Here is a 223,662-nt window from a genome sequence, read left to right on the forward strand (position 1 = left end):
TGGTCGCGCCAACGTCGAGGGTCTCCAGGTACCGGTCGAGCAGCTGGTCCAGCGTCGCGCTCGTGCGGGGGCTGCGCTGCTCGTCGACGGCGTTGAGGAGCCGGGTGCGCGCGGCCTAGGCACGGGCCTCCTGGCGCGGGCTGGGCTCGATCACCCCGACGAGGGTGTTCCGCTTCCCCGATACCGGCTCCTGCCCGCCGTAGACGCGGACGCGCAGCGGGCCGCTCGGCAGCCTGTCGATCGTCCCGCGCTGCCTCCGGCGACCGGCCCTCGCCCATGTCATCGACCGAGGACACGAGCCCTTCGTGTCACGAAACGTGTCACGAAGACCGAGCGGTGATCTTGATTGCAGTAAACCTGCTGGTCAGATGCGTGGGCGCGGCAGGGTTCGAACCTGCGACCGCTCGGGTGTAAACCGAGTGCTCTCCCGCTGAGCTACGCGCCCGGGACGGACATCTTCACACGGCCGACAGCGCCCGCCGCCACCCGTCCTGGTCCCGCGGCTCCCCCGGCCGGTTCACCTCGGTGAACGAGACGGTGCCGTCCGGTCTGACCAGGAACGTCCCCCGCAACGCCATCCCCTTCGCGGTGTCGAACACCCCGTAGGAGGACGCGACGGCCCCGTGCGGCCAGAAGTCCGACAGCAGCGGGAACCCGAATCCCGCGGACGTGGCCCAGGCCGCCAGCGAGAACGTCGGGTCGCAGGAGATCGCCAGCACCTGGACCGAGGAGTTCTGGAAGTCCCCGAGCGTCGACTGCACGGCCTCGAGCTCCCCGCCACAGATCCCGGAGAACGCGAACGGGTAGAAGACGAGCAGGGCCGAGCGCCCCGACCCGAGCACCGACGCCAGCGAGACCGGCTGCCGGTTCTGGTCGGGGAGCTCGAAGTCCGGGGCGACCGCGCCCTCGACGACTGGGCTCAGCGCTTGCCCTTCCCCTGCTTCGGCGGCACGAGCTTCGACCCCACCCAGTCGTCCCCGAGCGTCGCGTTGGACGTCTGCGACAGCCCGGCGGTCGGAGCCGCCTCGGCGATCTCGGAGGGCTGGATGTGGCCGTCACGGCCGGTCTTGGGTGTCAGGACCCACACGAATCCCTCGTCCGAGAGGGGTGTTCGGGCGTCGACCAGGGTGTCGATCAGGTCGCCGTCCCCGTCGCGGAACCACAGGAGCACGACGTCGATGACCTCCTGGGCGTCCTCGTCGAGGAGCTCCTCACCGGTCGTGTCCTCGACGGCCTCTCTGACCTGGTCGTCGATGTCGGTGTCGTACCCGAGTTCCTGGACGATCATGCCCGGCTCGATGCCGAGCTTTGCCGCGATGTCGGACGCACCGGCATCTGCCGCGGTCACCACTCGTTCCCCTTTCACGCTGCTCACGCAGTCCATCGTCTTCGGTTCCGCGTGCGGGCGCCACCCTTCGCGCGAAATCGGATGGGGCATCCGATCACGGGGGCCCGACCCGATGCAACCGGCCCGGGGTTCGCGTCCCGGTGACGCGCAGGTCACCCCGCCCTCCGTTCAGTTACGTACGAGTAGTACCTATCCTCGCGGCAAGAGCCCGACTTCGTGAACGACGAGTTTCGGGACCGCGCCGGAACAGGCACGATGGACCGAGCCACGGCCACGACTGCCGAGTCCGGCCGGCGACGTCGCCCCACATGCCGGCGGCGGGTACGACAGGGCCGGGCGATCCCGGCCACCGACGGAATCAGGCAGGGAGAACCCTTGACCGCGCAGAGCAGCAGGGCCGGCAACACCGACAACGGGGAGCCGCGCCGCGTCAACGTCATCCGGGACGGGTTGGCAGCCCACCTCCCGGACATCGACCCGGAGGAGACGGCCGAGTGGCTGGAGTCCTTCGACGCGGTCCTCGACAACGCCGGCCGCCAGCGCGCCCGCTACCTCATGCTGACGATGCTGCAGCGCGCCCGCGAGAAGCACGTGGGCGTCCCGTCGCTGACCGCGACGGACTACGTCAACACCATCCCGACCGACCGTGAGCCGTGGTTCCCCGGCGACGAGGACGTCGAGCGCACCTACCGGCGCTGGGCGCGCTGGAACGCTGCGATGACCGTGCACCGCGCGCAGCGGCCGGGCATCGGCGTCGGTGGGCACATCTCGTCCTACGCCTCGTCGGCGACCCTGTACGAGGTCGGCTTCAACCACTTCTTCCGCGGCAAGGAGCACCCGGGCGGCGGCGACCAGATCTACATCCAGGGGCACGCCTCCCCCGGCATCTACGCCCGCGCCTTCCTCGAGGGGCGCCTGTCCGAGGACCGCCTCGACGGCTTCCGCCAGGAGCTCAGCCACGCCGGCCCGGGCGGCGGCCTGCCGTCGTACCCGCACCCGCGCCTGATGCCGGACTTCTGGGAGTTCCCGACGGTCTCGATGGGCATCGGCCCGATGAACGCGATCATGCAGGCGCGGTTCAACCGCTACCTGAGCGGCCGCGGCATCAAGGACACCTCGCAGCAGCAGGTGTGGGCCTTCCTCGGCGACGGCGAGATGGACGAGCCCGAGTCGCGCGGTCTGATCCACGTCGCGGCCAACGAGGGTCTGGACAACCTGAACTTCGTCGTCAACTGCAACCTGCAGCGCCTCGACGGCCCGGTCCGGGGCAACGGCAAGATCATCCAGGAGCTGGAGGCGTTCTTCCGGGGCGCCGGCTGGAACGTCATCAAGGTCATCTGGGGCCGCGAGTGGGACGCCCTGCTGCACGGCGACCGCGACGGCGCCCTGATCAACCTGATGAACACCACGCCGGACGGCGACTTCCAGACCTACAAGGCCAACGACGGGGCCTACGTCCGCGACCACTTCTTCGGCCGCGACCCGCGCACCAAGTCCCTCGTCGAGCCGATGAGCGACGCCGAGATCTGGAAGCTCAAGCGCGGCGGCCACGACTACCGCAAGGTGCACGCGGCCTACGCCGCGGCGACCGCGCACCACGGCCAGCCGACCGTCATCCTGGCCAAGACCATCAAGGGCTACGGCCTGGGCACGCACTTCGCGGGCCGCAACGCCACCCACCAGATGAAGAAGCTCACGCTCGACGACCTCAAGCAGTTCCGCGACGAGCAGCGCATCCCGATCTCGGACTCCCAGCTCGAGGCCGACCCGTACCTGCCGCCGTACTACCACCCGGGCGAGAAGGACGAGGCGATCCAGTACCTGCGGGAGCGCCGTCGCCAGCTGGGCGGGCCGCTGCCGTCGCGCCGGACCGCCAGCAAGCCGCTGGTGCTCCCTGGCGACAAGGTCTACGACTTCGTCAAGAAGGGGTCCGGCAAGCAGGAGGTCGCCACGACGATGGCGTTCGTCCGGCTGCTGCGCGAGCTCATCAAGGACAAGGAGATCGGCGCGCGCTTCGTGCCGATCATCCCGGACGAGGCCCGTACCTTCGGTATGGACTCGATGTTCCCGAGCCAGAAGATCTACAACCCGAACGGCCAGAACTACACCTCGGTCGACGCCGACCTGATGCTCGCCTACAAGGAGTCCGAGCAGGGCCAGATCCTGCACGAGGGCATCAACGAGGCCGGGTCGGTCGGGTCGTTCACCGCGGCGGGCACGTCCTACGCCACGCACGACGAGCCGATGATCCCGGTCTACGTCTTCTACTCGATGTTCGGGTTCCAGCGGACCGGCGACTCGATCTGGGCCGCCTCGGACCAGATGGCCCGCGGCTTCCTCGTCGGCGCCACGGCCGGTCGCACCACGCTGACCGGTGAGGGCCTGCAGCACAACGACGGCCACTCGCTGCTGCTCGCGGCGACCAACCCGGCCGTCGTCGCCTACGACCCGGCGTTCTCCTTCGAGGTCGCGCACATCGTCCAGGACGGGCTGCGCCGGATGGTCGGCGAGAAGCCCGAGAACGTCATCTACTACCTGACGGTCTACAACGAGCCCTACCGCCAGCCGGCCGAGCCGGAGAACGTGGACCGCGAGGGCATCCTGCGCGGCATGTACCGCTTCGCCCCGGCTCCCGAGGGCACCGGCCCGGTGGTGCGGCTGCTCGCCTCCGGCGTCTCGCTGCCGTGGGCGCTGACCGCACAGAAGATGCTCTCCGACGAGTGGGACGTCCGTGCCGAGGTCTGGTCGGTGACGTCGTGGGGCGAGCTGCGCCGCGACGGCGTGGACGCCGAGCACGCCAACCTGCTCAAGCCCGGCGACGAGCCGGTCGTGCCCTACGTGACCCAGAAGCTGGCCGAGGGCGACAACGGCGAGGCCCCGGTCGTGGCGGTCTCGGACTGGATGCGCGCGGTCCCCGACCAGATCCGCCAGTGGTCCCCGGCGCCGTTCCTGTCGCTGGGCACCGACGGGTTCGGGCTGTCCGACACCCGTCCGGCCGTGCGCCGGCACTTCGCGGTCGACGCCGAGTCCATCGTCGTCGGCGCGCTGTCGCTGCTGGCGAAGCAGGGCCTGGTGAAGACCGAGACCGCTGCCGAGGCCGCGGCCGGCTACAAGATCGACGACCCGCAGGCCGCCGGCCCGCAGATCGGCGACGGCGGGGCCGCCTGACCCCACCCGGCCCGCGACGGCCCGCCTCCCCCACCGGAGGCGGGCCGTCGTCCGTTTTCGCCCCTCCCAGGGCGGCGCAGATCACGATAGGCTCCGCGCGACGGCGGTGGCGGTGATCACTCGTCCTCGCGACTCGCCGTCCTGACCAGGGCGTCGACCGTGTGCGCCGCTGGCCCGCGGTCCGGGGCGGAGTGTTCCGGGCCGATGATCTCCAGGGAGCGGTAATGGCAGAAGGCACCGTCAAGTGGTTCAACAGCGAGAAGGGCTACGGCTTCCTCGCCCCCGACGGTGGTGGTGCGGACGTGTTCGTGCACTACTCGGCAATCCAGACGAACGGCTACAAGAGCCTCGACGAGGGCCAGCGCGTCTCGTTCGACATCGAGCAGGGGCAGAAGGGGCCGCAGGCCAGCGCGGTCACGCCGCTCTGAGCCGCCCGGTCACCCGCCCGGCGCGGTGACCGCAGCAGGCCGCACCGGCCGAGGCCCGCGCCCCGGCCGCGTTCCGCGGTGCCCGGGTGTCACCACCCCAGCGCCGCGTGCATCTCCCACACCAGGAGCTCGGCCCCGGCCGGCCCGGCGGTGACCCGCCGGCCGCCGTCGTCGACGACCCTGGCCGCGTCGCCCGTGGCGAGCGCGTCTCCGGGCACATCCTCCAGCGTCGCGTCCCCGCGTGCCATGAACGCGTGCACGAACGGGGCGGTCGGCAGCACCGTGGCCGATCCCGGCGCGAGCCGTGCCACCGACAGCGCCGCCGCGCGCTGACGCAGCGGCAGCAGGGTCGCGTCGCGGTGCCGTTCCAGCCCCGAGGCCAGGACGACCGTGTCGCCGTGCGCCCACTCGTCCGCCTCCCGCACGAGGTGGCGCGGGTCGCCGCCGGGCTCCTCGGGCACCACCCACATCTGCACGAACCGCACGCCCCCGTCCGGCGTCGCGTGCTCGGAGTGGCGCACACCCGACCCGGCACCCAGGTACTGCACCCCGCCGGGCCCGACCCGTGCGGTCCGTCCGGTGGCGCTGTCGCGGTGCTCCAGCTCGCCGTCGAGGACCCAGGTGAGGATCTCGGTGTCGCGGTGCGGGTGCTCGTCGTAGCCGCGCCCCGGGACGAGCCGGTCCTCGTTGTGCAGCAGGAGCAGCCCGAAGTGGGTGTTGGCCGGGTCGTAGTGCGCGCCGGCGGAGAAGCTGTGCCACGAGTCGAGCCAGCCGGTCCGCGTGCGCGCCCGCGAATCCGCGCGCCGGAGCGTGACGTGTCCTGTGGGTGCGTCCATCGTCGTGTCATGCTGCCCGACGTGCACCGCCACCCGGTCGCGGACGCGACGTTGCGCCGCCTCGAGCTCGCCTCCTCCAGGCTGGCCGCGGCCTGTCTGGCGGAGATGGAGCGGCGCTGCTCGTGGTTCGCCGGGCTGCCCGCCGACCAGCGCGCCGGCGTGGCCCTGGTGACCCAGACCGGCGTCGCGAACTTCGTGTCCTGGCTGCGCGAGCCGGACCGCACCACCCCGCTGACCGCCGAGGCGTTCCGGATCGCGCCGCGCGACCTGGCCCGGCGGATCAGCCTGCGCCAGACCGTCGAGCTCGTGCGCATCGCCGCGGACGTGTTCGAGGAGCACCTGCCCCCGCTCGCCGACGACGCCGAGCGCCACGAGCTGACCGAGGCCGTGCTGCGCTTCGGCCGGGAGATCGCCTTCGCCGCCGCCACCGTGTACGCCGGCGCCGCGGAGTCCCGCGGCGCCTGGGACGCCCGGCTGGAGGCACTCGTCGTCGACGCCGTGCTGCGCGGCGACACCGACGGCGCGCTCGTCTCCCGGGCCGCCGCGCTCGGCTGGGACCCGGCCGCCCCCGTGCACTGCCTGGTCGGCTCCGCACCCGGGTCCGGCCCGGAGTCCCCGCAGCTGATCGTGGAGCTGCGCCGGGTCGCCGCGCGGCTCGGTCACGACGTGCTCGTCGGCGTCCAGGGACGCCGGCTGGTGGTCCTGCTGCACCTGACCGGGCGGCCCGCGCGCCGGGTCGCCGACCGGCTCGCCGAGACCACCTCTGCGCGCCGGGCACCGGCCGGACGCGGACCGGCACCGGGGACGAGCGCGGTCACCGCGCGGGTGCTCGCCGAGGTCGCCGGGCACTTCGGGCCCGGACCGGTCGTCTCCGGCCCGCCCAGCACCGACCTGGCCACCGCGGGCGGCGCCGTCGCCGAGGCGCTGGCCGGACTGGCCGCGGCCCCGGGGCACCCCGACGCGCCCCGCCCGGTCGACGCCGCCGACCTCCTGCCGGAGCGGGCCCTGCACGGCGATCCGGCGGCGCGGCGCCGGCTCGCCGAGGACGTCCTGGCCCCGCTGTACGACACCGGCGGCGAGCTGCTGCGCACCCTGGCCGCCTACCTGGAGGGCGGGGCGAACCTGGAGGGCTGCGCCCGCGCGCTGTACGTGCACCCCAACACGGTGCGCTACCGGCTGCGGCGCATCGGCGAGCTCGTCGGACGCTCCCCCACCGACCCGCGGGAGGCGTTCGTGCTGCGTGCCGCGCTCGTCGCGGACCGCACCGCCCGCGCGTCCGACGGGCCGGCCGTCGCCGCGCACACTCCGCTGACTCCCCTGGACCCGACCGGGGAGCATGATCCCGACGTCGACGGCGTCCGTGTCCCGGCGGGCGGGGCGTTGTCGTGAACCCTACAAACACCGGCCCCTACGGATCGGTAACGAGGCCCCGGTCACACCTGCGTGTCGTAGGTTTCCTACAACTTCGGTGGTCCGACTTCGTCGTAACCGGTATCCCGGCCCCGACCCCGAGAGGTGTGTGATGTCCTCGTGATCGCCCTGCTCGCACCCGGCCAGGGGGCCCAGACCCCCGGCATGCTCGCTCCGTGGCTGGAGGACCCGGCCTCGGCGGAGGCCGTCGCCGGCTGGTCCGACGCCGTGGGGCTGGACCTGACGCGCCTCGGCACCACCGCCGACGCGGAGGAGATCACCGACACCGCGGTCACCCAGCCGTTGATCGTCACGCTGGGTCTGCTGGCCGCGCGCCGCCTGCGCGAGCGGGTCGAGCTGCCGTCCGGGACCCTCGTCGCCGGGCACTCGATCGGCGAGATCACCGCCTGCGCGATCGCCGGTGTGCTGACCGAGGACGCCGCCGTCGCCCTCGCCGGGGTCCGCGGCCGCGAGATGGCCGCCGCCTGCGCCGTCGCGCCGACCTCGATGGCCGCCGTGCTCGGCGGCGAGGAGGAGATCGTGCTGGCCCGCCTCGCCGAGCTGGGTCTCGACCCGGCCAACCGCAACGGGGCGGGCCAGATCGTCGCCGCCGGGACGAAGGAGGCGATCACCGAGCTCGTCGCGTCGCCGCCGGAGAAGGCACGGGTGAAGGCGCTCCCGGTCGCCGGGGCGTTCCACACCGCGCACATGGAGCCCGCGCGCGCCGCGCTGGAGAGCCACGCGTCGTCGGTGCCGGTGTCGGATCCGACGCTCACCCTGCTCTCCAACGCCGACGGCGGGACCGTCGACACCGGCGCCGAGGCGCTGCGCCGGCTCGTCGCACAGGTCACCCGGCCGGTGCGCTGGGACGCCTGCATGCAGACCCTCGCCGACCACGGGACCGGTGCGACCCTCGAGCTGCCCCCGGGCGCGACGCTGACCGGGCTCGTCAAGCGCGCGGTCAAGGGGACCCCGACGCTGGCCCTCAAGACCCCCGAGCAGCTCGACGCCGCCGTCGACCTGATCGCCGAGCACGGGAAGTGAGCCGCATGCGACTGGCCGACACCGTCGCCGGAGCCCGCATCCTGGGCGTCGGCAGCTTCCAGCCGGAGCACGTCGTCACCAACGCCGACCTGGCGAAGCGGGTGGAGACCGACGACGCGTGGATCCGCAGCCGCGTCGGCATCGCCGAGCGGCGCATCGCCGACGCCGAGACCCTACTGCCGGACATGGCGGTCGAGGCAGGAACGGCGGCGCTGAAGGACGCGGGGTTCGACCCGGCCGGGCTCGACGCCGTCGTCGTCGCGACCTGCACCATGCCGAACCCGATCCCGAACGCCGCGGCGCAGGTCGCCACCGGGGTCGGCGCGAACGGCGTCGCCGCGTTCGACCTCAACGCCGCGTGCGCGGGCTTCAGCTACGGCGTCGGTGTCGCCTCGGACATGATCCGCGCCGGCTCCGCCCGGCACGTGCTGGTCATCGGCGCGGAGAAGCTGTCGGACTGGGTCGACTGGGACGACCGGTCGACCTGCATCATCTTCGCCGACGGCGCGGGCGCCGCCCTGTTGGGCCCGGCGGAGAGCCCCGACGAGGTGGGTGTCGGTCCGGTCGTCTGGGGCAGCGCGGGTGACATCGCCTCCACGATCCGGATCCTCGGCGAGAGCACGAACAAGCTGCACCAGGAGGGCCAGGCGGTCTTCCGCTGGGCGACGACGGCGATCGCGCCGGTCGCGCTGGGCGCGATCGAGCGCGCCGGGCTCACCCCCGCCGACATCGACGTGCTGATCCCGCACCAGGCGAACCTCCGCATCGTCGAGGCCGTCGCCAAGAAGCTGCGCCAGAAGGGCGCCCGGGAGGACATGGTCGTCGCCGACGACATCGTGCACTCCGGCAACACCTCGTCCGCGTCCATCCCGATGGCGCTGGACCACATGCGCACGGCCGGCCGGGTACGGTCCGGCGACGTGCTGCTCCTCGTAGGCTTCGGCGCAGGACTGTCCTACGCCGGACAGGTCGTCGTCTGCCCCTGACCGGGCACCCCGACCTGGCACCCGCACCCAACCATCGCGCAAGGAGAACCATCGTGGCTGACAACGCCGAGATCCTCACCGGGCTGGCCGAGATCGTCGAGGAGGTCGCCGGCATCGACACCGCCGAGGTGACCCCCGAGAAGTCCTTCGTGGACGACCTGGACATCGACTCGCTGTCGATGGTGGAGATCGCCGTGCAGGCCGAGGACAAGTTCGGCGCCAAGATCCCGGACGACCAGCTCGCCGAGCTGAAGACCGTCGGCGACGCCGTCGACTTCATCGCCAAGCACCAGTGATCGGTACCGGCGTGCAGCTGTCCGCCGGGGAGAAGGAGACGTCATGACCGACGGAGTGGTCGTCACCGGTTTCGGGGCCACCACCCCGCTCGGCGGGGACGCCGCCTCCACCTGGGAGGCGCTGCTCGCCGGGAAGTCCGGGGTCGGGGCCACCCGGGCCGACTGGGTCGAGCGGTTCGACCTCCCGGTGTCCATCTCGGCCCAGCTCGCCGTGGAGCCCACCGAGATCCTGCCCCGTGTGCAGGCCCGCCGGATGGACCGGTGCGAGCAGGTCGCGGTGGTCGCGGCCAAGGAGGCCTGGGCGCACGCCGGACTCGGCCCGGTCCCCGGCGAGGACGGGGCCGCGGTCGAGGCCGAGCGGCTCGCCGTCGTCATCGGCGCGGGCATCGGCGGCGCACCGACGCTGCTCGCGCAGGACGACCTGCTCGAGGAGCACGGGCTGCGCAAGGTCTCGCCGCTGACCGTGCCGATGCTCATGCCCAACGGGCCGGCCGCGCTCGTGAGCCTGGAGTACAAGGCCAAGGGCGGGGTGCACTCCCCCGCCTCGGCGTGCGCCACCGGCGCCGAGGCCCTGGCCTGGGCCTACAAGCTGCTGCGCGACGGGGAGGTCGACGTCGTCCTCGCGGGCGGCGCCGAGTCCTGCATCGTCCCGATCACCGTGGCCGGGTTCGTGCAGTCACGGACCCTGTCCACCCGCAACGACGACCCGGAGGGCGCCTCCCGGCCGTTCGACACCGGGCGGGACGGCTTCGTCCTCGGTGAGGGCTCGGGCGTGCTCGTGCTCGAACGCGAGGAGTTCGCGAAGGCCCGCGGTGCCACCGTGCACGGCCGCCTCGCCGGTGTCGGCATGACGTCCGACGCCTACCACATCACCGGGCCCGACCCCGAGGGCGAGGGCCAGATCCGGGCGATGCAGAAGGCGGTGGCCGGGGCCGGTCTGACCGCCTCGGACATCGTCCACGTCAACTGCCACGCCACCTCCACGGTGGTCGGCGACGTGGGCGAGGCGACGGCCGTGCGGCGGGCGTTCGGCGACCACCCGGTGCTGACCGCGCCGAAGTCGGCGCTCGGGCACCTCGTGGGCGGGGCCGGGGCCGTCGAGGGGATCATCGCGCTGCTCAGCGTGCGCGACGACATCATCCCCGCGACGCTCAACCTCACCGACAAGGACCCGAAGGTCGAGCTGGACGTCGTCGCCGGCGAGCCGCGGAAGATGACCGTGGACGCCGCGGTCAACAACTCGTTCGGCTTCGGCGGGCACAACGCCTCGCTGGTGTTCACCAAGGCCTGACGCCTGGCGTGCGGGTCCCCGGCCGGGGACCCGCACGGCCCTCTCAGCAGGGGGCGCGCAGGATCCCGTCGGGGTCGCCGACGTCCATCCGCGGCGGCGAGCCCGCCATCGGGAACGCGACCTGCCAGCAGATCCGGCCGACGTGCAGGCCGGGCGGTCCGTCGTTCGGGTCCTGGACGCTGATGAAGCGGACCAGGGCGAGCACACCGCCGCCGCTCGTGGAGTCGATCCGGTCGATGCGGATGGTGCCGTCGACGGTGGACCCGATCCCCTCCAGCCACGCCTCGCGGGGCTGCCGGTCGGCGGTATCGGGGTTCACCACGCGGGTCCAGGTCGCGTGGTCGCGGCCGTTGACCGCGTTGAAGTAGAGCTGCACCTGCTGCATCACCAGCTGGGCGGCCGGGTGCTCGGCGGCGCCCGCGCTGATGGTCACCTCGCTGCTGCCCGCGCCGTCGTCGGGCACCGTCTGCGGCGCGGACGCGGGGGCGACGCCGGAGCGGGTCGTCCCGGACACCGTCCACGCGACACCGCCGACGGCCACCAGTGCCACCAGCAGGACGCCGACCGTGATCGCGGCCCGGCCGTTCACTCCTCGCCCCCCATGGGACGACAGTCTGCCCGGCCCGGGCCGGCTCAGCCGACCCGGTGGGTCAGCAGCGTCACCGCCGCGCCGTCACCGGCGAAGCGGAAGGACTCCAGCTCGTCGTCCCAGGCGGTGCCCAGCAGCTGGTCCAGACGCCGGGACAGCCCGGCGCCGCTGTGCTCGGCCATGACCGTGCGCAGCTGGTCCTCGGGCAGCACGACGTCGCCGTTGGCGCTGGTGCGACCGTGCCACATGCCGAGGCCGGGGACGTGCATGAACCGCTCCCCGTCCACGCCGGGGCTCGGCTCCTCGGTCACCTCGAACCGCAGCATCGACCAGGCCCTCAGCGCCCCCGCGAGCGCCCCGCCGCTACCGGCGGGACCGCTCCAGGTGCACTCGGCCCGCATCTGACCGGACGCCACCGGCTGCGCGGACCACTCGAGGGAGACCCGCGTTCCGAGAACGCCCGAGAGCGCCCACTCGACGTGCGGACAGACCGCAGTCGGCGACGAGTGGACGAACACCACTCCGCGTGTGCTCACTGCCAACCTCCGCTGTCGTCGACGAGGATCGTCTTCCCCTACGTCCTCGGCGCAGCGCGGTCGGTGCTGGGACCCGCGGTACAGATGTGCTGGGTGTGGGTGTGGTGACCTCCGTGGCGTGAGTGGACTCCGGTGACCTCACTCTGCCCGATTCCGCTCCGGGGAGCCACCCCGACACGACTACCGGGTGAACGGTGCGCGGCGTGTCGCGGCCCGGCGCGCGGGTCAGGCCGTGTAGGTGGCGACGGCGACCCCGGTGGCGGCGTCGGGAACCTCGGTCCGGCGCAGCTCACCGAGGTCGGCGAGCACGTCGAGGTGCGCCCCGGTCTCCAGGACCGCGAGGGTCCGGTTGAACAGGTCCATGTCCTCCAGCCGGCGTTCCCGCCGGGTCCAGCGCAGGACCCGGGCGACCGCGTCGGCGGTCGGATGGCCCGCGGCGACGGCGTCGCGGCACTGGGCGAGCCGGACCTCGTGGTGGGCCAGCAGCTCGTCGACGCGAGCGTGCGCGCCGCCACCGACCGGGCCGTGCGCGGGCAGCAGGGTCGCGTCCGGCCGGGACCGGACCAGGCGCAGCGAGTCGAGGAACTGCCCGAGCGGGCTCGCCACCGGCGACGGCTGCAGGCCGATCGACGGGGTGATCCGGGGCAGCACGTGGTCCCCGGCGAACAGCAGCTCGTGGGCCTCGTCGGCGAACACGAGGTGCCCACGGGTGTGCCCCGGGGTCTCCACCGCGGTCAGGGTGCGCGTGCCGGCCGGGTCGGCGACGGCGATGGCGGCGCGGTCGGCGACCCACTCGTCGGGGGCCTCCCACTCCTCGGGGAGCGGACGCGGCCACGGCCCGGCCCGGCCGAGCTCGTCGACGATGCCGGCGGCACCGGCACGCAGCAGCCGGGACCGGTCGGGTTCGCCCGGCGGCCGGGCCGGGTCGGTGATGACCTCCAGGTTCGGGCGCTCCCCCGCCCCGAGCAGCACCCGGGTGCCGTACTCGCGGCGCAGCACCGAGGCCAGCGTGTAGTGGTCGCGGTGAGCGTGGGTGACCAGGAAGCGGCGGACGTCGCCGAAACCGGAGCCCAGCGCCGCCAGCGCCTTGCCCAGCAGGTCGCGGGCCTCGTCGATCGCCCAGCCGGAGTCGATCAGGGTCCAGCCGGTGTCGTCGGCGAGTGCGTAGACGTTCACCGCCCGCAGCCCGTCCTGCGGCAGCGGCAGCGGGATCCGGTACACCCCGGGGGCGCTGCGGAACACGCCCGGCGCGGTCCAGTCGCCGTCCGGGTCGTCATCGGTCACGGTGGAAGCGGCGGTCACCGCCCGACGATAGATGACCGGATCCGGGGGCGCCGCACCCTCCTGCGGGGCACATCATCACCCCACGTGTCGGGCCGGGCACCGACAGTCGACATTTTCCGGACAGTCCACCCGAGGGTGGTACACGATCGCACCGGGAGGGTGGCCCGATCCGCGCTACCGTCCCTGCGTTCGGTGATCAGAGGGTCGGCCTGGGGGCGGGTCGGCGAAGGAGGGACGCAGCATGGCGGCAGGGATCCCGGAGCAACGGTCCGGGCAGGACGCGCCGTTCCTCACCGTGGCAGAGGTGGCGGACCGGATGCGGGTCTCCCGGATGACGGTGTACCGGCTGGTGCACTCCGGGGAGCTCCCCGCGGTGCGGTTCGGGCGCTCGTTCCGAGTGCCACCGGAGTCGGTGGAGGCGCTGATCGAGTCGGCGCGCTACACCGGCGGTTGAGACTAGGGAGCCGGAATGCTGCCGGTCGACGCCGCGAGCGCACGGAGGGTCGCGGACACCTACGACACCCCCGAGGCCCGGACCGAACGGGAACGGACCCTGGAGCTGCTGGGCCCGCGGGCCGGCGAGCAGATCCTGGTCGTCGGGACCGGACCGGGACAACTGCTCGACGACGTCGCCAGGGCCGTCGGTCCGGGTGCCACGGGGGTCGACCCGGACCCGGTGATGGTGACGCTGGCGCGACGCCGGTGCGGCACCCGTGCCGTCGTCACCCAGCGCGCGCTGGCCGGTCCGGGCTCGCTGCCCGGCGGTCCGTACGACGCCGTGGCCTGCCTGCAGGTCCTGGAGTTCGTCGACGACCTGCCGGCCACCGTCACCGAGCTGTACCGGGTCCTGCGCCCGGGTGGGCGGCTGCTCGTGCTGGACACGGACTGGACCTCGCTGCACTGGCCCGGGCCGGGGCAGGACCGGCACCGCCGCATCCGCGACGCGTGGTGCAGCACGGTGCCGCGGTCGCGGCTGCCCTACGAGCTGGGCCCGCTGCTGCAGCGCGCCGGGTTCGACGGGGAGTGGACACGACGGATGCCGATGCGCGGGCCGGCCTCCACCGGCTACGGCGCCGCGCTGCGGGAGATGGTCGCCGAGGCCGCGCCGGGCCGGTGCGGCCTCACCCGGGCCGAGGTCGACGCGTGGGCGTCGGGCGTCGCGTCCTGCGGCGACGAGCCGTTCTCGGTGGACCGCTGGTTCCTGGGCGCCGTCCGGCCCTGAACCGCGTGCGGACGGGGCGTGGCGCGCGGCGCTCCGGTCGGGCAGCATCTCGGGCCGTGGGCTCCCCGTCGTCGCAGACACCGATCACCGCGCGGGTGAGGATCGGGCAGCAGCCCGACTTCGTCCGGCTGTTCCAGACGCTCCCCCGGGCCGGGGAGTGGGTCAACTTCGCCCCACCCGGCCGGCGGCGCGACGACTACGAGGTCGACTGGGTGCTGCACTGGGCGATCGACCCCGACGACAGCGACAGCCCGGACGTCACCGTCGAGATCCAGCTCGTCGACCCGGAGTAGGCCGCTACCGGAAGCCGTGGCTGCGGACCGCGGCCACGTCGCCGTCGCGCAGGGCGTCGAGCACCGCGCGTTCGTGCGGGACCGTGTCGGCGGGCAGGTCGGCGAGCGCGAACCAGTCCAGGCCCGCGGTCTTCCCGTCCTCGGCGCGGCGTGGCTCGCCGGTCCAGCGACGGCAGGTGAAGAAGAAGTCGACGCGTTCGTCGACCGGGTCCCCGGTGCGCCCGGTGCGGTGCACCGCCGTGAGCGGGACCAGGTCGGCGGGGTCGACGGTGACGCCGAGCTCCTCCCGGGCCTCGCGCACCGCGGCGGCGGCCGCGTCCTCGCCGGCCTCGACGTGCCCGGCCGCGGCGGCGGCCCAGTGGCCGTCCATGAACCCGGTGCCGGCACGCATCTGGAGCAGCACCTCGGTGCGCTCACCGGTGCCGCGCAACAGCAGGACGTAGGACGCCGGGACGACCCGGTAGCGCTCGCTCACGCCGCCGACCCTAGGTGCCGTGGCGCCGTTCGCCGACGGCAACACCGGGGTAACGCGGCGGTCCTACCGTCGGTCCGATGGCGGCCCCCACCTCGCGCCCGGCACCGGTCGGCGACCGGCTCGGCGTCGTGCCGCCGCGGGACTCGGAGCTGCGGTTCCGCACCGTGCACGGCTACCGGCGGGCGTTCCGGGTGGCCGGGTCCGGGCCGGCGGTGGTGCTCGTGCACGGCATCGGGGACAGCTCGGCGACGTGGGAGGCGGTGTTCCCCGCGCTGGCCCGGCGGCACCTGGTGATCGCCCCTGACCTGCTGGGGCACGGGCACTCGGACAAGCCGCGCGCGGACTACTCGGTCGCCGCCTACGCCAACGGCGTGCGGGACCTCCTCGGCGTCCTCGGTGTCCCGCGCGCGACGCTGGTGGGGCACTCGCTGGGCGGTGGCGTCGCCATGCAGTTCGCCTACCAGTACCCCGACCGGACCGAGCGCCTGGTGCTGGTCGGCACCGGCGGGGCGGGCCCGGACGTGACGCCGCTGCTGCGCGCGGTCAGCCTGCCCGGTGCGCAGGCGGTGCTGGCGGCCTCGCAGCTGCCGCCGTTGCGGTGGCAGATCGGGTGGGCCCTCGACGCGCTGCGGCTGGTCGGCGCCGACCTCGGCCGTGACGCCGCCGACCTGCTCCGGCTGGTCGACGCGCTGCCCGACGCGACGTCGCGGGCGGCGTTCATCCGGACGCTGCGGGCCGTCGTCGACTGGCGCGGGCAGGTCGTGACCATGCTGGACCGCTGCTACCTGACCCGCGGGATGCCGACGATGCTGGTGTGGGGCGCCCGGGACGCGGTGGTGCCGCTTGCGCACGCCCACACCGCGCACGCGGCGATGCCGGGCAGCCGGCTGGAGGTGTTCGACGACGCCGGGCACTTCCCGCACCACAGCGACCCGGCCCGGTTCGTGGGGGTGCTGGAGGAGTTCCTCGACTCCACCGACCCGGCACGGTGGAGCCCCGAGCAGTGGCGTCAGCTGCTGCGCTGCCCTCCCCCGCCCGCCGGTGCCGGGGCGCGGCCGGGTCCGGTGTCGGCGACCTGACCCGGGCCGGCGTCAGAGGACGACGCCGAGCCAGCTGCCGGCGCACCCGTGGCAGGCGCCGTGCACCGTCGCGGCCCGGTGCACCGGGCGCAGGCAGATCACGCAGTGGGTGAGCCGGCGCCGGGCCCGGCGCAGCAGCCCGTCACGCACCTGGCGGATGGCGAGCCCGGGGTCGCCGTCCGGGTCGTCGCAGCCGGGCAGGACCGGCACCTCGACGGCGTCGGCCGGGTCGAGCACCGGGAGGTGGCCGTCCCAGCGGGGCTCCGGTCGGGCGAGCAGCACCGGCCCCGACGGGTCGAACCCGAGCATCAGCTGCGGCGGCTCCCCCGCGACGAACCAGGCCACCGGGTCCGGCTCCGCGCCGGGTGGGAGGAGCCCCGCCGAACGCAGGTCCGCATCGGTCCAGCCGCCGCGTCGCAGGTCGGCCGGGGTGAGCCCGAAGTGCCGCAGCCCGTCGGTCGGCAGGTCGAGCTCACGCAGCTCCGCCGGGGACGGGACGCCCACGTAGACGGTGCCGCGCTCCCCCGGCGGCTCGGCGACGGGCGCGGTGTCGTGGCCGTCCGCGACGCGCCACGGGGCGGCGACGAGCACGGCGAGCACCCGCGGGTCGACGCGCAGGCGCCCGGCCACCTCCGCGGTGCGGTCCTCGGTCACCCGGTCTCCGATCCCTGCACCGACGATCCCTGCACCGACGATCCTGCACCGCCACGCGCGCCGGGGCGGCCCCGATGTCGGAGCCGCCCCGGTGTGGTGCGGTGTCGCTCAGCTGCAGCCGCTGGTGGAGCCGCAGCCCTCGCAGAGGTAGCAGGACCCGGCGGGGCGCATCTTCGTCCCGCAGGTCATGCACAGCGGGGCGTCGGCGGCCTTGCCCAGCCGCAGTTCGAGCAGCTCGGTGGAGCTGCCGACCTCGACCGGTGCGGGCTCGGCACCGGCCTCCTTGCGCTCCTCGATCGTCGGCACCGAGGAACGGAACTCCTCGATGTCGAGCTTCTCGCCGGTGCCGTAGTCGTTCTCGACCTGGGCGGACCGCTCGTCGGAGGAGAAGATGCCCAGCTGGGCGCGCTTCTCGTACGGCAGGTGGTCCAGCGCCAGGCGGCGGAACAGGTAGTCCAGCACCGAGGTCGCGATCCGCACGTCCGGGTCGTCGGTCATCCCGGCCGGCTCGAAGCGCAGGTTGGAGAACTTCGAGACGTAGAACTCCAGCGGGATGCCGTACTGCAGGCCCACCGAGATCGACATCGAGAAGGCGTCCATCACACCGGCCAGGGTCGAGCCCTGCTTGCCGAGCTTGACGAAGATCTCGCCGAGGCCGTCGTCGGGGTAGCTGCCGGCGGTGAGGTAGCCCTCGGCGCCGCCGACGGTGAACGACACGGTCTCGCTGGGCCGCTTCTTCGGCAGCCGCTTGCGGACCGGCCGCTGCTCGACGACCGTGACCTTCTCGGCCTCCGCGGTGTCACCGCCGGCCTTCTTGTCGCCGCCCTTGCCCGCGGACAGCGGCTGGCCGACCTTGCAGTTGTCGCGGTAGATCGCCAGGGCCTTGAGACCGAGGCGCCACCCCTCGAGGTAGATCCGCTCGACGTCCTCGACGGTCGCCCGCTCGGGCATGTTGACCGTCTTGGAGATGGCGCCGGACAGGAACGGCTGCGCGGCGGCCATCATGCGGACGTGGCCCATCGGGGCGATCGTCCGGTCGCCCATGGCGCAGTCGAACACCTCGTAGTGCTCGGGCTTCATGCCCGGGGCGTCGACGACGTGGCCGTGCTCGGCGACGTACTCGACGATCGCCTCGGCCTGCTCGGCCTGGTAGCCGAGGTTGTCCAGGGCCCGGCGCACCGACTGGTTGACGATCTGCATGGAGCCGCCGCCGACCAGCTTCTTGAACTTGACCAGCGCCAGGTCCGGCTCGATGCCGGTCGTGTCGCAGTCCATCATCAGGCCGATCGTGCCGGTCGGGGCCAGCACCGACGCCTGCGCGTTGCGCCAGCCGTTGACCTCACCGATGTCCTGGCACTGCTTCCAGACCTGGGTGGCGAGCTTCTGCACCGGGGTGCTGGAGGCGAAGGTGCGGATGCGGTCGTTCTCCGCGGCGTGCTTGCGGATGACCCGCTGGTGGGCCTCGGCGTTGCGGGCGTAGCCCTCGTACGGACCGACGACACCGGCGAGCTCGGCGGAGCGCTTGTACGCGGCACCGGTCATCAGCGAGGTGATGGACCCGGCGAGCGCGCGGCCGCCCTCGGAGTCGTACGCGTGGCCGGTCGCCATGAGCAGCGCGCCGAGGTTGGCGTAGCCGATGCCCAGCTGGCGGAACTTCCGGGTGGTGTCGGCGATCGGCTCGGTCGGGAAGTCCGCGAAGCAGATCGAGATGTCCATCGCGGTGATGATCAGCTCGACGGCCTTGGCGAAGGTCTCGGCGTCGAACCGGTCGTCGGAGTCGAGGAACTTCAGCAGGTTCAGCGACGCGAGGTTGCAGCTGGAGTTGTCCAGGTGCATGTACTCCGAGCACGGGTTCGACGCGCTGATGCGGCCGGACTCCGGGGTGGTGTGCCAGTCGTTGATCGTGCCGTCGTACTGGATGCCCGGGTCGGCGCAGTTCCAGGCCGCCTCGGCGATGCCGCGGAAGAGCTTGCGGGCGTCGACGCGCTCGATGACCTCACCGGTCATCCGGGCACGCAGACCGAAGTCGGTGCCCTCCTCGACCGCGCGCATGAACTCGTCGGTGACGCGGACGGAGTTGTTGGCGTTCTGGTACTGCACCGAGGTGATGTCGGAGCCGCCCAGGTCCATGTCGAAGCCGGCGTCGCGCAGGACGCGGACCTTGGCCTCCTCCTTGGCCTTGGTCTCGACGAACTCCTCGATGTCGGGGTGGTCGACGTCGAGGACGACCATCTTCGCCGCGCGCCGCGTGGCGCCGCCGGACTTGATGGTGCCCGCGGAGGCGTCGGCACCGCGCATGAACGAGACCGGGCCCGAGGCGGTGCCGCCCGAGGACAGCAGCTCCTTCGACGAGCGGATGCGCGAGAGGTTCAGGCCGGCACCGGAGCCGCCCTTGAAGATCAGGCCCTCCTCGCGGTACCAGTTCAGGATCGACTCCATGGTGTCGTCGACCGAGAGGATGAAGCAGGCGCTGACCTGCTGCGGGCTGGCGGTGCCGACGTTGAACCACACCGGCGAGTTGAAGCTGAACACCTGGTGGATCAGCATCCAGGTCAGCTCGTGGTCGAAGATCTCGGCGTCGCCCTCGGTGGCGAAGTAGCCGTGCTCGAGACCGGCCCGCTTGTAGGTGCCGACGACCCGCTCGACGAGCTGCTTCAGGCTCGACTCACGGGTGTCCGAGCCCACCGCGCCGCGGAAGTACTTGCTGGTGACGATGTTGGTGGCGTTGACCGACCAGCTGCGCGGGAACTCGACGCCGCGCTGCTCGAAGTTGACCGTGCCGTCGCGCCAGTTGGTCATGACGACGTCGCGGCGCTCCCACTCCACCTCCTCGTAGGGGTGGACCCCTTCGGTGGTGAAGACACGCTGGACGGTCAGGCCGGGCGCGCGCTTGGCGCCGGTCTTCCCGCGGCTGCGCGCCGGCTTGGTAGCCGCGCTCTCACCGGTGTCTGTCGTCGGGCCCCCGACGGTCTCGGTCATGCATGCCTCCGCACTTGTCACCGTGTACCACCCGCGCGCTGGGGTGCGCGGACGGTCTTCCCCTCCGGTACGACCTGCGACGACGGCCGGTACCGGTCGCCCCCTCGCGGGGTGCGCGCCGGACCCGTGCCGCCGAGCGGCTCACCCGTCCCGGTTGTGGCCGGCCTCGTCGTCGGCTGCTTCCCCGGCAGCCGCCGAACGCAGGTCGGCGATCTCCTTCTCGAAGTCCTCGATGGAGGAGAAGGAGCGATAGACGCTCGCAAATCTCAGGTACGCGACCTCGTCGAGCTCACGCAGCGGCCCGAGGATCGCCAGTCCGACCTCGTGGCTGGGAAGCTCCGCCGCCCCGCGTGCCCGCACGGTCTCCTCGACCCGGTGGGCGAGCTGCTGCAGGTCGTCCTCGTCGACCGGCCGGCCCTGGCACGCCCGCCGAACCCCGCTGACGACCTTCTGTCGACTGAAGGGCTCGGTCACCCCGCTGCGCTTGACGACGGCGAGCACGGCCTCCTCGACCGTGGTGAACCGGCGTCCGCACGAGGTGCAGGACCGGCGCCGACGGGTGCAGGTCCCGTCGTCGGCGGTCCGTGAGTCGATCACGCGGGAATCCGGGTGCCGGCAGAACGGGCAGCGCATGGACGCTCACACCCTCTCCCGTAACGTTCCGGAAACTCTCCGCAGCAATCCATCCCCCCAACCAGTGGCGGAACAACGTCAATGTAACCCCTACATCTAGGGGTCCGCCATCCCGGGGCCCACGCCGCGCCGAGCTTCGCCCGATCGGGATCCGAGCGTTGCACACCACGTTCCGCGACCGGCTCGTCGCCGACGATCATGGAGGGGGACATCGGCGCTGGTGGCGCCGAGGAACGTCACGCGCGGCGCCGTCCGTCGCGCCGCGGGGACCGCGACCGGCGGCCACCCGATGCGGGGACACGCCCTGCCGACGCGCCCGGCGGCTCACCGCCGACGATCCGGCGACATCCCGGCGACCGCCGCCCGACATCCGCGTGCCGGCCCGGCGCATGCCGTCACCCGATGCGACGCCGACACGGCGCCGGATCGCTCCACACCGTCACCGCACCGCCACCGCCGTGACCACGGTCGCCGCGCCGGCACCGCACCACGGCACGCCCGACCGGCTCCGCCCCGGGAGCCCGACACGTCGGCACCGCACCACTGCATGACCCGGGCCGGACACGCCGGCACCACTCCGGGCCACCGGCCCAGCCCACGAGACCGCACCGCGGCCCCGACACTCCTCAGCGCACGGCACCGACCGACGGCACGGCGGCCGCGGGGGCGTTCCAGCCCGCCGCCGCGTCGCCCAGCAGCCCGAGCGCCACCACCGCGGTCGTGGCGCACAGCAGCACCGCGACCCCGGTCAGGAACCGCTCCAGGCGCCCGCGGACCCGGCTGCGGGCCGGGCGGGGGCGGGCCGGGACCAGGCAACGCCGGTCCAGCGGACGGACCGTGCGCGGCGCCGGCACGGCCACCGACCGCGGACCGGACGGCGCCGCGACCCGGGCGGGCCGCACCAGGGTCGCCGTGGAGCCCGGCGCCGAGGTGGTGCAGCGGGGCGTCCGGACCGCGACGTTCGGACCACCGGTGACGCCACGCGGGACCGCCGGACCGACCGGTGCCGCGGTCCGGGCCGCACGCCCGTGAGCCGTCGGACCGTGAGCCGTCGGACCAGGCGCCGTCGGACCGGACGTCGGAACACCGGGCGCCGAGACACCAGGCACCGGGACACCAGGCACCGGGACACCAGGTACCGGGACACCAGGCACCGGGACACCAGGCACCGAGACACCGGCTGCCGAGACACCGGACGCCGTGGCGCGCCGGGAACGGGCGGCGGGGTGCCGCGCGACCGACTCGGTCAGTGCGCGCTCCCGTGCACCGTGGGCGGCCCACCGGTGCGCGGCGCGCGCGACGGCCGACGAGCCGGCACCGGCCGGACCGGCCACACCCTCCGCCGCCCGCACCCGCTCCCGGGCGGCGCGCCGGGCGCGCGAGGTGGGGGTGCCGGGCGCGGGGGCACCGGTCAGGCAGCCGACCGCGCCGTGGTCGCGGATCCGCTCGTCGAGCTCTCGCATGGTTCCTCCTGCCGTCGGACCGCCCGTCCCCCGGGCGGTCTCGTCTCCCCCGCTCCCGACCGGCCCTTCCCCGAGCCCGGTCGAACGGGCGTACGAGCGGTGTAGCACCCGACACCGACAACAACCGCGTCTCCGCAGGTCACCGCACGTGCCGGAGACGCTCTCAGCGTGGCGCGCCGACCGCGGGCGGCACGGCCGGGCCGTGGGCGGCGACGTCGGCGACCACCCCGAGCGCGACGACCGCGGCCGCCGAGGCCAGCAGGACACCCACCGCCGCCACCACGCGGCGCACGGGACCCGGCGTCGGTACGGGCCGCACCGCGCCGGCCGCGGTGCCGACCGGAGCCCGTCCGATGACCGTCATACCCCCGATGACCGCTGCGTCCACGATCGCCACCCCCACTGCCGTTCCCGCTGCCGGTCGCCCCGCGCGGCCGGACGGCGACGCGGACGGCATCCGATCGAACCAGACCGATCGAACTGGTGTTCGATCGAACGCCTGTGCGATGTTCTACCACCACGGCCCGACGGAATCCACGACACGCCCCGGGCGACTTCGAACGCATGTTTGGCGAACGGGCCCGCGACGGCTAGGGTCGTCGCCGTAAGTACCCCGAGGAGGCGAATGCGATGGCAGCGGACGACACCGGACACGGTGGTCCCGGCGTGACCGGCACCGCCGCGGACCGGGGATCCGCGACGGTCCGGGAGTTCCCCGACCCCGCGACCGACACCCGCGGCCTGACCCCGCGGCAGAAGAAGGTCCTGGCCGTCATCCGGGACTGGGTGGACCGGTACGGCTACCCGCCCAGCGTCCGCGAGATCGGTGACGCGGTGGGCCTCACGTCCACCTCGTCGGTGCACCACCAGCTCCGGACCCTGGAGCGCAAGGGCTTCCTCCGGCGCGACCCGAACCGCACCCGCGCGGTCGACGTCCGCAGCCCGGAGCAGATCGCCGGCACCGACGGGTCGGACTCCGACGCCGACACCGCCGAGCTGCGTTCCGCGCGGCCGGCGCCGGCGTTCGTGCCGCTCATCGGCGACATCGCCGCCGGTGGCCCGATCCTGGCCGAGCAGGCCGTGCAGGACGTGTTCCCGCTGCCGCGCGAGATCGTCGGCGAGGGCACGCTGTTCCTGCTCAACGTCAAGGGTGACTCGATGGTCGACGCCGCGATCACCGACGGCGACTGGGTCGTCGTGCGTCAGCAGCCGGTGGCCGAGCAGGGCGAGATCGTGGCCGCGATGATCGACGGCGAGGCGACGGTGAAGACGTTCCGCCGCAAGGACGGGCACATCTGGCTGATGCCGGCGAACGACGCCTACGACCCGATCCCGGGTGACGACGCGTCGATCCTCGGCCGCGTCGTGGCGGTCCTGCGCCGCCTCTGACCTCCTCGGCGGCGCCCGGTTCCCGCGGTCAGCGGGACCGGCGGCGCCGTCCGTGCAGGGACATCGCGACGGCACCGGTCACCAGCAGCACCGCGAGCACCGCCGCCCCGCCCGCGGCGGGCAGCCACGACGGGTACGTGCGGTACTCCGGCACCTCGGCGGGCTGGGCCACGACCGGTGCCCGTGGGCCGGTCGCCGCGGGCACCGCGCCCGGGACGACGGTGATCGCCGCCGCGGTCGGGCCCCGGGCCTCGCTGCCGGAGTGCAATGCACCCCGGCCGTCCGGGGCGATCGCCTCGCCCTGGGCCTCGTCCGGCAACGGCACCGGCAGTGGTGCCCCGCCCAGCGCCGCGACCAGCACGTCGGCCGTCGCCGGTCCGCCGACGGGCAGCGGGAACACCCAGGCGTCGGTGTAGGTCCGCAGCACGGCGGCGCGTCCGCCGTCGGCCCCGGTCGGTGAGACCCCGCCGCCGGTGATCGTGCGGGATCCGGCAGCCCCGAGCGGCCCGCCACCGGTGCCCGACCAGGGCAGCACGACCTGTGCCACCCGACGCAGCGGGACCGGGCCCCCGCCCTCGCGCAGCGGTGCGTCGGGTCGGTACACCCCGGCGGCCCCGGTGGTCTTGTCCACCAGCAGGGGCACGCCGTCGTCGCCGACCAGCAGCGCCTCGACGTCGCGCGGACCGTCCGGATAGTCCAGGTCGTACACGCGTGGCGGCCCGGCCGGGGGCAGCACGACGAGCCGGACCGAGCCACGCTGTGCCCCGTTGTCACCGGTGTCGGCGAGCCAGAGATCCCCGCCCGGCCCGAGCCCGAGGTCCTCGACGTCGGTGACCGGGACGTCGGCCTGCCGGGTTCCGGTGACTGCGCAGCCGGACGGGTCCAGGGTGAACGTCCGCGCGGTCCCCCCGCCGTCGACGATCGCGTGGTACCGCTGCGGGGCTCCGCCGGGCGGGCCCTGCGCGACCAGCCCGGACAGCTCCGCCAGCCGCGGATCGTCGACGGTGCAGACCGGGTGCGCCCCGGGCGGCGGCGCGGCCGCACCCGTGAGCGCACCGGCCAGGCAGAGGACAGTGGTCAGGCAGACGACAATGGTCAGGCGGCGGGCCACGACCCCCGGACGCGGCCGCCCACCCGGCCGCCCATTCAGTGGCCCGCTGCCGTCGCCGGCAGGTCGGCGCCGGTCCCGATCGGGACGGCAGAGCCCGCCACCGCGAACGGCAGCACCGCGGTGCCCAGCTCCGGCTTCACCCGCGCCCGGATCCGGGTGCCGTCGGCGGTGTGGGACTCGGCGAGGATCTCGCCGTCGTCGTGCAGCCGCGCGACCAGCGCACCCTCGGTGTAGGGCAGCAGGAGGTCGACCTCGTAGTCCGGGCGCGGCAGGCGCTCGGCGATGTGCTCGCGGAGCCGGTCGATCCCGGTGCCGCTGTGTGCCGAGACGAACACGGCGTCCGGCTGGGCGTGCCGCAGCCGGGCCAGCGCGAGGTCACCGGCCGCGTCGATCTTGTTGATCACGAGCAGCTCGGGGGGCATCGTGTCGCCCGCGGCCTCCCCCACCTCGACGAGCACCTGACGGACCGCGGCGATCTGGTCGTCGGGCAGCGGGTCGGACCCGTCGACGACGTGCACCAGCAGGTCGGCCCGGGCGGCCTCCTCCAGCGTGGAGCGGAACGCCTCGACGAGCTGGTGCGGCAGGTGCCGCACGAACCCGACGGTGTCGGTGAGGGTGTAGTCGTGCCCGTCGGGCGTCTGTGCCTTGCGGGTGGTCGGGTCCAGCGTCGCGAACAACGCGTCCTGCACCAGAACCCCGGCGTCGGTGAGCTGGTTGAGCAGGCTCGACTTGCCCGCGTTGGTGTAGCCGACGATCGCGACCGAGGGGATCTCGTTGCGGCGACGGCTGCCGCGCTGGGTCTCGCGGACCTGGCGCATCGCACCGATCTCGCGGCGCAGCTTCGACATCCGCGCGCGGATGCGGCGCCGATCCAGCTCGATCTTCGTCTCACCGGGGCCACGGCCACCGATACCGACGCCGCCCGCGGCCCGGCCACCGACCTGCCGGGACAGCGCCTCACCCCAGCCGCGCAGCCGCGGCAGCAGGTAGGACAGCTGCGCGAGCTCGACCTGGGCCTTGCCGTCCCGGGAGCGGGCGTGCTGGGCGAAGATGTCGAGGATCAGCGCGGTCCGGTCGATGACCTTGACCTTGAGCCGCTCCTCCAGCTGACGGAGCTGGCCGGGTGACAGCTCGCCGTCGCAGATCACGGTGTCGGCGCCGGTGGCGCGGACGACCCCGAGCAGCTCCTCGACCTTGCCGGAGCCGATGAACGTGGCCGGGTCCGGGCTGGAGCGGCGCTGCACGAGGCCGTCCATCACCTCGGAACCGGCGGTCTCGGCGAGGCGGGCCAGCTCGGTCATCGAGTTGTCGGCCTGCTCGGCCGTGCCCTCGGTCCAGACACCGACGAGCACGACCCGCTCCAGCTGGAGCTTGCGGTACTCGACCTCGGTGATGTCGGTGAGCTCGGTGGACAGCCCGTGGATCCGGCGCAGCGACGTGCGCTCCTCCAGGTCGAGCTCGCCACCCGTCGGAACCGGGTTCGACGTGGAAGGGGTCACGGAGGGGTGCGTGTGGGCATCAGTCATCTCGCCCCCATCCTCCCACGTCGCGGGACTCGTGTCCGCCCCGATTCGCGGGCCTCAGGCGGGAGCGTCCCACCACGCACGGTCCAGCTCGCCGGAGGCGAGCAGCACCGCGGGGCCGTGCAGCGTCGTGGGCCCGGTCCGCTCGTCGGTGCCGGCCTCCACCGTCACCCGCAGCAACCCGCCCGGAACGGTGACCTGCACGTCCCCGGCGGTGTGCCCGGCGTGCCGCAGCGCGGCCACGGCGGCCGCGACGGTCCCGGTGCCGCAGGAGCGGGTCTCCCCCACACCGCGTTCGTGCACCCGCATCCGGATGCGGCCGCCGTCGGCGGGGCCGTCCAGCGGGGTCAGGAACTCGACGTTCACCCCGTTCGGGAACAGCGCCGGGTCGTAGGAGGGCGCGCGGGTCAGGTCGAGGGTGTCCGGGTCGGCCGCGGTGACGCAGGCCAGGTGCGGGTTCCCGACGTCGAGGGCGATGCCGTCGAAGCGCGCGTCGCCGCTGGTGGCGACCGACGCCGGGCCGACGCCGACCGTCCCGAGCCCGACCGAGACCCCGTCCGGCCCGACGGCGGTGTCGAGCACCCCGTTGCGGGTGCCGACCGGGCCACCCGTGGCCCAGCCGCGCTCGTGCAGGTAGCGGGCGAACACACGCAGGCCGTTGCCGCACATCTCGGCGAGCGAGCCGTCGGCGTTGCGGTAGTCCATGAACCACTCGACGCCGTCGACGGGCTCCCCGACGCCGGGCTCACCGGCGAGCTTCGCCCAGCGCACGACCCGCAGCACCCCGTCCGCGCCGAGGCCGCGGCGGCGGTCGCACACCGCGGAGACCCGGGCCGGGGTGAGGTCGAGCGCGGCGTCCGGGTCGGGCAGCACCACGAAGTCGTTCTGCGTGCCGTGCCCCTTGCTGAACGCGATGCCGCCGGTCATGCCACCAGCCTACGAGCGAGCACCGCACGCGCCGAGGCCACCAGGTCCGGGTCGGCGCCGTCGAGCCAGTGGATGCGCCGGTCCCGGCGGAACCAGGAGCGCTGGCGGCGCACGAACCGCCGGGTCGCGCGGACCGTCTCCTCCCGGACGACGGCGAGGTCGGGGTGGTCGGGGTCGCGGTCGAGGGCCTCGATCACCTGCCGGTAGCCCAGCGCGCGGGACGCGGTGCGGCCGTGGGCGAGCCCGCGCGGGAGCAGCGCGCGGGTCTCGTCGACCAGGCCGTCGTCGAGCATCCGGTCCACCCGCAGCGCGACCCGCTCGTCGAGCTCGGCGACGTCGCGGTCCACGCCGAGCAGCACGGCGTCGTAGCGGGGGACGCCGGCACCGGGCAGGGTCGCGCGGAACGGCCTGCCGGTCAGTGCGATCACCTCCAGCGCGCGGACGATCCGCCGGCCGTTCGAGGGCAGCACCTGCTCGGCGGCGACCGGGTCGGCCGCGGCGAGGCGGGCGTGCAGCGCGCCGGACCCGTCACGTTCCAGCTCGGCCTCCAGCTCGGCGCGCAGCTCCGGGTCGGTGCCGGGGAACTCCAGCTCGTCGAGCACGGCCTGCACGTAGAGCCCCGAGCCGCCGACCAGCACCGGGGTGCGCCCGGCGGCGCGCAGCTCCTCGATGACCGCGCGGGCCGCCCGCTGGTAGGCCGCGACCGAGGCGGTCTCGGTGACGTCGAGGACGTCGAGCTGGTGGTGGACGACGCCGCGCCGCTCGTGCGGGGCGAGCTTCGCGGTGCCGATGTCCAGACCGCGGTAGAGCTGCATGGCGTCGGCGTTGACGACGTCGCCGTCCAGCGCCAGTGCCAGCTCCAGGCCCAGGTCCGACTTCCCGGTCGCGGTCGGCCCGACGACGGCGACCAGCGGCGGTGCGGCCGGTGCCGGCGCGGCCGGCGGTGGTGCAGCCGGTGGTGGCGCGCTCACGCCGGTTCCCACAGCGCCACGTGGTAGGCGACGCCGTAGGGCATCGAGGTGTGCCGGTGCGCCGCCGTCCAGGAGCGCCCGCGCGCGGCACCGGCCAGCACCTGCCACGGCGCGCGGCCCGAGGCCCAGAGCGCGGCGGCGCCGTCCGGGTCGAGCCGGGCGAGCGGCTCGGGATCACCGGCGTCGAACGCGGCGGCGACGACGGCGTCGAACGCTTCGGCCCGGCCGTCGAACCCGCCGGGGGCCTTCGCGGTGTGCTTGGCCGCGCCGTCACCGACGACGAGCAGCCCCACCCCCTCGCCGGCCAGCTCGGCGCCCAGCGCCAGGCAGTCCGCGACCGGGGTGTCCGGTGCGACGAGCTCGCCGCGCGCCGAGCCGACCCCGGCCGGGGCCGCCCAGGCCGCGACCAGCAGCGGCAGCGGCAGCTCGGCGCCCTCGTCCGGACCGGCCGGGCCGGGCAGCGCGACGGGGACGTCGCGGCCGTAGCCGGCGAAGGTGCCGCGGGTGCCCGGGTCCACGGTGCGCCGCCCGCCGGGGTCGGCGCCGACGACGACCCAGCGCTGGGCCGCCGCGGCGAGACCCGTCACCGCGGCGACGACGGCCTCGCGCAGCCCCTCGGTCTCGACCGCCGCGTCGCCGCTCAGGGCGGGGACGAGGAGCGGGGGCTGGGGCAGGACGGCGATCGCGGCGGGCACGGGCTCCGAGGGTAATCAGCGCCCGCGGCCACGACTCCCGTACCCGGCCGGAGGGCACGCGGTTCCCCCGAGGGCGGTGGACCTGCTTGAATCGCCGTTCCGGCCTCCGCACCGCGCGAGGATCCGGTGCGCGCACGGCCCCGGACGGACGTCCGCACGGGGCGCCCGCCCCGCGGCGGGCCGAACGAGGAGGACCTACCGGTGTCCGAGACCCACGCGACCGACGCTGCAGGACAGGGTGCCGAGCCCACCCGGCCCACCCCGCCGAAGCCGGGGCCGCCCCGGCCCGGACCGCCGCCCGCCGCCCGACCCGTGCCCACCCCGGCCGCGGTCGCACCACCCGCACCGCCCGCCGCCCTGCCGTCCCCGGTGCCCTCCGCGGCAGACGACCCGGGCCGCTGGGGCCGCGCCGACGACGACGGCACCATCACCCTGGTCACCGCCGACGGCGAGCGGGTCGTCGGCTCCTACCAGGCCGGGCCGCCCGCCGAGGGCCTGGAGCACTACGCGAAGCGGTTCGACGCGCTGGTCACCGAGACCGAGGTGCTCGCCGCGCGGATCGCCGGCGGCGGGGATGCGAAGGCGTCACTGACCGCGCTGACCGCGCTGCGCGACGGCCTCGACTCCGCGCACGTGGTCGGGGACGTGCCCGCCCTGCGCACGCGGCTCGACGAGCTGGTCGGCCTCGCCGAGCAGGGCGTCAGCGCGGCGAAGGAGGAGCGCGAGCGCGCCCGGCACGACGCCGTCGCCCGCAAGGAGGCGCTCGCCGTCGAGGCCGAGAAGATGGCCGTGGACTCCACCCAGTGGAAGCAGGCCGGGGACCGGTACAAGGCGATCCTCGACGAGTGGCGCACCATCCGCGGCGTCGACAAGAAGACCGACGAGCAGCTGTGGAAGCGCTTCTCGAAGGCCCGCGAGGCGTTCAACCGGCGGCGCGGCTCCCACTTCGCCGACCTCGACCGCCAGCGGGTCACCGCGAAGGCCCGCAAGGAGGAGCTCGTCGCGCAGGCCGAGGCCCTCGCCGACTCCGACGAGTGGAACGCGACCGCGGCCGCCTACCGCGACCTGATGACCGAGTGGAAGGCGGCGGGCCGCGCCCACCGCGAGGCCGACGACGCACTGTGGGCCCGCTTCCGCGGCGCGCAGGACCGCTTCTTCGCCCGCCGCGGCGAGCACTTCTCCGCCCGCGACACCGAGTTCGCCGAGAACGCCGAGGCGAAGCGGGCGCTGCTCGCCGAGGCCGAGACGATCGACCTGTCCGACCCGGACGGCGCACGGGCCCGGCTGCGCGAGATCCAGGAGCGCTGGGAGGCCATCGGCAAGGTCCCGCGCGAGGAGATCCGCACCTTGGAGGGACGGCTGCGCGGGATCGAGGACAAGGTCGCCGCCGCCGCGGACGCGCAGTGGCGCCGCACCGACCCCGAGACCCAGGCACGCGTCGAGCAGTTCCGGGCGCGGGTCGAGCAGTTCGAGGCGCAGGCGGAGAAGGCCGGGGCGGCCGGTGACCGCAGGCGCGCCGAGCAGGCCCGCGCGCAGGCGGCACAGTGGCGGGAGTGGCTCACCGCCGCCGAGCAGGCGGTCGACGAGCGGTAGGGGGTCAGTCGCGCTGCAGCGCGGCGCCCGCCCACACGAAGGTCAGCAGCACCACGGCGACCACGCCGAGGACCATCCCGAACCCGGGCCCGGCCTCGGCGCCGGTCTGCTGCGACCAGATCGCCCACAGCCCGTTCACCGAGGAGATCCCGCAGCCGAAGGCCGCGAACCACGCGAGTGCCCACAGCCGGGTCAGCAGCGCCGCGGCCGACACCACGACGGCGAACCCGGTCATCGTGAACGAGAACAGCGTCGGGAGCGGCCCGGAGGTGCCCGAGGACAGCACCTGCCAGCCCGGGGTGCCCGCCACCCACGGCAGCAGCAGCGCGGCGACCGCGGCGACGATCGCCACCGCGATCAGCATGGCGCGCGAGCCGGGGTCGATCCGGCGGGCGACGCCGCGCCCGGCCCGGTCGATCTCGGCGCGGGTCTGCGGGGACACGTCGCTCATCGGGGACCTCCGGTGGTGGCGGGGACGCCGCAGGACGGCGCGGCGGGAGCCGGCTCGGACGCCGGAGCGCCGAACGCCGGCAGCCCCAGCGTGGTGGGTGCCCCGGACGGGCGCTCGCCGGCCTCGGCGGCGTCGCCGGCGCGGGTGCGGCGGTGGGTGAGCACGCCGCCGTCGGCGACGAGGTGGTGCGGGGCGCCCCGGTCGATCCGGACGGTGACGACGTCCCCGGGCCGGATGCCGGTCGCGGTACCGGGGGCGAAGTGCACCAGCCGCCCGTCCCGGGCACGACCGGTGAGGCGGGCGGTCGCCGCGTCCTTGCGGCCCTCGCCGGTGGACACCAGCAGCTCCACCACCGTGCCCTCCTGCGTGCGGTTCTCCTCCCAGGAGATCCGCTCCTGCAGCGCGACGAGGCGCTCGTAGCGCTCCTGCACGACGGCCTTGGGCAGCTGGTCGGGCAGGTCCGCGGCCGGGGTGCCGGGCCGCTTCGAGTACTGGAAGGTGAACGCCGCGGCGAACCGGGCCCGCTCGACGACGTCGAGGGTGTCGGCGAAGTCCTGCTCGGTCTCGCCCGGGAACCCGACGATGATGTCGGTGGTGATCGCCGCGTGCGGGATCGACTCCCGCACCTCGGCCAGGATCGAGAGGAACCGCTCCGAGCGGTAGCTGCGACGCATCCGGCGCAGGACGTCGTCGGAGCCGGACTGCAGGGGCATGTGCAGCTGCGGGCAGACGTTCGGGGTCTGCGCCATCGCGGCGATGACGTCGGAGGTGAAGTCGCGCGGGTGCGGGCTGGTGAACCGCACCCGCTCCAGCCCCTCGACCTCGCCGCAGGCCCGCAGGAGCTTCGAGAACGCCTGCCTGTCACCCATGTCCGAGCCGTAGGCGTTCACGTTCTGCCCGAGCAGGGTCACCTCCAGCACGCCGTCGGCGGCGAGGGTCTGCACCTCGGCGAGCACGTCGCCGGGGCGGCGGTCGCGCTCCTTGCCGCGCAGCGACGGCACGATGCAGAACGTGCAGGTGTTGTTGCAGCCCACCGAGATCGACACCCAGCCGGCGTAGGCGGAGTCGCGGCGCGCGGGCAGCGTCGAGGGGAACACCTCGAGCGCCTCGGCGATCTCGACCTGGGCCTCGTCGTTGTGCCGGGCGCGCTCCAGCAGGGTCGGCAGTGCGTGCACGTTGTGCGTGCCGAACACGACGTCGACCCACGGCGCCCGCCGGGTGATCGTGTCGCGATCCTTCTGGGCCAGGCAACCGCCGACGGCGATCTGCATGTCCGGGTTGGCGACCTTGCGCGGGCGCAGGTGCCCGAGGTTGCCGTAGAGCTTGTTGTCCGCGTTCTCCCGCACCGCGCAGGTGTTGAACACGACGACGTCGGCGGTGTCGGGGTCCTCGGCCCGGGCGTACCCGGCGTCCTCCAGCAGACCTGCCATCCGCTCCGAGTCGTGCACGTTCATCTGGCACCCGTAGGTGCGCACGGTGTAGCTGCGGCTCACACACCCGAGGGTAGGCGCCCCGGCGAACGGCGCCGGGACGGGGCCGTCGGGGATGATGGCCCGATGCACCGGTCCGGTCCCCCGCTGACGCGGCGCGCCCTGCTGGGTGCGGGCGTCGTACTGGGTGCGGGGGCGGTGCTCCCGGGCTGCACCGGACCGCGGCCCGCCGAGCCGCTGGTGATCGCGGGCGGGGTGCAGCCGGGGGTGTACATCAACCTCGCGCGCACGCTGTCCGAGATCTGGCACGAACGCCTCGGGCTCCCCGCCGCCCCCCGGGTGCTGGAGACCGCGGGCAGCGCACAGAACATGGAGCTGCTGACCGACGGGCGGGCGGCGGTCGCGATCAGCCAGGTCGACGTGGCCGCCGACGTCGCCGCGCGCGTCACCGGCCCGACCGAGCCCCGCGCACTGGCCCGGCTCTACGACGACGTCACCCACCTCGTCGTGCGTGCCGACTCCGGCCTGCGCAGCATCGCCGACCTGCGCGGACGACGGGTGTCGATCGGCCCGGGCGGCAGCGGCTACCAGCCGATCGCGATCCGGCTGCTCGACGTCGCCGGGATCGGTGTCGCGGGCCTGGGCACCCGCGCGGAGCTGGGGCTGCCGGACGCGGCGACGGCGCTGGTCGAGGGCCGTCTCGACGCGTTCTTCTGGTCCGGCGGGGTGCCCACCGACGGCGTGCGGGAGCTGGCCGCCCGGGTCCCGATCCGGCTGCTGGAGCTCGGCGGGGTGCTCGACCGGATGCGCGAGCGGTACCCCGTCTACTCCGTGGCGACGGTCCCGGCGAACACCTACGGGCTGCCCGGCCCGGTGTCGTGCCTGTCGGTGCGCAACGCGCTGCTGGTCACCGAGGGGATGGACGCCGACCTGGCCCGCGCGCTGATCCGGGCGGCCTTCGACGAGCAGCCCCGGCTGACGCAGGCCAGCCCGGCCGCGGTGACCGTCGACTCGCGCTCGGCCATCGGCACCCAGCCGATCCCGCTGCACGAGGGCGCCGTCGAGTTCTACCGGGCCACCAAGGGCTACTGACCTCGCTGACCTCGCTGACCCCGCGCGGACAGGTCGAGCACCGTCTTCCCCGTCGCGTGCCCGTCCTCCACCCGCGCCAGGGCCTGTGCCGCCCGGTCGAAGGGGTACACCGCCGTGACGTGCGGGTCGAGGACGCCCTGCACCATCAGCGCCGCGACCCGCTCCAGGGTCCGGCGGTCGGTGTGGCGCTCCACGACGACGCCGCCGACCTCACCGACCGTGGGGTCCCCGACCGAGACCACGGCCCGTGGCGTGGCGGCGAGCGGTGCGACGGCACGCAGCGACGCGCCGCCCACGAGGTCCACGACGCCGTCGAAGCCGCCGGGGGCGAACGCGCGCAGCCGGTCGATCGCACCGGGCGCGCGGTGGTCCACGAACACCGCCCCGGTCCCGGTGACGACGTCGCGCTTGGTCACGCCCGCGGTACCGATCACCTCGAGCCCACCGGCGCGGGCCAGCTGGGCGACGGCCAGCCCCACGCCCCCGCCGATCCCGTTGACCAGCAACCGGCCACCGCGCGGCAGTGCCAGCTGGTCGACGACGTCGAGCGCGGTGGTCCCGGCGACCGGCACGGTGGCCGCCCACTCGTCGGACAGCGCGTCCGGCGTTCGGGCCGTGGCCGAGCCGAGCAGCAACGTGTCGGTGGCGTAGGTCCCGGCGCCGGTGAGGGCGAACCCGAACGCCCTGTCCCCGACCGCGAGGCCCGTCACGGCGGTCCCGACCGCCGTGACCACCCCCGCGGCCTCCATCCCGAGGACCTGGGGGAACGGGAGGTGCCCGTTGATCATCGGCACCCCGCCGGCGCGCAGGACGTGGTCGAGGGGGTTGACCCCGGCGACGGCGACGGCGAGCGCGACCTCGTGCGCACCCGGCACCGGGGCGGGGCGGTCGAGGAACTCCTGGACGTCGGGGCCGCCGAAGGCGCGGTATCCGTATGCGTTGACCACGCCGGCACGCTATGACCTGCCACCGGTGTCAGGTTCCAGTGATCGTGTCCCAGGTCACCGGTCGGCGGACCCGGCCGGGCGCGCGGCGGCGAGGGCGGCCCGGTGCTCGCTGTTCCCGGCCATGAGGCGTTCCAGGGCGTCGACGGCGGTCCCGAGGGTCCCCATCGCCTCGCGCAGCCGGTCCCGCTCACGGGCCATCGTCGCGAAGGCGTCCTCGGCGGTCCGCAGGCTCGGGGTGTCCACGCACGGCAGCAGCCGGGCGATCGTGCGGCTCGACAGGCCGGCGTCGAACAGCGTCCGCAGCAGGGCGACGCGCTCGACCTCCGGTGTCCCGTACTCCCGCTGGCCGCCGCTGCCGCGGGTCGGGGCGAGGAGACCCTGCTGCTCGTAGTAGCGCAGCATGCGTGCGCTCACGCCGGTGCGTTCCGCGAGCTCGCCGATCCGCATTCCTCACACGTCCTCTCCGGGGGCCGGGGGTCGGTCACGCACCGCGGAGGGCGCGGGCCGCAGCCACAGTGTGACCCGGAGCCCGCCGCCGGGTGCGTCGCTCAGCTGCAGGCTCCCGCCGGCCGCGGCCGCGGTCCGCACCGCGATGGCCAGGCCGAGCCCGCTGCCCTCGACGTTGGCCTGCCCGGGTGCCCGCCAGAACCGGTCGGTGGCGCGCGCCCGGTCCTCGCGCGCGAGGCCGGGGCCGCCGTCGACGACGCTGACCCCGATCCGGTCGGCGGTGCGCAGCGTCGCGACCCGCACCCGTCGCCCGGGCGGTGTGTACTTGAGCGCGTTGTCCAGCAGCGCGTCGAGCACCGACTCCAGCGCGGGCTCGCCGATCAGGGCGTGCAGGCCGCGTGGGCCGCTGCGGCGCAGCTCGATCCCGGAGTGCTCGGCGAGCGGCCGCCAGTTGTCCACCCGTTCGGCGACGACGACGTCGAGGTCGGTGTCCTCGGCGACGCCCGGGTCCTCCACCGCGCGCTCGGCGCGGGCCAGCGCGAGCAGTCCGTCGAGCACCCGGGACAGTCGCTCGGCCTCCTCCATCGCCGCGAGGTGGTCGTCGGCGGCGGCCGGGTCGACGTGCCCGTCGAGGTTGGACAGCCGCAGCCGCAGCGCGGTGAGCGGGTTGCGCAGCTGGTGGGAGGCGTCGGCGACGAACGCGCGCTGGGCGCCGAGCGCCTCGCGCACCGTCTCGGTCATCCGGTCGAACGACTCGGCCAGCGAGCGCAGCTCCGGCGGGCCGCTGCGCCGCGACGGCGGACCGGGCGGCCCCCCGGCGAGGACGGCCGTCCCGACCCGGTCCATCGCCTCGTCGAGCCGGCGGACCGGGCGCAGCACCCAGGCGGTCAGCGGCAGCGCGACCAGGATCCCGGCGAGCAGCGCGAACACCGCGGCCCCGGCGATCAGCGACCAGGTGCGCACCGCCTCGGCCCGCAGGGCGTCGGTCGGGGACACCGTCACCACCGCGCCGACGACCTCGCCGTCGACGAGTACCGGCTCGGCCAGCACCAGCGGCCGGTCGTCCCACGGCATGAGCAGCGGGTAGGTCGAGGAGCGGCGCCCGGCGAGCGCGACCTCGGTCCGGTCGACGGCGTAGTCGCCCAGCTCGGGCAGCCGGTCGGCCGGGCGGGAGGCGGTCACCGTGCGCCCCGTCCGGTCGAGGACGAGCACCGCGACGCCGTAGACGTCGTCGTAGCGGGTGATCTCGTCGGTGAACGTGGCGAGCGCGGAGCTGCCCGCGGGGGTCTCGATGAGCGGGCGCTGGGCGGTGGAGGCGAAGGAGATGGTGTCGGTGAGGCGGTCGGTGAAGACCTCCTCCTGGGCCCGCTGGGCGGCGGTCCAGGCCAGCGGGACGCCCAGCCCGGCGGCGAGCAGCCCGACGAGCACGAGCACGACCAGCAGCAGCCGGCTGCGCACGTCGCCGTTCCCCTCTCAGTCCTCGGTGGCGGCGAAGCGGTACCCGACGCCGCGGACGGTCCGCACCAGCTCGGGGCGGCCGAGCTTGGTCCGCAGGGTCGCCACGTGCACGTCGAGGGTCCGGTTCGCGCCCGCCCAGCCGCGCCCCCACACCTCGGCGACGATCTGGGCGCGGGTGCAGACGGCGCCGTCGGCGCGGGCGAGCAGGGACAGCACCTGGAACTCCTTGCGGGTGAGCACCACCTGCTCCCCGGCGACGGTGACCTCGTACCGCTCGGGGTCGACGCGGACGTCGCCGACGGTCACCGGGGCCGACCCGGCCGGGACGACGGTGCCGTCGTCGCCGATCTTGCGGCGGCGCTGCACCGCGTGCACCCGGGCCACGAGCTCCCCGATGTCGTAGGGCTTGACCAGGTAGTCGTCGGCGCCGGTGTGCAGCCCGGCGATGCGGTCGGTGACCTCGCCGCGAGCGGTCACCATCAGCACCGGGACCTCGGAGACGGCGCGGATCGCCCGGCAGACGTCGAGCCCGTCGGCGTCGGGCAGCCCCAGGTCGAGCAGCACGACGTCGACGCCGTCGAGGTGGTCCACGGCGCCGCGGCCGTGGTCCAGGCGGGTCGTGGTCATCCCGTGCCGGTGCAGTGCCGGGCGCAGCGCGGCGGCGACCCGGTCGTCGTCCTCGATCAGCAGGATGTGCACCGGTGGCCGCCCTTTCCGTTACGTGGCCGAGACCTTAAAGGTTCCTCAAGGTGGTGGACTCGCATGTCCGTTCCGTCCAGGCTCTCGCCATGTCCGGAGGCAGCATGACCAGCCCGCCCGCGTCCAGCACACCCATGGTGCGGATGGCCGGGGTGCAGAAGCACTTCGGCGACCTCCACGTGCTGCGCGACATCGATCTGGACGTCGCCCGTGGGGAGGTCGTCGTCGTCCTCGGCCCCTCCGGTTCCGGCAAGTCCACACTCTGCCGCACGATCAACCGGCTCGAGCCGATCGACACCGGCACGATCGAGATCGACGGCACCGCGCTGGCGGCGGAGGGCAAGGCGCTGGCCGCCCTGCGCGCCGACGTCGGCATGGTCTTCCAGTCGTTCAACCTGTTCGCGCACAAGACGATCCTGGAGAACGTCACCCTCGCACCGCTGAAGGTGCGCGGGGTGTCCAAGGCCGAGGCCGAGAAGACTGGTCTGGCGCTGCTGGAGCGTGTCGGCATCGCCAACCAGCGCGACAAGTACCCGGCGCAGCTGTCCGGCGGCCAGCAGCAGCGCGCGGCGATCGCCCGCGCGCTGGCCATGAAGCCGAAGGTGATGCTCTTCGACGAGCCGACCTCGGCGCTCGACCCGGAGATGGTCAACGAGGTGCTCGACACCATGACCTCGCTGGCCAAGGAGGGCATGACGATGGTCGTCGTGACCCACGAGATGGGCTTCGCCCGCCGGGCCGCGCACCGCGTCGTGTTCATGAGCGACGGCGAGATCGTCGAGGACGCGACCCCGGACGAGTTCTTCACCGCCCCGCGCAGCGACCGTGCCAAGGACTTCCTCGGCAAGATCCTCTCGCACTGAGGACGCCTTCCACCACCACCCCCCGACGAGCGGAGCGAACCGTGAAGAGAACCCGCATCCTGGTGGCGGCCGCCCTGGCCGCCACCCTCGCCCTGGCCGGCTGCGGCCGCGAGGGCACACCCGGCGCCGAGAGCTCGGGCTACCAGCCGACCGTCGCGCAGAACGTGACCGTCGAGGGCTCCCCCACGTTCGACGCCATGAAGCAGCGCGGCCGCGTCGTGATCGGTGTCAAGGACGACCAGCCGAACCTGGGCTTCCGCGACGCCACCACCAACGAGTTCTCCGGGTTCGACATCGACATCGCCCGGATGGTCGCGGGCGGTCTCGGCTTCTCCCCCGAGCAGATCGAGTACAAGGTCATCCCGTCGGCGGCCCGCGAGGACAACATCGAGCGCGGCGACGTCGACTACTACGTCGGCACCTACACGATCAACGACAAGCGCAAGCAGCGCGTCGGGTTCGCCGGGCCGTACTACGTCGCGGGCCAGAGCCTGCTCGTGCGTGCCGACGACAACACGATCACCGGCCCGCAGACGCTGCAGGGCAAGCGGGTCTGCTCGGTCACCGGCTCCACCCCGATCCAGCGGGTGAAGGACCAGAAGCTCACCGACCAGGTCGTGGAGTTCCAGACCTACACCCAGTGCGTCGACCAGCTGATCAACAACCAGGTCGACGCCGTCACCACCGACGACGCGATCCTGCTCGGCTACGCCGCGCAGAACCCGGAGCAGCTGAAGGTCGTCGGGGAGAAGTTCTCCTCCGAGCCCTACGGCATCGGCGTCCCGAAGGCCGACACCGCGCTCCGCAACAAGATCAACGACCTGCTGCAGGCCGCGATCGACGACGGCACCTGGAAGACCATCTACGACGGCACCCTGGGCAAGTCCGGTACCCAGGCCCAGCCGCCGGCCATCGAGCGCTACTGATCCCGACCGCGGCCCGGTGGGGCGGTGACCTCGTCACCACTCCGCCGGGCCGCGTCGGGTCCAGACACGTCGGGACCAGAGAAAGGAGAGCCGCCCGGTGGATGTCCTGCTGGACAACCTCGACCTCTACGTCGGCGGGTTCGCCGGCACGATCGGCCTCTTCGTCGTCGCCGCGATCGGATCGCTGCTGCTGGGCACGCTGATCGCGGGCATGCGGGTCAGCCCCGTCCCCGCGCTGCGTGCCTTCGGCACCGGCTACGTGCAGATCCTGCGGAACACCCCGCTGACGCTGGTGCTGTTCTTCTTCGCGTTCGCCTACCCACGGCTCGAGCTCGTCCAGCTCAGCTTCTTCGCGCTCGCGAGCGTCGGCCTGAGCCTCTACACCGCCGCGTTCGTGTGCGAGGTCGTGCGGTCGGGCATCAACACGGTCCCGGTCGGGCAGGCGGAGGCGTCGCGGGCGCTGGGCTTCACCTTCACCCAGACCCTCGGCCAGGTGGTGCTCCCGCAGGCGGTGCGCGCCACCGTCCCGCCGATGACGAACATCCAGATCGCGCTGCTGAAGAACACCACGATCGCGTCCGGCTTCTCGGTGTTCCAGGCCGGCGGCATCTACCAGAACCTCTCCGAGCGCGGCTACAACGTGCTCGTCGGGCTGCTGTGGGTGGCGCTGATCTTCGTGATCCTGGTGGCCCCGCTGACCTGGGTCCAGCGCCGCCTCGACGCCCGCTGGGGGGTGGCCCGATGAGCTCGGTCCTCTACGACATCCCGGGCCCCGCGGCCCGCGCCCGCAACCGCACGATCGGCGTCGTCGGGGTCGCGGTGATCCTGGCGGCCCTCGGGTTCGTCCTCTACCGCTTCTGGGCCACCGGCCAGTTCAGCGGCCGGATGTGGGACTGGATCACCTACGAGGCGATCCAGGTCCGCATCCTCGACGGGCTGTGGAACACCGTCCGTGCCTTCCTCGTCGCGGCGGTCCTGTCGCTGGTGTTCGGGGCGGTGTTCGCCGCCGGACGGCTGTCGGACCACGCCTGGGTCCGGGTCCCGTGCACGGTGGTCGTGGAGTTCTTCCGCGCCGTCCCGCTGCTGGTCCTGATCTTCATCATGTACTACGGGATGTCGCAGGGCGCGGGCATCGAGATCTCCGCGTTCTGGGCCGTCGTGCTCGGCCTGATGCTCTACAACGGCTCGGTGCTCGCCGAGGTGTTCCGCGCCGGGATCAACGCGGTCCCGCGCGGACAGAGCGAGGCCGCCTACGCCCTGGGGCTGCGCAAGACCCAGGTGATGTCCTCGGTGCTGCTCCCGCAGGCGGTCCGGTCGATGCTGCCGACGATCCTGTCGCAGCTGGTGGTGGTCCTCAAGGACACCGCGCTCGGCTTCCTGATCCTCTACGAGGAGCTGCTGCTCGTGGCCCGCCAGCTCGGCAGCCAGGTGCAGCTCGGATCGCCGATCCTGCAGGTCGCGCTGGTCGTCGCGGTCCTCTACATCGGGCTGTGCCTGATCCTGACCGGCCTGTCGCGGCTGGTGGAGAAGCGGCTGTCGCAGGGGCCGCGCAAGGCCACCCCGCAGGCCGCTCCGACGCCGGCACCCGCCGGCGGCGCCCCGGTCTGAGCCCCGGTGCCCGGGCCCGGGAGGACACCTCGTCCTCCCGGGCCCGTCGCCGTCTACAGGTGCCGCAGGAACGCGTCCGGGTCGGCGAGGAAGCTGCGGGTCAGGGCGACCGGGAGCGCCTCGTCGTAGCCGACGCGGCGGACCGCGCCGTCGTCGTCGAGCTGCAGGATCGTCGCGCCGGGCAGCGCGAGCAGGACCGGCGAGTGGGTGGCGACCACGAACTGGCTGCCCCGCGCGGTCAGGTCCACCATCCGGGCCAGCACCGCCAGGGCCCCGGTGACCGACAGCGCGGCCTCCGGCTCGTCGAGCAGGTAGAGCCCGCGCGGGGTGAACCGGTGGGTCATCAGCGCGACGAACGACTCCCCGTGGCTGCGCTCGTGCGGCGTGCCGCCGAACGCCTGGGCCAACGGCGGCCCGCCGCCCTCCCGGTCGAGGCGCTCCACCTCCGTCGCCACGTTGTAGTACGACTCGGCGCGCAGGAAGAAGCTGCTCCGTTCCCGGCCGGGCCGGCGCGCCAGCCGCAGGTGCGACCCCAGGTCGGACTCGCTCGCCCGCGTCGCGAACCGGAACGACCGCGAGCCGCCCTCGGCGTTCAGCCCCAGCGCGACCGCCAGCGCCTCGACGAACGTGGACTTGCCGGAACCGTTCTCCCCCACCAGGAACGTGACACCCGGGTAGAGGGCGAGCCCGCCGTGCGCCCGCAGCCACCGCACGACCCCCAGGTCGAACGGGTAGCCGTCGGTGGGCGCGTCCGGGTCCAGGGTGACGCGGGCGACGAAGTGCCCGGGACTCACAGGTTCTCGACGGGGACCGGCTCGATGCCCTCCTCCGGCGGCAGCGCGAACCCGAACACCCGGGAGTAGAACGCCAGCTCGGCGTCGAGCGCCCGGCGGATGTTCGCGGCCTGCCGGAAGCCGTGCTGCTCACCGGCGAACAACAGATAGGCGACCGGCACCCCACGCTCGCGCAGCGCGTCGACGATCATCTCCGACTGGTTCGGCGGGACGATCGCGTCCTCGTCGCCCTGCAGCACGATCAGCGGGGTCGAGAACCGCTCGACGTGGGTGAGCGGGGACCGCTCGATGTAGACCGCCTCCGCGTCGGGCCACGGCCCGACCAGCCCGTCGAGGTAGCGGGACTCGAACTTGTGGGTGTCCCGGGCGAGCGCGGCCAGGTCGGCGACGCCGAAGTGGTCGGCCCCCGCCGAGAACGGGGTGTCGTCCCGGGCGAGCGCGGCCAGGGTGGTGAACCCGCCCGCCGAGCCGCCCCGGATCGCCATCCGGGCCGGGTCGACGCGTCCGGCGTCGGCCAGCGTGCGGGCCGCGGCCAGGCAGTCGGCGACGTCGACGATCCCCCACGCCCCCTTCAGCTGCTCGCGGTAGGCGCGCCCGTAGCCGGTGGAGCCGCCGTAGTCGACGTCGACGACCCCGAACCCACGGCTGGTCCAGTACTGCACGGCGACCGAGAGGACCGGCGTCGCCGAGCCGGTCGGGCCGCCGTGGATGACCACCAGCAACGGCGGCAGCTCGCCCTCGGGGGCCTCGTGGGCCCCCAGCGGCGGGTAGAACAGCGCGTAGCCGGTGCGCGGGCCGCCCGCGGCGTCGGTGGACAGGAACGTGATCGGCTCGGGCACCGACACCGTCTCCGGGTGCAGGCCGAGGTCGCGCGGGGCGCGCAGGGTCTGCACCCCGGCCGCGCCGGGCTCCCCGGCTCCCTCCGGGGCGGGCACCACGCGGTGCACGCCCGGCTCGGCGGTGGGCGACCCGGCGACGCAGACGACGGCGTAGGGCCCGTCGGCGCGCACCGAGCCGATCGCGGTGAACGGGGTGTCGAGCTCGATGATCCGGCCGTCGACCTCCCGCACGACCAGGGCGTCGAAGCCTCGCGAGGAGCGGGCGAACACGACGCGTCCGTCCTCCAGGACGGCGTAGCGCGACCCGCCCAGCGCCCAGCCGGGCACACCGATCTCGGCGTCGATGCGCACGAGCGCCTCGATGTCCTGGCCGGGCGGCCACCGGTAGAGGTTCCACCAGCCGGTGCGATCGCTGAGGAAGGTCAGCGACCCGTCGGGCTGCCACTGCGGCTCGGTGACCGACTCCCCCGGCCCACCCGCGACGACGGTGTCCACCCCGGACGCCAGGTCGCGCACGGTGAGCTCGACGTCGTCCCACGGCATCGACGGGTGGTTCCAGGACAGCCAGGCCAGGGTGCCGCCGTCCGGCGAGATCCGCGGTGCTGCGACGAAGTCCGGGCCGCTGACCAGCACCTCCGGCTCCGACGGGACGCGGGCGTCGAGCCGCACGATCTCGTTGACGACCTCGGCCGCCGGGGTGTGCTCGGCGTGGTGGTGCTCGCGGACCGCGACCATCCAGGTGCCGTCGGGGGCGACGTCGCCGTCGGCGTAGCGGTCACCGCGGGGCACCGCGGGCTCCGGGGTGAGCGCGACCGGCTCGCCGCCGCGGTCGAGCCGGTACAGGCGCTGGTCGGCCCACTCGACGTAGAAGACGGTGCCGGGGCTGCCGGGGTGCAGCCACCACGCGCCGCCGCCGTACTCGTGGACGGCCGAGCGCGCGTTCGCCCCGGCCGGCAGCAGGTCGGTGCGGGTGCCGTCGTCGGTGCGGCGCACCAGCTGGGTCCGCCCGCCCTCGGTGGCGCGGCCCTCGGCCCACACCACCCCGGTGTCCTCGGTGCCGGGCGCACCGTCGGGGCGGACCTCCCCGAGCCGCACCGCGGCCGTCACCACCACTTCGGACGTGACCGGTGTCGGCCACGACCCGTACCCGGAGATCGTCACGGCGACCACGCTAGTCATCACCGTGCCGCCGTGCCCGTAGGTTGTCGCCGTGCCGACACTGCGTGCGCTGGAATGCCTGGTGGCCGTGTTCGACCACGGGTCGGTGACCGGGGCGGCAGCGGCCCTGCACCTGTCCCAGCCCGCCCTGTCCCACCAGCTCGCCCAGCTCGAACGCGAGGTCGGGACCCCGCTGCTGGAGCGGCTGCCGCGCGGGGTGCGCCCGACCGTCGCGGGGCGGGCGGTGCACGCCGACGCGGTCGCCGCGCTGGAGGCCGCGGGTCGGGTGCTGACCACCGGGCGCACGGTCGCGGCCGGCGGCGCCGGGGTGCTGCGGGTGGCGTGCGCGGAGACGATGACCGCGGGTCTGCTCGCCCCGGTGCTGCGGGCCGCCGCCGGTGCCACCGCCCGGACCCGGGTGGAGCTCACCGAGCTGACCAGCGCCGACGAGATCGCCGCCCGGGTGGCGGACGGCGCGGCCGACGTGGGGGTGTGCCCGCCGCCCGGCCGTGACGGCGCCGACGCCGAGGTGCTCGGCCGCGAGCCGCTCGTCGCGGTGCTCCCCCGCCGCCATCCGCTCGCCGGGGCGCCGGGGCCGGTCCCGGTCGTCGCGCTCGGCGAGGGCCCGGTGGTGCACTACGACCCCGCCAACGGCCTGGCCGGCTGGCTCGACACCCTCGCCGCCACGCACGGCGTCCGCCTCGACGCGGTGACCCGCACCCGGAGCGCGACGACCGCGGCCCGGCTCGCCGACGCCGGGCTGGGCGTCGCGGTGGTGCCGGTGACGGCACTGCCCGCGGGTGCCCCGGGTGTGGTGCGGGCGCTGGCCCCGGCGCAGGACCGGGAGGTCGTCGCGCTGACCCGGCCGGGCCGGGACCCGGTGGTGGCGGCGTTCGTCGCCGCACTGCGACGGCGCGGGGTGCCCGTGCCCGCCGCCGTCGCCGCGCAGCTCGCCCCCTGAGCGGCGCCGGTCAGGCCAGCCGGCCACCGCCGTCGACGTGCAGGGTCGTGCCGGTCACGAAGGGGTTGGTGAGCAGCGACCGGGCCGCGGCGGACAGCTGGGCCGGGGTGCCGGTGCGCCGCGCCGGGTTGGCCGCGGCCGTGGCGGCGAGGAAGGCGTCCTTGCCGTCGCCGAGCCGGTCCCACTGGCCGGAGTCGACGATGCCGGGCGAGAGCGCGTTGACCCGGACCGGGGCGAGCTCGACGGCGAGCGCCTCGGCGAGGAACGCGACGGCGCCGTTGGTCGTCGCCATCACCGAACGGCCGGGCGCCGGGCGCCAGGCCGCGACGCCGGAGAACAGCAGGAACGACCCGCGCACGAGTGGGGCGAGGTGCTTGGCGAGCAGCAGCGGGCCGACGACCTTCGCGTCGAACGCGGTGTGGACGGCGTCGCGGTCCAGCTCGCCGACCGGCCCGTTGGCGGGCGCGGCGGCGAGCGACACGACGTGGTCCAGCGGCCCCGAGGTCGCCGCAAAGGCGGCGATGCTCGCCTCGTCGGTCAGGTCGATCCGGGCGGTGGCGGCGCCCACCGCGTCCGCGACCGGGGCGAGCCGCTGCGGGTCGCGCCCGGCGAGGGTGACCGTCGCCCCCTCGGCGACGGCGTCGGCGGCGAGCGCGCGGGCGATGCCCGAGCCGCCGCCGACGATCAGCAGGTCCTGTCCGGCCAGTGTGGTGATGTCCATGTCCGGTACAGCGTCGCCGGACCGACGCGCAGTCCCGTCGCGCGATCGATGCTTCCGAGCTCTGCCATAGACGCCGTCTATGCCTCGGCGCGGCGCAGGACCGCCCTGGCCCGGGCGAGCACCGGCGCGTCGACCATCTCCCCGCCGAACCGGAACACCCCGGGGTGGCGCTGCGCCTCGGCGAGCAGGGCGCGGGCGTGCTCGGCCTCGGCGTCGGTGGGCCGGAACCCGCGGCGCACGACCTCGACCTGCGACGGGTGGATGCAGGCCTTCGCCGCGAACCCCGCGGCCACCGCGTCGAGGGTGTCGGCGAGCAGGGTGTCGGTGTCCGCGATGTCGGTCAGCACGGTGTCGACCGGGTCGAGGCCCGCGGCACGCGCGGCGTAGAGGATCCGGGTGCGGGCCTCGGTCAGCGCCGGGCCGTAGCCGCCGCCGGACGCGCGCCCGGTGCGGCCGCCCAGGTCGGCGAGCAGGTCCTCGCTGCCCCACATCAGGCCCGCGCAGTTCGTCGCCCGCGCGATCGACGGCGCCTCCAGCACCCCGTGCGCGGTCTCGCACAGCGCGATCACCGGGTGCGGAGCCAGTGCCTCCACCGCGGCCGCGCTCGTCGCCATCGGCAGCATCAGCGTGAGGTCCGGGTGGGCGGCCAGCGCAGCGACGTCGCCGTCGTGGGCGGGGGTGCCGGGCGCGTTGACCCGGACGACCACCCGGGTGTGGTCCAGCCCCGCCAGGGCGTCGACGACGGCGGCACGGGCGCCGTCCTTGTCGTCCGGGCCGACCGCGTCCTCCAGGTCGAGGACGACGGCGTCGGCCGCGGCGAGTGCCCTGGCGAACCGGTCGGGCCGGTTCCCGGGGCAGAACAGCAGGCCGGGGCCGTGGTCGAGCGGGCGGGCGACGGTGTCCACGAGCGGGACCTCCTCGTTCCGGGGACGGACCACGATCATCGACCTGCCGTCGCCGCCGCGCGCAGCAGGCGCACCGCGGCCGGCAGCGCCCCGGGTCGCAGGACCGGAGCCAGGCCGACCACCCCGCTCATCCCGGTCCACCAGCGGACCTGCCCGTCGGTGCGGAGCACGCCGACCGCCGGCGTCCGGCACCCGGCGACGGCGGCCGGGAGGTTCGGGTAGATCTCGGCCAGCCGCGGCTCGCGGCAGGAGCGCGCCCGGACCCGGACCCGCACGCAGCCCGGCAGCTCCTGTGCGATCCGCGAGCACGGCGCACAGGCCGCGTCGTGCACCACCACGAGCTCCCGGATCCGTGTGCGCGCCACCGCGTCATCATCGCCTGCCACCGGCCCCCGCCCTCGGGGGCCGTCCTCGGGGGCCGTCCTCGGGGGCCGTCCTCAGCGGCCGAGCAGCGCCGCGGCCAGCTCCCCGGGGTGCGACAGCATCGGGTGGTGCCCGCCCGACACCATCTCGGGCACGACGCCGCGCAGCCGGCGGGCGAGCATCGTCCGGACGAACGCGGCCGGGAACAGCTTGTCCTCGCGGCACAGCAGGTACCGGGTCGGCACCTCCGGCCAGGACTCCCGCGGCCACGGCTGGTTCCACGGCGTCGCGGACTGGTCGCGCTCGTGGCGCAGCGCCTCGTTCGCGACCGCCTCGTCGACGTCGTGGTAGAAGAGCCCGACGACGTCGTCGGGGTCGCGCCCGTCGCGCGCGGCCTGCTCGGCGAGCGCCGCACCGGAGCCGGTCGCGGCGCCCCACTGCGCCGCGGACTCGCCCGGCTGCGGCACCATCGCCGTCACCAGGACGAGCTCGCGCACCGCGATCCGGTCGCACACCAGCGGCGCGCTGAACCCGCCGAAGGAGTGCGCGACGACCACCAGGTCCTCGGCACCCTCGACCGCGGCCACCACGGCGTCGGCGTAGTCCTCCAGTCCGGCGGCGTCGTCGTCGCAGGGCAGCTCGACCGGCACGGCGCGGTGGCCGCGCCGGGTCAGCTCCCGTACCAGCGGGCCCCAGTACCAGGTGTCGGTCCCCGCCCCGGGGACCAGCGCAAAGGTCGTCATACCGGTGTGGACCGTCCGCGCGCGGCGTTCTCATCGCCTACCGTCGACGGCGGAACCGAGGAGGCCCGATGACCGATCCGACCCGCCTGCCCGCCGTCCCCGACCCGGAGCCTGCCGACCCCGCCGTGCCCGACCCGGTCGAGCCGGTCACCGACTACACCGACGACGGCGTCCCCACGTTCTCCTACGTGCGCGATCGCATCGAGGGACGCGCCGCGACCGCGGCGGCCGCCGAGGACCTCGCAGGCGGCGACGTGCGCGCCGCGGAGGCCCAGGACGCGTTCGCCGAACGCGAGCGCAGGGCGGCCGAGCGGCTCGCCGAGATCCGCCGGTCGATGGAGGGCTGAGCGGCCCGTCGCACCTCCGGCGCGGTCCCCGCACCCCGTGCGGCGGGTGCGACGGCCGTCGCCGGGGTGCGGGGACACGTTCAGCTCCCGGTGCGACGGAAGATCTTGTCCCCCAGCCACACCAGCGGGTCGTACTTGCGGTCCACCGCGCGCTCCTTGAGCGGGATGAGCGCGTTGTCGGTGATCTTGATGTGCTCAGGGCACACCTCGGTGCAGCACTTGGTGATGTTGCAGAACCCCAGTCCGTGCTCCTCCTGGGCCTCGACGGCGCGGTTGCCGTGCGCGTCGAGCGGGTGCATGTCCAGCTCGGCCATCCGCATCAGGTAGCGCGGCCCGGCGAACGCCTCCTTGTTCTCCTCGTGGTCGCGGACCACGTGGCAGGTGTTCTGGCACAGGTAGCACTCGATGCACTTGCGGAACTCCTGGCTCCGCTCGACGTCGACCTGCGCCATCCGGTACTCGCCCGGCGCGACGCCCTCGGGCGGGGTGAAGCTGGGGATCTCACGGGCCTTGGTGTAGTTGAACGACACGTCGGTCACGAGGTCGCGGATCACCGGGAAGCTGCGCAGCGGCGTGACGGTGACGACCTCGCTGTCGTCGACGGTGTTCATCCGGGTCATGCACATCAGCCGCGGCCGACCGTTGATCTCCGCGGAGCACGAGCCGCACTTGCCCGCCTTGCAGTTCCAGCGCACGGCCAGGTCGCCGGCCTCGGTGGCCTGCAGCCGGTGGATGACGTCGAGGACGACCTCGCCCTCGTTCACCTCCACCGGGTAGTCGACCAGCTCGCCCTTGGTGTCGTCGCCGCGCCAGACGCGGAAGTGGTGGAGATGGCTGCTCATCGCGGTCCCTCCGCATCGGCCCGGTGACCGCCCAGCTCGTCACCGGTGTAGTACTTCTTCAGCTCGTCCATCTCGAACAGGTCGAACAGGTCGGGCCGCATCGGGAGCTGCTCCTGACGGGTCAGCTCGATGCCGTCCTCTCCGACGGCGCGGCAGACCAGCAGCACATGGCGCCAGTCGGAGTCCATGACCGGGAAGTCGTCGCGGGTGTGCCCACCCCGCGACTCCTGGCGCTCCAGGGCCGCCTTCCCGGTGCACAGCGCGACGAGCAACATGTTGCGCAGGTCCAGGGCCAGGTGCCAGCCCGGGTTGAAGCGGCGGTGCCCCTCCACCGAGACGGTGCGGGTGCGGGTCGCGATGTCCTCGAGCTTCTTGAGCGCGAGCTCCATCTCCTCGCCCTTGCGGATGATCCCGACGAGCTCGTGCATCGTCTTCTGCAGCTCCTGCTGGACGACGAACGGGTTCTCCCCACCGGCGGTCGCACCGGAGAACGGCAGCATCGCCCGCTCCAGCGCCGCGGTGACGTCGGCCTCGGCGACGGCCGGCCGTCCCCGGTCCGCGTGCTGCGCGGCGTGCAGCCCGGCGCGACGGCCGAACACCAGAAGGTCCGACAGCGAGTTGCCGCCGAGCCGGTTGGAGCCGTGCATGCCGCCCGCGACCTCACCGGCCGCGAACAGGCCGGGCACCCTCGACATCGCGGTGTCCGGCTCGACCTCGACCCCGCCCATCACGTAATGGCAGGTCGGGCCGACCTCCATCGGCTCCTTCGTGATGTCGACGTCGGCCAGCTCCTTGAACTGGTGGTGCATCGACGGCAGCCGCTTGAGGATCTCCTCGGGCTTGAGCCGGGTGGACACATCGAGGAACACCCCGCCGTGCTCGGTGCCCCGGCCCGCCTTGACCTCGGAGTTGATGGCCCGGGCGACCTCGTCGCGGGGCAGCAGCTCGGGCGGGCGCCGGTTGTTGTCCGGATCGGTGTACCAGCGGTCGCCCTCCTCCTCGGTGGTGGCGTACTGCTCCTTGAACACGTCCGGCACGTAGTCGAACATGAACCGCGTGCCGTCGGTGTTGCGCAGCACGCCGCCGTCGCCGCGGACGGACTCGGTGACCAGCAGGCCCCGCACCGACGGCGGCCACACCATGCCGGTCGGGTGGAACTGCAGGAACTCCATGTTGATCAGCGTCGCGCCGGCGCGCAGGGCCAGCGCGTGGCCGTCGCCGGTGTACTCCCAGGAGTTCGACGTGACCGAGTAGCTCTTCCCGACGCCGCCGGTGGCGAGCACGATCGCCGGGGCGTCGAAGCGCACGAACCGACCGTCGCCGCGGAAGTAGCCGAAGCAGCCCGAGATCGCGCCGTCGGTGGTGAACAGCTCGGTGATCGTGCACTCGTGGAAGACCCGGATCCGGGACTCCGCGTCGCCGGTCTCGGCGAGGTCCTCCTGCTGCAGCGAGACGACCTTCTGCTGCAGGGTGCGGATCAGCTCCAGGCCGGTCCGGTCGCCGACGTGCGCCAGCCGCGGGTAGGTGTGCCCGCCGAAGTTGCGCTGGCTGATCTTCCCGTCCTTCGTGCGGTCGAACAGCGCGCCGTAGGTCTCCAGCTCCCAGACCCGGTCCGGGGCCTCCTTGGCGTGCAGCTCGGCCATCCGCCAGTTGTTGAGGAACTTCCCGCCGCGCATGGTGTCGCGGTAGTGGACCTTCCAGTTGTCGTTCGGGTTGGCGTTGCCCATCGACGCCGCGCAGCCGCCCTCGGCCATCACGGTGTGTGCCTTGCCGAACAGCGACTTGGAGATGATCGCCGTCCGCTTGCCCTGCAGCCGCGCCTCGATCGCCGCCCGCAGGCCGGCACCGCCGGCCCCGATGACGACGACGTCGTAGTCGTGCCGCTCGATCTGCTCGTCCATCTCGGTGCTCACCCCACGATCCGCAGGTCGCTGATCCAGCCGGCGGAGACGGCCATGACGTAGAAGTCGGTGACGGCGAGGCTCACCAGCGTCGCCCAGGCGAACTGGTTGTGCCGGGTGTTCAGCTTCGAGACCTGGGTCCAGAGCTTGTAGCGGACCGGGTGCTTGGAGAAGTGGTTGAGCCGCCCGCCGACGGCGCTGCGGCACGAGTGGCACGACAGCGTGTAGCCGAACAGCAGCACCACGTTCACGACCAGGATGATGTTGCCCAGCCCCAGGCCGAACCCGCCGCCGGGCTTGGCGAAGGCCAGCACCGCGTCGTAGGTGTTGATCAGCGTGATGATCCCGGCGATGTAGAAGAAGTAGCGGTGCGCGTTCTGCAGGATCAGCGGGAAGCGCGTCTCACCGGTGTAGCGCCGGTGCGGCTCGGCGACCGCGCAGGCCGGCGGGGAGAGCCAGAACGCCCGGTAGTAGGCCTTGCGGTAGTAGTAGCAGGTCAGCCGGAACAGCAGCAGGAACGGCAGGGAGACCGCCGCGTAGGGCAGCCACCAGACGTCGGGCAGGAAGCGGCCGAAGTGCGCTGCCTCCTCGAAGCAGCCGGTCGAGACGCACGGCGAGTAGAACGGCGTCAGATAGCCGTACTCGGGGACGAAGTAGTGGTCCTGCATGAACGCCCGCACCGTCGCGTACGCGACCCAGGCGACGAACGCCACGAAGGTGGCCAGCGGGGGAAGCCACCATCGGTCCGTGCGCAGCGTGCGCGCGGCGATGGTGGCCCGGCCGGTGGACGCGTCAGTGGTGGATGACACGTACGGGAGCTCCTGTCGTCTCGACGACGCCGAAGAGACCTGACACGACGTCGTGTCCTCGTGAACACCCGCCGCACGCACGGTGCGGTGGTCGCCAGAGAGTACGACGCAGATCACATGTGATCTACGTCGGGATGGCGATTGGCCGTTCCATCGAGACGTGGGTCACACGTCGCACGACGCACGACGGCCCGGGCACCCCTCGGAAGGAGTGGCCCGGGCCGTCGCGACGGTGCGTCCTACTTCTTGCGGCCGCCCACCGTGGCCGCGAGGTAGTCGCGGTTCAGCTGGGAGATCACGTCGAGCGGGATCTCCTTCGGGCAGGCGGTGGCGCAGGCGCCGGTGTTGGTGCAGCCACCGAACCCGGCGGCCTCGTGCTCCTCCACCATGCTGACGACGCGCTCGTAGCGCTCCGGCTGACCCTGCGGCAGCTCACCCAGGTGGGTCAGCTTCGCGCCCAGGAACAGCGACGCGGACCCGTTCGGGCAGGCCGCGACGCAGGCACCGCAGCCGATGCAGTTCGCCGCGGCGAACGAGCGGTCCGCGGCGGACTTCGGCACGGCGTTGGAGTTGGCCTCCGGCGCCGACCCGGTGTTCACCGAGACGTAGCCGCCGGCCTGGATCATCTTGTCGAACGCGGCGCGGTCGACGACGAGGTCCTTGATGACCGGGAACGAGCCCGAGCGGAACGGCTCGATGACGATCGTGTCGCCGTCGGAGTAGTGCCGCATGTGCAGCTGACAGGTGGTGGTCGCCCGCTGCGGGCCGTGCGGACGGCCGTCGATGACCATGCTGCACGAGCCGCAGATGCCCTCGCGACAGTCGTGGTCGAACGCGACCGACTCGTCGCCGGACAGGATCAGCTTCTCGTTGAGCACGTCGAGCATCTCGAGGAACGACATGTCCTCGTCGGCGTCGACGGTGTAGGTGACCAGGCGCCCCTTGTCGACCGCGTCGCGCTGGCGCCAGACCTTCAGGTTGAGCTTCATGTCCGTCGGTCCTCCTACTTGTAGCTGCGCTGGGTCGGGTGCACGTACTCGAACGTGAGCTCCTCCTTGTGCAGGACCGGAGCCTGCCCGCGTCCGGTGTACTCCCAGGCCGAGGTGAAGGAGAAGTTCTCGTCGTCGCGCTGCGCCTCGCCGTCCTCGGTCTGGCTCTCCGCGCGGAAGTGACCGCCGCACGACTCGCGACGCACGAGCGCGTCGAGACACATGAGCTCACCGAGCTCGAGGAAGTCGGCCACCCGGCCGGCCTTCTCCAGGCTCTGGTTCAGCTCCGCGCCGGTACCCGGCACCTTGACGTTGCTCCAGAACTCGCGACGGAGCTCGGGGATGCGGTCCAGCGCCTTGCGCAGACCGTCCTCGGTGCGCTCCATGCCGCAGTAGTCCCACATGATCTGGCCCAGCTCGCGGTGGAACGAGTCCACCGTGCGGGTGCCGTTGATCGACAGGAACTGGTCGATCCGGTCGGTGACCGACTGCACGGCCTCGACGACCTCGGGCGCGTCGTCGGAGACGGCGTCGAGCTCGTTCTTGGCCAGGTAGTCGCCGATCGTGACCGGGAGGACGAAGTAGCCGTCGGCCAGACCCTGCATCAGCGCGGACGCACCGAGGCGGTTCGCGCCGTGGTCGGAGAAGTTCGCCTCGCCGGCCACGTAGAGGCCCGGGATGGTCGACTGCAGGTCGTAGTCGACCCAGAGGCCACCCATCGTGTAGTGCACGGCGGGGAAGATCCGCATCGGGACCTCGTAGGGGTTCTCCCCCGTGATCCGCTCGTACATCTCGAACAGGTTGCCGTACTTGTTCTCGACGGCCTTGCGGCCCAGCCGCTGGATCGCGTCGTCGAAGTCCAGGTAGACACCCAGACCCGACGGACCGACACCGCGCTTCTCGTCGCAGACCTCCTTGGCGGCCCGGGACGCGATGTCACGGGGCACCAGGTTGCCGAACGCCGGGTACTTGCGCTCGAGGAAGTAGTCACGCTCCTCGTGCGGGATCTCGTTCGGCCCGCGGTCGTCGCCGAGCCTCTTCGGGACCCAGACGCGGCCGTCGTTGCGCAGCGACTCCGACATCAGGGTCAGCTTCGACTGGTGGTCGCCGGAGACCGGGATGCAGGTCGGGTGGATCTGGGTGAAGCAGGGGTTCGCGAACAACGCGCCCTTGCGGTGCGCCCGCCACGAGGCCGTGACGTTGCAGCCCTTGGCGTTGGTCGACAGGTAGAAGACGTTGCCGTAGCCGCCGGAGGCGAGCACGACCGCGTCGGCGGTGTGCACCTCGATCTCGCCGGAGACCATGTCGCGCGCGACGATGCCGCGGGCGCGTCCCTCGACGACGATCAGCTCCAGCATCTCGTGCCGGGCGTACATCTCGACGGTGCCGGCCTTCACCTGGCGCTCCAGCGCCTGGTAGGCGCCGATGAGCAGCTGCTGGCCGGTCTGACCGCGGGCGTAGAAGGTGCGGGAGACCTGCACGCCGCCGAACGAGCGGTTGTCGAGCAGACCGGCGTAGTCGCGGGCGAACGGGACACCCTGCGCGACGCACTGGTCGATGATCTGCCGCGAGATCTCGGCGAGCCGGTGGACGTTGGACTCCCGCGCGCGGAAGTCGCCGCCCTTCACGGTGTCGTAGAACAGCCGGTAGACGCTGTCGCCGTCGTTGCGGTAGTTCTTCGCCGCGTTGATGCCACCCTGCGCGGCGATCGAGTGCGCACGCCGCGGGCTGTCCTGGTAGCAGAACGTCTTGACGTGGTAGCCGGCCTCGCCGAGCGTCGCGCTCGCGGAGCCGCCGGCCAGGCCGGAGCCCACGACGATGATCTTCTTCGAGCGCTTGTTCGCCGGGTTGACCAGCTTGACGCCGAATCGGCGGCGCTCCCAGCGGGTCTCGATGGCACCCGAGGGGACCGCCTTGTCGACGACCGGCTCACCGGTCGTGTAGTCGGCGTAGGAGATGTGGTGGGACGAGGCGTCAGTCATGGGTCAGACCACTCCGAACGTGACGGCGAGGGGCACCGAGATGAAGCCGAGGGTCAGCACGGCGGCGAAGACCGTCGACACCACCTTGATGGTGCGCTCACGCCTGTTCGACGACCACCCGAGCGTCTGGATGCCCGAGAAGATGCCGTGCTGGACGTGGAAGCCCAGCGCGACGACGGCGAGGACGTAGAACAGGGTGACGTACCAGCGGGCGGGGGTGAAGTCGGCCGCGAGGTTGTCCGCCACCGCGAGGTGCACGCCGTTCGGGTTCAGCGTGCCCGCGGTGAGGTCGAGCAGGTGGTAGACGACGAACAGCACGATGATCACGCCGCCCCAGCGCATGGTGCGGGCCGCGTAGCTGCCCTTGACCTGGTAGGAGCCACCCGCGTACTTGATCGGGCGGGCCTTGCGCGCGCGCAGGGCGAGCACCGTCGCCGACCAGATGTGGGCGACCACCGCGACGACGAGCACCACACGGACGATCCAGAGCATGCCCGAGTAGGGCAGCGCCGGCTCCAGGATGGTGCGCAGCCAGGCCGCGTAGTGATCGATCGCCTCGGGACCGAAGAAGATCTTCAGGTTCCCGATCATGTGCAACGTGACGTAGCCGAGCAGCACGACGCCGCTCACCGCCATCACGAACTTCAGCAGCGCACTGGGCGTGCGCGGACGCCGGGGCGCGGCGGGCTTGGCTCCGCCGCCGGCCCGGGACTTCTCGGACATCGTGACCACGTCGTCCAGTGGACATACCAACGGGTAAGGCAGTCCAATGCATGAAACGGTCTCCGGTCATAGCCGTAGGCTATGCATGTGACACTTCAGCAGCTCATGTACTTCGTCGCCGTGGCAAACGTGCGCAGCTTCACTCGGGCGGCCGACCAGGTCGGGGTCGCCCAGCCGACCCTGAGCCGCGCGCTGCGGGCGCTGGAGGACGAGCTGGGCTCCCCGCTGATCAACCGCGGGTCGGTCGTCACGCTGACCCCGGCCGGTGAGGCGGTGCTGCCACTGGCACGGAGGATGCTCGCCGACTCCGACATGGTCCGCACGACGGTGGCCGAGATGGTCGGCCTGCGCAGCGGCCGGGTCCGGGTCGGCGCGACGCCGTCGCTGTGCATCGGCGTGCTGTCCGACGTGCTGCGGGTCTTCCACGCCCGGCACCCCGAGATCGCCGTCGAGCTGGCCGAGGACGGCTCGCAGCCGTTGGAGGCGGCACTGGTCCAGGGCGCGCTGGACGTCGCCCTGGTCATCGTGCCCCCCGACGGGGTGGACCCGACGCTGCACACCGCTCCCCTGCTCCGCGAACGGCTCTCGGTCGCCTCCCCACGGGCACGCAGGCCGCTGACCCCGCGCGGGTCGATGACCGTCTCCGAGCTCGCCCGCCACGACCTGGTGATGGTGCGCCAGGGCTACGACCTGCGGGAGGTGACCCTGCGGGCCTACGCGGTCGCCGGGGTCACGCCGCGGATCGCGGTCGAGGGCGGCCAGATGGACGCCGTGCTGCGCATGGTCGAGGCCGGCACCGGGGTGGCGGTGGTGCCGGACCTGACGTTCATCGGGCGGCCGCGGCTGCGGCGCACGGTGCTCAACCCGGCCATCCACCGCACGGTGGCGCTGGCGCGCCGCGCCGACATCGCCCCCACACCGGCCGTCATCGCCTTCGCGGACACGCTGCTGGAGCACATGTCCGACACCTCGGCGTCGCTGCGGGAGGGCACGACCGACGTCCAGGTGCTGCACCGGCACCGGACCGGCCGGGAGCTGCTCGGCTGAGGACCGGGGTCAGTCGGGAACCGGGAACAGCGGGGCGCGGCCGTCGGGGGTCTCCGGCGGCGGGTGCGGGTCGAGCACCCGCAGGTGCTCGCAGGTGCCGGTGACCTGCAGGACCCGGCGGACCTGGCGGGCCGCGCCGCAGTACAGCTCCAGGACCACCCCGGCCGCGACGGCGGCGTGCCGGCAGTCGAGCAGCACCGAGATCCCGGCCGAGGCGAACACGCCCACCCCGGACAGGTCCAGCACGATCCGTGGGGCCGCGGCGAGCCAGTCGCCCACCTGCTCGGCCAGGAACGGCGCGGTCGCGAGGTCGACGTCGCCGACGGCGTGCAGCACCACCGGACCCGACGGGTGCGGCACCGCCTCCAGGGTCAGACCACCGCCCTCCGCGGTCGCGGCGGACAGGCCGGGCACTCCCCCCGGGCCCTCCGTCGGATCGGTCATCACCGGCCGCCTCCCGCGGGGCGCCGCGCCACCGCCGCAGTCAGGGTGCCAGTGCGGTGCCGGTACCGCACGCCGATCGCCCGGTGACGGCCCCGCCCGGCGTCGACGCGCGGGAGGGCGCCGGTCTTCCTAGGCTCGGCGGGTGGCCCATCACGATCTCGCAGTCGTCGGCACCGGATCCGGGAACACGATCGTCGACGACCGGTTCGACGGTCTCGACGTCGCCCACGTCGAGGCGACCCGGTTCGGCGGGACCTGCCTCAACGTGGGCTGCATCCCGACCAAGATGCTCGCCCACACCGCCGAGGTCGCCGAGACGGTCCGCGCGGCGTCGACCTACGGGGTGGACGCCCGGATCGACCGGATCCGCTGGAGCGACATCCGGGACCGGGTGTTCTCCCGACTCGACCCGATCGGCGACGAGGGCCGCGACCACCGCCGCGACCACGGCACCGTCTACGACGGCACGGCCCGCTTCACCGGGCCACGCGCGATGGCGGTGGACCTGGCCGACGGCGGCACCGCGGAGTTCACCGCGGACCGGATCGTGCTCGCCGTCGGCGGGCGACCGGTGGTCCCGCCGCCGGTCGCCGACTCGGGCGTCCCGTTCGACACCTCCGACACGATCATGCGGATCGACGAGCTGCCCGGGCACCTGGCGATCATCGGCGGTGGCTACATCGCAGCGGAGTTCGCGCACGTGTTCGGCGGGCTCGGCTGCGAGGTCACGCTCGTCGAGAGCGCCGACACCCTGCTCGGCGGGATGGACGAGACCGTCGTGGCGCGGTTCACCGACGCCGCCCGCGAGCGCTTCACCGTCCACACCGGACGGACGGTGGAGAGGGTCACCGGCGGTGCGGGCGACGTACGGCTGCATCTCGACGACGGCACCGAGGTGCGGGCCGACCGGCTGCTCGTCGCGGCCGGGCGCCGCCCGAACTCCGACCGGCTCGACCTGGACCGGGCCGGGATCGACACCGACGACGCCGGCCGCGTCGTCGTCGACGCCCACGGCCGCACCACCGCCGACGGGGTGTGGGCGCTGGGCGACATCTCGTCCCCGCACCCGCTCAAGCACGTCGCGAACCACGAGGCCGAGGTCGTCGGGCACAACCTCGCCCACCCCGACGACCTGCGCGAGGTCGACCACGGGTTCGTCCCGGCCGCGGTGTTCACCACCCCGCAGATCGGCACCGTCGGCCGCACCGAGCAGCAGTGCCGCGAGGAGGGCCTGGAGTTCCGCGTCGGGTTCCACGAGTACGCCGATGTCGCCTTCGGCTGGGCGATGGAGGAGCAGCGCGGGTTCTGCAAGGTCCTCGTCGCCCCGGACGGCACGCTGCTCGGGGCGCACCTGCTCGGCCCGCAGGCGTCGACGCTGGTCCAGCAGCTGGTGCAGGCGATGGCGCTGGGCGTGACCGCGCAGCGCCTCGCCGACGTGCAGTACTGGATCCACCCCGCGCTGAGCGAGGTGCTGGAGAACGCGCTGCGCGACGCCGCCGACCCGGACTAGGCGCGCCGCTCGGTCAGCTCGGTGGCCACCGCCAGGCCGATCACCACGGCGAGCACGACCAGCCCGATCGCGATCGCGGGCAGGGCGTGTCCGGCGACCAGCGCGACCACCGCAGCCACCACCAGGATCGCGGCGGCCACGTAGCGCGACCGCCCGACCGTCCCGGTGCGGCCCTGCAGGTAGAGCTTGTTGCCCGCGAGGTAGAGCAGCGGACCGCCGACCGAGGTCAGCACCAGCGCCGGGGTGTTCTCCGGGTGCGTGAGGTGCAGGTCGATCGCCACCGCGAACAGCACCGCCCCGGCCACCATCAGGCCGTGCGCGTAGGCGAACGCGGCCCGCGCCGCACGGGTCGACCCGTCGCCGGAGCTCGCCCGGGTGCCGTGCCCGGCGAGCGCGAAGTAGGACCACCACAGCGCGACCAGACCGGCGAAGCCGAGCAGGGTGATCACCACTGCGTAGGGGGTCACGTCCTCCATCTCCGACAGCGTGAAACCCATGATCAGGATCGACTCGCCGAGCGCGATGATGAACACCAGCCGGTTGCGCTCGGCGAGGTGCTCCACGTCGGTCGGCCACTCGTCCATCGGGGTGCGCCCGAGCCCCGGCACCCGGAACTCGAACCGCGGCCCGGCCATGTCGACGGCGACGGCCAGCACCCAGACGACCAGCCGCGCCACCGGCGGTAGGAACGCGCCGACGACGACGAGCACGGACGCGGCCGTGCTCCACACCAGAAGGTTGCGGTAGTTGCGGGCCATGACGTGCCCGCGCATGGTCACGACGAGGAACAGCGGGCGCCCGATCTGGGCGGCGGCGAAGCACAGTGCGAACAGCAGCCCGGACTCGCCGAACGCGCCCGGCAGGGCCAGCGCCATCCCCAGCGCCGCCAGCATCAGCCCGGCGTTGAGCATCCGGACCGACGGGCGTCCCGGGTCCAGGTAGTTCATCGCCCAGGCCGAGTAGTTCCACAGCCACCAGACCGCGGCGAACAGCACCGCCGTCTCCAGCGCCCCGATCGGGGTCAGGTGGTAGAGCAGGGTGTGCGAGACCTGGACGATCGCGAACACGTAGACGAGGTCGAAGAACAGCTCGATCGGAGCGACCTCGGAGTCACCCTCCCGTCGCAGCACCCGCGGCCGAATGTCCGGTGTGGTCATCGGTGGGCTCCTTTCCCGTGTCGGCGCTGCCGAAGGGTAGTGCGGCGCGCAACGATGGGCGGTGTGAACCTCGGTCTGCGCGAGATGCGCCCCCGCGATCCGGACGAGCCCCACCGGGTGGCCAGCCCGCTGGAGCTGTTCTTCGACCTGGTGTTCGTGGTGGCGGTGTCGCTGTCGTCGGCGGCGTTGCACCACGAGGAGTCCGGCGGGCACGTCGGCGCCGGGGTCGGGTCCTACCTGATGGTGTTCTTCGGCATCTGGTGGGCCTGGATGAACTTCACCTGGTTCGCCTCGGCCTTCGACGTCGACGACTGGCTCTACCGCGCCACCACCCTGGTCCAGATGGCGGGCGCGCTGGTCATGGCCGCGGGGACGCCCTCGGCGATGGCCGGTGAGGGCTACGGCGTGCTCGTCGCCGGGTACGTGGTGATGCGGCTGGCGATGGTCACGCAGTGGCTGCGGGCGGCGCGGTCGCACCCCGCGCTGCGGACCACCGCGCTCCGCTACGCGGGCGGCATCGCCGTCGTCCAGCTGCTGTGGATCGCCTGGGTGCTCGTCGCCCCGCACCCGGTGTGGTTCGTCGTGCTGGCACTGGCCGAGCTGGCGGTCCCGGTGGTCGCCGAGCGTGCGCGGTCGACGCCGTGGCACCCGCACCACATCGCCGAGCGCTACAGCCTGTTCACCCTGATCCTGCTGGGTGAGTCGATCCTGGCGTCGACGACGGCCGTGGTCGACGCGCTGTCCTCCGCCGAGCACCTCGGCCCGCTGCTGGTGCTCTCGGCGTGCGGGCTCGTGCTGGCAGCGGGCATGTGGTGGGTCTACTTCGCCCACAGCCAGCACGAGCACCTGCGGGCCATGCCGCGGGCGCTGGTGCACGGCTACGGCCACTACCTCGTCTTCGCCGCGGCCGGCGCCTTCTCGGCGGGCATCGAGGTGGCCGTCGACGTCGACACCACCGGGACCGGGCTGTCCGCCGCCGCGGCCGGGGCGACGCTGACCGTGCCGGTCGCGCTGTTCGTCCTCGGGGTGTGGGCGCTGGCGCTGCGCCCCGTGCTCGCCGCCGGCCGCAGCGCCGCCGTCGTCCTGCTGGCGGTGCTGCTGGGGCTGTCGGCGTTCGCGCCGTTCACCCCGGTCGTGGCCGCGGTGGTGATGGTGGCGGTGGTCGTGACCGTCGAGACGGCCCCCGCCCGGAACACCGTCGCCGCATGACGGGTTCGGAGACGTCAGGGGCCGGCACCTGCGGGAGCCGGTGAACCTGCGCCGCGTGGTGCGGCGCCGCGCGTCCTGAGAGGCTGAGTACATGTCCGGCGACACCGACCACGACACCGACCACGACACCGTGGTCACCCACGACACGGGCCACCACCGCTACGAGATCCTGATCGACGGCACCGTGGTCGGCAGGGCCGAGTACGTCGACGACCACGGGCAGCGGATCTTCCACCACACCGAGGTCGATCCGGAGCTGTCCGGGCGCGGGCTCGCGAGCACCCTGGTCCGGTTCGCGCTGGACGACACCCGCACCGCCGGGAAGCGGATCGTGCCGGTCTGCCCGTACGTGCGGCGCTGGGTGTCGACCCATCAGGGCTATGCCGACATCATCGACCCGGTGACGCCCGACGCCGTCGCCGCCGTCCGGAGGAGCGCGCGGTGAGCAACGTCGAGACCGCGCCGGAAGAGGTCGTCTGCGGGGGCGACGCCGCCGACGGGGAGCTGGTGACCCCGCGCGACGTGCCGCTGGGCGGGCCGCGCGCGATGACGGTGCGCCGCACGCTGCCGCGGCGCACCCGGTCGCTGATCGGGGCCTGGTGCTTCCTGGACCACTACGGCCCGGACCGGGTCGCCGACACCGGTGGGATGGCCGTGCCGGGGCATCCGCACACCGGGCTCGCGACGGTGTCGTGGCTGTTCACCGGCCGGGTCGAACACCGCGACACCACCGGCGCGCACGCGATCGTGCGCCCGGGTGAGCTGAACCTGATGACCGCGGGATCCGGCATCGCGCACTCGGAGTTCTCCACCCCCGACACCGAGGTGCTGCACGGGGTGCAGCTGTGGCTGGCGCTGCCCGCCGCCCACCGGGAGACCACTCCCCGCTTCGAGCACTACGCACCGCCCCGGGTGCAGGCCGGGGACGCCGCGCTGCGGGTGTTCCTCGGATCGCTGGCCGGGTCGTCGTCGCCGGTACCGACGTTCACCCCGCTGCTCGGCGCCGAGGTGGTGCTGCCCGCCGGCGCGTCGGTGACGCTGGACGTCGACGCCGGGTTCGAGCACGGTGTGCTGGTCGACACCGGCTCGGCGCAGGTGAGCGGCACCGCGACCGCGGCCGCCGAGCTCGTGTACCTCCCGCCGGGCCGGACGACCCTGGACCTGCACGCCGGCGACGACGGCGCCCGCCTGGTGCTGCTCGGCGGGGAGCCGCTGGGCGAGCAGATCGTGATGTGGTGGAACTTCGTCGGCTCCACCCACGACGAGGTCGTGGCCTTCCGGGAGCAGTGGCAGGACGAGCGTGCCGCCGGGGGGCGGGACGGTGGCCGCTTCGGGATGTTCCCGGACGCGTGGGAGTCGACGTTGCCGGCGCCGGAGCTGCCGAACGCGCGGTTGACTCCTCGCGGGTAGGCGGGGCATGACTCTGCTGCCCTGTCCTCGCAGGTCAGAGATTCGCGATTGCGAACGAAAACTAGCGACCGAACACGTGTTCGACTATCGTCGACAGTGTGACCGCGACCCAAGAGCCACCCGACCATGCCACCGGCGTGGGCCCGGGTGGGTCCCCGACCGGTGACCTCGATCTGTTCCGATTTCTCCTCGACCACGCCCACACCGCCGACACCTCTGCGCTGACAGAGACGGACCTGATCGACCAGATCCAGCAGATCGAGTCGCTCCAGGCCTCCCTCGCCGCACTGCAGGCGAGTCGGATCCGGGCGTTCGCCCGGGCCCACGTCGAGAACCACCTCACCGACGACCGGACCGACGGGACCGACCGCGCCCGGACCGACCCCGAGCGGCTCCACCGCAGTGTCGTCGCCCAGATCCAGCTCGCCTGCCGGATCTCCACCACCGAAGCCCGCACCCGCCTCGCCAACGCCCGCGACCTGCACACCGGACTCGACCACATCCGCGGCCTGCACACCGCCGGACAGCTCAGCGCCGCGAAGGTCACCGCGATCGCCGTCGAATGCCGCGACCTCGACCCACACCGGCGCAGGCAGGTCGACACCCGCCTCGCCGCACACGACCTCACCCGCTACGGCATCGGGCGCCTGCGCGCCATGACCCGCCGCCTGGTCGCCGAGATCGCCCCCGAACGCTTCCGGGCCCGCGTCCACACCGCCGCGGCCGAACGTCGGGTCACCCTGCGACCGGCACCGGACGCGATGAGCTACCTCACCGCCTACCTCACCGCCGCACAGGGCGCGGCCTACCTCGCCGCACTCCAGAAAGCCTTCATCCAGGTCCAGGTCGACCCGGCACCGTTGACCCGCAGCCGCGGGCAGATCATGGCCGACACCCTGGTCGAACGCCTCACCGGACAGACCACCGCAACCGCGGTCAACCTCGAAGTCCAGGTCACCGTCCCCGTCCAGGCCCTGCTCGACCCCACCTCCCCACTCCCCGCGGAGATCCCCGGCCTCGGCCCCATCCCGGTCGAGCTGCTCGCCACCAGCGAAGGCACCGCATCACTACGCCGCCTGCTCACCGACCAAGGTCTGGTCATCGGCGGCGACTCACGCCAACGCACCTTCACCGGACTCCTCTCCACCCTCGTGAAAGCCCGAGCCGGGAACCGGTGCACCGAGCCCTACTGCGACGCCCCCGCCCGCCACATCGACCACATCCACCGCGCCACCGACGGCGGACACACCGAACTCGACAACGGACGCGGACTGTGCGAGTTCCACAACCACATCCGCGAACAACCCGGATGGCACGTCACCCGAACACCCGACGGAGCCGTCGTCACGACCACACCCACCGGGCACACCTATCGCGGACCGGACTGACCGGATGATGCGTCTCCATCCGGCGGGCACGAGGGCCCGGCGGTGAACGACGGCGCCGCGCCCGGCTCAGCCCAGGTCGGCGCGTACCACCGGCACGACCCGGCGCAGCTGCTCGAGCAGCAGGTCGGCGGCCCGGCCGTCGTGGGCGACGACGAGGTCGACCCGGCTGATCTCGGCTGACATGTCGACCTGCAGCGAGCGGACCTTCCAGCGGCGCGACCGCAGCATGGTGAGGACCTTGTAGAGGCCGTCATCGGCATCGGTCAAGAGCAGCGAGACGACGTGGCCGTGCTCGGCGGGATCGGTCCCGGTGCGGGCGCGCTCGGCGGTGGGGGCGTTCATCGGATCTCCGGTGTTCGAGGGCGAACGTCAGGATCCGGCCAGGTCCGGCGGGCACCACGTGCCACGCGCCGGCTCCCTGGGTTCAGCCGGCGCGCCGGGTAATGATCCGACCGCGCACGGGTCGAGGGTAACAGCCGTCACCACCCCCGGGCGGAGCCGTGGTGACCGCGACGCGGATGCTGGCGCCGTGCGGTACGTGGCGATCGGGGACAGCTTCACCGAGGGCGTGGGCGACGAGGACGCGGCAGGTGTCCCCCGCGGCTGGGCCGACCGGGTCGCCGCCGGGCTGGCCGGTGCCTCCGGTGAGCCGGTGCACTACGCGAACCTGGCCGTACGAGGCCGGCTGCTGGCCGACGTCGTCGGGCCGCAGCTCGATGCCGCACTGGCGCTGGACCCCGCACCGACCCTGATCACCCTCAACGGCGGGGGGAACGACATGCTCCGCCCCCGCACCGACGTCGCGGGGCTCGCCGCGCTCACCACCCGCGCCGTCGACCGCTGCGCGGCGGCCGGGGTCCGGCTGGTGCTGCTCAGCGGTGCCGACCCGTCGGACCGGCTTCCACTGGGACGGGTCGTCCACCGCCGCGGCGCGGAGCTGTCGGCGGCGGTGCGCACGCTCGCCGCCACACGCGGACTCACCTTCGTCGACGTGTTCGGCGACGCCGAGATCCGCCGGCCCGGCTACTGGTCGGACGACCGCCTGCACCTGGGCACGCCCGGGCATCTGCGCGCCGCGGGAATCGTGCTGGAGGCGCTCGGTGTGCGTGGGGCGACGCCCGCGACGACCGTCGCCGCGGACCCGCCGACCGGACCGGCCGCAGCGCTCGCCTACTACCGCACCCACGTCCTGCCCTGGGTCGGACGACGTCTGCGGGGCCGGTCGTCCGGGGACGGCCGTCCGGCGAAGGCTCCGTCCTGGACGGTCGTCCCGGCGCGCTGAGCTGCGCCGATCCGTGACTGCGCAATCACGGAAGCCGCTGAAAGTGATCACCCCGATGGATCACCGTCCGCCATACCGTTGCGACTGGCAACGATTTCGGCGGAAGGAGAAGACCATGACGGGGATCAGCAGGCGACGGGCCCTGGGCGCGGGTGTCGCAGGGGTGGCGGGGATGGCGGGACTGGCCGCCACGGGCGGGACCGCCGGGGCGGGTGCTCCGACGCCGCCGCGGACCGGGCAGCCCGGCCACCTGTTCCACCTCGCGGCGACCGAGCCCAACAACTTCGACGGCGGATGGCTGCGCGGGGCGAACGAGCAGAACTTCCCGGTGCTCGCCGGCCAGCAGGGGTCGGTGTACCTGGCCCACCTCGACCCCGGCGGGATCCGCGAACCGCACTGGCACCCGACCGCGTGGGAGCTGAACTACATCGTCTCCGGCACCGCGAAGTGGACCATCCTCGGCACCCACCCCGACGGCGAGTACCACAACGACGTCTTCACCGCGGAGCGCGGTGACCTCGTGTTCGCGCCGACGGGCCTGTTCCACTACTTCGAGAACGCGTCGACGACCGAGCCGCTCGACGTGCTCATCGTGTTCAACACCTCGACCGCCGAGCCGGACGACGACATCGGCATCGTCGGCAGCCTCAACGCGATCCCCCGGGACGTGCTGGCCGCGTCGTTCGGGGTGCCCGAGTCGGCGTTCGCGCAGGTGCCCCAGCGGATCGAGCCGGTGGTGATCACCCGCCGCCGCTGAGCACCGGGCGCGCTCAACCGGGCGCGCTCAGAGGTCGGCGAGCGCGGACAGCGGCGACTCGACGGCGTCGGCGACGAAGCGGAGGAATCCGCCCGCGGTGCCGCCGTCGCAGACCCGGTGGTCGAACACCAGCGACAGCTGGGTGATCGACCGCGGGACGACCGCGCCGTCGACGACCCACGGCCGCGGCAGCACCCGTCCGACGCCCAGCATCGCGACCTCGGGATGGTTGATGATCGCGGCGCTGCCGTCGACGCCGAGCACCCCGTAGTTGTTCAGGGTGAACGACCCTCGGGTCAGCTCGGCGGCGGTGACCGAGCCGTCCCGGGCCGCCGCGGTGAGGCGGCGGATCTCGGTGTCGAGGCCGCGCATCCCGAGACGGTGGGCGTCGGCCACCGAGGGGACGACCAGGCCGCGGTCGGTCTGCGCGGCGATGCCGAGGTGCACCCCGTCGAGGTGCACGATCTGCGCGGACCCGGTGTCGACGCGGGCGTTGAGCTCGGGGAACCGGGCCAGACCGGCGACGACGAACCGCGCCAGGATCGCGAGCAGCCCGACCGGACGGCCGTCGGCGCCGGTGAGCTGCTGGCGCAGGGCGAGCAGGTCGGTGGCGTCGACGTCGACCCAGGTCGTGGCCTCGGGGATCTCGGCGCGGCTGCGGGTCAGGGTCTCGGCGACGGCGCGGAGCGGCACGACCTCGCGGACCGCGAGCCCGGTGCGGGGGTCGCGGTCCGGCGCGGCCGGGGTCGGACCGGTCGCGGTCGGTCCGGTCGCGGTCGCGGTCGGTCCGGTCGCGGTCGGTCCGGTCGCGGTCGGTCCGGTCGCGGTCGGTCGGTCCGGTCGCGGCCGTCGCCATCGCGGCCGTGCCGGTCGCGGCCGTCGCGGTCGGGACGGTGGCTCGTTCCGCAGCGGCGGGCGGCGGGGCGGCGGCGGTCGGTGCGGCAGCACGGGCCGCGGCGACGGCCACGTCGTGGCGCAGCACCATCCCGCCGGGTCCGGTCCCCTCGACCGTCGCGAGGTCGATGCCGTGGTCACGGGCCAGCCGCCGCACCACCGGCGACTGCACCGGCCGACGCTCGCCCGGTGCGCCGTCGGCGGCCGACGTCGCCACCGGGACCGCGGATGTCGCTGCCGGGACCGCGGACGGGCGAGCCGACGCGGGGGCGTCCGCGGGTACGGCGGCCGTGGGTGCGGCGGCCGCGGGAGTGGCGGCCGCGGGAGTGGCGGCCGCGGGAGTGGCGGCCGCGGGAGTGGCGGCCGCGGGAGTGGCGGCCGCGGGAGTGGCGGCCGCGGGAGTGGCGGCCGCGGAGGCGCGCTTCACCGCCCGGCGACGCCGGCGGGCCCCCTCGTGCCCGCCGGTCGTCCCGTAGCCGATCAGGACGTTGCCCGACCCGGCGTCCCCGGCGGCCCCGGCGGCCTCAGTGGCGTCCCCGACCGACACCAGCGGCTCCCCGACCCGCAGCGTCTCGCCCTCCGCGCCGTGCCGGGACAGCACCGTGCCCGCGTACGGCGAGGGCACCTCGACCACGGCCTTCGCCGTCTCCACCTCGGCGACGGGCTGGTCCACGCCGACGGTGTCCCCGTCGGCCACGAGCCAGCGGACCAGCTCGGCCTCGGTCAGCCCCTCCCCCAGGTCGGGCAGGGTGAACACCTGCGCGCTCACGCCGCGTCCTCCCAGCCGAGCGAGTCGACCGCGTCGAGCACCCGGTCCACCCCGGGCAGGTGGTGCTGCTCCAGCTTCGGCGGCGGGTAGGGCACGTCGAACCCGGTCACCCGGCGCACCGGCGCCTCGAGGTGGTGGAAGCAGCGCTCCGAGACCCGGGCGGCGATCTCCGAGGCGACCGAGGCGAACCCCGGTGCCTCCGCGACGACGACCGCCCGCCCGGTCCGGCGCACCTGCGCGCAGACGGTCTCGTCGTCGAACGGGACGATCGACCGCAGGTCGACCACGCCCAGGTCACGGCCCTCCAGAGCGGCCTCCTCGGCGGCGGCGAGCGCGACCGGGACCGTCGGCCCGTAGGCGATGAGCGTCGCGTCGGCCCCGGGGCGGCGGACGACGGCACGTCCGATCGGTGGCACCGGCACCGCCGTGTCGACCTCCTCGGAGGTGAAGTAGTGCTTCTTCGGCTCCAGGAAGATCACCGGGTCCGGGTACTCGATCGCCGCGCGGAGCAGGCCGTGGGCGTCGGCGTTCGTGGCCGGGGCGAGCACGGTCAGCCCTGCGGTGTGGGCGTAGTACGCCTCGGAGGAGTCGCAGTGGTGCTCGACGCCGCCGATCCCGCCGGCGTAGGGCACCCGGATGACCATCGGCAGCCGCATCCGGCCCGAGGTGCGGTTGCCGAACTTCGCGACGTGGCTGACGATCTGCTCGAACGCCGGGTAGGCGAACGCGTCGAACTGCATCTCGACGACGGGCCGCAGCCCGTTCATCGCCATCCCCACCGCCGTGCCGACGATGCCGGACTCGGCGAGCGGGGTGTCGAAGCAGCGGTGCTCGCCGAACTCGGCGGTGAGCCCGTCGGTGACCCGGAAGACCCCGCCGAGCGGGCCGACGTCCTCCCCGAACACGACGACGGTCGGGTCGGCGGCCATCGCCTCGCGCAGCGCGGTGTTGATCGACTGCGCCATCGTGAGCTTCACGGGACCGGTGTGCACGGTGCCGGTGTTCGCGGTGCCGGTGTTCACGGCGTGACCTCCAGCTCGGCACGCAGCTGGTCGCGCTGCTCGCGCAGCTGCGGGGTGGGGTGGGCGTAGACGTGCGCGAACAGCTCTTCGGGGTCGACCGGGGACTCGGCCGCGATGCCGGCGCGCAGGTCGGCGGCCATCTGCTCGGTCTCCTCGACGAGAGCGCGCTCGGCGTCGTCGTCGAGCAGGTCGTCGGCGCGCAGCCGGGCGCGCAGGCGCGCGAGCGGGTCGCGGGCGGCCCAGGAGGCGACCTCGCCGTCGCTGCGGTAGCGGCCGGCGTCGTCGGCGTTGGTGTGGGCGTCCATCCGGTAGGTGTCGGCCTCGACCAGCGTGGGGCCGTCGCCGGCGCGGGCCCGCTCCACGGCGTCGTCGAGCACGGTGAGCAGGGCGGCGAGGTCGTTGCCGTCGACCCGGACACCGGGCATGCCGTAGCCGACCGCCTTGTCCGCGAGGCTGGCGGCGGCGCTCTGGCGGTGCAGCGGCACCGAGATCGCGTACTTGTTGTTCTGCACCAGGAACACCACCGGCGCCCGGAAGACCGCGGCGAAGTTCAGCGCCTCGTGGAAGTCGCCCTCGCTGGTGGCGCCGTCGCCGCAGAGCGCCAGGACGGCGTCGGGCTCGCCCGTGAGCCGCGCGGCGTGGGCGACGCCGACCGCGTGCAGCAGCTGCGTCGCGAGCGGGGTCGCCTGCGGGGCGACGCGGTGGGCGGCGACGTCGTAGCCGCAGTGCCGGTCCCCGCGCAGCATCGTGAGGACCTCGACCGGGTCGACACCGCGGGCGACGATCGCGGCGGTGTCGCGGTAGGTCGGGAAGAGCCAGTCGCCGTCGGCCAGCACCATCGCCGCGGCCACCTGGCAGGCCTCCTGCCCGCGCGAGGACGGGTACACGGCCAGGCGTCCCTGCCGGACCAGCGCGCCGGCCTGCTCGTTGAGCCGACGGGCGCGCACCAGCCCGCGGTAGCCGGCGAGCAGCCGGTCGGGCGACGGGAGCTGGGCCCTGGGAACCGTGGTGCCGTCGGGCTCCACGAGGCGGACGGTCTCGTGCCGGTCGTCCACGACGACTCCCTTCCGTGCGGACACAGTGCTCCGAGAATGGCGCATGATCCGTACGATCAGCCTGGATCGCGAAGAGGACGAGACGATCGGCCCTGAGCGCGACACCGCCCCGGACGAGTGGTCCCGGGCACCGTCGCCCGGCGGGTCCCGGCGAGACGAACGGAGGCGGCGGTGCTCGACGACATCGACCGGCGGATGGTCGCGGAGCTGCAGCACGACGGCAGGCTGACCGGGCGCGCGCTGGCCGAGCGCCTGACGATCTCGCGGGCGAACGCCTACGCCCGCCTGGCCCGGCTCGTCGACGACGGCGTGATCACCGGGTTCACCGCCGTCGTCGACCCGCACCGGGTGGGGCTGCACACCTCGGCGTACGTGACACTGACGGTGCGCCAGAACAGCTGGCGCGAGCTGCGCGAACAGCTGCGCGCGATCCCCGAGGTCCGGCACATGGCGTTGGTCGGCGGGGACTTCGACGTGCTGCTGCTGGTGCGCACCACCGGCAACGACGCGTTGCGCAGCGTCGTGCTCGAACGCCTGCAGGCGCTCCCGACGGTCGTGTCGACGCGGACGATCCTGATCTTCGAGGACGAGTCCCGCTAGCTCCGGGCGGGTGTCCCTTGCTCGGACGAGGCGGTGTCGAGGAGCTGGCGCAGCGCGTCCACCGGCTGGGCGCCCGCGACGCCGTAGCGGTCGTCGACGACGAGGAACGGCACCGAGGTGATGCCGAGGCGGCGGGCCATGTCCTCGTCAGCGCGGACGTCGTCGAGGTACCGGTCGGAGCCGAGCACCGCGCGCACCCCGCCGTCGTCGAGACCGGCGGCCATCGCGATCCGGGCGAGCGCCTCGGGATCGCCGATCGGCTCGCCGTCGGTGAACGAGGCGCGCAGCAGCCGCCCCTTCAGCGTGTCCTGCAGCCCGGACCCGCCGGTCGCCCAGGCGTGGTGGAGCAGCCGGTGGGCGTCGACGGTGTTGCCGTGGCGGGCCCGGTCGAAGCGGAACTCCAGCCCGTCCGCGGCCGCGGTGGCGGTGACCTGCTCCTCCATCCGGCGGGCCGCCGCGACGCTCACGCCGTACTTGGCCGCCAGGTGCTCGGCGCGGTCACCGGGCTGCTCGCGCGGCGCGGTCGGGTCGAGCTCGAAGCTGCGCCATCGCAGTGTCACCTCGTCGCGGTGCGCGAAGCCGGACAACGCCGTCTCCAGGCGCGCCCGCCCGATCGCGCACCACGGACAGACGACGTCGGACCAGATCTCGAGCTTCACGACCGGTCGCAACCCGCACGCGACCCGCGGCATTCCCGCGCCGGACAGGTCAGGCCCTCGGCTCCCGCCGGTCCTTGAGGCGCTGCAGCTTCCCGACCGAGCGCTCCAGGGTGTCGGGGTCGACGACCTCACAGGTCACCGAGATCCCGACGGTCTCCTTCACCGCGCGCACGAGCTCGGCGGCGGCCGGGTCGCGGCGGTCGGCGGGGGTGTCGCCGCGGGCCTCGACGCGCACGGTCATCGCGTCGAGCCTGCCCCGGGTCGTCAGCTCCAGCTGGAAGTGCGGCGCGAGCCCGGGCGTGCGGAGCACGATCTCCTCGATCTGGGTCGGGAACACGTTCACCCCGCGCAGGATGATCATGTCGTCGGACCGGCCGGTGATCTTGGCCATCCGCCGCATCTGCGGCCGCGCGGTGCCCGGGAGCAGCGTCGTGAGGTCGCGGGTGCGGTAGCGGATGATCGGCAGCCCCTCCTTGGTGAGGCTGGTGAACAGCAGCTCGCCCTCGGCGCCGTCGGGCAGCGGGGTGCCGTCGAGCGGGTCGACGACCTCGGGCAGGAAGTGGTCCTCCCAGATGTGCAGGCCGTCCTTGGTCTCCACGCACTCCTGCGAGACGCCGGGCCCCATGACCTCGGAGAGCCCGTAGATGTCGACGGCGTGGATGCCGGCCCGCTCCTCGATCTCGGCGCGCATCCGTTCGGTCCAGGGTTCGGCACCGAGGATCCCGACCTGCAGGCTCGTGGCCCGCGGGTCGACGCCCTGGCGCTCGAACTCGTCGAGCAGGGTCAGCATGTAGCTCGGGGTCAGCATGATGACCTCGGGGGCGAAGTCGCCGATCAGCTGCACCTGGCGCGGGGTCATCCCGCCCGAGACGGGGATGACGGTCGTGCCCAGCTTCTCCGCGCCGTAGTGCGCGCCGAGCCCGCCGGTGAACAGCCCGTACCCGTAGGCGACGTGCACGCGGTGGCCGGGGCGCCCGCCCGCGGCGCGGATGGACCGCGCGACGAGCCCGGCCCACCGGTCGAGGTCGCCCGCGGTGTAGCCGACGACGGTGGGGCGGCCCGTGGTGCCCGACGACGCGTGGATCCGTGCGATCCGCTCCCGGGGCACCGCGAACATGCCGAACGGGTAGGTCTCCCGCAGGTCGGCCTTGGTGGTCGTCGGGAACTTCGCGATGTCGGCGATCTCGCGGCAGTCGTCGGGGTGCACGCCGTGCTCCTCGAACCTCCGCCGGTAGTACGGGACGTTGTCCCAGGCGTGCCGCAACGTCCACTGCAGACGCCCCAGCTGCAGGGTGCGCAGCTCGTCGACCGACATCCGCTCGGCCGGGTCCAGCAGCTCCGCCGGGGGCGCGTCGCCGAGGCGCTTGGTGGCCGCGGTCATCACGCGTCCTTCTTCGCGACGAGGGTGAGCACGTCGTAGCGGGCGACGGACTCGCCGTCCTGCCGCGTGACGTCGGCGTCCCAGCGGACCTCGCCGTAGCCGGCGGACTCGCGCGGGGTGAGCTGCTTGCAGGTCAGCGTGACGGTGAGCTCGTCGTCGAAGCGGACCGGGGTGAGGAACCGCAGCCCGTCGACGCCGAAGTTCGCGAGCACCGGGCCCGGGTCGGGGTCGACGAACAGCCCGGCGGCGAGGGACACGACCAGGTAGCCGTGCGCGACGCGCTGCCCGAACAGCGGGTTCGCCGCGGCAGCTGCCTCGTCCATGTGCGCGTAGAACGTGTCGCCGGTGAACTCGGCGAAGTGCTCCACGTCCTCCCGGGTCACCCGGCGTGGGCCGGCGACCAGGCAGTCGCCCGGGCGCAGCTCCTCCAGGTGCTTGCGGAAGGGGTGCACGTCGGTGGTGTTGCGCTGCGCTCCGGTGACCCAGCGGCCGGTGATCGCGGCGAGCGAGTCGGGGTCGGCCTGGACCGCGGTGCGCTGCATGTGGTGGAACACCCCGCGCACGCCGCCCATCTCCTCGCCACCGCCGGCCCGGCCCGGTCCGCCGTGGACGAGCTGCGGCAGCGGCGACCCGTGCCCGGGGGACTCCCCGGCGTCGCGGGCGTTGAGCACGTGCACGCGGCCGTGGAACGGGGCGACGCCGAGCACGACCTCGCGGACGAACGCGGGGTCGGCGGAGACGACGGAGCCGGCGAGCGAGCCCTGGCCGCGGGCGGCGTAGTCGATCAGCTCGTCGGTGGAGTCGTAGGGCAGCACGGTCGACACCGGGCCGAACGCCTCGACCTCGTGCGGCTCGGCGCGGTCCGGGTCGCCGACCAGCAGCAGCGGGGAGACGAAGGCGCCGCGGTCGGCGTCGGCGCCGGTCACCTCGACGCGGTCCGGGTCGCCGAACACGATCCGGCCGGCGTCGCGCAGGGACTTCACGCTGCGGCGGACCTCCTCGCGCTGGTCGAGGCTTGCGAGCGCCCCCATCCGGACGCCCTCGGCACCGGGCGCACCGACCACGACCGTCGCGAGCCGCGCGGTGACCGCCTCGACGACGGCGTCGACGTGCGCGCGCGGCACGAACGCGCGCCGGATCGCGGTGCACTTCTGTCCGGCCTTGACCGTCATCTCGGTGGTGAGGGCCTTCACGAACAGGTCGAACTCCGCGGTGCCGGGCGTCGCGTCCGGGCCGAGCACGGCCAGGTTCAGCGAGTCGGCCTCGGCGGAGAACCGCACGGAGTTGCGGACGATCCCGGGGTGGCTGCGCAGGGTCTGCGCGGTCGACGCCGAGCCGGTGAAGCTCACCAGGTCCTGCCCGGTGAGGTGGTCGAAGGCGTCGCCGAGCGACCCGGCGACGAACTGCACGGACCCCTCGGGCAGCAGGCCGGAGCCGATGATCAGCTCGACGAGCTCCGCGGTGAGGAACGCCGTCGGCGACGCCGGCTTGATCAGCGTCGGGACGCCCGCGAGGAAGGCCGGGGCGAGCTTCTCCAGCGGGCCCCAGACCGGGAAGTTGAAGGCGTTGACCTGGACCGCGACCCCGCGCAGCGGGGTCAGCACGTGCTGGCCGAGGAAGGTCCCGCCGCGGCCGAGCGGCTCGACGTCGCCCTCGACGTGGATCGTGTCGTTGGGCAGCTCGCGCTTGGCCTTGGACGCGTAGGCGAGCAGGACGCCGATGCCGCCGTCGACGTCGAACTTGGAGTCGCCGAGCGTCGCGCCGGTCCGCGCGGAGACGGCGTAGAGCTGCTCGCGGTGCTCGCGCAGGTGCTGGCCGAGCGCCTTCAGCAGGGCGGCGCGCTGGTGGAACGTGAGCGCGCGCAGCGCGGGCCCGCCGGTCCGCCGCCCGAACTCCAGCGCCCCGGCGAGGTCGAGGCCGTCGGCGGAGATGCGGGCGACCTCGTCGCCGGTCACCGCGTCGTACAGCGGGCGGCCCTCGCCGCTCCCCGTCTGCCAGGTACCGGAGAGGTGACTGCGGAGCAGGGTCATCGGCGGGCCTCCGTCGCGCTTCGTCGTCGCGGGTCGGCCATTGGACCGACCGTTCGTTCGGGGAACCTAGCACCGGTCCACGGAGCCGCACCAGGGTCCGTCCGGGCGTCCGACGGCACCCGGACAACGGGCCTGACAGCACGCGCGGGACACCTCCCGACGTCGCCCGCCGGACAGGGAGACCGATCGTTCGGTCGGCCGTTAGGCTCACCGGATGACCTCCCCCGCCACCGGCACCGATCCCGCCGTCCTCGTGACCCGCGACGAGACCGACCCGTCGGTCGCGGTGGTCACGCTCAACCGACCGGCGAAGTACAACGCGCTCACCGTCGAGCTCAAGGAGGCCCTGCTCGCCGCGGTCGTCGAGGTCGCCGGGGACGAGTCCGTACGCGCGATCGTGCTGACCGGCGCGGGGAAGGCGTTCTGCGTCGGGCAGGACCTGGGCGAGCACGCCGCGGCGCTCGACGCCGACCCGGTCGGGGCCCTGGGCACGGTGCGCCGGCACTACAACCCGCTGATCCGCGCGCTCAACGAGGCACCGAAGCCGGTGGTCGCCGCGATCAACGGGCCCTGCGTGGGCGCCGGGCTCGGCATCGCCCTGGCCGCCGACCTGCGGATCGCCGCGGACGGACTGAAGTTCGCGACCGCGTTCACCGGCATCGGGCTGTCCACCGACAGCGGGCTCGCGGCGTCGCTCGCACACGCCGTCGGGGTCTCCCGGGCCACCGAGCTGGTGATGCTGAACGAGCAGTTCACCGCCTCCGACGCCCGCAACTGGGGGCTGGTGCGCGACGTCGTGCCCGCCGAGAAGGTCCTCGAGGCCGCACTGGACCTGGCGCGGCACCTCGCGGCGGGCCCCACCCGCGCCTACGCCGAGGTGAAGGGCGCGCTGCGCTTCGGCGCGGTCAACGAGCTCCCCGCCGTCCTGGAGTACGAGGCCGACGCCCAGATCCGGCTGTCGACCACGCGCGACCACCAGCAGGCCGTGAGCGACTTCCTGGCGAAGAAGAAGCCCGTCTTCGAGGGCCGATGAGCTCGCCGGTCAAGCGGGCCCGGCGCCCGAGCGGGGGCCGCGACGCGCTGCTCGAGACCGCGGTCGGCGAGTTCATCGACCGCGGCTACGACGCGACGTCGATGGAGGACCTCTCGCGGGCCGCCGGGATCACGAAGTCGTCGTTCTACCACCACTTCGCGGGCAAGGAGGCGCTGCTGCGCGCGGCGCTGGAACGCGCCGTCGACGGGCTGTTCGGGGTGCTCGACCTGCCCGAGGCCCGCGCCGGCTCCCCCGCCGAGCGGCTGCGGGCGATCGTCGCCGCGCAGGTCGGGGTGCTCATGGCCGAGCTGCCCTACGTCACCCTGCTGCTCCGGGTGCGCGGCAACACCGAGACCGAGCGCTGGGCGCTGGAACGCCGCCGCGCGTTCGACGGGGCCGTGCGGGCCCTGGTCCGCGAGGCCGTCGACGCCGGCGAGGTCCGCCCCGACGTCGATCCCGCCCTGGCCGCCCGACTGCTGTCCGGCACGATCAACTCGATCGTCGAGTGGTACCGCCCCGGCCGCCCCGGGACCGCCACCCTGCCGCAGGACGTCGTCCGCGCCGCCTTCAGCGGCATCGTCCCGGCCCCCTGACACCCGCCGAGCGTCACGAACCGGTGCCCACGACCACGGATTCGCGACGCTCGAGGTGGGCCCGGACGGTGAGTGCGAGCAGGTCCGGGTGCCGGAGGACGTCGGCAGCGGAGGGACGCAGGATCACCCAGCCCGCCCGGGACAGGTACTGCTGCCGCTCCAGGTCCCGCCGGGCCTGCGCCGGGTCACGATGGTGCTCGCCGTCGTACTCGATGCCGAGTCGTACGCGCGGGAAGGAGAGGTCGATCCGGTAGGGGCCGACGGGGTGCTGCAGCACCGGTGGCGGCAGCCCGCCGTCGTGCAGCGCCAGTCGGACACGGGTCTCCATCGGGGACCCGGCGAGCGGGTCCGACAGCGCGACGAGGCCGGGAAGCCGCCGGATCCCCCGCGCTCCCGGACACCGCCCGGCGAGATCGAGCACGGCGACCGGGGCGAAACCGCCGACCCGGGCCAGCGCGTCGAGGGCGATCACCGCTTCCGTGCGCGGCACCCGGCGGGCCAGGTCGAAGGCGGTGCGCAGCGGGGTGGTGGCCATGACCGTCCGGCCGGGGACGAACCTGGGCCGCCGGCCACCGGGGGCCGGGATCCGCACCCCCGCCACCAGCTCGTCCGGCGCGAGCAGGCCACGGTGGACCAGCACGCCGTCGAGCCGCCGGTTGCCACCCGGTACGACGATCTCGACCGGAACGCCCTGCGGCGCGCACCGTGCGTCGTGCACCTCCGCCGCCGCCCAGCCCGCGAGCGCGGTACGGGCGTCGCCCGGCCGAGGTCGCCCCGTGGCGGCGAGCGCTCCGACCGTCAGCGCGACCGCCTCGCACCGCAGCAGGTAGGTCACCGGCACGTCGGCGCGGACGTGGACGCCCCGCACCAGACGCCGGAAGCGCGGGCCGCGCAGCTCGTTGGGGGTGACCAGGCCGGCGCGGACCGCCGTCGCCCCGTGGAAGGGCCTCGTGAGATCCATGGGTCTTGGACGACACCAGGGGCGCTGCGGTTCCACTCGTCGTCGAGTGTCGCGTTCGTGTGGTCGGAACCACGGGAACGCGACGCCCGGCGTCGGGGTTGCGGGACCATCCGGCATCGGCCACACTCGTAGCCGAACGAACATTCGGTACGGAGGTGTCCAGTGACGAGCACCGCGCCATCGCCGGCGGAGCTGGCGGAGCGGTTCGACGCGACGATCGCGGCGGACCAGCGGATCGAGCCGCGGGACTGGATGCCCGAGGCCTACCGCAGGACGTTGATCCGGCAGATCGCCCAGCACGCGCACTCGGAGATCATCGGGATGCAGCCGGAGGGCAACTGGCTGCTGCGTGCGCCCTCGCTGCGGCGCCGGGCGATCCTGCTGGCCAAGGTGCAGGACGAGGCCGGCCACGGGATGTACCTCTACGCGGCGGCCGAGACGCTCGGCGTCGACCGCGAGGAGCTCACCGAGAAGCTGATCGACGCCAAGCAGAAGTACAGCTCGATCTTCAACTACCCGACGTTGTCCTGGGCCGACATCGGGGTGATCGGGTGGCTGGTCGACGGCGCGGCGATCGCGAACCAGGTGCCGCTGTGCCGCTGCTCCTACGGGCCCTACGCCCGGGCGATGATCCGCATCTGCAAGGAGGAGTCGTTCCACCAGCGCCAGGGCTACGAGTCGCTGCTCGCCCTGACCGCGGGGACCGAGGCGCAGAAGCGGATGGTGCAGGAGGCCGTGGACCGCTGGTGGTGGCCGTCGCTGATGATGTTCGGCCCGGCCGACGGCGACTCCCCCAACACCCACCAGTCGATGGCGTGGGGCATCAAGCGGCACACGAACGACGAGCTGCGCCAGCGCTTCGTCGACATGACCGTGCCGCAGGCGGCGGCGCTGGGCGTGACGCTGCCCGACCCGGACCTGCGCTGGAACGAGCAGCGGCAGGCGCACGACTTCGGGGAGCCGGACTGGTCGGAGTTCACCGCCGTCGTCTCCGGGGCGGGACCGGCGAACCGGCAGCGGCTGGACCACCGCCGCCGGGCGCACGAGAACGGGGCGTGGGTGCGCGAGGCGGCCCGGGCCTACGCCGAGAAGCAGGGGGCACGGGCATGAGCGAGCAGGACGTGGGCACCGAGAGCAGCGCACGCGGAACGAGCATGAACACCGAGAGCAAGGCACGCGGAACGAGCATGAGCGCCGAGGGCGGCCACGGCGCCGTCCCGACGACGGGCGTCGAGACCGGGCAGGGCGAGCGGCCGGGCCGTCGCGCCTGGCCACTCTACGAGGTGTTCGTCCGCGGCAAGCGCGGGCTCAACCACGTGCACGTCGGGTCGCTGCACGCCCCCGACGACGAGATGGCCCTGCACAACGCCCGCGACGTCTACACCCGTCGCAACGAGGGCGTGAGCATCTGGGTGGTCCGCGCGGACGCGATCACCGCGTCCAGTCCGGACGAGAAGGACCCGTTCTTCGCCCCGAGCGGGGACAAGGTCTACCGGCACCCGACGTTCTACGCGATCCCGGAGGAGGTGCCGCACCTGTGAGCGGCTCCGTCTACGACGCGCTGACCGAAGAGGGCGACGACCCCCGCTGGGCGTTCGGGTCGGGCTTCGAGGACTCCGAGGCCGACATCGTCGCGCCCGTCCCGGACGGCGTCGACCCCGCCGACCTGGCCGCGTACTGCCTGATGCTCGGCGACGACGCGCTGGTGCTGTCGCACCGGCTCACCGAGTGGGTCTCGAACGCCCCGGAGCTGGAGGAAGAGGTCGCGCTCGCCAACACCGCGCTCGACCTGCTCGGTCAGGCCCGGGTGCTGCTCTCGCGCGCCGGGCACCTGACCGGCCGCGACGAGGACGCGCTGGCCTACTGGCGCGAGGTCGAGGAGTTCCGCTGTGTCGGGCTCGTCGAACCGTCCGACGACCTGGACTTCGCCCGGTGCATCGCGCGGCTGCTGGTGTTCTCCACCTGGCGCCTCGCGCTCCTGCACCGGCTGCAGGGCTCGGCCGACCCGGTGGTCGCCGCCGTCGCCGCGAAGGGGGTCAAGGAGGTCACCTACCACCGTGACCACGCCGCCCGCTGGACGCTGCGCCTCGGCGACGGCACCGGCGAGTCCCACCGCCGCATGCAGGACGCGCTGGAGTGGGTGTGGCCGCACATCGAGGAGCTGTTCCGCACCACCGAGCAGGAACGGCGCCTGGTCGCGGCCGGGGTCGCGGTCGACCCCGCCGACACCCGCGAGGAGGTCGAGACCGTGCTCGCGCAGGTGCTGGAGCGGGCCACGCTGACCCGCCCGGACGTACCGCCGACCGGCACGGTCGGCGGCCGCGGCGGCCGGCAGGGGCTGCACACCGAGAAGCTGGAGCACGCACTCGTGGTGATGCAGAGCCTGGCGCGCAGACACCCGGGGGCGACGTGGTGACCACGGTGGACCTGAGCGACCGGGACCTGAGCGACCGGGACCTCGGTGCCCGCGACGTCGTCGCCCGGGTCGTCGACCCCGAGATGCCGATGCTCACCCTCGACGACCTCGGGGTGGTCCGGTCGGTCTCCGAACGGGATGGCACGGTGACCGTGACGATCACCCCGACCTACTCCGGCTGCCCGGCGATCGAGGAGATGCGGGCCGACATCCGCGGCGCGCTCACGGCGGCCGGGTACTCGGGCGTCGAGGTGCGGACGGTGTTCTCCCCCGCCTGGAGCACCGACTGGATCAGCGGGGCCGGTCGTCGCAAGCTCGCCGAGGCCGGCGTCGCACCGCCCGGGAGCGCCCCGCGCACCACCGGGCCGATCCCGCTGACGCTGGACGCGCCGTCGACGGTCGTGCCCTGCCCGCAGTGCGGGTCGCGGGCGACCGAGGAGCTGTCGCGCTTCGGCCCGACCGCGTGCACCGCGCTGCGTCGGTGCACGACCTGCCGTGAGCCGTTCGAGCACATGAAGGAGATCTGAGGGTGCGTGAGCATCGCGGCGAGCCCTGGCGAGCGAGGAGCGGAGCGTGCCCGGTGATCGACCGAACCGGCGAGGAGAACTGATGAGCGAGCGGCGCGCGGCGGCGTGGCAGGCCCGGGCCAACCAGGCGTACGGCAGGACGACGCTCGCTCTGGACGACGAGATCGAGGCCCTGCTGGCCGGGGACGACGCGCTGCCCGTCGGCTTCCACCGGCTCGTGGTGACCGAGGTGGACCGGCTGTGCGACGACGCCGTCGCCGTCACCTTCGACGTGCCCGACGACCTGCGCGCGCACTACGACTTCCGGCCCGGCCAGTACCTGACCCTGCGGAAGGTCACCGCCGACGGCGAGGAGCGCCGGTCGTACTCCATCTGCTCGGCCGCCGGGACCGCGCCGCGGGTGGGGGTCCGCCGGGTCGACGGCGGCCTGTTCTCCGCGTGGCTGGTCGACGAGGTGACCCCGGGCGACGTCGTCGAGGTCGGCCCGCCCGCCGGGTCGTTCACCCCGGAGCTGACGGCGGGCACGCACCACGGCCTCGTCGCCGCGGGGTCCGGGATCACCCCGGTGCTGTCGATCGCGGCGTCGCTGCTGGCCGCGCACGACGACACCCGCGTCACCCTCGTCTACGGCAACCGGCGGACCGACACGGTGATGTTCACCGAGGAGATCGCCGACCTGAAGAACCGCTACGGCCCGCGGCTGCACCTGCTCCACGTGCTGTCCCGCGAGCCCACCGAGGCCGAGATCGTCAACGGCAGGCTCGACGCCGACCGGCTGCGGCTGCTGTTCACCGCGCTGGTCGACACCGGCGACGTCGACGACTGGTGGTTGTGCGGCCCGCTCGGGATGACCGAGGCCGCGGTCGCGGTGCTCGGCGAGCTGGGTGTCGAGCGGCGCCGGGTGCACCGCGAGCTGTTCTACGTCGACGAGCCGCCGCCGGAGGTCGACCGCCACGAGCCCGAGCCGGACGGCGACGGCGCGCAGGTCACGGTCGTCCTGAACGGACGGTCGACGACGCTGGCCGTCCCGGCCGGGGCGTACGTCCTCGACGCCGCGCAGCAGGTCCGCGGAGACCTGCCGTTCGCCTGCAAGGGCGGGGTGTGCGGGACCTGCCGGGCGAAGGTGACCGACGGCGAGGTGACCATGCGGCGCAACTACGCGCTGGAGCCCGAGGAGGTCGCCGCCGGGTTCGTCCTCACCTGCCAGTCCCGCCCGGTGACGGGGACCGCCACGGTCGACTACGACGCCTGACCACGACGCCTGATACTGGCGGGCATGACCACGTCGCGTCGCGGCCACCCGGTGGGACCGACCGGGTCGGTCGTGGTGCGCGCGCTCGGCCTGCTCGACGCGTTCGGCCCCGACCGGGCCGCGCTGTCGCTCAGCGACCTCGCCCGGCACGCCGACGTCCCGCTGTCGACGGCCCACCGGCTCGTCGCCGACCTGGCGGCGTGGGGTGCGCTGGAGCGTGACGAGCAGGGCCGCTACCGGATCGGGCTGCGCGTGTGGGAGCTGGGCGCGCTCGCCCCGCGCGGGCAGGCACTGCGCGAGACGGCGCTGCCGTTCCTGGAGGACCTGTCCCGGGTCACCCGGGAGAACGTGCAGCTCGCGGTGCGCGAGGGCGCCGAGGTGGTGTTCGTCGAACGGCTCGCCGGGTCCGGCGCGGTCCCGGTGCAGACCCGGGTCGGGGGGCGTTTCGCGCTCACCGCGACCGGGGTCGGCCTGGTGCTGCTCGCGCACTCGCCGCCGGAGCTGCAGGACGAGGTGCTGGGCGGGCGGATCGAGCGCTACACCCCGTTCACCGTGACCGACCCGCAGCGGCTGCGCCGCATGCTCGCCGACGTCCGCCGCGACGGCCACTCGGTCAGCGACCGGCAGGTCACCGACGACGCGCTGTCGGTCGGCGCCCCCGTCTCCGACGCCCGCGGCCAGGTCGTCGCGGCCGTCTCGCTCGTGGTGCGGCACGGCAGCGTGCCCGCCCGTGCGCTGGCCCCGCTGGTGCGCACGACCGCCGCCGGGATCAGCCGCGCGCTCAGCACCACCACGCCCTGAAACCCTTCCATTCTCCGGAAGGCACGTACGGCGCTCGCCCCGTCGCCCCGCATCCTCGCTGCACCACCACCGCGCGGAGACGACGGAGTCCACCATGCGCCCACCACCCGCGACGGACACCGTCCGCCGCCTGCTCGACGACGCCCCCATGTCCCGCTACCAGTGGGGCGCGGTCGCGGCGTGCGTCCTGCTCAACGTCCTGGACGGCTTCGACGTCCTGGTCATGGCCTTCACCGGCCGTTCGGTCGCCACCGAGTGGGGCCTGTCCGGCAGCCAGCTCGGCCTGCTCCTGTCCGCTGGCCTGGTCGGCATGGCCGCCGGTTCGGTCCTCATCGGACCGTGGGCCGACCGCATCGGGCGACGGCCGATCGTGCTGGGCTGCCTGGTCGTCGCGGGGCTGGCGATGCTGGCCTCGTCCGCGGCGCAGTCCCCCGGTCAGCTCGGCGCGCTGCGGCTGGTCACCGGGCTCGGTGTCGGCGGCATCCTCGCCACCAGCAACGTCGTCGCCGCCGAGTACGCCTCGGCCCGCTGGCGGGGGCTCGCGGTCAGCCTGAACTCCACCGGCTACGCGATCGGGGCCGTCCTCGGCGGCGTGCTCGCCGCCACGCTGATCGGGCAGCTCGGCTGGCGGTCGGTGTTCCTCGTCGGTGGCCTGGCCACCCTGGCGGCGGTCCCGCTGGTCTGGTGGCGGCTGCCGGAGTCGCTGGACTTCCTGCTCGTGCGTCGCCCGGCCGGGGCGCTGGAGCGGGTCAACGCGCTGCTGGCCCGGATGGGGCACGCGGCGCTGCCCGCGCTCCCCGGGGACGCTCCGGCGCGCACCGGTGTCGCGGCCGGGTACGGCGCGCTGCTGCGCCCGGCGCTGCGCCGCACCACGGTGCTGCTCTGGATCAGCTTCTTCTGCGTGATGGCCGGGTTCTACTTCGTCACCAGCTGGACGTCGACGCTGCTCGTCGAGGCCGGGCTCTCCCCGGACGCGGGCATCGCGGGCGGCACCCTGCTCAACGTCGGCGGCATCTTCGGCGCCGCCGGGCTCGGCCTGCTCGCCGCCCGGTTCGCGCTGCGGCACGTGCTCGCCGGGTACCTGCTGGCCACCGCGGTGCTGCTCGCCGTGTTCATCGCCAGCACCTCCTCGCTCGCGGTGGCGTTCGTCGTCGCCGCGCTGGTCGGGCTGTTCGTCAACGGCTGCGTCGCCGGGCTGTACGCGATGGCCCCGACCTCCTACGGCGCCGACGTGCGCACCACCGGCGTCGGCACCGCACTCGCCGTCGGCCGGTCCGGGGCGATCCTCGCGCCGACCCTGGCCGGGGCGCTGCTCGACGGCGGCGCCACCCCGCAGTCGCTCTACCTGCTCTTCGCCGCGGTGTTCGTCGGCGCGGCCGTCCTCGTCCTGCTGCTCCGCCGATCCGGCGCCCCCACCACCCAGGGAGTCCCCGCATGAGCTCGATCCCCCGCGACCAGTGGTACGTCGCCGCCTACTCCGCCGAGATCGGGCGCGAGCTGTTCGGCCGCACGATCTGCGACGAGCCGATCCTGTTCTGGCGCACCGAGGCCGGCCAGGTCACCGCGCACGCCGACCGCTGCGTGCACCGCCGGTTCCCGCTGTCCCAGTCCCCGAGCCGGCTCGTCGGCGACACCGTCGTCTGCGGCTACCACGGCTTCACCTACGGCGCCGACGGCGCGTGCGTCGCGGTGCCGGGCCAGAAGCGGGTGCCGCGCACGGCCCGCCTGGCGGCCTACCCGGTCGTCGAACAGGACTCGCTGATCTGGGTCTGGATCGGGGCCCCGGAGCGCGCCGACGCGACCCGCATCCCGCGCGCGACCTACCTCGACGACGACGCGTGGACGACGGTGCGCGGCATGGAGCCCCTCGCGGCGCGGTTCTCGCTGCTGGTGGACAACCTGCTCGACCTGTCGCACGAGACCTACCTGCACGGCGGCTACATCGGCACCCCCGAGGTCGCGGCCACCCCGATCTCGACCGAGGTGGACGAGGACGCTGGCATCGTCCACGTCTCCCGGCACATGGCCGACGCCGAGTGCCCGCCGTTCTACGAGCGCTCCACCGGCCTGTCCGGGCGGATCTCGCGCTGGCAGGACATCGAGTACACCCCGCCGTGCCTGTACAAGCTGCACTCCCGGATCGCGCCGGTCGGCTCCGTCCCGAACCCGGACGGCACCGACCCGGACGCCTTCCACGTCGAGGTCGTCTACGCGATCACGCCGGAGACCGAGCACTCCACGCACGACTTCTGGATGGTCGCGCGCGACTTCGCCCAGGACGACGTCGAGGTCTCGGCGTTCCTGGCCGAGCAGAACCGCACCGTGGTGCTGCAGGACGTCGAGGCCCTCGACGTCCTGGAGAAGGTCGTCGCGACCGAGCCGCCCGGCTACCAGGAGCTGTCGGTCAACATCGACACCGGCGGGCTCGCCGCCCGCCGGATGCTGGCCAGGATGGCCTCGGCACCGCAGGCGGCGACCGTCCGGTGAGCGACATCCCCGAGGCGCCCCCGGTGCTGCACGGGCGCCGGGTGCAGCGCATCCACTGGGTGCTGGGCACCGACCTGCAACGCGCGGTGTGCCACTGCGGCGCCGAACGCGTCTTCGACGACCCCGTCCCGCTGTGGGAGTGGCTGCTCGCCCACCCCGACGGCCACCACCCGCTGCCCGAGCCGCCGTCCGCCCGGCGGGGAGCTGGAAGGAGCGACGCGATGAGCACCCCTCTCGTGGTGGAGAAGAAGGAGGCCGCCGCCGACGGCGTGGTGCTGCTGACCCTGCGCGACCCGTCCGGCGCGGACCTGCCGGCCTGGGAACCGGGCGCGCACATCGACCTGCGGACCGGGCCGGACCTGGTCCGGCAGTACTCGCTCTGCGGCGACCCCGGGGAACGGTCGGTCTACCGGGTCGCGGTGCTGCGGGAGGCCGACGGCCGCGGCGGGTCCGCGTACGTCCACGACGTCCTCGCCGAGGGCGACACCGTCGACGTGGACGGCCCCCGCAACCACTTCGGGCTCGTCGACGCGCCCGGCTACCTGTTCGTCGCCGGGGGCATTGGGATCACCCCGATCGTCCCGATGGTCGCGGCGGCACAGGCCGCGGGCGCGGACTGGCGGCTCGTCTACGGCGGCCGCGCCCGGGCGTCGATGGCCTTCACCGAGCTCGCCGAGCGGTACCCCGACCGCGTGGTCCTGGTGCCGCAGGACGAGGACGGGCCGCCCGACCTCGCCGCCGTGCTCGGGGCGGCCGGGGACCGGCCGGTCTACTGCTGCGGTCCCGGCGGCCTGCTCGACGCCGTCTCCGAGCTCGGCGACCGGCTCGGCCTCGACGTCCACCTCGAACGGTTCGCCCCCGCCGACGGCGCGCTCGACGGGCCGCAGGACGGGTTCGAGGTGGAGCTCGCCGGGTCCGGCCGGGTGGTCGAGGTCCCGGCCGGCTGCTCGATCCTCGACGCGCTCGAGGGCGCCGGGATCACGATGCTGTCCTCGTGCCGGGAGGGCACCTGCGGCACCTGCGAGACCGGGGTGCTGGGCGGCGAACCCGACCACCGAGACTCGCTGCTCTCCGACGACGAGCGCGCCGCGGGCGAGGTGATGATGGTCTGCGTGTCCCGCTCGCGGTCCCCGCGGCTCGTGCTGGACCTGTAGCCGATCCGCCGGCCTCCTTCCCGGCGCGCCGGGCGGCGCGGCCGCGCCACGTAGGGTCGACCCCGTGTTCGTGAAGGTGTGCGGGTTGTCCACCCCGGCCGACGTCGACGCGGCCGTGGCCGCCGGCGCCGACGCGGTCGGGTTCGTCGTGTACCCGCCGAGCCCCCGCCACGTCGACCCGGCCGGGCTGGCCGCGCTCGTCGCGCGGGTGCCGGACGGGGTGCGGTCGGTGGTCGTGGTCGCCGACCTGCCCGCGGGCGAGGCCGCCGCGGTGACCGCCGGCGCCGGCGCCGACGTGCTGCAGCTGCACGGCCGCTACACCGCCGGGGACTTCGCCGTCGCCGGGCGGCACCCGGTGACCCTGTGGCGGGCCACCTCGCTGACGGACGACCCGGACCTCACCGTCGGCCTGCACGGCGAGGAGGTCCTGCTGCTCGACTCCCCCGTCGCCGGGTCCGGCGAGCGCTGGGACGCCGAGGCACTCGACCCGAAGCCGGACGGGCGCTGGCTGCTCGCGGGCGGTCTGGACCCCGGCACGGTCGGTGAGGCGGTGCGCCGGGTGCGGCCCTGGGGCGTCGACGTCTCCAGCGGCGTCGAGTCCGCCCGCGGGGTGAAGGACCACGGGCGCATCCGCGACTTCGTCGCCGCCGCCCGCGACGCCGGCTGACCCCGGCCGGGCCCACGACGGCCGGGCGGGGCGTCGTCGGTCGGGGTCGTGCATGATCCGGGGGACCAGGCATCGTCTCGACGCCGAGGAGCCGTCATGGCCACGGACGCACAGCTCCCCCTGGAGGGCCTGCTCGTCGTCTCCTGCGAGCAGGCCGTCGCCGCGCCGCTGGCGACCCGGCACCTCGCCGACCTCGGCGCTCGCGTCATCAAGATCGAACGCGAGGGCTCCGGCGACTTCGCCCGCGACTACGACGAGACCGTCCACGGCATGTCCAGCCACTTCGTGTGGCTCAACCGGTCCAAGGAGTCTGTCACCCTCGACCTGAAGTCCGACGACGGACGCGCCACGATGCTGCGGCTGCTGGAGCGGGCCGACGTGTTCGTGCAGAACTTCGCCCCGGGTGCCGCCGAGCGGCTCGGGCTCGGCGCCGCCGCCCTGCGCGAGCGGTACCCCCGGCTGGTGACCTGCTCGATCTCCGGCTACGGAAGCTCCGGCCCGTACCGCGACGCGAAGGCCTACGACCTGCTCATCCAGTCCGAGGCGGGGCTCGTCTCGATCACCGGCACCGAGGACGCCCCCGCCAAGAGCGGCATCCCGGCCGCCGACATCGGCGCCGGCATGTACGCGTTCTCCGGCATCCTGTCCGCGCTCTACGAGCGGGAACGCACCGGGCTGGGCACCGACCTGGAGGTCAGCCTGTTCGACTCGCTGGTGGAGTGGATGGGCTACCCGCTCTACTACGCCGGCTACGGCGGCACCGCCCTGCGGCGGACCGGCACCAGCCACGCCGCGATCGCTCCGTACGGCACGTTCTCCGCCGGTGACGGCACCGACGTCGTCCTGTCGATCCAGAACGAGCGCGAGTGGGTGACGTTCTGCGAGGTCGTGCTGCGCCGCCCGGAGGTCGCGACCGACCCGCGGTTCTCCAGTGGCCGGGCCCGGGTGGAGAACCGCCCCGCCCTGCACGCCGAGATCGACACCGTGCTGACCGGCCTGACCGGCGACGAGCTCGTCGCGCGGCTGGTGGCGGCGCGGATCGCGCACGCCCGGCAGCGGGAGGTCGGCGAGGTGCTGGAGCACCCGCAGCTCGCCGCGCGGGACCGGTGGACCGAGGTCGACAGCCCGGTCGGGCCGCTGCGGGCGCTGCAGCCGCCGATCACCGTCGCCGGGCGGCGGGCGCGGATGGACCCGGTCCCGGCCGTCGGCGAGCACACCGAGGCCGTCCTCGCCTGGCTCGACGGGCACCGGGCCGAGGAACCGTCCGACGGCTAGGGTCGCGCGGATGGACTGGGTACGGCACGCGATCTGGTGGCACGTGTACCCGCTGGGGTTCACCGGGGCCCACCCCGACCGTGGCGACGGGGCGGACCACTCGCTGCGGCGGATCATCGGCTGGCTCGACCACGCGGTCGCGCTGGGGGCGAACGGACTGCTGCTCGGCCCGGTGTTCGCCTCGGCCACCCACGGCTACGACACCACCGACCACCTGCGGATCGACCCGCGCCTGGGCTCGGGCGCCGACTTCGACGCGCTCGTCGCCGAGGCGAAGGGGCGCGGCCTGCGGATCCTGCTCGACGGCGTCTTCAACCACGTCGGGCCCGAGCACCCCAGGCTGCTCGCCGCCCGCGCCGACCCCGGCGGGCCGGACGACGCCTGGTTCCGGCACACCGACGACGGGGAGATCGCCGTCTTCGAGGGCCACCCCGGCCTGCACACCCTCGACCACGACAACCCCGCGGTGCGCGACCACGTCGTGGACGTGCTCTGCCACTGGCTCGACCGCGGCGCCGACGGGTGGCGGCTCGACGCCGCGTACACCGTCCCCGACGACTTCTGGGCCGACGTCCTCCCCCGCGTCCGCGCACGCCACCCGGGCGCCTGGTTCCTCGGCGAGGTCATCCACGGCGAGCACGACGCGGTCACCGCCGCCACCACGATCGACGCGCTCACCCAGTACGAGCTGTGGAAGGCGGTCTGGTCGAGCCTCAACGACGGCAACCCGCACGAGCTGGCGTGGGCGCTGCAGCGCCACGACCGGTTCGTCGCCGCCGCGGTGCCGAACACCTTCCTCGGCAACCACGACGTCACCCGGCTCGCGTCGCAGCTGCACGACCGCCGCCACATCGAGCTGGCCGTGGCCGTGCTGTGCACCGTCGGCGGCACCCCCTCGGTCTACGCCGGCGACGAGCTCGGCCTGACCGGGGTCAAGGAGGAGCGGGCAGGCGGCGACGACGCGGTCCGCCCCGAGTTCCCCGCCGACGGGTCGTTCCCCGACGGCGCCGACCCGCACGTCCTCGCGGTGCACCAGGAGCTGATCGGGCTACGCCGGCGCCATCCCTGGCTGTACGACGCGCGGACCGAGGTGGCCGAGGCCACCGACGACCGGCTCGTCTACGTCAGTCACGGCGACGGCGGCCACGGGGACGGCGGAGCGCTGCGGGTCACCCTCGACTACGCCGCGGGCACCTGGGACGTCCAGGACGCCTGACCACCTCGGCAACCGGCGGATCGCCGCTGATCCTTCCGGCCGAGCCGCCCGCCACTCGCAGCACCGCGACGGCCGGTGGTCGCGGACCGACCCCGCGTCGGCAACCCGGTCCGTACGGTCGATCACGGAACGGTCACGGTCCTGATCCCCAGCAGGACCCGCGCGCCCCGCTCCCCAGGCATCCGGGCGCAGCCGTCTCCGACGAGGAAGGACGCCCTGCGTGCCGAGGAACATCCCCGGCTCCGTGGCGGCCCGGCGCTCCCCGAGCCGGGCCGACCCGAGCCGACCGTTGCCGTCGACGACCGTCGTCACCCGTGACGTCGGCCCGGAGCGGGGCGGGAGGCACCGCCGCGCGGGCCGGGCCCGCACCCTGCAGGTCCTCACCTCCGCGCTCGCGGGCGGCGGACTCGTCGCCGCGCACGCCGCGACCGGCGGCGGACTCCCCCGGGTCGACGACCTCGCGCTGCAGGCCTTCAGCTCCCCGGCCGCGGACGCGTCGCCGACCGACGCGGCCACCGCGGCGCCGTCGGCACACTCCGGGACGGCGCGGTCGCTGGCCGAGCCGCCGCCCCCGGTCGACGTCGACGCGATCGTCGGCGCCGCGAACGGTGCGGTCGGCTCCGCGGTGACCGCCCGCGACGAGGCGCGCGAGCGCGCCCGGGCCGCCGCCCGCGAGGCACGGGAGGCGGCCGCCCGCGCCGCCGACTCCGCGCGCTCCTCCGCCGGGGCCGCCGACGCACCCTCGGCCGGCGGCCCGACCGGCTCCCCCACGTGTGCCCTGGGCACCGCGGGCATGGAGGGCGTCGCCGCGAACGTGGCGAGGGCCGGGGAGAAGCTGCGCTGCCTGTTCGGCGTCGACTCCGTGCTGGGCATCGGCAGCCGCGGCAACGCCTCCGACCACCCGAGCGGCAAGGCCCTGGACTTCATGGTCGACCGGGCGACGGGCGACCGGCTCGCCGCCTACGCCCAGCAGCACCGGGACGAGCTCGGGATCTCCTACATCATCTGGCGGCAGCGCATCGACACCGGCAGCGGCTGGACGGCCCAGGAGGACCGGGGCGGGGCGACGGCGAACCACATGGACCACGTGCACATCTCGTTCAGCTGACGCCGCGACGATGATCGTCACGACCGAGCGGTCCGGTGCCGTTCCCGGCACCGGATCCCTCAGTCGCGACGATCTCCGCTCAGCCCAGCAGCGCCCGCATCTCCGCGATCTCCGCCTGCTGCGTGTCGAGGATCCGCTGCGCCACCTCCCGTGCCCGCGGGTCCACCCCGGCGTCGAGCTCGGCGCGGGCCATGGTCACCGCACCCTCGTGGTGGGCGATCATCATCTCGAGGAACGACCGGTCGAACGCGGCGCCGGACGCGCGTTCCAGCCCGGCCATCTGCTCGTCGGACATCATCCCCGTCATCCCGGCCATGTCACCGTGACCGGCGTGGGGGTCCGCGGCGGGCGCGGCGCCCCAGTCGGCCAGGAACCCCTGGAGCTGCCCGATCTCCGGGCCCTGGGCGGCCTCGATCCGGTCGGCGAGGGCGCCCACGCGGGCCCCGGCGCGGCCGTCGGCGAGCCGTGCCATCGCGATCGCCTGTTCGTGGTGCGGGATCATGCCCTGGGCGAAGGTGACGTCGGCGCTGCTCGACGACGCGACCGGCGGTGCGGACGCGGCTCCGCCGGCGCAGCCGGTCAGGACGAGGGCAGCGGTCAGTGCCGTGGCGGCGAGCGCCACGTTCGTGTGTGTCATGTGTCGGTACTCCCGTGTCGTGGGTGCTCGGCGGCTCCGGCGCTCTCCCGCGCCGGAGGCCGGTCACGTCCGCGACACGCAGAGCAGCGCGAGCCGCCGTGGGACCGGGGGCGAGCGGCCGGTCGGTCCGGTCCGCGGGCGCCCCGGGCCGACCGGCCCCCGCGACGCCGGCAGCCCCCCCCCCCCCCCCCCCCCCCCCCCCCCCCGGACAGCAGCACCGCCGCGGCGAGGACGACCCCGGCCACGAGCACGGCCAGGCACAGGTGCAGCAGGTGCGCGGCCCCGTCGTGCGACGATCCGTGGGGACCGGGACGTGTGGCCCCCGCCGACGCGCCGTCCGGGACGGGGTGCGCCGGTACCGCGGCGGCGCGGGCCGGCCCATCGTGCAGTGCCGAGTGCAGTGCGGAGTGCGAGGCGGAGTGCAGTGCGGGGTGCGGGGCGGCGTGCGGCGTGCCCGCGGGACGGTCGTGTACACCGGAGTGCGCGGATGGCGCCGCGAGCGCGTGCATCCCCAGCAGCCCGAGCAGCACCGGCAGCACGAGCACGAGCAGCCGGGTCCGGTCCGTCACACCTCGACCGTACCGGCGGGGTGGATACCACTACCCCCTAGGGGTATGGTCGCGGTGGACCCCGAGGAGGACGCGATGCCCGGCTACGCCGACACCAAGGACGCGCACGTCAAGCGGATGCGCCGGATCGAGGGCCAGGTCCGCGGCATCACGAAGATGATCGAGTCGGACAAGTACTGCATCGACGTGCTGACCCAGGTCGCCGCGGTCAACAAGGCCCTGGAGGCCGTCGCGCTGGGCCTGCTCGACGAGCACCTGAAGCACTGCGTCGCCGACGCCGCCGCCGAGGGCGGCCCCGTCGCCGAGGAGAAGATCCAGGAGGCCAGCGCGGCGATCGCCCGGCTGGTCCGATCCTGACCCCGATGGCGCCGGACCCCGATGGCGCCGAACCCCGCACAGGAGAGAGCACGATGAGCACCGCCAGCTACACCGTCACCGGCATGACCTGCCAGCACTGCGTCGCCTCGGTCACCGAGGAGATCAGCGAGATCGCCGGCGTCACCGACGTGGCCGTCGACCTGCCGACCGGCGCCGTCACCGTCACCAGCGACGACGAGGTCTCCACCGAGGCCGTCCGCGACGCCGTGCGCGAGGCGGGCTACCAGCTCGTCTGAGCACCCCACCCGACCACCCACCCGGCGCGGGTCGCGACCGCCACCCGCGCCGGGTCGCCCCGGAGGACCGACCATGAGCGACACGTCCCCGGCCCACGGACCCGTCACCGCCCTGCCCCGCGCAGCCGCGACCGGGACCGTCGCCGAGAGCGGCCCAGGCAGCGTAGCCAGCACAGCCGGCACAGCCGGCCCGGGCAGCACAGCCGGCACCGTCACCGAGATCGAGCTCGCCGTCGGCGGCATGACCTGCGCGTCCTGCGCGAACCGCATCGAGCGCAAGCTCAACAAGCTCGACGGCGTCACCGCCACCGTCAACTACGCCACCGAGAAGGCGCGGATCAGCGCCCCCGGCGGCGTCGGGCTCGACACCCTGCTCGGGACCGTCGAGGCGGCCGGCTACACCGCCACCCCGCCGAGCGCCGAGCCCGACCCGGACCCCGAACGCGACCTGCGCGACCTGCGGAACCGGCTGATCGGCGCCGTCGTGCTGTCGGTGCCGGTCGTCGTCCTCGCGATGACGCCCGCGTGGCAGTTCGTCGGCTGGCAGTGGGCCTCGCTGCTGCTCACCCTGCCGGTGTGGGGCTGGGCCGGGGCGCCGTTCCACCGGGCCGCCTGGACGAACCTGCGTCACGGCGCCGCCACGATGGACACCCTCGTCTCGATGGGGACGACGGCCGCGCTCGCCTGGTCGCTCTACGCGCTGTTCCTCGGCACCGCCGGGATGCCCGGCATGGTGCACCCCTTCGAGCTGACGATCTCGCGTACCGACGGCAGCGGGAACATCTACCTGGAGGTCGTCGCCGCGGTCGTCACGTTCGTGCTGGCCGGTCGCTACGTCGAGCTCCGCTCCCGCCGCCGGGCCGGCGCCGCGCTGCGCGCGCTGCTGCAGATGGGCGCGAAGGACGTGACGGTGCTCCGCGACGGCGCCGAGGTCCGCGTCGCCGTCGACGAGCTCACGGTGGGCGAGGAGTTCGTCGTGCGCCCCGGGGAGAAGGTCGCCACCGACGGCGAGGTCGTCGACGGCCGCTCGGCGGTCGACGTCTCGATGCTCACCGGCGAGTCGGTGCCGGTCGAGGTCCGGGCCGGTGACACCGTCGTCGGCGGGTGCGTGAACTCCGGCGGGCGGCTCGTCGTGCGGGCCACCCGGGTCGGCTCGGACACCGCGCTCGCGCAGATGGCGCGGCTGGTCGAGGAGGCGCAGAACGGCAAGGCCGAGGTGCAGCGCCTCGCCGACCGGATCTCCGCGGTGTTCGTGCCGGTCGTCGCCGTGATCGCCGCCGCGACGCTGCTGGCCTGGATCCTCACCGGCGCCCCGGCCTCGACCGCGTTCACCGCGGCCGTCGCCGTGCTGATCATCGCCTGCCCGTGCGCGCTCGGGCTGGCCACACCGACCGCGCTGCTCGTCGGCACCGGCCGCGGCGCCCAGACCGGCATCCTGATCAAGGGCCCGGAGATCCTGGAGTCGACGCGCCGGGTCGACACCGTCGTGCTCGACAAGACCGGCACCGTCACCACCGGCACCATGGCGCTGACCGATGTGCACACCGCCGACGACACCGACGAGGCGACCGTGCTGCGCCTCGCCGGAGCGCTGGAGCGCGCCTCGGAGCATCCGGTGGCCGCCGCGATCGCCGGGGCCGCCACCGAGCGGGTCGGTGACCTGCCCGCCGTCTCCGACTTCACCAACCACGAGGGTCTCGGCGTGCAGGGCGTCGTCGACGGTCACGCCGTGCTCGTCGGCCGCCCGCGGCTGCTCGAGCAGTGGTCGGTCCCGCTGTCCGACGACCTCGCCGCGGTCGCCGCGGACGAGGCCGCACGGGGCCGCACGACGGTCGCCGTCGCCTGGGACGGGGCCGCCCGCGCCGTGCTCGTCGTCGCCGACACCGTGAAGCCGACGTCGGCGGAGGCGATCGCGGAGTTCCGCAGGCTCGGGCTGCGCCCGGTGCTGCTCACCGGGGACAACCGTGCCGTCGCCGAGACCGTCGCCCGTGAGGTCGGCATCGAGCCCGGCCCGGAGACCGTCGTCGCCGACGTGCTGCCCGCGGACAAGCTCGCCGTCGTGACGCGGCTGCAGGAGCAGGGCCGGGTCGTCGCGATGGTCGGCGACGGGGTGAACGACGCGGCCGCGCTGGCCCGGGCCGACCTGGGCCTGGCCATGGGCACCGGCACCGACGTGGCGATCGAGGCGTCGGACATCACCCTGGTCCGGGGCGACCTGCGGGCCGCGGCCGACGCCGTCCGGCTGTCCCGGCGCACGCTGGGCACGATCCGGGGCAACCTGTTCTGGGCGTTCGCCTACAACACGGCCGCGATCCCGCTGGCCGCGTTCGGGCTGCTCAACCCGATGATCGCGGGTGCGGCGATGGCGTTCAGCTCGGTGTGCGTGGTGCTCAACAGTCTGCGGCTGCGCCGGTTCCGTCCGCTGGCGGTGTGACCCCGCCGGCCGCGGGGTCGCGGGCCAGGTGCTCGGCGATCGAGCGGAGCTTGATGTTGAGGTGCTGCGAGGCGCGGGTGAGCCGGTCGAAGGCCTGCTCCGAGGTGATCCCGTAGCGCTCCCGCAGGATACCGATCGCCTCGCCGATCACCTGCCTGCTCCGGACGGCCTCGTGCAGGTTCTCCCGCGTGCGTGCGGCGTCGATGGCGACGGCGGCGTGCGCGGCCAGCACCGCGATCCGGTCCTGCGCGGCGGTGTCGAACGCGCCGGCGGCGCCGAAGACGTTCAGGGCGCCGGTGGTGCGGTCGTCGGTGAACAGCCGCGACGCCACCACCGAGCCGATCCCCCGGCGCGCGGCGGCCGGGCCGAACCGGGGCCAGCGCGGGTCGTGCTCCAGATCCGCCGACACGACGTTGCGGTCGGCGCGGATCGCCTGCAGGCACGGACCCTCGCCCAGCTCACGCTGCAGGTCGTCGAGGATCTGCGCGGACGGGCCGGTGCTCGCCGGGGTGACGATCCGGCCGCCCGTGGTGAGGGTCAGCGTCGCGTGGGTGCAGCCCTCCACGAGGCCGGTGCAGGCCTCGATCACACGCTCGCAGGCGTCGGTGGCGTCCTGGGCACGGTAGAAGTGCCGGGACAGCCCGGCCATGACGCCGGCCAGCTCCTCGGGGGCGCGGGCGGCGTCGGCGTCGGCACGGAACTCCCCGGAGGGCCGCTGTGACAGCTCGTCGGTCCAGGGCGACCGCCGTGCCGTCATCTGCCGCTCCTCGGTGTCCGGGGGGCGGCCCCGCCGGCTGCAGGATCTCAACCGACAGGACCTGGGCCGGCGTACGCCCCGGGTACGAGTGCCGGCATGGTCCTGGCATACCCGGTCGGCGGCCGCCCACACGTCATCGGCCGGCCGGATGCAGATCCGGGCTGCGGTCGGCCGGGCCGGCGTGCAGGTGGTCCAGGCACCGCCGCAGGTGCAGCACGATCCCCGACGCGGCGAGGCTGTCCTCCCAGCCCGCGCGCTGCGAGTCGAGCCGGTCGGTGACGCGGTCCAGCGCCTCGCGGGCGGCGGCCAGGTGTCGGCGGTGCCCGTCGAGCCCGGATCGGGCGGGACCGCGGGTCAGGTGCGCCAGCTCCGCCGACCGGATCGCGGTGGCCAGGTCCGCCATCGCCTCCGCGACCGGGGTGCGCAGCTCCGGGTCGAGGACCAGGACGGTGCGCTCGGCCCACGCCGTCTGGGCCAGGACCGTGCTGATGTCGCGGACGAGCACCGCGAGCTGTTCCAGGGTCTGCGCGGCCTCGTAGAGCTGCTGTCCGCGGGCCCGGTAGGCGCGTGCCCGCAGGTTGGCGCGCCGGCCCGCGTCGGCGGAGCGGACCGCCTCCCGCGTCGCGTCGATCAGCGGCTCGAAGTCGTGGCGGTGGCGTGTCCACTCCTCGCGCTCGGGTGGCCACCGTTCGGCCAGGACCTCCGCCATTTCCTGCAGGTGGTCGGCGATGCCGTCGCGCAGCCGCGTCACGACACGGTGCGCGCGGGCGTTCTGCGGCGGGGGTGGCAGGGCCAGGGTGACCGCGATCCCGACCAGTACACCGAGCAGGGTCTGGCCGAGGTAGCCGGCCATGAACCCGGACGGGTCGGCGGCCCCGATGAGGATGGTGAACAGCGCCGCCGTGGGGATCAGGTCCCGCGCCGCGGCCAGCACGGGCACCGCGCCCGCCGCGATCCCGGCCAGGACGGCGACGGCCACCGCCCACCACCGGGCCCCGCCCAGGTGCAGTGCGGTGGCACCGAGACCGACACCGATGCCGGAGGCGAGCACCGCGAACAGGCTCTGGCGCAGCGAGTCGAAGACGGTCGGGTAGCAGACGAGCAGGGCGCCGAGCGGCGCGTAGTAGGGGTACTGGCCGAGCACACCGGGGACGAGGGTGGCGAGGTACCAGGCCGCGCCGGCCGCGGCGCCGGCCCGCCAGGCCAGTCGCATGCGGTGGCGCAATCCCTCGGTGAACAGGGAGGCCGGGGAGTTCGGGTGGTGCGGGATCAACGACGGCTCCGTCGGTCGTGCAGGTGGTGTGGGAAGCGGGGCCGGCTGTTCGACCGCGAGGGCCCTGACCACCCGTCGGCCGCGGGGAACGCGGTGGAGTCCGGGGGTGGCGCCGTGCGCACACGGGCGCGGGCCGGACGAGGGCTACCCGCGGCCGTGCGGCACAAACCCGGCCGGTGGCAGGGTGGGCCGGTGCGCGCCATCGTGATCGGCCACGACCACGTCGCCGGGCTCGGGCTGCTCGGCCCGGCCCTGGAACGACACGGCGTCCGTCCGGAGTGGACGACGGTGGTGCCCGCGTCCCGGTACGACACCCCGGACGTCGACACCCGGTTCCCCGACCCCGCCGGGGCCGACCTGGTGGTCACCCTCGGCGCGCCGTGGCCGCGGGAGCGGATCGCCGGGTGGGCGGGCCGCGAGGTCGACTTCCTGCGTGCCGCGCACGACGCCGGCGTGCCCGTCCTCGCGGTCTGCTTCGGTGCCCAGCTCCTCGCCGAGGCCCTCGGCGGCGGCCGGACGACGCTGCCGGCCGCCCGGATCGGATGGCACCCGGTCGACCCGGTCGACGACCGCCTCCCGGCCGGACCGTGGTTCTGCTGGAACGCCGAGCAGCTCGTCGCGCCGCCCGGGGCGGAGCTGCTCGCGACCAGCGGGGCCGGACACGAGGCGTTCCTGGCCGGCCGCAGCGTGGGCGTGCAGTTCCACCCCGAGATGACCGTGGACCTGCTGGAGCGCTGGTTCACCCTCGGTGTGCCCGACGGTCTCGACGCCGACGCGCTCCGGGCGGCGACGGCGGCGCAGGACCCGCAGCGACTCGCCGAACGGGCGCAGCGGGTCCTGGCCCTCGCGCTCAGACCGCCAGGAAGTGCTCCAGCGTGATCGGCAGCGACCGGACCCGCACGCCGGTGGCGTGGTGGGCGGCGTTCGCGACGGCCGCGGCCACCCCGACGATCCCGATCTCCCCGATGCCCTTGGCACCCACCGGGTTGACGAGCGGGTCGTGCTCGTCGACCCACTCGGCGTCGATGTCGCCGACGTCGGCGTTCGCCGCCACGTGGTAGCCGGCGAGGTCGTGGTTGACCACGTGCCCGCGGGCCGGGTCGACGACGCCCTCCTCGTGCAGCGCCATCGACAGCCCCCACACCATCCCGCCGAGGAACTGCGAGCGGGCGGTCAGCGGGTTGAGGATGCGTCCCGCGGCGAACACCCCCAGCATCCGCGGCACCCGGATCTCGCCGGTGTCGGCGTGCACCGCGACCTCGACGAAGTGCGCCCCGTGCGCGCCCATCGCGTACTCGGCCATCGCCGGGTTGTGCCCGGCGACGCCGTCGGCCTCCGCCCCGTCCTCGGGGTCGGTGCCCCACTTGTCGCGGAACCGGTCGGCGGCCTCGACGATCGCCGTCGCCCAGGACGCGGTGCCCGCGGAGCCCCCGGCCATGGTCGCGTGCGGCAGGCCGGTGTCGCCCAGGTTCAGGTCCACCTGCGCGGGTGGCACCCCGAGCGCCTCGGCCGCGATCTGGGTGAGCACCGTGCGGGCGCCCTGGCCGATGTCGGACGCGGCGATGTCCACCCGGTAGCGACCCGGCGCTCCGGCGCCGGGGGTCCCGTCGGCCGAGTACCGGATCGCGGCGGCGGAGCCGGGCATCGCGAACGTCGGGAAGAACGCCGCGGCGACACCGGTGCCGTGCCACCAGCCGTCGACGAGCCGGGTGCGCGGCCGCGGGTCGCGGTCCGCCCAGCCGAACCGGTCGGCGCCCCGCCGCAGGCAGGCCACCAGGTTGCGGCTGGAGAAGGGCCTGCCGGTGTCGGGGTCGACGTCGGGCTCGTTGCGGATCCGCAGCTCGACCGGGTCGATCCCGAGCGCGACGGCGAGCTCGTCGACCGCGGACTCCGCACCGAAGCTGCCGGGCGCCTCGCCGGGGGCGCGCATGTACGTCGGCGTCGACAGGTCCAACGGCACCACCCGGTGCGAGGTCGCCCGGTGCGGCGCCGCGTACAGGTGCCGGCTCATCACCGCGGTCGGCTCGCCGTACTCGGCCATCCGTGCCCCGCCCTCGACGACGTCGTGGGCCAGCGCGTGCAGCCGACCGTCGGTCCCCGCGCCGAGCCGGACCCGCTGCACGGTCGCCGGCCGGTAGCCGGTGGTGTCGGTCATCTCGCGCCGGGTGAGCGACAGCTTCACCGACCGGCCGGGGACGGCCCGCGCCGCGAGCACGGCCAGCACCGACCCCGCGTGCAGCGCGCCCTTGGTCCCGAACCCGCCGCCGACGTGCGGCGAGACGACGGTGACGTCGTCGCCGATCCCGAACAACGCCGCGACCTGGCGCCGGGCGTCCCAGACCGACTGCGAGGCCTCGAACAGGGTGAGGTGCCTGCCGTCCCAGCGGGCCACGGTCGAGTGCGGCTCCATCGGGTGGTGGTACTCGATCGGCGTGCGGTAGGTGGCGTCGATCCGTACCGGGGCCTGCGCGAACGCCGTCTCCGGGTCGCCGGTGCGGGTGTCCGGCGGGAACGCGACCACCACCTCGGGGGTGTAGGCCTGCGACGAGTCGGGGTCGAACGCGGTGACGGCGTCCTCGGCGTCGTAGGTGACGACGACGGCGCCGGCGGCCTCCCGGGCCGCCTCGGCGGTCTCGGCGAGCACCGCGGCGACGTACTGGCCGCGGTGGTGCACGGCGCGGGTCTGCAGGACGGCCTGCTCGGTGCTCGCGCCGTCGTCGAGCCGCGGCGCGGTGTCCGCGGTGAGCACCGCGACCACCCCGGGGACCGCGGCCGCGGCGGCGGTGTCGACCGCGCGGACCCGGCCACGGGCGATCGTCGCGCCGACACCGCACAGGTGCAGCGGCGCGACGGTGTCCTGCTCGTAGGCGTAGACGGCGTTGCCGGTGACCTTGGCGGGGCCCTCGATCCGGGTGTGCGCGGTGCCCGCGGTGCCGGGGGTGACGGTGCTGGTCATGCGGCCTCCGTCCGGTGCGCGGCGAGGCCGCGCAGGGTGGCGGTGACCGTCCCGGCCACCAGCGGGATCTTGAAGGCGTTGCCGCCGACGGCGGTGTCCACGGCACGGGCGTCGGCGGTCTCGGCCGCCGCGGCGGCCCGGAACGCCTCGTCGGTGGCGGGCCCGCCGAGCAGCGCCTGCTCGGCGCGGTGCGCCCGCCACGGCCGGTGCGCGACCCCGCCGAGGGCGATCCGCACGTCGCGGACGGTGCCGTCGTCGGCGACGTCGAGGGCCGCGGCCACCGACACCAGCGCGAACGCGTAGGAGGCGCGGTCGCGGACCTTGCGGTAGGCCGAGCGCGCGGCGACCGGCAGTGCGGGCAGCTCGACCGAGGTGATCAGCTCCCCGTGCTCCAGCACGGTGTCGCGGGACGGGTCGTCGCCGGGCAGCCGGTGCAGCTCGGTCGCGGCGACGGTGCGCTCCCCGTCCGGGCCGAGGACGTGCACCCTGGCGTCGAACGCGGCCAGGGCGACCGCCATGTCCGACGGGTGGGTCGCGATGCAGCCGCCCTCGGGCGCGCCGAGGATCGCGTGGTGGCGGGCCCAGCCCTGCTGCGCGGAGCAGCCCTGCCCCGGGTCCCGCTTCGTGCAGGGCGCGGTGAGGTCGGCGAAGTAGGAGCAGCGGGTGCGCTGCAGCAGGTTCCCGCCGGTCGTCGCCATGTTGCGCAGCTGCCCCGAGGCCCCGGCGAGCAGCGCCGCGGACAGCGCCGGGTAGTCGCGCCGGACCCGCGGGTCCACGGCGACGTCGGTGTTGCGGGCGCCCGCGCCGATGGACACGCCGCCGTCGGCGGTCGGGGTGATCGCGGTGGACAGCAGCCCGGTGACGTCGACGAGCGTGCCCGGGCCGGCCACGCCCAGCTTGAGGTGGTCGACGAGGTTGGTGCCCCCGGCCAGGTAGACGGCGGACGGGTCGGCGGCGACGGTCGCGACGGCGGCCGCGGCGTCGCCGGGGCGGGTGTAGGCGAACGGCTTCACCGCGACGCCCCCGCTCCGGTGCCCACGGCGCTGACGGCGCTGACGGCGCTGACGATGCCGGAGTAGGCCGCGCAGCGGCACAGGTTCCCGGACAGGCGCTCGGCGATCTCGGCACGGTCCAGCACGGCGGGCCCGTCGGCGGACAGGTCGGAGGTGACCGCGCTGGGGTGCCCGGCGCGGGCCTCATCGAGCATCCCGACGGCCGAGCAGATCTGGCCGGGGGTGCAGTAGCCGCACTGGTAGGCGTCGTGGGTCACGAAGGCCTCGGCGAGCGGGTGCAGGTCCGCCCCGTCGCCGAGGCCGTCGGCGGTGGTGACCGCGGCGTCGTCGTGGGCGACGGCGAGCGAGAGGCAGGACAGCACGCGGCGGCCCGGCCCCTGCTCGCCGGGCCCGGCCATCAGGACGGTGCACGCACCGCACTGGCCGTGGTCGCAGCCCTTCTTGGCGCTGGTCACGCCGAGCCGGTCACGCAGCGCGTCGAGGACGGTGGTGCGGGTGTCGACCGTCAGCTCGTGGCGACGGCCGTCGACGGTGAGGGAGATCGTGGAGTCCACGATGGTGCGCTCCTTCGGGAGACGGAGTGGAGACCCCGAAACGGAGCCTCCTCCGTTACTATAGAGGAACGATGTTCCGGTTAGGCAACCCGAAGGCCGGCGAGGAAGAAGCCGACGGCGCGCCGGGCGTCGTAGGCAGGGTCGACGTCGGCAGGGTCGGCAGGGTCGGCGTCGGCACCGAAGCACAGGTTGCCGATCCCGCGCAGCACCTCGTAGGTGGTGACGTCGGACGGCAGCTGCCCGGCATCCCGAGCCGCCCGGACGATCTCCTCCGCCGCCGGCAGCAGCCGCTCCACGAACAGCTCGTGCAGGGCGGCGGAACGGCCGTCGTCGTGGACGAGCATCGCGACCAGCCCGTGCTTGGTGACGACCAGGTCGACGAACTCCCCGACCCACGCCACGAGCGCGTCGAACGGCGTCGGACCGGCGTCCAGGCAGGCCCGGGCGGCCGCGGCACAGCTCTCGACCTGGTGCCGATAGACGGCGACCACCAGGTCGGGCCGGGTCGGGAAGTGCCGGTAGACCGTGCCCACACCGACCCCCGCGCGGGCGGCGATCGCCCGGACCGGCGCGTCGACGCCCGAGGTCACGAACTCGGCCGCGGCGGCCTCGAGCAGGGCGGCGCGACTGCGCCGGGCGTCGGACCGCACCGGTTCCCGCTGCACACCCACCACAGACTCCCTGCCGCCCGGAACGCTGTTCCGCATCGTATCTGGCACAGCGTTCTGCTCCATCTCGGGAGACGAGGTCGTCGCGCAGGTTTAGCCGACCGGGTAGTTCGGTCATCTAACTACCATGACCTCCTCCCGGCACGCACTCATCTCCGGCGCCGGCATCGCCGGCTCCGCGCTCGCGCTGCGCCTGGCCGCGTACGGCTGGCGCACCACCGTCCTGGAGCGCACGCCGCGACGGCGCGACGAGGGGCACAACGTCGACGTCCGCGGCGCCGCACGCGAGGTCCTGCGACGGATGGGGCTGGAGGACGCGGTGCGGGCCGCGGGCACCCGGGAGGTCGGCTTCCGCGTGATCGGCGACGACGGGCGGGCCGTCGCGGAGATCCCGATGGACCCGACCGGGCCGACCGACGGGCCGACCGCCGAGCTGGAGATCCTGCGCGGGGAGCTGGCCCGGGTGCTGATCGAGGCCGCGCCGGCGTCCACGACGTTCCGGTTCGGCACCCGGATCACCGGCGTCGAGGACCGGGGCACCGCCGACGGCCCGGCCCGGGTCGCCCTCGACGACGGCACGACCGTCACCGCCGACCTCGTCGTGGTCGCCGAGGGGCTGCGGTCGCGCACCCGCGACCTGGTCTTCGACGACGTCACGGTCCGCGAGACCGGCATGTACGGCGCCTACCTGACGATCCCCCGCACCACCGACGACAACGCCTGGTGGAACTGGTTCCACGGGACCGGCTCGCGCGGGGTGCACCTGCGCCCGGACAACCTGGGCACCACCCGCGCCATGCTGACCTTCCTGTCCGGGGTGCGGGGCCTGGAGACCCTCGGCGACGCCGACGTCCGCACCGTCCTCCGCCGGACCTTCGCCGCCGCGGGCTGGGTCGCCCCGCGGATCCTGCGCGAGCTCGGCGACGGGCCGGACGGAGCCCCGATGTACTTCGACGCCGTCGGGCAGGTCATGGCCCCGCGCTGGAGCTCGGGACGGGTGGTGCTCCTCGGCGACGCCGCGCACTGCCCGTCGCCACTGGGCGGCGGGGGCACGAGCCTGGCACTGATCGGTGCCTACGTGCTGGCCGGGGAGCTGACCTCCCACCCCGGCGACACCGCAGGCGCACTGCGCCGCTACGAGGAGCTGCTGCGGCCCGCGACCGATCGGGCACAGAAGCTCCCGCCGCTGAGGCTGGCCAACCCGCGGACCCGGGCCGGGATCCGGACGCTGCGCACCGCGTTCCGGGCCGTCGCGAGCCCGGCCGGGAAACGGGTCACCGGAATGCTCGGGGCCACGCCGACCGGCGCGGTCGACACGTTCGGCCTCCCGGACTACCCGGCGCCGAGCTCGTCGAGCGTGGCGACGACCTCGCGCAGGTAGCGCTCGACGACCGCACCCTCGTCGTCGGAGAGGCGGCGGGCGACGTCGTCGAGGGCCCGGACGGCCGGCTCCCACTGCGCGAGCCGCGCACGGAAGGACTCCTCCCGCGAGCGCACGGTGACGCGGCGGCGGTCGTGCGGGTCGGGCACCCGCTCGAGGTGACCTGCCGCCTCGAGCCGGTCGATCAGCGCGGTGGTCGAGGCCGGCCGCAGGTCGAGCCGCCGGGCCAGCTCGGTCGGCCCGAGCGAGCCGTGCACGTCGAGCAGCCGCAGCGCCCACAGGTCGGTCGGGTGCAGCCCCGCCCGCCGGGCCTGTCTCCCGGTGAACTCGTGGGTCGCCCGGGTCACCGCCTCCAGCGCGACGGTCGGGCCGGCGAGCCCCTCCAGCAGGTGTCGGCTCTCGCTCATGCGGCCTCCCGGCTTCGGTCCACGGCACCGTAGCCGGACAGGGCCGGCCGCATTCGCGGCGGGATCGGTCACGAGATGGTCACGAATTCATCGCGCCCCGTCGAGGGCGATCACCCTGTCGCCTCCCTGGAATGGCAACGATTCCGCGTAAACTGATCAACCAACCGCAGGTGACGGCCCTGTGATGTGATTCACTCGATCGAGTGGCGACGCATTTTTGCCCACCATTCCCGGAGTCGACCCGACGAATTCCCGGAATGCCGGCGTGCGTAATCTCCGGAATCGTGATCGAACTCGAGGGGGTCTCCAAGGTCTACCGGAACGGAGCCCTCGAGCTGCGCGCACTCGACTCCGTGGACCTGCGCGTCGACGACGGCGACCTCGTCGCGATCATGGGCCCCTCCGGCTCGGGCAAGTCCACGATGATGAACATCCTCGGCTGCCTCGACGTGCCGAGCTCCGGCAGTTACCGGCTCGACGGCATCGACGTCGGCCGGATGTCGGACAACCGGCTCGCCGACATCCGGCTGCAGAAGATCGGCTTCGTCTTCCAGTCGTTCAACCTGCTGCCGCGCACCACCGCACTGGCCAACGTGGAGCTGCCGCTGGTCTACGCCGGCGGGCGCGACCGCCGGGGCCGGGCGCGGCGCGCGCTGGAGCGGGTCGGGCTCGCCGACCGCGGCGACCACCGGCCCAACGAGCTCTCCGGCGGCCAGCAGCAGCGCGTCGCGGTGGCCCGCGCACTGGTCACCGACCCGTCGATGATCCTGGCCGACGAGCCGACCGGGAACCTCGACACCACCTCGACCACCGACGTGATGAACCTGTTCGTGGAGCTCAACGAGTCCGGCCGCACGGTCGTGCTGATCACCCACGAACCCGAGGTCGCCGAGTTCGCCAAGCGGGTCGTGACCCTGCGCGACGGCCGGATCGTGAGTGACGAGCGCCGATGACGATCTGGGAGTCCGCGCGGATCGCGGTACGGGGCCTGCGTGCCGGGCCGCTGCGGTCGCTGCTGACGATGCTCGGGATCATCATCGGGGTCGCCGCGGTGATCGTGCTGGTCGCGTTCGGCAACGGGCTGCAGCGCTTCGTCGCCGACGCGTTCGGGCCGCTCGCCAACCAGATCCAGATCACCCCGGACCGCGGCGGCATCAGCGGCACCGGCACCCCGCGCGACCTCACCGACGCCGACGTCCGCGCCCTGCGCGACCGGGCCTCCGCCCCGGCGGTCGCCTCGGTCAGCCCGTCGGTGACCGGCTCGGCGCAGCTGCAGCTGGCCGGCGGCGGGAGCGTCCGCAGCGGCGTGACCGGCGCCGACGCCGACTATCTCGACATCGCCAACCGGGAGCTCGTCGTCGGGTCGTTCTTCGACGACCGCCAGGCCACGACCCGGGCGAAGGTCGTGGTGCTCGGCCCCAACCCGGTGGCCACGTTGTTCGGCGGCCGCGCCGGCGAGGCGCTCGGCTCGGAGGTGCGGATCGGTCGCACCTCGTTCCGGGTGATCGGCGTGCTCGCGGCCAACGGGCAGCAGGACGACGTCGCGGTCATGCCGCTGGGTGCCGCGCGGGCCTACCTGACCGGCGGCGGCGACGACGTCGACCAGATCACCGTGCGGGCGGTGTCCACCGACGCGGTGCCGCAGGCGGTCGAGCAGGTCACCACGATCCTCGACGAACGGCACCGCATCGACGACCCGCAGGACCGCGACTACACCGTCACCGCGCTGCAGAGCCTGCTCGACCAGTCCTCGCAGGTCCTGAGCTTCGTGACGATCTTCGTCGCGGCGGTCGCGGGCATCTCGCTGCTGGTCGGGAGCATCGGCGTCGCCAACATCATGCTGGTCACGGTGACCGAACGGACCCGCGAGATCGGCATCCGCAAGGCCATCGGCGCACGCCGCCGCGCGATCCTGCAGCAGTTCCTCATCGAGGCGATGGTCCTGACCGGCATCGGCGGGGTCATCGGGATCCTGCTCGGCGTCGGCGTGTCCGTGCTGGCCGGGATCGTCCTGCCCCGCCTCGTGCCCGACTTCCCCGCCCCGACGGTGTCGGCCGGATCGGTGGTGCTCGCCTTCGGGGTGAGCCTGCTGATCGGGCTGCTCGCCGGCGGCTTCCCCGCCAACCGGGCCGCACGGATGCGGCCCATCGACGCACTGCGGCACCAGTGACAGCAGCTGAGGAGCACTTCATGACCCGACTGCGGCTCGCGGGCAGCCTGCTGCTCGCCGGACTCGTCGGCCTCACGGCCTGCAGCGGCGGGGAGCAACCGCCGCCGACGGCCGTCGTCGACCGGGGTGTGGTCTCCACCGGGGTGTCGGCGTCGGGCTCGCTGGTGTCGATCACCCAGCAGAACCTCGGGTTCACCGAGGGCGGCCGGATCACCGAGCTGCTGGTCGAGGTCGGCGAGACCGTCGCGGCAGGGCAGCCGCTGGCCCGGCTGGACGACGCCGAGGCCCGGTCGAAGGTCGTCGCCGCGCAGGCCGCCCTGGACCAGCAGCAGGCGTCGCTGGGCAAGCTGACCGGCGCGAACACCGTCGAGGCCGCACAGACGTCGCTGGGCTCGGCCGAGTCGGTGCTCGCCGCGACCCGCGACCAGGTCGGTGCGCAGAACGCCGCGAACGACACCGCCGTCGAGCGGGCGAAGGTCCAGCTGGCCTTCGACCGCAAGCAGCTCGCCGCGGCGCAGGAGAAGCTGGAGACCGACCGGCGGGCCTGCAAGCGCTCCGGTGGCAGCACCGCGACCGCCACCCCGGACCCGGCCACCCCGGAGCCCGACGCCGCGTCCTCCGGCGGCGGCCTGCTCGGCGGCCTGTCCGGCGGGTCCGGCACGTCGGGCGGGTCCGGACTCGGCGCGGCCACGACCGACCCGGCCTGCACCGCCGTCGCCGCCGACGAGCAGGCCGTGACGACGGCGAAGGGCCAGGTCATCGCCTCCCAGACGGCGCTGGCGCAGGCCGAGGGCACCCGCGACACCGGGGCTGCCTCCGGCCGGGTCTCCATCGCGAACGCCGAGAGCGCGGTCGCCGACGCCCGCTCCCAGCTCACCGGGGCGAACAACGACGCACCGGCCGACGTCGCGGTGCAGGACGCCGTGGTCGCCGACGCCCGCAACACCCTCGCCGACGCCCAGCGCGGCCTGGACGACACGCTGCTGCGCGCCCCGGTCGCCGGCACCGTGTCCGCGATCAACGGCGCGGTCGGCGACGTCGTGCCCGCCGCGAGCTCCACGACCGCGCTCGCCCCCGGCTCCGACGCCCGGATCCCGCAGGCCGTCGGGTCGGCGTCGGCGGCATCGGGCACCGCGGGGGCCACCGGGGGCGGCGCGTCCGCGGCCGGCGGGGCCCCGTTCATCACCCTCAACGACCTGCAGACCTACCAGCTGGTCGTCCCGTTCGAGGAGAGCGACGCCGCCCGGGTCGCGCCGAACCAGACGGTCGACGTCACCGTCGACGCACTGCCCGGGGTGAGCCTGCCCGCGACCGTGGTGGCCGTCGCGCCGACCGCGACGCAGCTCTCCGGCGTCGTGAGCTACTACGCGACCGTCGTGCTGAACCGTACCGACCCCCAGCTGCGCGACGGCCAGACCGCACAGGCCGACGTGCGCACCGAGGCCCGCAACGGGGTGCTGCGGGTGCCCAACACCGCCGTCCGGCAGGAGGGCGGGCGCTCGGTCGTCGACGTGCCCGGCGACGACGGCGCCCCGGTGACCCGGCAGTTCGTCCCCGGCCTGGTCGGTGACCAGTTCACCGAGGTCCGCTCCGGCCTGGACGACGGCCAGCAGGTCCTGCTGCCGCAGGCCACCGTCGCGGCGACCCCGGGCGGCCCCGGCGGAGGTGGCCCCGGCGGGGGCGGCGCGGGCGGGAACTGACCCGCTCCGCCCGTCACCCCCGGCGCGCTCCGCCCCGGTGGGTGACCGGACGCGACGGCGCGTCCTCCGCGACCGTCCCGGCCGTCGCCGGGATGGTCCGCCAGGCGACGATCGCCGCGGCCAGGGTGACCGCCGCGGCGATCAGCGAGGTCGTCTGCATGGCGACGGTGAACGAGGCGCGGGCACCGTCGAGCACCGGCGAGGCCGGGTCGAGGGCGTTCGTGCTCGCGGCGAGCGAGTCGGTCACCGCGGCCCGCGCGGCCGGGTCCAGCCCGGCGGGCAGCGTGAGGCGGTCGCGATAGATCAGCGACACCACCGACCCGAGGACGGCGACGCCCATCGCGACCCCCAGCTCCAGCGCCGTCTCGGAGATGGCCGACGCCGCTCCCGCCTTGCGCGGCGGCACCGACGACACGACCGCGTCGGTGGTCAGCGTCTGTGTCAGGCCGACGCCGAGCCCCAGCGGGACCAGGGCCAGCGCCAGCCACAGGTAGCTGGTGAAGCCCTCGGCGACCGCGACGGCCACCAGCCCCCCGGTGACCAGCCCGAGGCTCACCGCGATCGCCCGGCCGAGCCCCAGCACGCGGGAGAACCGCCCCACGACGGCGACGACGGCGACCGCCGACAGCGTGGTCGGCAGCTCCCCGAGACCGGCCTGCAGCGGTGAGAACCCGCGCACGAGCTGCAGGTACTGGGAGAAGAAGAACAGCGTCCCGATGAGGGCGAACACGGCCATGAACCCGGCGAACACCGAGCCGGCGAAGGCCGGGCGGGCGAACAGCGACACGTCGATCAGCGGGACGGTCAGACGCCTCTGGCGACGGACGAACAGCGCGCCCAACGCGAGCCCGGCCGCCAGCGCGGCGACGCCGGCGACGTCGATCCCGGCCGTGACAGTGTGCTTGACCGCCCACACGACCGGCACGATCGCGGCCATCGACAGCAGCGCCGAGACCAGGTCGAACGGCCCCGGTGCGGGGTCGCGCGACTCGGGCAGCAGCCACACCCCGGCCACGATCAGCACGACCATGATCGGGACGTTGATCAGGAACACCGAGCCCCAGGAGAAGTGCTCGAGCAGCGCGCCGCCGACCAGCGGGCCGACCGCGGCACCGCCGCTGGCCGCGGCCGCCCAGGCCGCGACGGCCCGGGCCCGCTCGGCCGGGTCGGTGAACACGGTGCGGATGAGCGACAACGTCGAGGGCATCAGCGTCGCGCCGGCGACGCCGAGCAGCAGCCGGGCCGCGATGAGCATCGCGGGGCTGGTGGACAGCGCCGCGAACAGCGATGCCGCCCCGAACGCGGCGGCGCCGACCAGCAGCAGCCGCTTGCGGCCGATCCGGTCGGCCAGCGACCCCATGACGACGAGCAGCCCGGCCAGCGCCAGGGAGTAGACGTCGCCGATCCACAGGATCTCGGTCGCCGTCGGCGACAGGTCCGCGGTCAGCGAGGGCACGGCGAGGTAGAGGACGGTGTTGTCGACCGCGAGGACCAGGACGGCGATCGACAGCACCACGAGGGCCGCCCAGCGGCGGCGGGGCGTGAGCCCCTGGGTGGTGGTGTCGGCGTACATGAGCAAAACTGTACCGACTGGTCGGTTTAGTTTCGACGTGGTGTCCGTCTCGCCGGCACCGGACGGGAGGATGGACGCATGGGTCGCACGACCGGACGGTCCCCGGAGGACACACGCAAGCTGGTGCTCGACGCCGCCGCGTCCGCCATCCGCACGCACGGCATCGGGGCGACGCTCGACCTCGTCGCGCGGGAGGCCGGGATCTCCAAGGGCGGACTCGTCTACCACTTCCCCAGCAAGACCGCGCTGCTCGTCGCCCTGGCGCAGGTGGAGCTCGACGCGTTCTGGGACGCCGTGCACGCCCACCTCGACCAACCCGAGGGCACCCCCGGACGACTGGTGCGCGCCTACGTGCGGGCCAGCCTGGCACCGGTCGACGAGGGCGAGGCCCTGGAACGGTTCACCCTGATCGCGCAGCTGCTCGCGGTGCCCGAGGTCCTCGACCTGGCCCGGGTGGACGACGAGCGCTGGCAGGCCGCGCTCGCCGGGGACGGGGTGCCGGAGGCGACGCGCACGCTGGTCCTCGCCGCCGCCGACGGGATCGGCGGACGACCGCTGTGGGCGGCGGACCTGGAACCGGCGGTGCGGGAGCGGCTGGAGGCCGACCTGCTGGACATGGTGGACGCGGCGCTGCGCACGCCGCCGGCCGAGCGCTGACCCCGCGGCGCGGTCGGCCGTCCCGTACCCGTCGACTGTGACGATCGTGTGTCCTACCGCCCCTGTGGCGACACACATTCCTCACACCGTTTACCCCGCGCGGCCCTGTCCGCGACCGGGCCGGACTCCCTAGCTTGTCCACACCCGACGGGCCCCGTCGGTGACGACGCGCCCCGGGAGGACGCCATGGCGAACGATCCGTCGGACTACCTGGAGCGACGACGGCTGCGCACCGGGGCGGCGGGCTGGGTCCTGCTCGCCGGTCTCGGCGTCAGCTACGTCATCTCCGGCGACTACTCGGGATGGAACTTCGGTCTCGCCGAGGGCGGGTTCGGCGGGCTGCTGATCGCCGGCGTCGTCATCGCCGCCATGTACTTCGCGATGGTGCTGGGGATGGCCGAGCTGTCCTCGGCGCTGCCGGCGGCGGGCGGCGGCTACACCTTCGCCCGGCGCGCGCTCGGCCCGTGGGGCGGGTTCGCGACCGGCACCGCGATCCTCATCGAGTACGCGATCGCCCCGGCCGCCATCGCCACCTTCATCGGCGCCTACGTCGAGTCGCTCGGCCTGTTCGGCATCACCGACGGCTGGTGGGTCTACCTGGCCGCGTACGTGCTGTTCATCGGCATCCACATCGCCGGCGTGGGCGAGGCGCTCAAGGTCATGTTCGTGATCACCGCGATCGCCGTGGTCGGACTGCTGATCTTCGCCGTCGCCGCGGTGCCGCTGTTCGACGCGGGCAACCTCGTCGACATCCCGCCGACCGACGCCGCCGGCGCCTCGGCGTTCCTGCCGTTCGGCTGGCTGGGGATCTGGTCGGCGGTGCCGTTCGCGATCTGGTTCTTCCTCGCCCTGGAGGGCGTCCCGCTCGCGGCGGAGGAGGCCCGCGACCCGGAGCGCAACGTCCCCCGCGGGATCGTCGCGGCGATGCTCGTCCTGCTCGTCACCGGCGCGCTGGTGCTGGTGCTGGCGACCGGGGCGCTCGGCGCGCAGGCGCTCTCGGAGTCGGGCAACCCGCTGGTGGAGGCGCTCGGCGGGTCCACGGCGGGCGTCGTCGTCAACTACGTCGGTCTCGCCGGGCTCGTCGCCAGCTTCTTCTCGATCATCTACGCCTACTCCCGGCAGACCTTCGCGCTGTCGCGGGCCGGGTACCTGCCCCGGGCCCTGTCGGTGACCAACGGTCGCAAGGCCCCCACGCTCGCGCTCGTCGTGCCCGGCGTGATCGGGTTCCTGCTGTCGCTGACAGGGCAGGGCGCGGTGCTGCTCAACATGGCGGTGTTCGGGGCGGCACTGTCGTACGTGCTGATGATGGTCAGCCACATCGTGCTGCGCCGGAGCGCGCCGGAGATGCCCCGCCCGTACCGCACCCCGGGCGGGGTCGCGACGACCGGGTTCGCCCTGGTCGTCGCGGTGCTGGCGGTCGTCGCGACCTTCCTGGTCGACCCGGTCGCCGCCGGCGCGACCCTCGGCGCCTTCGCCCTGTTCATGCTGTACTTCGCGCTCTACTCACGACACCACCTGGTCGCCGCGGCACCCGACGAGGAGTTCGCCGCGCTGGCCCGCGCGGAGGAGGAGCTCACGTGACGGTCCGCCGGACCACGCTCGGGGGCCACACCCACGAGTTCGCCGACCTGCGCGCACTGCTGGCCGCGGCCACGCCACAACGGTCCGGGGACGTGCTTGCCGGGGTCGCTGCCCGCTCGGAACAGGAACGGGTCGCCGCCCAGACGGTGCTGGCCGACCTGCCGCTCGCCACCTTCCTCGACGAGCAGGTCGTCCCCTACGAGGACGACGAGGTGACCCGCCTGATCGTCGACTCGCACGACGCCGACGCGTTCGCCCCGGTCGCGTCGATGACCGTCGGCGAGTTCCGCGAGCACCTGCTCGACCCGGCCACCGACACCACCGCGCTCGCCCCCGGACTGACCCCGGAGATGGTCGCGGCGACCTCCAAGCTCATGCGACTGCAGGACCTGATCGCCGTCGGGCGGCGCACCCCGGTCGTCACCGCGTTCCGCTCGACGGTCGGGCTGCCCGGCACGATGGCGACCCGGCTGCAGCCCAACCACCCCACCGACGACCCCGCCGGGGTGACCGCCTCGATCGTCGACGGGCTGCTGCTCGGCTGCGGCGACGCCGTCATCGGCATCAACCCGGCGACGGACTCGCCGCAGCGCACCACCGACCTGCTGCACCTGATCGACGAGGTCCGCACCCGCTACGACATCCCCACCCAGTCCTGCGTGCTCGCCCACGTCACGACCTCGATCGAGATCATGGAACGCGGCGCCCCGGTCGACCTGGTGTTCCAGTCGATCGCCGGGACCGAGGCCGCGAACACCGGGTTCGGGGTGACCCTGGCGATGCTGCGGGAGGCGCACTCCGCCGCGCTGTCGCTGGACCGCGGCACCGTCGGCACGCAGTGCATGTACTTCGAGACCGGCCAGGGGTCCGCGCTGTCCGCCGACGCCCACCACGGCGTCGACCAGCAGACGCTGGAGGTCCGCGCCTACGCCGTGGCGCGGGCGTTCGACCCGCTGCTGGTCAACACCGTCGTCGGGTTCATCGGGCCGGAGTACCTGCTCGACGGCAAGCAGATCACCCGCGCCGGGCTGGAGGACCACATGTGCGGGAAGCTGCTCGGCGTCCCGATGGGTGTCGACGTCTGCTACACCAACCACGCCGAGGCCGACGCCGACGACACCGACGCGCTGCTCACCCTGCTCGGCGCGGCGGGCTGCTCGTTCGTCATCTGCGTGCCCGGCGGCGACGACGTGATGCTGCACTACCAGTCGCTGTCCTTCCACGACGCGCTCTACGCCCGCCAGGTGCTCGGGCTGCGTCCCGCGCCGGAGTTCGAGGCGTGGCTGACCACGATGGACATGCTCGACGGCGACGGGCGGCTGCGGGACCTGCCCGCGGGCGCCGTCCGGACCCTGACCGCGGGTGTCCGGTGAGCGACCCGCTCGACGTGCTGCGCGCCTCCACCCGGGCCCGGGTGGCGCTCGGCCGCGCCGGGGACGCCCTGCCGACCGCGCGGCTGCTGGAGCTGCGCGCCGCGCACGCCGCCGCCCGCGACGCCGTGCACACCCCGCTCGACGTCGACGCGCTCGCCGAGCGGATCACCGGGCTGGGGGTGTCCACGCTGCACGCCGCGGGCGCGCCCGCCGACCGCACCGAGTACCTGACCCGGCCCGACCTGGGCCGCCGCCTCGCCGCGGGCACCGAGCTGCCCCGCGGCGACCACGACGTGGCGCTCGTCGTCGCCGACGGGCTCTCGCCGCGGGCGGTCGCCGAGCACGCCCCGGGGATGCTCGCCGAGATCCTGGAACGGCTCGACGGCTGGCGGGTGGCCCCGGTCGTGATCGCCACCCAGGCCCGGGTCGCGCTCGGCGACGAGATCGCTTCCGCCCTCGGCGCCCGGCACGTCGTCGTGCTCGTCGGGGAGCGGCCGGGGATGAGCTCGGTGGACTCGCTGGGGCTGTACTTCACCTACGACGCCCACCGCGGGCGCCGCGACTCCGAGCGCAACTGCATCTCCAACGTCCGCCCGCCGCACGGCACCGGCTACGCCGCCGCGGCGACCACCCTGGCGCTGCTGATGAGCGAGGCGCGGCGGCTGAAGCTGTCCGGGGTCGCGCTCAAGGCCGATCCGGCGCTGCCGCCGGGCTGAGCGGCCCGCAGCGGGCGCCCCCGCGGCCGGCCGGGGTGGCCCCGGTCGTACCCGGTCCGGCCGCGACCGGCGGTGCGCCGGCCAGCTCCGCCAGCCCGCGCAGGACCGGACGCAGCTCGGCCAGGGTCAGCCGGGCGGGCTGGACGTGGCAGAGCAGGTCGGTGGCGTAGGGCAGGCAGGGATCCGCCTCCAGTGCGGCGCGCACCTCGGGGCCGGTGCCGGCGTGGACGTTCCCGGCAGCGAACCAGGCCGCCGGATCGTGTCCGCGCCGGGCGACGTGCGGCGCGAGCAGCGCGTGCACGGCCGCGCGCGAGGAGCCGGGAAGCACCGGCCGGGACAGCCCGACCCGGGCACCCCCGGCGGCGCGGAACCGGGCCAGCAGCCCGGCGGAGCGTCGGTCGTCGGGTCCGGCCGGGCCGGAGCGACGCCCCGACAGCAGCCCCAGGCCGTGGCGCGCGGCGGTGTCGACGCCCTCGGGGGACGAGGTCGCCAGCCACAGCCGCTCCCGCAGACCCGGTGCCCGCGGGGTGACGGCCGGCCCGGTGCCGGTGAGCGCGTCCAGGGCGGCGCCCAGACGGGCGTACCGCTGCGCCGGGTCGGCGCCGAACGCCTCGGCGACGCCCGGGTCGGACCCGGCGCCCAGTCCCAGCTCGAGCCGGCCACCGCTGAGCACGTCGACGGTGGCCGCGTCCTCGGCGAGGCGCAGCGGGTGCTCCAGCGACGCCACGACGACGGCGGTGCCCAGCCGGATCCGCGAGGTGGCTGCGGCGACCGCGGCCAGGACCACCAGCGGTGAGGACGCGTGCCCCTGCTGGGCGCCGAGATGGTGCTGGGCCAGCCAGAACGACGCGAACCCCAGCTCCTCGGCGAGCACCGCGAGGCCGACGGTGTCGGCCAGCTCGGACGCCGCGTCGCGCGGGCCGGCCGCGTGGGTGAGCACGCCCCATCTCACACCGGACACTATGGACATCTGACGAGGTTTTCATACATTGGGTCGGTGCCCCCACCCCGTCTGCGCGTCGTCGGCGCCGCCCTGTCCCTGCTGCTGCTCGCCGGGTGCGGCGCCGCCGTCACCGACGCCCCGGCCGGTGGGGCGCCGGCCGCGGGGTTCCCGGTCGTCGACGACAACTGCGGCGTGACCACGACCTACACCGCGCCGCCCACCCGGGCGGTCACCCTGACCTCGAACGCCACCGAGCTGCTGCTGGAGCTCGGGGTGGAGCGGTCGATGGTCGGGACGGCGTACCTGAGGAACCGGCAGATCGGCGAGCGCTACGCCGCGGCGTACGCGACGGTGCCGGTGCTCGCGCCGGGCCAGCCGTCGCTGGAGCAGCTGCTCGCCGCCGAGCCCGACTTCGTCTACTCCGGCTACCCCGACGGATTCTCCGAGTCCAGCGGACACACCCGTGCGCGGCTCGCCGAGCTGGGCATCGACAGCCACCTCAACCCCGAGTCGTGCCGGGAGGGGCGTTCGGGCTTCGAGGACCTGTTCGGCGAGACGACCCGGATCGGCGCGATCTTCGGGGTGCCGGAGCGGGCCGAGCGCAGCGTCGAGGGCATGCGGGCCCGGCTCGACGCCGTCGCGGCGCAGCTCGGGACCGTCGATCCGGTGCCGGTGTTCGTCTACAACAGCGGCACCGACGCGCCCCGCACCGCGGGCGGCCGGGCGCTGCTCACCGACATGATCGAGCGTGCCGGGGGGCGCAACGTGTTCGCCGACCTCGACCAGCGCTGGGGCGAGGTGTCCTGGGAGCAGGTCGTACGCCGCGCCCCCGCCGTCGTCCTCATCTACGACTACCTCGACCCGAGCGTCGAGTCGAAGATCGCGACGCTGCGCGCGACGCCGGCACTCGCCGGACTGCCCGCTCTGGCCGGTCCGTTCCCGACGGTCCCGCTGTCGGAGGCCCAGCCCGGGCCGCGCTCGGTCGACGCCGTCGAGCGGCTGGCCCGCGAGCTGCACCCCGACCGGTTCCGGTGACCGGGCGCGCGCGGCTCCTCGCGGTGCTGCGCCCGGACGGGCCGCTCCCCGATCCCGCGCCGGCCCGCGGCGCCGGTCGTGGCGCGGGCCGCGACGGCGGGCGCGGCCGGGTGCCGACGGCGACGGCGGTCGCCGTCCTGGCGGTGCTGCTGGTGCTCGCCGCCGGTCTCGCGCTCACCACGGGCTCGGTGCACGTGCCCTGGTCGGTGACCTGGCGGATCCTCGCCCACCGGGTCGGCGGCACCGCCTAGGTGCCCGACCCGGACTGGTCGCGGGCCGACGACCTGATCATCGCCGACACCCGGTTGCCCCGGGTGCTGCTCGCCGGGCTGGTCGGCGCGGCGCTGACGGTGGCCGGGATGGTGCTGCAGGCCGTGGTGCGCAACCCGCTGGCCGGGCCGGGCGTCATCGGCGTCTCCGCGGGCGCGGCGACGGGCGCGGTGGTCGTGATGCGGTTCGGGCTGCTCGGCGCGGGCGCGCTCACCCTCAACGTGGCCGCGTTCGCCGGGGCGCTGCTGACCCTCGCCGTGGTGCTGGTGATCGCCCGCTCCGGCGGGCGGATCACCGTCCTGCGGCTGATCCTCGGCGGTGTCGCGGTCGGGTCGGTGCTGTCGGCGCTGACCAGCCTGCTGGTGCTGACCGCGCCCAGCCCCACGCTGGCGTCGCAGGTGCTGTTCTGGACCCTCGGCGGGTTCGGCGCCGCCCGCTGGGACGTGCTGGTGGTGCCGGCGGTCGTCCTCGGCGCCGGGGTCGTGGTGCTCGTGTCGCGGGCGCGTGACCTGGACCTGCTGCTGGCCGGCGACGAGAGCGCGGGCGCCCTCGGACTGGACGTGCACCGGTTCCGGCAGGCGATGTTCGTCGTCGTCGCCGTGCTGGTCGCGGTGACGGTCGCGGTGAGCGGGGTGATCGGCTTCGTGGGGCTGATGCTGCCGCACGTCGTCCGGTTCCTCGTCGGGTCCGGTCACCGGCGGGGCCTGCCGGTCGCGGTGCTGGTCGGCGCACTGTTCACGGTGCTGGCGGACCTGGTCGCGCGGACCGTCGTCATCCCCGAGGAGCTGCCGGTCGGGATCGTCACGGCGCTGGTCGGCGGCCCGTTCTTCGTGTGGTTGCTGCGCCGCGACGGGCGCCGGGAGGGTGCGCGGTGACCCCGCTGGAGATCGACGACGTGCACGTCGTCGCCGGGGCGGCCACGCTGGTCGCCGGGGTCTCGCTGACCGTCGGCGCGGGCGAGGTCGTCGGGCTGCTCGGCCCGAACGGCAGCGGCAAGTCCTCGCTGCTGCGCACCGTCTACCGCGTCGGGGTGCCGTCGTCGGGGACGGTCCTGGTCGAGGGGACCGACGTGCGGCGGGCCCCGGCGCGGTGGGTGGCCCAGCGGGTCGGCGTGGTCCTGCAGGACATGCCCTCGGACTTCCCGCTGACCGTGCGCGAGGTCGTCGCGATGGGGCGCTCGCCGCACAAGCGCCCGCTCGCCGCCGACGACCCGGTCGACGACGCCCTGGTCACCGCCGCCCTGGAGCTGCTGGAGCTCTCCCGCCTCGCCGGACGCCGCTTCGCCACGTTGTCCGGCGGTGAGCGGCAGCGCGCACTGGTCGCGCGGGCACTGGTCGGGCGCCCGGCGCTGCTGGTGATGGACGAGCCGACCAACCACCTCGACGTCCGCCACCAGCTGGAGCTGCTGGCGCTGGTGCGCGAGCTGGGCCTGCCCACGCTGGTGGCCCTGCACGACCTGAACCTGGCCGCGCGCTACTGCGACCGGCTGTGCCTGCTCGACGCCGGCCGGGCCGTGGCCACGGGGACACCCGCGCAGGTGCTGACCCCGGAGCGGATCGCCGCGGTCTACGGCGTCACCGCGACGGTGCTGGCGCACCCGTCGGCGGACTGTCCGCTGATCGTGCTGTCCCCCTGAGTACGGTCCGCCCGCGTCGGGTGGGTCCCACCCGGCGCGGGCGCCACGACGTCGGGCCGGGAACGGCCCGCCTCAGCCCCGCACCCGCGGCTGCACGTCGGTGGGCCAGTCGTCGCCGCCCGCTCCCGCCCGCGCCTCCTGCCGGGTGCTGCCGTCCCGCGACGGCCCGGCGAGCTGCGCGGTCGCGTCGACATCGGCGTACTGCTCCCGGATCGCCTCCTGCGCCGACGGCGGCAGCTCGTGCAACATCTCCATCACCCGCTCCCGGCGACGGTGCACCGCCTTCCGGTCCGGCATCCCCGTCGAGGCCACCAACTGCGGCTTCATCGGCGGACGACCCTCCAGCTCACCCGCCTCCTCCATCTCCCGGGCAGCCTGCGCAGCGTCCTTCTCCTCCGACATCCCGATCGGACCCTCACGACGACCGTTCAGGAACTGCGCCACCACCGGCTCGTCCGAGGTCAACAACACCTCCCGCGGACCGAACATCGCCAGATGCTTGCGATACAGCAGACCGATGTTGTCCGGCACCGTCTGCGCCGAGTTGATGTCATGGGTCACGATCAGGAACGTCGAATCCGTCATCGCGTTCAGATCGATGATCAACTGGTTCAGATACGCCGTACGCACCGGATCCAGACCCGAGTCCGGCTCATCGAACAAAATGATCTTCGGATCCAGCACCAACGCCCGCGCCAACCCCGCACGCTTGCGCATACCACCCGAGATCTCCCCCGGCAACTTCCCCTCCGCACCCACCAGACCGACCATGTCGATCTTCTCCATGACGATGTCCCGGATCGCCGACTCCGACTTACGCGTGTGCTCCCGCAACGGGAACGCGATGTTGTCGAACAAGTTCATCGACCCGAACAACGCACCGTCCTGGAACAACACCCCGAACAGCTTCCGGATCTCGTACAGCTCCGACTCCGAGCACTTGCACAGATCCACACCCTCGATGACGATCGATCCCCGCTCAGGCTTCAGCAGCCCGATCAGCGACTTCAGGAACACCGACTTGCCGGTACCCGACGGCCCGAGCAACACCGACACCTCGCCCGCGGGCAGGGTCAGGCTCACGTCCGACCAGATGTTGGCCCGACCGAAGGACTTCGTCAGCCCCTCGACCTTCACTTCGACGCCCGTCATCTCGTGGCCTCTCGACTCGCAGTTCGCGTACTAGAAGTTTCGCAGGTCCGACACCAACCAGCGCCCGTCGACGAACTCGACGATCACCTCGGCACGGCCGACGGTGGTCCGCTTGTCGTCGGACCCGCGGCTGGTGTCCTGGGTCAGGTAGAGCAGGGTGGTGACCCGGTCGGGCCGGGCGTCGACGACACCGGCCCGGGTCACCGTCGTACGGGTACCGACCCCGCGGTCCAGCGCCGGGCCCACGACCGAGTCGAGGACGGTGCCGAACTGGCGGCCGAAGTCGCCGGTGACGAGCCCGCGGGCCCGTGCGAGGTCGGCGTCCCGGGACGCGGGCTGGTAGCTGAGGACCTGCTCGGTGAGGGTCCGGGCGGCGGCGAGCCCGTCGGTCCTGGCCTGCTCGATCTGCTGGGCCGGGCGGACGACGACCAGGTGGACCACGACCGCCGCCACGGCGACCACCACGGCGAGCACGCCTGCCGTCGTCGTCACGGCGCGCCGGCCGGGGAGCGGGACCCTCACGGTGCGACCTCCACGGTCGAGACCTTCCACGAGCCCTCCTGGTGGGCGAGCGTCAGCAGCATCCGGAAGTCCCGCTTGGCACCGTCGGGGACCTCGGAGTTGCGGACGGTGGTGCTCGCGCTGACCAGCACGACGGCGGTGTCGTCGTCGGCCCGCTCGATCCCGACGGCGTCGATGCGTCCCTCGGTCGACACCTTCCCCTCCACCAGGATCTTCCCGAACACCTCGGAGAAGCGGCCGAGCTCGGTGCGGAACGGCTCCGCGGCGACGGCGAGCAGGTCCTCGCTGCGCTGGCGGGCGTTGTCGCCGCCGATGCTGATGAAGTCGTTCACGACGCGGGTCGACACGTCGGTGATCTCCCGCCGGTCGGCCTCGGCGCGGCTGGTGGACACCCAGCCCAGTCCGACGAGGACCGCACCGGTGAGGGCCAGCAGGAGCAGCAGGACGGCTGCCGCCGGGAGCAGGAGGCCCCGCCGCCCCGTGTCGGACGCCGTGGAGGCGGCGTCGGCGGGTGCGGCCTCACCGGGCGGTGCCGGTACAGGCTCATCGTCGGTCGGTTCCGCGGCGGATCCCGGCGCGACGTCGGGTCCCGTCTCCGTCGTCGTCTCCGGGCCACCCTCGGTGGCGGGGTCCGTGTCGGGCCCCCCGGCGGACCCGGTGGCCGCCTCGGTGCGATCCGTCCGCTCGCCCGCCGTCACGCCTGGTCCAGACCGGCGATCAGCCATCGGCCGTCGACCTCGCGCATCGTCACGGTCGCCGCCACGGTGTCCACCCGCTCCCCCTGGTCGGTCGTCGTGCTCTGGTTGACGAAGGCGAGCACCTTCGCGTCGCCGCTCTCGGAACCGATCCACGCGGCCCCGACCACGCGGGCCAGCGTGCGTGCCTTCAGCCGCTCCGCGTTCGGACGGACCGACTCGTCGAAGAGCCGCTCGTAGTCGTCGTGGAAGCTACCGGTCGTAGCCTCGTCGACGACCCTGGCGGCCGCGTCGAGCTTGGTGCCGTCGTAGGACAGCAGGGTCTGCAGCTGCGTCGTGGTCGCGGCCAGCACGTCGGCCCGGGTCCGCTCCTCGGCGCCGCCCGAGGCGAGCATCGCCCCGAGCACCCCCGCGGCGACGGCCAGCACCGCCGCCACGGCGGTCGACCCGATGACCAGCATGCGCCGCCGGGATCGAGCCGGGCGGGCGGCGCCGGTCGTGCCCCGGTCCTCGGTGTCCCCGGTGCCCACGCCGGTCCGGTCGTCGATCCGGTGGGGCCCGCCGTCGTCGCCGACCGGCCTCACGGCACGAACTCCAGTCGGGAGACCAGCCATCGTCCGTCCTCCTCCTGCACGGTCAGTCGCATCCGGTACTGGCGGGGTTCACCCTGGGGGACCTGGGTGTTGCGCACCGTCGAGTTCGCGGACACGAGCACCACCGCCCGCCCCGGCCCGTGCTCGGCGACACCGGCCGCGACGACCGATCCGGTCGAGGTGACCTCGGCGTCCCGGATCGCGCCGACGAAGCCGGCGGACCGGCCCGCGAGCTGGCTCGCGAACTCCCCCGTCGACCCGGCGGTGAGTCGCGCGAGGGTGTCCTGCGCGGTCGCCGGGTCGATGGTGAGCAGGTCGGTCACCGTCTGGCGGGCGGCCACCAGGGCCGGCTCGTCGTCCCCCGCCGCCGGTGCCAGCCGGACGGCCAGCACGGTGACCAGCACCGCCAGCAGCGCCACGACCACGACCAGTCCGGCCGGCAGCAGCGCTCCCGCGGGCAGGCGTCGCCGCCGGGACGCAGTCGAGTCCTCCTCGACCACGCCGACCGTGTCGACCGCGGCGTCCTCGGCCGGGGCGCTCATCCGCCCGCTCCGGCCGGAGCGGTGGCGCCGAGCGGGTCCAGCACGATGCCCTGCCACCCGGTGTTCGACGACGGGACCTGGTTCCCGTCGACGATCGGGGTGGTGCTGCCCGGCGGCAGGAAGATCCCGTCCAGCGCGACGGCGTCGGAGGGCAGGTAGCCCTGCTCCCCCGGGGCGTAGGGCTGGTTCTCCTCCGGGTCGGTGTTCGGCCCGCTGCTGGGCAGCCTGTCCGAGCGCAGCAGGTTGTCCGCGGTGCTCGTGGTCTGCGTGCCGGCCACCTCCATCTGGGTGTCGATCGCCGCCCGGCGGGCGGCCTCGGCCTCCTCCGGGCTCTGGAAGTTCAGGCCGCAGGACCGGGCGTCCGGGCCCCGACCGCCGGGGACCGGGGCTCCGGGCGGGCAGGCGTAGGCCTTGCCGCCGCGGGCCGCCTTGAGCGGGTCGGCGTCCTTGCAGCGCACGTCGCTCGGCGGCCGGGCCGGCGAGCTGTCGTTCGGCGGACGCCGGTCGACGACGAAGCCCTCGGTGCACGGCGCGGGATCGTTGACCTGCGTCTGCAGGTTGATCTTGATCGTGCCCGGGACCGGCGAGCTGCTCAGCGTCCCGATCGACGCCTGCAGCATCGACGGCAGGATCGTCAGCGTCTGCTGCAGGTGCGGGACGTAGACCCGGGTCACCTCACCGACCGAGGTCAGGTTCCCGAGCAGCTGCGGGAGCGGGTCCCCGACCTGCTTCACGAAGCTCGCGACCTCGTCGAGGGCCGGCGGGAACACGCCGAGGGTCGACCGGAGCGAGCCGTCGGCCTCCGCGAGCCGGCCGGTGAACGACGCCAGGTTCGCCAGGTAGGTCCGGATGTCACCGGAGGTGGCGTTCTGGGTGTCCAGCACCGGTGCGGCGTCCTCGATCAGCCGGACCGTCGGGTCCAGGTTGGCCTGGGCCTCGGTGGTGAGCAGGTCGAGCGAGTCGATCAGCCGCTGCAGGTCGTCGCCACTGCCGGCGAACGCCTTCCCGAGGTCGTCGACGGTGGCGTTGAGCTTCTGCCCCGGCACCGACGCGGCGAGTGCGTTGGCCTTCTCCAGCAGCTCGCCGGTCGTCGTCGGCAGCACCACCCGGTCGGCGGGGACGACCGCGCCGTCCTCGATGAAGGGGCCGGCGGTCGTGCGCGGCTCGAAGTTGACGTACTGCTCACCGACCGCGGAGACGCTGCGGACCTCCACCGCGGAGTCGACCGGGATCGGGTGGTCGTCGAGCACCTGGATGTCGGCCTCGACCCCGGTCGGGGTGAGCCGGACCTCGTCGACCTGGCCGATGGTGACGCCGCGCAGGGTCACCACGCCGTTGGTGTAGAGACCGGCGCCGGCCGGGAGCTCCAGGGTGACGGCGTTGCGCCCGATCCCGAGCATGCGGGGCACGTTCAGGTAGGTCACCGCTCCCCACCCGACGGCGATCGCGGCGATCACCGCGAACGCGACGAGCTTGCGGCCCGTGGTGGCGTTGATGCGTAGCGACGAGAGCCTCATCGGCCACCTCCGAACAGTCCGCCGAGGAGCCCGCCCTGGCCGTCCTCGGTCCCGTCGCCGGCCGGTGCCGGAGCCGGAGCCGCGCCCGGCAGGGGCAGTGCCCCCAGCGGCTGCTGCAGGGCCTCCCCGAACGGCTCCAGCGGTGCGGTCAGCGCGGGCGGAGCACCCAGCGGCGGCACCGCCAGCACGCCGGGGCTGCCCGGCGCGGGGAGCTGGAACCCGTCGACGAGGTTGTGGCGCAGGGTCTCCGGTGTGAGGTCCAGTACCAGGAACAGGTTGCCGTAGTCACCCCGGAAGATCCCGGGGAACGCCGTCGACGCTGGGAACGGGTAGGTCGCCAGCAGCTCCACGCCGCGGGTCAGGTCGCTGCCCGCGTCGGCGAGGCGCTTCACGGCGGGGCGCACCTGGCGCAGGTTCGCCAGGAGGTCCTCCTGGGAGCGGTCGACCAGGGTGCCGGTGGCACGGTCGAGCCGCTGGACGTCCTCGAGCGTGCGCACCAGCTGGGCACGGTCGTCGTTGAGCACCTTCAGCGCGCCCGGCAGGGTGTCCAGCGCCGCGGCGATGGTCTGGTTGTCCGCGTTCAGCGTCGCGCTGAGCCGGTCGAGCGACTCCAGCGCGCGGACGATGTCGTCGCGCTGCGCGTCGAGCCCGCCGACGAACCTCTCCAGGTTCCCCACCAGGCCGCGCAGGTCCTGCTGGCGGCCGTCGAAGACCTTGTTCAGCTCGGTGGTGATCGTCCGGACCTGCTGCAGCCCGCTGCCGTTCAGCACCACCGACAGCGCGCCGAGCAGCTCCTCGGTCTCCGGGTAGCGGCCGGTGTTCGCCAGCGGGATGACCGCCCCGTCGCCGAGGCTCCCCTCCGGAGCCGCGTTCGCGGGCGGGGCCAGCTCCAGGTACTCCGCGCCGAGCAGGGACTTCTGGGCGACCCGGGCCGTCGCGTTCGCCGGGAGCCGCACGTCGCGGTCCAGGCTCACGGTCAACCGGGCCTTCCAGTCGTCGACCTCGGTCCGGACGACGGAGCCGACCGGCACGTCGGCGACCATCACCTCGGCGTTGGGCACCAGGTTCGCGACCTGGGCCAGCTCCACCTGGACCTGGTAGGAACCGTCGCCGGTCCCGGGGCGCAGCGGCACCGGGAGCTCGCCGATGCTGGAGATCCCGCAGCCCGCCGCGCCCAGGGCGGCGACGAGCAGGACCGCGCTCAGCCGGGCGGTACGCGGCGTCCGGCCGGTCATCGGTTCCCTCCGATCGGGAGCGGGGGCGTGGGCAGCACGGGCGCCGAGGGATCGCCGTACTGGATCGGGTTGACCGCGACCGGCGGCGCGTCGATCCGCGCCAGGTCCAGCAGGGGGCCGAGGCCCGCGCGGCAGGCGTAGGCGGCGGCCGGGTCGTCGGCACCGGCCGGGGCGACGGCGGCGGCGCTGTCACACACCACCGCGGCCGGGCTGCGCAGGTTGGTCACCGCGACGTTCGCGGTCACCGCTCCGGTCTTCTCGTCGATGAAGTTCGCGAAGTTCGACACCGCGAACGGCGCCTTCTGCAGCAGGTCGCCGAGCGCCTGCCGGTTCTGCGAGATGTTCGCGACGACGTCGTCGAGTTTGCGCAGGTCGGTGGTGAAGGCGTCCCGGTGGTCGGAGACGAACCGCTGCACCAGTGGCGCCGTGCGTTCGAGCCCTTGCAGCACCTGGGCCAGCGCCTCCCGGTTGTCGGCGAGGATCCCCGAGGTGTCGGCGAGCTGGCTCTGGAACCGCGCGACCTGGGCGTCGGCGTCCTTCAGCGCGGTGACGAAGGTCTGCAGGTTGCGCACCGTCGCGAACAGGTCGCCGCGGCTGTCGGACAGCGTGCTCGACGCCTCGGACAACGTGCGGATCGTGTCGCGGATCAGCGGGCCCTGCCCCTGCAGGTTCGCCGAGGTCGTGTCGAGGAGCCGGTTGAGGGCGCCCTCGGTCTCGGCGGACTTCGGGGCGAGCGCCTGCGCGAGGCCGGCGACCTCGGTCTTGACCCGGTCGAACTCGACCGGGGAGACGGTGCGCTCACGCGGGATCTCGGCCCCGTCGGCGAGCTCGGGACCGCTCTCGTAGGGCGGGCCGACCTGCACGTAGCGGACACCGACCAGGGTGGGCGAGATGATCGCGGCGGTCGCGTCGGCGGGGAGTGTCACGTCGTCGTCGTAGCTCATGACGACCTTCACCGAGTCCGGGCCGGGCTCGACCGACTCGATCGAACCGACCTTGACCCCCAGCACGCGGACCTCGTCGCGCGGGTAGAGGTTCACGGTCTGGTCGAAGTACGCCGTGACGGTGCGGGTGCCGGAGCCGACCAGCGCCCACGTCGCGGCGGCCGCGACGACGAGCACCAGCACGACGACCAGCACCCGGGAGCGGGAGAGGACCGTCATCGGTCGCCACCGCCTTCCGGGGCGGCCGGGGTGCCACCGGGCAGGGCCGGGGACACCGGGGAGGCCTGGTCGAGCACCGACGGAAGGGTCTGGCGCGCCAGGTTGGTGGGGGGCAGGTTGGGCACCAGCGCGAAGAACCAGGGACCGCTGGAGATGGCTTCACCGAGGCTGCCCGCGTAGGTGTCGAGACCGGTGATCGCGGCCGCGAGGTTGCGGTCGTTGCGACGCAGCAGGTCGAGCACCTTCTCCAGCTCGGCCAGCGCAGGTCCGAGCTGGCGCTCGTTGTCGTGCACCAGCCCGTCGAGCTGGTGCAGCACGCCGGTGATGTTCAGCAGCAGCGACCGGATCACCTCGCGCCGGGCGCGCAGCTCCTCCAGCAGCATGTTCCCGTCGGTCACGAGCGTGGTGATGTTGCCGCTGCGCTCGGTGAGGACCGCCGACACCGACGCGGTGTGGTCGAGCAGCTGGCGCAGCTCGGCGTCGCGGGAGGAGATCGTCTGCGACAGCCGGCCGAGCCCCTCCATCGCCGAGCGGAGCTCGGGGGGTGTGTCGGCGAAGGTGTCGGCCACCGTGGTGAGCGACTCCGCGACCCGGTTCACGTCGAGGTCGGCCGTCTTGCGGGTGACGGTGTCCAGCAGCTCCTGGACGTCGTACGGCGACGACGTCCGGTCCAGCGGGATCACCGAGCCCTCGGCCAGCCGGCCGGTGCCGGCCGGGCGGACCTCCAGGAACTTGGCGCCGAGCACGGTCGCGGTCTTGATCGACGCACCGGTGGCGTCACCGAGGGTGCTGCCGTCGAACACGGTGAAGTCGGCCCGGACGGCACGGCCGGCCAGCTCGACGTCGCCGGACTTCAGACCGGCGGCCTCGCTGAACAGCGCCGAGTAGGACCCGGACGTCAGCTGGCGGGACAGGTAGCCGGAGTTCAGTGCCGTCACGGTCGCGAGCAGCGCGACCACCACGGCGACTGCTCCGACCTTCAGGAGGTTCAGCTCCTGGAAGCGGCGGTTCAGAACTGGCATCGAGCCTCCTGGCTCGCGATGGTGTCGGTCATGATCGGCGGGCCGACTCCGGGGTCGAGCCGGATCTGCACGCCGCAGAGGTAGAACTGGAAGCCCTGCTGGTAGATGCCGGCGCGACCGAGGATCTGGTAGTAGCCGGGGATCTGGGAGAACAGGTAGTTGAGGCGCTCGCCGTCGGAGTTGACCACCCGGGAGAGCCGGTCGACCTCGTGCACCACCCCGGCGACGTCCGGACGGGCCTCGCGGAGCAGGCCCTCGACGTCCCCGGCGAGGTTGCTCGCCCGCTCCAGCGACTGCCCGATCGAGGTCCGGTCCTGCGACAGCCCGCTGATCAGCTGCTGGAGCTGGACCACGGTGTCGGAGAGGCGGTCACGGCGCTGGTCGACGGTGCCGAGGACCCCGTTGAGGTTGGTGACGACCTGACCGATGACCTGGTCGCGGTCGGCCAGCGCACCGGTGAGGCTGCCGATCTGGCCCAGCAAGGCGTCGATCGAGCCCCCCTGCCCCTGCAGGACGGTGATGAGCGACTCGGCGAGCTGGTTGACCTGGGCCGGCTCCAGCCCCTGGAACAGCGGGGTGAAGCCGTTGTAGAGCTCGTCGAGGTCGAGCGCGGGATGGGTCTGGGTGACCGGGAGCGTCCCGCCGTCGGCGAGGACGCCGGTCGGCTGCGGGCCGCGCACGATCTCCAGGTAGCGCTGCCCGAGCAGGTTCTTGTAGCGGACGATGCCCTCGGAGCCGGTCTGCACCGGCACGTCGGAGCGCATGCTGAACGAGATCCGGGCCAGGTTGTCGGCACCGACCTCGACGGACTCGACGCGGCCGACGGTGATGCCGGCGACGCGCACGTCGTCCTTCTCCTTGAGCCCCGACGCGTCGGCGAACTCCGCGGAGTAGCGGGCCGACTCGCCGAAGCGGACCGAGCCGTAGGCGACGACGACCGTCGCCGCGCAGACCGCGGCCACGACGACGAACACCAGGACCCTCAGGAACTCGGCGCGGTGCCTCATCGGCCGCCCTCCTCTCCCGGCGCGGGGGCGGGCGCCCCGACGGCCTGACCGGACTGCCGCGGCGCGGACGGCGCCTGACCGAGACGCTCGGCGATCGTCGGTCCGAGATCGACGCCGCCGACCAGCGTGGCCAGCGGGTCACGGACCTCGATGCCGGCGTCGCGGGTGTCCAGGCGCGGCGAGCCGTCGTCGAAGTAGGTGTGCCGGGGGATCTCGCCGGGGCGCGGGATGCCCGGCCCGCAGTTCGGCTGGTCGACGCCGAGCTTCGGCGCGTTCTGCGAGGTGTAGCCGTCCTCACCGGGCTGGAACGTGGTGAGCGAGCGCAGGCCCGGCTGGGCGCCGCCGAAGCTGGGCTCCAGCAGGGCCCGCAGGTGGTTCAGGCTGGCCGCGGTGCAGGGCAGCACCGGGGCGTAGCGCTCGAGCACCGCGGTGGTCGGGCGCAGGGTCTTCAGCGTGCGGTCGAGGCTGTCGGTGTTGGCCTCCAGCACCCCGGACACGTCGGTGGAGAACATCGACAGCGACGCCAGCGTCGCGTCGATGCCGGCCTGCTCGTCGACGACGGTGCCCGCGGTCGTGGTCGCGTTGCGCAGCAGCGCGAGCAGGTCGGGGCCGGCGTCGGCGTAGGTGTCGAGCACCGGCGCCGCGGCCTGCAGGTCGCGCTGCAGCGCCGGCAGGCTCGGGTTGATGCGCTCCAGGTAGTCGTTGAACCGCACCAGGCTGGCGCCGAGCTCGTCACCCCGGCCGTTGAGGGAGGTCGACAGCGCGCCCAGCGCCGTGTTGACCTTCGCCGGGTCCACGGTGGTGAGCAGCCGGTTCAGGTTGTCGAAGACGATGTTCGCCTCGGTCTGCACCGACGACGCCGGGACGACGGCGCCGGCCTCGATCGTGCGGGGCTCCGGGGCGGGCGGCGGGACGAGGTCGACGAACTTCGGCCCGAACACCGTCGGCGAGATGATCCGGGCGGTGACGTTCGCCGGGATCATGTCGATCGTCGCGGGGTCCAGGGCCACCTGCACCAGCGCACCGCCGTTGCCGTCCGGCCGCACGTCCGACACCCGGCCGACGCGCACGTCGCGCATCGACACGTCGGCGTCGGGGAGCATGAGCAGCCCGGCCCGGTCGGTCTGCACGGTGGCGGACACGCCGGGGTCGAACACGTGCAGGTAGCTCGCCACGACGAGCACCGCACCGAGCAGCAGCACGCCGACGGCGGCGAGCCCGGTCATCTCGTGTCGCACGGGTCCCCCGCTCATCGCGACAGGTGGAGGGTCTCGGGGTCCGCGTAGAGCAGGACGGCGGTGACCAGGGCGGTGACCATCACGGCGATCAGCGACAGGCGCACGGCGCGACCGACCGCGGCGCCGACGCCGGCCGGACCGCCGCTCGCGGTGAAGCCGTAGAAGGCGTGGATGGACATCACGACGAAGGCGATCAGGGTGACCTGCAGCATCGAGGTGAGCACGTCGGTCGGGATCAGGAAGGTCGCGAAGTAGTGGTTGTAGGTGCCGACCGACTGCCCGTAGCCGAGCACGACGATGAGCTGCGTCGTCGCGAAGCAGGCGATCAGGGCCAGTGCGTACAGCGGGACGATGGCGATCGTCCCGGCCAGGATCCGGGTGGTGACCAGGAACGGCACCGACGGGACCGCCATGACCTCGATGGCGTCGATCTCCTCGCTGATGCGCTGGGCGCCGATCTCGGCGGTGAACGCCGCCCCGATCGTCGACACCAGCGCGACCCCGCCGATCAGCGGGGCGGCGAGCCGGATGTTGATGTAGCTCGCCAGGAAGCCGGTGAGGGCGTCGGTGCCGACCGCGTTGAGGGCCTCGTAGCCCTGCAGGCCGACGACGGCGCCCGCACTGGCGGTCAGGATCGCGACGACCACGACGCTGCCGCCGATCAGGACCAGCGCGCCGGTGCCGAAGCTGATGCTGGTGAGCTGCCGCAGCACCTCACCGAGGTAGCGGCGCAGCACGATCGGGATGCCGGCGTAGGCCTTGACGTAGAAGTCGACCTGTACCCCGACGGCCCGCAGCCCCGACCGGGGTCGCTCGACCATCCGCCCGAGGGCGGAGTGCTCGGATGTGTCCACGACGTCGTCCTCAGATCCGTGCCAGCTTGAGCTGGATGTCGATGGCGGTGAGCAGGGCGTTGATGATGAAGAGCAGGACGAAGGAGATGACGACGGTCTCGGTGACCGCCTGTCCGACGCCCTTCGACCCGCCCTCGGCGTTGAGGCCGCGGTAGGCGGCGACGAGCCCGGCGAGGGTCCCGAACAGGACTGCTTTGAAGGAGCTCACGGCGAAGTCGCCCTCGTCGGTGAGCAGGGTCAGCGTCGCGAGGAACTGGCCGGCCGAGGCGCCCTGCAGGCCGACCGACACGAGGTAGGCGACGACCTCACCGACCACGGTGATGATCGCGCTGAGGCAGACCGCGACCAGCGCGGAGGCGAGCACCCGGGGCAGCACCAGGCGGTGCAGCGGGTCGATGCCCATGACCTTCATCGCGTCGATCTCGTCGCGGATCTTGCGGGCGCCGAGGTCTGCGGCGATGGCCGTCGCACCCGCGCCCGCGGTGACCAGCACCGCGGCGATGGGGCCGATCTGGCGCAGCACGGCGAGGCCGGTCACGGCGCCCGCGACGTCCAGCGCGCCGATCTCGGCGAGCAGCTGGTTGATCAGCAGGATCACGACGCCGACGAACGGGATCGTCACCATGATCGCGGGCGCGAGCGAGACCGATGTGATGAAGCGGGTCTGGGCGAGGAACTCGCCGAACGGGAACGGACGCTTCACCACGGTCCGCGCCACGTCCAGGACGAAGGCGGTGAAGCTGCCGACGGTGCGCACCGCCCCGTCGAGGGTCGGCACCCGGGAGCCGCTCACCGGTCGACACCGGCCTCGGTGCTCCCGGCCGTGGCGACCGGGACCGCGGTGAGTGGACTCTTCATCGAGTGGCCTCCGTCATCGGTCCTGCCTAGCATCCATTTTCTAAACGAGGATCAGAAACGGAGGTTACGGGGGCGGAGGTCTTTTTCCGCTCCGTCCGTCGCCCCACCCGACCGGGTGACACGGGAGAACACGGCACGCTCGACGGTGAGCGGCGTCACTCCGACGACGAGCGGTCGCATCCGGCCCGATTCCGCATCTGACGTGCAGGAACGGGCCGACTTGCCGGCCGGAACCCGGCTGCGGGCCGGGCCCGGCCGGCGCCGTGACACGGCAGCGGCGCCGGACCGGGACGGCGCCGGCCCCGCCCCGCGCGGTCACCGACGACGGGAGCATCCGCCGGGTCGACGAGCTCTTCCGCCTAGCAGCGATTTACTTGAGGTGCCCCGAAACTGCGTCGAGCTCGCCCTCAGGCCAGGGCGACGATGCCCGCGAGCACCGCGCACGCGGCGACGCAGTAGAGCTCGAACAGCAGCCGCAGCACGACCGGGGCGTCACGCAGCTCCATGAAGTACAGACCGACCAGGCGCACCTTGAACAACGCCAGGACCAGCACCACGACCGAGGCCACGGTGCCCGAGGCCGGGCCGGTCCCGAGGATCCAGGACACGGTCGTGACGGCCACCAGCACCAGCCACACCACGGCGACCCGGTCCCGCCAGGCCGGCGTGCTCGACACGATCGAGGACACGGGTCACCTCACCAGGTAGAGCAGCGGGAACAGCACGATCCAGAGCAGGTCGACCATGTGCCAGAAGCACGCGGCGCCCTCGATCAGCGGCAGCCGGCCGGGGAGCCGGTCCGGGCGCCGGCAGGCCGCTGTCATCAGCGCCAGCGCCACCAGCCCGGCGAGCACGTGCAGCCAGTGCAGCCCGGTCAGCACGAAGAAGTACATGAAGAACTCGTGGGTGTTCGGGGTGATCCCCGCGCCGAACTTCGCACCCCACTCGAACGCCTTGATCACCGAGAAGGTCACCCCGCAGGCGATCGCCCCGCCCAGCAGCACCGTGGCCCGGTGGGCGACACCCGTCCGCGCCGCATGCACCGCCCGCACCACGAGCAGCGAACTGAGCAGCAGCACCAGTGTGTTCACCACGCCCGGCACCGGGTCCAGCCGGGCCTGGGCCGCGTCGAACCCGGCCGGGTCGCCCCCGCGGACCACGAGGTAGGTGGCGAAGAAGACGGCGAACACGGTCATGTCGCCCAGTACCAGGACCCACAGTCCCGGCTCGCCGGGCACGTGCCGCCCTCGGTCCGCGATCGGCGCCGTCGCCGGGGACGGCGACGCGCTGGTCTCGGTCATGCCCACTCCTTCGTGGCCGGTCCGGACCGGGTCGGACCACGGCCGTTGACAGCAGGGGGCGCGCGTGGTCTCTTCCGGTTAACCTACATTAGATTATGCCCGGACGGCGGTCCGGGCCATCCCACGGAAGGGGGCCGGATCGTCATGGACGACGACCGCGGTCTACGGATCCTCGGCTGGGCCGGACCACTCTCGATCCTGCTGGTGCTCGTCGGCTGGCTGAGCGCCGGGTTCTTCCCGCCGCCACCGCCGTCGCTGGCCGGCGAGGAGCTGCTGCGGTTCTGGGGCACCGACACCACGCTCAAGCAGCTGTCGATGGTGATCTGCGTCTGGGGCGGGGTGCTCTACGCCCCCGCGTCGCTCGCGGTCTTCGTGGCGCTGCGGCGCAGCGGCGACCTCGCGCTGAACCTCGGGCAGGCCTGCATCGGTGTGCTCGGCACGGTGTTCTTCTCGCTGAACTTCGTGCTGCTCTCGCTGGTGCCCTACCGGCTCGAGAACGGCGACAGCGGCTACTCCCAGCTGCTCCACGACGTCGGGTTCACGATGACGTTCATGCCGGTCGCGCCGTTCACGGTCCAGTACCTGCTGATCGCCGCGATCATCCTGCGGGACCGTTCGGGGCGGCTACCCTACCCGCGCTGGGTGGCCTACGTGAACATCTGGGTGGCACTGCTGCTGGTCCCGGCCACCTTCATCCCGCTGTTCCACTCCGGCCCGCTCGCCTGGAACGGCATGTTCAGCTTCTGGGTCCCGGTCGCGGTGTTCGTGGGCTGGTTCGTGGTGATGTTCCCGCCGCTGGTGGCCGGGCGCAGGTCGACCGCCCCCGCACCGAGCGCCACCCCACCGAGCGCCACCGCCCCGTCCTGAGGCGTCCCGACCGGATCGAGGAGAGACGATGCGACGCGAGCTCTACACCGACGACCACGAGCAGTACCGCGCCACCGTGCGCGAGTTCCTCGCCCGCGAGGTCGAGCCGCACTACCTGGACTGGGAGCGCGCGGGCGGGATCGACCCGGCGGTGTTCCGCACCGCGGCCGAGGCCGGCGTCTACGCGCTCGCCGTGCCCGAGGAGTTCGGCGGCGCCGGTGAGACCGACTACCGCTACCGGATGGTGGTGAACGAGGAGGTCGCCCGGGTCGGCGCGACCTCGTTCGGCATGACGCTGGGCCTGCAGGACGACCTGGTGCTGTCCTACCTGCTCGACCTCACCACCGACGAGCAGAAGAAGCGCTGGCTGGAGCCGTTCAGCCGCGGCGAGCTGCTCGGCGCGCTCGCGATGACCGAGCCGGGGACCGGGAGCGACCTGCAGGGCATCCGCACCTCGGCCCGCCGCGACGGCGACGACTGGGTGCTCGACGGCTCGAAGACCTTCATCTCCAGCGCGCTGTCGGCGGACCTCGTGATCGTCGCCGCCCGCACCGACCCCGAGGCGGGCTCGCGCGGGTTCAGCCTGTTCGTCGTCGAGCGGGACATGCTCGGTTTCCGGCGCGGGCGCCGGCTGGAGAAGGTCGGTCTGCACGGCCAGGACACCGGCGAGCTGTTCTTCGACGCCGTGCGCCTGCCCGCGGACAACCTCATCGGCACCGAGGGCCACGGCCTCATGCACCTGATGAGCCACCTGCCGCACGAGCGGCTGGGCCTGATCGCCTCGGCCGTCACCGCCGCGCGCGCGGTCTACGAGCACACCGCGCGCTACTGCTTCGAGCGCCACGCCTTCGGCACGGCCATCGGCGACTTCCAGAACTCGCGGTTCGTCCTCGCCGAGATGGAGACCGAGCTCGAGGTCGCCGAGGCGTGGGTGGACCGTGCCGTGCTCGCGTTCAACCGGGGCGAGCTGACCCCGGTCGAGGCGGCGAAGGGCAAGTGGTACCTGACCGAGCTGCAGAAGCGCATCACCGACCGCTGCGTCCAGCTGCACGGCGGCTACGGATTCATGCTCGAGTACCCGGTCGCGCGGGCCTATGCCGACGGTCGCATCCAGACGATCTACGGCGGCACGACCGAGATCATGAAGGAGATCATCGGGCGGGACATCGCCTCCCGGTACCGCTCCTGAGCAGGGGTCGCCGGCACGCGGACGCCCGCGTGCCGGCGACACGGCCGGGCAGGTGTCCGGCTGGTGACCCCCGGTCCGCCTATCCTGGTCCGGTGGCCCGCAGGACGAACGCGGTGGCCCCAGCCGCCACCGACGACACCGACGCGACCGACACCAAGTCGGCTCGCACCCGTGCCCGCCTGCTCGACGCCGCGGCGCGGGTCCTGAGCGAGAAGGGCTTCGCGGGGACCCGGCTGTCCGACATCGCCAAGGCCGCGCAGATCCAGGCGCCGGCGATCTACTACTACTACCCGTCCCGTGAGGACCTGATCGAGGACGTCGTCGCGACGGGCGCGATCTCGCTGCGCGACCACCTGTCCCAGGTCCTCGAGGCACTGCCGCCGGACACCCCGCCCGCCGAGCGGATCGCCGCGGCGGTGGAGGCGCAGCTCCGGCACGAGCTGCAGCTGTCCGACTACGCCCGGGCGGTCGTCCGCAACGCCAACCAGCTGCCCGAGCACCTGTCGGCCCGTGCCCGCGTGCACATCGGGGAGTTCCACGACATCTGGCGCGGACTGGTCGAGGACCTGCGCGCCGCCGGGCAGCTGCGGCACGACGTGGAACCGTCGATCGGCCGCATGCTCGTCATCGGCTCGCTGAACTGGACGGTCGAGTGGTGGGACCCGCAGCGGGGCGACATCGACCGGACGATCACGGTCGCCCAGTCGATGGTGCTGCACGCGCTGCGGCCGTGACCTCCCTCCCGGTGCCACGACGCGGGACGCCACGGCACCGGGGGGCACGCGGTCAGGCGTAGCGCTTCTTCAGCTCGCCCTTGACCAGCTTGCCGGTCTCGGTGCGGGGCAGGTCGTCGACGAAGCGGACCTCGCGCGGAGCCTTGTAGCCCGCGATGCGCGACTTCACGAAGTCGATGATCTCCTGCCCCAGCTCGGGCCCGGTCGCGACGCCGGCCCGCGGCTGGACGAACGCGGTGACCCGCTCCCCCATCTCCGGGTCCGGCAGGCCGATGACGGCGACGTCGTGCACGGCGGGGTGCAGCGCCAGGACGTTCTCGGTCTCCTGCGGGTAGATGTTGACCCCGCCGGAGATGATCATGAAGGACTTGCGGTCGGTGAGGTACAGGAAGCCGTCCTCGTCGAGGTGGCCGATGTCGCCCAGAGTCGTCCACGTCTCGTGCTCGGGGTGCTGCGCGGCCCGGGTCTTCTCCGGGTCGTTGTGGTACTCGAACGGCACGATGTCGCGCTCGATGTAGACCGCGCCGGTCTCCCCGACCGGCAGCTCGGTGCCGTCGTCGTCGCAGATGTGCAGCACCCCCAGGATCGGGCGGCCGACGGTGCCGGGCTTGGTCTGCCAGGTGGCGCTGTCGGTCATGGTGAGACCGTTGCCCTCGGTCGCGCCGTAGTACTCGACCAGGATCGGGCCCCACCAGTCGATCATCGCCTGCTTGACCTCGACCGGGCACGGGGCGGCGGCGTGCACCGCGACCCGCAGCGACGAGATGTCGGCCGCGTCGCGCTGCTCCTGCGGGAGCTGCAGCATCCGGACGAACATCGTCGGCACGAACTGGGCGTGGGTCACCCGGTGGGTGCCGATCGCCTCCAGTGACCCGACGGCGTCGAAGCGGCGCATCATGACCACGGTGCCGCCGTGCGCCTGCACGGCGCCGCACCAGCGCAGCGGCGCGGCGTGGTAGATCGGGGCCGGGGTGAGGTAGACCGTCTCCGGGCCGACGCCGAAGGCCTTGCTGATCAGTCCGACCAGCGGGTCGCCCAGCTCGGTGAACTGGACGGGCGGCAGCGGCGGCCGCACCCCCTTCGGCCGGCCGGTCGTGCCCGAGGAGTACAGCATCGGGGCGCCGTGCGGCTGGTCGTCGGGCGCGACGTCGGAGGCGGCGGCCAGGGCGTCCTCGTAGGAGGAGAAGCCGTCCACGACGCCGTCGTAGGACAGCCGCAGGCCGGGCGAGACACCGGTGGCGAGCACCGCCTTCGCGACGTCGGCCTTGCCCGCGGAGACGATGAGCGCCGACGCCCCGGAGTCCTCGACGATGTAGCCGACCTCCTCGGCGACGAGGTTGTGGTTGATCGCGGTGATGTAGAGCCCGGAGCGCATCGCGGCCCAGTAGACCTCGAAGACACGCAGGTTGTTCTCGCTCAGGAGCGCGACGACGTCACCGCGACGCAGGCCGGCCTCGCGCAGCACGTTCGCGAGCCGGACCGAGCGCTCCTCCAGCTCGGCGTAGGTCACCTGCTCCCCCGTCTCCGCGAGGAGCGCGGCGATCTTGTCCGGGTGCTGGGCGGCATGGGCGCCGGGGTGGGTCACGGGTCCTCCACGTCGGTGTGGTCGTCGGCGACGACGGAATTTAATGTCGATAAAGTAGGGCGGAAAGCTCCCCACCGGCAACGGTCGGGCGGCCGCGGGTCTTCTACAGTCGACCCGACCGGAGAAGGGGTGGGACGTGGCCGCACCGCAGTCGCAGCCGGGACCGCGGCGACGAATGAGGGCCGCCGAGCGGCGCGACCAGCTGGCACGCACCGCCGCGGCACGGTTCCACCTGGTCGGCTACCACCAGGTCTCCCTCGGCGACGTCGCCGCCGACGTGGGGTTGACCGGGCCTGCGGTCTACCGGCACTTCCCCAACAAGCAGGCCCTGCTCGCCGCCGGGATCGCGGCCGGGCTCGACGAGGTCGCCGAGGCCCTGGACCGGCACCTCGACGGCCCGCTGGAGGAGCTGGTCACCGCGCTGACCCGCGTCGCACTGGACCGTCCCGACCTGTGGACGCTGCTGCAACGGGAGGTCCGCTTCCTCTCCCCACAGGCCCGCGAGGAGATCCGCGAACGACTGCGCGGACGGCTCGAGCTGCTGTCGCGCCGGCTGCGGCGCGAGCGTCCCGAGCTCACCGAGCGCGCGGCGGGTGTGCTCGTGACCGGCGCGCTCGGCGTGCTGGCCACCCCGTCGGTCACCCACATCGGCCTGGACGACGAGCGGGTCCGCACCGTCCTGGCCGCAGCGGCGCTGGCCTGCCTGCGGTCCGACCCACCGGCCGGACCCGCGGCCGGACCGGACGGCCCGGTCTCGTCGGAGGACGGGCCGTCGTCGCGGCCGCGGGAGATCGTGGACCGCGCGGTCGCGCTGTTCCACGAGCGCGGCTACGTCGGGGTGAGCCTGGACGAGATCGGCGCGGCCGTCGGCATGGCAGGGCCCAGCCTGCTGCACCACTTCGCCAGCAAGGCCGACATCCTCACCGCGGCGTTCGACCTCGGCTCGGAACGGCTGCGGGCCGAGCAGGCCGCGCGTCGGGCCCGGCCGGGGTCGGTCGACCTGCCAGGGCTGATCGACCGCTACGTCGGCTTCTGCCTGGCCAACCGGGCGTTGCTCGGGGTCTACGTCAGCGAGTTCAACCACCTCACCGACGACGCGCGGCGCCGGACCGCGGACGCCATCCGGACCGAGCTGCGCGACTGGACGCGGTCGCTGCTCGCGTACTTCCTCGACCTCGACGAGCCGACCGCGCGGCTGCGCGTGCGGGCCGCGCTGTCGCTGATCAGCGACCTGACCCGGCTCACCTCCACGCGGGACCGGCCGGCGGAGCGGGCGGAGGTCACGGCGGCCGCGCTGGCCGTGCTCCGCTCCGGCGCCTGACCGGCCCCGCGTGCCGGTCAGGCGGGGGTGAACGCGCACCGCTGCCGACGCACGCCGTTGATGAAGGTGCTGACCAGGCGCTCCGGCTCACCGACCGCCCGGATGTCGGGCAGCTGGGTGTACAGCTCGTGGAAGATCCACCGCAGCTGCATCTTCGCCAGGTGCGAACCGAGGCAGAAGTGCGGCCCCCCGCCCCCGAAGGCGACGTGCGGGTTCGGCGTGCGGGACAGGTCGAACTCGTCGGGCCGGTCGAGGACCGCCTCGTCGCGGTTGCCGGAACTGTAGAACATCGTGACCTTGTCGCCGGGCTCGATCACGACGCCGTTCAGCTCGAACCGCTCCAGCGCGGTCCGCCGGAAGCTCATGACCGGGCTCGCCCACCGGACGAACTCCTCCACGGCGGTGCCGATGCGGGCCTCGTAGTCGGCGAACAGCCACTCGCGCTGCTCCGGGTGGTCGGTCAGCGCGCGCAGCGTGTGGGTGGTGGTCTGCTTGGTCGTGTCGTTCCCGGCCACGCAGAGCAGCACGAAGAACGACCTGATCTCGTCGTCGGTGAGCCGCTCCCCGTCGACCTCGGCGGCGGCCAGCGCGGAGATCAGGTCGTTCTCCGGCTGCTCGCGACGCGCGTCGATCACGTCCTGGCAGGCGCCGTGCAGGACGACGATGGCGTTGAGCATCTTCGTCGCCGCGTCGTCGCCGCCGCCGTCCCCGTCGTCGCCCCAGGCGACCATCGACTCGGCCGCGTCGGCGACCTCCTCACGACGCTCGGGCGGGATCCCGATCATCTCCGAGATCGTCCACATCGGGAGCCGGGCGGACACCGAGGAGACGAACTCGGCCTCACCGCGGTCGCGGATCGCGCCGACGATCTCCCGGGCCTGCCGGGCGATCTGCTGCTCGATCAGCTTCACCCGCTTCGGTGTGAACACCGAGCTGACCAGCTTGCGGACGTCGCGGTGCCGCGGGTCGTCCATGGTCAGGATGGAGGAGGCCATCTCCAGCACCTCCTCCGGGAAGTCCTCGGCGAGGACCCCGCCCGCGGAGGAGGAGAAGACCTCGGCGCGACGGCTGACGGTGGCGATGTCCTCGGCCCGCACGACGGCCCAGTAGCCGGGCGAGCCGTCGTCACCGTCCATCAGCGGGCTGTACAGGGGGCGCTGCCAGGACACCGGCTCCTCGGCGCGCAGCCGGCCGAAGGTCTTCTCCCGCTCGACGGGGTCCAGGCGCCAGAACTCCCGGGAGGAGACGTCGAGCGCGGAGAACGGGCGCGATGCGGTGAGGGATCCGGTCATCGCGATCAGCTCACGACGAGGTCGGAACGACCGCGGTCGGCCAGCATCGCGGTGTAGCGCGGGTAGAGGGCCTTCGCGATCGGCGAGAGCTTGAGCAGCTGCGCCGCCGAACCACCGACCGTGATCTTCCCGCGGGCCATCGCCAGCGGCAGGCTGACCTTGCCCTGCCAGTACTGGTTGGCGGTGTCGGCGGCCATCGACAGGGTCGCGTCGGAGTCCGCCGCGGCGGCCTCGGCCCCGGTGGTGATCTTCTTGGTCGCGAACTCGACCCGCACCGTGGTGTCGGGGTCGGTGTAGTCCATGCGCAGGCTCATGCCGGTCGCGGCGAGCTTCGGCCCGATCGTCTCGTCCTCCATCGCCTCGGCGAAGATCCCGCCGAGGAACTCGTGGACCTCGTCCGCGGAACGGAAACCACCCATGACGTCTCCTTTGACATGTCGGCGCCGATCGACGGCCAGGGTTCCCGCCTCGGCCACGGCCTAGCGCAAGTTAACATAGAGGCCTCTATGCGGGAAGACGTCGACGGCTGCGATGATGCAGTGGTGCCGTCCCGGCACCGATCCGACCAGCCCCGACCCGACCCGGAAGGACCGACCGTGCCGCAGTACGTCGGACGCGAGGACTACTACGCGGCCGCGATCGCGATCCTGTCCGGATCGGGGGCCCACGAGCTGACGATGACCGCCCTGCACCGCGGGCTCGGCGTCTCCAGCGGATCGTTCTACAACTGGTTCCGCAACTGGCCCGACTTCGTCGAGCGGTTCCTGGAGCACTGGCGCGGGTCGACCGAGGCGATCGCCCGTGAGGCGGCCGGACCCCACGACCCGCACGAGCGGCTGGAGCTGCTGCGCCGGCTCTCGCGCACCGTCCCGCACGACGCGGAGGCGGCGATCCGGGTGTGGGCCACGACCGACCCGGCCGTCGCGGAGGCACAGCGCGCGGTCGACGCACGACGGCTCGAGGTGATCCGGCGGGCGGTCGCCGCCGCGGGTGCACCCGACGCCGCCGACGAGCTCGCCGAGCTGTGCCTGTCCGCGGTGGTCGGCGCCCAGCTACGGCACCGCCCCGTGGACGTCGAGGGTCTGGACCGGGTGCTCGCCCGCTTCATCGCGCTGGTGGAGGCGCATTCCGGCCGGCCGGACTGAGCGTCGCGACCGCCCCGGGAGCGGCGTGGTCGGCACGCGAGCCGACCATCGCGTGCACGCAGACCCGGCCCGTCGCGTCGCGTCCCCTGACCTCCACCAGCCCGGAGGTCCGGCCCCGGTGCAGGGCCGTGGCCGTCAGGCGCACCCGGCCCCGGCCGGGCCGCAGGAACGCGAGCTGCAGGCGGTTCACCGCGTGCGGGGCCGATCCGGTCAGGCGGGTCGCGGCCAGCTCCGCCGCGCAGGCCCAGACCCCGCCGTGAACGGTGCCGTTCTGGTTGGTCCACCCCGTCGCGTCGAGCTCCAGCACCGCCTCGTCCGGGCCGGACCCCACCTCGGTGAGGTCGGTGAGCAGCTCGCCGATCCCGCCCTGCCCCGGCCGGGCGCCGACCGCGGGCCCCGCGGCGAGCGGGGTCGTGCCGGGTGCGGGGACGTCCGCGGTCCAGGCCGACGCCACCGCGACGAGCCGGCCGTCCGGGTCGCGCACGGAGGCGGTGACGTGGTCGCGGAGCACCTCGCCCGCGGTGCGCGCGGCCCGGGCGTGCAGCCGGTCCCCCGGCCACGGCGGCGGGACGAGCACGTCGAGCGACAGCGCCGTGGTCACCGGCTGGAACCCCGGCGCCTGCGGCCGGTTGGCGACCTCGCCCAGGACATGGTCCGCCAGCACCGCCAGCGGCCCCGTCCACGTCCGCCCCGCGCCGTCCGACCAGCCCCCGGTGAGCGCGGAGCACCGCCTCTCACCAGGTACGACGGTGCACCCGAGCACGCCGAGGCGCTGCTCGGGCGTGCCCGCCGTGTCGAGACTGCAGGACTGCTCGCCGGTCATCGTGACCTCTCCCTCGTTGCCCTCTAAGTTAATCATGGCTAGGCTACGGCGGCGAGGTCCGCGCCGGAGCGGGCCGTCATCGAGGAGGAGCCGCCGTGCCCGCGCCCCTGACCGAGACGTTCCTGCGCGACTTCAGCACGCGCTGGCTGGCGGCCTGGAACTCCCACGACACCGAGCAGGTGCTCGCGCTGCTGCACCCCGACGTCCGATGGGAGGACACGGTCTTCTGGACCGGGGTGATCGAGGGCCGCGAGGGCGTGCGCACCTACGTGGAGCGGATCTGGGAGGTCATGCCCGACGTCGCGTTCGACGACGTGCAGACCTTCACCTCCCCCGGCGACGGCCGCGCGCTGTGCCTGTTCCGCCAGTACGGCCACGGCCCGGCGAAGCTCGCCCCCGACGCCACCTTCAGCACCTACGGCTGCGACATCTTCCTGGAGTTCGCCGACGGACTGCTGTCGTCCTACCTGGCGCAGTACGAGATCACCGAGATGATGCGCCAGCTCGGCGTGCTGCCCGCCCGCGAGGGCCGGATCGGCGGCGCCTACCTGCTGTCGCTGCTGCACCGCAGCCCGGCGAACGCCGGCTGACCCGCCCGTCCCCCGCACCACCCCAGACCGAGGAGTCACCATGGCCGATGACGAGGCCGTCCGCATCACCGTCGCCGACGGCGTCGGCACGATCACCTTCAACCGGATGCACCGGCGCAACGCGCTCAGCCTGGAGCTGTTCGAAGCGCTCGGCGACCAGCTCGACGCCTGGCGGAGCGACGACGAGGTCGCCGCGGTCGTGCTCACCGGTGGCGAGGAGGCGTTCTCCGCGGGCCTGGACCTCGACCTGCAGTCGGCGTTCACCGAGGACTCCCGCGAGGTGTACTCGGACATGTGCCTGCGGGTCTACGGCGCCCTGCTCGACTACGGCAAGCCCACCATCGCCGCGTGCGCCGGACCGACCCTGGGCGGCGGCTGCGACATCGCGGTGTTCTGCGACATCCGGATCGGCGCGGAGAACGCCGTGTTCGGGTTCCCGCAGATCAAGTTCGGGCTCACCCCGTACTTCTCGCCGCTGTGGAAGATCGTGGGACTCAGCCAGGCCAAGCTCCTGACCTTCTCCGGCGACCGGATCGACGCCGCGGAGGCGCTGCGCATCGGCCTGCTCGACCGGCTCGTGCCGACCGGCGGTGTCGTCGAGGCCGCGACCGCGCTGGGCCGGTCGATCGCGGAGACCACCACGAAGTCGGCGAAGATCAACAAGGAGCTGGCGCTGCGCTCCCCGGCGATGGACCCGATCAGCGCGCTGTCCTTCGAGACCTCCGCCTACCGCGAGGTCATCCGCCACCCCGACGTGCTGGAGCGGATCAACGAGGCGTTCAGCCGGATCCGCACGCGCTGAGCGTCCGTTCGGCGCAGTGGATAGTGACGGTTCACTAGATAGGGTGGGCCGCCGTGGCCCGATCGAGTCCGAGGAGCACGTCGATGACGACTGCCGCCCCGTCCGTGACCGCACCGTCGACCGCACAGTCCGTGACCGCCGGGGGGACCGACCCGGCGCGCGCGTACCGGTACGCCGGCTACCGCGCGTCGGGCCTGTGGACGCCGACGTCGCTGGCCGATCTCGTGCCGGAGGCCGCGGCCCGCCACCCCGAGCGCGAGCTGTTCTCCTTCGAGGGCACCCGGGTCACCTACGGCGCCTTCGAGCGCTGGACCCGGGCGGTGGCCCAGGACCTGGTGCGCCGCGGGGTCCGCCCCGGCGACCGGGTCCTGGTCCAGCTGCCGAACCGGCTGGAGGCGCTGGCCGTACAGGTCGCGGCGTTCCGGGCGGGCGCGGTGGACGTCCCGGTGATCCCGATCTACCGGGAGCACGAGATGCGTCAGATCGTCGCGGACTGCCGGCCCGCGGCGGTCTGCACGGTCGACGCCCTCGGCGACCGCGACCCGTCCGCCGAGCTCGACGCGCTGTTCGACGAGGCCGGTGTGACCCCGGCGGTGCGCTACCTCGTCGGGGGCGAGCGCCCCGGCTGGACCGCCGTCCCGGGGCCGGAGGCCGCGGACGACGCCGCGCTGCCGGCGTCCGCCGACCCCGCGGAGCCCGCGCTGCTGCTCTACACCTCCGGGACGACCGCCGCGCCGAAGGGCGCGCTGCTGTCGCACCGGGCGGTCGTCGCGCACCTGGTCAACTTCCGCGACGCGCTCGGCGCCGGGGAGGACACCGTCACCCTGGCCGCGACACCGCTGTCGCACCTGGGCGGGTTCGTCGCCGCCGTCGTGTTCCCCGCGTTCCTGGGCGGGCGCTCGGTGGTGATGGCCGGCTGGCGGCCCGACGACGCCGTCGAGCTGATCGAGGCCGAGCGGGTCACCCTCATGATGGGGGCCACGGTGTTCGTGACCGACCTCGTCGAGCGCTACCGGGACCGTCCGGAGGGCCACCGCCTCGACACCTACGCCTGTGCCGGCGCGGCCATCGCGCCCGAGGTCGTCGACCGTGCCGCGGAGGTGGGTGTGCGGGTGGTGCGCGCCTACGGCATGACCGAGACCGCCGGGGTGCTCGCGATCGCGGCGGCCTCGGACTCCCTGGAGCGCCGGCGCGCCTGGGACGGCAGGCTGCTGCGCGGCATGGAGATGACCGTCGTCGACGACGACGGCGCGCTCGTCCCGCCCGGCACCGTGGGCCGGCTGCGGATCCGCGGGCCGCAGCTGCTCGACCGCTACACCGACCCGGTCGTCACCGCCGAGCAGATCGACGCCGACGGCTGGTTCCTCCCCGGCGACGTCGGCCGCGTCGACGACGAGGGCTGGGTCCAGATCGCCGGCCGCACCAAGGACATCGTCAACCGCGGCGGCGAGAAGTTCTCCACGATGGACATCGAGCTCGCGGTCGCCTCCGCCCCGGGTGTGCGGCGGGTCGCGGTCACCGCGGTGCCCGACGAGCGCCTCGGGGAGGCCGTCGGTGCCTGGGTGGTCCTCGACGACGACGCCCGCGCCGCCGGCGTCGGCCCGTTGCTGGAGCACCTGGCCGCCCAGAAGCTCGCCCGCGCGAAGACGCCCGTCGAGTGGCACGTCGTCGCCGAGATCCCGGCCACCGCCAGCGGGAAGATCCAGAAGCACGCGCTCGCCGGGCTCACCGACCTCGAGCTGTGGCACGCCCACCGACCGGCCCGGGCGTGACCGCGGTGTTCGAGGCCGGGACCGTCGCACTGGTCACCGGCGCCGGACGCGGGCTGGGCGCGGAGTACGCGACCGCACTGGCCGCGGCCGGGGCGACGGTCGCCGTGCACGCGCGCACCGCGCGGGCCGCGGGTGCCGTCGCCGACCGGATCCGGGACGCGGGCGGGCGCGCGCACCCGGTCGTCGGGGACGCGCGCGACGGCCGCGCCCTGGTCGGGGACTGCGTCGCGGCGCTCGGCCGGCTCGACGTGCTCGTGGTCAACGCGGGCGGGCTGCGCGACCGCGGGGTGTCCCGGCTGACCGACGACGACTTCGACGAGGTCGTCGACGTGCACCTGCGCGGCAGCTGGACCGCCTGCTCGGCGGCCTGGCCGCACCTGCGCGAGCGCGGCGGCGCCATCGTGCTCACCACTTCCGGCGCGGGGCTGCACGGCAACCCCGGCCAGGCCGCCTACGCGGCGGCGAAGGCCGGCGTGGTCGGGCTCGCCCGCACCCTGGCCGCGGAGGGCTCGCGGCACGGGATCCGGGTCAACGCCGTCGCGCCGATGGCGCTGACCTCCATGACCGCCGAGGTGTTCCGCGACCGACCGGCGCAGGCACTGCGGGCGGCCGACGTGGCCCCGGTCGTCGTCGCGCTCGCCCTGCCCTCCTGCCCGCTGACCGGCGAGGTCGTCGAGACCGGCGGCGGCTGGGCCTCGGTGCTGCGCTGGGAGCGCTCCGAGGGGGTGCGCTTCACCCGCCCCGACGGGCCGCCACCGGCCGTCGCCGACGTCGCCGCGCACTGGGGCGGGATCACCGACCTGGTGGGTCGCCCGTCCGACCGTCCGACCACGACCGCGGACTCGCTCGCCGCCGCGTGCGACCCGTTCCGCGGGACGACCGCGCTGCGCGCCGGCTCCGAGTCCTGCCACTGATCCCACACCCCCACCCCGAGAGGAACCCCCGTGACCGAGTACCGCTACCTGCTGACCTCCGTCGAGGACGGCGTCGGCATCCTGCAGCTGAACCATCCCGAGAAGCGCAACGCGCTGGGCTGGGAGCTGCACGAGGAGATCGTGGCGGCGCTCGCCGAGTGGGCCGAGGACGACGAGGTCGCCTGCGTCCTGATGATCGGCGACGAGGACATCTTCTGTGCCGGCTGGGCCCTGGACGTGCTGCAGGACACCAGCGGGGACACCCGCACCCGGTTCACCGACCTCGCCTACAAGCTCATGGTCGCGATCTACGACTACCGCAAGCCGACCGTGGCCGCCGTCGCCGGTGTCGCCCCCGGCTACGGCATGGACCTGGCCAACATGTGCGACATCACGATCGCCTCGGAGAACGCCGCGTTCGGCTCGACCCAGGTCAAGTACGCGATGAACGGCTTCTACCACGCGATCCTGCGCAAGACGAACACCCAGCGGGCCCGCCGGATGTTCTTCACCGGCGACCCGATCGACGCCCACGAGGCCCTGCGCTGCGGGCTCGTCGACGAGGTCGTCCCGGTCGGGACGCTGCGCTCCTCGGCGCTGACGCTGGCGAAGCAGATCGCCGAGAACGGTGCCGAGCTGACCACGGTGCTCAAGGAGGTCGCGCTGCGCGCCGGGCACATGGACCACGTCGCGGCGACCGCCTACGAGCTGCGCGTCACCCACGACCTGCTGCAGCGCGGGCTGTTCACCCGCCGCATCGCCGAGGGCCTGGACCGGCTGCGGTCCGGGGCCAGCAGGGCCACCGAGCGACTGTCCCGCCGCAGCTGAGACCGAGCGGCAGCCGAGACCGAGCCCCGGAGCCGAGATGACGTCCTCGCCGACCTCCCCCACCCCGTCCCGCACGACACCGCACCCCACCGACCCCGGGTTCGCCCTGGCCTACGGGATCGCCTGGAGCAACGACCCCGACGCGCTGCTGGAGTTCTTCGCCCCGGACGGCGTGTACCGCGACATCGCGCTCGACGGCACCTACCGCGGCCGCGGGGAGGTCGGCCGCTTCCACCGGTTCATGCTCTCCTTCGCCCCCGACTCGCACATCGAGTTCGGCGAGACATGGGCGGCCGGCGGCGGGCTCACCTCGCGCTGGGTGTGGTCGGGGACCGTCCGCGGCCCGCTGAAGCTGCGCACCGGTGAGCTCGTCGACGTGGCCGGTGCCCGGTTCTCGGTGCCGGGCGTCGCCGTCTGCACCTACGACGACGACGGCCTGCTCACCGGTCACGACGACTACTGGGACCTCGCGACGGTGCTGTACCAGGTCGGCGCCCGCATCACCTCGCCGACCCGCTGAGGCACGCGGTCGGGCCGAGGCCCGGACAGCCCGGCGACGAGGGCCCTGTCCGGGCCTCAGCCGGCCGTGACGAGCTCCGCCAGCCGGCCCGCGACGATCTGCTCGGCCTCGGTGACGATGCGCTCGATCAGCTCCGCGCAGGTCGGGACGTCGCGGATGATCCCCTGCACCATCCCGACCGACCAGATGCCGGCGTCGAGGTCTCCGGTCTCGTAGACCGTCGCCCCGCGGCTGCCCGCGACGAGGTGGCGGATGTCCTCGAACCGGGCACCGGCGGCGAGCTTCTCCACCACCTCCCGGGAGACCGCGTTGGCCGCGACCCGAGCGGTGTTGCGCAGCTCGCGGAAGATGAGGGTGGTGTCGCGCTCGCCGGCCTCGACGATGCGGGCCTTCACCGCGTCGTGCACCCCCGACTCCTGCGTGCACAGGAAGCGGGTGCCCATGTTGACCCCGTCCGCACCGAGCGCCAGCGCCGCGACCAGACCGCGGGCGTCGGCGATGCCGCCCGAAGCGATGAACGGGATCTCCAGGACGTCGGCCGCGGCGGGCAGCAGGACGAGCCCGGGAACGTCGTCCTCGCCGGGGTGGCCGGCACACTCGAAGCCGTCGATGGACAGCGCGTCCACCCCCAGGTCCTGCGCCTTCACCGCGTGCCGGACCGAGGTGCACTTGTGGACGACGACGATCCCCGCGTCGTGCAGCGGCCCGAGGTGGTCCACCGGGTTCGCCCCGGCGGTCTCCACGACCGGGACACCCTCCTCGATGATCACCTGCCGGTACGCGGCGTAGGGCGGGGCGTCGATCGTCGGCAGGATCGTCAGGTTGACGCCGAACGGGGCGTCGGTCAGCTCCCGGCAGCGCCGGATCTCCGCACGCAGGTCCTCCGGGGTCGGCTGGGTCAGCGCGGTCAGGAACCCGAGCCCACCCGCCTCGGCGACGGCGGCGACGAGCGGCGCCCGGCCCACCCACTGCATGCCTCCCTGCACGACGGGGTGACGCACCCCGACGAGTTCGGTGAACCGTGTCCGCATCGACGTCTCCTTCGACTCGCCACCCGGGGCCCGTTGCCCCCCGTAGGTAGTTAATCTAGGTTAGAAACATAAGGCGTCACAGGCGACACCGGAGGGATCACATGGACGTTCAGGGACTGCGCTGCCTGGTCACGGGCACCGCGTCGGGCATCGGTGACGCTGTCACGCGCCAGCTGGTCGAGGGCGGCGCCTCCGTCGTCAGCCTCGACCGCAACAAGCCCTCCGCGGAGGTGGAGCAGCACGTCGAGGTCGACCTCGCCGACGCCGCGAGCATCGACTCGGCGCTGGCGCAGATCGAGGGCACCTTCGACGTCCTCGCCAACGTCGCGGGCATCCCCGGCACCGCGCCCGCCGACCTGGTCTTCCGGGTCAACTTCCTCGGCATGCGGCACCTGACCGAGGCCGTGTTCGAGCGGATGAACCCGGGCGGCTCGATCGTCGTGGTCTCCTCGACGGCCGGGTTCGGCTGGCCGGCCCGCCTGGAGACCCTGCGCGAGGTGCTCGCCACCGAGTCGATGGACGAGGGCGCGGCCTGGTTCGCCGAGCACCCGCAGCAGGGCAACGCCTACAACTTCTCCAAGGAGGCCGCGACCGTCTACTGCCTGGCCATGGGCGGCGCGGTACGGGAGATGAACGAGCTGCGGATCAACGCCGTGCTCCCGGGCCCGGTGGAGACCCCGATCCTCGCCGACTTCGAGGAGAGCATGGGCAAGGACACCCTCGACGGGGTCAAGGCCTTCCTGGGGCGGCACGCGACCGTCGACGACATCGCACCCGCCGTGGTGTTCCTGGCCTCGCGCGGCTCGCGCTGGCTCAACGGCTCGACGATCACCGCCGACGGCGGCATCACCGGCGCCGTGGCCGCCGGGCTGGTCCCGGCCCCCGAGATCTGAGCCCGGGCCGGCCGGTGGGCGCCTCGGTGGCGGTGCCCACCGGCCGGTGTCGTTCAGGGTCGTCGGGGGTCGTCAGTGCTCGGCGGGGACCGCGTCGCGGTCGACCCGCGCCGTGAACCGGGTGATCAGCGACGAGACCAGGGCCGGGGCGTCGGCCATCGGCACGTGTCCCACCCCCGGCACCCGGACCAGCTGCGCGCCGCGGACGGCCTCGACCATCGGGCGGCCGTAGCGCGGGAAGGGCAGGATCCGGTCCCGCTCCCCCCAGGCGATCATCACCGGGCCCTCCGGCGTGAACGGGGCGAGCCCACCCGAGTCCGGGGCCCCGGCGAGCAGGTCGGCCAGCACCGCGCAGCCCGCCAGGTCCTCGACCAGCTCCCCGACGTCGGCCTGCGACAGCACCTCCGGGTGCTCGGAGACCGCCCGCAGCAGCAGGCGGCGCACCGCACGCGGCCGCAGCACCGCACCCGTGCCCGGCAGCCGCCCGATCCGCCCGCCGATGCGGAACAGCCGCAGCAGCCGGTCGAGGTCCGCCGGTGTCGCCCACGCCCCGGCCGGGGACAGCGCGACGACCGACCGCGACCGGCCGCGGCGGGCCAGCTCCAGCGCGACCCACCCGCCGAGCGAGTTGCCCACCAGGTGGGCCCGGTCGATGCCGGCCTCGTCCAGCGCGACCTCGACGGCGTCGACGATCGCGGGCACCACCTTCTCGGGGGCCACCGACAGCACCGGGCCGCCGCGGTGCCCCGCCAGCGTGGGCGCGACGACGTGGTGGTGGCGCTCCAGCGCCGGCAGGACCGGCCGCCAGGCCCGCCACGACGACGTCGCGCCGTGCAGCAGGACCATCGGCGTGCCGGCCCCGCCGACGTGCACGGGCTCCACGGGGATCCGGGTCAGAAGAACCTCCGCAGCAGGGCCATCTTCCGGTCGGTGTAGGGCGGGTACATCAGCGACGGGTCCGGCTTGGCCGGCTTGTCCAGCACCGCCTTGCGGTGGCTGAACGCGTGGAAGCCCCACTCGCCGTGGTAGGCGCCCATCCCGCTGTTGCCCACACCGCCGAAGGGCAGCTGCGGGACGAGGCAGTGCATGGCCAGGTGGTTGACCACCACGCCGCCCGAGCTCGTCCCGGTGAGCACCCGCTCCTTGACCGCCTTGGACCCGGTGAACAGGTACAGGCCCAGCGGCTTCGGGCGGTCGTTGACGAAGCGCAGCGCCTCGTCGACGGAGCGCACGGTGAGCACCGGCAGGATCGGGCCGAAGATCTCGTCGGCCATCACCGCCGAGTCCGGCGACGGGTCGACCAGCACGGTCGGCTCGATCGCGTGTGAGGCCGCGTCGGTGCCACCGCCGAGCGCGACGGTCCCGCCGTGGTCGTCGAGCAGGCCCGCGATCCGGGCGAACTGCCTGTCGTCGACGATCGGCTGGGTGGCGGGCTCCCCGGCGCGGAACTCCCGCACGGTCGCGACGATCCCCGCGACCAGGCGGTCCCGCACCGACTCCTCGACCAGCACGTAGTCCGGTGCGATGCAGGTCTGGCCGGAGTTCAGCAGCTTCACCCAGGCGATCCGGCGAGCCGCGACGTCGATGTCGGCATCGGCGGTCACGATCACCGGGCTCTTGCCGCCCAGCTCCAGCACCACCGGCGTCAGGTGCTCGGCCGCGGCGGCCATCACCTTCTTGCCGATCCCCGGGCCGCCGGTGAAGAACGCCAGGTCCAGGCCTTGGGCGAGCAGGGCCTGGGTGACGGCGGCGTCACCCTCCAGCACGGCGACCGCGTCCGGGTCCAGGTACTCCGGGATCAGCCGGGCCATCAGTGCGGAGGTGGCCGGGGCGTGCTCGGACGGCTTGACCACCGCGGTGTTGCCGGCCGCGACCGCGGCCACCAGCGGGCCGAGCGTCAGGTAGACCGGGTAGTTCCACGGCCCGATGACCAGCACCGTGCCCAGCGGCTCGTACTGGTAGAAGCCGCGGCCGGGCAGCATGGACAGCGGCAGCGACGTGCGTCGCCGGCGCATCCAGCGCTTGAGGTGCTTGCGGGCGTAGGCGGCCTCGGCCGCGGTGGAGGCGATGTCGCCGAGCCAGGCGTAGGGCGCGGGGCGGCCCAGGTCCTGCGCGAGCGCGGCGGCGATGTCCGACTCGCGCTCGGAGACCAGGCGCTCGATGCCGTGCAGCTGGCGGCGCCGCCAGGCGAGCGGCCGGGTCCGGCCAGACTCGAAGGTCCGGCGCAGGCGGGCGACGGTGGCCGCGGCGTCCGAGGCCTCCGTGGCGTCCGTGGCCTCGGGGGACGTGCTGTCGGTGACGGTCACGGCCGCCTCACCCGACCGGGTTCGTGCCGACGACGGCACCGTCGAGGTCGACGATCTCGGCGAACCGGTCACCGACCTGGTCGATGGTCGGGACCTCCGCGAAGGTCACGCCCTTGCTGCGGAACTGCGCGACGCGGTGCACCTCGCCGCCACCGACGACCAGGACGCTGCCGGTCTCGGTGCACTCGTCGGTCAGCAGGTAGCCGACGACCGGGGCGACGTGCGCCGGGTCGAGCTTCGCGAGCACCTCCGGCGGCGCGATGTCGGAGGTCATCCGGGTCGCCGCCATCGGCGCGATCGCGTTCGCGGTGATGCCGCGCTTGCGGCCCTCGATGGCCAGGGTGTTGATGAGCCCGATCAGCCCGCCCTTGGCGGCGCCGTAGTTGGCCTGCCCGAAGTTGCCGTAGATCCCCGAGGTCGAGGTGGCGACGACGACCCGGCCGTGGCCCTGCTCGCGCAGGTGCGGCCAGGCCGCGTGGATCACGTGGTAGGCGCCGTAGAGGTGCACGCGCTGCACGGCGTCCCAGTCGTCGTCGGTCATCGAGTGGAACGACCTGTCCCGCAGGATGCCGGCGTTCGCCACGACGCCGTCGATGCGGCCGTAGGCCTCCAGCGCGGTCGTGACGACCGCGGCGCCGCCCTCGGACGTGGCCACGCTGTCGTGGTTCGCCGTGGCATCGCCACCCTCGGCCCGGATCTCGGCGACGACGGCGTCCGCGGCGCTCGATCCGCTGCCGCTGCCGTCCCGCGACCCACCGAGGTCGTTGACGACGACCTTCGCGCCCGCCCGCGCCAGCACCAGCGCGTACTCGCGGCCCAGGCCGTTGCCCGCCCCGGTGATCGCGACGACGCGTCCCTCGACTCCTGCCATGCCTGCCGAACTCCTTCGTAGTGGGGGTGGACGGCCGCGTCAGCGGCCGGTGAACCGGGGCCGGCGCCGTTCGAGCACGGCGGCGAGCCCCTCGCGGGCGTCCGCGGTGCCGGACAGCTCGGAGACCGTGCGGGCCTCCTCCGGCAGCTGGGCCTCGACCCGGGCGCCGAGCCCGGACCAGACCAGCCGCTTGACGGCACCGAGCGCACGCGGCGCGCCGGCGGCCAGGGTGCGGGCGACGGCCAGCGCCTCGTCGTGCAGCGCGTCGTCGGCGACCACCCGGGTGATCAGCCCGATCTCGACGGCCTCGGCGGCGGTCAGCGTGGGGTTGAGCAGCAGGATCTCCATCGCCTTGCGCAGCCCGACGAGCTGGGGCAGCGTCACCGACGAGCCCGCGTCGGGTGCCATGGCGACCCGCGCGGCGCCCGACATGAACTTCGCCGACTCCCCGGCGAGCACGATGTCGGAGGCACACACCAGGCCCAGTCCCCCGCCGCCCGCGGCGAACCCGTGCACCGCCGTGACGACCGGGACGGGCAGCGCCAGCAGGGCCTGCGCGACGTTCTGCAGCCAGGCGGTGGCCTCGCGCAGGTAGTCCGGGAGCGCCTCGCCCTTGGCGGTGAAGGTCTTCACGTCACCGCCGGCGCAGAAGTGCGGGCCCTCGCCGGTCAGCAGGAGCACCCGCAGGTCGGCCTGCCCGGTGGCGGTCATGACGGCGTCGTAGAGCGCGCGCAGGAACGGCACGTTCATGCCGTTGGCGGCCTCGGGGCGGTTGAGTCGCAGCCGGCCGACGCCGTCCTCGTCGAGGTCGAACAGGACCAGCTGGTCGGTGACGGTCACGTGCGTGTCCTTCCGGTGAAGCGGCCGATGCCCGCACCGGCCCGTTCCCCGTCCAGGTGGGCGAGGGTGGCGGCGGTCTCGGCGGACAGGCCGTCGCTCAGCGGGCCGTCCAGCCCGCCGCGTACGAGCTGCTTGATCCGGGCCAGCGCGCCGGGGTCCTTGCCGAGCAGGTTGGCGACGGTGTTCTCGACGAGGGCCTCGAACCCGTCGGCCGGGGCGCAGGCGTAGGCGATCCCCCAGTCGACGGCGTCACGGCCCGAGAGCCGGTCGCCGAGCAGGATGTGCCCGAGCGCGCGTGGGGTCCCCACGATGCGGGGCAGCCGCTGCGACCCGCCACCGCCGGGGATCATGCCGAAGTTGGCGTGGTTGTCGGCGAGTACCGCGTCCTCGCGGACGAGCGCGATGTCGACGGACTGGACCAGCTCGAAGCCGCCGGCCATCGCGTAGCCCTCCACCGCGGCGACGACCGGGACCGGCAGGTCCGCGATCAGCTGGCACGCACCGACGAAGGTCTCGAACAGCGGCCGCAGCGCCTCCGGGCCGTCCTCGCGCAGCCGGGAGACCTCGTGGAAGTCCCCGCCCGCGCAGAAGTGCCCGCCCGCCCCGCGCACCACGACGACGTCGGCCTCGGCCGCGGCGGCCACCAGCGCCGCGTGCAGGGCGCCGGCCAGCGCGACGGTGATCGCGTTGCGGGCCCGCGGTCGGTTCAGCGTCAGGTGGGCGACGCGCCCGTCGGCGCGCTCCTCGATCCGGGACAGGACCGGTGCGGTGTCCGGGCCGGTGCCGGGGTCGGTGCCGAGGTCGGGGCTCACGCGTCCTCCCGCCACCGGTCGGCCGACGGGTCGAGGAGCTTGTGCAGGTGTCCCTCGGGCAGCCACACCAGCGTCTCCAGCTCCAGCGCGTCGAGGTAGCGGACCCGGCCGGTGCGCAGGTCCTCGATGCGCAGCCGCCGGCTGTTCGCCTCGTCGTCGATGCGGACGGCGACCTCGGCGAACTCGTTGCCGACGATATCGGGACGGATCTCCATCAGACCAGGAACGCCAGCGTCGCGATCGCGCGGGCGTTGTCCACCAGCGCGACCTTCTTGTAGGACATCGCGAGCTCCCCGTCGACCACGCGCAGCCGGTAGGTGTAGCGCCCGGCCCACAGCTGGGTGCCGCGCTCGCGGGACTCGACGAGCACGAAGTTGGCGCCGACCTCGGTGTCCCCGGTCCCGGGCACGGTACCGAGGATCTCCACGTTGGACACGACCCGGCGCAGCCGCGACGCAGGCACCTGGGAGTGCCGGCGCCCGGTGCGGTACTGGCGGATCCGGGTGGCGATCCGGTTGCGGTTGTCGTGGATGATCGACATCTGGGTCATGCGGTCGGCGTCGTCGTCGTTCGCGGGCACCCAGTAGAGGGCGTCCGGGGTCCAGAGCGCCTCCCAGTCCTCATAGCGGTGCTCGTCGGCGTAGCGCGCCTCGCGGTAGAGGAACTGCTCGACGGTGCGCAGATCGAGCCCGGTGGCCGGCTCGGTGGTGGTCATCGGCCCTCCGTCATCAACCGCCGGTAGTGCGTCCAGAACCCGCGCATACCGGTCTCGTCGGTGGCCCCGCCGACGGTGAGGCCACGCTCGTCGGTGTACTCGCGCTCCGCGCCGCGCCGGATGTCGAGCCACTCCGGGCGCAGCTCGGCGACGCCTGCCTGGTTGCGCTCGTACATCTCGGTGTCGTCGGCGAGCAGCATCCCGGCCGGCCCGACCGACCCGATGCACTGCTGCAGCATCCGCTTGTTCATCTCCGGCGCGCCCTTGAGCTGCACCGCGGTGACGTGCTGGACGGTGAGGTCCGCGGCCAGCGGCTGGATGGTGAACAGCTGGATCTCGGCGATGAACAGGTTCGGGAAGATCATGACGTGGGGTCCGCCTTCGACCAGGATGTCGTGGGCGTCGGACCCGTAGGTCTCCCGCATCCGGGCCGCGTAGCGCGGCACCTTCTCCTCGGTCGTGCCGAACCAGCCCAGCGGGACGCCGAGCCGGCGGAACTCCGGGCGCAGGTCGTTCTCGCTGTGCCCGCCACCGAGGTCGCGGGTCACCGCGGTCGACTTCTCGCCGTAGAGCGCCCCGATCCCGCTCTCCGCGACGCTGAAGATCGAGGCGTGCACGAACTGCGGGTGGTAGCCGTCGGTCTCGTTCTCCGCGAGGAGCTTCCAGTTCGCCTTCGCGCGGTGCTGCAGGAAGCCGGCGGACAGCTCGACCTCCCCGTCCGGGGACAGCCGGACGAGCCGGTCGATCTCGCCCCTGGCCTCGCCGAGGTGCTCGTCGAGGGTGGGGCCGTCGGGGGCGAAGCTGCCGAAGACGAACCCCCGGTAGACCCCGACCCGCGGGACCCGGCCGAGGCCGAGGTCCAGCTTCCCGCGGCCGCCGTACCCCTGCGGGAACGGGTAGCCGAGCATCCGGCCGTCGTTGCGGTAGGTCCAGCCGTGGTACGGGCAGCGGAACGAGCTGGAGTTGCCCGACCGCGCCTCGCAGACCAGGTTGCCGCGGTGCGCGCACCGGTTGAGCAGCAGGTGCACCTCGCCGTCGGCGGTGCGGGTCATGATGACGTCCTGCGGTCCGATGGACTTGCGGACGTAGTCGTTCGGCTCGGCGATCTCGCTGACGTGGCCGACGTAGACCCAGGTGCGGTACCAGATGCGCTCCAGCTCGTCGGCGAAGATCTCCGGCGAGGTGTAGAGCGACCCGTGCACCTGCCGGGGCCGGATCAGCTCGTCGTACGGCGCCGCCGGTGGGCGCGGGGCGCGCGCGGCACCGGTGGGGGCGCTCGGCATCACGGTCGTTCCTCTCGTGTCTGGCGGATCAGGGGTAGAGCCGGCCGACGCTCTCGATCACGCAGGCGGGCTTCGGCGAGCCCTCGACCTCGATCGTCGAGCGGGTGGTGACCTCCACGAAGCCGTCGCCACGGCGCACCGAGGCGATCTCGGCGGCGAGCCGGACCTTCGAGCCCACCGGGACCGGCGAGGGGAAACGGACCTTGTTCAGGCCGTAGTTGATCCCCATCCGCACGTCGTCGACGCGGTAGAGCTCGTTCAGCAGCCGGGGCAGCAGCGACAGGGTCAGGAACCCGTGCGCGATGGTCCGGCCGAACGGGCCGGACGCCGCCCGCTCGGGGTCGGTGTGGATCCACTGGTGGTCGCCGGTCGCCTCGGCGAACAGGTCGACCTGACGCTGGTCGATCTCGACCCAGTCGGTCGGGCCGAACGACTCGCCCTCGGCGGCGGCCAGGGCGTCGACGCCCGCGAAGACCTTCGTCACCGCTCAGCCCTCGATCCGCAGGGCCTCGGTGGGGCAGGCCCGGCAGGCCTCCTCCAGCTCACCCCGCTGCGAGTCGTCGGCCTGCTCCTGGAGCAGGTTGAGCGAACCGTCGTCGGCGACCTCGAAGAAGTCGGGGGCCAGGGACTCGCAGAGCCCCAGCCCGGTGCACTTGTCGTAGTCGACCACCACGCGCACGAGTGGTACCTCCTTCACGGGTTGAGCGTGCACGGCATCGACTTGACGCCGTCCACGAAGTTGCCGACGAGCTGGACGGGCTCACCGGTACGCAGGTCGGGCACCCGGCGCAGCAGCTCCCCGAACAGCGAGCGCAGCTGGGTGCGGGCGAGCATGTTGCCCATGCAGAAGTGCGGCCCTCCGCCGCCGAAGCCGACGTGCGGGTTCGGGGAACGGGTGACGTCGAAGGTGTAGGGCTCGGTGAAGACCCGCTCGTCGCGGTTGCCCGAGGCGTAGAACATCACGACCCAGTCGCCGGCCCGGATCCGTTGGCCGTGCAGCTCGACGTCCCGGGTGGCGACCCGGCGGAAGGTCATCACCGGGCTGGCCCACCGGACGAACTCGTCGACGGCGGTGTTCAGCGTGCCGTCGGGGTCGGCCTGCAGGATCTTGCGCTGGTCCGGGAAGCGGGTGAGCGCCTCCATCGTGCGGCTGATGGTGTTGCGGGTGGTGTCGTTGCCGGCGACCGACAGCAGGACGAAGAAGGCCGCGATCTCCTCCTCCGACAGCCGCTCGCCGTCGACCTCGGCCTGCACCAGCGAGGTCATGAGGTCGTCGCGGGGGTTCTCCCGGCGGTCGTCGGCCAGCTCCAGGCCGATCGTGATGAGGGTGACCAGCGACTGGTTGAGCAGGTCCGCGGGCTCCAGCCCGGCGCGCACGTCGGCGTCGGCCCACGACACCATGCCGTCGGCGGCGTGCGCGGCGTCGTCGCGGCGCTCGACGGGCAGGCCGCACATCTCGTAGATCGTCCACATCGGCAGCCGCCGCGAGACCTGGTCCACGAAGTCGCAGTCCCCGGTGGCGATCAGGTCGTCGACGATGCGGCGGGCCTGGTCGGCGATCTGCGCCTCGATCTGCTTCACCCGGCGCGGGGTGAACGCCGCGCTGACCAGGCGGCGCAGCTGGGTGTGCCGGGGGGCGTCGGTCGCGAGGAACGAGCTGGCCGCCTCCAGGATGTCCGACGGCACGTCCTCGATCATCACGCCCTGGCCGGAGCAGAAGGTCTCCGGGTCCTTGCTGACGGCCGCGATGTCGGCGTGCCGGGTGATCGCCCAGAACCCGGCGTCGTCCTCCTGGGGCAGCATCGAGCCCTCGGCCGGGCGCTGCCAGCTGACCGGCCGCTCGTCGCGCAGCACACGCAGGCGTTCCTCGCGGCCCTCCGGCGTGAGCGACCAGAACTCCAGCGATCCCACCGACACCGGGTCGTAGTCGGGTCGGGTCTGCACCATTGCTCCCCCAGGGACGGTCTCGATTCTAACCTCGATTAATCTAGCGGGAAGGACATCACGAGCGCCGACCCGGTGTCAAGACGGCGACGTCGGAGGCGGTCGGGTGTTTAATCCCGCGTCGAAAGACCGGGTGGGACGAGGAGGAGCGGCGATGGATCTGGGACTGCGCGACGCACGGGTGGTCGTCACCGGGGCCGGGGCCAACATCGGGCGCGGCATCGCCCAGGTCCTGGCCCGCGAGGGCGCCAGGGTGCTGGTCGTCGACATCGACGGCGAGCAGGCCGGGCGCGTCGCCGGGGAGCTGCCCGGGCTCGGCGCGCCGGAGGCGCTCGCCCTGGCCACCGACCTGACCGCCGAGGGCGCGGGCGCCGCGGTGGCCGCCGCCGCCCTGGACGCCTGGGGCGGGGTGGACGTGCTGGTCAACAACGCGGGCTGGAGCAGGCCCGGCTGGTTCGCCGAGCAGACCGACCGCGACCTGTGGCGGCGCACCGTCGAGGTGAACCTGTTCGCCGCGATCGACTGCACCCAGGCCGTCCTGGGACCGATGCGCGAGGCCGGGCGGGGCGCGGTCGTGTTCCTGTCCAGCGACGCCGCCTACGGGGCGGTCCGCCAGGGCATCTACGGCGGCACCAAGGCGGCGCTGATCTCGCTCGCCCGCACCGTGGCCCGGGAGAACGGCCGGTTCGGGATCCGCAGCAACGTCGTCGCGCCGGGCCTGGTCCTGCCACCGGAGGACGAGCAGGTCGGCCCGAGCTCGGTGTGGGCGGGCGGCGCGGACTCGCTGTTCGCCCCCGAGGCCGTCGACGCCATCGTGGCGACCCAGGCGCTGCGCCGGCGCACGACGCCGACCGACGTCGGGAACGCGGTCGCCTGGCTGGCCTCGGAGACGGCCGCGTTCCAGGTCACCGGGCAGGTGGTCGCCGTCGGCGGCGGGTCGTCCATGCCGTGACGTGGGGCCCACGTTGACGACGCCGACCCACTTTACCTATTCTCGATTAGAAAATACTCCGGGTCACGAGGAGACACGATGCCCAGCTCGCTGATCGTCGCCGACACCGAGGAGCGTGCGGCGCTGCGCGACGCGGTCGCGACCCTGGTCGGCCGCTACGGCCACGACTACTTCATGCGCAAGGCCGCCGCCCACGAGGAGCCGACCGAGCTCTGGACGGAGCTCGGCGCGGCCGGCTTCCTGGGCGTGCACCTGTCCGAGGCCTACGGCGGGGGCGGCGGCACCATGGCCGACCTGGCCGTCGTCGTCGAGGAGTCCTCGACCCAGGGCGTCCCGCTGCTGATGATGGTCATCTCCCCCGCGATCTGCGGCACCATCATCGACACGCACGGCTCGCACGAGCTCAAGTCGCGCTGGCTGCCCGGCATCGCCGACGGCTCGCTGAAGATGGCCTTCGCCATCACCGAGCCCGACGCCGGGTCCAACAGCCACGAGATCACCACCACCGCCCACCCCGACGGCGACGACTGGCGGCTCCGCGGCCAGAAGTACTGGACCTCGGGCATCGACGAGGCCGACGCGGTCCTCGTGGTGACCCGCGCGCCCGAGGCGGGACCGAACGGCCGCCACCCGCTGTCGCTGTTCGTGGTGCCGACCGACACCGAGGGGCTGACCTGGCAGACGATCCCGGCCGCACTGCAGCAGCCCGAGCACCAGTTCACCGTGTTCTTCGACGACGTCCGGGTGGGCCCCGAGGCGCTGATCGGCGAGGAGGGCAACGGCCTGCGCCAGGTGTTCGCCGGACTCAACCCGGAGCGGATCACCGCGGCCTGCATCTCCAACGGCATCGCCCGCTACGCCCTGGAGAAGGCGTGCGGCTACGCCCGCGACCGGCAGGTGTGGGGCGTGCCGATCGGGTCGCACCAGGGCGTCGCGCACCCGCTGGCCGAGGCCTACATCGGGACCCAGCTCTCGCGGCTGATGGCCTACCGCGCCGCCGAGCTCTACGACGCCGGCGTCGACGCGGCCGAGGCGTCGAACATCGCCAAGTTCGCCGCCGCCGACTCCTCGCTGCGCACCCTGGACCAGGCGATGCAGGCCCACGGCGGAAACGGCATGTCCCTGGAGTACGGCCTGGCCGACCTGTGGTTCGTGGCCCGGATGCTCAAGACCGCACCGGTCAGCCGGGAGATGGTGCTCAACTTCGTCGCCCAGCGCAGCCTGGGCCTGCCGGCGTCCTACTGACCCGATGACCCGTACCCAGAGCGCCCGCTCCCCCGGGTCCCGCGCCGAGGGCGCGCGGGGTTCGGGGGAGAAGGCGGCGCGGACCCGGCGCCGCATCCTGGACGCGACGGCGTCGCTGCTGGCGACCCGCGGGTACGCGGGGACCCGGCTGTCCGACGTCGCGCGGCTGGCCGGGGTCCGGCCTCCGGCGATCTACTACTACGTCGACTCCCGCGAGGACCTGGTCGAGCAGGTCGTCGTCGCGGGGATGGTGCGCAACCTGGAGCACGTGCGGGCCCGGGTGCAGGAACTGCCCGCCACGGCGAGCGCGATGGACCGGATCTGCTGCGCCGTCGAGGCCCACCTGCAGGCCGTGCTGCGGATCTCCGACTACACCGTCGCGGCGGTGCGCACCACCGCGCAGCTGCCCCCGCAGGTGCGGGACCGCCAGCTCGCGGAACAGCAGCGCTACGTGAACTTCTGGCGCGAGCTCGTCGAGGCCGCCCGGGTCTCGGGTGAGCTGCGGCCCGAGCTCGACCCCCGCGCGGCACGGATGCTCGTACTGGGGGCGCTCAACTGGGCGTGCGAGTGGTGGAGCCCCGGGCGTGGCTCCCTGCGGTCGCTGGTCCGAACGGCGCAGACCATCGTCCGGCGGGGCCTGACGGCTCCGACCGGCGGTTGACGTCCGAAGTTTCTTATCTAGATTCGGTTCATCTCGTGACCTGCATCGTCGGAGGCCGTATGAGCACGTCCGTCAGCCCGCAGCCCACCGCGCTCCGGCGCGCCGAATGGCTGGAGGGCCCCGGCCCCGGGTTGCTCGAGAGCACCGTCGGCGGACTGCTGCGCGAGCAGGCCGCCGCCCGCCCGGACACCGTCGCCCTGGTCGCGACCCGGCACGACGGGACACCGGGCCGGTGGACCTACGCCGAGCTGCTCGACGAGGCGAGCCGCGTCGCCGGCACCCTGCACGAGCTCGCCGGACCCGGCGGCCACGTCGCGATCTGGGCGCCGAACATCGCCGAGTGGACGATCGTGCAGTACGCGGCGGGCCTGGCCGGCGTCGTGCTGGTGGCGCTCAACCCGGCCCTGCGCCCCGGGGAGCTCGAGTACGCCCTCACCCTGTCCCGTTCCACCGTGCTGCTGCACGCCGACCGGGTACGCGACCACGACCTGACCGGCGTCGTCGCCGAGGTCGCCCCCCGAGTGCCGGGACTCGCCCACGTCGTCAGCCTGTCCGACACCGACCGGCTGCACGGGGCCCCGCTCGACGGCGGGTCCCCCGACGCCGCGGACCGCAGCAGCCCGGACGCCCCGGCCATGATGCAGTTCACCTCCGGCACGACCGGCCGCCCCAAGGGGGTGCTGCTGGCGCACCGCTCGCTGCTGAACAACGCGCGGCTGACCATGCACACCGCGCAGGCCCGCGAGGGGGCCGTCGCGGGCGCCCCGCTGCCGACCTTCCACACCGCGGGCTGTGTGATCTCCACCCTCGGCCCGGCGGTGCTCGGCGGCACGATGGTGCTGATCGAGAAGTTCACCCCCGCCGCGGTGCTCGACGCGATCCGCGCGGAGGGCGCCTCGGTCCTGATGAGCGTGCCGACGGTGCTCGGGGCGGTGCTGCACGAGGCCCGCGGCCGCGACGAGGCCGCCCCGCCGCTGGACACCGTCCTGGTCGGTGCCGCGACCGCGCCCGGGACGCTGATCACCGGGGTCCGGGAGACGTTCGGGGCGTTCGTGCACAACCTGTACGGCCAGACCGAGCTCTCCCCCGTGCTGAGCCTGACCCGGCGGTCGGACGGCGAGGACGACCTCGTCCGCTCCGTCGGCCGCCCGCTGCCGCACACCGGGGCCCGGATCGTCGACCCGGCGACCGGCGAGGTGGCCGGCCTCGGCGTCGTCGGCGAGGTCTGCGCCCGCGGCTACAACCAGATGCTCTGCTACTACGACGACCCGGAGGCCACGGCCGCGACCGTCGACGACGAGGGCTGGGTGCACACCGGCGACCTCGGGTCGATGGACGAGCGCGGGATGATCACGCTGACCGGTCGGCTCAAGGAGCTCATCATCCGCGGTGGGGAGAACATCGCCCCGGCCGAGATCGAGGTCGCGCTCGCCGAGCACCCGGCGGTCGCGGCGTCGGCGGTCGTCGGACTGCCCGACCCGACCTGGGGCGAGATCGTCGCCGCGGCCGTGGTGACCCACGAGCCGCAGCCGGCCGGGTTCACCGACGAGCTGGCCACACACTGCCTCGCCCGGCTCACCCCGTACAAGGTGCCGGTGCGCTGGTTCCTGGTCGACGAGCTGCCGATGACCCCGTCGGGCAAGGTGCAGAAGTTCGTGCTCCGCGACGAGCTGGGCGGCTGAGCCCCGCACCGGACGAGCGGCCGGGTCCCGGGCGGTGCGCCCGGGACCCGGCACTCATCCGCCCAGCACCTCGGCGGCGCGCCGGGCGAGCCGGAACTTCTGGATCTTGCCGGTGGGCGTGGTCGGGAGCTCCCCGGAGGTGGTCACCAGGACGTGCCGGGGCACCTTGAACCGCGCGAGCTTCTCCCGGCACAGGGCGAGCACCGCGTCCGGGTCGACGGTCGCGCCCGGCTCCGGGACGATCCAGACGCAGCCGACCTCGCCCCAGCGGTCGTCCGGGACGCCGACGGCGAACGCCTGACTGATCCCCGGCTCACGGGTCAGCAGCTCCTCGATCTCCTTCGGCATCACCAGCTCGCCGCCGCTCTTGTAGAGCTCCTTGCTGCGGCCGGTGATCTCCAGGTAGCCGTCGTCGCGGACCCGGCCCAGGTCACCGGAGAACACCCGGCCTCCGCGCAGCGCGGCCGCGGTCTCCTCGGGCTTGTCCCAGAACCCGAGCATGTGGGTGGGTCCGGACGAGACGAGCTCGCCCTCCGCCCCGGCGGGCAGCTCCTCACCGGTGAGCGGGTCGCAGGTCGTGTACGCGCACAGGTCGCCGTCGCGGTCGGGCAGCCCGGCGACGCCGGCCCGCTTGACCCGGCCGACCGTCGTCGCGTGCCGCTCCAGCGGGTCCTCGGGCAGCGTCATCGTCATCGCGCCGCCGCACTCGGTCATCCCGTAGCCGGTGGTGACCTCGGCGATGCCCAGCTCGGCCCGCACCTTCTCCCACAGCCACACCGGCGCCGGCGCGGCGCCGGAGAGCAGCGCGAACACCGAGGACAGGTCGCGCCCGGCCCGGGCGGGGGACTCGAGCAGGGCGACGGTCATCGTGGGCACGCAGAGGATCTCGGTGGCCCGGTGCCGCTCGATGCCCTCGACGTAGTCGGCCGCGGAGAACGCCAGGCGCGGCACGATCGCCCCGCCGACGAACATGGCCGCGACCAGGCCCTCCACGTAGCCGAACATGTGGTAGCAGGGCAGTGAGAACAGGATCCGCCGTCCGTCCTCGAACGCGCGGGTCAGCGCGGAGGCGTACCCCGTCCGCAGCACCCCGTCGTGGGTGACCATGACGCCCTTGGGCGCGCCGGTGGTGCCCGAGGTGTAGAGGATGTCGCCCAGATCGCCGGGTGTGGTGCCTGCCGTGCCGGCCGCGACCGGGGATCCGAGCGCGCCCAGCTCCTCGACGGTCGTGACCCCCGGCCGCGCCGGGTGCACGGTGGGCAGCGCGACGACCGCGCGCAGGTCCGGCAGCTCCGCGGTGGGGCCCTGCTCCCAGCCGGGCGCGACGTCGTCGAGCAGGGCCAGGTGGTCCAGGTCGCCGTAGCCGGTCATGGTGACGAGCACCGTGCACCGCGACTGACGCAGCACGTAGGCCAGCTCGTCGCGCCGGTAGAGGAAGTTGAACGGGATCGCCACCGCCCCGGCCCGCGCGACCGCGAACTTCAGCGGCACGAACTCCAGGTGGTTCGCCATGAGCAGGCCGACCCGGTCCCCGGGCCGCACGCCGAGCGCGGCCAGGCCGCCCGCGAGCCGGTCGGACCAGGCGACGGCCTCGGCGTAGGTCAGTGTGCGGTCGTCGGTGACGACCAGCGGGCGGTCGCCGAACTCGGCGGCGCAGTCGTCCAGGAAACCGTCGAGGGTCCGGGGGCGCCAGACCGGGTGGCGGGCCTCCAGGGCCGCTCGACGGTCCGTGATCGGGGCGGGCATCGTCGACCTCCACGCCAGTGTTTAATCTGTCGTAGATTAGAGAAGCCGGGCGCGGCGGACAATGGACCGTCCGGCGCACCGGGTCAGGCCTGCCGGGCCGCCTCCGAGGCGAGCAGGGCGTCGACGTCCAGCCCGGCTGCGGCGAGCACCTCGCGGGTGTGACCGCCCCGCACCGGCGCGGGGCCGGGCGCGGCGACGGGATGCCCGGACAGGCGCGGCGCGGGTCCGGGCTGCAGCACCCCGTCGACCTCGACCACGCTCCCCCGGGCCACGAGGTGCGGGTGGGCCGCCGCCTCGCGCAGGCCCAGGACCGGCGCGACGCAGGCGTCGGTGCCGTCGAACACCGCCGTCCACTCCGCGCGGGTCCGGGTGGCGAACCGTCCGGCGAGCGTGGCGCGCAGGGCCGGCCAGCGGCTGCGGTCGTGCTGGTCCCGCGGGTCCGCGACCTCGCACGGGATCTCCAGCAGGCGCAGCAGCTCGGCGTAGAACTGCGGTTCGAGCGCACCGACCGCCATGTGACCGCCGTCGGAGGTGGCGTAGACGGCGTAGAACGGCGTGCCGCCGTCGAGCAGATTGACCCCGCGCCGGTCCTCCCAGCGACCGGAGCCGAGCAGGGTGTGGATCACGGCGAGCAGGTGCGAGGTGCCGTCGACGATCGCCGCGTCGACGACCTGCCCGCGCCCGGTGCGTTCGGCCTCCAGCAGCGCCGCGAGCACACCGATCACGAGGTAGGTCGCCCCGCCGCCGAAGTCGCCGAGCAGGTTGAGCGGGATCTGCGGGGGTCCGTCGGCCGGGCCGATGGCACCCAGCGCCCCGGTCAGGGCGATGTAGCCGACGTCGTGCCCGGCGGTGTGCGCCAGCGGCCCGTCCTGCCCCCAGCCGGTCATCCGCCCGTAGACCAGCCGCGGGTTGCGCTCCCACACCGCCTCCGGTCCGACCCCCAGACGTTCGGCGACCCCGGGCCGGTTGCCCTCGATCAGCACGTCCGCACCGGTGGCGAGGGCGAGCACCGCCTCGACCGCCTCGGGCCGCTTGAGGTCGAGCACCACCGAACGCTTGCCGCGCCCCAGCACGTCGGCGGCCGGCGGCGCGGTCGGCAGTGGCCCGGCCGACGGCCGGTCGACCCGGATCACGTCGGCCCCGAGGTCGGCCAGTGCCATGCCGGCGAACGGTCCCGGCCCGATCCCGGCCAGCTCCACGACCGTCCGCCCGGCCAGCGGCCCCCGCTGCGTCCCACCCATGCCGCACCCTCCCGATACTTTTTCTTACTACGATTAAACAGTAGCCTGACGACCGTGACCGACGCACCGGAGCGGGACCCAGCCACGGTGGGCGACGCCGCGGAGCTCCCCGCCCCGCGCCCGGCGCCCACCCGGGAGCGGATCCTGGACGCGGCGGCGGTGGTGCTCAACCGCAACGGCTACGCGGGGACCCGGCTGCTCGACATCGCCACCATCGCCGGCCTGCAGGCCCCGGCGATCTACTACCACTTCGCCTCGCGGGACGAGCTCATCGCCGAGGTGGTGCAGGTCGGACTGCGCCGGGTGATGGCGCACGTGCACGGCGAGCTCGACGCACTGCCGCCGGACAGCTCGCCGATGGACCGCATCACCACCGCCGTGCGCGCACACCTGGAGATCGTGCTGCGGGACTCGGAGTACGCCTCGGCCGCGATCCGGCACGCCGCCCAGCTCCCGCCGGGCATCCGCGACGTCCAGCTCCGCGACCAGCGCCGCTACGGCGCACTGTGGCGGGGCCTGGTGGACTCCGCGCGCGAGGCCGGCGAGGTGGATCCGGACCTGGACGCGCAGGCGGCCCGGATGCTGGTGATGGGGGCACTGAACTGGGCCCCGGAGTGGTGGCGCCCCGAGCGCGGCGACCTCGCAGGGACCGTGGCGACCGCGCAGACCATCGTGCGCGAGGGGCTCTCGCCGGACCGTTGACCCGTGCTTCGTATTAATTTACTCTCGATTAAAGAGTCGACCGAAGGAGATGACCCGTGCAGACGTCCGACACCGCGTTCGACGCGCTCGTGGTGGGCGCCGGCGCCGGTGGCCTGTTCGCCGCCGCCCGGCTGGCCCGTGCCGGCTACCGCACCCTCGTCGTGGAGCGGCTCGACAAGGTGGGTGGGCGGGCGTCCACCACCGAGATCGACGGGTTCCTCGTCAACGACGGCGCGATCGTCATCGAGGTCGGTGGCATCACCGAGGAGACCTTCGCCGAGGTCGGCGCCGAGTTCGACATCCGCACCCCGAAGGTCCCGGTGCTCTACCGGGTGGGCGGCAAGAACCTCGACGTCACCCGCGGCGGCTGGGGCATGCTGCTGTCCCAGCTCACCCGGCAGGGCGCGAAGCTGCTCTCGGGCATCGGCGCCGCCCGCACGAACGACGACGCACTGCCCGGCAGCGAGCTGTCCACCGCGGAGTGGGTCGGCAGGTACTCGAAGAACGCGGCCGTGCAGGGCGTGTTCCGCAACATGTGCGCCTCGGTGTTCGCCGTCGGGTCCGAGGAGCTGCCCGCGCGGGTGTTCCTGACCTACTTCACCCGCAAGTCGGCGTTCAAGAAGTTCGGGTTCTGCCCGGCCGGCACGATCGGGGTCTGGCAGTCGCTGGCGAACTCGGTGATCGGCAACGGCGGCCAGGTGTGGCTGTCGTCGGAGGTCGAGCGGCTGCACCTCGCCGACGGCCGGGTCACCGGTGCCACCGTCGTGCGCGACGGCGAGCGCGTCAAGGTCACCTGCCGAGTGGCCGTGAGCGACACCGGGCCCGCCGCGACCGTGGGCCTGCTCGGCGCGGAGAACCTCCCCGCGGACTACCGCGAGCAGGTCGCGGTCAAGGACCGGCCGTGCTCGATGATCGCGCTCAACTTCGCCAGCCGCGAGCGCCTGGTCGACGTGCCCGGCATGCTGCTGTTCTCCACGTCCGAGCGGCTCTGCTACGTCGCCAACTTCACCGACACCTGCCCGGAGATGGCGCCGGAGGGCTGGAACCTCTACGTCGCGGCCTCGGTGCCCAAGCCCTCGGTCGGCGACTTCGACGCCGATGCCGAGGTCGAGCTGCTGCGCACGGACCTGCGCGAGCAGATCCCCGGCTTCGACCGGGCCCGCACCCTGTCGGTCGCGGTCATGCGCGACGGGTGGCCCCCGCAGCGCGCGGTCGCGGGCTACGACCTGGGCCACGACACCCCGATCGCGAACCTGTGGAACGTCGGCGACGGGGTCAAGGAGTACGCCAACGGCGGCACCACCGCCTGCGCCGAGACCGCCAAGCTCGTCACCGAGAAGATCCTCGCGGAGTACCCGCTGACCGCGGCGGTCTGACCCCGCCGCTCCCGGCCACTCCCCCACCGGCGCGCCGCCACCTGCTCCCCGGGTGGCGGCGCGCAGTGCGTTCGGGACAGTGCGTTCAGGACAGCGCGTTCGGGACGGGGCAGCCGGGACGGGGCGCTCAGGACGGGGCGTAGCGGCGTACGCCGTCCTCGCCGTCGTGTGCGACGAGCACGCCCGCGTCGACCAGCACGTCGAGGTGGGCGGCGATCTCCAGCACCGCGAGCGCGGCGTGCTCGGTCTCCAGCTGCGACAGGTGCCGCTCCCGCCGGGTCCACGGCAGGGCGGACGCGACCGCCCAGGCCGTCGTGTCCCCGGCCCCGACCCGCGCCGCGGCGGCGGCCAGCCGCTGCTCGTGGTGGGCCAGCAGCTCGTCGACACGGGTGTGCACACTGCGGGTGACCGGCCCGTGGGCCGGCAGCAGCAGGGAGTCGGGCAGGTCGCGGACCAGCCGCAGCGAGTCCAGGTAGCTGCGCAGCGGCATCGGCTCGGGGGCGCGTTCGTAGCCGATCGACGGCGTGATGTGCGGCAGCACGTGGTCCCCGGAGAACAGCGCGCCGCGCGCGGTGTCGCGCAGCACGACGTGCCCGCGGGTGTGCCCCGGGGTCGCCCGCACCTCCAGCTCGCCCTCGCCTGCGGTGACCAGGTCGCCGTCGTCGAGCCAGGCGTCGGGCATGCTCCACGGCGCCAGGTCGACGCGCTCGACCTCGGCGACGTGCCGGGCCAGGTCCCGGGCCAGGTCGGCCGCACCTGCCGCGGCCACCATGGCCGGCTGCGGCGCGGGGTGGGCCGCGCGGTCGCTCTGCGCCGCCACCGAGGGCTCCTCCCCGCGGCCGAGCACGACCCGGGTGCCGTGGGCGGAGCGCAGCGCGAGGGCCTGGGTGTAGTGGTCGTGGTGGGCGTGGGTGACGACGACCTGGGCGACGTCGGCCGGGGCGTACCCCAGGGCGCGCAGGCCGACCTCCAGCGCGTCGCCGTCGGCGTCGACCCAGCCGGAGTCGACCAGGGTCGGCCCGTCCGGCCCGTCGAGCACGTAGACGTTGACCGCCCGCAGCCCGTCCAGCGGCAACGGCAGCGGGATCCGGTGCACCCCCGGCAGCACGGGGTGCGCCCCCGGTTCGGTCCAGTCCTGCACCTGCTCGGCGAGCTCCACGGTCACATCGACCCCTCCTTCTTTCTAATCCTGATTCAATGTAGTTTCGCGGACGTGACCCCGCGCTACGAGGACCTGCGGTACGAGACCGGCGACGGACTGGCCCGGATCGAGCTGCACCGCCCCGACGCCCTGAACGCCTGGACCCCCGCCATGGGCACCGAGCTGCTCGACGCCGTGCGTCGGGCGTCGGCCGACGACGCGGTCCGCGCGGTGCTCGTCACCGGGGCCGGCCGGGCGTTCTGCGCCGGTGCCGACGTGAAGAACCCGCGCGAGACGACCCCCGAGGGCGATCCGGACCTGTCGACCCGGCTGCGCGAGATCTACAACCCCATCGTGCTGGCGGTGCGGGCGGCACCGAAGCCGTTCGTCGGGGCGGTGCAGGGCGCCTGCGCCGGGCTCGGGGTGTCCCTCGCCCTGTCCTGCGACCTGCTGCTGGCCGCCGAGGACGCCTACCTGCTGCTCGCCTTCGTCCGGATCGGGGTGATGCCCGACGGCGGGACCACGGCGTTCCTGGCCGAGCGGATCGGGCTCGCCCTCGCCGCGGAGCTCTGCATGCTCGGCGACCGGCTGCCCGCCGAGACCGCACACCGCTGGGGACTGGTGAACGCGGTGCACCCCGGCGAGCGCCTGCACGCCGAGGCCGAGGCACTCGCCCGGCGCCTCGCCCAGGCGCCGACCGTCGCGCTGGCCAGCACCAAACAGGCCCTCGGGGCGGCCGCCCAGCGGCGCCTGGCCGACCAGCTGGAGCTGGAGGCGACCCTGCAGCAGCGGCACGCCACCACCCACGACTACGCCGAGGGCAGGGCCGCGTTCGCACAGAAGCGGCAGGCCGTGTTCCGGGGGTGCTGATCCCCCGGACACGGCCCGCCGCCGCTCACAGCCGTTCGATGACGGTGGCGTTGGCCATCCCTCCGGCCTCGCACATCGTCTGCAGCCCGTAGCGGCCGCCGGTGGCCTCCAGGTGGTGCAGCATCGTCACCAGGAGCCGGGTGCCCGAGGAGCCGAGCGCGTGCCCGAGCGCGATCGCCCCGCCCCGCGGGTTGAGCCGGGCCGGGTCCGCGCCGAACTCGCGTGCCCAGGCCAGCGGGACCGGGGCGAACGCCTCGTTGACCTCGTAGGCGTCGATCTCGTCGAGGGACAGACCGGCGCGGGCCAGCACCGCGTGGGTGGCCGGGATGGGGCCGGTCAGCATCATCAGCGGGTCGTCGCCGACGACGGAGAACGCGTGGAACCGGGCCCGCGGACGCAGCCCGAGCGCCGTCGCCCGCTCCTCGCTCATGACCAGCACGGCGGACGCGCCGTCGGTCAGCGGGGAGGAGTTGCCCGGCGTGATCCGCCAGTCGATCTCGGGGAACCGCGCCGACATCTCGTCGGTGCGGAACGACGGCCGCAGCCCGGCCAGGCCCTCGGCGGTGGTCGTGTCGCGGACGGTCTCGTCGGTGGTCAGCCCTGGCGCCTCCGGCACCGCGACGACCTCGGCGTCGAACCCGCCGTCGGCCCAGGTCCGCGCGGCGCGGCGGTGCGACTCGGCGGAGTAGGCGTCGAGCTCGTCGCGCTCGAGCTTCCAGCGCTGCGCCACCAGCTCGGCGGAGATGCCCTGGTTGACCAGACCGTCGGGGTACCGGGCGGACGCCCGCTCCCCCATCCCGGCGCGGGCACTGCCGATCGGCACCGCGCTCATCGACTCGACGCCCGCGGCGATCACCACGTCGTGCACGCCGGCCAGCACGGCCTGGGCGGCGAACGCCGCCGCCTGCTGGCTCGACCCGCACTGCCGGTTGAGCGTCGTGCTGGGCACGGACTCGGGGAACCCGGCGCCGAGCACCGCGTTGCGCCCGATGTTGCCGGCCTGCTCCCCCACCTGCTGGGCGCAGCCGACGATCACGTCCTCGACCAGCGCCGGGTCGATCCCGGCCCGCTCGACGAGCGCGGCGAGCTGACCGGCGAGCAGGTCGGCCGGGTGCACACCCGACAGCCCGCCGCCGGGCTTGCCTCTCCCGACCGGGGTGCGGATCGCCTCGACGACGACGGCGGTGCGCATCAGAGCCGCTCGATGATCGTGACGTTGGCCTGGCCGCCGCCCTCGCACATGGTCTGCAGGCCGTAGCGGCCGCCGGTGCGCTCCAGCTCGTGCAGCATGGTCGTCATCAGCCGGGCGCCGGTGGCGCCGAGCGGGTGGCCGAGCGCGATGGCGCCGCCGTTGGGGTTGACCTTCTCCGGGTCGGCGCCGGTCTCGGCCAGCCACGCCTGCACGACCGAGGCGAAGGCCTCGTTGATCTCGACGGTGTCGATGTCGCCGATGGTCAGACCGGTCTTCTGCAGCGCGTACTCGGTCGCCGGGATCGGCGCGGTCAGCATCCAGACCGGGTCGGCACCGCGCACCGACACGTGGTGGATCCGCGCCCGCGGGGTCAGCCCGTGGTCGCGCACCGCCGACTCCGACGCGATGAGCAGTGCCGCGGTGCCGTCGGAGACCTGGCTGGACACGCCGGCGGTCAGCCGGCCGCCCTCGGTGAGGGTCTTGAGGCCGGCGAGCTTCTCCAGCGAGGTGTCCGCGCGCGGGCCCTCGTCCGTGCCGACCTCGCCGAACGGCACGATCTCCCGCTCGAAGCGGCCCTCGGAGATGGCGCGCAGCGCGCGGTGGTGGCTCTCCAGCGCGAAGACCTCCATGTCCTCGCGGGACAGGTTCCACTTCTCGGCGATCATCTCCGCGCTGCGGAACTGGCTGATCTCCTGGGTGCCGTAGCGCTTCTCCCAGCCGACGCTGCCGGTCCACGGGTCGGTCGCGCCGAACGGCTCGCCGACGGAGAACGAGCACAGGATGGGGTACTGCGACATGATCTGCACGCCGCCGGCGATCACCAGGTCCTGGGTGCCCGCCATGACCGCCTGCGCGGCGAAGGACACGGCCTGCTGGCTGGAGCCGCACTGGCGGTCCACGGTCGTGCCCGGCACCGACTCCGGCAGCCCGGCGACCAGCGCCGCGGTGCGCGCGATGTCCCCGGCCTGGGCGCCGATGGCGTCGATGCAGCCGTAGACGACGTCGTCGATCGCCGCCGGGTCGACCCCGGTGCGCTCCACCAGGGCCCGGATCGGGTGCGCCCCGAGGTCCGCGGGGTGCACGGCGGCCAGTCCGCCCTTGCGGCGGCCGACCGGGGCCCGGACGGCGTCGACGATGTAGGCCTCGCCCATGAGTTCCTCTTCCTGCGTCGCGTCTCAGCGCGCGGCGACGGCCGCGGCGTTGCGTTCCTCGGCGAACGCGAGTGCGTCCGTCCAGCTCGTGCGGCGTCCGATGCGGACGCGGTACTTCATGACGTCGGCGCGGCGCTCGAGCGTCAGCGCGCCGGTCAGCCGGTCGCCGGTCCGGTAGAGCGCCACGAACCGGCCGTCCTCCGGGGAGCCGGAGACGACCCGGATCTCGTCCGCGCGCGGGACGCCGACGAACTGGATGCGGCTGCCGTACCAGTCCGACCAGAAGTAGGGCACGGTCTCGTAGGGCCGGGCCGCGTCCGGGTCGAGGGCGTTGCGGGCGGCGCGGGCGCCCTGCTCCGCGGCGCTGGTCCAGTGCTCGATCCGCATGCGGCCGCCGGTCGGCAGCTCGGAGAACAGCGGGTTGACCCAGTTCACGACGTCGCCGGCGGCGTACACCCCCGGCAGGTCGGTCCGTAGGGTCTCGTCGGCGAGGATCCCGTTGTCCAGGCCGACCCCGGAGCCCTCCAGCCAGCCGGTGTCGGGGGTGGCGCCGATCCCGGCGACCACGAGGTCGGCGGGCAGCACGGTGCCGTCGGCGAGCCGGACACCGGTGACCCGGCCGTCGCCCTCCAGCCCGTCGACGCCGACGCCGCAGCGCAGGTCGGTGCCGTTGGTCTCGTGCAGCCGTGACAGCGCCGCGCCCATCTGCTCGCCGACCGCGCGGACCAGCGGGACCGGCAGCGCCTCGACGATGGTGGCGGGCAGGCCGCGCTTGCGGGCACCGGACGCGACCTCGGACCCGATGAACCCGGCCCCGACGACCACGGTGCGGGCGCCCGCGTCCAGCGCGGCGCGCACGGCCCGCGCGTCGTCGAGGGTGCGCAGCGTGTGCACCCCGGCCAGGTCCCCGGGCAGCGTGCGGGCGCGGGCCCCGGTGGCGACGACGAGTGCGTCGTAGCCGATCCGGCGGTCGCCGACGACGACCTCGCGGGCGTCGGCGTCCAGGCCGGTCGCCGGCTCGCCGAGGACGAGGTCCACGCCGAGCTCGTCACGCAGGTGCTCCTCGGTCCGGAACCGCACGTCCGGCGCCTCGGGGTCGTCCAGGAACGCCTTCGACAGCGGGGGCCGGTCGTAGGGCAGGTGCGCCTCGGCACCGACGAGGGTCACCGGGCCGGTGTGCCCGGCGTCGCGGGCGGCCTCGGCGGCCCGCAGACCGGCCAGGGACGCCCCGACGACCACGAGGCGGGGACCGGGACTCGGTGACATCGCAGGCACCCTTTCGTCGACCAGATTTGAATCGAGAATAAACTTATGCCAGATTCGACGTCAACGCCGGGGCCGCCGTTCGGGAGGACGCGATGCACGAGGACAGGGCCATCCACCGGGTCACCGGAGGACTCGCCGAGATCAGGCTGACCCGGGACCGGGGCAACGCGATCGACCCCGCGATGGTGGAGGCGATCGACGCCGCCGTCCGCGCCGTCGAGGCCGACGAGACCGTGCGCAGCGTGCTGCTCACCGCCGCCGGTCCGGCCTTCTGCGTCGGCGGCGACCTGGGGTTCTTCCGCAGCCGGGTGGACGACCTGCCCGCCCAGCTGGACTCGATGATCGACACGTGGCACGGCTCGACGCTGCGCAGGCTCTCCGCGCTGCCGGTCCCGGTCGTCGCGGCCGTGCGCGGCGGCGTCGGCGGCGGCGGGCTGGGGCTGGTGTGGGGTGCCGACGTGGTCGTCGCCGCCGATGACGTGAAGCTCGCCACGGGGTTCACCAAGCTCGGCATGACCGGCGACGGCGGCAGCACCTGGTACCTGCCGCGGCTGGTCGGGATGCGCCGCGCCCAGCAGCTCATGCTGCGCTCCACCCCGGTCGGCGCCGAGCAGGCGCTGGAGTGGGGGCTGGTGTCGCAGGTCGTGCCCGGCGACGAGGTCGAGACCGTTGCCCGGACCATCGCCGAGGAGTTCGCCGACGGCCCGACCTGGGCCTACGGCGGGATCAAGCAGCTGCTGCGCGACAGCGACGACCGCACCCACGCCGACGGCCTGCTCGCCGAGTACCGGCTGATGACGGCCGGCGCGGGGCGGGCCGACGTCCGCGAGGGCGTCATCGCGTTCACCGAGCGCCGCGCCCCGAAGTTCGACGGCCGATGACCCAGGAGCACACCGTGGACACCACCACCGTCACCACCGACACCCACACCGACAGCGGCACCGGAACCGACGCCGAGGCCGTGGTCCGGCGCCTCTACACCGCGCTCGCCGACGGCGACCGGGACACCCTCGACGCGATCCTCGACCCCGACTTCGTCGGCGTGCTCGCCGCGGGGATGCCGGGCGACGTGGGCGGCGAGCACCGCGGCGCCGAGGCGATGCGGCGCGACGGCTGGGGCGGCATCGGACGACACTTCGCCGCCCGCGCCGAGCCCGACCGGATCGACGCGCTCGCCGACGGCCGGCTGCTGGTCTCCGGGCACTACCGGGGCCGCGGGCGGCGCGGCGGCGCCGAGCTGGAGGCGGCGTTCACCCACGTCGTCACCGTCGCCGGCGGCCGGCTGACCCGGCTCGAACAGCTCACCGACACCGCCCGCTGGGCCGCCGCCGCGCCGCCGTACACCACCCTCGACGTGCGGGTCGCCGACGGCGTCGGCACCCTGCGGCTGAACCGTCCGGACCGGCACAACGCGGTCGACCGGACACTGGGAGCCGAGTTCGCCCGGGCCGTGGACGCCGTCGCCGCCGACCCCGCGGTGCGGGCCGTGGTGCTCACCGGCGGGGACCGGGTGTTCTGCGTCGGCGGCGACGTCGAGCTGTTCACCGGCTGCGCCCCCGAGGAGCTCCCCCGGGTCCTGCGCGAGGTCACCGACCTGTTCCACCCCACCGTCGAACGCCTGTCCACGATGGACGCGCCGGTGGTCGCGGCGGTGCACGGCGCCGCAGCCGGGATGGGCCTGGCACTGGTGTGCGCCGCGGACGTCGTCGTCGCCGCCGAGGACGCCGTGTTCACCACCGCCTACGGCGGCATCGGGCTCACCGCCGACGGCGGGCTCTCCTGGACCCTGCCGCGGCTGGTCGGGCTGCGCCGCGCCCAGGAGCTGTTCCTGACCGGGCGCCGGCTCACCGCGGCCGAGGCCCTGGAGTGGGGCCTGGTGACCCGGGTGGTGCCCGCCGCCGAGGTCGACGCGGTGGCGCGGGAGTACGCGACGACGATCGCGGACGGCCCGACACAGGCGTTCGGCGCGGTGCGCCGGCTGCTGCGCCGCAGCAGCGAGTCCGACCTGCACACCCACCTCGCCGAGGAGCAGCGCTCGGTGGTCGAGGCCGGGCGCAGCCACGACCTGCTGGAGGGGACGCGGGCCCTCGCCGAGCGCAGGCAGCCCCGCTTCACGGGCTCCTGACCGGCCCGGGCCTGGCTCCGACGAGGCGCAGCGCGAACTCCGCGAGCTGCCAGGCGACCTCGTTCTCGGCCGGGCCCGCGTCGTCGCGGAACCACACCGCGACGCCCATCCCCTGGTCCAGGATCGCGTACGAGGCCAGCTGCGGCGAGGCCACCGAGAACACGCCCGCCTCGACCCCGTCGGTGATCAGGCGGCGGAAGCGCCGCTCGTAGTCGGCACGCAGCCCGAGCACCTCGGACCGGTGCGGCTCGGTCAGGCTGCGCAGCTCCCGGTTGCCGACGAAGGCCTCCAGGCGGTTGCGGGCGTGGAACCGCACGTGGGCCTCGACCGCGCGGCGCAGCCGCTCGGCCGGGTCGGCGACCCCGGCGACCGCGGCGTCGTGCTCGGCCAGCAGGGCGCGCATGGTCGCGTCGATGACCGAGGCGAGCAGCTCCTGCTTGGAGCGGACGTGCTTGTAGAGACTCGGGCCGCGGATGCCGACCGCCGCGCCGATGTCGGCCATCGTCGTCGCCTCGTAGCCGCGACGGGCGAACTCCGCCAGCGCCGCCGACCGGATCTCGTCGCCCCGCACGGCTAGCAGTCTATAGCCGACCTGTGACATGAGGCTCCCTGCGCTGTACTCACCTGCCTCGAACCTGCTAGAAGGTGGCTAACACTCATTAGCCGATGGAGGAGACATGGCCGTCGACCTCGCCCAGGACGCGGACGTCCGCGACCTCGCGGAGCGCACCGCACGCTTCATCCGGGAGGTGGTGATCCCGGTCGAGGAGACCCACGGCGGTGTCCTGCCCTCCGAGGAGGCCCGGGTGCAGCTGCAGGACGCCGCCCGCGCCGCGGGGGTGTTCGCCCCGCACGCGTCGCCGGAGCTCGGCGGGCACGGCCTGGACATGCGCGCCCGCGCCGCGGTGTTCGAGGAGGCCGGGTACTCGCTGCTCGGACCGATCGCGCTCAACATCGCCGCCCCCGACGAGGGCAACGTGCACATGCTGGAGCGGATCGCGAGCGAGGAGCAGAAGGAGCGCTACCTCGCCCCGCTGGCCGCCGGCGACGTCCGGTCCTGCTTCGCGATGACCGAGCCCGCCCCCGGCGCGGGCTCGGACCCCGACGCCCTGTCCACCACGGCCACCCGGGTCGACGGCGGCTGGCGCATCGACGGCCGCAAGTGGTTCACCACCGGCGCGGACGGCGCCGCGTTCGCCATCGTCATGGCCCGCACCACCGGCGAGCCCGGTGACCGCGGCGGCGCGACGATGTTCCTGGTCGACGCCGACAACCCCGGGATGAAGGTCGGCCGGCACATCCCGACGCTCGACGAGTCGCTGTTCGGCGGACACCTGGAGGTCGAGTTCTCCGACTGCCGTGTCCCGGACGACGCGGTGCTCGGCGAGGTCGACCAGGGCTACCGCTACGCCCAGGTGCGGCTCGGCCCGGCGCGGCTCACCCACTGCATGCGCTGGCTGGGGATCGCCCGGCGTGCGCAGGACATCGCGGTGGCGTGGGCCTCGGAGCGCGAGGTGTTCGGGTCCCGGCTGGCCGACCTCGGCATGGCCCAGGCCATGATCGCCGACAACGAGATCGACATCGCCGCCTCGCGCGGGCTGATCCTGCAGGCCTGCTGGGAGCTCGACCGCGGCAATCCGGCGGGCAGCCAGGTGTCGATCGCCAAGACCTTCACCGCCGAGGCCGTCTGGCGCGTCGTGGACCGGTCACTTCAGCTCAACGGCGGACGCGGGGTGTCCGGCGACGTGCTGCTGGGCCGCTTCCTGCGCGAGGTGCGCCCGTTCCGGATCTACGACGGCCCGTCGGAGACCCACCGCTGGTCGATCGCCAAGCGCACCGTGGGCCGCTACCGCAGGGAACAGGCCCGATGAGCGGTCCCGACGGCCTGGACCTGGCCGCCCTCGACACCTTCCTGAGGGCGAACGTCGACGGGTACCGCGGCGGGGTCACCGCCGAGCTGGTCTCCGGCGGCCGCTCGAACCTCACCTACCGGGTCACCGACGGCACCCACGTGTGGATCCTGCGGCGCCCCCCGCTGGGCACGCTGACCCCGTCGGCGCACGACATGGGCCGCGAGTTCCGGGTCACCGCCGCCCTGGCGGGCACCGGCGTACCGGTCGCCCCGGCCGTCGCGCTGGCCGACGACAGCGTGCTCGGGGTGCCGTTCGCGCTCACCGGGTTCGTCGACGGGATCGTCGTACGCAGCGAGGACGACCTCGCCGCCCTCGACGACCCCACCGTGCACGCGGTGGCGTTCTCCCTGGTCGACACCCTCGCCGCACTGCACGCCGTGGACGTCACCACCGGTCCGCTCGCCGAGCTGGGCCGCCCCGCCGGGTACCTGCGCCGCCAGGTCGAGCGCTGGTACGGCCAGTGGCAGCGCGTCGCCACCCGCGAGATCCCCGACGTCGACACCCTGTACCGCCTGCTCGACGACACCTGCCCGGCCGAGAGCGACCACGCCGTCGTGCACGGGGACTTCCGCATCGACAACGCCATCCTCGACGCCGGGCACCCGGCCACGATCCGCGCGCTCGTCGACTGGGAGATGGCCACGCTCGGCGACCCCCTGGCGGACCTGGCGCTGCACACCGTCTACGGCGACCCGACGTTCGCACCGGTGCTGGCCGGGTCCGCGGCCTCGACCAGCTCCCGCATGCCGTCGACCGCGGAGCTGGTGGAGCGCTACACCGTCGCGTCCGGGCGGACGGTGCGCCACTGGGCGTTCCACCGGGGGCTGGCCTACCTCAAGGCCGCGGTCATCGCCGAGGGCATCCACGCCCGGCACCTGCGCGGGGACACCCGCGGGGAGGGGTTCGCGACGGTCGGCGAGGCGACCGCACCGCTGGCCGCGGCCGGGGTGGTCGCCGTCCACGCCTGACCGGCCGGGGGGGGCGCCGGGCACCGCGGCCCGGCGCGCGGCCGTCAGCGGGTCCGCCCTCAGCCGCCGGGGTGCGCGCGGTCGGCGTACTCGAGCAGCCGGCGCAGCCGTCCGGCGATCGCGTCCTTGGTCATCGGCGGGTCGGCGAGACGGCCCAGCTCCTGCAACGACAGCTCCGGGTTCCGGGCCCGCAGCAGGCCGGTGGCCAGCAGACGGTCGGGCACCCCGGCGGGCGGGTCCGCCAGCAGTGCCTGGACACGCCGGGTCGTCGTCGCCGCGGCCTGGGAGGCACGCTCCCGGTTGGCGTCGTGCAGCGCGCCGCTCACCGGCGCCTCGCCGGTCCCGCGTCGGAGGTCGGGGGTCCACGCCTGCGCCGCGCGCGGCGCGCCGATCAGGCCGAGCACCGCCCGCACGTCGGCGTGGTCGCGGACGACCACCCGGTCGCCCTGGGTGCCGGGGCGGGTCAGCGCGGCGACGCCGAGGCGCCGGGCCGCGCCGGTGAGCGCCATCGCCGTCTCCGGGGACGGGCAGATCAGCTCCAGCCCGGCCCGGCCCCGGCCGCCGAGCGCCCCGGCGGCCAGGAACGCGGCGCGCCAGGCCCCGGCCAGGACCGCGTCGTCGCCCGCGACGACCGACGGCGGCAGCCCGCGCACCCAGCGGCCGGTGCCGTCGCACAGCCGGGTGCGGCGGGCCAGCTCCGGGACGCGCGCGACGATGCGGAGCGACTCGGACGACGGCCGGACGACGGGGATCTCGAACAGGTCGGTGATCTGCCGGGCCAGGCGCTCGGCGGAGCGTGCGCACCCGGTGGGGACCTCCAGCACCGGTACCGATGCCGCCCCGGCGGTCTGGCCGAGCGTCCCGGCGCAGGCGAACCGGAGTGTCGTCGCCACCTCCGCACGACCGATGTCGGCTCGCGCGGGGCGGTGCCGGAACAGCTCGTCCCGGACGTCGGGGGTGTCCACCTGCAGCTCCTTCGGATCCGACCGGCGTGCTCCGCCGGTGCCGGCTCGGGCCCCCGGAACCGGCGGACGGCGTCCGGGCCGGGGGGGGGACGGCCGGCCCGGGACGGACCGCCCTGGCGGGGGCGACACGCCTCGGACCGACCGGTGGCGCACGCCGGGCTCCCGATCGACGACGCCACACCCGGACAACGACCCGTCGCCGGGGACGAGGCGGACGCGCCCGCCCGCCACGGCGACCGGGCGACCCGGTACGCCCGGCGCGGCATCCGGGACGACCGGTGGTCGGTCGACCACCCTGTGTGATGAACTCCGCCGCACGACCAGGGCACGGGATGCCGGCAGGGTCCGATCGGGTCCGCGGGGGATTGGGATCGCTCCCGCCGGGTAGCGCTCCGGAGCGGGCACGACGCCGGCACGGCGCCGCCCGGCAGCCGTCGAGCACGGAGGTGGACCGGTGAGCAGGCACGACGAGGAGTACTCCGAGACCGACCTCGACGTCGGCTCCCCCGAGGACCACGCCGTCGGGGCGACCGCCGTCGCGGTGTCGATGAAGCGGTCGCTGGAGCACATGGGGCCGGCCCGGACCGCCCGCACGCTGCTGAAGCTGAACCAGGCCGAGGGCTTCGACTGCATGAGCTGCGCCTGGCCGGATCCCGACCCCGGGCACCGCTCGGTCGCCGAGTTCTGCGAGAACGGCGCGAAGGCCGTGGCCGAGGAGGCCACCACCCGCCGCGCGACCCCGGAGTTCTTCGCCCGGCACAGCGTCGCCGACCTGGACGCCCACTCCGAGCTCTGGCTGGGCCAACAGGGCCGCATCACCCACCCGATGGTCCGGCGCCCGGACGGCACCCACTACGAGCCCCTCGGCTGGGACGAGGCGTTCCGGCTGATCGGCGACGAGCTGAACGCCCTGGACGACCCCGGTGAGGCGACCTTCTACACCTCCGGCCGGGCGTCCAACGAGGCCGCGTTCGTCTACCAGCTGTTCGCCAGGGCGTTCGGGACGAACAACCTGCCCGACTGCTCGAACATGTGCCACGAGTCGACCTCCATCGCGCTGCAGGAGTCGATCGGCATCGGCAAGGCCAGCGTCACGCTGCCCGACCTGCTCGAGGCGGACGTGATCGTCATCGCCGGGCAGAACCCGGGCACCAACCACCCGCGGATGCTGACCCAGCTCGAACACGCCAAGCGCAACGGCGCCACCATCCTCACGATCAACCCGCTGCGCGAGGCCGGGCTGATGCGGTTCAAGAACCCGCAGACCCCGAAGGGCGTCCTCGGACGCGGCACCGACATCTCCGACCTGCACCTGCCGGTCCGGGTCAACGGCGACCTGGCGCTGTTCCAGGCCATCGGTTCGCTGCTGGTCGAGTGGGACGCCCTGGACCACGAGTTCCTCGACCGGTACACCACCGGGTTCGACGCCTGGCGCGAGCACGTCTCCGGGATCGACCGCGACGCCGTCACCCGGTCCACCGGCCTGTCCTGGGCCGAGATCACCCGAGCAGCGGCCCTGCTGCGGGACTCGCGCAAGACGGTCTTCTGCTGGGCGATGGGGCTGACCCAGCACCGCAACGGCGTCGCGACGATCAAGGAGGTCGTCAACGTCGCGCTGGCCCAGGGCAACATCGGACGCCCCGGTTCCGGGCTGTTCCCGGTCCGCGGCCACTCCAACGTCCAGGGCGACCGCACCATGGGCATCTGGGAACGCGTCCCGGACTCCTTCCTCGACGCCCTGGAGCGCGAGTTCGCGTTCGACCCGCCCCGCGAGCACGGCCTCGACACCGTCGACAGCATCCGGGCCATGCGCGACCGGCGGGTGAAGGTGTTCGTCGGCCTCGGCGGCAACTTCCTGCAGGCCGCGCCGGACACCGACATCACGACCGCGGCGCTGACCGGCACCCGGCTGACCGTGCAGATCTCGACGAAGATCAACCGCTCGCACCTGCACGGCGGTCGCACCGCGCTGATCCTGCCCACCCTGGGGCGCACCGAGCGCGACGTCCAGGAGTCCGGCCCGCAGTTCGTCTCGGTCGAGGACTCCACCTGTTCGGTGCACTCCTCCCGCGGCCCGCTGCCGCCGGCGAGCCCGCACCTGCGCTCCGAGATCGCGATCCTCACCGGCATCGCCGAGGCCACCCTCGGCGACCGGCACGGCATCGACTGGGCCGCGATGCGCGGGGACTACCGCCGCATCCGCGACCACATCTCGCGCGTCGTGACCGGCTGCGAGAGCTACGAGGTGAACGTCCGCCGGCCCGGCGGGTTCGTCCTGCCGCACCCGCCCCGGGACTCGCGGACCTTCGAGACCCCGTCCGGCCGCGGCGAGTTCGTGGTGTCGCCGGTCGAGGTGCTCGAGGTGCCCGACGGGCACCTGCTGCTCCAGACCCTGCGCAGCCACGACCAGTTCAACACCACGATCTACGGCCTCTCGGACCGCTACCGCGGCATCGAGGGCGGGCGCCGGGTCGTGTTCTGCCACCGCGAGGACATCGCCGCGCTCGGCTACGCCGAGGGCGACCACGTCGACCTGATCACGCGCTGGGACGGCGACGAGCACGTGCGCTGCGCGTCGGACTTCCGGCTGGTCGCCTACGACGTCCCGCGGGGCACCGCGGCGGCGTACTACCCGGAGACGAACCCGCTCGTCCCGCTCGACGCCACGGCGGCCGGGAGCAACCAGCCGGCGTCGAAGTCGGTCGTGGTCAGGCTCGGCGTCGCCGGGGGCACCGACTGCAACCCGCGGGGCGCGCAGGGCCAGGTCGGCGACGACGACGGCCACAAGTCCCGGCCGGAGGTGTCGCACCTGTCCTGACCGCGGGACCCGAGCGGGTCACCACGGCACGACCGCGCCGGTGTGGTCGAGGAACTGCAGCCCACCGTCGTGGGCGTGGCCCTCCAGCACGTCGGCCACCCCGCGCGCGCTCTCGGCGACGGTCAGCCGGGCCCCGGGGCCGCCGAGGTCGGTCTGCACCCACCCCGGGTGCAGGAGCAGCAGGGTGCGCGGGTCCTGCGCCGTCCGGGCGGCGTAGCTGCGCATCAGCTGGTTGAGCGCCGCCTTGCTCGCCCGGTACACCTCGTGCCCGCCCCGGGTGTTGAACCCGACGCTGCCCTGCCGCGAGGACATGACCCCGATCGTGCCGGTGGGCAGGACCAGCGGGGACAGACCTTCCACGACCCGCATCGGGCTCAGCGCGTTGGTCACCATGACCTCGGCGAACACCTCGGTCGGCACCTGTGCGGCCGGCACGTCGGCGTCGGTGATGCCGGCGTTGACGAACAGCGGTCGATCCGGCGGTCGCCGAGGCGCTCGCGCAGCGCGGCGATCCCGGCGGTGTCGGTGATGTCCAGTCGCTCGACGGTCACCCGCCCGGTCCGGGCGGCGAGCTCGGCGAGGCCCTCGGAGGTGTCGCCGCGCACGGTCGCGACGACGTCCCACCCCCGATCGGCGAACTCCCCCGCCAGGGCGAGCCCGAGGGAGCGCGAGGCCCCCACGACGAGTGCGGTGCGGTCGGTCATGTCGCCTCCGGTGGTGTGGCCCGGCTGCTCCCGCCGAGCTCGGTCTCGATCCGCCGCAGCAGCGCGACGGTGGTGTCGATCGCGGCGGGGTCGTCGCCGACCCCGTCGAGCAGTCCGCTCCAGATCCGGCGCAGCACACGCAGGTTCTCCGCGGCCAGGTCGGTCGGGTACAGACGGACGCGGCGGGCGTCGGCCGGGTCGGGCTCGCGGCGCACGAGCCCCTTGGCCTCGATGCCGCGCAGTGCGCGGCTGGTGTTGCTGGAGATCAGCCGCGTCGCCTGCGCGACGGCACCGGCCGTGATCCCCGGCTCCCGGTCGACGACCCGCATGACCGCGCTCTCCAGCGGGGTCCAGCTCTGCCCGGAGAACGCGGGCTCCTTCGACGCATGGATCAGCCGACCGACCGCGAGGATGCGGTCGGCCAGCTCGAACAGCCGGGTCTCCTGGTCGTCGTCCACGCGACGACCGTACCACCATCAACTGTCATCTGACAGGTATCTTCTGACAGCTGTCGAGCACGTCCGAGCGAATGTCACTGCCGGGTCAGGTCCCGACCGATGATCTCCTTCATGACCTCGTTCGCGCCGCCGTAGATGCGCTGGACGCGTGCGTCCCGGAACGCGCGGGCGATGGGGTACTCGTTCATGTAGCCGTATCCGCCGTGCAGCTGCACTCCGGAGTCGATGACCTGCCACTGCATCTCGGTCGCCCACAGCTTGGCCTTGGCCGCGTCCACGGCGGTCAGCGTCCCCGCGTTCAGCTCCCGCACACACCGGTCGACGTAGGCCCGGGTCACCTCGACACGGGTCCGCAGGTCGGCGAGGGTGAAGCCGACGCTCTGCTGCTGGGCCAGCGGACGCCCGAACGCGACACGCTGCTTCACGTGGTCCACGGTCCAACCGAACGCGGCCTCGGCGGAGCACTGGGCGGCGACGGCGATGCCGAGGCGCTCCCGCGGGAGATTGCGCATCAGCGCACGCAGCCCGCCCCCCTCCTCGCCGAGCAGGTTGTCGGCCGGGACCCGGACGCCGTCGAAGAACAGCTCGGCGGTGTCCTGCGCGGTCAGACCGACCTTGTCGAGCTTCCGTCCGCGCCGGAAGCCGGGCATCCCCCGCTCGACGACGAACAGTGAGAAGCCGGACGACCCCGCGCCCGGATCCGTCCTCGCCACGACGATCACCAGATCGGCGGTGACGCCGTTGCTGATGAAGGTCTTCGACCCGTCGAGCACCCAGCTGTCGCCGTCCCGCCGGGCCGAGGTGGTGATCCCCCGCAGGTCGCTGCCGGCGCCGGGCTCCGACATCGCGATCGCGGCGACGGTCGCCCCGGTCGCGAACCCGGGGAGCCACCGTGCACGTTGTGCGTCGTTCGCCGACTCGAGCAGGTATCCCAGCACGATGTCGTCGTTCGTCCCGAACGCCGACTGCAGTGCCGACGCGCCCACCTTCGCGATCTCCTCCGAGAGCACGTAGCGGAACCGATAGTCCGACACCCCGGCACCGCCCAGCTCCTCGGGTACGGCGAGACCCACCAGCCCCGCGGCGCCGGCCTTCTTCCAGGTGTCCCGATCGACCTCGCGGGCCTCGTCCCACCGGTCGAGATTCGGCACCACCTCGCGCTGCACGAATACTCGGGCGGTCTCGCGGTACGCCTCGTGGTCGGCGTCGAAGAGATCGGTCTCCATGAATTCACCTTAATCCATTAGACAGTCGTGACGGAACGATTCGCCGGACTGCGGGCGCCCGCCCCGCGACGCGCCGGGCGAGGCTCCGGACGTGCCACGCCGGCGGTGGCGGACAATCCGTTGGTGCCCCGACCGTCCAGCCCGCTGCTCACCCGGGAGCGGATCGTCGTGACCGCGCTGGCGGTCATCGATGCCGAGGGCCTGCCCGCGTTCAGCCTGCCTCGCCTGGCCAGGGAACTCGGGGTACGCGCCCCGTCGCTCTACCACCACGTCGCCGACAAGGCCGAGATCCTCGGAGCCGTCGCACGGGCCGTCCTGCTGGAGGCCCCGTTCCCGCCTCGTCGCTCGAACGCGGTGTGGACGGAGTGGTTCGTCGAGGTGAGCCTGGGGGTCCGGCGGACCATCCTGCGGCACGCCCACGCGGCACCGCTCCTCCTCGAGTTCACGCCGCGGGAGGTCCTGACCCCGACCTACGAGATCGGCGCCGAGCTGCTGGAGGAGGCGGGGGTGCCCCGCAGCACGCACCTCCTCGTTCTCGACGGGCTGGACCAGCTGGTACTCGGTTCGTCGGTCATGGAGGCCATCCGTCCGCGCGAGCGACGGGAGCGACGACTCCGGGACGTCGTCGCCGACGACACCCCGCTGCTCGCCCGCGCGGTCGCCGGTGACGCCCGGACGTCCGAGCAGCTCTTCGCCGAGACGGTGCGCAGCTTCCTGCGCGGCGCGGTGGCCGACGCCCCGGGCTGACCCGACCCGCGGCGCCGGCATCGGCGTCACGTCGTACGCGCCCCGCCCGCGACGTCGAGCATGTCGCGGACGTCCACCAGCTTGCGGCGCGGCCGACCGGCCGACCGGCCGGACTCGCGCTCGTGGGCGTCGATGGCCTTCCACCCGTCGAGGCCCACGACGTTCGGACAACGGTCGGCGAGCAGGTCGGCGAGTCCGTCGTCCCCGTGGACCGGCGCCGCGAGGCGATCGGCCGCGTAGTCGGCCAGCAGCGTCTCCACGGTCGCCTCCGCACACCACCGGTTCGTCCCGATGACCCCGCTCGGTCCCCGTTTGATCCATCCCGCGGCGTAGGTCCCGGCGACCGCCGCTCCCGTGGCGGGGTCGACCACGCGGCCGTCCCGGTGCGGGAGCACTCCCCGGCCCTCGTCGAACGGCAGCCCGGGGACGGCGGTCCCCCGGTAGCCGACGGCACGCAGCACGAGGCCCGCCGGCACGTCCTCGGTCCGCCCGTTCGGGCGGGCGACCGTCCGGCCTCCGTCGTCGACGAGGTCGTTGTGGGCGAGCCGGACACCGGTCACGGCGGCCTCGCCGAGAACCGCCTCCGGCGCCGCCCGGAACCGCAGGACGATCCGGCGACCCGCGCCGGTGGCGGGCCGCTCCGCGAGCTCGCGCAGGAGGTTCGCCTTCCACCGCACGACCGGGTCGTCGACCGGGCCGGCCGGTGCGACCTCGGCGGGGTCGATCACCAGGTCGACCCCGGGCAGCTCGGCGAGCTCGAGCAGCTCCGGGGTGGTGAACGCGGCCTGCTCGGCGCCCCGTCGCCCGACCACCACGACCTCGCGTACGGCGCTGTCGGCCAGGGCGGTGAGCGCGTGCTCCGCGATGTCCGTCCCGCGCAGCCGGTCCGGATCCGTCACGAGCACACGGGCGACGTCGAGCGCCACGTTGCCGTTGCCGATCACCACGGCGCGCTCGGCCGACAGGTCGACCTCCAGCCCGGCGGCCTCGGGGTGGCCGTTGTACCAGGCGACGAACTCGCGTGCGGACAGGCTGCCCCGCAGGTCCTCACCGGGGACGTCGAGCCGGCGGTCGCCGGGGGCGCCCACCGCGTAGACGACGGCGTGGTGGTGCTCCAGCAGGTCGGCGTGACTCAGGTCCGAGCCGATCTCCACGTTCAGGTGCAGCGTGAAACCGGGACGGGTCCACGAGCGCGACAGCGAGGTGCCCACGCCACGGGTACCGGGATGGTCGGGGGCGACGCCGTAGCGGAGCAGACCGCCGGGCACCGGGAGCCGCTCGAACATCGACACCCGGACGTCGAGCTCCCGGCGGGCGAACAGGCTCTCCACCGCGTAGCAGGCGGCGGGGCCCGACCCCACGACGGCGACGCGGAGCGGCCCCCCGCCGGCCGGCGGAGCGACGGTCGTGCGCTCGGTGCCGGCGACCGGCACGGGCCGACGTCCCTCGTACCAGGCCGCGTTCAGCAGCAGGTACGGGTCGTCGTCGCCCTCGAGGTCGTCGTCGGACACGATCGCCTCGACCGGACACACGTCCAGGCAGGCCCCGCAGTCGATGCAGGTCTCCGGGTCGATGTAGAGCATCTCGGCCCGCGCGTACCCCGGCTCGTCCGGGGTCGGATGGATGCAGTCGACCGGGCAGACCGGCACACAGGAGGCATCGTTGCAGCACGGCTGTGTGATCACGTGGGTCATCGCATGTCCTCGTGGTGTCGTGACCCGGTGGTCGGTGCGCGACCGGGGGTCGGCGCGACGGCGCTCAGCGCACCTTCTCGTGGGTGACGGCCAGGTCCGCGTACTCGGTGCGGATGGCGGGCTTCGCGATCTTGCCGCTGGGCAGCCGGGGAAGCGGCTCGTCCCGGACGACCACGTAGCGGGGCACCTTGTAGTCGGCGACCTGTTCGTTGCACGCGGCCACGATGGCCGCGGCGTCGACGTCGCCGCTGACGATCGCCGCGGGGGTCTCGCCGAACCGCTCGTCCTTGGCGGCGATGACGGCCACCTCGCGCACGCCCGGGACCGCGGAGATGACGGCCTCGAGCTCGAACGGCGACACGTTGATGCCACCGGTGATGATCAGGTCCTTGAGGCGGTCGACGAAGGTCAGCCGCCCCTCGGCGTCGCGGGTGCCGAGGTCACCGCTGTGCAGCCACCCGTCCCGCAGCGCCCTGGCCGTGTTCTCGTCGTCGTTCCAGTAGCCCGGGGTGACCCCCGGCCCGCGCATCACGATCTCGCCGGGCTCACCCGGCGCGCAGACCGAGCCGTCCTGCCCGATGACGGTGACGTCGGTGAAGATGCTCCCCCGCCCGCAGGAGCCGGCGTGCTCCTCGGCCTCCTCCGCCCAGGTCGCGGTGGCGATCCCGCCGACCTCGGTCATGCCGTAGATCTGGCGCAGGATCACCCCTTTCTCCCGGTAGGTGCGCAGCAGCGGCAGCGGCACCGCGGCGCCACCGACGACGGCCGTCTCCAGGCTCGCCAGGTCCGCCCCGGCGAACTCGGGGGCCGAGGTGAGCGCCTGGTAGATGAGCGGAACACCGAACATGACGGTGATCCGGTGCTCCTCGATCAGCCGGACCGCCCGCGACGGGTTCAGCTCCTTCTCGACGACGAGCGTGCCCCCGAGCACCCCGGTCATCACCAGCCCGTAGACCAGGCCGGGAGTGAAGGCGAGCGGGAGCAGCAGCAGGGTCCGCGCCCCCGGACGCATGCCCGGCTCGGTCAGCGAGTTCTCGAAGACGATGTCGAGCAGGGTGCGGTTGGTGCAGATCACGCCCTTGGACAGGCCGGTCGACCCGCTGGTGTAGAGCAGCGCCGCGGGGTCCTCGGGCGCGATGTCGACCCGGAAGTCCTCCCGGCCGCCCTCCCGCAGCGCGGCGAGCTCGTCCAGCCCGATGACGTCCAGCTGGTGGCCGCGCTCGACGACGCCCTCCAGCCCCGCCAGCAGCGCCGGCGCCGTGACGACGACCCCGCACCCGGCGTCGGCGAGGAGCTTGTGGAGCTCGGCGGCGACCAGGCGCGGGTTCAGCGGCACCAGCACCGCACCGGACTTGACCACTCCCCAGGCGGCGGCGACCCACTCGGGGCTGTTGGCCGACAGCAGCCCGACCCGGTCCCCCGGGCTGACTCCCGAGTCCACCAGGCGCCGCGCGACACGGCCGGACCAGTCCTGCAGCTCGCGGTAGGTGAGCACGTCGTCCTCGACGACGAGAGCCTTCTCCTCACCCTTGCGAAGCGCCCACCAGTGGAGCGCGGAGGCAATGGATGTCGACATGTGGTGATCTCCTTCGTGCGCCACGATGCGCATCCCGAGACGGTCCCGGATCGTACAGATCAAGAGATGGAGAAAGAAGGACAACCCTCTTCCCTACAGATTTTAGACTACTGTGGGCGACTGCCCTGCCAACGGCCCGACGGAGGCTTTCAGGCCGAAATCGGGAGTAGTCCCGACAGCCGTCCGAGAACGGCCTCGGCTTCGGCCACGATGCGCGGGATCAGCTCGCCCACCGCGGGGATGTCGTGGATGAGGCCCTGGCACTGCCCGACCGTCCAGATCCCGGCGTCCGGGTCGCCCTCCTCGAACACGCGGCGCCCACGGGTGCCCGCGACCAGGTCCCGGACGTCGTCGAAGGACCCGCCGTCGTCGAGGATCCGGACCACCTCGGTGCTGACGGCGTTCCGGGCGACACGGGCAGTGTTGCGCAGTGTCCGGAAGACCAGCTCGGTGCCGCGCTCGTCGCCGTCCACGATGGCCTGCTTGATGCGGTCGTGGATCGGGGCCTCACGGGTGCAGAGGAACCGCGTCCCCATGTTCACCCCGCCAGCACCCAGTGCGAGGGCCGCGGCCAGCCCACGGCCGTCGGCGAACCCGCCGGAGGCGACCACGGGGATGCGCAGACGCGCGGTGGCGGCGGGGATCAGCACCAGACCCGGCACGTCGTCCTCACCGGGGTGGCCGGCGCACTCGAAGCCGTCGATGCTGACGCCGTCGACGCCGATCCGCTCGGCCTTGACCGCATGCCGGACGCTGGTGCACTTGTGCAGGACCTTCACGCCGTGCTCGTGGAACAGGGGCAGGTGCGGCTCGGGGTTGGAGCCCGCGGTCTCCACCACGGGGACACCGGACTCGACGATGACCCGGCGGTACTCGTCGTAGGGCGGCGGGTCGATCGACGGCAGGATCGTCAGGTTGACGCCGAAGGGCCGGTCGGTCAGCTCGCGGGTCCGTGCGATCTCCGCGGCGAGCGCCTCGGGGGTCGGCTGGGTCAGCGCGGTGAGGAAGCCCAGGCCGCCCGCCTCGGCGACGGCGGCGACCAGCTCGGCCCGGCCGACCCACTGCATGCCGCCCTGGACGACCGGGTGCTCGACCCCGAAGGTCTCGGTGAAGCTCGTGCGCAGGGACATCGGGTCCTCTCAGAGGGTCTCGGTGAAGCGGGCGGCCCGCTTGTCACGGAAGGCCTCGAACGCCTCGGCGGCGTCCGCGCCGCGCAACGCGATCGACTGGGCGACCCCCTCGGCGGCGAGGGCCTCGTCGACGCCGGAGCGGCCGCCCTCGTTCAGCAGCCGCTTCGTCAGCGCCATGGCGACGGCGGGTCCGGCCGCCAGGCGGGTGGTGATCCCGTCGACCGTGGCGTCGAGCTCGGCGACCGGTACGACCCGGTTGACCAGGCCCATCGCCGCCGCGTCGGCGGCGGGCACGACGTCGCCGAGCAGGCACAGCTCCTTCGCCCGGTGCAGGCCGACCAGCCGCGGCAGGATCCAGGAGCCGCCGAAGTCGACGGTCAGGCCCCGCCGGACGAAGATCTCGGAGAACCGGGCCCGGTCGGACGCGACGACGAGGTCGCAGGCCAGCGCGAGGTTCAGACCGGCCCCGACCGCGACACCGTCGACCCGGGCCACGGTCGGCACACTCATCCGGTGGACGGCGGCGGCCGCGCGGTTGATCCGGTTCATGTGCCCCAGGGGGTGCGCGTCGTCCGAGACCGCGGACAGGTCGGCGCCGGAGCAGAAGTCCTCGCCCGCACCGGTGAGCACGACGACCCGCACCCCGGGGTCGTCGTCGAGCTCGGGGAGCGTCCGGGCGAGGTCGGCGAACATGTCCGCCGACAGGGCGTTGCGCCGACCCGGGTTGGAGAGCTCGACGGTGGCCACGGTGCCGCTCCGCCGGACGTGCAGACCCACGTGGGAGCCCTTCGGTCGGGATACCGGGGCCGTCGTGGGAGGACGGCCCCGGTACCGGGTCAGGAGTAGTCGATCACGCCGCGGAGGTTGCTCCCCGCGTGCATGTCCTCGTAGCCCTGGTTGATGTCCTCGAGCTTGTACCTGCGGGTCACGAGCTCGTCGAGCTTCAGCTGGCCCTGCTGGTACATGTTCAGGAAGTAGGGGATGTCGCGGCTGGGCGAGGACATCCCGAACAGGGCGCCCTGGATCCGCTTCTGGTACATCGCGAACTCGAAGAGGTTCACCGGGATGACGTTCTCGTCGATGTTCGCGACCGCGGTCAGGACGATGGTGCCGTCCTTGCGGGTGGCGGCGAAGGCCTGGCCGACGTGCTCACCGGTCGCTACACCGACGGTGACGATGACGCAGTCCGCGCCCTGCCCGTTGGTCAGCGACTGGGCGAGGTCGGTCGCCTCGGTCATGTTCGAGGCCACGTCGGTGGCGCCCAGCTTCAGCGCGCTCTCGCGCTTGAACGGGGCCGGGTCGACGGCGATGACGCGCACCGCGCCCGCGTGCTTGGCACCCTGGACCGCGTTGATGCCGATCCCACCGACGCCCATGACGATCACGACCTGACCCGGCCGGACCTGCCCGGCGTTGACGGCCGAGCCCCAGCCCGTCGGGACGCCGCAGCCGACCAGCGCGGCCGACTCGAGCGGGATGCTCTTGTCGATCTTCACGGCGCCCCACTCCGGCATGATGCTGTACTCGGAGAAGGTGGAGACGAGCGAGCACTGGGCGACGTCCTGACCGCCGTGGTGCAGCCGGAACGTGCCGTCCAGCTGCGTGCCCAGCATCATGAACGCGCCGTTGTCGCAGAGGTTCTGCTTGCCCTCGCCGCACCAGCGGCAGCGGCCGCAGCCGGGGATGAAGCTGGCGACGACGTGGTCACCGGGCTCCAGGTCGCGCACCTTCGACCCGACGGCCTGGACCACTCCGGCGCCCTCGTGACCCCCGCAGTAGGGGTAGTGCGCCGACGGGACGTCGCCCTTGGCGACGTGGTCGTCGGAGTGACACAGACCGGCGGCCGTGTACTTGACCAGGACCTCGTACTCCTTGGGCTCGTCGACGTCGACCTCGACGATCTCCCACTTGCCCGGTGCCTCGAACAGGACCGCTGCTCTCGACTTCATCGTCTGCTGCTCCTCGCGGTGTGGGGTCGGGTCACTCGAAGTCGACGCGCTTCATCGCGACGATCACGTGCTGGAAGGCGGACATGTTCTTGAGCAGCTGCGACATCTTGCCGCGCACCCGGAGCTGGCCGCGGGTCATCGCGACCGTCGGGTTGATCTTGTCCTCGAACAGGCCGCGCCAGACGTCGCTCGAGCCGCTGATCACGAACTGCGCGTTCTCGAGGTCCTCCGCGGTCGCGTCACGGACCTCGGTGACCTTGCCGTCGTCGAAGACGCAGTAGAACTGGCCCTCGATCGGGGCCTCGTACTTGTAGACCATGGTCATCGAGATCCCGGCACCCTTCTGGTGCCACACGGGGTCGTTGTTCAGCTCATCGGCCATGGCCTGGTAGAAGTCGACGGTTCCGAGCTTGACGGTCATCTGTGCTCCTCCGGGGAACGGTGGTGGGTGGGAGAGGTCGGATCAGGCGGACCGGCCGAGGATGAGCGGGAGCCGCTCGACGCCCTTGACCTGGCTGAGGTGGCGGACCGGCGGGTCCTCCGGGTCGAGCTTGTAGTCCGGGAACCGGCGGTGGAGCTCGGTGAACGCGATCCGCAGCTCGTTGCGGGCCAGGTGCGACCCGAGGCAGCGGTGGTGCCCGGCGCCGAAGCCGAGGTGCGGGTTGGGCGAGCGGGAGAGGTCGACGGTGTCCGGGGAGTCGAACTTCTCCGGGTCGCGGTTGGCGGCGCCGTAGGGGATCAGCACCTTGTCCCCCGCGGAGAACTGCACGCCACCCACGACGACGTCGGACGTGATCACGCGGGCCGCGGCGACCGCGGACTCCCAGCGCACCATCTCCTCGACCGCGGTCGGAACGAGCGAGGGGTCCTCGACCAGCTGCCGGCGGACCTCCGGCTGCTCGGCGAAGAGGATCACGCTGTGGGCGAGCTGACCGAGCACCGTGTGCAGTCCCGCGATCATCAGCAGGAACAGCATGTTCAGCATCTCGAACTGGGTCAGGTCCCGGTCCTGGAACTTGCCGTTGACGAGCACGCCGGTGACGTCGTCGACGGCAGGGTTCTCCATCCGCTCGTCGAGCATCTCGGCGAAGTAGGCGTAGACCTCCATCGCCGCGGCCATCCGGAACTCGGTGGCCTCCTCCTCGGAGGCACCCGGCTTGCCGAGGACGATGTCGTCGGTCCACTTCTGGAACCGGGGGGCGTCCTCGTGCGGCCAGCCCATCATCGCCAGGAACACCCTGGTGGGCAGCGGCTGGGCGAACGCCTCGACGAAGTCGACCTTCTCCTTGCCCTCCATCGCGTCGAGCAGCTCGGTGACGATCGCGGTGATCTCCGGCTCGAGCGCGCTCATCCGCTTCGGGGAGAAGAGCTTCTGCAGGATGGCGCGGTAGGCGCCGTGGTCCGGTGGGTCGACCTCCAGCGGGATCATCGGACCGTCCTGGCCGATGGTCCCGGGGATGTTGACGCTCTCGCTGGAGAAGACCTCGGGGTTGCGGCAGACGTCGTGGATGTCGTCGTAGCGGGTCAGGATCCAGTGGCCGCCGTACTTGTCCGAATGGGCGACCGGGCACGTGTTGCGGAGCTCAGCGTAGCGCTCGTAGACGGTCTCGACCTGCTTCGGGTCGTGGATGTCGAAGTCGACCTGGATGTCGGCGGTCTCGGCCGTGCTGGGGGTGCTGGTGGTCATGTGGTGGCTCCTCGGCGGTGTCGGGAGTGCTCAGCTCGTGGGGTGATCGAGCAGGACCGCCCGCTCGGGACAGTTGCGTGCCGCCGTACGCGCCTCGTCGGCGGCGGCACCGGAGACGTTCGCGGCCAGCAGGACCGGGAAGCCCTCGTCGTCGGCGTCGAACACCTCGGGAGCGAGGGAGTAGCAGCGGCCGTGACCGGCGCAGGTGTTCCGGTCGACGTCCACGGTCAGTTCGGTTGACACGGTCGTCCTCTCAGTCCCAGTCGAGACCGACGGCGCCGTAGGAACGGCCGTCGATGTCGGTGTCGAGAGCCGTGTAGAGGCTCTTCACCTTGGTGTAGGCGTGCAGGCCGTCGACGCCGAGCTCGGAGCCGACCCCGCTGCGCTTGCGGCCGGACAACGGCGTGCGCGCGACGTCCGCCGCGGCCACGTCGTTGATCCACGTCAGACCGCTCTCGAGCCGCGCGGCGACGGCGCGCGCGGCCTGGAGGTCGGTGCCCCATACCGAGGCGGCGAGCCCGTACTCGCTGTCGTTGGCGATCCGGACGGCGTCGTCGACACCGGAGTAGCGCACGACCGCCAGGACCGGTCCGAAGATCTCCTCACGGGCGGCGACGTTGTCGGTGTCCACCGCGAGCACCGTCGGGGCGACGTAGTGCCCACCCTCCGGCACACCGGTGGGTCGCTCGCCCCCCGCGACGACGCGTCCGCCCTGCTCGACGGAGCCCGCGACGAACTTCTCGATCTTGTCCCGCTGGGCCGCGGAGATGACCGGGCCGACGTCGGAGGTCAGCTCGGTCGCGGCTCCCACGGTCAGCTGGCCGGCGCGGGTGGCCAGCAGGTCCAGGAACTCGTCGTACCGCGAGTCCGGCACCAGCATGCGGCTCGTGGCCACGCACGCCTGCCCGCTGTGCATCATGCTGCTGAACAGCGTGCCGCGGACCGCGAGCTCGGCAGGCGCGTCCGGCAGCACGACGGCGGGGGACTTCCCGCCCAGCTCCAGCAGGACCTCCTTCGCGGTGGCCGCGGCCGAGGCCATGATCCGCGTGCCGACGGCGGTGCTGCCGGTGAAGCTGACGAGATCCACTCCGGGGTGCGCGACCAGGGCCTCGCCGGCCGTGCGGTCGCCGTGCACCAGGTTCAGCACGCCCGGCGGGAGGCCGACCTCGTCCGCGGCCCTGGCCAGCGCCTCCAGGCCGAACGGGGTGAGCGGCGAGGACTTCAGGACCACCGTGTTGCCGGTCAGCAGCGCGGGGGCCGCCTTCCAGACGGCGATGAACAGCGGGAAGTTGTACGGGGTGAACCCGGCGACGACGCCGACCGGCTCGCGGTGCAGCTCCCACTGCCCGAAGCCGGGGGTCGTCTGCATCGGGAAGGCCGTCGGTGCCAGCGACGCCGACATCTCGGCGAAGTCGCGCAGGTGCCCGAGCGGACCGCCGACCTGCAGCATCCCGCACAGGCGCGCGGTGCAGCCGGTGTCGCGCACCAGCTCGTCGGACAGCTCGTCGAAGCGGGAGTCCAGCGCGGAGGCGAGGTCCCGGAGGACCTGGGCGCGGTCCTGGGGGCGCATCCGGGCCCACGGGCCCTCGAAGGCGGCCCGCGCGGCACCGACCGCCTGGTCCACCACGTCCGCGCCGCTGTCGGGGACCGATCCGATGATCTCACCGGTGGACGGATCGTCCACCTCGATAAATGGACCGCTCGCCGCAGCCCAGCGACCGTTGACGTAGTTCTCGAACTGCTTCATTGCATCTCCGCTGGTCAGACGGTCAAGAGGTCCGGCCCACATTGCCAGGATCCGTCGGAACGAGTCGTAGCCTAAAGACTCTAGGCAAAGCCGTCAAGACGCTTTACCGAAAACCTTTCGACGAACGGCGGACAGGGTGAACACCATTCCCGGCGACGGCGGGACCCGCCGGCACGCCTGCGTGCCGGTCCACACAGGAGAACGATCGGACGGACCGGGCGTCACGCAGCGGAGTCATGGCGGTGCACAGGGTGCGACGCGCGGTTCCGTGTCGGATCGGGTCGGCCCGGACCACAGCTACACTCCGGCCATGACAGCAGGTCCGTCGGAGTCGTTGAGACGGGCGGGGGGCGGAGTCCGGGAACGGCTGCTCCGCGCGGCGGAGGAGCGCTTCGGCCGCTTCGGGGTCGCGAAGACGACCATGGAGGACGTCGCGAAGGCCGCGTCGGTCTCCCGCGCGACCCTCTACCGCCATTTCGCCGACCGCGAAGCGCTCGTCGTCGCCGCCGTGGAGCGACGCGCCCTGATCAACGTGCCGCGGATGCAGGCCCACATCCAGCGGTGGCCGACGTTCGCCGACCGGCTGGTCGAGGGACTGATCTACAACATCGACAAGGGCAGCCGGGACCCGGTCGTCCAGCTCCTGATCGTCTCCGAACAGCACGGCCTGGTCGGGCGCACCCTCGGCGGGCACACCCTGGCCGAGGGCATCACCCTGCTGATGTGGGAGCCGATCTTCCTCGACGCCATCACCCGCGGTGAGATGCGCTCGGACCTCGACCTGCGCGCGGCCGCCCGCTGGATCGCCGGGGTCAACCTGCTGCTGCTCGAACGGGACCGGTCGGTCGTCACCGAGGACGCGCTGCGCGAGGAGCTCCGGACCTTCGTGCTGCCGGCGTTCCTCCCCTGAGCCCGCGCCCTCACCGCTTCCCGAGCATCTCCTCCGAACCGAACAGGGTCGCGCTGACCAGGGGCGCCATCGGTCCCCCCAGCAGCAGCGACGACCGCGCCCCGGGGACCTGGTTGGCCGAGGTGCCCCGGATCTGCCGCACCGCCTCGAGCACCAGGCCGATCCCGTGCACGAACCCCTCCGCGATGTTGCCGCCCGCGGTGTTGATCGGCAGCCGCCCGTCCGGCGCGGACAGGTTCTCGACCGTCATGAACTCCCCCGCGGCCGGGCCGGGCGGGCAGAGACCGAGGTCGATGAGCGCGGCGACGGCGGGGCCGCTGAAGTTCTCGTAGACCTGGACGACGTCGACCTCGCCCGGCTTCACCCCGGCGTCGGACCAGAGCCGGTCCACCATCGCCGGGTGGAAGCCGGCGCTGGTGTAGGGCTCGTCGTTCTCGGCGGACTCGCACCAGCCGCGCGCGGCCCCCTGGACCCCGCTGAGGACGTACGCGGGCGTGGTCGCGAGACCGCGGGCCCGTTCGGCGGTGGTCAGCACGACCGCACCGGCCGCGTCGTTCTCCCGCGAGCAGTCGAAGAGCCGCAGCGGCTCGGAGATCCAGCGCGCGTCGGCGTAGGTCTCGTGGTCGAGCGCCCGGTCGCGGCCGGCCGCGACCGGGTTCGTCGACGCGTGCCGGTAGTCGGCCGCGACGAGGGCCTCCAGTGCCGACGGGGGCACCCCGTCCACCTCGATCATCCGCTGCGTCCGCAGCGCGCAGATCTGGACCGGGGTGAGGACGCCGTGGTCGTGCAGCAGCGGCGGGAAGTGGCCCTTGCCGTAGCTGCCGCGGCCGTCGTCGGCCTCGGTGATCCCCCGGTAGACGACGACCGTCTCGGCCTGGCCCGCCGCGATGGCCGCCGCGGCGGCGTTGACGGCGGCCGCGACCCCGCCGCCGCCACCGCCCCACACCATCGTCGACCAGCGGACCTCGCGGACCCCGAGGTCCGCGGCGAGGGCGACGCCCTCGTTCTGGTCGTTGGCGTAGGAGACGAACCCGTCGAGCTCCCGGGCGTCGATCCCGGCGTCGGCGCAGGCGGCCAGGACGGCCTCCAGCGTCAGGCGCAGCGCCGACGCCGGGCCCTCGCCCCGCTTGTGGAACGGGGTGTGCCCGATCCCGACGACCGCCGCCGCCCCGCGCATCCCGCTCATCGGGTCCCCTCCACGATCCGCCAGCGCAGCAGGGCCGCGCCGTCGCCGGTCCGGTCGAACTCGCCCCGCACCCGGTCGCCGACGGCCGGGGTCGTCGCGTCCCCGTCGCGCAGCACGCCGAGCACCCGCCGGCGACCGGCGCCGTCGAGCTCCACCAGGACGACGACGTAAGGGACGTGCCCGCTCACCTCCCGGGCGAACGGCTGCCAGGTCCGCGTCCACGAGTAGACCGACCCCGACGGCTCGACGACCGGCCAGTCCAGGTCGGTCCCGTGGCAGGCCGGGCACAGCGCCCGGGGCGCCCATATCCACTCGCCGCACCGGCCGCAACGCTGGATGCGCAGCTCACCGGCGGCCAGCCCGGCCCGGTGCGGGGCGTGGAGGTCGTCGTCGTAGGCCGGCAGGGGCTCGAGGACCGGCGGGGTGTCGGGCACGTTGCGCACCTCCGACACCCGCCAGCCCTGTGGCAGCCGCACCCAGCGGGACCGCAGCACGGTCGTGTCGCCGTCGGCGTGCCGGTAGCGGATGTGGGCCGCCATGAGCCCGTCGGCCTGACGTTCGATGCTCAGCACCTCGCTGCCGACCATCGTCCGGGGCAGCCGCGCCGAGGCGACGAGCTGGCCGACCCGGTCGGGCCGGAAGTCGGCCAGGGTGGCCTCCAGGTCGCCGGCGGCGACCACCTGGCCGTGCCGTGCGACGACCGCGGGCAGGTCGTCCGGGACCCCGTCGCCGAGAACGGGCGCCGTGCGCCCCGTGGCCGGGTCCGTCGTCGTGTCACTCATCGCAGCAGGTACTCCGCGTCGGTCCGCTCGTGCACGAAGCCGAGCGCTCGGGTCAGGTGGACGAGCCGGTCGTCGTCGCCGTCGACGACGAGCGCGGCGACCGGCAGGCCGGCACCGGCGATCTCCTCCATGGCCGCGACCAGGAGCGCGGCGCGGGTGGCGTCGGCGCGCCCGTCGGGCCACACCGCCGGGCCGTGGATCCGGCCGGCGGTGCCGTACTCGGTCGCCTCGTCCGCCGCGACGTCGACCCACACGGCGCCGTCCACACCGGACCGGCCGGCCACACGGACCAGTGCCCCGTCGGCGGGCGGGTCACCGGCGAGGGTCCCGAGCATCCCGCGGACCGCCGCGGGCTCGTCGGGCCCGGTCACGTCCCGCACGTCGACCTCCGCGGCCGCGGGCACCTCGGCGAGCAGGTCGTCGCGGCGCAGCCCGCGCACCGGGGCCAGCAGGTTCCACTGGTGCCGGGTGCGGGAGATGTCGTGGGACCCGAACCGCCGGGTGAGCCGACGGGCGGCCGGGTGGTCCCCGCGCGCCCAGATCCGTACCTCCCGGGCACCGGTCCCGGCCCAGCCGTCCGGGGCGTGCACGTCCAGCCCGATCTTCTCGAACAGCAGGGTGGTGACACCGCGGGACCGCAGATCCGGCCGCACGACGTACCGCGCGACCGCGGTGCCGTCGGACGCGACCCGGAGCTGCAGGTAGGCCGCGAGGACCGGCACCCCGCGGTCCTCCACGACCTCCCGCTCGTCGGGCAGCAGGTGGACGACGAGATGGTGCACGTCCGGGCCGTCGTCCGGCCGCACCCTGGGGAAGCCCGCCTCGGCGTCGTGCCCGGCCGCGTCGTCCAGCAGCGCCCGGAGCCCGGTGCGCAGGTCCTCGGGCACCGAGCGGTACCACTCGTGGAGGATCACGACGTCAGCTTCCGGAGCTCCCGCCGGAACACCTGGTTGGCGACCTCGTTGCGGCCGAGCAGCATCGAGCCGCCGTCCGCGCTGGCCATCCCCTCCTGGGAGCTGCGCAGCAGCGGGAAGTCCTCCTCGTGCAGGACGGCGATGAGGATGTTCCAGTTCTTGTCCCACAACCGCTCCCACTTGTCGCGGTTCATCCCGGACTCCTCGACCGGCGGGACCATCAGGCGCATCTCCATCCGGCACCGGCCCGGGTCGGTGGGGTGCGGACGGAAGGTCAGCAGCTGGAAGTGGTCGGGCTGGCGCAGCAGGGTGCTGTTCGGGAGCAGGAAGTGGGTCTCGGTGATGTGCTTGTCCAGGCTCGTGTCCCCCGGGTCCTCGTCGAGGTACTTGTCGATCGTCTTGCGCGGCGCGATGAATCGGCAGTGACGGCCGAAGTCCTCGATGGTCAGGACGTTGGTGTGGATGTGCTTGGCCGCGGTGTTGGGGTGCGCGTACTGGATGTGGTAGCCGTCGAGGAAGGCGTCCTGCATGACCTTCCAGTTGACCGGCTCGTCGAAGCCCTCGGACCGGACGGCGACGAGTTTCTCGATGCCGTAGCCGGACATGATCCCGTCCATGTCCTCGCCCAGCCAGGAGGCGACGTCGATCTCGGCGCCCGCCCGGTCGACGATCCAGACGAACCCGTGCCGCTCCTCGCAGGGGAGCTCGACGAGACCGAACTGCGACCGGTCGATGTCGCCGAAGGTGTTGTCGCGGGTGACGGCGCGGAGGCTGCCGTCGGTGTCGTAGGACCAGCGGTGGTAGCCGCAGGAGAACAGGCGGCAGCGGCCGGACTCCTGCTCCTCCAGCAACGCGCCCCGGTGGCGGCAGAGGTTGACGAAGGCCTTGACGCCGCCGTCCTTCTGACGCACGACGATGACCTTGTTGCGGGGCATCTGCCGGGTGATGAAGTCGTTCGGCCGCGGGAGCTCGGAACCGTGGGCGATGATCGACGGCACCTCGCCGAACACGCGGTCCCGCTCGGTCCGGGCGACCTCCGGGTCGGTGAACTCGTGCGGCTCGAACGAGGCGACCTCGTCGAACCGGTCCGTGCTGTCGTCACGGAGGTGCTGGAGCGTCCGCCGGATGCGGTCCTCGCGGGGCGCGATGGAGCGGGTCATCGTTGTTCCCTTCGTGGCATGCGTGCCGTGCTCGTCCGCCGGATGTCGCGGACCGGCCGATACGTTCAGAGGTCGAGGATCAGACGGGCGCTCGTGGCCCGGGAGACGCAGGGGAAGACGACGTCACCCGCGGCGCGCTCGTCGTCGTCGAGGATCGAGTCCCGGTGGTCGGGGGTACCGCCGAGCACCGCGGTCTCGCAGGTGCCGCAGGTGCCCTCCCGGCAGGAGGTCTCGACGGGGACGCCGGCCTCCTCGAGCGCCTCGACGACGCTCACGCCGGCCGGGACCGGCACCACCCGGCCCGACGACGCGAGTTCGACCTCGAAGCCCTCGTCACCCCCGACGCCGCCCGCCGGTTCCTGCCGGGTCCGCGGGGCGAAGCGCTCCACGTGCAGCGGACCGGCCCCGGGCCGCTCGGCGTGCCGCTCCTCGATCGCGTCGAGCAACGCCCCGGGGCCGCAGCAGTAGATCGCGGCTCCGGCGGGGGCCGAGGCGAGGATCCCGTCGAGGTCGAGCAGCCCGGACCGGTCCTGCGGGTGCAGCGTGACCCGCTCGCCGTAGCGGTCGGTGAGCTCGGAGGCGAACGCCATCCGGGACCGGGAACGCCCGCCGTAGACGAGTCGCCACGGCAGACCGCGGCGGTCGACCTCGGCGACCATCGGCAGGATCGGGGTGATCCCGATGCCGCCGGCGACGAACACGTAGGACTCGGCGTCGACCAGCGGGAAGTGGTTGCGGGGACCGCGGATCGCGACCTTGTCCCCGACGGCGATCCGGTCGTGGACCTCCCGGGACCCGCCGCGCCCGTCCTCCTCGCGGAGCACCGCGACCGTCCAGGTACCGCGGTCCTCGCGGGAGCCGCAGAGCGAGTACTGACGCACGAGCCCCGGCGACAGGACCAGGTCGACATGCGCCCCGGGCTCCCACGCGGGCAGCTCGCCACCCGCCGGGTCCGCCAGCTCCAGGGCGACCACGTCATCGGCGACCTCGGTCCTCGACCGGACTTCCAGGTCGAGTGTCTCCCCCGGGGTGCGCTCGCTCATGAGCAACCACCGCCTTTTCCGTCCACCCGTCACTCGGCGGGCAACACGAAAAACCTTAAGGCTTTAGGCGTCGGGGGTCAAACGATGACGCAAAGGTGCTGCATACTTGACGGGTGCCCGTATTCAAGGCAGCTCCGCTGACCCGACGCTCGATCGCGCGCGCCGCCCTCGCCCTCGTGGACGAGGACGGCTACGAGGCATTCAGCATGCCCCGGCTCGCCGAACGCCTGGGTGTGCGCACGCCGTCGCTCTACCACCACTTCGACGACCGCGCCGGGCTGATGGCGGAGATCGCCCGCACCGTCGTGCGCGACACGCCGGTCCCCGACGTCGCCGTCGACGCCCCGTGGACGGAGTTCTTCGTCCTGCTCGCCCTCAACTTCCGCGCGACGATCCTGGCCCACCCGTCGGCGGCCCCCCTGCTCCTGCAGTTCCTCCCGCGCGAGGTGCTGGTCCGCAGCCACGAGGCGGCGGCCGAGCGGCTCCGGTCCTGCCCCATCCCGCTGGAGGACCACGTGCTGCTCCTCGACGGGCTGGAGAAGCTGACGCTGGGCAGCGCACTGACCGAGGCGGTGGGCGACCGGTCCCAGAGCGGCGACAACCCGTTCCCGATGGAGGACCCGGCGCTGACCCCACAGCTCGCACGGGCCGTCGATGCCCACTCCCTGAACCGCGCGGAGCTCTTCGTCGCCACGATCCGGGCATTCCTCGACGGCGTGGCACACCGTCACTGACACCGGCACCGGCGCTGACGCCGGGACTCGATGAGACATGTGACATAGTACATCGCATGTCTCGTTCGGGACGCGGCGAGGACGCCGCGGGAGCCACCGGCCTGTACGACCTCTTCCGGCTGGACGGTCGCGTCGCGGTCGTCACCGGCGCCAGCTCCGGTCTCGGCGCCGGGTTCGCCGGTGCTCTGGCGGAGGCCGGCGCGGACGTGGTCCTGGTCGCCCGCCGCGCCGACCGGCTCGGTGAGGTCGGCGCCTCGGTCACCGCGCGGGGCCGCAGACACCTCGCGGTGCCTGCCGACGTGTCGGACGAGGACGCCTGCGAACGGGCGGTCGAGGCCGCGGTCGCGGAGTTCGGCCGGGTCGACGTCCTCGTCAACAACGCGGGGGTCTCGACCGTCGTCCCCGCGCTGCGGGAGGAGCCGGCCGGGTTCCGCCGAGTCCTCGAGACCAACCTGAACGGCGCCTACTGGATGGCCAGAGCGTGCGCCCGGCACATGCCCCCCGGCTCGGCGATCGTCAACGTCGCGAGCGCCCTCGGCCTGGTCGCCTCCCGGCTCCCCCAGGCCGCGTACTCGGCGAGCAAGGCGGGCCTGCTCGGGCTGACCCGCGACCTGTCCCAGCAGTGGGCCGGCCGCCGCGGCATCCGCGTCAACGCCCTGGCGCCGGGCTTCGTCCGGACCGAGATGACCGGGGAGATGCCCGACGACGTGCTCGACGGGTTCCTGTCCGGGCTCCCGCTGGCCCGGCTCGGCACCCAGCGCGAGCTGGACGCGGCGATGCTGTTCCTCGCGACGCCGGCATCCGGCTACGTCACCGGGGCCACGCTCGCCGTCGACGGCGGGATGAGCGGGCACTGACGGGCACCGGCCACATGGTCGCGGGCGACGACGACGTGTTCCGCCGCGACCTGCTCGACCTCCTCGACCGCCGGTGCCGGCGGACCTACTGAGTGGGTTCCTGCAGCACACCCGCCTCGAGCAGCTCCTCGATCTCGGCGTCGGACAGCCCCAGCAGCTCCCGGGCGATCTCCCGGGTGTGCTCCCCCTGCCGGGGCGCAGGAGCGAGCGCCGGCACCGGGAACGAGGAGAACCGCGCCGGGCCGGTGTTCGCCGGCAGCGCCACCGGCAGGTCCGGGTGCTCCATCGTCGAGAAGGCGCCCCGCGCGACGAGGTGCTCGTCGTCGGGCTCCTCGGGCAGGCGCACCATCGCCCCCGCCGGGACGCCCGCGGCCTGCAGGTCCCGCACGGCCTCCGCCGGTGACCGGGTCGCCACCCAGGACGCGACGGCCCGGTGCGCCGGACCGTCCGGGTCGCGACGCTGCGCCGGGGTGGACGCCCCCGACGCGTCTCCGCCGACCAGGGTGCGCAGGCGGTCCCAGTCCCGCCCGTCGCGGGCCTGGACGACCACCCACTCGTCGTCGCCGGCGCAGGCGAACACGCCCGTGAGATCGGCGCGGCCCGCCGTGGCACCGGCACCGCGCTCGACGGACTCGGCGGCGAGCACCGGGCCGAGCAGGGTCAGGGCGACGTCGGCCTGCGAGATCTCGATCGCCGCGCCCCGCCCGGTACGGTCGCGGCCGATCACCGCGGCCAGCGAGCAGAGCGCGGACACCGCTCCGGCGACATGGTCGGGGAACACGGTCGCGCCGTCGCAGAACGCGTCGTCGCGCCCCGGGACCGCCCACAGCGAGGAGAGCCCGGTGGCGGCCCGGACCAGCGGCCCGTACCCCATCCGCCCGCTCCACGGCCCGGAGGCGCCGAAGGCGCTGCTGTCGCAGACGACCAGCCGCGGGGCGACCGCGCGCAGGTCCTCGGCACCGAGTCCGAGCTTCGCGAGCGTGCCCGGCCTGAAGTTGGCGAGCAGCACGTCGGCGTCGGCAGCCAGTGCGCGGAGTAGCTCACGCCCCCGAGCTGTGCGCAGGTCGAGCCCGATGCTGCGCTTGTTGCGCTGCCCCCAGGCGAACGAGGCGCTCATCCCCGCGCCGCGGCGGGACTGCCGGAGCCCGTCCGGGAACCCCGCGTTCTCGACCTTGATCACCTCGGCGCCCTGGTCGGCCCAGAGCCGTCCGGCCTCGGCGCCGGCCACGATGACCCCGAGGTCCAGCACCCGCAGGCCCGCGAGGGGACGCTCGGACGACGAGGGGTCCCGGGTGACGGGCGCCCGCTCCGGGAACGACGGGTGGCCGTCGACGATCGTGGCGACCGGGTCCTCGGCCGCGGCCCGGACCCCGTCCACGGTGGCGAAGCCCTGGGGGACGACCGCCTCCAGGTCCGGGGCGACCGCGACGGGCCGGAGCGCGCCGGTGATCCGGAAGTGGGCCTCCTCGATGGCCTCGGACGGGGCGAGGACACCGCCGACCGGGATCCCCCGCTCGGCGCCCTCGTCGACGAGCTCGGCGCGCTTGCGGCCCGCGAACAGCTCGGCGATCAGCGGGTGCAGCCGGTCGGCCGCCGCGAAGCGGGCCGGGATGGTGTCGTACCGCGGGTCGGCGAACTCCTCCGGCGACCCCAGCCACGCGAACATCGCACGCCACTGACGCGTGGCCAGCAGGCAGATGCGGACGTGGCCGTCGGCGCAGCGGAAGACCGGGTAGAAGGCCCGGGCGTCCGGCCGGTCCCGGGGGAAGTCCTCCGACCGGCCGGCGGCCGCCGATCCCTGGGTGCCGAACCCCGGGTCGAACCCGTGCACGACCGCCTCGTGGGCCGACACGTCGACCAGCTCGCCCCGCCCGGTCCGCGACGCGTGGACGTGGGCGACGAGGGCCGCCCATGCCGCCTGGACCGCGGCGGTCCCGTCGGCCAGGCCGGGCGGGGGCAGCAGCGGCGGCTCGCCCGGGAGCCCGGAGCGCGACAGCACCCCGCCCACGGCGGTGAGGACCGCGTCGGTGACGACCCGGTCCCGGTGGGGACCGGTCAGGCCGTACGGCGTCAGCGCGACGACGACGAGTCCGGGGAGCCGGCGGCGCAGCTCGTCCGGGTCCAGGAGCGCCGCGGCCGGCCCGTCGAGCACCACGATGTCGACCTCCGCGGCCGCGGCGAGCAGACGCTCCCGGTCCCCCTCCTCAGCCAGGTCCAGGCTCCACGGGGTCACACCGCGGCCACGCAGGACATACGGCAGGCCGACGCCGTGCAGGACGGGCTCCTCCGACCGCGACCGTGCCCCCGCGGGCGGCTCGACCCGGACCACGGCCGCACCGAGGTCGGCCAGCAGGGTGGCGCAGAGCCCGGCCGGGCCGTCGCACAGGTCGATCACGCGCAGCGCGGCGAGGGGGCGGGTCATGGGCGGGTCTCCTCGACTGTGGTTCCGGCGGGGGCGACGACGGGCAGACACTCGCCGAGCCCGGTGGTCTGCGGACCGGCGATCGCGGCGCCGGTCATCGGCCCTCCCAGCGCGGCTCGCGCTTCTCGGCGAACGCCGTGGCCCCCTCGCGGGCGTCCCGGCTGCCGAAGACCACCCGTACCGCCTCCCGGTTGACCGCCCACACCTCGGGCTCCCAGACCGATCCCCCGGCGTGGGTCGCGTGCACCACGTGCTTGCTCTGCCGGACGGCGAGCGGCGCGTTCGCCGCGATCGTCCCGGCGAGCTCCAGCGCGACGTCGAGGGCCGTCCCGGCCGGAGCGACCCGGTTGACCAGTCCCCACTCCCTGGCGGTGGCGGCGTCGACGGGCTCGCCGGTCAGCGTCATCTCCAGGGCGATCTTCAGCGGCACCTGCCGCTGGAGGCGGATCACCCCGCCTGCGGCGGCGAACAGGCCGCGGCGCACCTCGGGCAGGCCGAGCGTCGCGGTCTCGTCGATGACGGCGAGGTCGCAGGCCAGGACGATCTCCGTCCCACCACCGAGTGCGAACCCGTTGACGGCGGCGATCACCGGCGTGTCCACCCAGTGCTGGACGATCCCGGCGAAGCCCCACTCGGGGTGCCCCTGCGCGTCGATGCGGTGGCCGCGCGCCACCTCCTTCAGGTCGGCGCCCGCGCAGAACGCGCGGCCCTCGCCGGTGAGGACGATCGCGCGGACCGCCGGATCGGCGTTCGCGGCCTCGAGTGCCTCACCGGCGGCCTCGGACAGGGCCGCGTTCACGGCGTTCATGGCGTGCGGGCGGTTCAGCGTGACCACGGCGACGGCGCCGCGGGTCTCGTACCGGACCGCAGGACCGTCGGTCCTGCTGGTGGACGGCGCGGGCTGGGTCATGGCGGGGTTCCTCTCAGGCTGCCGGCGGCAGGTAGACCGAGCGCACCGACAGGTAGGGCGCCAGCCCCTCGGGGCCGAGCTCGCGGCCGAGGCCGCTGTCCTTGACGCCGCCGAACGGGGCGTTCGGGTCGAGCGCGTAGTGGTTGACGCCGACGGTCCCGCTCTCCACGCGGGCGGCCAGCGCGACGCCCCGCTCGGTGTCGGTGGTCCACACCGTGCCGCCGAGGCCGTAGGGCGAGTCGTTCGCGATCCGGACCGCGTCGTCGGTGTCGGCGTAGGGGATCACGCACAGCACCGGGCCGAAGATCTCCTCCCGGGCGATCGCGGCGGAGTTGTCGACACCGGCGACGACGGTGGGCTCGACGAACCACCCGCGCTCCAGACCGGCCGGCACTCCCCCGCCGGTGGTGATCCGGGCGCCCGCGGTGCGGCCGGCCTCCACCATGCCGAGCACCCGGCGCTGCTGGGCCTCGCTGACCAGGGGCCCGATCGCGGTGCCCCGGTCCAGCGGGTCGCCGACCGGCAGCGCGCGGACGGTCTCGGTCACCAGCTCCAGCAGCTCGTCGTAGCGGGACCGGGGGACGAGGATCCGGGTGCACGCGTGACAGGTCTGACCGTTGTTGGCGAGCGAGACGGCCGGGAGCGAGCGGGCGAACAGGTCCAGGTCGGCGTCGTCGCACACGATCGAGGCGGACTTGCCCCCGAGCTCCAGCGTCACCGGCCGCAGCCGGCTGCCGCACTCGGCGCCGATGGCGCGCCCGGCGCCGGTGGAGCCGGTGAACGCGACCTTCGCGACGTCCGGCTCGGCGATCAGCGCGGCGCCCGTCTCCCGGCCGCCGGCCACGATCCCGAGCACCCCGGGCGGCAGACCGGCCGCGAGCGACGCTTCCGCGAACGCGACGGCGTCCAGCGTCGTCTCCGGGGCGGGCTTGAGCACGACCGGGCATCCCGCGGCCAGCGCCGGGCCGAGCTTCATGGCGGCCAGCGCCTGCGGGTAGTTCCACGGGGTGATCGCCGCGACCGTGCCGATCGGCAGCCTCCGGACGATCGACCGGGCGAGCGGCCCCGAGCGGTGGTCGTCCGGCAGGCCGTCGCGGATCAGTCCGGCGTAGTAGCCGAGGATCACCGCGGCGCCGTGCCCGTTCGCCGCCACGGACTGCCGGATGGGCATCCCGTTCTCCCGGGACACCTCGGTCGCCGTCACCCGGGCGCGGGCGGTCAGCGCCGCGGCGAACCGGTCCAGCACGTCGGCCCGCTCGGCGGGCGGTGTGGCCGCCCATCCGGCGCGGGCGCGTCCGGCCGCCGCCACCGCGCGGCTCACCTCGTCCGGGCCGGCCGGGACGACCTCACCGAGCGCCTCCCCGGTCGCGGCCTCGAGAACCGGCAGCGGGTCGGCGCCCCGGTCGGTCCAGGCACCGTCGACGAAGGATCCGATCCGTTCCATGCACACCCCTGTGGAGGACGGCGACCGACTGCCGGGCGCCACTCCCTAAAGACAATAGCCTAATTGTTTTAGTTTGTCGGCGACGAACGTCCGACCTCGCGACGAGCACGACGGCGCCGGGCCGTGGTCGCGCCGCGGCCCGGCGCCGTCGTCGGGAACCGGTTCAGACCGGGTTGAGCTCGGTCACCAGCCAGCGGTCACCGTCGCGCTCCATCGTCACCAGGACCCGCGACCCGGACAGCGTGGGCTGCTGCTGCCCCGCCCGGGTGGAGGTCTGGTTCAGGAACATCGTCAGCCGGACCCGGTCCGGCGAGGCCGGCTCGGCGACGCCCGCCGCGGCGACCGAGGTCTGCGTGACCAGCTGGTCGCGGTCCGACGCCGGGATGACGATGTCCCGGACCAGGCTCCGGTAGTCGTCCTTGAAGCGGCCGCCGACCTCGTTCAGGCGGGCGTCCAGGTCGGTCTTGATACTGCGGTGGTCGTAGGAGAGCAGGTTCGGGACCGACTCCTTCGCCACCGCCAGTGCGGTGTCCCCGGCGTCCGCGGCCTGCGTGGCGCGGACCTGCAGCACGGCGAACACGACGGCCAGGCCCAGGAGCGCGACCGCCGCGCCGGCGAGGACCCGGGTCGCGATCCGGGGACGGTCCCGCCACCAGCTCGCGAGGGCACGGGCGCCGCGGAGCGGCAGAGCGGCGGCGGCGGTCGCCGCGCGTCCGATCGGACGCAGCACGCGCCTCACGGCACGAACTCCACTCGTGCCACCAGCCAGTCGCCGTCCTTCTTCTGGAGCTCGGTCACCATCCGGTAGAACCGCGACTCACCGTTCGGGACGGTCCGGTTGTGCACCGTCGCCTTGACCGCGACGATGGCGCGGGCGGTGTCACCGTCGAGGCTCTCCAGCCCCGCGCCCGTCACCTCGCCCGTGGTGGCGACCTTCGACTCCTTCACCAGGGTGATGTAGGAGTCCAGGTTCTGGGCGAACAGCCCGCCGAAGTCTCCGGTGGCGCCGTCCAGCACGCGCCGGACGTCCTGCTCGGCGGTCTCGTAGTTGATCGAGGTCAGCTCGACGGCCGCCGCCTGGGCCTTCTCCAGCGCGGCGACCCGATCGGCCTGCGCCGCCCGGGTGCCGTTCCAGAGCACACCCGCGATCACCGCCAGGACCAGCGCCACGACGAAGCCGGCGAGGACCAGCCGTCGGACGAGGGGCCGGGGTCCGTCCTCGGCGGACCCCGCCTGCGGGTCGGTCTCGGGGGCGTCGTCCTGCTCCTCGCCCACCGCGACCGGCGGGGCCTCCGGGAGCGCGGCCTCGTCGACGGTCCGGGCCGGGGCCCCGGCGGCCTCGGCCACCGGGTCGTCGTCGGCCGGGGCCGCGGACTCCCTCCGGTCGAGGGAAGTGCTTCTCACCACGTCAGCTCCTCAGGTCAGCGGTACCGGACCGCCCCACCCCGGGGGTGGGTGGGACGGAGGGGGGCCGGTGCCGGTCGGGGGCGCCCACCCGGGGGCGGACGCCGACAGCGGGACGGCTCGGGAGACGGCCGTCACAACCGTGTCGATCGTGACATCTCACGTATTCTGTCTCACTCCCGGGGTCCTCCCCCGGGTCGCCGCAGGTCATGACGGCACCGGGGCCGGTGCCGGCGTCATCAGGCCTTCCAGGGTCATCCGGTCCTGCGGGGTGGCCGGTGAGCTCACCGCTCCGATGGCTCCGAGCGGCTCGAAGGCGGGCTCGTTGTTCAGTCCGGTCTCCGGACGCAGGGTCAGACGGCCGGCCGAGGTGGGGCTGAACCCGGAACCACGGCACTCGAAGATGGTCGCGGCGCGCCGCCCGGGGGGCGATCCGGGCTCGAAGCACGGCAGGTTGCGCGCGCTGCGAGCCAGCGTCGGGTCGTCCTGGGGCAGCTTGCAGTAGCTGTTCGCCGGCAGCGGGACGTCCCCGGTCTCCATCGCGTTGCGCGGGCCGCCCGGCTGACCCGCGGGTATCCAGCCCTCGACGCAGTTGGGCTGGTTCACGTTGGTCTCGAGGTTGAACCGGAAGATCCCGGGCTCGCTCTCCGGCGCGATGACCAGCGACGACGCCGTGAACATCGGGTACACGACGAGGATCTGCTCGATCGGCGCGTGGTAGGCCTCGGCGAGGCGGGTCAGCACCTCGGTCGTGCTCAGCAGCCGCGGGGTGCTGCGACTGAGGTCGGTGAGCAGGGAGTCGGCCTGCTGGGCGGCCCGGTTGCCGTCGGTCAGGACCGACCGCAGCGCCGCGTCGCTCTCGCGCAGCTGCCCGGTGAAGGACGCCAGGTTGCGTCCCCAGTTCCGGATGGAGTCGCTCGTCGCGAGCTGCGGATCGGCGAACCCCTCGAAGTCGTCGATGAGGTTCTCGGTGGCGGCGAAGTTCTGCTCGGTGCCGGCCTCCTCGACCAGGAGGCCGGTGTTGTCGATCAGCCGGCCCAGGTCGGGCCCGATGCCGCGGAAGGCGTCGGCGAACTCGGTCAGCACGGTCGTGAAGTTCTGCTGGTCGACCGAGGTCAACAGGTTGTCGGTCCCCTGCAGCACGCCGGCCGTCGGCACCGGGACCGAGGTCAGCGCCAGCGGGACGTGGTCGCCGTCGGCCATCGGGGCCGCCGCCGGGTCCTGGGGGACGAAGTCGACGAACTGCTCACCGATCGCGGAGACGCTGTGCACCTCGGCGCGGCTCCCGCTCGGCGGGACCCGGTCCTCGTCGATCGTCATCCGGATGCGGACGCCCTCGGGGTCCAGGTCGACGTCGGTGACCGTCCCGACCGTGACACCCCGGTAGGTGACGTTCGCGTTCGGGTAGAGGCCACCGGCCGCGGGCAGGGTCGCGGTCACCGCGATCCGGCCGATGCCGAGGACCTGGGGAACCCGGACGTAGTAGAAGACGATCAGCAGGGTGGCGACCAGGGTCAGCACGGTGAAGATCGCGATCTGGATCTTGACGTAGCGGGTGATCACGTCAGTTGCCTCCCGTCAGGCCGCCGAGCAGGCCGCCGGAGGGGGCCTCGGGCTGCTGCTGTTCCTGCTGCTGCTCGCGTTCGGTCTGCTCCGGCGGGGCCGGTCGTTCGAGGGTTCCCGACGGCGGGCCCGGGGGCGGCTGGTTGGGCACGGCTCCGCCGAGCAGGTCCAGGCCCGGCTCGCCGATCGGCGCGCCCGGTTCCGGTGGCAGCACGGGTGCGGTCAGCGGGTTCGCCGCCTCCAGGGCGTTGCCGCCCGCCTTCATGATCTCCTGCAGCCGGATCAGCTGGCCCTGCGCCGGCGTGCCGGTGAGGAAGTTCTGGTCCAGCGTCCCGAGCGTCAGGTCGAGGGTCAGCCAGAAGTTGATGTAGTCGCCCTGGAAGGTCTCGCCGAAGTTGCGCAGCGGGAAGATGATCGTCCCGAGCAGTCCGAGCGAGTCGGTCAGCGACCTGTCCGCGTCGGCCAGGCCCTGCAGCGCCGGCGTCAGGTTGTCGAGGTTGCGGGCCAGGTTGTCCGAGCTCTCGGCGACGACCGCGTCGGTCGCCTTCCCGAACTCACCGAGCGCCACGAGGCTGTCGGTGAGGTGGGCCCGCTCGCGGTTGAGCACGGCCAGGGCGGGCGGGATCGACTGCAGGGCTCCGTCGATCTTCTGGTCGCCCTCGGCGAACCGTGCCGCGAGCCGGTCGAGCCCGTCGATGGCCCGGGTGATGTCCTGCTTCTGGTCGTCGAGACCGCGGCTGAAGGTCTCCAGCTCGGTCAGCAGGCTGCGGAAGTCGTCCGTGCGCCCACCCAGGGCCTTGTTCAGCTCGCGGGTGATCGTCTTGATGTTCTGCAGGTTGCCGCCGTTGAGCAGCGTCGCGACCGAGGCGAGGACCTCCTCGGTCTCGGGGTACTTGCCCGCGCGCTCCAGGCCGATCCGGGCGCCGTCGGTGAGCCGTCCGACGGGTGCGTCGGTCGGCTCGTCCAGCTCGACGTACTTCGCACCGAGCAGCGAGGTCTGACCGACCTTCGCCGTGACGTTCGCGGGGAGCTGGACGTCGCCGTCCAGGGTGACGGTGACGACGGCGTTCCACCCGTCGAGCCGGACGTCGGAGATGTTGCCGACCGGCTGGTCCCCGACCCGCACGGGGTTGTTGGGGACGAGGTCGGCGACGTTGCGCATCTCGATCTCGACCGTGTAGGCCCCGTCGCCCACGCCCGGCACGCCCGGGAGCGTGAAGTCGTTGAGTCCACGGTAGTCACACGCGGTCAGCGACAGCGTGCAGCACAGCAGCGCGGCGATCGCGCCGGCGCGTCTCGTCCGTCGCATCAGTTGCCTCCCTGGGGAACGAGCAGGCCACCGAGGCCGGGCGCGTCGAGGTCCGGCGGGGCCTCGGGTCCCGGGGTCGGCTGCCGGTACGGCTCGTCGCGGGCCGGGCGGTTGTCGGTCGGTCCGCCGCCGCCGGGCACACCGATCGGGCTGATGCCGATCGGCGGCTGCTGGATGCGCAGGAGGTTCAACAGCGGGCCGAGGTTGCTCTTGCAGTAGTCGATGCCCTTGACCGGGTCCTGGGTGGCCGCGGTGAACGTCGAGCAGACGAAGTCGGCCGGGGTGTTCAGGTTGTCCACGACGAGCTTGCCGGACAGCGCGTGCGTCCGGGGGGACACGATGTTGAACAGGTTCATCAGGGTGCTGGGACCGACGTGCAGGATCGTCGCCAGGTCGTCGCGCGAGTTGGCGAGGGTCCGGGTCAGGTCCCCGATCTGCTCGACCGAGTCGTTCAGCACCGGGCCGTTGGTGGCGACGAACTCGTCCACCGACTTCGCGGCGCGGGAGATCCCGTCCAGGGCGGCGGACAGCTCGTCCTCGTTGTCGGTCAGGACCCCGGACACGGTGTCCAGGCGCTGGTTGAACTCGACGATCTGGCCGTCGACCTGCTTGAGGGCGGTCACGAACGCCTGGAGGTTGCGGATCGTGCCGAACAGGTCGCCGCGCCCCTCGGACAGGGTCTCGACCGCGGCCGAGGCCTGCCGGACCATCTCGTTGAACGCGGCGCCCTGGTGGCCGGCGGCGTTGGCCGCCGCCATGTCCAGGAACCGGGAGAGCGAGCCGTTCTGGTTCGCCTTGTCGGGCCCCAACGCCGTGCTGAGCTCGTTGAGCTGCTTCTTCAGGTCGTCGAACTCCAGCGGCGATGCGGTGCGCTCCACCGGGATCTCTCCGCCGTCGGGCAGCGTCGGCCCACCGGTGTAGGCCGGGGCGAGCTGCAGGAAGCGGGTCGAGACCAGCGTCGGGGAGACGACGGCGGCCTTGACGTCCGCGGGCAGCTCGTACTGCGAGTCGTAGGTGAACTCCATGCGGACCTTGTCGCCCGCCGGCTCGATCGAGACGATCTTCCCGACGTCGACGCCCTGGATCCGGACGCGGTCGTTCGGGTAGACGTTCTTGACCGAGGTGAAGTAGGCGACCCCGGTGCGGGACTGGCCGTTGATCAGGACGATCAGCCCGGCGACGGCGACCGCCGCGACCAGCCCGACGACGAGGACCCGCTGGACCAGCGATCCGGCTCGGATGCGCGACATCAGTTGCCTCCCGCGCCGATGAGACCGCCGACGGACGGCAGTGTGGGGGCGGCACCCTCGAGGCGTCGTGGGGACGGCGAGGCCGGGGACGAAGTCCGCCGCCGGGAACAGCGTGGGCCCGGCGTTGCCGAGGTCGCCGTGGCCGGCGAAGTACGGACCGCCGGCGAGGCCCTCACCGAGACCGGTGATGAAGCTGGAGACCCGCTGGATCGACGAGACGATGTTGCCCTCGTTGCGCTTCAGGATCGCCAGGACACCGTTCAGCTCGTTCAGGGCCGGGGCCAGCCGGTTGCGCTGGTCGTCGACGAGACCGTTGATCTGGTCCGTGGCGCGTCGCGTCGTCACCAGGAGCTCGCCGATGACCTCCCGGCGCGCCTCCAGCTCGCCGAGCAGCTTGTTGCCGTCGATGAGCAGGGTGCTGAGCTTGGCCGTCTGCCGGTTCAGCACCCCGGTCACGGACTCGGCGCGCTGGAGCAGGTCGCCGATGGCCGCGTCGCGGCTGGCGATCGTGCGGGACAGCCGGGTGATGCCCTCGAAGGCGGGCCCGATGTCGTCCGGGGTGTTCGCGAAGGCGTCGGTGAAGGTGTCCAGCGCCGCGCTGACCTGCTTCATGTCGATCTCGCCCGTGCGCCGGGTGAGGTCCTCGATCCCCTGGGTGATGCTGTAGGGAGCCGTGGTCCGGGCCAGCGGGATCACGTCGTCGGGCAGCGGTGCGCGGCCGTCGGGACGGATCTCGAGGTTGCGCTCGCCCAGGAGGGTCTGGGTGCCGATGGAGGCCGAGGTCAGGTCGTTCAGGCGAACGTCCTTGACCGTGAAGTCGACGACGACGTCGGCGCCGTCCAGCGTCACGCTCCGGACCTGGCCGACCTCGGTGCCGGCGATCCGCACGGTGTTGCCGGCCTGCAGCCCGCCCGCCTCGGTGAACCGTGCCTCGTAGCGCTTGCCCGCGAACACCTCCAGCTCGGCCAGCTGGAACGAGGCGACCATCAGGACCCCCAGGATCGCGAGGCCCGCGAGCGCGATGGTCACCGGGTTCTTCTCCCGGAATCTCAGCTTCATCGCCCGCCTCCGGACGTGTCGTCGGTGCGGATGATCTGGTCGGGGACCTGGCCCTGGTCCGCGGCGTCCTGCTGCGGGATCGGGTTCGCCTCGCGCTGTTCCGGCGTCTCCAGCGGGGAGTTGCCGAACTTGCAGCGGTCGACGTTGTCGGCCGGGCCGAGCCAGGGCGAGTAGACCGGGTCACCGGTCGGTCCGGTCGTCTTCACCCGGAGCGAGCAGATGAACAGGTTGTAGGTCGCGCCACGGGAGCCGAGGCGGCTGACCCGCAGGTAGGCACCCGGCAGCAGGGACAGGTTCTCGTCGATGGCGGCCTCGCCGGCCTTCGCCTGCTTCGCCACGCGGTCGAGCTGGTCAACCGTGCCCTTCAGCGGCCCGCGGACCTTGCCCAGGAGCTGGTCGACGCTGCTGGTCAGGCGGTTCACGCCGTCGAGCGAGTCACCGATCCGCTGCCGGTCGCCGGCCAGGCCGGAGGTCAGCTGCTGGAGCTCGGTGATCGTCGACTCGAGCTCGGGGGCGCGCTTGTCGAGGGTGCCGAGCACGGTGTTGAGGTTGTCGACGACCGACCCGATCACCGCGTCCTTGTCGGCGAGGGTGTTGGTCAGCGACCCGACCCTGCTCAGCAGGGACTCGATCGTGCCGCCCTGCCCCTGGAACACCGAGATGAGGTCGGAGCTGAGCTGGTTGATCTGGTCCGGGGCCAGCCCCTCGAACAGCGGGGAGAAACCCGCGAGGAGTACGTCCAGGTTGAGCGCCGGTCGGGTCTGGGCGACCGGGATGACCGCGTCCTCGGCGAGGACGCCGTTCCCGGCCGGGCCCCGCGCGACCTCGAGGTAGCGGTCGCCGGTCAGGTTCAGGTACCGGACCGCCAGCTGCGTGTCGGCCGGCAGCTCGCGGGTCGCGTCGACGGTGAAGGTGACCTTCCCGAGGGTGGAGTCGACGACGGACACGTCGGAGACCGCGCCGACCTCGACCCCGGCGATCCGCACCGAGTCCCCCGCCTTGACCCCGGAGGTGTCGGTGAAGATCCCGGAGTAGGAGCGCTGGGCACCGAAGCCCGTACCGCCGGCACCCATCTGGATGCTGACGATGACGAGCACGAACATCGTCACGACGACGAACGCCGTCGTCTTGATCAGCGGCCCGGTGATGTTCTGGGCCTTGGAGATCTCGCTCATCGGCCGCCCTCCCCGCCGAACAGGCCACCGAGGAAGCCGCCGCTCTCGCGGGGCGCCGCCGGCGGTGCGGACTCCGTGCCGGGCGCGGCCGGCACGGGCGCCGCGGGATCGACCGGGGCGGGCGCGGGCTGCCCACCCGGGACGGAACGGACCTGCTCGCCCGGGAGCCCGAGCTCCTGGCCGGCGCCGGCGAACGGGCCGAACAGCTGGGTGACCAGGGGCGGGTCACCGATGCGCAGGGTGTTGTCGCCGTCGGGGTTGGGCTCGCCGCCCTTGTCGACGTTCTTCATGAGGGACTCCGGGAACACGCTCCCGTCGAGGTCCGGCATGCCGTGGCAGTCCGGGCCGTTGTCGGCACCGACGACGGGTGGGCTCGTGTAGGAGGTGTCGCCGGGTTCGAGGGTCACCAGACCCACGAAGCCGGGCACCGTGTTGCCCTGCTGCTGTTCCAGCTGCTGCCGGGACTTGTCGAGGCCCTTGAGCCAGCAGGCGAACATCGGGGAGTAGTCGCGCAGCAGCTCGGTGGTCGGCAGGGCGGTCTGCGTGACGTTCCGGATGCCGTCCCGGTTCTGGAGGAAGAACGCCTCACCGGTCCGGGACACCCTGGAGATCTGGAACAGGAAGCTCTCCAGGTCGGCCTGCTGCTCGACGATGGTCCGACTCGTCACCGCGCCGTTGTCGAGGACCGTCACCAGATCACCGGCGACGTCGCCGTAGAGGTTCGCCAGGTCGGCGCCCTTGCGGAAGTCGGTCTGCAGCTGCGGGAGGTTCGCGTTGAACCGCTTGAGGTACGCGGCCAGCTGCGAGGCGGTCTCACCGACCTGCTCGCCGCGGCCGTCGAGGGCGGTCGCCAGGTTCCCGATGACCTCGCTGACCTCGCGCGGCCCGAGGGTGTCGAGGATCCTGTCGAGGGAGTCGAACAGGGTGTTGACCTCGACGGTCACCGAGTCGGTGGCGATCTGGTCGCCGGCGGCCAGCATCCGGCCGGACGGCGTCGCGGGCATCGTGAGCTGGACGGTCTTCGCACCGAAGGCCGTCAGCTGGTCGAGGGAGACCCGGGCGTCGGCCGGCACCTGGCCGATGCGGTCGGCGTCCATGTCCAGGACGATGTCGACCGCGCCGCGGTCGCCGTCGGCCAGCGAGACCGAGCCGACCTTCCCGACGTCGACGCCCTTGAGCTGGACGCGGTTGCCCGGGTACATCTGCAGGCCCGAGCGGTCGGCCTTCAGGGTGACCGGCACCGTGTCGGCGAAGGCGTTGAGGTACATGGCGGTGCACAGGCTCAGGAAGCCGAGCACCACACCGATGAGGATCAGCGCGTAGACGCGGTACTTGAACCGCGTGAAGAAGGAGTCGTTCACCTGGTCATCCCGTGATGCGGAAGGCGTCGGAGTCGGCGTAGAGCGCCATGGAGATCGCCAGCTCGGCCGCCAGGACCGCGATCAACGACGTCCGGACCGCCTTGCCGACGGCCAGGCCGACACCGGCCGGGCCGCCCGAGGCCGTGTAGCCGTAGTAGGTGTGGATCGAGATCACGACGACGGCGATTCCGATCGCCTGGGCGAAGGAGTAGAGGACGTCCTGCCACTGCATGAACGTCTGCATGTAGTGGTCGAAGGTCCCCTCGGAGAGCCCGAAGAAGCCGACCTGTGTCGTCTTCCAGCCCACCCAGGCGCCGACCATCGCCATCGCGAAGATCGGGATGATCGTGATCATGCCGGCGACCAGCCGGGTGGTGACCAGGTAGGGCAGCGACCGCACGCCCATCACCTCCAGCGCGTCGATCTCCTCGGAGACGCGCATGGCACCGAGCTGGGCGGTGAAGCCGCTGCCGACCGTGGCCGCCAGTGCGGCCCCGGCGATGATCGGCACCAGGAGGCGGGGGTTGATGATCGCCGATGCGAAGCCGCCGAGGGCCTCGAGCTGGAGGTTCGCGAGCGCGTCGTAGCTCTGCAGGCCGCCGGTGACCCCGGCGAACAGGGTGATGAAGAAGGTGATCACCGAGGAGCCACCGATGACCGCGAGGGCACCGGTGCTCATCCCCACCTCGGCGATGAGCCGTACCTGCTCGGTCTTGTAGCTCTTCACCGCCTTGGGGATCCAGATGACGCCCTTGCCGTAGAACTCGGCCTGCCGTCCCAGGTCGTCGAGCAGCCGCAGCGGGGCCCCGAGGGCGTTGCGTACGGAGGAGAGCATGGCCAACGTCCTCACACCAGTCCGAGCGAGTAGGGGATCTGCGTCAGCAGGATGTTGATCGGGAACAACGCGAGGAACGTGTAGACGACGGTCTCGTTCACGGCGTTGCCCACGCCGCGCGGACCCGCCTTGCAGGTCATCCCCCGGTAGCAGCCGATGAGCGCGCCGACGACGCCGAACACGACCGCGCGGAGCTCGCCGTGCACCAGGTCGTCGAAACCGACCAGCAGGGTCAGCGAGTCGATGTACTGGCCGGGGCTCGCGTCCTGCAGGTAGACCGCGAAGAAGTAGCCGCCGGCCAGGCCGATGAGGATCATGACCCCGTTCAGCAGGAAGGCGTTGACCGCGGTCGCCAGGACCCGGGGCACCACCAGTCGCTGGACGACGTCGATGCCGAGCACCTCCATCGCGTCCAGCTCCTCGCGGATCCGGCGGGCACCGATGTCGGCGCAGATCGCGGTCGAGCTGGCGCCGGCGATGATGAAGGTCGTCGCGACCGGCCCGATCTGCGTGACGGTGGCGAAGGCCGAGCCCGAGCCGCTCAGGTCGATCGCGCCGATCTCGACCAGCACGAGGTTGAACTGGAACGTCACCAGGGCGACGAACGGGATGCCCAGCAGGATCGCCGGGCCGAGGGACACGCTGGCGACGAACCAGGTCTGCTGGACGAACTCCCGCCATTGGAACGGCCGCTTGAACATGGCGACGAACGTGTCGGCCGTGAAGGCGAAGAACGTGCCGAGCGGCGCCACGCTGCGGGCGACGAGTGGCGGTGTGGGCATCACGCCTCCCCGGACGGGGAGGCGGCGCAGGTCACGACGTCGGGCTGCATCGGGGGCCTCTGCTCTGAGACGACGGTGGTGGGAAGCGACCGGTCCACAGCAGTGCGGGGAGCACGGAACCGGGTCAGCGGGTGAAACGAGCGTCACTGATACAAGTTTCGTTCTCTGTCTCATCTATCACCTGAACGGAGTAGCTTGAGGCGACTTCGTCCCCCGAACGAGACACTTCTGGTGAGACACTCGACAGAACTTGTGTCGTTGTCCCAGTATCGGAACCGCCGCACCCGCGGGGGGCGACACGAGGAGGTGCGCCGTGAAGGGCGTCGAGGTCAAGGTCGAGGGTCTGACGAAGTCGTTCGGCCGGGCGAACATCTGGTCCGACGTGACACTCACGCTGCCGGCGGGTGAGGTCTCGGTACTGCTGGGGCCGTCCGGAACCGGTAAGTCGGTGTTCCTCAAGTCGCTGATCGGCCTGCTCAAGCCGGAACGCGGTTCGATCGTCATCCACGACACGGACCTCCTCCGCTGCTCGGAGAACCGGCTCTACGACATCCGCAAGCTCTTCGGCGTCCTGTTCCAGGACGGCGCGTTGTTCGGGTCGATGAACCTGTTCGACAACATCGCCTTCCCGCTGCGCGAGCACACCAGGAAGTCCGAGGCGCAGATCCGCGACATCGTCCTCGACAAGATGGAGCTGGTCGGTCTCCGCGGCGACGAGGGCAAGCTGCCCGGCGAGATCTCCGGGGGCATGCGCAAGCGCGCCGGGCTCGCCCGTGCGCTCGTCCTCGACCCGGAGATCATCCTGTTCGACGAGCCGGACTCCGGTCTCGACCCGGTCCGGACCGCCTACCTGAACCAGCTGATCATCGACCTCAACGCGCAGACCGACTCGACCTTCCTGATCGTCACGCACGACATCAACACCGCCCAGACCGTGCCGGACAACATCGGCCTGCTGTACCGCAAGCACCTGGCGATGTTCGGGCCGCGCGAGCAGCTGCTGACCTCCGAGGAGCCGGTGGTCGCGCAGTTCCTGAACGGCCGTCGTCAGGGACCGATCGGCATGTCCGAGGAGAAGGACGCGGCCCAGGCCGCCCGCGAGCTGGAGGAGGCCGGCGAGCTCCAGGGGCTCCCTCCGCTGAAGCCGCAGCTGACCACCTCACCCGGCGTACCGGAGCGCAAGGCCGTCGCCCGTCGCCGTCGGCGGGTCGCGGACATGATGCACACCCTCGGCCCGGCCGCTCAGGAGGCGATCCACGCCGCGACGGCGGCGCCGGCCGCCACCGCGCAGCTACCGGGAGGCCGTCACGGCTGGCGTGACGCCGAGCAGACCGCCGAGATGCCGCGCGTGCGATGAGCGCCGACGAGGACCCCTGTGCCGGACGGTCGCCGGGGAGATGAACGATCCGCGGGCCGCGCCACCGGCAAGGGCGTCACACCGTCAGCTGCGGTCCCGATGGTGCGCGACCATGGTGCGGACCATCTCCACCGCGGCGAGCACGGCGTCCACCGGTGGCGCGTCGTCACCGGGCGACCGGCGCGCGGCGCGCGCGAAGAGACCGTCGACGACGAGCCGAACCTGCTCGGCCAGGACCGGGCCGCCCACCGGACCGGCGAGCTCCCGCGCCGCCCGGTCCACCTCTGCGCGGGACTCGCGCAACCGGCGCCGGGCGAGGGCGCTCGGCCCGCTCCCGGCTCCGGCCCCGTCGCCCGAGCCGGGGAACTCCACCAGATAGTTGCGGAGGGGACACCCCCGTCCGCCCTCCCGCAGGACCCGTTGGCCGACGTGTGTCACCGCCGCGACGATGCGATCCCCGGGGTCCCCGCCGGCCTCCCGCAGGGCGCGGTCGGCTGACGCGGCCAACGCCGTCGACCAGCGCTCCAGGTAGGCCTCGACGAGGTCGTCCTTGGTGGCGAAGTGACCGTAGAGCCCGCTCTTGCCGGTGCCCGCCTCGTCGATGATCTCCTGCATGCCGACGGCACGCACGCCACGGGCGTAGAACAGACGCCCCGCCGCGTCCAGGATCCGTTCCCGGACGTCCGGCTTCGCTGTGCCGACCACGGGCACTCCTTCCGATCCACCCCATCCTACAGACCGCTCAGTCCGGCTGCCTGCCTACCGCTCAGCCGTTGTGAGCAGCTCCTTCGCATTCAGTACTTGACGAACGGTGTCGACATCGCGTTGTCTCGGACCGATCGGTCCGGCCGGATGACACCGCACCGGGCGCACGAACGTCACCGGACGGCTCGTCGCCCGTGGAGGCCGGCTCGCCGGCATCCGGTTCTCCTGCCCCCGGTCCGGAAGGACGGCCCATGCCCGCAACCTCGGCGAGCCCCGCTCCCACCACGGTGCTGCTGGTCACCTCGGCGGCGGCGTTCCTGTCGAGCCTCGACCTGTTCATCGTCAACATCGCGTTCCCGGCGATCCGGGCGGACTTCCCCGGATCGGACCTGGGCCAGCTGTCGTGGGTGCTGAACGGCTACACCGTCGTCTTCGCCGCCTTCCTGGCGCTCGCCGGGCGCCTGGCCGACCGGTTCGGCCACCGCAGGCTGTTCCTGGTGGGGCTGGCGGTGTTCACCGTGGCCTCGGCGCTGTGCGCGGTCGCCCCGACGGTGTGGGCGCTGGTCGCCGCACGGGCCGTCCAGGCCGTCGGGGCGGCGATGGTCATGCCGACCTCGCTGTCGCTGCTGCTCGCCGCCTACCCGCCGGAACGGCGGCCGCACGCGGTCGGCGCCTGGGCCTCGATCGGCGCCGTGGCCGCCGCGCTGGGACCGCCGGTGGGCGGCCTGCTGGTCGAGCTCTCCTGGCACTGGGTGTTCCTGGTCAACGTCCCCGTCGGCGTCGTCGCGCTGCTCGTGGGACTGCGGGTGCTGGTCGAGCCCGGTACCGCACGAGTGGGGGTCCCGGACCTGCTCGGCGCGACCGGACTCGTCGTCGGCGTCGGCGCGCTGGCCTACGCGCTGGTCCGCGCCCCGGACGACGGGTGGGTGTCGGTGCCGGTCCTGTCCGGGATCGCCCTGGCCGTCGCCGGCCTCACCTGGGTGGTCCTGCGCTCGCGGCGGCACCCGGTCCCGGCCCTCGAACTCGACGTGCTCCGGGTCCCGGTCGTGGCGACCGCCGCGCTGACGATGACCGCGTTCACCACGGCGTTCGCCGGGATGCTGGTCGTCAACGTCCTCTTCCTGACCGGCACCTGGGGCTGGTCCGCGGCGCTCGCCGGCTTCGGACTGGCACCCGGCCCGCTCGTGGTCGTCGTGGTGTCCCGCTTCAGCGGCCGACTCGCCACACGGTTCGGGTCCGGCCCGGTGGCGCTCGCCGGGACCGTCGCGTTCGCCGCGGGTCCGACCTGGTGGCTACTCCGGCTGGGGACCGAGCAGGGCTACTGGGCCGGGGTCCTGCCCGGTCAGGTGTTCACCGGGCTCGGCGTCGGGCTCATCCTGCCCACCTTGTCCGCGCTCGTGGGATCGGCGCTGCCCGCCCACCAGTGGGGCTCCGGCTCGTCCCTCATCAACACCGCCCGCCAGGGCGGCTCCGTGCTCGGGGTCGCACTGCTGGTGTCGGTCGTCGGGACCCACACGACCGGGCTGCCCGAGGAGCTGGGTGCGCTCCGAGGGGGGTGGGTCCTGCTGGTGGCCTCCGCCCTGGTCGCGGCGGTCTTCGCCACGGCCCTCACGGTCGTCGAGCGGCGGCGGGACACACCGGCCGGCCGGCCGGCGTCGGCACCGGCGACCTGACCCCGACCATCCCCGTCCGACCGAGCGGAGGCTCACCATGACCACACCGAACCCGACCCGCGACGGCCTCTGGCTCGACGACCTCGTCGAGGGCGCCACCTTCACCACCGACACCCACGAGCTGACCGCCGAGGAGATCGTCGCCTTCGCCCGCGACTTCGACCCGCAGCCCTTCCACACCGACGCCGACGCGGCCGCGGGGACGTTCTTCGACGGTCTCGTGGCCAGCGGCTGGCACACCGCGGCGCTCACCATGCGACTCGTGGTCACCAGCGGGCCGCCCATCGCGACGGGCATCGTCGGCGGGGGCGCCGACGTGGCCTGGCCCAGCGCCGCCCGGGCCGGGGACGTCCTGCGGGTGGAGATCGTGATCCGCGAGATCCGCCGGTCCCGGTCGCGGCCGGACCAGGCATGGGTCGTCGTCGAGCAGCGGACGCTCAACCAGCACGACGCGGTGCGGCAGACCACCACCGCACGGTTGCTGGCCTGGCAACGGCCCCGCCACGACTGACGCCGGCTCCCTCATCGACGACTTCCCGGGCCACCGGGTGACACCACCTCGACAGCGGCAGTGACCCGCTCCGGACTCGACCCGCGCGGCGGACCACCCGTCCGAGCTCGGCCTCCTCGACATCGCCATGCCTCCGACTCGTACTCGGCGTCGTTACGATCATGTCAACGCGTCAGAATCTGTTGACATGAGAGTGTGTACGGGCCAGCCTCTTTGGTACCTGGATCGAAGGAGTGCCCGTGGCGCTACCCCCTCCCGACGCCGCCCGGTTGGCGGCGTTGAACGAGCACTACGCGTTCGGCCTGTCCGAGGCCGAGCTGGCGGAGTTCGGTCCGGCGGTCACGGCGACGCTGGCTGCGTCCGACTGGGTCGAGGAGCTCTACCGTGCTTCGGCGCCGCAGACGCCCCAGCGGGCGTGGTCGGAGCCCGCGGACAACCCGCTCGGTGGTTGGCATGTGACGGCGTCGGTGCCGGGTGCCGCCGAGGGTCCGTTGGTCGGGCGCACGGTGGCGTTGAAGGACAACATCTGTCTGGCCGGGGTGCCGATGACCAATGGGTCGGCGACGGTCGAGGGTTTCGTCCCGTCGCGGGATGCGACGGTGGCGACCCGGCTGTTGGCGGCGGGGGCGAGGATCACCGGGAAGTCGGTGTGTGAGGACCTGTGTTTCTCGGGTGCGAGTTTCACCTCGCGGCCGTGGCCGGTGCGCAATCCGTGGGACACCGGCCGTAATGCCGGTGGTTCGTCGAGTGGGAGCGCGGCACTGGTGGCCTCGGGTGCGGTGGATCTGGCCGTGGGTGGTGATCAGGGTGGTTCGATCCGGATCCCGAGTGCGTTCTGCGGGACGGTGGGGCACAAGCCCACTCACGGGCTGGTCCCCTACACCGGGGCGTTCCCGATCAAGGCCACGATCGATCACCTGGGTCCGATCACCCGCACGGTGTCCGACGCCGCACGGATGCTGACGGTCCTGGCGGGTGTCGACGGGCTCGACGCCCGTCAGCCCACCGAGCTGGACCCGGTCGACTACCTCACCGCACTGGAGACCTCGGCGGCGGGGTTGCGGGTGGGGATCGTGGTCGAGGGTTTCGGCCGCCCGGAGAGCGACCCGGCCGTCGACGAGGCCGTGCGTGCCGCGGTCGGTGCTCTGGCCGGGGCCGGGTTGGTGGCGGAGGAGGTGTCGATCCCGTGGCATCTGGACGGGATGGCGGTGTGGAACGTCATCGCGACCGAGGGTGCGGCCTACCAGATGGTCGACGGTAACGCCTACGGCATGAACTATCCGGGTCTCTACGATCCGGAGCTGATCGCGCACTACCACCGTCAGCGCCTCGCCCGGGGGGCGGAGTTGTCCAAGACGGTCAAGCTGGTCGGGCTCTCGGGTGGCTACACCTTCGGCCACGGGGGCGGCGTCTACTACGGCATGGCCCGCAACCTCGCGTTCGAGCTGCGTGCGGCCTACGACCAGGCGTTGAGTGGTTATGACGTGCTGGTCATGCCGACCCTGCCCTACACCGCGCCGGAGCTGATCGGGCTCGATGCCGGGTTGGACACCTATCTGCCGACCGCGTTGGGGATGGTCGGCAACTGTGCCCCGTTCGACGTGTCCGGTCACCCCGCTGTCTCGGTGCCGGCCGGGCTGGTCGACGGGCTCCCGGTCGGTCTGATGATCGTCGGCCGGCGTTTCGACGACGCGACCGTCCTTCGGGTCGCGCACACCTTCGAGCAGGCCGTCGGCGGCTTCCCCGCCCCACCGGCCCTCGCCGGCTCGGTCGGAGCAGCGTCGCCGCTCGTCTCCGGCGTCCGGGGGGTGACGCCGCCCCCGCCACTCGCGCGCAGGTCTCGCAGCACCTGCCACACACGAACCGAACGCACCACCACCATCCCGAAGGAGCACACGTGACGCTCGCCGCCCACCAGAACCGCACCGGCCTGCCCGAGCAGGCCCCCGTCGAGGACCGCGCCTGGGCACTGAAGAACGCCCTGGACGCCAAGGGACTCATCCCCACCGGCTTCAACGAAGGATGGAAGACGACCTTCGAGGAGGAGTACAGCCCGCGGCGCGGGGCCGAGCTCGTCGCACGGGCCTGGACCGACCCGGAGTTCCGCGAGCTGCTGCTCTCCGACGGGACCGCGGCCGTCGCCCAGTACGGCTACCTCGGCGCCCAGGGCGAGTACATCCGAGCGCTCGCCGACACCCCGACGGTCAAGAACGTCATCGTCTGTTCGCTGTGCTCCTGCACCGCCTGGCCGATCCTGGGTCTGCCGCCCACCTGGTACAAGGGCTTCGAGTATCGCGCCCGCGTGGTGCGTGAGCCCCGCAAGGTCCTGGCGGAGCTGGGGACCACGATCCCCGAGGGCGTCGAGATCAAGGTCTACGACACCACCGCCGAGACCCGCTACATGGTTCTCCCCATGCGCCCGGCGGGGACCGAGGGCTGGGACGCCGAACGACTCGCGTCCATCGTCACCAAGGACTGTCTCATCGGCGTCGCCCTGCCCTCGGCCGACGTCGTCGTCGAGCACCCCAACACCTGAGCGAACGGAGCACACCCCATGGACGGCGTTCACGACCTCGCGGGCCGGCAGGGCTTCGGCCCGGTCCCGCACACCGCCAACGGCCCGATCGGTGACACCTTCAAGTACGACTGGGAGCACCTGGGCTACAGCCTGCTGTTCCTCGGCGTGACCAACGGCAACTTCACCCTCGACGAGGTGCGCCACGCGGTCGAACGGCTCGAGCCGGTGCACTACCTGAGCACCCCGTACTACGAGCGCTACATCATCGGCGCCGCGACGCTCATGGTCGAGAAGGGCGTGCTCACCCACGACGAGCTGGAGGCCGCGGCCGGCGGGCCCTTCCCGCTGGCCCTCCCCGCCACCTCCCCCGGGCGTCCCGCGCGGGAGAACCGCGAGACGTTCGAGGTCGGCGACAAGGTCCGGGTCACCGACGACCACTTCGCCGGGCACGTCCGCTACCCCGCGTTCTGCCGGGGCAAGGTCGGCACGGTGCAGCATCGCACCGGGATGACCTGGCCCTTCCCCGACGCCGCGGGCCACGGCCGCAGCGACGGCGGCTCGGAGCCGAGCTACCACGTCGAGTTCGACGCCGCCGAGCTGTTCGGCGACGACACCGACGCCGGTGCCGTCGTCGTCGACCTGTTCGAGGGCTACCTCGAGCGCGCCGCCTGACCCACCGCACCGTCCGGGCGGGCCCGTTCCGACGGGCCCGCCCGGTCCGCCCGACCTCCCACCACGGTCGCCTCCGCCGGCGACGAGAGGAACGACGATGACCGACACCCGCCTCCCCGTCACCGTCCTGTCGGGCTTCCTCGGAGCAGGCAAGACCACGCTGCTCAACCACGTGCTGAACAACCGCGACGGCCGCCGGGTCGCGGTCATCGTCAACGACATGAGCGAGATCAACATCGACGGCTCGGAGATCGCCCGCGAGGTCGAGCTCAGCCGCTCCGAGGAACGCCTGGTCGAGATGACCAACGGCTGCATCTGCTGCACCCTGCGCGACGACCTGCTCGGCGAGATCACCCGCCTCGCCCGCGAGGACCGGTTCGACTACCTGCTCATCGAGTCCTCCGGCATCTCCGAGCCCCTCCCGGTGGCCGAGACCTTCACCTTCGTCGACCCCGCAGGTGGGGCGCTCGACGACATCGCCCGGCTCGACACCATGGTCACCGTCGTCGACGGCGTGAACTTCCTCCGGGACTTCCGGGCAGGGCGCCCGGTGGACGCCGATGCTCCCGACGACCGCCGCGACCTCTCCGACCTGCTGGTCGACCAGGTCGAGTTCGCCGATGTCATCCTCATCAGCAAGACCGACCTGATGCACGACACCCAGGTCGCCGAGCTCACGGAGATCCTGCGCCGGCTCAACGCCGTCGCCGAGATCCTCCCCGTGTCCGAGGGACGGGCACCGCTCGACCGCATCCTGGACACCGGTCTGTTCTCCCTCGCACGCGCCGCCACGGCACCCGGCTGGCTCCAGGAGATCAACGGCGAGCACATCCCGGAGACCGAGGAGTACGGCGTCGCCTCGTGCCTGTACCGGGCGCGGGCACCGTTCCACCCGGAGCGCCTGCACCACTTCCTCACCCGTGACTGGACCAACGGCCGGCTCCTGCGGGCGAAGGGCTACTTCTGGAACGCCGCCAGGATCACCGAGATCGGCAGCATCTCCCAGGCCGGACACCTCATCCGGCACGGCTACATCGGGCACTGGTGGCGCTTCCTCCCGCAGGAGATCTGGCCGCAGGACTACCGACGCGACGCGATCACCGACAACTGGGACGACGCCGTCGGCGACTGCAGGCAGGAGCTGGTGTTCATCGGGCAGGGAATCGACCGCGACCGCCTGTTCGCCGACCTGGACGCGTGCCTGCTCACCGACGCCGAGATCGGGCTCGGGCCCGACGGCTGGGACGCGCTCCCCGACCCGCTCGGCACCGGACAGATCGACGTCGCCTCCGCCGCGGCAGGTGGCCGGCTCCCCGCCGGACTCTGACGGAGGCGGAGATGACCGTGGTCAGGGAGGACGGGCTCGTGGGGTCCGCATTCGAGGCACTCGCCGACCCCACCCGGCGCAGCATCCTGATCCTGATCGCCGACGGCGAGGAGTGCACCGCCGGCGAGATCGCGCTGCGCACCACCACCGTCGCGCGCAACACGGTCTCCACCCACCTGCGCATCCTGCGCACGGCCGGACTCGTCCACGAACGGCGGTCCGGCCGGCACCGCTTCTACTCCGTCGACCAGAACGGGCCGGCCAGACACGTGCTGACGACGTTGCAGACGATCTTCCGGACACCCGACGGTCGATGACCGCGGGCAGGGAGGTCCCCCGGTTCCGGACATGCCGAGAACCGGACGGGTCATCGGACCCGTCCGGTTCTCCGACGCGGATTCAGGATGTCATCGAACGGCACTCACCTCCCGGCGCGCCTTTCCGTCGTAACGCGCGACGGGGCGGATCAGGACGTCGTGGGAAGCCTGTTCGATCACGTGCGCGGTCCAGCCGCTGATCCGCGACATCGCGAAGAGCGCGGTGAACATCGGGGTGTCGAACCCCATGAGGTGGAACAGCGGGCCCGCGGCGTAGTCGAGGTTGGGCCGCAACCCCTTCTCCCGCAGCATCGCGCCGGCGAGCACCTCGTAGTGCGCCATCAGTGCACGGCCGCCTCGCAGGTCGGCGACCTGTCGCATCCGGGAGTGCAGGGCGGGGACCCGGGAGTCGCCACGCTTGTAGACCCGGTGACCGAACCCCATGACCTTCTTGCCGGCGGCGAACCGGGCCTCCAGCCACTCGTCGACCAGGTCGGGGTCGCCGATCTCGTCGAACTGGTTCATCACGGCC

The 223,662-nt window shown here is 73.5% G+C and carries 224 protein-coding genes, 1 tRNA gene and 1 pseudogene (1 of these 226 running past the window's edge); 97 read left to right on the plus strand and 129 right to left on the minus strand.

Annotation, left to right across the window (positions count from 1 at the left end):
* Positions 1-115: 115 nt before the first annotated feature.
* The 4 genes from Ae717Ps2_RS37380 to Ae717Ps2_RS18430 form a co-directional block, all read right to left on the minus strand.
* Complete coding sequence (locus Ae717Ps2_RS37380) at positions 116-283, minus strand: hypothetical protein (protein WP_158071511.1); 168 nt, start codon at positions 281-283, stop codon at positions 116-118.
* Between the two features lie 90 nt (positions 284-373).
* Positions 374-445: transfer RNA gene (locus Ae717Ps2_RS18420), tRNA-Val, on the minus strand.
* A gap of 13 nt (positions 446-458) precedes the next feature.
* Entirely contained in the window at positions 459-923 is a 465-nt protein-coding gene (locus Ae717Ps2_RS18425) for a peroxiredoxin (protein WP_075311159.1), read from the minus strand.
* Positions 920-1,351 (minus strand): DUF3052 domain-containing protein, encoded by a 432-nt coding sequence (locus Ae717Ps2_RS18430; protein WP_020624178.1) that lies wholly within the window; start codon positions 1,349-1,351, stop codon positions 920-922. Before Ae717Ps2_RS18430 ends, Ae717Ps2_RS18425 begins: the two co-directional genes overlap by 4 nt.
* Positions 1,352-1,723: 372 nt before the next feature.
* On the opposite strand from Ae717Ps2_RS18430, the gene aceE reads away from it, so the two are divergent.
* Positions 1,724-4,516: a pyruvate dehydrogenase (acetyl-transferring), homodimeric type gene (aceE, locus tag Ae717Ps2_RS18435; protein WP_075333654.1), complete on the plus strand. Its 2,793-nt coding sequence runs from the start codon at positions 1,724-1,726 to the stop codon at positions 4,514-4,516.
* 224 nt (positions 4,517-4,740) lie between these two features.
* Positions 4,741-4,944 carry a cold-shock protein gene (locus Ae717Ps2_RS18440; RefSeq protein ID WP_020624180.1) on the plus strand — a complete coding sequence of 68 codons (204 nt, stop codon included), beginning with the start codon at positions 4,741-4,743 and terminating at the stop codon, positions 4,942-4,944.
* An 89-nt stretch (positions 4,945-5,033) separates the two neighbouring features.
* On the opposite strand, the gene Ae717Ps2_RS18445 is transcribed toward Ae717Ps2_RS18440, so the two are convergent.
* The gene (locus Ae717Ps2_RS18445; protein WP_075312988.1) at positions 5,034-5,780 is read right to left on the minus strand and encodes a pirin family protein; all 747 of its coding nucleotides are present in this window, start codon (positions 5,778-5,780) and stop codon (positions 5,034-5,036) included.
* Positions 5,781-5,789: 9 nt separating this feature from the next.
* Between Ae717Ps2_RS18445 and Ae717Ps2_RS18450 the strand changes: the two genes are divergently transcribed.
* The 5 genes from Ae717Ps2_RS18450 (at position 5,790) to Ae717Ps2_RS18470 (ending at position 10,807) form a co-directional block, all read left to right on the plus strand.
* On the plus strand, positions 5,790-7,169 hold the full coding sequence (locus Ae717Ps2_RS18450) for a CdaR family transcriptional regulator (RefSeq protein WP_075311155.1): 1,380 nt from the start codon (positions 5,790-5,792) through the stop codon (positions 7,167-7,169).
* 141 nt (positions 7,170-7,310) lie between these two features.
* A complete protein-coding gene (locus tag Ae717Ps2_RS18455; RefSeq protein ID WP_075311153.1) occupies positions 7,311-8,234 on the plus strand; it encodes an ACP S-malonyltransferase in 924 nt (307 codons plus the stop codon).
* Positions 8,235-8,239: 5 nt separating this feature from the next.
* Entirely contained in the window at positions 8,240-9,220 is a 981-nt protein-coding gene (locus Ae717Ps2_RS18460) for a beta-ketoacyl-ACP synthase III (RefSeq protein WP_075311151.1), read from the plus strand.
* A gap of 53 nt (positions 9,221-9,273) precedes the next feature.
* The gene (locus Ae717Ps2_RS18465) at positions 9,274-9,516 is read left to right on the plus strand and encodes an acyl carrier protein (RefSeq protein WP_020623056.1); all 243 of its coding nucleotides are present in this window, start codon (positions 9,274-9,276) and stop codon (positions 9,514-9,516) included.
* Between the two features lie 43 nt (positions 9,517-9,559).
* Positions 9,560-10,807 carry a beta-ketoacyl synthase gene (locus Ae717Ps2_RS18470; RefSeq protein WP_020623055.1) on the plus strand — a complete coding sequence of 416 codons (1,248 nt, stop codon included), beginning with the start codon at positions 9,560-9,562 and terminating at the stop codon, positions 10,805-10,807.
* Positions 10,808-10,850: 43 nt separating this feature from the next.
* Here Ae717Ps2_RS18470 and Ae717Ps2_RS18475 read toward each other — a convergent pair whose 3' ends face one another.
* The 3 genes from Ae717Ps2_RS18475 to Ae717Ps2_RS18485 all read right to left on the minus strand — a co-directional run bounded on the left by Ae717Ps2_RS18475 (position 10,851) and on the right by Ae717Ps2_RS18485 (position 13,234).
* Positions 10,851-11,396, minus strand: coding sequence for a hypothetical protein (locus Ae717Ps2_RS18475; RefSeq protein ID WP_075333655.1), 546 nt, complete (start codon positions 11,394-11,396; stop codon positions 10,851-10,853).
* A gap of 44 nt (positions 11,397-11,440) precedes the next feature.
* Positions 11,441-11,932, minus strand: a complete 492-nt coding sequence (locus tag Ae717Ps2_RS18480) for a DUF3145 domain-containing protein (RefSeq protein WP_075311147.1) — start codon at positions 11,930-11,932, stop codon at positions 11,441-11,443.
* Between the two features lie 225 nt (positions 11,933-12,157).
* Positions 12,158-13,234 (minus strand): MBL fold metallo-hydrolase, encoded by a 1,077-nt coding sequence (locus tag Ae717Ps2_RS18485; RefSeq protein ID WP_075311145.1) that lies wholly within the window; start codon positions 13,232-13,234, stop codon positions 12,158-12,160.
* Between the two features lie 223 nt (positions 13,235-13,457).
* On the opposite strand from Ae717Ps2_RS18485, the gene Ae717Ps2_RS18490 reads away from it, so the two are divergent.
* Genes Ae717Ps2_RS18490 through Ae717Ps2_RS18500 form a run of 3 tightly spaced genes read left to right on the plus strand, consistent with a single transcriptional unit; the run spans position 13,458 to position 14,731 of the window.
* Positions 13,458-13,670 (plus strand): helix-turn-helix domain-containing protein, encoded by a 213-nt coding sequence (locus Ae717Ps2_RS18490; protein ID WP_020623051.1) that lies wholly within the window; start codon positions 13,458-13,460, stop codon positions 13,668-13,670.
* Positions 13,671-13,685: 15 nt separating this feature from the next.
* Positions 13,686-14,438, plus strand: coding sequence for a methyltransferase domain-containing protein (locus Ae717Ps2_RS18495; RefSeq protein WP_075333656.1), 753 nt, complete (start codon positions 13,686-13,688; stop codon positions 14,436-14,438).
* A gap of 56 nt (positions 14,439-14,494) precedes the next feature.
* Positions 14,495-14,731: a hypothetical protein gene (locus Ae717Ps2_RS18500; protein WP_020623049.1), complete on the plus strand. Its 237-nt coding sequence runs from the start codon at positions 14,495-14,497 to the stop codon at positions 14,729-14,731.
* A gap of 4 nt (positions 14,732-14,735) precedes the next feature.
* Here Ae717Ps2_RS18500 and Ae717Ps2_RS18505 read toward each other — a convergent pair whose 3' ends face one another.
* On the minus strand, positions 14,736-15,206 hold the full coding sequence (locus Ae717Ps2_RS18505; RefSeq protein ID WP_075311141.1) for an NUDIX domain-containing protein: 471 nt from the start codon (positions 15,204-15,206) through the stop codon (positions 14,736-14,738).
* Positions 15,207-15,283: 77 nt separating this feature from the next.
* On the opposite strand from Ae717Ps2_RS18505, the gene Ae717Ps2_RS18510 reads away from it, so the two are divergent.
* A complete protein-coding gene (locus Ae717Ps2_RS18510; protein ID WP_083695141.1) occupies positions 15,284-16,285 on the plus strand; it encodes an alpha/beta fold hydrolase in 1,002 nt (333 codons plus the stop codon).
* A gap of 12 nt (positions 16,286-16,297) precedes the next feature.
* On the opposite strand, the gene Ae717Ps2_RS18515 is transcribed toward Ae717Ps2_RS18510, so the two are convergent.
* The 5 genes from Ae717Ps2_RS18515 to Ae717Ps2_RS18535 form a co-directional block, all read right to left on the minus strand.
* A complete protein-coding gene (locus Ae717Ps2_RS18515) occupies positions 16,298-16,939 on the minus strand; it encodes a hypothetical protein (protein WP_075311139.1) in 642 nt (213 codons plus the stop codon).
* A 108-nt stretch (positions 16,940-17,047) separates the two neighbouring features.
* Positions 17,048-19,918, minus strand: a complete 2,871-nt coding sequence (locus tag Ae717Ps2_RS18520; protein WP_075333657.1) for a vitamin B12-dependent ribonucleotide reductase — start codon at positions 19,916-19,918, stop codon at positions 17,048-17,050.
* A 141-nt stretch (positions 19,919-20,059) separates the two neighbouring features.
* Positions 20,060-20,551 carry a transcriptional regulator NrdR gene (gene nrdR, locus Ae717Ps2_RS18525; protein WP_020623044.1) on the minus strand — a complete coding sequence of 164 codons (492 nt, stop codon included), beginning with the start codon at positions 20,549-20,551 and terminating at the stop codon, positions 20,060-20,062.
* Positions 20,552-21,177: 626 nt separating this feature from the next.
* On the minus strand, positions 21,178-22,014 hold the full coding sequence (locus Ae717Ps2_RS18530) for a hypothetical protein (protein ID WP_075333658.1): 837 nt from the start codon (positions 22,012-22,014) through the stop codon (positions 21,178-21,180).
* Positions 22,015-22,177: 163 nt separating this feature from the next.
* The gene (locus tag Ae717Ps2_RS18535) at positions 22,178-22,402 is read right to left on the minus strand and encodes a hypothetical protein (protein ID WP_139318963.1); all 225 of its coding nucleotides are present in this window, start codon (positions 22,400-22,402) and stop codon (positions 22,178-22,180) included.
* Positions 22,403-22,644: 242 nt separating this feature from the next.
* On the opposite strand from Ae717Ps2_RS18535, the gene lexA reads away from it, so the two are divergent.
* Positions 22,645-23,403 carry a transcriptional repressor LexA gene (lexA, locus tag Ae717Ps2_RS18540; protein WP_020624701.1) on the plus strand — a complete coding sequence of 253 codons (759 nt, stop codon included), beginning with the start codon at positions 22,645-22,647 and terminating at the stop codon, positions 23,401-23,403.
* 28 nt (positions 23,404-23,431) lie between these two features.
* Here lexA and Ae717Ps2_RS36225 read toward each other — a convergent pair whose 3' ends face one another.
* The 5 genes from Ae717Ps2_RS36225 to Ae717Ps2_RS18565 are packed head-to-tail and all read right to left on the minus strand — an operon-like array spanning position 23,432 to position 28,630.
* Positions 23,432-24,514 carry a hypothetical protein gene (locus Ae717Ps2_RS36225; protein WP_075333659.1) on the minus strand — a complete coding sequence of 361 codons (1,083 nt, stop codon included), beginning with the start codon at positions 24,512-24,514 and terminating at the stop codon, positions 23,432-23,434.
* A 35-nt stretch (positions 24,515-24,549) separates the two neighbouring features.
* The gene (gene hflX, locus Ae717Ps2_RS18550; RefSeq protein WP_075333660.1) at positions 24,550-26,040 is read right to left on the minus strand and encodes a GTPase HflX; all 1,491 of its coding nucleotides are present in this window, start codon (positions 26,038-26,040) and stop codon (positions 24,550-24,552) included.
* Positions 26,041-26,094: 54 nt separating this feature from the next.
* Positions 26,095-26,964: a diaminopimelate epimerase gene (dapF, locus tag Ae717Ps2_RS18555; RefSeq protein WP_020624396.1), complete on the minus strand. Its 870-nt coding sequence runs from the start codon at positions 26,962-26,964 to the stop codon at positions 26,095-26,097.
* Complete coding sequence (miaA, locus tag Ae717Ps2_RS18560) at positions 26,961-27,935, minus strand: tRNA (adenosine(37)-N6)-dimethylallyltransferase MiaA (RefSeq protein WP_369804841.1); 975 nt, start codon at positions 27,933-27,935, stop codon at positions 26,961-26,963. The genes dapF and miaA overlap by 4 nt, the downstream gene beginning before the upstream one ends.
* Positions 27,932-28,630 carry a hypothetical protein gene (locus Ae717Ps2_RS18565; RefSeq protein WP_075311127.1) on the minus strand — a complete coding sequence of 233 codons (699 nt, stop codon included), beginning with the start codon at positions 28,628-28,630 and terminating at the stop codon, positions 27,932-27,934. The genes miaA and Ae717Ps2_RS18565 overlap by 4 nt, the downstream gene beginning before the upstream one ends.
* 312 nt (positions 28,631-28,942) lie before the next feature.
* Between Ae717Ps2_RS18565 and Ae717Ps2_RS18570 the strand changes: the two genes are divergently transcribed.
* Positions 28,943-30,223, plus strand: coding sequence for a DUF349 domain-containing protein (locus Ae717Ps2_RS18570; RefSeq protein WP_075312982.1), 1,281 nt, complete (start codon positions 28,943-28,945; stop codon positions 30,221-30,223).
* A gap of 4 nt (positions 30,224-30,227) precedes the next feature.
* On the opposite strand, the gene Ae717Ps2_RS18575 is transcribed toward Ae717Ps2_RS18570, so the two are convergent.
* Together Ae717Ps2_RS18575 and miaB are read right to left on the minus strand one after the other, a co-directional pair.
* Positions 30,228-30,674, minus strand: coding sequence for a hypothetical protein (locus Ae717Ps2_RS18575; protein ID WP_075311125.1), 447 nt, complete (start codon positions 30,672-30,674; stop codon positions 30,228-30,230).
* On the minus strand, positions 30,671-32,167 hold the full coding sequence (miaB, locus tag Ae717Ps2_RS18580; RefSeq protein ID WP_075311123.1) for a tRNA (N6-isopentenyl adenosine(37)-C2)-methylthiotransferase MiaB: 1,497 nt from the start codon (positions 32,165-32,167) through the stop codon (positions 30,671-30,673). Before miaB ends, Ae717Ps2_RS18575 begins: the two co-directional genes overlap by 4 nt.
* Before the next feature lie 63 nt (positions 32,168-32,230).
* Here miaB and Ae717Ps2_RS18585 point away from each other — a divergent pair, with 63 nt between their 5' ends.
* Positions 32,231-33,196, plus strand: a complete 966-nt coding sequence (locus tag Ae717Ps2_RS18585) for a TAXI family TRAP transporter solute-binding subunit (RefSeq protein ID WP_075311121.1) — start codon at positions 32,231-32,233, stop codon at positions 33,194-33,196.
* Here the strand turns inward: Ae717Ps2_RS18585 and Ae717Ps2_RS18590 are convergent.
* From Ae717Ps2_RS18590 to Ae717Ps2_RS18605, 4 genes are read right to left on the minus strand one after another with little or no spacing between them, the layout of a single operon-like run.
* A complete protein-coding gene (locus Ae717Ps2_RS18590) occupies positions 33,190-34,143 on the minus strand; it encodes an NADP-dependent oxidoreductase (RefSeq protein WP_075311119.1) in 954 nt (317 codons plus the stop codon). The genes Ae717Ps2_RS18585 and Ae717Ps2_RS18590 overlap by 7 nt on opposite strands.
* Before the next feature lie 54 nt (positions 34,144-34,197).
* The gene (locus tag Ae717Ps2_RS18595; RefSeq protein WP_075311117.1) at positions 34,198-34,590 is read right to left on the minus strand and encodes a MerR family transcriptional regulator; all 393 of its coding nucleotides are present in this window, start codon (positions 34,588-34,590) and stop codon (positions 34,198-34,200) included.
* Positions 34,591-34,593: 3 nt separating this feature from the next.
* Positions 34,594-36,048: a HAMP domain-containing sensor histidine kinase gene (locus Ae717Ps2_RS18600; protein WP_075311115.1), complete on the minus strand. Its 1,455-nt coding sequence runs from the start codon at positions 36,046-36,048 to the stop codon at positions 34,594-34,596.
* 15 nt (positions 36,049-36,063) lie between these two features.
* Entirely contained in the window at positions 36,064-36,747 is a 684-nt protein-coding gene (locus Ae717Ps2_RS18605; RefSeq protein ID WP_075311113.1) for a response regulator transcription factor, read from the minus strand.
* A 134-nt stretch (positions 36,748-36,881) separates the two neighbouring features.
* Here Ae717Ps2_RS18605 and Ae717Ps2_RS18610 point away from each other — a divergent pair, with 134 nt between their 5' ends.
* The 4 genes from Ae717Ps2_RS18610 (at position 36,882) to Ae717Ps2_RS18625 (ending at position 40,144) form a co-directional block, all read left to right on the plus strand.
* Positions 36,882-37,610 (plus strand): amino acid ABC transporter ATP-binding protein, encoded by a 729-nt coding sequence (locus tag Ae717Ps2_RS18610; RefSeq protein WP_020622568.1) that lies wholly within the window; start codon positions 36,882-36,884, stop codon positions 37,608-37,610.
* A gap of 41 nt (positions 37,611-37,651) precedes the next feature.
* Positions 37,652-38,536, plus strand: coding sequence for a glutamate ABC transporter substrate-binding protein (locus Ae717Ps2_RS18615; protein ID WP_043276813.1), 885 nt, complete (start codon positions 37,652-37,654; stop codon positions 38,534-38,536).
* Between the two features lie 97 nt (positions 38,537-38,633).
* Entirely contained in the window at positions 38,634-39,281 is a 648-nt protein-coding gene (locus Ae717Ps2_RS18620; RefSeq protein WP_020622570.1) for an amino acid ABC transporter permease, read from the plus strand.
* Positions 39,278-40,144: an amino acid ABC transporter permease gene (locus Ae717Ps2_RS18625; RefSeq protein ID WP_075311105.1), complete on the plus strand. Its 867-nt coding sequence runs from the start codon at positions 39,278-39,280 to the stop codon at positions 40,142-40,144. Before Ae717Ps2_RS18620 ends, Ae717Ps2_RS18625 begins: the two co-directional genes overlap by 4 nt.
* 53 nt (positions 40,145-40,197) lie before the next feature.
* On the opposite strand, the gene Ae717Ps2_RS18630 is transcribed toward Ae717Ps2_RS18625, so the two are convergent.
* Complete coding sequence (locus Ae717Ps2_RS18630) at positions 40,198-40,938, minus strand: AAA family ATPase (protein WP_075311103.1); 741 nt, start codon at positions 40,936-40,938, stop codon at positions 40,198-40,200.
* A complete protein-coding gene (locus Ae717Ps2_RS18635; protein ID WP_233147623.1) occupies positions 40,935-42,938 on the minus strand; it encodes a prolyl oligopeptidase family serine peptidase in 2,004 nt (667 codons plus the stop codon). The genes Ae717Ps2_RS18630 and Ae717Ps2_RS18635 overlap by 4 nt, the downstream gene beginning before the upstream one ends.
* 49 nt (positions 42,939-42,987) lie before the next feature.
* On the opposite strand from Ae717Ps2_RS18635, the gene Ae717Ps2_RS18640 reads away from it, so the two are divergent.
* Positions 42,988-43,896 (plus strand): LysR family transcriptional regulator, encoded by a 909-nt coding sequence (locus tag Ae717Ps2_RS18640; RefSeq protein WP_075311099.1) that lies wholly within the window; start codon positions 42,988-42,990, stop codon positions 43,894-43,896.
* A gap of 10 nt (positions 43,897-43,906) precedes the next feature.
* Here the strand turns inward: Ae717Ps2_RS18640 and Ae717Ps2_RS18645 are convergent, their stop codons facing one another.
* From Ae717Ps2_RS18645 to Ae717Ps2_RS18660, 4 genes are all read right to left on the minus strand, one after another.
* Positions 43,907-44,617 carry an SDR family oxidoreductase gene (locus tag Ae717Ps2_RS18645; RefSeq protein WP_075311097.1) on the minus strand — a complete coding sequence of 237 codons (711 nt, stop codon included), beginning with the start codon at positions 44,615-44,617 and terminating at the stop codon, positions 43,907-43,909.
* Between the two features lie 77 nt (positions 44,618-44,694).
* Positions 44,695-45,555: a CoA ester lyase gene (locus Ae717Ps2_RS18650; protein ID WP_233147624.1), complete on the minus strand. Its 861-nt coding sequence runs from the start codon at positions 45,553-45,555 to the stop codon at positions 44,695-44,697.
* Positions 45,556-45,557: 2 nt separating this feature from the next.
* Positions 45,558-45,887, minus strand: coding sequence for a hypothetical protein (locus Ae717Ps2_RS18655; protein WP_020623684.1), 330 nt, complete (start codon positions 45,885-45,887; stop codon positions 45,558-45,560).
* Positions 45,888-45,959: 72 nt separating this feature from the next.
* Entirely contained in the window at positions 45,960-46,628 is a 669-nt protein-coding gene (locus Ae717Ps2_RS18660; RefSeq protein WP_075311095.1) for an alpha/beta fold hydrolase, read from the minus strand.
* Between the two features lie 68 nt (positions 46,629-46,696).
* Between Ae717Ps2_RS18660 and Ae717Ps2_RS18665 the strand changes: the two genes are divergently transcribed.
* Entirely contained in the window at positions 46,697-46,975 is a 279-nt protein-coding gene (locus tag Ae717Ps2_RS18665) for a hypothetical protein (protein WP_075311093.1), read from the plus strand.
* Positions 46,976-47,055: 80 nt separating this feature from the next.
* Here Ae717Ps2_RS18665 and Ae717Ps2_RS18670 read toward each other — a convergent pair whose 3' ends face one another.
* The 6 genes from Ae717Ps2_RS18670 to Ae717Ps2_RS18695 form a co-directional block, all read right to left on the minus strand.
* On the minus strand, positions 47,056-47,817 hold the full coding sequence (locus tag Ae717Ps2_RS18670; protein WP_075311091.1) for a succinate dehydrogenase/fumarate reductase iron-sulfur subunit: 762 nt from the start codon (positions 47,815-47,817) through the stop codon (positions 47,056-47,058).
* Complete coding sequence (locus Ae717Ps2_RS18675; protein WP_075312978.1) at positions 47,814-49,718, minus strand: fumarate reductase/succinate dehydrogenase flavoprotein subunit; 1,905 nt, start codon at positions 49,716-49,718, stop codon at positions 47,814-47,816. The genes Ae717Ps2_RS18670 and Ae717Ps2_RS18675 overlap by 4 nt, the downstream gene beginning before the upstream one ends.
* An 8-nt stretch (positions 49,719-49,726) precedes the next feature.
* On the minus strand, positions 49,727-50,527 hold the full coding sequence (locus Ae717Ps2_RS18680) for a hypothetical protein (RefSeq protein WP_075333661.1): 801 nt from the start codon (positions 50,525-50,527) through the stop codon (positions 49,727-49,729).
* Between the two features lie 239 nt (positions 50,528-50,766).
* Positions 50,767-51,516 (minus strand): succinate dehydrogenase/fumarate reductase iron-sulfur subunit, encoded by a 750-nt coding sequence (locus Ae717Ps2_RS18685; RefSeq protein ID WP_075333662.1) that lies wholly within the window; start codon positions 51,514-51,516, stop codon positions 50,767-50,769.
* A 14-nt stretch (positions 51,517-51,530) separates the two neighbouring features.
* Positions 51,531-53,498 carry a fumarate reductase/succinate dehydrogenase flavoprotein subunit gene (locus tag Ae717Ps2_RS18690; RefSeq protein ID WP_020623677.1) on the minus strand — a complete coding sequence of 656 codons (1,968 nt, stop codon included), beginning with the start codon at positions 53,496-53,498 and terminating at the stop codon, positions 51,531-51,533.
* A gap of 3 nt (positions 53,499-53,501) precedes the next feature.
* Positions 53,502-54,221, minus strand: coding sequence for a succinate dehydrogenase cytochrome b subunit (locus Ae717Ps2_RS18695; RefSeq protein ID WP_082375760.1), 720 nt, complete (start codon positions 54,219-54,221; stop codon positions 53,502-53,504).
* Positions 54,222-54,308: 87 nt separating this feature from the next.
* Here Ae717Ps2_RS18695 and Ae717Ps2_RS18700 point away from each other — a divergent pair, with 87 nt between their 5' ends.
* On the plus strand, positions 54,309-55,268 hold the full coding sequence (locus Ae717Ps2_RS18700; protein ID WP_043278006.1) for a LysR family transcriptional regulator: 960 nt from the start codon (positions 54,309-54,311) through the stop codon (positions 55,266-55,268).
* A 9-nt stretch (positions 55,269-55,277) separates the two neighbouring features.
* Here Ae717Ps2_RS18700 and Ae717Ps2_RS18705 read toward each other — a convergent pair whose 3' ends face one another.
* Positions 55,278-55,712, minus strand: a complete 435-nt coding sequence (locus Ae717Ps2_RS18705; protein WP_083695147.1) for an STAS domain-containing protein — start codon at positions 55,710-55,712, stop codon at positions 55,278-55,280.
* Between the two features lie 142 nt (positions 55,713-55,854).
* On the opposite strand from Ae717Ps2_RS18705, the gene Ae717Ps2_RS18710 reads away from it, so the two are divergent.
* Positions 55,855-57,222 carry a mycothione reductase gene (locus Ae717Ps2_RS18710; RefSeq protein WP_075333663.1) on the plus strand — a complete coding sequence of 456 codons (1,368 nt, stop codon included), beginning with the start codon at positions 55,855-55,857 and terminating at the stop codon, positions 57,220-57,222.
* On the opposite strand, the gene Ae717Ps2_RS18715 is transcribed toward Ae717Ps2_RS18710, so the two are convergent.
* On the minus strand, positions 57,219-58,379 hold the full coding sequence (locus Ae717Ps2_RS18715; RefSeq protein WP_075311085.1) for a low temperature requirement protein A: 1,161 nt from the start codon (positions 58,377-58,379) through the stop codon (positions 57,219-57,221). The two genes, Ae717Ps2_RS18710 and Ae717Ps2_RS18715, sit on opposite strands and share 4 nt — an antisense overlap.
* 54 nt (positions 58,380-58,433) lie before the next feature.
* On the opposite strand from Ae717Ps2_RS18715, the gene Ae717Ps2_RS18720 reads away from it, so the two are divergent.
* From Ae717Ps2_RS18720 to Ae717Ps2_RS18735, 4 genes are all read left to right on the plus strand, one after another.
* Positions 58,434-59,588: a low temperature requirement protein A gene (locus Ae717Ps2_RS18720; RefSeq protein ID WP_170918313.1), complete on the plus strand. Its 1,155-nt coding sequence runs from the start codon at positions 58,434-58,436 to the stop codon at positions 59,586-59,588.
* A 91-nt stretch (positions 59,589-59,679) separates the two neighbouring features.
* Complete coding sequence (locus Ae717Ps2_RS18725) at positions 59,680-60,033, plus strand: GNAT family N-acetyltransferase (RefSeq protein WP_075311083.1); 354 nt, start codon at positions 59,680-59,682, stop codon at positions 60,031-60,033.
* Positions 60,030-60,998: a pirin family protein gene (locus Ae717Ps2_RS18730; protein ID WP_075311082.1), complete on the plus strand. Its 969-nt coding sequence runs from the start codon at positions 60,030-60,032 to the stop codon at positions 60,996-60,998. The genes Ae717Ps2_RS18725 and Ae717Ps2_RS18730 overlap by 4 nt, the downstream gene beginning before the upstream one ends.
* Before the next feature lie 98 nt (positions 60,999-61,096).
* On the plus strand, positions 61,097-62,386 hold the full coding sequence (locus tag Ae717Ps2_RS18735; RefSeq protein WP_075333664.1) for a DUF222 domain-containing protein: 1,290 nt from the start codon (positions 61,097-61,099) through the stop codon (positions 62,384-62,386).
* Between the two features lie 66 nt (positions 62,387-62,452).
* On the opposite strand, the gene Ae717Ps2_RS18740 is transcribed toward Ae717Ps2_RS18735, so the two are convergent.
* Positions 62,453-62,728 (minus strand): ACT domain-containing protein, encoded by a 276-nt coding sequence (locus Ae717Ps2_RS18740; protein WP_075311078.1) that lies wholly within the window; start codon positions 62,726-62,728, stop codon positions 62,453-62,455.
* A 187-nt stretch (positions 62,729-62,915) separates the two neighbouring features.
* On the opposite strand from Ae717Ps2_RS18740, the gene Ae717Ps2_RS18745 reads away from it, so the two are divergent.
* Complete coding sequence (locus Ae717Ps2_RS18745) at positions 62,916-63,668, plus strand: SGNH/GDSL hydrolase family protein (RefSeq protein ID WP_075311076.1); 753 nt, start codon at positions 62,916-62,918, stop codon at positions 63,666-63,668.
* A gap of 115 nt (positions 63,669-63,783) precedes the next feature.
* Entirely contained in the window at positions 63,784-64,425 is a 642-nt protein-coding gene (locus Ae717Ps2_RS18750; protein WP_020621661.1) for a cupin domain-containing protein, read from the plus strand.
* 27 nt (positions 64,426-64,452) lie between these two features.
* On the opposite strand, the gene Ae717Ps2_RS18755 is transcribed toward Ae717Ps2_RS18750, so the two are convergent.
* The 4 genes and pseudogenes from Ae717Ps2_RS18755 to pdhA all read right to left on the minus strand — a co-directional run bounded on the left by Ae717Ps2_RS18755 (position 64,453) and on the right by pdhA (position 68,165).
* Complete coding sequence (locus tag Ae717Ps2_RS18755; RefSeq protein ID WP_369804842.1) at positions 64,453-65,118, minus strand: dihydrolipoamide acetyltransferase family protein; 666 nt, start codon at positions 65,116-65,118, stop codon at positions 64,453-64,455.
* A gap of 316 nt (positions 65,119-65,434) precedes the next feature.
* Positions 65,435-66,088: pseudogene (locus Ae717Ps2_RS38350) on the minus strand (biotin/lipoyl-containing protein); the annotation flags it as partial.
* Positions 66,085-67,053: an alpha-ketoacid dehydrogenase subunit beta gene (locus Ae717Ps2_RS18770; protein ID WP_083696141.1), complete on the minus strand. Its 969-nt coding sequence runs from the start codon at positions 67,051-67,053 to the stop codon at positions 66,085-66,087. The gene Ae717Ps2_RS18770 and the pseudogene Ae717Ps2_RS38350, both read right to left, overlap by 4 nt.
* Before the next feature lie 53 nt (positions 67,054-67,106).
* A complete protein-coding gene (gene pdhA, locus Ae717Ps2_RS18775) occupies positions 67,107-68,165 on the minus strand; it encodes a pyruvate dehydrogenase (acetyl-transferring) E1 component subunit alpha (protein WP_369804843.1) in 1,059 nt (352 codons plus the stop codon).
* A 171-nt stretch (positions 68,166-68,336) separates the two neighbouring features.
* On the opposite strand from pdhA, the gene Ae717Ps2_RS18780 reads away from it, so the two are divergent.
* Positions 68,337-68,765 carry an Lrp/AsnC family transcriptional regulator gene (locus Ae717Ps2_RS18780; RefSeq protein WP_043276485.1) on the plus strand — a complete coding sequence of 143 codons (429 nt, stop codon included), beginning with the start codon at positions 68,337-68,339 and terminating at the stop codon, positions 68,763-68,765.
* Here the strand turns inward: Ae717Ps2_RS18780 and Ae717Ps2_RS18785 are convergent.
* The 3 genes from Ae717Ps2_RS18785 to paaZ are packed head-to-tail and all read right to left on the minus strand — an operon-like array spanning position 68,762 to position 72,835.
* Positions 68,762-69,424 (minus strand): DsbA family oxidoreductase, encoded by a 663-nt coding sequence (locus Ae717Ps2_RS18785; protein WP_075312972.1) that lies wholly within the window; start codon positions 69,422-69,424, stop codon positions 68,762-68,764. The two genes, Ae717Ps2_RS18780 and Ae717Ps2_RS18785, sit on opposite strands and share 4 nt — an antisense overlap.
* 49 nt (positions 69,425-69,473) lie before the next feature.
* Complete coding sequence (gene paaK, locus Ae717Ps2_RS18790; protein WP_075311068.1) at positions 69,474-70,805, minus strand: phenylacetate--CoA ligase PaaK; 1,332 nt, start codon at positions 70,803-70,805, stop codon at positions 69,474-69,476.
* A complete protein-coding gene (paaZ, locus tag Ae717Ps2_RS18795) occupies positions 70,805-72,835 on the minus strand; it encodes a phenylacetic acid degradation bifunctional protein PaaZ (protein ID WP_075333665.1) in 2,031 nt (676 codons plus the stop codon). The genes paaK and paaZ overlap by 1 nt, the downstream gene beginning before the upstream one ends.
* 214 nt (positions 72,836-73,049) lie before the next feature.
* On the opposite strand from paaZ, the gene Ae717Ps2_RS18800 reads away from it, so the two are divergent.
* Both Ae717Ps2_RS18800 and Ae717Ps2_RS18805 read left to right on the plus strand, forming a co-directional pair.
* On the plus strand, positions 73,050-73,868 hold the full coding sequence (locus Ae717Ps2_RS18800; protein WP_020622258.1) for an enoyl-CoA hydratase/isomerase family protein: 819 nt from the start codon (positions 73,050-73,052) through the stop codon (positions 73,866-73,868).
* Positions 73,865-74,461 (plus strand): TetR/AcrR family transcriptional regulator, encoded by a 597-nt coding sequence (locus tag Ae717Ps2_RS18805; RefSeq protein ID WP_075311064.1) that lies wholly within the window; start codon positions 73,865-73,867, stop codon positions 74,459-74,461. The genes Ae717Ps2_RS18800 and Ae717Ps2_RS18805 overlap by 4 nt, the downstream gene beginning before the upstream one ends.
* A gap of 13 nt (positions 74,462-74,474) precedes the next feature.
* On the opposite strand, the gene Ae717Ps2_RS18810 is transcribed toward Ae717Ps2_RS18805, so the two are convergent.
* Positions 74,475-75,422 carry a DUF559 domain-containing protein gene (locus tag Ae717Ps2_RS18810; protein ID WP_075311062.1) on the minus strand — a complete coding sequence of 316 codons (948 nt, stop codon included), beginning with the start codon at positions 75,420-75,422 and terminating at the stop codon, positions 74,475-74,477.
* 162 nt (positions 75,423-75,584) lie between these two features.
* Here Ae717Ps2_RS18810 and paaA point away from each other — a divergent pair, with 162 nt between their 5' ends.
* The 13 genes from paaA to Ae717Ps2_RS39200 all read left to right on the plus strand — a co-directional run bounded on the left by paaA (position 75,585) and on the right by Ae717Ps2_RS39200 (position 88,325).
* Positions 75,585-76,532: a 1,2-phenylacetyl-CoA epoxidase subunit PaaA gene (paaA, locus tag Ae717Ps2_RS18815; RefSeq protein WP_075311060.1), complete on the plus strand. Its 948-nt coding sequence runs from the start codon at positions 75,585-75,587 to the stop codon at positions 76,530-76,532.
* Positions 76,533-76,609: 77 nt separating this feature from the next.
* Positions 76,610-76,963 (plus strand): 1,2-phenylacetyl-CoA epoxidase subunit PaaB, encoded by a 354-nt coding sequence (gene paaB, locus Ae717Ps2_RS18820; RefSeq protein WP_226360549.1) that lies wholly within the window; start codon positions 76,610-76,612, stop codon positions 76,961-76,963.
* Positions 76,960-77,838, plus strand: a complete 879-nt coding sequence (gene paaC / locus Ae717Ps2_RS18825; protein WP_075311056.1) for a 1,2-phenylacetyl-CoA epoxidase subunit PaaC — start codon at positions 76,960-76,962, stop codon at positions 77,836-77,838. The genes paaB and paaC overlap by 4 nt, the downstream gene beginning before the upstream one ends.
* A complete protein-coding gene (gene paaD, locus Ae717Ps2_RS18830) occupies positions 77,835-78,365 on the plus strand; it encodes a 1,2-phenylacetyl-CoA epoxidase subunit PaaD (RefSeq protein ID WP_369804844.1) in 531 nt (176 codons plus the stop codon). Before paaC ends, paaD begins: the two co-directional genes overlap by 4 nt.
* An 82-nt stretch (positions 78,366-78,447) precedes the next feature.
* A complete protein-coding gene (gene paaE, locus Ae717Ps2_RS18835; RefSeq protein WP_083695149.1) occupies positions 78,448-79,617 on the plus strand; it encodes a 1,2-phenylacetyl-CoA epoxidase subunit PaaE in 1,170 nt (389 codons plus the stop codon).
* Between the two features lie 24 nt (positions 79,618-79,641).
* Positions 79,642-80,418, plus strand: a complete 777-nt coding sequence (locus tag Ae717Ps2_RS18840; RefSeq protein WP_075311054.1) for an IclR family transcriptional regulator — start codon at positions 79,642-79,644, stop codon at positions 80,416-80,418.
* A gap of 94 nt (positions 80,419-80,512) precedes the next feature.
* Positions 80,513-81,856 carry an MFS transporter gene (locus Ae717Ps2_RS18845; protein ID WP_075333666.1) on the plus strand — a complete coding sequence of 448 codons (1,344 nt, stop codon included), beginning with the start codon at positions 80,513-80,515 and terminating at the stop codon, positions 81,854-81,856.
* Positions 81,853-82,905: an aromatic ring-hydroxylating dioxygenase subunit alpha gene (locus tag Ae717Ps2_RS18850; protein ID WP_020622248.1), complete on the plus strand. Its 1,053-nt coding sequence runs from the start codon at positions 81,853-81,855 to the stop codon at positions 82,903-82,905. The genes Ae717Ps2_RS18845 and Ae717Ps2_RS18850 overlap by 4 nt, the downstream gene beginning before the upstream one ends.
* Before the next feature lie 221 nt (positions 82,906-83,126).
* Complete coding sequence (locus tag Ae717Ps2_RS18855) at positions 83,127-84,059, plus strand: PDR/VanB family oxidoreductase (RefSeq protein ID WP_075312966.1); 933 nt, start codon at positions 83,127-83,129, stop codon at positions 84,057-84,059.
* A gap of 64 nt (positions 84,060-84,123) precedes the next feature.
* Positions 84,124-84,726, plus strand: a complete 603-nt coding sequence (locus tag Ae717Ps2_RS18860; protein ID WP_075311048.1) for a phosphoribosylanthranilate isomerase — start codon at positions 84,124-84,126, stop codon at positions 84,724-84,726.
* Positions 84,727-84,822: 96 nt separating this feature from the next.
* The gene (locus Ae717Ps2_RS18865) at positions 84,823-86,001 is read left to right on the plus strand and encodes a CaiB/BaiF CoA-transferase family protein (RefSeq protein WP_075311046.1); all 1,179 of its coding nucleotides are present in this window, start codon (positions 84,823-84,825) and stop codon (positions 85,999-86,001) included.
* A 10-nt stretch (positions 86,002-86,011) separates the two neighbouring features.
* Positions 86,012-87,217, plus strand: coding sequence for an alpha-amylase family glycosyl hydrolase (locus tag Ae717Ps2_RS18870; protein ID WP_075311044.1), 1,206 nt, complete (start codon positions 86,012-86,014; stop codon positions 87,215-87,217).
* Between the two features lie 220 nt (positions 87,218-87,437).
* Positions 87,438-88,325 carry a hypothetical protein gene (locus tag Ae717Ps2_RS39200; RefSeq protein WP_233147625.1) on the plus strand — a complete coding sequence of 296 codons (888 nt, stop codon included), beginning with the start codon at positions 87,438-87,440 and terminating at the stop codon, positions 88,323-88,325.
* A 79-nt stretch (positions 88,326-88,404) separates the two neighbouring features.
* Here the strand turns inward: Ae717Ps2_RS39200 and Ae717Ps2_RS18880 are convergent, their stop codons facing one another.
* Positions 88,405-88,962, minus strand: a complete 558-nt coding sequence (locus Ae717Ps2_RS18880; RefSeq protein ID WP_075311042.1) for a DUF305 domain-containing protein — start codon at positions 88,960-88,962, stop codon at positions 88,405-88,407.
* Positions 88,963-89,606: 644 nt separating this feature from the next.
* On the opposite strand from Ae717Ps2_RS18880, the gene Ae717Ps2_RS18890 reads away from it, so the two are divergent.
* The 3 genes from Ae717Ps2_RS18890 to Ae717Ps2_RS18900 all read left to right on the plus strand — a co-directional run bounded on the left by Ae717Ps2_RS18890 (position 89,607) and on the right by Ae717Ps2_RS18900 (position 92,579).
* Positions 89,607-89,888, plus strand: coding sequence for a metal-sensitive transcriptional regulator (locus tag Ae717Ps2_RS18890; protein WP_043278418.1), 282 nt, complete (start codon positions 89,607-89,609; stop codon positions 89,886-89,888).
* A gap of 53 nt (positions 89,889-89,941) precedes the next feature.
* Positions 89,942-90,145, plus strand: a complete 204-nt coding sequence (locus Ae717Ps2_RS18895; protein ID WP_020623949.1) for a heavy-metal-associated domain-containing protein — start codon at positions 89,942-89,944, stop codon at positions 90,143-90,145.
* A 241-nt stretch (positions 90,146-90,386) separates the two neighbouring features.
* Positions 90,387-92,579, plus strand: a complete 2,193-nt coding sequence (locus Ae717Ps2_RS18900; protein WP_139320271.1) for a cation-translocating P-type ATPase — start codon at positions 90,387-90,389, stop codon at positions 92,577-92,579.
* Here Ae717Ps2_RS18900 and Ae717Ps2_RS18905 read toward each other — a convergent pair.
* Both Ae717Ps2_RS18905 and Ae717Ps2_RS18910 read right to left on the minus strand, forming a co-directional pair.
* The gene (locus Ae717Ps2_RS18905) at positions 92,536-93,336 is read right to left on the minus strand and encodes a GAF and ANTAR domain-containing protein (protein WP_075311038.1); all 801 of its coding nucleotides are present in this window, start codon (positions 93,334-93,336) and stop codon (positions 92,536-92,538) included. The two genes, Ae717Ps2_RS18900 and Ae717Ps2_RS18905, sit on opposite strands and share 44 nt — an antisense overlap.
* 133 nt (positions 93,337-93,469) lie before the next feature.
* A complete protein-coding gene (locus tag Ae717Ps2_RS18910) occupies positions 93,470-94,609 on the minus strand; it encodes an aromatic acid exporter family protein (RefSeq protein WP_075333668.1) in 1,140 nt (379 codons plus the stop codon).
* A gap of 192 nt (positions 94,610-94,801) precedes the next feature.
* On the opposite strand from Ae717Ps2_RS18910, the gene Ae717Ps2_RS18915 reads away from it, so the two are divergent.
* Entirely contained in the window at positions 94,802-95,488 is a 687-nt protein-coding gene (locus Ae717Ps2_RS18915; RefSeq protein ID WP_075311034.1) for a type 1 glutamine amidotransferase, read from the plus strand.
* Here the strand turns inward: Ae717Ps2_RS18915 and Ae717Ps2_RS18920 are convergent.
* The 4 genes from Ae717Ps2_RS18920 to Ae717Ps2_RS18935 form a co-directional block, all read right to left on the minus strand.
* A complete protein-coding gene (locus Ae717Ps2_RS18920; protein ID WP_075333669.1) occupies positions 95,460-97,565 on the minus strand; it encodes a xanthine dehydrogenase family protein molybdopterin-binding subunit in 2,106 nt (701 codons plus the stop codon). The genes Ae717Ps2_RS18915 and Ae717Ps2_RS18920 overlap by 29 nt on opposite strands.
* Positions 97,562-98,578: a xanthine dehydrogenase family protein subunit M gene (locus tag Ae717Ps2_RS18925; RefSeq protein WP_075311030.1), complete on the minus strand. Its 1,017-nt coding sequence runs from the start codon at positions 98,576-98,578 to the stop codon at positions 97,562-97,564. Before Ae717Ps2_RS18925 ends, Ae717Ps2_RS18920 begins: the two co-directional genes overlap by 4 nt.
* Entirely contained in the window at positions 98,575-99,132 is a 558-nt protein-coding gene (locus tag Ae717Ps2_RS18930) for a 2Fe-2S iron-sulfur cluster-binding protein (RefSeq protein ID WP_075333670.1), read from the minus strand. Before Ae717Ps2_RS18930 ends, Ae717Ps2_RS18925 begins: the two co-directional genes overlap by 4 nt.
* 80 nt (positions 99,133-99,212) lie before the next feature.
* Positions 99,213-99,803 (minus strand): TetR/AcrR family transcriptional regulator, encoded by a 591-nt coding sequence (locus Ae717Ps2_RS18935; RefSeq protein ID WP_198932211.1) that lies wholly within the window; start codon positions 99,801-99,803, stop codon positions 99,213-99,215.
* Between the two features lie 124 nt (positions 99,804-99,927).
* Here Ae717Ps2_RS18935 and Ae717Ps2_RS18940 point away from each other — a divergent pair, with 124 nt between their 5' ends.
* Positions 99,928-101,181, plus strand: coding sequence for an FAD-dependent monooxygenase (locus Ae717Ps2_RS18940; protein WP_075333672.1), 1,254 nt, complete (start codon positions 99,928-99,930; stop codon positions 101,179-101,181).
* On the opposite strand, the gene Ae717Ps2_RS18945 is transcribed toward Ae717Ps2_RS18940, so the two are convergent.
* Positions 101,133-101,588, minus strand: a complete 456-nt coding sequence (locus Ae717Ps2_RS18945; RefSeq protein ID WP_075311011.1) for a MarR family winged helix-turn-helix transcriptional regulator — start codon at positions 101,586-101,588, stop codon at positions 101,133-101,135. The two genes, Ae717Ps2_RS18940 and Ae717Ps2_RS18945, sit on opposite strands and share 49 nt — an antisense overlap.
* A gap of 257 nt (positions 101,589-101,845) precedes the next feature.
* Between Ae717Ps2_RS18945 and Ae717Ps2_RS18950 the strand changes: the two genes are divergently transcribed.
* From Ae717Ps2_RS18950 to Ae717Ps2_RS40075, 3 genes are read left to right on the plus strand one after another with little or no spacing between them, the layout of a single operon-like run.
* Entirely contained in the window at positions 101,846-102,541 is a 696-nt protein-coding gene (locus tag Ae717Ps2_RS18950) for an ABC transporter ATP-binding protein (protein WP_075554119.1), read from the plus strand.
* Positions 102,538-103,758, plus strand: a complete 1,221-nt coding sequence (locus Ae717Ps2_RS18955; protein WP_020622710.1) for an ABC transporter permease — start codon at positions 102,538-102,540, stop codon at positions 103,756-103,758. Before Ae717Ps2_RS18950 ends, Ae717Ps2_RS18955 begins: the two co-directional genes overlap by 4 nt.
* 20 nt (positions 103,759-103,778) lie before the next feature.
* Positions 103,779-105,458: an HlyD family efflux transporter periplasmic adaptor subunit gene (locus tag Ae717Ps2_RS40075; RefSeq protein ID WP_075333673.1), complete on the plus strand. Its 1,680-nt coding sequence runs from the start codon at positions 103,779-103,781 to the stop codon at positions 105,456-105,458.
* Between the two features lie 13 nt (positions 105,459-105,471).
* Here Ae717Ps2_RS40075 and Ae717Ps2_RS18965 read toward each other — a convergent pair whose 3' ends face one another.
* Complete coding sequence (locus Ae717Ps2_RS18965) at positions 105,472-107,031, minus strand: MFS transporter (RefSeq protein WP_075333674.1); 1,560 nt, start codon at positions 107,029-107,031, stop codon at positions 105,472-105,474.
* Positions 107,032-107,109: 78 nt separating this feature from the next.
* On the opposite strand from Ae717Ps2_RS18965, the gene Ae717Ps2_RS18970 reads away from it, so the two are divergent.
* The 4 genes from Ae717Ps2_RS18970 to eutC all read left to right on the plus strand — a co-directional run bounded on the left by Ae717Ps2_RS18970 (position 107,110) and on the right by eutC (position 111,358).
* Positions 107,110-107,688 carry a TetR/AcrR family transcriptional regulator gene (locus tag Ae717Ps2_RS18970; protein ID WP_075311003.1) on the plus strand — a complete coding sequence of 193 codons (579 nt, stop codon included), beginning with the start codon at positions 107,110-107,112 and terminating at the stop codon, positions 107,686-107,688.
* Between the two features lie 186 nt (positions 107,689-107,874).
* Positions 107,875-109,269 carry an ethanolamine permease gene (gene eat / locus Ae717Ps2_RS18975; RefSeq protein ID WP_075311001.1) on the plus strand — a complete coding sequence of 465 codons (1,395 nt, stop codon included), beginning with the start codon at positions 107,875-107,877 and terminating at the stop codon, positions 109,267-109,269.
* Complete coding sequence (locus tag Ae717Ps2_RS18980) at positions 109,266-110,642, plus strand: ethanolamine ammonia-lyase subunit EutB (protein ID WP_075310999.1); 1,377 nt, start codon at positions 109,266-109,268, stop codon at positions 110,640-110,642. Before eat ends, Ae717Ps2_RS18980 begins: the two co-directional genes overlap by 4 nt.
* Positions 110,639-111,358 (plus strand): ethanolamine ammonia-lyase subunit EutC, encoded by a 720-nt coding sequence (gene eutC, locus Ae717Ps2_RS18985; protein WP_075310997.1) that lies wholly within the window; start codon positions 110,639-110,641, stop codon positions 111,356-111,358. The genes Ae717Ps2_RS18980 and eutC overlap by 4 nt, the downstream gene beginning before the upstream one ends.
* Here eutC and Ae717Ps2_RS18990 read toward each other — a convergent pair.
* Positions 111,327-112,310 carry an LLM class flavin-dependent oxidoreductase gene (locus Ae717Ps2_RS18990; protein ID WP_158071512.1) on the minus strand — a complete coding sequence of 328 codons (984 nt, stop codon included), beginning with the start codon at positions 112,308-112,310 and terminating at the stop codon, positions 111,327-111,329. The genes eutC and Ae717Ps2_RS18990 overlap by 32 nt on opposite strands.
* A 45-nt stretch (positions 112,311-112,355) precedes the next feature.
* Here Ae717Ps2_RS18990 and Ae717Ps2_RS18995 point away from each other — a divergent pair, with 45 nt between their 5' ends.
* Genes Ae717Ps2_RS18995 through Ae717Ps2_RS19005 form a run of 4 tightly spaced genes read left to right on the plus strand, consistent with a single transcriptional unit; the run spans position 112,356 to position 115,242 of the window.
* Entirely contained in the window at positions 112,356-113,336 is a 981-nt protein-coding gene (locus Ae717Ps2_RS18995) for an ABC transporter substrate-binding protein (RefSeq protein ID WP_233147626.1), read from the plus strand.
* The gene (locus tag Ae717Ps2_RS39215) at positions 113,333-113,587 is read left to right on the plus strand and encodes a hypothetical protein (protein WP_233147627.1); all 255 of its coding nucleotides are present in this window, start codon (positions 113,333-113,335) and stop codon (positions 113,585-113,587) included. Before Ae717Ps2_RS18995 ends, Ae717Ps2_RS39215 begins: the two co-directional genes overlap by 4 nt.
* A complete protein-coding gene (locus tag Ae717Ps2_RS19000; RefSeq protein WP_233147628.1) occupies positions 113,588-114,481 on the plus strand; it encodes an iron ABC transporter permease in 894 nt (297 codons plus the stop codon).
* Complete coding sequence (locus tag Ae717Ps2_RS19005) at positions 114,478-115,242, plus strand: ABC transporter ATP-binding protein (protein ID WP_075310991.1); 765 nt, start codon at positions 114,478-114,480, stop codon at positions 115,240-115,242. Before Ae717Ps2_RS19000 ends, Ae717Ps2_RS19005 begins: the two co-directional genes overlap by 4 nt.
* A 72-nt stretch (positions 115,243-115,314) precedes the next feature.
* On the opposite strand, the gene Ae717Ps2_RS19010 is transcribed toward Ae717Ps2_RS19005, so the two are convergent.
* The 15 genes from Ae717Ps2_RS19010 to Ae717Ps2_RS19080 all read right to left on the minus strand — a co-directional run bounded on the left by Ae717Ps2_RS19010 (position 115,315) and on the right by Ae717Ps2_RS19080 (position 128,941).
* A complete protein-coding gene (locus Ae717Ps2_RS19010) occupies positions 115,315-116,394 on the minus strand; it encodes an ABC transporter ATP-binding protein (protein WP_075333675.1) in 1,080 nt (359 codons plus the stop codon).
* Between the two features lie 30 nt (positions 116,395-116,424).
* The gene (locus tag Ae717Ps2_RS19015) at positions 116,425-116,916 is read right to left on the minus strand and encodes a hypothetical protein (RefSeq protein WP_143510406.1); all 492 of its coding nucleotides are present in this window, start codon (positions 116,914-116,916) and stop codon (positions 116,425-116,427) included.
* Positions 116,913-117,614 carry a hypothetical protein gene (locus Ae717Ps2_RS19020; protein WP_075333677.1) on the minus strand — a complete coding sequence of 234 codons (702 nt, stop codon included), beginning with the start codon at positions 117,612-117,614 and terminating at the stop codon, positions 116,913-116,915. The genes Ae717Ps2_RS19015 and Ae717Ps2_RS19020 overlap by 4 nt, the downstream gene beginning before the upstream one ends.
* Positions 117,611-118,195: a hypothetical protein gene (locus Ae717Ps2_RS19025; protein WP_075310985.1), complete on the minus strand. Its 585-nt coding sequence runs from the start codon at positions 118,193-118,195 to the stop codon at positions 117,611-117,613. The genes Ae717Ps2_RS19020 and Ae717Ps2_RS19025 overlap by 4 nt, the downstream gene beginning before the upstream one ends.
* A complete protein-coding gene (locus Ae717Ps2_RS19030) occupies positions 118,192-118,746 on the minus strand; it encodes a hypothetical protein (protein ID WP_075310983.1) in 555 nt (184 codons plus the stop codon). Before Ae717Ps2_RS19030 ends, Ae717Ps2_RS19025 begins: the two co-directional genes overlap by 4 nt.
* Entirely contained in the window at positions 118,743-120,263 is a 1,521-nt protein-coding gene (locus Ae717Ps2_RS19035; protein WP_075310981.1) for an MCE family protein, read from the minus strand. The genes Ae717Ps2_RS19030 and Ae717Ps2_RS19035 overlap by 4 nt, the downstream gene beginning before the upstream one ends.
* Entirely contained in the window at positions 120,260-121,498 is a 1,239-nt protein-coding gene (locus Ae717Ps2_RS19040; protein ID WP_075310979.1) for an MCE family protein, read from the minus strand. Before Ae717Ps2_RS19040 ends, Ae717Ps2_RS19035 begins: the two co-directional genes overlap by 4 nt.
* Positions 121,495-122,661 (minus strand): MCE family protein, encoded by a 1,167-nt coding sequence (locus tag Ae717Ps2_RS19045; RefSeq protein ID WP_020628037.1) that lies wholly within the window; start codon positions 122,659-122,661, stop codon positions 121,495-121,497. Before Ae717Ps2_RS19045 ends, Ae717Ps2_RS19040 begins: the two co-directional genes overlap by 4 nt.
* Positions 122,658-123,683 (minus strand): MCE family protein, encoded by a 1,026-nt coding sequence (locus Ae717Ps2_RS19050; protein ID WP_075333678.1) that lies wholly within the window; start codon positions 123,681-123,683, stop codon positions 122,658-122,660. The genes Ae717Ps2_RS19045 and Ae717Ps2_RS19050 overlap by 4 nt, the downstream gene beginning before the upstream one ends.
* Positions 123,671-124,690, minus strand: coding sequence for an MCE family protein (locus Ae717Ps2_RS19055; protein WP_020628035.1), 1,020 nt, complete (start codon positions 124,688-124,690; stop codon positions 123,671-123,673). Before Ae717Ps2_RS19055 ends, Ae717Ps2_RS19050 begins: the two co-directional genes overlap by 13 nt.
* The gene (locus Ae717Ps2_RS19060) at positions 124,687-125,928 is read right to left on the minus strand and encodes an MCE family protein (protein ID WP_158071513.1); all 1,242 of its coding nucleotides are present in this window, start codon (positions 125,926-125,928) and stop codon (positions 124,687-124,689) included. Before Ae717Ps2_RS19060 ends, Ae717Ps2_RS19055 begins: the two co-directional genes overlap by 4 nt.
* An 11-nt stretch (positions 125,929-125,939) precedes the next feature.
* Positions 125,940-126,782: an ABC transporter permease gene (locus Ae717Ps2_RS19065; RefSeq protein ID WP_198932212.1), complete on the minus strand. Its 843-nt coding sequence runs from the start codon at positions 126,780-126,782 to the stop codon at positions 125,940-125,942.
* A 10-nt stretch (positions 126,783-126,792) separates the two neighbouring features.
* The gene (locus Ae717Ps2_RS19070; RefSeq protein ID WP_198932213.1) at positions 126,793-127,575 is read right to left on the minus strand and encodes an ABC transporter permease; all 783 of its coding nucleotides are present in this window, start codon (positions 127,573-127,575) and stop codon (positions 126,793-126,795) included.
* Positions 127,576-128,047: 472 nt separating this feature from the next.
* The gene (locus Ae717Ps2_RS19075) at positions 128,048-128,329 is read right to left on the minus strand and encodes a cytochrome C oxidase subunit IV family protein (RefSeq protein ID WP_233147629.1); all 282 of its coding nucleotides are present in this window, start codon (positions 128,327-128,329) and stop codon (positions 128,048-128,050) included.
* 3 nt (positions 128,330-128,332) lie between these two features.
* Positions 128,333-128,941: a cytochrome c oxidase subunit 3 gene (locus tag Ae717Ps2_RS19080; protein ID WP_075310973.1), complete on the minus strand. Its 609-nt coding sequence runs from the start codon at positions 128,939-128,941 to the stop codon at positions 128,333-128,335.
* A gap of 144 nt (positions 128,942-129,085) precedes the next feature.
* On the opposite strand from Ae717Ps2_RS19080, the gene Ae717Ps2_RS19085 reads away from it, so the two are divergent.
* The 3 genes from Ae717Ps2_RS19085 (at position 129,086) to Ae717Ps2_RS19095 (ending at position 131,731) form a co-directional block, all read left to right on the plus strand.
* Positions 129,086-129,808 (plus strand): hypothetical protein, encoded by a 723-nt coding sequence (locus tag Ae717Ps2_RS19085; RefSeq protein WP_075310971.1) that lies wholly within the window; start codon positions 129,086-129,088, stop codon positions 129,806-129,808.
* Positions 129,809-129,836: 28 nt separating this feature from the next.
* A complete protein-coding gene (locus tag Ae717Ps2_RS19090; protein WP_075310969.1) occupies positions 129,837-130,997 on the plus strand; it encodes an acyl-CoA dehydrogenase family protein in 1,161 nt (386 codons plus the stop codon).
* Between the two features lie 92 nt (positions 130,998-131,089).
* Entirely contained in the window at positions 131,090-131,731 is a 642-nt protein-coding gene (locus Ae717Ps2_RS19095) for a TetR/AcrR family transcriptional regulator (RefSeq protein WP_051050496.1), read from the plus strand.
* A 52-nt stretch (positions 131,732-131,783) separates the two neighbouring features.
* Here Ae717Ps2_RS19095 and Ae717Ps2_RS19100 read toward each other — a convergent pair whose 3' ends face one another.
* The gene (locus tag Ae717Ps2_RS19100) at positions 131,784-133,316 is read right to left on the minus strand and encodes an acyl-CoA synthetase (RefSeq protein ID WP_075310967.1); all 1,533 of its coding nucleotides are present in this window, start codon (positions 133,314-133,316) and stop codon (positions 131,784-131,786) included.
* A gap of 175 nt (positions 133,317-133,491) precedes the next feature.
* On the opposite strand from Ae717Ps2_RS19100, the gene Ae717Ps2_RS19105 reads away from it, so the two are divergent.
* Complete coding sequence (locus Ae717Ps2_RS19105; RefSeq protein ID WP_075333679.1) at positions 133,492-134,637, plus strand: TetR/AcrR family transcriptional regulator; 1,146 nt, start codon at positions 133,492-133,494, stop codon at positions 134,635-134,637.
* A 17-nt stretch (positions 134,638-134,654) separates the two neighbouring features.
* On the opposite strand, the gene Ae717Ps2_RS19110 is transcribed toward Ae717Ps2_RS19105, so the two are convergent.
* Together Ae717Ps2_RS19110 and Ae717Ps2_RS19115 are read right to left on the minus strand one after the other, a co-directional pair.
* A complete protein-coding gene (locus Ae717Ps2_RS19110) occupies positions 134,655-135,929 on the minus strand; it encodes a cytochrome P450 (RefSeq protein ID WP_075310963.1) in 1,275 nt (424 codons plus the stop codon).
* A 5-nt stretch (positions 135,930-135,934) separates the two neighbouring features.
* Positions 135,935-136,348 (minus strand): SCP2 sterol-binding domain-containing protein, encoded by a 414-nt coding sequence (locus Ae717Ps2_RS19115; protein ID WP_075310961.1) that lies wholly within the window; start codon positions 136,346-136,348, stop codon positions 135,935-135,937.
* Between the two features lie 177 nt (positions 136,349-136,525).
* Here Ae717Ps2_RS19115 and Ae717Ps2_RS19120 point away from each other — a divergent pair, with 177 nt between their 5' ends.
* The gene (locus Ae717Ps2_RS19120) at positions 136,526-137,074 is read left to right on the plus strand and encodes a TetR/AcrR family transcriptional regulator (protein WP_075310959.1); all 549 of its coding nucleotides are present in this window, start codon (positions 136,526-136,528) and stop codon (positions 137,072-137,074) included.
* Here Ae717Ps2_RS19120 and Ae717Ps2_RS19125 read toward each other — a convergent pair.
* Positions 137,034-137,897: a PaaI family thioesterase gene (locus tag Ae717Ps2_RS19125; RefSeq protein ID WP_075310957.1), complete on the minus strand. Its 864-nt coding sequence runs from the start codon at positions 137,895-137,897 to the stop codon at positions 137,034-137,036. The genes Ae717Ps2_RS19120 and Ae717Ps2_RS19125 overlap by 41 nt on opposite strands.
* Positions 137,898-137,992: 95 nt before the next feature.
* Between Ae717Ps2_RS19125 and Ae717Ps2_RS19130 the strand changes: the two genes are divergently transcribed.
* From Ae717Ps2_RS19130 to Ae717Ps2_RS19155, 6 genes are all read left to right on the plus strand, one after another.
* Complete coding sequence (locus Ae717Ps2_RS19130; RefSeq protein WP_020628020.1) at positions 137,993-138,487, plus strand: nuclear transport factor 2 family protein; 495 nt, start codon at positions 137,993-137,995, stop codon at positions 138,485-138,487.
* Between the two features lie 40 nt (positions 138,488-138,527).
* Entirely contained in the window at positions 138,528-139,289 is a 762-nt protein-coding gene (locus Ae717Ps2_RS19135) for an enoyl-CoA hydratase/isomerase family protein (RefSeq protein ID WP_075310955.1), read from the plus strand.
* A gap of 83 nt (positions 139,290-139,372) precedes the next feature.
* On the plus strand, positions 139,373-141,061 hold the full coding sequence (locus Ae717Ps2_RS19140; protein ID WP_020628018.1) for a class I adenylate-forming enzyme family protein: 1,689 nt from the start codon (positions 139,373-139,375) through the stop codon (positions 141,059-141,061).
* Positions 141,058-141,975 carry an SDR family NAD(P)-dependent oxidoreductase gene (locus tag Ae717Ps2_RS19145; RefSeq protein WP_075334320.1) on the plus strand — a complete coding sequence of 306 codons (918 nt, stop codon included), beginning with the start codon at positions 141,058-141,060 and terminating at the stop codon, positions 141,973-141,975. Before Ae717Ps2_RS19140 ends, Ae717Ps2_RS19145 begins: the two co-directional genes overlap by 4 nt.
* A 30-nt stretch (positions 141,976-142,005) precedes the next feature.
* A complete protein-coding gene (locus tag Ae717Ps2_RS19150; RefSeq protein WP_075333680.1) occupies positions 142,006-142,803 on the plus strand; it encodes an enoyl-CoA hydratase/isomerase family protein in 798 nt (265 codons plus the stop codon).
* A gap of 37 nt (positions 142,804-142,840) precedes the next feature.
* Positions 142,841-143,323: a nuclear transport factor 2 family protein gene (locus Ae717Ps2_RS19155; protein ID WP_020628015.1), complete on the plus strand. Its 483-nt coding sequence runs from the start codon at positions 142,841-142,843 to the stop codon at positions 143,321-143,323.
* Between the two features lie 56 nt (positions 143,324-143,379).
* Here the strand turns inward: Ae717Ps2_RS19155 and Ae717Ps2_RS19160 are convergent, their stop codons facing one another.
* A complete protein-coding gene (locus Ae717Ps2_RS19160; RefSeq protein WP_020628014.1) occupies positions 143,380-144,354 on the minus strand; it encodes a nitronate monooxygenase family protein in 975 nt (324 codons plus the stop codon).
* Positions 144,355-144,455: 101 nt separating this feature from the next.
* Between Ae717Ps2_RS19160 and Ae717Ps2_RS19165 the strand changes: the two genes are divergently transcribed.
* Positions 144,456-145,247, plus strand: coding sequence for a coniferyl-alcohol dehydrogenase (locus Ae717Ps2_RS19165; RefSeq protein ID WP_075310953.1), 792 nt, complete (start codon positions 144,456-144,458; stop codon positions 145,245-145,247).
* Between the two features lie 72 nt (positions 145,248-145,319).
* On the opposite strand, the gene Ae717Ps2_RS19170 is transcribed toward Ae717Ps2_RS19165, so the two are convergent.
* From Ae717Ps2_RS19170 to Ae717Ps2_RS19220, 11 genes are read right to left on the minus strand one after another with little or no spacing between them, the layout of a single operon-like run.
* On the minus strand, positions 145,320-146,129 hold the full coding sequence (locus tag Ae717Ps2_RS19170) for an alpha/beta fold hydrolase (RefSeq protein ID WP_233147630.1): 810 nt from the start codon (positions 146,127-146,129) through the stop codon (positions 145,320-145,322).
* A gap of 11 nt (positions 146,130-146,140) precedes the next feature.
* Positions 146,141-147,553, minus strand: coding sequence for an aldehyde dehydrogenase family protein (locus Ae717Ps2_RS19175; RefSeq protein WP_075312949.1), 1,413 nt, complete (start codon positions 147,551-147,553; stop codon positions 146,141-146,143).
* A 7-nt stretch (positions 147,554-147,560) separates the two neighbouring features.
* Positions 147,561-148,424 (minus strand): SDR family NAD(P)-dependent oxidoreductase, encoded by an 864-nt coding sequence (locus Ae717Ps2_RS19180; RefSeq protein WP_075310951.1) that lies wholly within the window; start codon positions 148,422-148,424, stop codon positions 147,561-147,563.
* 39 nt (positions 148,425-148,463) lie between these two features.
* Positions 148,464-149,264: an enoyl-CoA hydratase/isomerase family protein gene (locus Ae717Ps2_RS19185; RefSeq protein WP_075310949.1), complete on the minus strand. Its 801-nt coding sequence runs from the start codon at positions 149,262-149,264 to the stop codon at positions 148,464-148,466.
* On the minus strand, positions 149,261-150,076 hold the full coding sequence (locus Ae717Ps2_RS19190; RefSeq protein WP_226360363.1) for an enoyl-CoA hydratase/isomerase family protein: 816 nt from the start codon (positions 150,074-150,076) through the stop codon (positions 149,261-149,263). Before Ae717Ps2_RS19190 ends, Ae717Ps2_RS19185 begins: the two co-directional genes overlap by 4 nt.
* Positions 150,073-150,291, minus strand: a complete 219-nt coding sequence (locus Ae717Ps2_RS19195) for a hypothetical protein (protein ID WP_020622794.1) — start codon at positions 150,289-150,291, stop codon at positions 150,073-150,075. The genes Ae717Ps2_RS19190 and Ae717Ps2_RS19195 overlap by 4 nt, the downstream gene beginning before the upstream one ends.
* A complete protein-coding gene (locus Ae717Ps2_RS19200; RefSeq protein WP_075310947.1) occupies positions 150,291-150,791 on the minus strand; it encodes an aromatic-ring-hydroxylating dioxygenase subunit beta in 501 nt (166 codons plus the stop codon). The genes Ae717Ps2_RS19195 and Ae717Ps2_RS19200 overlap by 1 nt, the downstream gene beginning before the upstream one ends.
* Positions 150,788-152,074 carry a Rieske 2Fe-2S domain-containing protein gene (locus Ae717Ps2_RS19205; protein WP_075310945.1) on the minus strand — a complete coding sequence of 429 codons (1,287 nt, stop codon included), beginning with the start codon at positions 152,072-152,074 and terminating at the stop codon, positions 150,788-150,790. The genes Ae717Ps2_RS19200 and Ae717Ps2_RS19205 overlap by 4 nt, the downstream gene beginning before the upstream one ends.
* Positions 152,075-152,102: 28 nt before the next feature.
* Positions 152,103-152,558: a MaoC family dehydratase gene (locus tag Ae717Ps2_RS19210; RefSeq protein WP_020622791.1), complete on the minus strand. Its 456-nt coding sequence runs from the start codon at positions 152,556-152,558 to the stop codon at positions 152,103-152,105.
* Positions 152,559-152,561: 3 nt separating this feature from the next.
* Positions 152,562-152,771 carry a ferredoxin gene (locus Ae717Ps2_RS19215; protein ID WP_337819577.1) on the minus strand — a complete coding sequence of 70 codons (210 nt, stop codon included), beginning with the start codon at positions 152,769-152,771 and terminating at the stop codon, positions 152,562-152,564.
* The gene (locus Ae717Ps2_RS19220) at positions 152,768-154,021 is read right to left on the minus strand and encodes a cytochrome P450 (protein ID WP_075310943.1); all 1,254 of its coding nucleotides are present in this window, start codon (positions 154,019-154,021) and stop codon (positions 152,768-152,770) included. Before Ae717Ps2_RS19220 ends, Ae717Ps2_RS19215 begins: the two co-directional genes overlap by 4 nt.
* A 151-nt stretch (positions 154,022-154,172) precedes the next feature.
* Here Ae717Ps2_RS19220 and Ae717Ps2_RS19225 point away from each other — a divergent pair, with 151 nt between their 5' ends.
* The 4 genes from Ae717Ps2_RS19225 to Ae717Ps2_RS19240 all read left to right on the plus strand — a co-directional run bounded on the left by Ae717Ps2_RS19225 (position 154,173) and on the right by Ae717Ps2_RS19240 (position 158,558).
* Positions 154,173-154,970 (plus strand): SDR family NAD(P)-dependent oxidoreductase, encoded by a 798-nt coding sequence (locus Ae717Ps2_RS19225; protein ID WP_075310941.1) that lies wholly within the window; start codon positions 154,173-154,175, stop codon positions 154,968-154,970.
* A gap of 78 nt (positions 154,971-155,048) precedes the next feature.
* Positions 155,049-156,215 (plus strand): acyl-CoA dehydrogenase family protein, encoded by a 1,167-nt coding sequence (locus Ae717Ps2_RS19230; protein WP_075333681.1) that lies wholly within the window; start codon positions 155,049-155,051, stop codon positions 156,213-156,215.
* Positions 156,216-156,219: 4 nt separating this feature from the next.
* The gene (locus Ae717Ps2_RS19235; RefSeq protein ID WP_075333682.1) at positions 156,220-156,876 is read left to right on the plus strand and encodes a TetR/AcrR family transcriptional regulator; all 657 of its coding nucleotides are present in this window, start codon (positions 156,220-156,222) and stop codon (positions 156,874-156,876) included.
* A 59-nt stretch (positions 156,877-156,935) separates the two neighbouring features.
* Positions 156,936-158,558, plus strand: a complete 1,623-nt coding sequence (locus tag Ae717Ps2_RS19240; RefSeq protein ID WP_083702422.1) for an AMP-binding protein — start codon at positions 156,936-156,938, stop codon at positions 158,556-158,558.
* A gap of 54 nt (positions 158,559-158,612) precedes the next feature.
* Here Ae717Ps2_RS19240 and Ae717Ps2_RS19245 read toward each other — a convergent pair whose 3' ends face one another.
* Together Ae717Ps2_RS19245 and Ae717Ps2_RS19250 are read right to left on the minus strand one after the other, a co-directional pair.
* On the minus strand, positions 158,613-160,304 hold the full coding sequence (locus tag Ae717Ps2_RS19245) for a class I adenylate-forming enzyme family protein (RefSeq protein ID WP_075310935.1): 1,692 nt from the start codon (positions 160,302-160,304) through the stop codon (positions 158,613-158,615).
* An 83-nt stretch (positions 160,305-160,387) separates the two neighbouring features.
* Positions 160,388-161,545 carry a CaiB/BaiF CoA-transferase family protein gene (locus Ae717Ps2_RS19250; protein ID WP_075333683.1) on the minus strand — a complete coding sequence of 386 codons (1,158 nt, stop codon included), beginning with the start codon at positions 161,543-161,545 and terminating at the stop codon, positions 160,388-160,390.
* Positions 161,546-161,599: 54 nt separating this feature from the next.
* Here Ae717Ps2_RS19250 and Ae717Ps2_RS19255 point away from each other — a divergent pair, with 54 nt between their 5' ends.
* Together Ae717Ps2_RS19255 and Ae717Ps2_RS19260 are read left to right on the plus strand one after the other, a co-directional pair.
* On the plus strand, positions 161,600-162,247 hold the full coding sequence (locus tag Ae717Ps2_RS19255) for a TetR/AcrR family transcriptional regulator (protein WP_075310931.1): 648 nt from the start codon (positions 161,600-161,602) through the stop codon (positions 162,245-162,247).
* A gap of 56 nt (positions 162,248-162,303) precedes the next feature.
* Positions 162,304-163,623, plus strand: coding sequence for an NAD(P)/FAD-dependent oxidoreductase (locus Ae717Ps2_RS19260; protein ID WP_075333684.1), 1,320 nt, complete (start codon positions 162,304-162,306; stop codon positions 163,621-163,623).
* A gap of 127 nt (positions 163,624-163,750) precedes the next feature.
* On the opposite strand, the gene Ae717Ps2_RS19265 is transcribed toward Ae717Ps2_RS19260, so the two are convergent.
* On the minus strand, positions 163,751-164,788 hold the full coding sequence (locus Ae717Ps2_RS19265) for an MBL fold metallo-hydrolase (RefSeq protein ID WP_075310927.1): 1,038 nt from the start codon (positions 164,786-164,788) through the stop codon (positions 163,751-163,753).
* A gap of 48 nt (positions 164,789-164,836) precedes the next feature.
* Here Ae717Ps2_RS19265 and Ae717Ps2_RS19270 point away from each other — a divergent pair, with 48 nt between their 5' ends.
* On the plus strand, positions 164,837-165,634 hold the full coding sequence (locus Ae717Ps2_RS19270; RefSeq protein WP_075333685.1) for an enoyl-CoA hydratase/isomerase family protein: 798 nt from the start codon (positions 164,837-164,839) through the stop codon (positions 165,632-165,634).
* A 25-nt stretch (positions 165,635-165,659) separates the two neighbouring features.
* On the opposite strand, the gene Ae717Ps2_RS19275 is transcribed toward Ae717Ps2_RS19270, so the two are convergent.
* From Ae717Ps2_RS19275 to Ae717Ps2_RS19285, 3 genes are read right to left on the minus strand one after another with little or no spacing between them, the layout of a single operon-like run.
* A complete protein-coding gene (locus Ae717Ps2_RS19275; protein ID WP_075310923.1) occupies positions 165,660-166,826 on the minus strand; it encodes a thiolase family protein in 1,167 nt (388 codons plus the stop codon).
* Positions 166,826-167,977, minus strand: coding sequence for an acetyl-CoA C-acetyltransferase (locus Ae717Ps2_RS19280; RefSeq protein WP_020623741.1), 1,152 nt, complete (start codon positions 167,975-167,977; stop codon positions 166,826-166,828). Before Ae717Ps2_RS19280 ends, Ae717Ps2_RS19275 begins: the two co-directional genes overlap by 1 nt.
* A gap of 24 nt (positions 167,978-168,001) precedes the next feature.
* The gene (locus tag Ae717Ps2_RS19285) at positions 168,002-169,243 is read right to left on the minus strand and encodes an NAD(P)/FAD-dependent oxidoreductase (protein ID WP_043278107.1); all 1,242 of its coding nucleotides are present in this window, start codon (positions 169,241-169,243) and stop codon (positions 168,002-168,004) included.
* A 92-nt stretch (positions 169,244-169,335) separates the two neighbouring features.
* Here Ae717Ps2_RS19285 and Ae717Ps2_RS19290 point away from each other — a divergent pair, with 92 nt between their 5' ends.
* Entirely contained in the window at positions 169,336-170,124 is a 789-nt protein-coding gene (locus Ae717Ps2_RS19290; RefSeq protein ID WP_075310921.1) for an enoyl-CoA hydratase/isomerase family protein, read from the plus strand.
* A 14-nt stretch (positions 170,125-170,138) separates the two neighbouring features.
* Positions 170,139-171,368, plus strand: coding sequence for an enoyl-CoA hydratase-related protein (locus Ae717Ps2_RS19295; protein WP_158071514.1), 1,230 nt, complete (start codon positions 170,139-170,141; stop codon positions 171,366-171,368).
* Here Ae717Ps2_RS19295 and Ae717Ps2_RS19300 read toward each other — a convergent pair.
* Positions 171,355-171,939 carry a TetR/AcrR family transcriptional regulator gene (locus tag Ae717Ps2_RS19300; RefSeq protein ID WP_233147631.1) on the minus strand — a complete coding sequence of 195 codons (585 nt, stop codon included), beginning with the start codon at positions 171,937-171,939 and terminating at the stop codon, positions 171,355-171,357. The two genes, Ae717Ps2_RS19295 and Ae717Ps2_RS19300, sit on opposite strands and share 14 nt — an antisense overlap.
* Positions 171,940-172,045: 106 nt before the next feature.
* Between Ae717Ps2_RS19300 and Ae717Ps2_RS19305 the strand changes: the two genes are divergently transcribed.
* Both Ae717Ps2_RS19305 and Ae717Ps2_RS19310 read left to right on the plus strand, forming a co-directional pair.
* Positions 172,046-173,239 (plus strand): acyl-CoA dehydrogenase family protein, encoded by a 1,194-nt coding sequence (locus Ae717Ps2_RS19305; protein WP_020622435.1) that lies wholly within the window; start codon positions 172,046-172,048, stop codon positions 173,237-173,239.
* Positions 173,236-174,249, plus strand: coding sequence for a phosphotransferase family protein (locus Ae717Ps2_RS19310; protein WP_075310917.1), 1,014 nt, complete (start codon positions 173,236-173,238; stop codon positions 174,247-174,249). The genes Ae717Ps2_RS19305 and Ae717Ps2_RS19310 overlap by 4 nt, the downstream gene beginning before the upstream one ends.
* A 59-nt stretch (positions 174,250-174,308) precedes the next feature.
* Here Ae717Ps2_RS19310 and whiA read toward each other — a convergent pair whose 3' ends face one another.
* Positions 174,309-175,214 (minus strand): DNA-binding protein WhiA, encoded by a 906-nt coding sequence (gene whiA, locus Ae717Ps2_RS37385; RefSeq protein WP_075333687.1) that lies wholly within the window; start codon positions 175,212-175,214, stop codon positions 174,309-174,311.
* 144 nt (positions 175,215-175,358) lie between these two features.
* Between whiA and Ae717Ps2_RS37390 the strand changes: the two genes are divergently transcribed.
* Together Ae717Ps2_RS37390 and Ae717Ps2_RS19325 are read left to right on the plus strand one after the other, a co-directional pair.
* Positions 175,359-175,517 (plus strand): hypothetical protein, encoded by a 159-nt coding sequence (locus tag Ae717Ps2_RS37390; protein ID WP_020622828.1) that lies wholly within the window; start codon positions 175,359-175,361, stop codon positions 175,515-175,517.
* A 151-nt stretch (positions 175,518-175,668) separates the two neighbouring features.
* The gene (locus Ae717Ps2_RS19325; RefSeq protein ID WP_075310913.1) at positions 175,669-178,032 is read left to right on the plus strand and encodes an FdhF/YdeP family oxidoreductase; all 2,364 of its coding nucleotides are present in this window, start codon (positions 175,669-175,671) and stop codon (positions 178,030-178,032) included.
* Between the two features lie 18 nt (positions 178,033-178,050).
* Here the strand turns inward: Ae717Ps2_RS19325 and Ae717Ps2_RS40450 are convergent, their stop codons facing one another.
* The 4 genes from Ae717Ps2_RS40450 to Ae717Ps2_RS19340 form a co-directional block, all read right to left on the minus strand.
* Positions 178,051-178,467 carry an SDR family oxidoreductase gene (locus Ae717Ps2_RS40450; RefSeq protein ID WP_369804845.1) on the minus strand — a complete coding sequence of 139 codons (417 nt, stop codon included), beginning with the start codon at positions 178,465-178,467 and terminating at the stop codon, positions 178,051-178,053.
* Complete coding sequence (locus tag Ae717Ps2_RS40455) at positions 178,419-178,736, minus strand: SDR family oxidoreductase (protein WP_369804846.1); 318 nt, start codon at positions 178,734-178,736, stop codon at positions 178,419-178,421. Before Ae717Ps2_RS40455 ends, Ae717Ps2_RS40450 begins: the two co-directional genes overlap by 49 nt.
* Positions 178,733-179,194, minus strand: coding sequence for a MarR family winged helix-turn-helix transcriptional regulator (locus Ae717Ps2_RS19335; RefSeq protein WP_075333689.1), 462 nt, complete (start codon positions 179,192-179,194; stop codon positions 178,733-178,735). Before Ae717Ps2_RS19335 ends, Ae717Ps2_RS40455 begins: the two co-directional genes overlap by 4 nt.
* Positions 179,195-179,268: 74 nt before the next feature.
* Positions 179,269-180,420 (minus strand): acyl-CoA dehydrogenase family protein, encoded by a 1,152-nt coding sequence (locus Ae717Ps2_RS19340; RefSeq protein ID WP_075333690.1) that lies wholly within the window; start codon positions 180,418-180,420, stop codon positions 179,269-179,271.
* Positions 180,421-180,543: 123 nt separating this feature from the next.
* On the opposite strand from Ae717Ps2_RS19340, the gene Ae717Ps2_RS19345 reads away from it, so the two are divergent.
* Positions 180,544-181,167 carry a TetR family transcriptional regulator gene (locus Ae717Ps2_RS19345; RefSeq protein WP_075310907.1) on the plus strand — a complete coding sequence of 208 codons (624 nt, stop codon included), beginning with the start codon at positions 180,544-180,546 and terminating at the stop codon, positions 181,165-181,167.
* 26 nt (positions 181,168-181,193) lie between these two features.
* Here Ae717Ps2_RS19345 and Ae717Ps2_RS19350 read toward each other — a convergent pair whose 3' ends face one another.
* The 9 genes from Ae717Ps2_RS19350 to Ae717Ps2_RS19390 all read right to left on the minus strand — a co-directional run bounded on the left by Ae717Ps2_RS19350 (position 181,194) and on the right by Ae717Ps2_RS19390 (position 190,950).
* Positions 181,194-182,861 (minus strand): FAD-dependent oxidoreductase, encoded by a 1,668-nt coding sequence (locus Ae717Ps2_RS19350; protein ID WP_075333691.1) that lies wholly within the window; start codon positions 182,859-182,861, stop codon positions 181,194-181,196.
* Positions 182,862-182,925: 64 nt separating this feature from the next.
* Complete coding sequence (locus Ae717Ps2_RS19355; RefSeq protein ID WP_020627469.1) at positions 182,926-184,437, minus strand: class I adenylate-forming enzyme family protein; 1,512 nt, start codon at positions 184,435-184,437, stop codon at positions 182,926-182,928.
* A 149-nt stretch (positions 184,438-184,586) separates the two neighbouring features.
* Positions 184,587-185,567: a nitronate monooxygenase family protein gene (locus Ae717Ps2_RS19360; protein WP_020627470.1), complete on the minus strand. Its 981-nt coding sequence runs from the start codon at positions 185,565-185,567 to the stop codon at positions 184,587-184,589.
* A gap of 9 nt (positions 185,568-185,576) precedes the next feature.
* Entirely contained in the window at positions 185,577-186,314 is a 738-nt protein-coding gene (locus Ae717Ps2_RS19365; RefSeq protein ID WP_083696150.1) for an enoyl-CoA hydratase/isomerase family protein, read from the minus strand.
* An 89-nt stretch (positions 186,315-186,403) separates the two neighbouring features.
* A complete protein-coding gene (locus tag Ae717Ps2_RS19370; RefSeq protein WP_020627472.1) occupies positions 186,404-187,516 on the minus strand; it encodes an NDMA-dependent alcohol dehydrogenase in 1,113 nt (370 codons plus the stop codon).
* 31 nt (positions 187,517-187,547) lie between these two features.
* Positions 187,548-187,937, minus strand: coding sequence for an SCP2 sterol-binding domain-containing protein (locus tag Ae717Ps2_RS19375; protein ID WP_020627473.1), 390 nt, complete (start codon positions 187,935-187,937; stop codon positions 187,548-187,550).
* A 42-nt stretch (positions 187,938-187,979) separates the two neighbouring features.
* Positions 187,980-189,203 (minus strand): cytochrome P450, encoded by a 1,224-nt coding sequence (locus Ae717Ps2_RS19380; protein WP_075310902.1) that lies wholly within the window; start codon positions 189,201-189,203, stop codon positions 187,980-187,982.
* A gap of 30 nt (positions 189,204-189,233) precedes the next feature.
* The gene (locus tag Ae717Ps2_RS19385) at positions 189,234-189,446 is read right to left on the minus strand and encodes a ferredoxin (protein ID WP_063718807.1); all 213 of its coding nucleotides are present in this window, start codon (positions 189,444-189,446) and stop codon (positions 189,234-189,236) included.
* Positions 189,447-189,456: 10 nt separating this feature from the next.
* The gene (locus Ae717Ps2_RS19390; protein WP_075333692.1) at positions 189,457-190,950 is read right to left on the minus strand and encodes an aldehyde dehydrogenase; all 1,494 of its coding nucleotides are present in this window, start codon (positions 190,948-190,950) and stop codon (positions 189,457-189,459) included.
* A gap of 334 nt (positions 190,951-191,284) precedes the next feature.
* Here Ae717Ps2_RS19390 and Ae717Ps2_RS39220 point away from each other — a divergent pair, with 334 nt between their 5' ends.
* Positions 191,285-191,860: a TetR/AcrR family transcriptional regulator gene (locus Ae717Ps2_RS39220; protein ID WP_158071515.1), complete on the plus strand. Its 576-nt coding sequence runs from the start codon at positions 191,285-191,287 to the stop codon at positions 191,858-191,860.
* Positions 191,861-191,870: 10 nt separating this feature from the next.
* Here Ae717Ps2_RS39220 and Ae717Ps2_RS19400 read toward each other — a convergent pair whose 3' ends face one another.
* The 5 genes from Ae717Ps2_RS19400 to Ae717Ps2_RS19420 all read right to left on the minus strand — a co-directional run bounded on the left by Ae717Ps2_RS19400 (position 191,871) and on the right by Ae717Ps2_RS19420 (position 196,945).
* The gene (locus Ae717Ps2_RS19400; RefSeq protein ID WP_043281721.1) at positions 191,871-193,046 is read right to left on the minus strand and encodes a transporter; all 1,176 of its coding nucleotides are present in this window, start codon (positions 193,044-193,046) and stop codon (positions 191,871-191,873) included.
* Complete coding sequence (locus Ae717Ps2_RS19405; RefSeq protein WP_020627479.1) at positions 193,043-193,828, minus strand: Zn-ribbon domain-containing OB-fold protein; 786 nt, start codon at positions 193,826-193,828, stop codon at positions 193,043-193,045. The genes Ae717Ps2_RS19400 and Ae717Ps2_RS19405 overlap by 4 nt, the downstream gene beginning before the upstream one ends.
* Positions 193,825-194,742, minus strand: a complete 918-nt coding sequence (locus Ae717Ps2_RS19410) for a hypothetical protein (protein ID WP_075310898.1) — start codon at positions 194,740-194,742, stop codon at positions 193,825-193,827. Before Ae717Ps2_RS19410 ends, Ae717Ps2_RS19405 begins: the two co-directional genes overlap by 4 nt.
* Positions 194,739-195,902, minus strand: a complete 1,164-nt coding sequence (locus Ae717Ps2_RS19415; RefSeq protein WP_020627481.1) for an aromatic ring-hydroxylating dioxygenase subunit alpha — start codon at positions 195,900-195,902, stop codon at positions 194,739-194,741. Before Ae717Ps2_RS19415 ends, Ae717Ps2_RS19410 begins: the two co-directional genes overlap by 4 nt.
* Before the next feature lie 65 nt (positions 195,903-195,967).
* The gene (locus Ae717Ps2_RS19420) at positions 195,968-196,945 is read right to left on the minus strand and encodes a PDR/VanB family oxidoreductase (RefSeq protein WP_075310896.1); all 978 of its coding nucleotides are present in this window, start codon (positions 196,943-196,945) and stop codon (positions 195,968-195,970) included.
* Positions 196,946-197,058: 113 nt separating this feature from the next.
* On the opposite strand from Ae717Ps2_RS19420, the gene Ae717Ps2_RS19425 reads away from it, so the two are divergent.
* Together Ae717Ps2_RS19425 and Ae717Ps2_RS19430 are read left to right on the plus strand one after the other, a co-directional pair.
* The gene (locus tag Ae717Ps2_RS19425) at positions 197,059-197,679 is read left to right on the plus strand and encodes a TetR/AcrR family transcriptional regulator (RefSeq protein ID WP_075310894.1); all 621 of its coding nucleotides are present in this window, start codon (positions 197,059-197,061) and stop codon (positions 197,677-197,679) included.
* Positions 197,680-197,735: 56 nt separating this feature from the next.
* Complete coding sequence (locus tag Ae717Ps2_RS19430; protein ID WP_075310892.1) at positions 197,736-198,536, plus strand: SDR family NAD(P)-dependent oxidoreductase; 801 nt, start codon at positions 197,736-197,738, stop codon at positions 198,534-198,536.
* Positions 198,537-198,621: 85 nt separating this feature from the next.
* On the opposite strand, the gene Ae717Ps2_RS19435 is transcribed toward Ae717Ps2_RS19430, so the two are convergent.
* The 12 genes from Ae717Ps2_RS19435 to Ae717Ps2_RS19495 form a co-directional block, all read right to left on the minus strand.
* The gene (locus tag Ae717Ps2_RS19435; protein ID WP_075333694.1) at positions 198,622-200,958 is read right to left on the minus strand and encodes a CoA transferase; all 2,337 of its coding nucleotides are present in this window, start codon (positions 200,956-200,958) and stop codon (positions 198,622-198,624) included.
* 94 nt (positions 200,959-201,052) lie between these two features.
* Positions 201,053-201,868: a crotonase/enoyl-CoA hydratase family protein gene (locus Ae717Ps2_RS19440; protein ID WP_075333695.1), complete on the minus strand. Its 816-nt coding sequence runs from the start codon at positions 201,866-201,868 to the stop codon at positions 201,053-201,055.
* A 13-nt stretch (positions 201,869-201,881) separates the two neighbouring features.
* Complete coding sequence (locus Ae717Ps2_RS19445; RefSeq protein WP_020621821.1) at positions 201,882-203,312, minus strand: aldehyde dehydrogenase; 1,431 nt, start codon at positions 203,310-203,312, stop codon at positions 201,882-201,884.
* A gap of 163 nt (positions 203,313-203,475) precedes the next feature.
* On the minus strand, positions 203,476-204,042 hold the full coding sequence (locus tag Ae717Ps2_RS19450; RefSeq protein ID WP_075310886.1) for a hypothetical protein: 567 nt from the start codon (positions 204,040-204,042) through the stop codon (positions 203,476-203,478).
* Between the two features lie 5 nt (positions 204,043-204,047).
* Positions 204,048-204,716, minus strand: a complete 669-nt coding sequence (locus tag Ae717Ps2_RS19455; protein ID WP_139318961.1) for a hypothetical protein — start codon at positions 204,714-204,716, stop codon at positions 204,048-204,050.
* A 207-nt stretch (positions 204,717-204,923) separates the two neighbouring features.
* Positions 204,924-206,279: an MCE family protein gene (locus Ae717Ps2_RS19460; protein ID WP_075310884.1), complete on the minus strand. Its 1,356-nt coding sequence runs from the start codon at positions 206,277-206,279 to the stop codon at positions 204,924-204,926.
* A gap of 1 nt (position 206,280) precedes the next feature.
* Positions 206,281-207,588 carry an MCE family protein gene (locus tag Ae717Ps2_RS19465; RefSeq protein WP_075310882.1) on the minus strand — a complete coding sequence of 436 codons (1,308 nt, stop codon included), beginning with the start codon at positions 207,586-207,588 and terminating at the stop codon, positions 206,281-206,283.
* The gene (locus Ae717Ps2_RS35330) at positions 207,588-209,897 is read right to left on the minus strand and encodes an MCE family protein (RefSeq protein WP_083702424.1); all 2,310 of its coding nucleotides are present in this window, start codon (positions 209,895-209,897) and stop codon (positions 207,588-207,590) included. Before Ae717Ps2_RS35330 ends, Ae717Ps2_RS19465 begins: the two co-directional genes overlap by 1 nt.
* Positions 209,894-211,072, minus strand: coding sequence for an MCE family protein (locus tag Ae717Ps2_RS19480; protein WP_020621828.1), 1,179 nt, complete (start codon positions 211,070-211,072; stop codon positions 209,894-209,896). Before Ae717Ps2_RS19480 ends, Ae717Ps2_RS35330 begins: the two co-directional genes overlap by 4 nt.
* Complete coding sequence (locus Ae717Ps2_RS19485) at positions 211,069-212,433, minus strand: MCE family protein (RefSeq protein WP_075333696.1); 1,365 nt, start codon at positions 212,431-212,433, stop codon at positions 211,069-211,071. The genes Ae717Ps2_RS19480 and Ae717Ps2_RS19485 overlap by 4 nt, the downstream gene beginning before the upstream one ends.
* A 4-nt stretch (positions 212,434-212,437) precedes the next feature.
* Positions 212,438-213,268 carry an ABC transporter permease gene (locus tag Ae717Ps2_RS19490; protein ID WP_020621830.1) on the minus strand — a complete coding sequence of 277 codons (831 nt, stop codon included), beginning with the start codon at positions 213,266-213,268 and terminating at the stop codon, positions 212,438-212,440.
* Positions 213,269-213,279: 11 nt separating this feature from the next.
* The gene (locus Ae717Ps2_RS19495) at positions 213,280-214,050 is read right to left on the minus strand and encodes an ABC transporter permease (RefSeq protein WP_020621831.1); all 771 of its coding nucleotides are present in this window, start codon (positions 214,048-214,050) and stop codon (positions 213,280-213,282) included.
* A 313-nt stretch (positions 214,051-214,363) separates the two neighbouring features.
* On the opposite strand from Ae717Ps2_RS19495, the gene Ae717Ps2_RS19500 reads away from it, so the two are divergent.
* Positions 214,364-215,407 (plus strand): ABC transporter ATP-binding protein, encoded by a 1,044-nt coding sequence (locus tag Ae717Ps2_RS19500; RefSeq protein WP_083702425.1) that lies wholly within the window; start codon positions 214,364-214,366, stop codon positions 215,405-215,407.
* A gap of 84 nt (positions 215,408-215,491) precedes the next feature.
* Here the strand turns inward: Ae717Ps2_RS19500 and Ae717Ps2_RS19505 are convergent, their stop codons facing one another.
* The gene (locus Ae717Ps2_RS19505) at positions 215,492-216,112 is read right to left on the minus strand and encodes a TetR/AcrR family transcriptional regulator (protein WP_075333697.1); all 621 of its coding nucleotides are present in this window, start codon (positions 216,110-216,112) and stop codon (positions 215,492-215,494) included.
* A gap of 251 nt (positions 216,113-216,363) precedes the next feature.
* Here Ae717Ps2_RS19505 and Ae717Ps2_RS19510 point away from each other — a divergent pair, with 251 nt between their 5' ends.
* The 7 genes from Ae717Ps2_RS19510 to Ae717Ps2_RS19540 all read left to right on the plus strand — a co-directional run bounded on the left by Ae717Ps2_RS19510 (position 216,364) and on the right by Ae717Ps2_RS19540 (position 223,130).
* Positions 216,364-217,785, plus strand: coding sequence for a DHA2 family efflux MFS transporter permease subunit (locus tag Ae717Ps2_RS19510; protein ID WP_020621835.1), 1,422 nt, complete (start codon positions 216,364-216,366; stop codon positions 217,783-217,785).
* A 37-nt stretch (positions 217,786-217,822) separates the two neighbouring features.
* The gene (locus tag Ae717Ps2_RS19515; protein WP_020621836.1) at positions 217,823-218,296 is read left to right on the plus strand and encodes a MaoC/PaaZ C-terminal domain-containing protein; all 474 of its coding nucleotides are present in this window, start codon (positions 217,823-217,825) and stop codon (positions 218,294-218,296) included.
* Positions 218,297-218,535: 239 nt separating this feature from the next.
* Positions 218,536-220,197 carry an amidase gene (locus Ae717Ps2_RS19520; RefSeq protein WP_083702427.1) on the plus strand — a complete coding sequence of 554 codons (1,662 nt, stop codon included), beginning with the start codon at positions 218,536-218,538 and terminating at the stop codon, positions 220,195-220,197.
* Positions 220,194-220,832, plus strand: coding sequence for a nitrile hydratase subunit alpha (gene nthA / locus Ae717Ps2_RS19525; protein WP_075310876.1), 639 nt, complete (start codon positions 220,194-220,196; stop codon positions 220,830-220,832). The genes Ae717Ps2_RS19520 and nthA overlap by 4 nt, the downstream gene beginning before the upstream one ends.
* Before the next feature lie 18 nt (positions 220,833-220,850).
* Positions 220,851-221,486 (plus strand): nitrile hydratase subunit beta, encoded by a 636-nt coding sequence (gene nthB / locus Ae717Ps2_RS19530; protein ID WP_020621519.1) that lies wholly within the window; start codon positions 220,851-220,853, stop codon positions 221,484-221,486.
* A gap of 97 nt (positions 221,487-221,583) precedes the next feature.
* The gene (locus Ae717Ps2_RS19535; protein ID WP_020621520.1) at positions 221,584-222,813 is read left to right on the plus strand and encodes a GTP-binding protein; all 1,230 of its coding nucleotides are present in this window, start codon (positions 221,584-221,586) and stop codon (positions 222,811-222,813) included.
* Positions 222,814-222,824: 11 nt separating this feature from the next.
* The gene (locus tag Ae717Ps2_RS19540; RefSeq protein ID WP_020621521.1) at positions 222,825-223,130 is read left to right on the plus strand and encodes a helix-turn-helix transcriptional regulator; all 306 of its coding nucleotides are present in this window, start codon (positions 222,825-222,827) and stop codon (positions 223,128-223,130) included.
* A 90-nt stretch (positions 223,131-223,220) separates the two neighbouring features.
* On the opposite strand, the gene Ae717Ps2_RS19545 is transcribed toward Ae717Ps2_RS19540, so the two are convergent.
* Positions 223,221-223,662: the end of a bifunctional 2-methylcitrate synthase/citrate synthase gene (locus tag Ae717Ps2_RS19545; protein ID WP_075310874.1), read on the minus strand. 692 nt of this gene lie beyond the right edge of the window; the window shows 442 of its 1,134 coding nt (coding positions 693-1,134); its start codon lies beyond the right edge, outside the window; the stop codon is at positions 223,221-223,223.

The sequence above is a fragment of the Pseudonocardia sp. Ae717_Ps2 genome (assembly GCF_001932475.1).
Lineage (GTDB): Bacteria > Actinomycetota > Actinomycetes > Mycobacteriales > Pseudonocardiaceae > Pseudonocardia.

Bases quoted from the DNA above. Each gene is read 5' to 3' on its own strand.
- Ae717Ps2_RS19355 (WP_020627469.1), bottom strand. From the start codon at position 184,437: ATGTCGACATCCATTGCCTCCGCGCTCCACTGGTGGGCGCTTCGCAAG.
- Ae717Ps2_RS19090 (WP_075310969.1), top strand. From the start codon at position 129,837: ATGCGACGCGAGCTCTACACCGACGACCACGAGCAGTACCGCGCCACC.
- Ae717Ps2_RS18510 (WP_083695141.1), top strand. From the start codon at position 15,284: ATGGCGGCCCCCACCTCGCGCCCGGCACCGGTCGGCGACCGGCTCGGC.
- Ae717Ps2_RS19540 (WP_020621521.1), top strand. From the start codon at position 222,825: ATGACCGTGGTCAGGGAGGACGGGCTCGTGGGGTCCGCATTCGAGGCA.
- Ae717Ps2_RS18495 (WP_075333656.1), top strand. From the start codon at position 13,686: ATGCTGCCGGTCGACGCCGCGAGCGCACGGAGGGTCGCGGACACCTAC.
- Ae717Ps2_RS19200 (WP_075310947.1), bottom strand. From the start codon at position 150,791: ATGACCACCACCGAGCCGGCCACCGGGCTCGATCTGCGCACCGTCGAG.
- Ae717Ps2_RS18625 (WP_075311105.1), top strand. From the start codon at position 39,278: ATGAGCTCGGTCCTCTACGACATCCCGGGCCCCGCGGCCCGCGCCCGC.
- Ae717Ps2_RS19415 (WP_020627481.1), bottom strand. From the start codon at position 195,902: ATGACCCGCTCCATCGCGCCCCGCGAGGACCGCATCCGGCGGACGCTC.
- Ae717Ps2_RS19125 (WP_075310957.1), bottom strand. From the start codon at position 137,897: ATGACCGGCGAGCAGTCCTGCAGTCTCGACACGGCGGGCACGCCCGAG.
- Ae717Ps2_RS18905 (WP_075311038.1), bottom strand. From the start codon at position 93,336: ATGACGGCACGGCGGTCGCCCTGGACCGACGAGCTGTCACAGCGGCCC.
- Ae717Ps2_RS19135 (WP_075310955.1), top strand. From the start codon at position 138,528: ATGGCCGATGACGAGGCCGTCCGCATCACCGTCGCCGACGGCGTCGGC.
- Ae717Ps2_RS18595 (WP_075311117.1), bottom strand. From the start codon at position 34,590: ATGCGGATCGGCGAGCTCGCGGAACGCACCGGCGTGAGCGCACGCATG.
- Ae717Ps2_RS18695 (WP_082375760.1), bottom strand. From the start codon at position 54,221: ATGTCCGAGAAGTCCCGGGCCGGCGGCGGAGCCAAGCCCGCCGCGCCC.
- Ae717Ps2_RS19360 (WP_020627470.1), bottom strand. From the start codon at position 185,567: ATGTCCCTGCGCACGAGCTTCACCGAGACCTTCGGGGTCGAGCACCCG.
- Ae717Ps2_RS18895 (WP_020623949.1), top strand. From the start codon at position 89,942: ATGAGCACCGCCAGCTACACCGTCACCGGCATGACCTGCCAGCACTGC.
- Ae717Ps2_RS19340 (WP_075333690.1), bottom strand. From the start codon at position 180,420: ATGGAGACCGATCTCTTCGACGCCGACCACGAGGCGTACCGCGAGACC.
- Ae717Ps2_RS18520 (WP_075333657.1), bottom strand. From the start codon at position 19,918: ATGACCGAGACCGTCGGGGGCCCGACGACAGACACCGGTGAGAGCGCG.
- paaB (WP_226360549.1), top strand. From the start codon at position 76,610: ATGAGCGCCGAGGGCGGCCACGGCGCCGTCCCGACGACGGGCGTCGAG.
- Ae717Ps2_RS18690 (WP_020623677.1), bottom strand. From the start codon at position 53,498: ATGACTGACGCCTCGTCCCACCACATCTCCTACGCCGACTACACGACC.
- Ae717Ps2_RS37380 (WP_158071511.1), bottom strand. From the start codon at position 283: ATGACATGGGCGAGGGCCGGTCGCCGGAGGCAGCGCGGGACGATCGAC.
- Ae717Ps2_RS19250 (WP_075333683.1), bottom strand. From the start codon at position 161,545: ATGGGTGGGACGCAGCGGGGGCCGCTGGCCGGGCGGACGGTCGTGGAG.
- Ae717Ps2_RS19035 (WP_075310981.1), bottom strand. From the start codon at position 120,263: ATGAGGCTCTCGTCGCTACGCATCAACGCCACCACGGGCCGCAAGCTC.
- Ae717Ps2_RS19510 (WP_020621835.1), top strand. From the start codon at position 216,364: ATGCCCGCAACCTCGGCGAGCCCCGCTCCCACCACGGTGCTGCTGGTC.
- eat (WP_075311001.1), top strand. From the start codon at position 107,875: ATGGCGAACGATCCGTCGGACTACCTGGAGCGACGACGGCTGCGCACC.
- Ae717Ps2_RS18890 (WP_043278418.1), top strand. From the start codon at position 89,607: ATGCCCGGCTACGCCGACACCAAGGACGCGCACGTCAAGCGGATGCGC.
- Ae717Ps2_RS18855 (WP_075312966.1), top strand. From the start codon at position 83,127: ATGAGCACCCCTCTCGTGGTGGAGAAGAAGGAGGCCGCCGCCGACGGC.
- Ae717Ps2_RS18840 (WP_075311054.1), top strand. From the start codon at position 79,642: ATGACCACGTCGCGTCGCGGCCACCCGGTGGGACCGACCGGGTCGGTC.
- Ae717Ps2_RS40455 (WP_369804846.1), bottom strand. From the start codon at position 178,736: ATGACCGACCGCACCGCACTCGTCGTGGGGGCCTCGCGCTCCCTCGGG.
- Ae717Ps2_RS18660 (WP_075311095.1), bottom strand. From the start codon at position 46,628: ATGACGACCTTTGCGCTGGTCCCCGGGGCGGGGACCGACACCTGGTAC.
- Ae717Ps2_RS19400 (WP_043281721.1), bottom strand. From the start codon at position 193,046: ATGAGCGGGATGCGCGGGGCGGCGGCGGTCGTCGGGATCGGGCACACC.
- Ae717Ps2_RS19030 (WP_075310983.1), bottom strand. From the start codon at position 118,746: ATGAGCGCCCCGGCCGAGGACGCCGCGGTCGACACGGTCGGCGTGGTC.
- Ae717Ps2_RS18585 (WP_075311121.1), top strand. From the start codon at position 32,231: ATGCACCGGTCCGGTCCCCCGCTGACGCGGCGCGCCCTGCTGGGTGCG.
- Ae717Ps2_RS18970 (WP_075311003.1), top strand. From the start codon at position 107,110: ATGGGTCGCACGACCGGACGGTCCCCGGAGGACACACGCAAGCTGGTG.
- Ae717Ps2_RS18470 (WP_020623055.1), top strand. From the start codon at position 9,560: ATGACCGACGGAGTGGTCGTCACCGGTTTCGGGGCCACCACCCCGCTC.
- Ae717Ps2_RS18685 (WP_075333662.1), bottom strand. From the start codon at position 51,516: ATGAAGCTCAACCTGAAGGTCTGGCGCCAGCGCGACGCGGTCGACAAG.
- Ae717Ps2_RS19310 (WP_075310917.1), top strand. From the start codon at position 173,236: ATGAGCGGTCCCGACGGCCTGGACCTGGCCGCCCTCGACACCTTCCTG.
- Ae717Ps2_RS18705 (WP_083695147.1), bottom strand. From the start codon at position 55,712: ATGACCGATCCGACGGAGGGCCCGGGGGGAGTGCCCGGCCTGTCCGCC.
- Ae717Ps2_RS18940 (WP_075333672.1), top strand. From the start codon at position 99,928: ATGACCTCCTCCCGGCACGCACTCATCTCCGGCGCCGGCATCGCCGGC.
- Ae717Ps2_RS18530 (WP_075333658.1), bottom strand. From the start codon at position 22,014: ATGCGAGAGCTCGACGAGCGGATCCGCGACCACGGCGCGGTCGGCTGC.
- Ae717Ps2_RS19155 (WP_020628015.1), top strand. From the start codon at position 142,841: ATGACGTCCTCGCCGACCTCCCCCACCCCGTCCCGCACGACACCGCAC.
- Ae717Ps2_RS18715 (WP_075311085.1), bottom strand. From the start codon at position 58,379: ATGACCACACCGGACATTCGGCCGCGGGTGCTGCGACGGGAGGGTGAC.
- Ae717Ps2_RS19390 (WP_075333692.1), bottom strand. From the start codon at position 190,950: ATGAAGCAGTTCGAGAACTACGTCAACGGTCGCTGGGCTGCGGCGAGC.
- Ae717Ps2_RS19225 (WP_075310941.1), top strand. From the start codon at position 154,173: ATGGATCTGGGACTGCGCGACGCACGGGTGGTCGTCACCGGGGCCGGG.
- Ae717Ps2_RS18920 (WP_075333669.1), bottom strand. From the start codon at position 97,565: ATGACCAGCACCGTCACCCCCGGCACCGCGGGCACCGCGCACACCCGG.
- Ae717Ps2_RS18850 (WP_020622248.1), top strand. From the start codon at position 81,853: ATGAGCTCGATCCCCCGCGACCAGTGGTACGTCGCCGCCTACTCCGCC.
- Ae717Ps2_RS19380 (WP_075310902.1), bottom strand. From the start codon at position 189,203: ATGACCACCAGCACCCCCAGCACGGCCGAGACCGCCGACATCCAGGTC.
- Ae717Ps2_RS19535 (WP_020621520.1), top strand. From the start codon at position 221,584: ATGACCGACACCCGCCTCCCCGTCACCGTCCTGTCGGGCTTCCTCGGA.
- Ae717Ps2_RS19465 (WP_075310882.1), bottom strand. From the start codon at position 207,588: ATGCGACGGACGAGACGCGCCGGCGCGATCGCCGCGCTGCTGTGCTGC.
- Ae717Ps2_RS18645 (WP_075311097.1), bottom strand. From the start codon at position 44,617: ATGGACATCACCACACTGGCCGGACAGGACCTGCTGATCGTCGGCGGC.
- lexA (WP_020624701.1), top strand. From the start codon at position 22,645: ATGGCAGCGGACGACACCGGACACGGTGGTCCCGGCGTGACCGGCACC.
- Ae717Ps2_RS19420 (WP_075310896.1), bottom strand. From the start codon at position 196,945: ATGAGCGAGCGCACCCCGGGGGAGACACTCGACCTGGAAGTCCGGTCG.
- Ae717Ps2_RS19440 (WP_075333695.1), bottom strand. From the start codon at position 201,868: ATGACCCAGCCCGCGCCGTCCACCAGCAGGACCGACGGTCCTGCGGTC.
- Ae717Ps2_RS19370 (WP_020627472.1), bottom strand. From the start codon at position 187,516: ATGAAGTCGAGAGCAGCGGTCCTGTTCGAGGCACCGGGCAAGTGGGAG.
- Ae717Ps2_RS18810 (WP_075311062.1), bottom strand. From the start codon at position 75,422: ATGGATCTCACGAGGCCCTTCCACGGGGCGACGGCGGTCCGCGCCGGC.
- Ae717Ps2_RS18490 (WP_020623051.1), top strand. From the start codon at position 13,458: ATGGCGGCAGGGATCCCGGAGCAACGGTCCGGGCAGGACGCGCCGTTC.
- Ae717Ps2_RS19220 (WP_075310943.1), bottom strand. From the start codon at position 154,021: ATGGTGCAGACCCGACCCGACTACGACCCGGTGTCGGTGGGATCGCTG.
- Ae717Ps2_RS19495 (WP_020621831.1), bottom strand. From the start codon at position 214,050: ATGCCCACACCGCCACTCGTCGCCCGCAGCGTGGCGCCGCTCGGCACG.
- Ae717Ps2_RS18740 (WP_075311078.1), bottom strand. From the start codon at position 62,728: ATGAACGCCCCCACCGCCGAGCGCGCCCGCACCGGGACCGATCCCGCC.
- Ae717Ps2_RS19195 (WP_020622794.1), bottom strand. From the start codon at position 150,291: ATGGAGATCCGTCCCGATATCGTCGGCAACGAGTTCGCCGAGGTCGCC.
- Ae717Ps2_RS18955 (WP_020622710.1), top strand. From the start codon at position 102,538: ATGACGATCTGGGAGTCCGCGCGGATCGCGGTACGGGGCCTGCGTGCC.
- Ae717Ps2_RS19080 (WP_075310973.1), bottom strand. From the start codon at position 128,941: ATGACCGAGACCAGCGCGTCGCCGTCCCCGGCGACGGCGCCGATCGCG.
- Ae717Ps2_RS18675 (WP_075312978.1), bottom strand. From the start codon at position 49,718: ATGGACGAGCAGATCGAGCGGCACGACTACGACGTCGTCGTCATCGGG.
- hflX (WP_075333660.1), bottom strand. From the start codon at position 26,040: ATGACTGATGCCCACACGCACCCCTCCGTGACCCCTTCCACGTCGAAC.
- Ae717Ps2_RS18865 (WP_075311046.1), top strand. From the start codon at position 84,823: ATGGCCACGGACGCACAGCTCCCCCTGGAGGGCCTGCTCGTCGTCTCC.
- Ae717Ps2_RS19490 (WP_020621830.1), bottom strand. From the start codon at position 213,268: ATGCTCTCCTCCGTACGCAACGCCCTCGGGGCCCCGCTGCGGCTGCTC.
- Ae717Ps2_RS19160 (WP_020628014.1), bottom strand. From the start codon at position 144,354: ATGCGGACACGGTTCACCGAACTCGTCGGGGTGCGTCACCCCGTCGTG.
- paaK (WP_075311068.1), bottom strand. From the start codon at position 70,805: ATGACCGCGGCCACCAAGCGCCTCGGCGACGCGCCCCCGGCGGAGCTG.
- Ae717Ps2_RS18770 (WP_083696141.1), bottom strand. From the start codon at position 67,053: ATGGCGCAGTCGATCAACACCGCGCTGCGCGAGGCGATGGCCGCCGAC.
- Ae717Ps2_RS19045 (WP_020628037.1), bottom strand. From the start codon at position 122,661: ATGACGGTCCTCTCCCGCTCCCGGGTGCTGGTCGTCGTGCTGGTGCTC.
- Ae717Ps2_RS18725 (WP_075311083.1), top strand. From the start codon at position 59,680: ATGTCCGGCGACACCGACCACGACACCGACCACGACACCGTGGTCACC.
- Ae717Ps2_RS18665 (WP_075311093.1), top strand. From the start codon at position 46,697: ATGACCGATCCGACCCGCCTGCCCGCCGTCCCCGACCCGGAGCCTGCC.
- Ae717Ps2_RS19375 (WP_020627473.1), bottom strand. From the start codon at position 187,937: ATGACCGTCAAGCTCGGAACCGTCGACTTCTACCAGGCCATGGCCGAT.
- Ae717Ps2_RS19405 (WP_020627479.1), bottom strand. From the start codon at position 193,828: ATGAGTGACACGACGACGGACCCGGCCACGGGGCGCACGGCGCCCGTT.
- dapF (WP_020624396.1), bottom strand. From the start codon at position 26,964: ATGACCGGCGGCATCGCGTTCAGCAAGGGGCACGGCACGCAGAACGAC.
- Ae717Ps2_RS18965 (WP_075333674.1), bottom strand. From the start codon at position 107,031: ATGTACGCCGACACCACCACCCAGGGGCTCACGCCCCGCCGCCGCTGG.
- paaZ (WP_075333665.1), bottom strand. From the start codon at position 72,835: ATGACCCTGCTCCGCAGTCACCTCTCCGGTACCTGGCAGACGGGGAGC.
- paaE (WP_083695149.1), top strand. From the start codon at position 78,448: ATGAGCGAGCGGCGCGCGGCGGCGTGGCAGGCCCGGGCCAACCAGGCG.
- Ae717Ps2_RS19165 (WP_075310953.1), top strand. From the start codon at position 144,456: ATGGACGTTCAGGGACTGCGCTGCCTGGTCACGGGCACCGCGTCGGGC.
- Ae717Ps2_RS19245 (WP_075310935.1), bottom strand. From the start codon at position 160,304: ATGCCCGCCCCGATCACGGACCGTCGAGCGGCCCTGGAGGCCCGCCAC.
- Ae717Ps2_RS19230 (WP_075333681.1), top strand. From the start codon at position 155,049: ATGCCCAGCTCGCTGATCGTCGCCGACACCGAGGAGCGTGCGGCGCTG.
- Ae717Ps2_RS18610 (WP_020622568.1), top strand. From the start codon at position 36,882: ATGGTGCGGATGGCCGGGGTGCAGAAGCACTTCGGCGACCTCCACGTG.
- Ae717Ps2_RS19435 (WP_075333694.1), bottom strand. From the start codon at position 200,958: ATGACCCGCCCCCTCGCCGCGCTGCGCGTGATCGACCTGTGCGACGGC.
- Ae717Ps2_RS18440 (WP_020624180.1), top strand. From the start codon at position 4,741: ATGGCAGAAGGCACCGTCAAGTGGTTCAACAGCGAGAAGGGCTACGGC.
- Ae717Ps2_RS19110 (WP_075310963.1), bottom strand. From the start codon at position 135,929: ATGACCGGATCCCTCACCGCATCGCGCCCGTTCTCCGCGCTCGACGTC.
- Ae717Ps2_RS19040 (WP_075310979.1), bottom strand. From the start codon at position 121,498: ATGACCGGCCGGACGCCGCGTACCGCCCGGCTGAGCGCGGTCCTGCTC.
- Ae717Ps2_RS18870 (WP_075311044.1), top strand. From the start codon at position 86,012: ATGGACTGGGTACGGCACGCGATCTGGTGGCACGTGTACCCGCTGGGG.
- nrdR (WP_020623044.1), bottom strand. From the start codon at position 20,551: ATGCGCTGCCCGTTCTGCCGGCACCCGGATTCCCGCGTGATCGACTCA.
- Ae717Ps2_RS19280 (WP_020623741.1), bottom strand. From the start codon at position 167,977: ATGGGCGAGGCCTACATCGTCGACGCCGTCCGGGCCCCGGTCGGCCGC.
- Ae717Ps2_RS18950 (WP_075554119.1), top strand. From the start codon at position 101,846: ATGCCGGCGTGCGTAATCTCCGGAATCGTGATCGAACTCGAGGGGGTC.
- Ae717Ps2_RS18445 (WP_075312988.1), bottom strand. From the start codon at position 5,780: ATGGACGCACCCACAGGACACGTCACGCTCCGGCGCGCGGATTCGCGG.
- Ae717Ps2_RS18450 (WP_075311155.1), top strand. From the start codon at position 5,790: ATGCTGCCCGACGTGCACCGCCACCCGGTCGCGGACGCGACGTTGCGC.
- Ae717Ps2_RS19240 (WP_083702422.1), top strand. From the start codon at position 156,936: ATGAGCACGTCCGTCAGCCCGCAGCCCACCGCGCTCCGGCGCGCCGAA.
- Ae717Ps2_RS19180 (WP_075310951.1), bottom strand. From the start codon at position 148,424: ATGGCAGGAGTCGAGGGACGCGTCGTCGCGATCACCGGGGCGGGCAAC.
- Ae717Ps2_RS19290 (WP_075310921.1), top strand. From the start codon at position 169,336: ATGCACGAGGACAGGGCCATCCACCGGGTCACCGGAGGACTCGCCGAG.
- Ae717Ps2_RS18880 (WP_075311042.1), bottom strand. From the start codon at position 88,962: ATGACACACACGAACGTGGCGCTCGCCGCCACGGCACTGACCGCTGCC.
- Ae717Ps2_RS19115 (WP_075310961.1), bottom strand. From the start codon at position 136,348: ATGGGTGGTTTCCGTTCCGCGGACGAGGTCCACGAGTTCCTCGGCGGG.
- Ae717Ps2_RS18460 (WP_075311151.1), top strand. From the start codon at position 8,240: ATGCGACTGGCCGACACCGTCGCCGGAGCCCGCATCCTGGGCGTCGGC.
- Ae717Ps2_RS18575 (WP_075311125.1), bottom strand. From the start codon at position 30,674: ATGAGCGACGTGTCCCCGCAGACCCGCGCCGAGATCGACCGGGCCGGG.
- nthB (WP_020621519.1), top strand. From the start codon at position 220,851: ATGGACGGCGTTCACGACCTCGCGGGCCGGCAGGGCTTCGGCCCGGTC.
- Ae717Ps2_RS18750 (WP_020621661.1), top strand. From the start codon at position 63,784: ATGACGGGGATCAGCAGGCGACGGGCCCTGGGCGCGGGTGTCGCAGGG.
- Ae717Ps2_RS18805 (WP_075311064.1), top strand. From the start codon at position 73,865: ATGAGCTCGCCGGTCAAGCGGGCCCGGCGCCCGAGCGGGGGCCGCGAC.
- Ae717Ps2_RS19050 (WP_075333678.1), bottom strand. From the start codon at position 123,683: ATGCCAGTTCTGAACCGCCGCTTCCAGGAGCTGAACCTCCTGAAGGTC.
- Ae717Ps2_RS40075 (WP_075333673.1), top strand. From the start codon at position 103,779: ATGACCCGACTGCGGCTCGCGGGCAGCCTGCTGCTCGCCGGACTCGTC.
- Ae717Ps2_RS19140 (WP_020628018.1), top strand. From the start codon at position 139,373: ATGACGACTGCCGCCCCGTCCGTGACCGCACCGTCGACCGCACAGTCC.
- Ae717Ps2_RS18845 (WP_075333666.1), top strand. From the start codon at position 80,513: ATGCGCCCACCACCCGCGACGGACACCGTCCGCCGCCTGCTCGACGAC.
- Ae717Ps2_RS18720 (WP_170918313.1), top strand. From the start codon at position 58,434: ATGGGCGGTGTGAACCTCGGTCTGCGCGAGATGCGCCCCCGCGATCCG.
- Ae717Ps2_RS19445 (WP_020621821.1), bottom strand. From the start codon at position 203,312: ATGGAACGGATCGGATCCTTCGTCGACGGTGCCTGGACCGACCGGGGC.
- Ae717Ps2_RS19480 (WP_020621828.1), bottom strand. From the start codon at position 211,072: ATGAGCGAGATCTCCAAGGCCCAGAACATCACCGGGCCGCTGATCAAG.
- Ae717Ps2_RS18900 (WP_139320271.1), top strand. From the start codon at position 90,387: ATGACCTGCGCGTCCTGCGCGAACCGCATCGAGCGCAAGCTCAACAAG.
- Ae717Ps2_RS19205 (WP_075310945.1), bottom strand. From the start codon at position 152,074: ATGCCGAGCGCCCCCACCGGTGCCGCGCGCGCCCCGCGCCCACCGGCG.
- Ae717Ps2_RS19305 (WP_020622435.1), top strand. From the start codon at position 172,046: ATGGCCGTCGACCTCGCCCAGGACGCGGACGTCCGCGACCTCGCGGAG.
- Ae717Ps2_RS18800 (WP_020622258.1), top strand. From the start codon at position 73,050: ATGACCTCCCCCGCCACCGGCACCGATCCCGCCGTCCTCGTGACCCGC.
- Ae717Ps2_RS19235 (WP_075333682.1), top strand. From the start codon at position 156,220: ATGACCCGTACCCAGAGCGCCCGCTCCCCCGGGTCCCGCGCCGAGGGC.
- Ae717Ps2_RS19285 (WP_043278107.1), bottom strand. From the start codon at position 169,243: ATGTCACCGAGTCCCGGTCCCCGCCTCGTGGTCGTCGGGGCGTCCCTG.
- Ae717Ps2_RS19010 (WP_075333675.1), bottom strand. From the start codon at position 116,394: ATGACGGGCGTCGAAGTGAAGGTCGAGGGGCTGACGAAGTCCTTCGGT.
- Ae717Ps2_RS35330 (WP_083702424.1), bottom strand. From the start codon at position 209,897: ATGAAGCTGAGATTCCGGGAGAAGAACCCGGTGACCATCGCGCTCGCG.
- Ae717Ps2_RS18670 (WP_075311091.1), bottom strand. From the start codon at position 47,817: ATGAGCAGCCATCTCCACCACTTCCGCGTCTGGCGCGGCGACGACACC.
- Ae717Ps2_RS19275 (WP_075310923.1), bottom strand. From the start codon at position 166,826: ATGCGCACCGCCGTCGTCGTCGAGGCGATCCGCACCCCGGTCGGGAGA.
- Ae717Ps2_RS18945 (WP_075311011.1), bottom strand. From the start codon at position 101,588: ATGAGCGAGAGCCGACACCTGCTGGAGGGGCTCGCCGGCCCGACCGTC.
- Ae717Ps2_RS19430 (WP_075310892.1), top strand. From the start codon at position 197,736: ATGTCTCGTTCGGGACGCGGCGAGGACGCCGCGGGAGCCACCGGCCTG.
- Ae717Ps2_RS19350 (WP_075333691.1), bottom strand. From the start codon at position 182,861: ATGACCCACGTGATCACACAGCCGTGCTGCAACGATGCCTCCTGTGTG.
- Ae717Ps2_RS19085 (WP_075310971.1), top strand. From the start codon at position 129,086: ATGGACGACGACCGCGGTCTACGGATCCTCGGCTGGGCCGGACCACTC.
- Ae717Ps2_RS19055 (WP_020628035.1), bottom strand. From the start codon at position 124,690: ATGAGGCACCGCGCCGAGTTCCTGAGGGTCCTGGTGTTCGTCGTCGTG.
- Ae717Ps2_RS19515 (WP_020621836.1), top strand. From the start codon at position 217,823: ATGACCACACCGAACCCGACCCGCGACGGCCTCTGGCTCGACGACCTC.
- Ae717Ps2_RS19105 (WP_075333679.1), top strand. From the start codon at position 133,492: ATGAGGGCCGCCGAGCGGCGCGACCAGCTGGCACGCACCGCCGCGGCA.